Annotated in this window: 133 protein-coding genes, 3 rRNA genes, 6 pseudogenes and 3 riboswitches (1 of these 145 only partly in view); of the genes and pseudogenes, 115 read left to right on the top strand and 27 right to left on the bottom strand. The window is 35.0% G+C overall.

Translation table 11 applies throughout. The features are described 5' to 3' along the window. The 4 genes in view from tsaE to tsaD are tightly spaced (each overlapping or abutting the next) and all read left to right on the top strand, a layout consistent with a single transcriptional unit that may run on beyond the window. A protein-coding gene (gene tsaE, locus MHI39_RS24535) for a tRNA (adenosine(37)-N6)-threonylcarbamoyltransferase complex ATPase subunit type 1 TsaE (RefSeq protein WP_071975589.1) crosses the window boundary here: on the top strand, positions 1 to 213 show its 3' portion. It extends 243 nt beyond the left edge of the window; the window shows 213 of its 456 coding nt (coding positions 244-456); its start codon lies beyond the left edge, outside the window; its stop codon occupies positions 211 to 213. Then, the gene (gene tsaB, locus MHI39_RS24530) at positions 210 to 917 is read left to right on the top strand and encodes a tRNA (adenosine(37)-N6)-threonylcarbamoyltransferase complex dimerization subunit type 1 TsaB (protein WP_071975588.1); all 708 of its coding nucleotides are present in this window, start codon (positions 210 to 212) and stop codon (positions 915 to 917) included. Before tsaE ends, tsaB begins: the two co-directional genes overlap by 4 nt. Next, positions 914 to 1,372: a ribosomal protein S18-alanine N-acetyltransferase gene (gene rimI, locus MHI39_RS24525; protein WP_058006444.1), complete on the top strand. Its 459-nt coding sequence runs from the start codon at positions 914 to 916 to the stop codon at positions 1,370 to 1,372. The genes tsaB and rimI overlap by 4 nt, the downstream gene beginning before the upstream one ends. Continuing rightward, on the top strand, positions 1,372 to 2,391 hold the full coding sequence (gene tsaD, locus MHI39_RS24520; RefSeq protein ID WP_071975587.1) for a tRNA (adenosine(37)-N6)-threonylcarbamoyltransferase complex transferase subunit TsaD: 1,020 nt from the start codon (positions 1,372 to 1,374) through the stop codon (positions 2,389 to 2,391). The genes rimI and tsaD overlap by 1 nt, the downstream gene beginning before the upstream one ends. A 528-nt stretch (positions 2,392 to 2,919) precedes the next feature. On the opposite strand, the gene MHI39_RS24515 is transcribed toward tsaD, so the two are convergent. Next, the gene (locus tag MHI39_RS24515) at positions 2,920 to 4,851 is read right to left on the bottom strand and encodes an ABC-F family ATP-binding cassette domain-containing protein (protein ID WP_071975586.1); all 1,932 of its coding nucleotides are present in this window, start codon (positions 4,849 to 4,851) and stop codon (positions 2,920 to 2,922) included. Between the two features lie 126 nt (positions 4,852 to 4,977). On the opposite strand from MHI39_RS24515, the gene moaC reads away from it, so the two are divergent. From moaC to tatC, 4 genes are all read left to right on the top strand, one after another. Continuing rightward, positions 4,978 to 5,469 carry a cyclic pyranopterin monophosphate synthase MoaC gene (moaC, locus tag MHI39_RS24510; RefSeq protein ID WP_259548388.1) on the top strand — a complete coding sequence of 164 codons (492 nt, stop codon included), beginning with the start codon at positions 4,978 to 4,980 and terminating at the stop codon, positions 5,467 to 5,469. A gap of 78 nt (positions 5,470 to 5,547) precedes the next feature. Continuing rightward, the gene (locus MHI39_RS24505; protein ID WP_251340523.1) at positions 5,548 to 6,207 is read left to right on the top strand and encodes a redox-sensing transcriptional repressor Rex; all 660 of its coding nucleotides are present in this window, start codon (positions 5,548 to 5,550) and stop codon (positions 6,205 to 6,207) included. 65 nt (positions 6,208 to 6,272) lie between these two features. Next, entirely contained in the window at positions 6,273 to 6,461 is a 189-nt protein-coding gene (gene tatA / locus MHI39_RS24500) for a twin-arginine translocase TatA/TatE family subunit (RefSeq protein WP_058006449.1), read from the top strand. Between the two features lie 94 nt (positions 6,462 to 6,555). Beyond that, positions 6,556 to 7,311, top strand: coding sequence for a twin-arginine translocase subunit TatC (tatC, locus tag MHI39_RS24495; protein ID WP_259548387.1), 756 nt, complete (start codon positions 6,556 to 6,558; stop codon positions 7,309 to 7,311). A 77-nt stretch (positions 7,312 to 7,388) separates the two neighbouring features. Here the strand turns inward: tatC and MHI39_RS24490 are convergent, their stop codons facing one another. After that, positions 7,389 to 7,583, bottom strand: coding sequence for a YdiK family protein (locus tag MHI39_RS24490; protein WP_259548386.1), 195 nt, complete (start codon positions 7,581 to 7,583; stop codon positions 7,389 to 7,391). Beyond that, the gene (locus tag MHI39_RS24485; RefSeq protein WP_342540423.1) at positions 7,580 to 8,311 is read right to left on the bottom strand and encodes a CPBP family intramembrane glutamic endopeptidase; all 732 of its coding nucleotides are present in this window, start codon (positions 8,309 to 8,311) and stop codon (positions 7,580 to 7,582) included. The genes MHI39_RS24490 and MHI39_RS24485 overlap by 4 nt, the downstream gene beginning before the upstream one ends. 310 nt (positions 8,312 to 8,621) lie before the next feature. Here MHI39_RS24485 and groES point away from each other — a divergent pair, with 310 nt between their 5' ends. From groES to MHI39_RS24435, 10 genes are all read left to right on the top strand, one after another. Continuing rightward, entirely contained in the window at positions 8,622 to 8,906 is a 285-nt protein-coding gene (gene groES / locus MHI39_RS24480; protein ID WP_058006452.1) for a co-chaperone GroES, read from the top strand. Positions 8,907 to 9,057: 151 nt separating this feature from the next. Further along, positions 9,058 to 10,689, top strand: a complete 1,632-nt coding sequence (gene groL, locus MHI39_RS24475; RefSeq protein WP_251340520.1) for a chaperonin GroEL — start codon at positions 9,058 to 9,060, stop codon at positions 10,687 to 10,689. A 572-nt stretch (positions 10,690 to 11,261) separates the two neighbouring features. Then, positions 11,262 to 11,588, top strand: a complete 327-nt coding sequence (locus MHI39_RS24470) for a PadR family transcriptional regulator (RefSeq protein ID WP_259548384.1) — start codon at positions 11,262 to 11,264, stop codon at positions 11,586 to 11,588. After that, entirely contained in the window at positions 11,585 to 12,232 is a 648-nt protein-coding gene (locus MHI39_RS24465; protein ID WP_259548382.1) for a permease prefix domain 1-containing protein, read from the top strand. Before MHI39_RS24470 ends, MHI39_RS24465 begins: the two co-directional genes overlap by 4 nt. 24 nt (positions 12,233 to 12,256) lie before the next feature. Next, a complete protein-coding gene (locus MHI39_RS24460; RefSeq protein ID WP_259548380.1) occupies positions 12,257 to 12,553 on the top strand; it encodes a hypothetical protein in 297 nt (98 codons plus the stop codon). A gap of 174 nt (positions 12,554 to 12,727) precedes the next feature. Continuing rightward, complete coding sequence (locus MHI39_RS24455; RefSeq protein ID WP_259548378.1) at positions 12,728 to 13,150, top strand: NUDIX domain-containing protein; 423 nt, start codon at positions 12,728 to 12,730, stop codon at positions 13,148 to 13,150. Positions 13,151 to 13,978: 828 nt separating this feature from the next. Further along, entirely contained in the window at positions 13,979 to 14,320 is a 342-nt protein-coding gene (locus MHI39_RS24450; RefSeq protein ID WP_259548377.1) for a PadR family transcriptional regulator, read from the top strand. Next, positions 14,317 to 14,829: a hypothetical protein gene (locus MHI39_RS24445; protein ID WP_259548375.1), complete on the top strand. Its 513-nt coding sequence runs from the start codon at positions 14,317 to 14,319 to the stop codon at positions 14,827 to 14,829. The genes MHI39_RS24450 and MHI39_RS24445 overlap by 4 nt, the downstream gene beginning before the upstream one ends. Before the next feature lie 5 nt (positions 14,830 to 14,834). Next, on the top strand, positions 14,835 to 16,298 hold the full coding sequence (locus MHI39_RS24440) for a serine hydrolase domain-containing protein (protein WP_342540422.1): 1,464 nt from the start codon (positions 14,835 to 14,837) through the stop codon (positions 16,296 to 16,298). Positions 16,299 to 16,492: 194 nt separating this feature from the next. After that, on the top strand, positions 16,493 to 17,761 hold the full coding sequence (locus tag MHI39_RS24435; RefSeq protein ID WP_342541486.1) for a DHA2 family efflux MFS transporter permease subunit: 1,269 nt from the start codon (positions 16,493 to 16,495) through the stop codon (positions 17,759 to 17,761). Positions 17,762 to 17,984: 223 nt separating this feature from the next. Here MHI39_RS24435 and MHI39_RS24430 read toward each other — a convergent pair whose 3' ends face one another. Further along, the gene (locus MHI39_RS24430; protein ID WP_342540421.1) at positions 17,985 to 18,995 is read right to left on the bottom strand and encodes a DUF3231 family protein; all 1,011 of its coding nucleotides are present in this window, start codon (positions 18,993 to 18,995) and stop codon (positions 17,985 to 17,987) included. Positions 18,996 to 19,756: 761 nt separating this feature from the next. Here MHI39_RS24430 and MHI39_RS24425 point away from each other — a divergent pair. The 15 genes from MHI39_RS24425 (at position 19,757) to MHI39_RS24355 (ending at position 33,885) form a co-directional block, all read left to right on the top strand. Continuing rightward, positions 19,757 to 20,593, top strand: coding sequence for a flagella basal body P-ring formation protein FlgA (locus MHI39_RS24425; protein ID WP_342540420.1), 837 nt, complete (start codon positions 19,757 to 19,759; stop codon positions 20,591 to 20,593). 42 nt (positions 20,594 to 20,635) lie between these two features. After that, positions 20,636 to 21,784 (top strand): AAA family ATPase, encoded by a 1,149-nt coding sequence (locus MHI39_RS24420; RefSeq protein WP_342540419.1) that lies wholly within the window; start codon positions 20,636 to 20,638, stop codon positions 21,782 to 21,784. Between the two features lie 33 nt (positions 21,785 to 21,817). Then, positions 21,818 to 23,194 carry a CpaF family protein gene (locus MHI39_RS24415; RefSeq protein WP_280618843.1) on the top strand — a complete coding sequence of 459 codons (1,377 nt, stop codon included), beginning with the start codon at positions 21,818 to 21,820 and terminating at the stop codon, positions 23,192 to 23,194. Further along, positions 23,166 to 24,095: a type II secretion system F family protein gene (locus tag MHI39_RS24410; protein ID WP_251340513.1), complete on the top strand. Its 930-nt coding sequence runs from the start codon at positions 23,166 to 23,168 to the stop codon at positions 24,093 to 24,095. Before MHI39_RS24415 ends, MHI39_RS24410 begins: the two co-directional genes overlap by 29 nt. 4 nt (positions 24,096 to 24,099) lie before the next feature. Continuing rightward, on the top strand, positions 24,100 to 25,038 hold the full coding sequence (locus MHI39_RS24405) for a type II secretion system F family protein (RefSeq protein WP_342540418.1): 939 nt from the start codon (positions 24,100 to 24,102) through the stop codon (positions 25,036 to 25,038). A gap of 64 nt (positions 25,039 to 25,102) precedes the next feature. Then, positions 25,103 to 25,321, top strand: a complete 219-nt coding sequence (locus MHI39_RS24400) for a hypothetical protein (protein WP_058006696.1) — start codon at positions 25,103 to 25,105, stop codon at positions 25,319 to 25,321. A 6-nt stretch (positions 25,322 to 25,327) separates the two neighbouring features. Then, positions 25,328 to 26,737: a VWA domain-containing protein gene (locus MHI39_RS24395; protein ID WP_280618863.1), complete on the top strand. Its 1,410-nt coding sequence runs from the start codon at positions 25,328 to 25,330 to the stop codon at positions 26,735 to 26,737. A 46-nt stretch (positions 26,738 to 26,783) separates the two neighbouring features. Next, a complete protein-coding gene (locus MHI39_RS24390) occupies positions 26,784 to 28,226 on the top strand; it encodes a hypothetical protein (RefSeq protein WP_280618839.1) in 1,443 nt (480 codons plus the stop codon). Between the two features lie 90 nt (positions 28,227 to 28,316). Further along, positions 28,317 to 29,132 carry a hypothetical protein gene (locus tag MHI39_RS24385; RefSeq protein ID WP_280618838.1) on the top strand — a complete coding sequence of 272 codons (816 nt, stop codon included), beginning with the start codon at positions 28,317 to 28,319 and terminating at the stop codon, positions 29,130 to 29,132. Positions 29,133 to 29,145: 13 nt separating this feature from the next. After that, entirely contained in the window at positions 29,146 to 29,862 is a 717-nt protein-coding gene (locus MHI39_RS24380) for a hypothetical protein (RefSeq protein ID WP_058006692.1), read from the top strand. A gap of 27 nt (positions 29,863 to 29,889) precedes the next feature. Then, positions 29,890 to 30,285 (top strand): TadE family protein, encoded by a 396-nt coding sequence (locus MHI39_RS24375; RefSeq protein WP_078110113.1) that lies wholly within the window; start codon positions 29,890 to 29,892, stop codon positions 30,283 to 30,285. After that, entirely contained in the window at positions 30,285 to 31,001 is a 717-nt protein-coding gene (locus MHI39_RS24370; RefSeq protein WP_278892239.1) for a hypothetical protein, read from the top strand. Before MHI39_RS24375 ends, MHI39_RS24370 begins: the two co-directional genes overlap by 1 nt. Before the next feature lie 436 nt (positions 31,002 to 31,437). Continuing rightward, positions 31,438 to 31,626 carry a hypothetical protein gene (locus MHI39_RS24365; protein WP_251340508.1) on the top strand — a complete coding sequence of 63 codons (189 nt, stop codon included), beginning with the start codon at positions 31,438 to 31,440 and terminating at the stop codon, positions 31,624 to 31,626. Positions 31,627 to 31,738: 112 nt separating this feature from the next. After that, entirely contained in the window at positions 31,739 to 33,163 is a 1,425-nt protein-coding gene (locus MHI39_RS24360; protein ID WP_259548365.1) for a VWA domain-containing protein, read from the top strand. Positions 33,164 to 33,411: 248 nt separating this feature from the next. After that, positions 33,412 to 33,885 carry a hypothetical protein gene (locus tag MHI39_RS24355; protein WP_259548364.1) on the top strand — a complete coding sequence of 158 codons (474 nt, stop codon included), beginning with the start codon at positions 33,412 to 33,414 and terminating at the stop codon, positions 33,883 to 33,885. 361 nt (positions 33,886 to 34,246) lie between these two features. Here the strand turns inward: MHI39_RS24355 and MHI39_RS24350 are convergent, their stop codons facing one another. Further along, the gene (locus MHI39_RS24350; RefSeq protein ID WP_058006759.1) at positions 34,247 to 35,704 is read right to left on the bottom strand and encodes an amino acid permease; all 1,458 of its coding nucleotides are present in this window, start codon (positions 35,702 to 35,704) and stop codon (positions 34,247 to 34,249) included. Between the two features lie 306 nt (positions 35,705 to 36,010). Here MHI39_RS24350 and MHI39_RS24345 point away from each other — a divergent pair, with 306 nt between their 5' ends. The 27 genes from MHI39_RS24345 (at position 36,011) to purD (ending at position 70,626) form a co-directional block, all read left to right on the top strand. Next, positions 36,011 to 36,562, top strand: coding sequence for a cysteine hydrolase family protein (locus tag MHI39_RS24345; RefSeq protein WP_058006758.1), 552 nt, complete (start codon positions 36,011 to 36,013; stop codon positions 36,560 to 36,562). Between the two features lie 24 nt (positions 36,563 to 36,586). Continuing rightward, the gene (locus MHI39_RS24340; protein WP_058006757.1) at positions 36,587 to 38,053 is read left to right on the top strand and encodes a nicotinate phosphoribosyltransferase; all 1,467 of its coding nucleotides are present in this window, start codon (positions 36,587 to 36,589) and stop codon (positions 38,051 to 38,053) included. A gap of 39 nt (positions 38,054 to 38,092) precedes the next feature. Next, positions 38,093 to 38,920: an ammonia-dependent NAD(+) synthetase gene (nadE, locus tag MHI39_RS24335; protein WP_058006756.1), complete on the top strand. Its 828-nt coding sequence runs from the start codon at positions 38,093 to 38,095 to the stop codon at positions 38,918 to 38,920. 471 nt (positions 38,921 to 39,391) lie between these two features. Continuing rightward, entirely contained in the window at positions 39,392 to 40,348 is a 957-nt protein-coding gene (locus MHI39_RS24330) for a MoxR family ATPase (RefSeq protein WP_058006755.1), read from the top strand. Next, the gene (locus tag MHI39_RS24325; protein WP_342540417.1) at positions 40,348 to 41,538 is read left to right on the top strand and encodes a DUF58 domain-containing protein; all 1,191 of its coding nucleotides are present in this window, start codon (positions 40,348 to 40,350) and stop codon (positions 41,536 to 41,538) included. The genes MHI39_RS24330 and MHI39_RS24325 overlap by 1 nt, the downstream gene beginning before the upstream one ends. Beyond that, on the top strand, positions 41,538 to 43,808 hold the full coding sequence (locus MHI39_RS24320; RefSeq protein WP_342540416.1) for a transglutaminaseTgpA domain-containing protein: 2,271 nt from the start codon (positions 41,538 to 41,540) through the stop codon (positions 43,806 to 43,808). The genes MHI39_RS24325 and MHI39_RS24320 overlap by 1 nt, the downstream gene beginning before the upstream one ends. Positions 43,809 to 43,837: 29 nt before the next feature. After that, positions 43,838 to 43,939: riboswitch (purine riboswitch) on the top strand. A gap of 274 nt (positions 43,940 to 44,213) precedes the next feature. Continuing rightward, on the top strand, positions 44,214 to 45,755 hold the full coding sequence (gene guaA, locus MHI39_RS24315; protein WP_342540415.1) for a glutamine-hydrolyzing GMP synthase: 1,542 nt from the start codon (positions 44,214 to 44,216) through the stop codon (positions 45,753 to 45,755). A gap of 81 nt (positions 45,756 to 45,836) precedes the next feature. Further along, a riboswitch (purine riboswitch) is annotated at positions 45,837 to 45,938 on the top strand. A gap of 198 nt (positions 45,939 to 46,136) precedes the next feature. Continuing rightward, the gene (locus tag MHI39_RS24310; protein ID WP_342540414.1) at positions 46,137 to 47,471 is read left to right on the top strand and encodes an NCS2 family permease; all 1,335 of its coding nucleotides are present in this window, start codon (positions 46,137 to 46,139) and stop codon (positions 47,469 to 47,471) included. Positions 47,472 to 47,582: 111 nt separating this feature from the next. Then, a complete protein-coding gene (locus MHI39_RS24305) occupies positions 47,583 to 48,425 on the top strand; it encodes a PRD domain-containing protein (protein ID WP_259548360.1) in 843 nt (280 codons plus the stop codon). Positions 48,426 to 48,674: 249 nt separating this feature from the next. Then, positions 48,675 to 50,750: a glucose-specific PTS transporter subunit IIBC gene (ptsG, locus tag MHI39_RS24300; RefSeq protein WP_342540413.1), complete on the top strand. Its 2,076-nt coding sequence runs from the start codon at positions 48,675 to 48,677 to the stop codon at positions 50,748 to 50,750. A gap of 431 nt (positions 50,751 to 51,181) precedes the next feature. Beyond that, a 16S ribosomal RNA gene (locus tag MHI39_RS24295) occupies positions 51,182 to 52,734 on the top strand. Between the two features lie 423 nt (positions 52,735 to 53,157). After that, positions 53,158 to 56,140: ribosomal RNA gene (locus tag MHI39_RS24290) — 23S ribosomal RNA — on the top strand. Positions 56,141 to 56,214: 74 nt separating this feature from the next. Further along, positions 56,215 to 56,331 (top strand): 5S ribosomal RNA (gene rrf / locus MHI39_RS24285). Together the 16S, 23S and 5S rRNA genes form the textbook arrangement of a ribosomal RNA operon. 371 nt (positions 56,332 to 56,702) lie before the next feature. Next, entirely contained in the window at positions 56,703 to 57,248 is a 546-nt protein-coding gene (locus MHI39_RS24280; protein ID WP_071977416.1) for a DUF5698 domain-containing protein, read from the top strand. After that, positions 57,241 to 57,435 (top strand): NETI motif-containing protein, encoded by a 195-nt coding sequence (locus MHI39_RS24275; RefSeq protein ID WP_058004472.1) that lies wholly within the window; start codon positions 57,241 to 57,243, stop codon positions 57,433 to 57,435. Before MHI39_RS24280 ends, MHI39_RS24275 begins: the two co-directional genes overlap by 8 nt. A gap of 87 nt (positions 57,436 to 57,522) precedes the next feature. Continuing rightward, positions 57,523 to 57,623, top strand: a riboswitch (purine riboswitch). Between the two features lie 112 nt (positions 57,624 to 57,735). Next, positions 57,736 to 58,224 (top strand): 5-(carboxyamino)imidazole ribonucleotide mutase, encoded by a 489-nt coding sequence (purE, locus tag MHI39_RS24270; protein WP_071977417.1) that lies wholly within the window; start codon positions 57,736 to 57,738, stop codon positions 58,222 to 58,224. Further along, the gene (gene purK, locus MHI39_RS24265; protein WP_180213780.1) at positions 58,217 to 59,359 is read left to right on the top strand and encodes a 5-(carboxyamino)imidazole ribonucleotide synthase; all 1,143 of its coding nucleotides are present in this window, start codon (positions 58,217 to 58,219) and stop codon (positions 59,357 to 59,359) included. The genes purE and purK overlap by 8 nt, the downstream gene beginning before the upstream one ends. Then, positions 59,360 to 60,655, top strand: a complete 1,296-nt coding sequence (gene purB / locus MHI39_RS24260) for an adenylosuccinate lyase (RefSeq protein ID WP_342540412.1) — start codon at positions 59,360 to 59,362, stop codon at positions 60,653 to 60,655. Between the two features lie 107 nt (positions 60,656 to 60,762). After that, positions 60,763 to 61,485, top strand: a complete 723-nt coding sequence (purC, locus tag MHI39_RS24255; RefSeq protein WP_071977419.1) for a phosphoribosylaminoimidazolesuccinocarboxamide synthase — start codon at positions 60,763 to 60,765, stop codon at positions 61,483 to 61,485. Next, the gene (purS, locus tag MHI39_RS24250) at positions 61,478 to 61,732 is read left to right on the top strand and encodes a phosphoribosylformylglycinamidine synthase subunit PurS (protein WP_058004477.1); all 255 of its coding nucleotides are present in this window, start codon (positions 61,478 to 61,480) and stop codon (positions 61,730 to 61,732) included. The genes purC and purS overlap by 8 nt, the downstream gene beginning before the upstream one ends. Continuing rightward, positions 61,729 to 62,412: a phosphoribosylformylglycinamidine synthase subunit PurQ gene (gene purQ, locus MHI39_RS24245; protein ID WP_342540411.1), complete on the top strand. Its 684-nt coding sequence runs from the start codon at positions 61,729 to 61,731 to the stop codon at positions 62,410 to 62,412. The genes purS and purQ overlap by 4 nt, the downstream gene beginning before the upstream one ends. Next, a complete protein-coding gene (purL, locus tag MHI39_RS24240; RefSeq protein WP_278891339.1) occupies positions 62,396 to 64,618 on the top strand; it encodes a phosphoribosylformylglycinamidine synthase subunit PurL in 2,223 nt (740 codons plus the stop codon). Before purQ ends, purL begins: the two co-directional genes overlap by 17 nt. After that, positions 64,603 to 66,024: an amidophosphoribosyltransferase gene (gene purF, locus MHI39_RS24235; RefSeq protein ID WP_058004480.1), complete on the top strand. Its 1,422-nt coding sequence runs from the start codon at positions 64,603 to 64,605 to the stop codon at positions 66,022 to 66,024. Before purL ends, purF begins: the two co-directional genes overlap by 16 nt. Positions 66,025 to 66,036: 12 nt before the next feature. Beyond that, positions 66,037 to 67,071, top strand: coding sequence for a phosphoribosylformylglycinamidine cyclo-ligase (gene purM, locus MHI39_RS24230; protein ID WP_251345877.1), 1,035 nt, complete (start codon positions 66,037 to 66,039; stop codon positions 67,069 to 67,071). 4 nt (positions 67,072 to 67,075) lie between these two features. After that, complete coding sequence (gene purN / locus MHI39_RS24225; protein ID WP_251345876.1) at positions 67,076 to 67,660, top strand: phosphoribosylglycinamide formyltransferase; 585 nt, start codon at positions 67,076 to 67,078, stop codon at positions 67,658 to 67,660. Beyond that, a complete protein-coding gene (purH, locus tag MHI39_RS24220) occupies positions 67,657 to 69,186 on the top strand; it encodes a bifunctional phosphoribosylaminoimidazolecarboxamide formyltransferase/IMP cyclohydrolase (RefSeq protein ID WP_071977422.1) in 1,530 nt (509 codons plus the stop codon). The genes purN and purH overlap by 4 nt, the downstream gene beginning before the upstream one ends. 171 nt (positions 69,187 to 69,357) lie before the next feature. Continuing rightward, positions 69,358 to 70,626: a phosphoribosylamine--glycine ligase gene (gene purD, locus MHI39_RS24215; protein ID WP_071977423.1), complete on the top strand. Its 1,269-nt coding sequence runs from the start codon at positions 69,358 to 69,360 to the stop codon at positions 70,624 to 70,626. 118 nt (positions 70,627 to 70,744) lie between these two features. On the opposite strand, the gene MHI39_RS24210 is transcribed toward purD, so the two are convergent. Further along, the gene (locus tag MHI39_RS24210; protein ID WP_065107275.1) at positions 70,745 to 71,074 is read right to left on the bottom strand and encodes a DUF2892 domain-containing protein; all 330 of its coding nucleotides are present in this window, start codon (positions 71,072 to 71,074) and stop codon (positions 70,745 to 70,747) included. 114 nt (positions 71,075 to 71,188) lie between these two features. Between MHI39_RS24210 and MHI39_RS24205 the strand changes: the two genes are divergently transcribed. The 3 genes from MHI39_RS24205 (at position 71,189) to MHI39_RS24195 (ending at position 74,416) form a co-directional block, all read left to right on the top strand. Then, a complete protein-coding gene (locus MHI39_RS24205) occupies positions 71,189 to 72,931 on the top strand; it encodes an adenine deaminase C-terminal domain-containing protein (protein WP_342540410.1) in 1,743 nt (580 codons plus the stop codon). Between the two features lie 70 nt (positions 72,932 to 73,001). Next, positions 73,002 to 74,021, top strand: coding sequence for a DUF3048 domain-containing protein (locus tag MHI39_RS24200; RefSeq protein WP_341462640.1), 1,020 nt, complete (start codon positions 73,002 to 73,004; stop codon positions 74,019 to 74,021). A 74-nt stretch (positions 74,022 to 74,095) separates the two neighbouring features. Continuing rightward, positions 74,096 to 74,416: a YerC/YecD family TrpR-related protein gene (locus MHI39_RS24195; RefSeq protein WP_058004486.1), complete on the top strand. Its 321-nt coding sequence runs from the start codon at positions 74,096 to 74,098 to the stop codon at positions 74,414 to 74,416. Between the two features lie 92 nt (positions 74,417 to 74,508). Here MHI39_RS24195 and MHI39_RS24190 read toward each other — a convergent pair whose 3' ends face one another. The 3 genes from MHI39_RS24190 to MHI39_RS24180 all read right to left on the bottom strand — a co-directional run bounded on the left by MHI39_RS24190 (position 74,509) and on the right by MHI39_RS24180 (position 76,274). Next, positions 74,509 to 74,649 (bottom strand): hypothetical protein, encoded by a 141-nt coding sequence (locus MHI39_RS24190; RefSeq protein WP_342540409.1) that lies wholly within the window; start codon positions 74,647 to 74,649, stop codon positions 74,509 to 74,511. Between the two features lie 11 nt (positions 74,650 to 74,660). Then, positions 74,661 to 75,926, bottom strand: coding sequence for a helix-turn-helix domain-containing protein (locus tag MHI39_RS24185; protein ID WP_180213772.1), 1,266 nt, complete (start codon positions 75,924 to 75,926; stop codon positions 74,661 to 74,663). A gap of 219 nt (positions 75,927 to 76,145) precedes the next feature. After that, complete coding sequence (locus tag MHI39_RS24180) at positions 76,146 to 76,274, bottom strand: hypothetical protein (protein WP_257234353.1); 129 nt, start codon at positions 76,272 to 76,274, stop codon at positions 76,146 to 76,148. Positions 76,275 to 76,605: 331 nt separating this feature from the next. On the opposite strand from MHI39_RS24180, the gene MHI39_RS24175 reads away from it, so the two are divergent. The 4 genes and pseudogenes from MHI39_RS24175 to ligA (MHI39_RS24160) all read left to right on the top strand — a co-directional run bounded on the left by MHI39_RS24175 (position 76,606) and on the right by ligA (MHI39_RS24160) (position 82,149). After that, positions 76,606 to 77,292, top strand: a complete 687-nt coding sequence (locus tag MHI39_RS24175; RefSeq protein WP_058004587.1) for a heptaprenylglyceryl phosphate synthase — start codon at positions 76,606 to 76,608, stop codon at positions 77,290 to 77,292. A 66-nt stretch (positions 77,293 to 77,358) separates the two neighbouring features. Then, the gene (gene pcrA, locus MHI39_RS24170; protein ID WP_342540408.1) at positions 77,359 to 79,563 is read left to right on the top strand and encodes a DNA helicase PcrA; all 2,205 of its coding nucleotides are present in this window, start codon (positions 77,359 to 77,361) and stop codon (positions 79,561 to 79,563) included. Positions 79,564 to 79,639: 76 nt separating this feature from the next. Continuing rightward, positions 79,640 to 80,101, top strand: a pseudogene (gene ligA, locus MHI39_RS24165) (NAD-dependent DNA ligase LigA); the annotation flags it as partial. A gap of 59 nt (positions 80,102 to 80,160) precedes the next feature. Beyond that, complete coding sequence (ligA, locus tag MHI39_RS24160) at positions 80,161 to 82,149, top strand: NAD-dependent DNA ligase LigA (RefSeq protein ID WP_342540407.1); 1,989 nt, start codon at positions 80,161 to 80,163, stop codon at positions 82,147 to 82,149. 96 nt (positions 82,150 to 82,245) lie between these two features. On the opposite strand, the gene MHI39_RS24155 is transcribed toward ligA (MHI39_RS24160), so the two are convergent. The 4 genes and pseudogenes from MHI39_RS24155 to MHI39_RS24140 all read right to left on the bottom strand — a co-directional run bounded on the left by MHI39_RS24155 (position 82,246) and on the right by MHI39_RS24140 (position 86,459). Further along, positions 82,246 to 82,998 (bottom strand): hypothetical protein, encoded by a 753-nt coding sequence (locus MHI39_RS24155; protein WP_342540406.1) that lies wholly within the window; start codon positions 82,996 to 82,998, stop codon positions 82,246 to 82,248. 26 nt (positions 82,999 to 83,024) lie between these two features. Further along, complete coding sequence (locus MHI39_RS24150) at positions 83,025 to 84,632, bottom strand: DUF4041 domain-containing protein (protein ID WP_342540405.1); 1,608 nt, start codon at positions 84,630 to 84,632, stop codon at positions 83,025 to 83,027. Positions 84,633 to 84,982: 350 nt separating this feature from the next. Continuing rightward, entirely contained in the window at positions 84,983 to 85,825 is an 843-nt protein-coding gene (locus MHI39_RS24145) for a DUF3888 domain-containing protein (RefSeq protein WP_342540404.1), read from the bottom strand. 160 nt (positions 85,826 to 85,985) lie between these two features. Next, a pseudogene (locus MHI39_RS24140) lies at positions 85,986 to 86,459 on the bottom strand (NUDIX hydrolase). Between the two features lie 458 nt (positions 86,460 to 86,917). On the opposite strand from MHI39_RS24140, the gene MHI39_RS24135 reads away from it, so the two are divergent. Further along, entirely contained in the window at positions 86,918 to 88,117 is a 1,200-nt protein-coding gene (locus MHI39_RS24135; protein WP_342540403.1) for a DUF262 domain-containing protein, read from the top strand. 265 nt (positions 88,118 to 88,382) lie between these two features. Beyond that, positions 88,383 to 89,186 carry a hypothetical protein gene (locus MHI39_RS24130; protein ID WP_342540402.1) on the top strand — a complete coding sequence of 268 codons (804 nt, stop codon included), beginning with the start codon at positions 88,383 to 88,385 and terminating at the stop codon, positions 89,184 to 89,186. A gap of 80 nt (positions 89,187 to 89,266) precedes the next feature. On the opposite strand, the gene MHI39_RS24125 is transcribed toward MHI39_RS24130, so the two are convergent. Continuing rightward, on the bottom strand, positions 89,267 to 90,004 hold the full coding sequence (locus tag MHI39_RS24125; RefSeq protein ID WP_342540401.1) for a hypothetical protein: 738 nt from the start codon (positions 90,002 to 90,004) through the stop codon (positions 89,267 to 89,269). A 722-nt stretch (positions 90,005 to 90,726) separates the two neighbouring features. On the opposite strand from MHI39_RS24125, the gene MHI39_RS24120 reads away from it, so the two are divergent. Beyond that, complete coding sequence (locus MHI39_RS24120) at positions 90,727 to 91,113, top strand: hypothetical protein (protein ID WP_342540400.1); 387 nt, start codon at positions 90,727 to 90,729, stop codon at positions 91,111 to 91,113. A gap of 324 nt (positions 91,114 to 91,437) precedes the next feature. Here the strand turns inward: MHI39_RS24120 and MHI39_RS24115 are convergent, their stop codons facing one another. Genes MHI39_RS24115 through MHI39_RS24100 form a run of 4 tightly spaced genes read right to left on the bottom strand, consistent with a single transcriptional unit; the run spans position 91,438 to position 97,412 of the window. Beyond that, complete coding sequence (locus tag MHI39_RS24115; RefSeq protein ID WP_342540399.1) at positions 91,438 to 91,974, bottom strand: hypothetical protein; 537 nt, start codon at positions 91,972 to 91,974, stop codon at positions 91,438 to 91,440. Further along, positions 91,962 to 93,836, bottom strand: coding sequence for a tyrosine-type recombinase/integrase (locus MHI39_RS24110; protein WP_342540398.1), 1,875 nt, complete (start codon positions 93,834 to 93,836; stop codon positions 91,962 to 91,964). Before MHI39_RS24110 ends, MHI39_RS24115 begins: the two co-directional genes overlap by 13 nt. Next, positions 93,836 to 96,004 (bottom strand): site-specific integrase, encoded by a 2,169-nt coding sequence (locus tag MHI39_RS24105; RefSeq protein ID WP_342540397.1) that lies wholly within the window; start codon positions 96,002 to 96,004, stop codon positions 93,836 to 93,838. Before MHI39_RS24105 ends, MHI39_RS24110 begins: the two co-directional genes overlap by 1 nt. Positions 96,005 to 96,017: 13 nt before the next feature. After that, positions 96,018 to 97,412, bottom strand: a complete 1,395-nt coding sequence (locus MHI39_RS24100) for a site-specific integrase (RefSeq protein WP_342540396.1) — start codon at positions 97,410 to 97,412, stop codon at positions 96,018 to 96,020. A gap of 176 nt (positions 97,413 to 97,588) precedes the next feature. Between MHI39_RS24100 and ligA (MHI39_RS24095) the strand changes: the two are divergent. From ligA (MHI39_RS24095) to MHI39_RS24035, 13 genes and pseudogenes are all read left to right on the top strand, one after another. Continuing rightward, positions 97,589 to 99,175 (top strand): annotated as a pseudogene (gene ligA, locus MHI39_RS24095) (NAD-dependent DNA ligase LigA); the annotation flags it as partial. A gap of 117 nt (positions 99,176 to 99,292) precedes the next feature. After that, entirely contained in the window at positions 99,293 to 100,459 is a 1,167-nt protein-coding gene (locus MHI39_RS24090; RefSeq protein WP_058004490.1) for a CamS family sex pheromone protein, read from the top strand. Positions 100,460 to 100,939: 480 nt separating this feature from the next. Beyond that, positions 100,940 to 102,523, top strand: a complete 1,584-nt coding sequence (aceB, locus tag MHI39_RS24085) for a malate synthase A (RefSeq protein WP_342540395.1) — start codon at positions 100,940 to 100,942, stop codon at positions 102,521 to 102,523. A gap of 25 nt (positions 102,524 to 102,548) precedes the next feature. Beyond that, positions 102,549 to 103,829, top strand: coding sequence for an isocitrate lyase (gene aceA / locus MHI39_RS24080; RefSeq protein WP_259548336.1), 1,281 nt, complete (start codon positions 102,549 to 102,551; stop codon positions 103,827 to 103,829). A gap of 295 nt (positions 103,830 to 104,124) precedes the next feature. Beyond that, positions 104,125 to 105,297: an IS256 family transposase gene (locus tag MHI39_RS24075; RefSeq protein WP_071976245.1), complete on the top strand. Its 1,173-nt coding sequence runs from the start codon at positions 104,125 to 104,127 to the stop codon at positions 105,295 to 105,297. Positions 105,298 to 106,245: 948 nt separating this feature from the next. Further along, positions 106,246 to 106,536 (top strand): Asp-tRNA(Asn)/Glu-tRNA(Gln) amidotransferase subunit GatC, encoded by a 291-nt coding sequence (gene gatC / locus MHI39_RS24070; protein WP_342540394.1) that lies wholly within the window; start codon positions 106,246 to 106,248, stop codon positions 106,534 to 106,536. 11 nt (positions 106,537 to 106,547) lie between these two features. Beyond that, positions 106,548 to 108,005 carry an Asp-tRNA(Asn)/Glu-tRNA(Gln) amidotransferase subunit GatA gene (gatA, locus tag MHI39_RS24065; protein WP_259548334.1) on the top strand — a complete coding sequence of 486 codons (1,458 nt, stop codon included), beginning with the start codon at positions 106,548 to 106,550 and terminating at the stop codon, positions 108,003 to 108,005. A 12-nt stretch (positions 108,006 to 108,017) separates the two neighbouring features. Next, on the top strand, positions 108,018 to 109,448 hold the full coding sequence (gene gatB, locus MHI39_RS24060) for an Asp-tRNA(Asn)/Glu-tRNA(Gln) amidotransferase subunit GatB (protein ID WP_058004495.1): 1,431 nt from the start codon (positions 108,018 to 108,020) through the stop codon (positions 109,446 to 109,448). A gap of 389 nt (positions 109,449 to 109,837) precedes the next feature. Further along, positions 109,838 to 110,398: a thioredoxin family protein gene (locus MHI39_RS24055; RefSeq protein ID WP_235849550.1), complete on the top strand. Its 561-nt coding sequence runs from the start codon at positions 109,838 to 109,840 to the stop codon at positions 110,396 to 110,398. Between the two features lie 142 nt (positions 110,399 to 110,540). Then, the gene (locus MHI39_RS24050; protein WP_342540393.1) at positions 110,541 to 111,803 is read left to right on the top strand and encodes a methyl-accepting chemotaxis protein; all 1,263 of its coding nucleotides are present in this window, start codon (positions 110,541 to 110,543) and stop codon (positions 111,801 to 111,803) included. Between the two features lie 201 nt (positions 111,804 to 112,004). Then, a complete protein-coding gene (locus tag MHI39_RS24045; protein WP_251345871.1) occupies positions 112,005 to 112,949 on the top strand; it encodes a ring-cleaving dioxygenase in 945 nt (314 codons plus the stop codon). Then, positions 112,946 to 113,557 carry an alpha/beta hydrolase gene (locus MHI39_RS24040; RefSeq protein ID WP_342540392.1) on the top strand — a complete coding sequence of 204 codons (612 nt, stop codon included), beginning with the start codon at positions 112,946 to 112,948 and terminating at the stop codon, positions 113,555 to 113,557. The genes MHI39_RS24045 and MHI39_RS24040 overlap by 4 nt, the downstream gene beginning before the upstream one ends. Positions 113,558 to 113,992: 435 nt before the next feature. Continuing rightward, positions 113,993 to 115,171, top strand: a complete 1,179-nt coding sequence (locus tag MHI39_RS24035; RefSeq protein ID WP_342540391.1) for an oligoribonuclease — start codon at positions 113,993 to 113,995, stop codon at positions 115,169 to 115,171. Positions 115,172 to 115,208: 37 nt separating this feature from the next. Here the strand turns inward: MHI39_RS24035 and MHI39_RS24030 are convergent, their stop codons facing one another. Next, complete coding sequence (locus tag MHI39_RS24030; protein WP_342541484.1) at positions 115,209 to 115,808, bottom strand: GNAT family protein; 600 nt, start codon at positions 115,806 to 115,808, stop codon at positions 115,209 to 115,211. 157 nt (positions 115,809 to 115,965) lie between these two features. Here MHI39_RS24030 and MHI39_RS24025 point away from each other — a divergent pair, with 157 nt between their 5' ends. From MHI39_RS24025 to MHI39_RS23995, 7 genes are all read left to right on the top strand, one after another. Then, entirely contained in the window at positions 115,966 to 116,550 is a 585-nt protein-coding gene (locus MHI39_RS24025) for a TetR/AcrR family transcriptional regulator (protein ID WP_278891353.1), read from the top strand. Positions 116,551 to 116,568: 18 nt separating this feature from the next. Beyond that, complete coding sequence (locus MHI39_RS24020) at positions 116,569 to 117,267, top strand: SGNH/GDSL hydrolase family protein (RefSeq protein WP_342540390.1); 699 nt, start codon at positions 116,569 to 116,571, stop codon at positions 117,265 to 117,267. 21 nt (positions 117,268 to 117,288) lie between these two features. Beyond that, a complete protein-coding gene (locus MHI39_RS24015) occupies positions 117,289 to 117,801 on the top strand; it encodes a DinB family protein (RefSeq protein WP_235813348.1) in 513 nt (170 codons plus the stop codon). 119 nt (positions 117,802 to 117,920) lie between these two features. Beyond that, the gene (locus MHI39_RS24010) at positions 117,921 to 118,727 is read left to right on the top strand and encodes an arylamine N-acetyltransferase (RefSeq protein ID WP_071977438.1); all 807 of its coding nucleotides are present in this window, start codon (positions 117,921 to 117,923) and stop codon (positions 118,725 to 118,727) included. A gap of 320 nt (positions 118,728 to 119,047) precedes the next feature. After that, entirely contained in the window at positions 119,048 to 119,962 is a 915-nt protein-coding gene (locus tag MHI39_RS24005) for a diacylglycerol kinase (RefSeq protein ID WP_251340203.1), read from the top strand. A gap of 147 nt (positions 119,963 to 120,109) precedes the next feature. Then, positions 120,110 to 120,694 carry a TetR/AcrR family transcriptional regulator gene (locus MHI39_RS24000; protein ID WP_058004506.1) on the top strand — a complete coding sequence of 195 codons (585 nt, stop codon included), beginning with the start codon at positions 120,110 to 120,112 and terminating at the stop codon, positions 120,692 to 120,694. A 57-nt stretch (positions 120,695 to 120,751) separates the two neighbouring features. Beyond that, positions 120,752 to 121,948 carry an ABC transporter permease gene (locus MHI39_RS23995; RefSeq protein ID WP_342540389.1) on the top strand — a complete coding sequence of 399 codons (1,197 nt, stop codon included), beginning with the start codon at positions 120,752 to 120,754 and terminating at the stop codon, positions 121,946 to 121,948. A gap of 52 nt (positions 121,949 to 122,000) precedes the next feature. Here MHI39_RS23995 and putP read toward each other — a convergent pair. Further along, a pseudogene (putP, locus tag MHI39_RS23990) lies at positions 122,001 to 123,481 on the bottom strand (sodium/proline symporter PutP). Between the two features lie 230 nt (positions 123,482 to 123,711). Between putP and MHI39_RS23985 the strand changes: the two are divergent. The 3 genes from MHI39_RS23985 to MHI39_RS23975 are packed head-to-tail and all read left to right on the top strand — an operon-like array spanning position 123,712 to position 127,097. After that, positions 123,712 to 124,683 (top strand): ABC transporter permease subunit, encoded by a 972-nt coding sequence (locus MHI39_RS23985; RefSeq protein ID WP_278891357.1) that lies wholly within the window; start codon positions 123,712 to 123,714, stop codon positions 124,681 to 124,683. Then, positions 124,680 to 125,579 carry an ABC transporter permease subunit gene (locus tag MHI39_RS23980; protein WP_058004510.1) on the top strand — a complete coding sequence of 300 codons (900 nt, stop codon included), beginning with the start codon at positions 124,680 to 124,682 and terminating at the stop codon, positions 125,577 to 125,579. Before MHI39_RS23985 ends, MHI39_RS23980 begins: the two co-directional genes overlap by 4 nt. 51 nt (positions 125,580 to 125,630) lie before the next feature. Next, positions 125,631 to 127,097, top strand: coding sequence for an amidase family protein (locus MHI39_RS23975; protein WP_342540388.1), 1,467 nt, complete (start codon positions 125,631 to 125,633; stop codon positions 127,095 to 127,097). A 38-nt stretch (positions 127,098 to 127,135) separates the two neighbouring features. Here the strand turns inward: MHI39_RS23975 and MHI39_RS23970 are convergent, their stop codons facing one another. Beyond that, positions 127,136 to 127,630: a GNAT family N-acetyltransferase gene (locus tag MHI39_RS23970; protein ID WP_259548313.1), complete on the bottom strand. Its 495-nt coding sequence runs from the start codon at positions 127,628 to 127,630 to the stop codon at positions 127,136 to 127,138. Positions 127,631 to 128,099: 469 nt separating this feature from the next. Between MHI39_RS23970 and htpG the strand changes: the two genes are divergently transcribed. Then, a complete protein-coding gene (gene htpG, locus MHI39_RS23965; RefSeq protein WP_259548311.1) occupies positions 128,100 to 129,977 on the top strand; it encodes a molecular chaperone HtpG in 1,878 nt (625 codons plus the stop codon). Between the two features lie 296 nt (positions 129,978 to 130,273). On the opposite strand, the gene MHI39_RS23960 is transcribed toward htpG, so the two are convergent. Continuing rightward, positions 130,274 to 130,783, bottom strand: a complete 510-nt coding sequence (locus MHI39_RS23960) for a MerR family transcriptional regulator (RefSeq protein WP_259548309.1) — start codon at positions 130,781 to 130,783, stop codon at positions 130,274 to 130,276. 440 nt (positions 130,784 to 131,223) lie between these two features. Here MHI39_RS23960 and MHI39_RS23955 point away from each other — a divergent pair. After that, a pseudogene (locus MHI39_RS23955) lies at positions 131,224 to 132,579 on the top strand (arsenic transporter). 100 nt (positions 132,580 to 132,679) lie between these two features. Here the strand turns inward: MHI39_RS23955 and MHI39_RS23950 are convergent. Continuing rightward, a protein-coding gene (locus MHI39_RS23950) for an IS3 family transposase (protein ID WP_342540387.1) occupies positions 132,680 to 134,013 on the bottom strand; the annotation gives its coding sequence in 2 pieces (ribosomal slippage) (positions 132,680 to 133,566 and positions 133,566 to 134,013; 1,335 coding nt in all). A gap of 272 nt (positions 134,014 to 134,285) precedes the next feature. Here MHI39_RS23950 and rlmD point away from each other — a divergent pair. Beyond that, positions 134,286 to 135,659 (top strand): 23S rRNA (uracil(1939)-C(5))-methyltransferase RlmD, encoded by a 1,374-nt coding sequence (gene rlmD, locus MHI39_RS23945; RefSeq protein WP_342540386.1) that lies wholly within the window; start codon positions 134,286 to 134,288, stop codon positions 135,657 to 135,659. Between the two features lie 12 nt (positions 135,660 to 135,671). Here the strand turns inward: rlmD and MHI39_RS23940 are convergent, their stop codons facing one another. From MHI39_RS23940 to MHI39_RS23925, 4 genes and pseudogenes are all read right to left on the bottom strand, one after another. After that, positions 135,672 to 136,724, bottom strand: coding sequence for a recombinase family protein (locus tag MHI39_RS23940; protein ID WP_262176174.1), 1,053 nt, complete (start codon positions 136,722 to 136,724; stop codon positions 135,672 to 135,674). A 60-nt stretch (positions 136,725 to 136,784) separates the two neighbouring features. Beyond that, a pseudogene (locus MHI39_RS23935) lies at positions 136,785 to 137,156 on the bottom strand (recombinase family protein); the annotation flags it as partial. 164 nt (positions 137,157 to 137,320) lie between these two features. After that, a complete protein-coding gene (locus MHI39_RS23930; protein WP_246483847.1) occupies positions 137,321 to 138,865 on the bottom strand; it encodes a recombinase family protein in 1,545 nt (514 codons plus the stop codon). Between the two features lie 8 nt (positions 138,866 to 138,873). Then, positions 138,874 to 139,023, bottom strand: coding sequence for a hypothetical protein (locus MHI39_RS23925; protein ID WP_202778099.1), 150 nt, complete (start codon positions 139,021 to 139,023; stop codon positions 138,874 to 138,876). A 659-nt stretch (positions 139,024 to 139,682) separates the two neighbouring features. Here MHI39_RS23925 and MHI39_RS23920 point away from each other — a divergent pair. The 19 genes from MHI39_RS23920 (at position 139,683) to MHI39_RS23830 (ending at position 164,360) form a co-directional block, all read left to right on the top strand. Beyond that, positions 139,683 to 140,105, top strand: a complete 423-nt coding sequence (locus MHI39_RS23920) for an NUDIX domain-containing protein (protein ID WP_342540385.1) — start codon at positions 139,683 to 139,685, stop codon at positions 140,103 to 140,105. A gap of 119 nt (positions 140,106 to 140,224) precedes the next feature. After that, positions 140,225 to 140,392, top strand: coding sequence for a hypothetical protein (locus MHI39_RS23915; RefSeq protein ID WP_342540384.1), 168 nt, complete (start codon positions 140,225 to 140,227; stop codon positions 140,390 to 140,392). A gap of 471 nt (positions 140,393 to 140,863) precedes the next feature. Further along, entirely contained in the window at positions 140,864 to 142,165 is a 1,302-nt protein-coding gene (locus MHI39_RS23910) for a restriction endonuclease subunit S (RefSeq protein ID WP_342540383.1), read from the top strand. Next, a complete protein-coding gene (locus tag MHI39_RS23905; protein WP_342540382.1) occupies positions 142,152 to 142,511 on the top strand; it encodes a hypothetical protein in 360 nt (119 codons plus the stop codon). Before MHI39_RS23910 ends, MHI39_RS23905 begins: the two co-directional genes overlap by 14 nt. 13 nt (positions 142,512 to 142,524) lie before the next feature. Beyond that, positions 142,525 to 144,402: an N-6 DNA methylase gene (locus MHI39_RS23900; protein ID WP_342540381.1), complete on the top strand. Its 1,878-nt coding sequence runs from the start codon at positions 142,525 to 142,527 to the stop codon at positions 144,400 to 144,402. A 36-nt stretch (positions 144,403 to 144,438) separates the two neighbouring features. After that, positions 144,439 to 145,875: a hypothetical protein gene (locus MHI39_RS23895; RefSeq protein ID WP_342540380.1), complete on the top strand. Its 1,437-nt coding sequence runs from the start codon at positions 144,439 to 144,441 to the stop codon at positions 145,873 to 145,875. Positions 145,876 to 145,902: 27 nt separating this feature from the next. Further along, positions 145,903 to 146,988, top strand: coding sequence for a hypothetical protein (locus MHI39_RS23890; RefSeq protein ID WP_342540379.1), 1,086 nt, complete (start codon positions 145,903 to 145,905; stop codon positions 146,986 to 146,988). Then, positions 146,985 to 148,064: a hypothetical protein gene (locus tag MHI39_RS23885; protein ID WP_342540378.1), complete on the top strand. Its 1,080-nt coding sequence runs from the start codon at positions 146,985 to 146,987 to the stop codon at positions 148,062 to 148,064. The genes MHI39_RS23890 and MHI39_RS23885 overlap by 4 nt, the downstream gene beginning before the upstream one ends. Positions 148,065 to 148,078: 14 nt before the next feature. Beyond that, entirely contained in the window at positions 148,079 to 152,128 is a 4,050-nt protein-coding gene (locus MHI39_RS23880) for a hypothetical protein (RefSeq protein WP_342540377.1), read from the top strand. Further along, positions 152,128 to 152,931, top strand: a complete 804-nt coding sequence (locus MHI39_RS23875) for a hypothetical protein (protein ID WP_342540376.1) — start codon at positions 152,128 to 152,130, stop codon at positions 152,929 to 152,931. Before MHI39_RS23880 ends, MHI39_RS23875 begins: the two co-directional genes overlap by 1 nt. Further along, positions 152,915 to 154,075, top strand: a complete 1,161-nt coding sequence (locus MHI39_RS23870) for a hypothetical protein (protein WP_342540375.1) — start codon at positions 152,915 to 152,917, stop codon at positions 154,073 to 154,075. The genes MHI39_RS23875 and MHI39_RS23870 overlap by 17 nt, the downstream gene beginning before the upstream one ends. Beyond that, a complete protein-coding gene (locus tag MHI39_RS23865; protein ID WP_342540374.1) occupies positions 154,072 to 155,760 on the top strand; it encodes a DUF87 domain-containing protein in 1,689 nt (562 codons plus the stop codon). Before MHI39_RS23870 ends, MHI39_RS23865 begins: the two co-directional genes overlap by 4 nt. Continuing rightward, entirely contained in the window at positions 155,753 to 156,361 is a 609-nt protein-coding gene (locus tag MHI39_RS23860; RefSeq protein ID WP_342540373.1) for a hypothetical protein, read from the top strand. The genes MHI39_RS23865 and MHI39_RS23860 overlap by 8 nt, the downstream gene beginning before the upstream one ends. A 1-nt stretch (position 156,362) precedes the next feature. Further along, positions 156,363 to 157,811, top strand: coding sequence for a protein kinase (locus tag MHI39_RS23855; RefSeq protein WP_342540372.1), 1,449 nt, complete (start codon positions 156,363 to 156,365; stop codon positions 157,809 to 157,811). Positions 157,812 to 157,864: 53 nt separating this feature from the next. Then, positions 157,865 to 158,395, top strand: a complete 531-nt coding sequence (locus tag MHI39_RS23850; protein ID WP_342540371.1) for a hypothetical protein — start codon at positions 157,865 to 157,867, stop codon at positions 158,393 to 158,395. A 366-nt stretch (positions 158,396 to 158,761) separates the two neighbouring features. After that, positions 158,762 to 160,528 (top strand): AAA family ATPase, encoded by a 1,767-nt coding sequence (locus MHI39_RS23845; protein WP_342540370.1) that lies wholly within the window; start codon positions 158,762 to 158,764, stop codon positions 160,526 to 160,528. Beyond that, positions 160,485 to 161,993 carry a UvrD-helicase domain-containing protein gene (locus MHI39_RS23840; RefSeq protein WP_342540369.1) on the top strand — a complete coding sequence of 503 codons (1,509 nt, stop codon included), beginning with the start codon at positions 160,485 to 160,487 and terminating at the stop codon, positions 161,991 to 161,993. Before MHI39_RS23845 ends, MHI39_RS23840 begins: the two co-directional genes overlap by 44 nt. 602 nt (positions 161,994 to 162,595) lie before the next feature. Next, positions 162,596 to 163,588, top strand: coding sequence for a hypothetical protein (locus MHI39_RS23835; protein ID WP_342540368.1), 993 nt, complete (start codon positions 162,596 to 162,598; stop codon positions 163,586 to 163,588). Continuing rightward, positions 163,497 to 164,360, top strand: coding sequence for an ATP-binding protein (locus MHI39_RS23830; protein ID WP_342540367.1), 864 nt, complete (start codon positions 163,497 to 163,499; stop codon positions 164,358 to 164,360). The genes MHI39_RS23835 and MHI39_RS23830 overlap by 92 nt, the downstream gene beginning before the upstream one ends. Positions 164,361 to 164,533 lie beyond the last annotated feature (173 nt).

Here is a 164,533-nt window from a genome sequence, read left to right as displayed (position 1 = left end):
CGTTTACAGGATTCAAGTGAGGATTTGGGCTTTGATGAGTATTTTGAAGGTGAGGGTGTAACCATTGTAGAGTGGGCACACTTAATTGAGGATCAACTGCCCGATGAATATTTATCTATTTCCATCTATAGAATTGGGGATGAAGAACGGAAGTTTGAATTAAAGCCATTTGGTAAACGCTATGAATTATTGTGTGAGGAGCTATTTGTATGAAAGTACTAGCAATTGATACATCTAATAATCCTCTAGGGATTGCTTTATTAGATGAAAATAAAGTAATAGGAGAATATATCACTAATTTAAAGAAAAATCACAGCATTCGGGTGATGCCAGCGATTCAACAACTGATGACTGACTGTGAGATAGAACCATCAAAATTAGATAAAATCGTTGTTGCAAAAGGTCCAGGTTCCTATACGGGAGTAAGAATTGGTGTAACCATTGCAAAAACATTGGCATGGAGTTTAAATATCCCATTGGTGGGAGTTTCAAGTCTTAAACTCTTAGCTGCTAGTGTTCGTTATTTCCCTGGGTTTGTGTCTCCTCTATTCGATGCACGAAGAGGACAAATTTATACTGGTCTTTATCGTTATAATGGTTTAACTTTTGAAACGGAAATAGATGATTGTAACGTATTAACAGTTGATTGGGTTGACAGGCTAGAAAAACTAGACTCTCCAATTTTATTTATTGGAAATGATGTTTCTTTACATAAAGAGATATTAATCGAAAAGCTAGGAGATAAAGCAGTCTTTGCTGAATTTACAGAAAATAATCCTAGACCAAGTGAACTAGGTTTATTAGGGATGAACATAGCTGGAGAAGAAATTCATACCTTTGTTCCTAATTACATCCGTTTAGTGGAAGCAGAAGCAAAATGGTTAGATTCCCAAAAAAGTGATGGGAAAAAAGAATGAGAAAAAGTATGATGGATATTCAATTAAGAAAAGCGACATTAGCAGATTTAGATGGAATTATGGAAGTAGAAGTACAATCATTTACCTTACCTTGGTCAAGAGAAGCTTTTTATAATGAATTTGTAAAAAACCATTTTGCTGTTTATTTTGTACTTGAGGATAAAGAAAGAATTATAGGCTATTGTGGAGTCTGGCTTGTTGTTGATGAAGCCCATATAACAAATATAGCTGTTCTACCTGAGTATCGGGGGCAAAAATTAGGAGAATTATTATTAAGAAGTATGATGGAATTCGCAAGTGAATCTGGAGCAAAGTCAATGACATTAGAAGTAAGGGTAAGTAATACAATTGCTCAATCCTTATATAAGAAATTGGGATTCTTCGAGGGTGGAATAAGAAAGAACTACTACTCTGACAACCAAGAGGATGCCTTAGTAATGTGGGTGAATTTATAATGAAAAAAGACTTAATTATTTTAGGGATAGAAACAAGTTGTGATGAAACAGCGGCGGCAGTAGTAAAGAATGGACGGGAAATTGTATCAAATGTTATTGCTTCGCAAATAGAAAGTCATAAGAGATTTGGGGGAGTTGTTCCTGAACTAGCTTCACGACATCATGTGGAGCAAATTACTCTAGTGATTGAAGAAGCTTTGAAAAAGGCTGAACTATCCTTTGAGGATATTGATGCAATTGCAGTGACAGAAGGACCTGGGCTGGTTGGTGCTCTGCTTGTTGGTGTGAATGCTGCTAAGGCTATTGCCTTTTCGAGAAATATTCCATTGGTTGGTGTGCACCATATTGCTGGTCATATATATGCAAACAGACTGGTAAAGGAAATGAGTTTCCCACTGTTATCACTCGTCGTGTCTGGTGGTCATACGGAATTGGTGCTGATGAAGGAGCATGGAGATTTTAAAGTCATTGGTGAAACAAGGGATGATGCAGCAGGAGAAGCATACGATAAAGTGGCAAGAACCCTTCATCTTCCTTATCCTGGTGGCCCACATATTGATCGTCTTGCGCATGAGGGGACAGCAACAATTGATTTACCAAGAGCATGGTTAGAAGATGATTCATATGACTTTAGTTTTAGCGGTTTGAAATCTGCCGTTATAAACACGTTGCATAATGCAGAACAAAAAGGGATATCTATCGATCCAAAAAATATGGCGGCTAGCTTTCAGGCGAGTGTGATTGATGTACTAGTGACAAAAACCTTAAAAGCTGCAAAGGAATTTAAGGTGAAGCAAGTTTTATTATCGGGTGGCGTAGCAGCAAATAAAGGTTTAAGAGAAGAATTAGATAAAGCGTTCGCTACAATAATGGATATTGAATTAGTTATTCCTCCTCTAGTGTTATGTACTGATAATGCAGCTATGATTGCTGCAGCCGGAAGTATACTTTATGAAAAAGGAAAACGAAGCCAGTATTCTTTAAATGCAAATCCAAGTTTAGATATAGAACATTTTTGAGGCATGTGACCACATGCTTCTTTTTTTTTAGTTCTTTTCTCAAATATTGTTGCTGTTAACTGCAGGACCAAAAGCCAGTTGGTCTTTTATAAAAGGAACAAGTACAAAACAACCTTTTTAGTAATGTAAAAAGTAAATATGGAAAAAATTATCCACATGTGAATAAGTGGGATGCGAACAGTTGTTGTTGTGCACATTATGTGGATATCTTGTGTATAAGTTAATTGGCGTGTGAATAAATAATTGACCAAATAGTATGTTTTCTGTGGATAATGTGTATAAGTCTGTTGATAATCTGATGAAACTACAAATAATAACACTTTTATATAGGAATAAATAATAAAAAACTGTGGACAATCATGTGGAAAAAGATATAGAGACAAGTTGTTTAGGAGAAATGATCGTTAATCTTTTTAGGTACTATGGTTCAATTTCAAGTAGTATGTATAACTGTTATAGGTATAAAACAAGGATGTCTATAAGGAATAAGTTCCTTTAGACACCCTTTGTTTTATGTCTTCTCAATATCTATTCATTACTTTCTTCTATTTCGGCCCACTCAGACATTAATTCATCAATGTCGGTTTTGAGTTTTTCAATTTCAGCGTTTATCTCAGTAACTTTTTCATGATCCTGATATATGTTAGGATCACATAATAATTCCTCTTTTTGTTGCAACTCATTTTCATATTGTTCAATCGTAGATTCGATCTCTTCAATTCTTCTTTTACGTTGTCTTTCTAGTTTTTTAGCTTCTTTATCTAGCTGATAGGATTGCCTTGCAGTATTCGGTTTATCTTCTACCAGTTTCTGACCTTCGTTTTTAAGTTTTTTTAATTCCAATAATTCCAGTTGCTTTTCAATATAGTAATCATAATCTCCAAGAAACTCTGTTGTACTTTCCTTAGAAAGCTCAATCACTTTGGTTGCTAATCTGTTAATAAAATAGCGGTCATGAGATACGAATAGGATAGTTCCAGGATAATCAATTAAGGCATTTTCGAGTACTTCTTTACTATCTAAATCCAGATGGTTAGTCGGTTCATCGAGAATGAGGAAGTTTGCTCTTTGCATTAAAAGCTTGGATAATGCAAGTCTAGCTTTTTCTCCACCACTTAAGCTGGAAACCGTTTTTAGTACATCGTCTCCTGTAAATAAAAAGTTGCCTAATACAGTACGTATTTCTTTTTCATCTTTCAATGGATAGTCATCCCAAAGTTCATTTAACACTGTTTTATTGGATGTCAGATTCGCTTGTTCCTGATCATAATAACCAATTGTTACATTGGAACCATAAGAAATATTCCCCGATAATAGCGTTAGTTTTTTAATGATACTTTTTAGAAGAGTTGATTTCCCGACACCGTTAGGACCAACTAATGCAATACTATCGCCTTTTTTGATTGCAAGCTGGATCCCTTTAGCGATAATGTTGTCTTCATAACCAATTGCACCGTTTACCAGGTTTAATACCTCATTTCCACTTTGTCGTTCGATGTCAAATGTGAAATTAGCTGATTTTTCATCACCGAGAGGTTTATCCATTATTGTCATCTTTTCAAGCTGTTTTCTTCTACTTTGAGCTCTTTTAGTTGTAGATGCTCTTGCTAGATTTCGTTGTATAAAATCTTGAAGTTTCGCAACTTCTTCTTGTTGTTTTTCATATTGTTTGAAATCACGCTCATACTGTTCTGCTTTTTGAACTAAGTATTGACTGTAATTACCGTGAAATTTTTGTATAGAATGGCGTGAGAGTTCATAGACTTGATTAACTACTTTATCTAAGAAATAACGATCATGAGAAACAATTAGAATTGCACCATCATATCCTTGTAGATACTGTTCTAACCAAGAGAGTGTGTCAATATCCAAGTGGTTTGTAGGCTCGTCCAAAATCAATACATCAGGTTTCGTTAAAAGTAGCTTGGCAAGTGCTAGGCGAGTTTTTTGACCACCACTTAGTGTTTCAATCATTGTCGAATAGTCAAAAGTATCAAAGCGTAAGCCATGAAGCACAGAACGAATATCTGCTTCGTATTGATAACCACCAGAATCTTTAAATTTAACCTGTAAACGATCATATTCAGATAGAATTTTTTGATGGAGATCAGGGTTTTCATAGTAGGTAGGATCAGCGATTTTTTGCTCCAGTTCTCTTAATTGTGTCTCCATTTTTTGCAAATCTTTAAAAACAGTTAACATTTCATCCCATATTGATAATGATGATTCCAAACCTGTATTTTGAGCAAGATATCCGATTGAGACATCTTTTGGTTTCATGATCTCTCCAGAATCAAGAGATAGTTGACCAGAAATAATTTTTAATAAGGTGGACTTACCCGCACCGTTTCGTCCAACTAGAGCAATACGATCTCTCGTTTGAATTTCTAGCTTTATATTCGATAAAATAAGTTCAGCACCAAAATGTTTTGTTAGTTGTTGAACTTGTAATAAAATCATAGTTTTTTCACCTCATCTATATAGGTAGTTTAACTTATTGACGAGTGTTTCGGCAATGAAACACATTAATTAGATGAAGGACAATACCTATAAAATAGTGTATGATGAAGAGAGAGGTGTTTGAAAATGTCCAAGCTTACACATTTTAATGAACAAGGTCGAGCGAAGATGGTTGATGTAAGTGCTAAGCCTGAAACTATTCGAACCGCTTTTGCTACATCGAGTGTAGAATTAAGCCATGAATTATATCATTTAATTCATGATAATAAAATGAAAAAAGGTGATGTTTTAGCGGTTGCTCAGGTAGCTGGAATTATGGCTGCAAAAAAAACATCGGATATAATTCCAATGTGCCATCCGATACTAATAAATGGGGTAAACATTGAGTTCGCTTGGGAACAGAAAAATGAACTTCAATATATCCTAAAGATCAATGCCACTGTTAAGACAAAAGGAAATACCGGTGTTGAGATGGAAGCTTTGACAGCAGCATCCGTATCAGCTCTAACGGTATATGATATGTGTAAGGCGGTAGACAAAGGAATTGTCATTGGACCAACATTTTTAGTAGAGAAAACTGGTGGTGTATCAAGCGCTGATTTTCAAAGGAATAGGTGAAACACTGAGCAAGTGAACGGTAAATTTACATGATATTTCCTTTTCGCTTATGTACTAGAGACTTATGGGGGAGTGCGTATGAATGAAGAGCAAATAAAGATACCTCAAGCAACGGCAAAAAGATTGCCACTTTATTATCGATTTCTGAAAAATTTACATTCATCCGGTAAACAGCGTGTATCATCTGCAGAATTAAGTGAAGCGGTAAAAGTAGATTCCGCAACTATCCGCAGAGATTTTTCCTATTTTGGGGCTCTTGGAAAAAAAGGATATGGCTATAATGTAAATTATTTATTGTCGTTTTTTAGGAAAACATTAGATCAGGATGAAGTAACAAAAGTAGCGTTAATTGGCGTGGGTAATTTAGGTACTGCTTTTTTAAATTATAACTTTATGAAGAATAATAATACAAAAATAGAAATTGCATTTGAGGTCGATCCTGACAAGGTGGGTAAAAAAGTAGGACAAGTACCTGTCTATCATTTAGATGAACTTGTACCACGTTTGATCGAGGAAGACATCAGTGTCGTTATACTTACTATACCAGCAGAGGTTGCTCAAGGGGTTACTGACGAAGTAACTAAATCCAATGTAAAAGGTATATTAAATTTTACACCGGCTAGACTAAATGTACCTTCATCAATTCGGGTGCACCATATAGATCTAGCTGTTGAATTGCAATCATTAGTTTACTTTTTAAAGCACTATCCAAATGACACGGAAAATTCACAAGACTAACTATAATTAATAATGGATTCTCGTCACGAATTGCTTTATGATGATACTATGAGGAGGTGGGCTTGATGGGACCAGGAATTGGAAGTATTATTCTCATTGTCATTATAGCCTTACTAGTTTTCGGACCGAAAAAATTACCCCAATTAGGCAGAGCTGCAGGGGATACATTAAAAGAATTTAAAAACGCTACAAAAGGCTTAGCAGATGAAGAAGAAGATAAGCCAAAAACAGAAAGTAAAGATCAAGTAAAATAAATCTCGTTTTCTTAATACTAGGTTTTGGCATCTTTTCATTACAACAGAAATGATAGTAAGGAAAGAGTCTAAGTAAATGTTAGGATGAAATTATATGAGTCAAAAAGACATGACGATTTTTGAACATATATCTGAGTTAAGGAAACGACTGTTTGTTATAGTCGTTTTCTTTATCTTGGCTGTAGTAGTGAGCTTTTTTCTATCACAACCACTCATACGCTATCTTCAGGAATCAGATTTAGCAAAAGAAATAACGATGAATGCTTTCCGATTAACTGATCCATTTAAAGTTTTTATGGAGATGACATTATACTTGGCGCTGGTGATTATTTTGCCTGTCATTCTCTATCAGTTATGGGCGTTTATTAGTCCTGGTTTGTATGAGAAGGAGCGAAAAGTTACATTAAGCTATATTCCCGCAGCGGTGCTGTTGTTCTTAGCTGGAATAGCTTTTTCATATTTTATCTTATTTCCGCTTATCTTAAAATTTATGATGCAGCTTTCATCACAAATGAATATAAACCCAGTTATCGGTATAAATGAATATTTCTCGTTCTTATTTCAGATTACGCTACCTTTTGGGCTTTTATTTGAACTGCCAATTGTTGTTTTATTTTTAACACGTTTAGGTATTATTACACCGATGTTTTTGGCTAAGGTACGAAAATATGCCTACTTCTTATTAATCGTTCTTGCTGCCTTTATTACACCACCGGATGTAATGTCACAAATTGTTGTAGCAATACCTTTAATGATTTTATATGAGATTAGTATCTGGCTCTCAAAAATCGGCTACCGTAAGTCAAAAGCGGCTGAATTGCAATATGAACTTGAAAGAGAATCTGAATAAAAAGAGATGTTCATAAGTTTGATACTTATGAACATCTCTTTTTTTATTACTGTTGTAAAATCATAACTGTATACTTTTTATTTTTTCTGTTGGCTTTTTTGCTTAAAGTGCAAGGTGATTAGTCGAAATCCAGAGCCATAATCAATGGTTGCTAAAAAGATAAGCATATACGCAAAAAAAGACCAACCATTTATATTCACTTGCTGAATAGCAAAGAAAGTGAACAAAGTGCCTAAAAGGCAATATACTACCCCGGATAATAATGGTCTCATGTGAAAAATCCTCCAATAAAACTTTGATTCTCAATTAATTTTTGTATTTCTTCACGATTAGCAATTTGTGCAATGACAACTAGTGTATTCATCATAACATGAGCAGTAATAGGTACGATGATCCGATTCGTCATTTTGTAAAGAAACGCGAAAGTAAATCCCATGGCAGTATATAAAAGCAAATGAGTCAATTCCATATGGGCAAGTCCGAAAATAATGGAACTAATTAGAGCCGATAGAAAAAAAGATAATCGTTTATGTAATGATCCAAAAATCACCTTACGAAATACAATTTCTTCTAATATAGGACCAATAATCGAACTTACTAGGACAACAATTGGAAAGTTTTCTATAATCGTAACGATTCTTTGCGTATTTTCAGAACCAACCTTAATTCCAATCAACTGTTCAATAATGGAGGCGATTGCTTGAGCAAAGAAGGCTAAAAAGATTCCACCTACTGCCCATAAGACTGATTTCCCAGCAGACAGCTGGTCCTTTCTTTCAGAACGCTCTTTTCTTTCTGACTTTCTTAGTAGGAGTAAAACAACTAAAAGACAGGCAAGAAAACTGAATACCATCCAAATGATTGGGGCCATTTTGATCATATAAGCTTTTGAAGCATGAAATCCGTTTACACCAATCTCATATACAATGGGGTTACAGATATAACCAGATAATTGCATGACAATATAAGCGATTAAGATAAATGCATACTCTTTTTTCACATTCATATATCCTTTCATGGTCTGTCCTAGTATCATAATTATCATTCTACTATTGAATATATATACGTTCAAATGTAAGACCTTTATTCTATTATATGTAAAAAACTTTTTAATCTATGAATAGAAAGTAAATTAGTACATAAACTTAACTGTTTACATTTCTCAATAAAAAGAAATTTATAAAAAACTTCCTCTTGAGACTTGCAAAAAGGCTTTAAATTAATTATTATAATAATTGTGTTAGCACTCATGAGTGTTGAGTGCTAATAATCATAAAAATCTACATAAATTTTTAAGGAGGTTGTTTCACTTGTTAAAACCACTTGGAGATCGCGTCGTAATTGAACTAGTAGAAACAGAAGAAAAAACTGCAAGCGGTATCGTTCTTCCTGATTCTGCAAAGGAAAAACCGCAAGAAGGTAAGGTAGTTGCTGTAGGTACTGGACGTGTTTTAGATAGCGGTGAGCGTGTTGCTCTTGAAGTATCTGAAGGCGATCGCATCATCTTCTCTAAATATGCTGGTACAGAAGTGAAATACCAAGGTAACGAATATTTAATTCTACGTGATACAGACATTTTAGCTATTGTACAATAGTTATTAACCATTTTCGTAAATAAATACTTCTTTATTGAAAAGCCTTGGCGCCCATATTGATAGGCGCCCTGACCGAGTAAAACTAATTTAAGTCTGAAGACTTTATTGAACTTCATAAACTTTTAAGAAAGAATCAAGGAGGTAATTTCAGATGGCAAAGGAAATTAAATTCAGTGAAGATGCACGCCGTGCGATGCTTCGCGGAGTTGATAAATTAGCAGACGCTGTAAAAGTAACACTTGGACCAAAAGGACGTAACGTGGTACTTGAGAAAAAATTCGGTTCACCACTAATTACAAATGATGGTGTAACAATTGCAAAAGAAATCGAATTAGAAGATGCATTCGAAAACATGGGTGCGAAGCTTGTATCTGAAGTAGCTAGCAAAACAAATGATGTTGCTGGTGACGGTACAACAACTGCAACTGTTTTAGCTCAAGCAATGATTCGTGAAGGCTTAAAGAACGTAACAGCTGGTGCAAACCCTGTCGGCATTCGTAAAGGTATCGAAAAAGCTGTACAAACAGCGGTTGAAGAACTTCAAGCCATTTCTAAACCAATCGAAGGTAAAGAATCAATCGCACAAGTTGCTGCTATTTCTGCTGCAGATGATGAAGTAGGACAATTAATTGCAGAAGCAATGGAACGTGTAGGAAATGACGGTGTCATTACAATTGAAGAATCAAAAGGCTTCACCACTGAATTAGATGTTGTAGAAGGTATGCAATTCGATCGTGGATATGCATCTCCATACATGGTAACTGATTCAGATAAAATGGAAGCAGTTCTTGACAATCCATATATCTTAATCACTGATAAAAAAATTACAAGCATTCAAGAAATCTTACCAGTTCTAGAACAAGTTGTTCAACAAGGTAAACCATTATTATTGATTGCTGAAGATGTTGAAGGTGAAGCTCTTGCTACATTAGTAGTAAACAAACTTCGTGGTACATTCAATGCAGTAGCAGTTAAAGCTCCTGGCTTTGGTGATCGTCGTAAAGCAATGCTAGAAGATATTGCTGTTCTTACTGGCGGTGAAGTAATTACTGAAGATCTTGGTCTTGATCTTAAAACTGCAACAATTGATTCTTTAGGACGCGCAGCAAAAGTTGTTGTTACAAAAGAAAACACAACAATTGTTGAAGGATCTGGAGATTCTGCAAACATCTCTGCTCGTGTAAATCAAATCCGTGTTCAATTAGAAGAAACTACTTCTGAATTTGACCGTGAAAAATTACAAGAGCGTCTTGCTAAGCTTGCTGGTGGTGTAGCAGTAATCAAAGTTGGTGCAGCTACTGAAACTGAATTAAAAGAACGCAAGCTTCGTATTGAGGATGCACTAAACTCTACTCGTGCAGCAGTAGAAGAAGGTATCGTATCCGGTGGTGGTACAGCTCTTGTAAATGTATATAACAAAGTTGCTTCTGTTTCAGCAGAAGGTGATGTAGCTACTGGTATCAACATCGTTCTTCGTGCATTAGAAGAGCCAGTTCGCCAAATTGCACACAATGCAGGTCTTGAAGGTTCTGTCATTGTTGACCGCTTAAAGAAAGAACAAGTGGGTGTTGGTTTCAACGCAGCAAATGGTGAGTGGGTAAACATGATCGAAGCTGGTATCGTAGACCCAACAAAAGTAACGCGCTATGCTCTTCAAAACGCAGCATCTGTAGCAGCAATGCTTCTTACAACTGAAGCGGTAGTTGCTGACAAACCAGAAGAAAATGCTGGTGGCGGAATGCCTGATATGAGTGGCATGGGCGGAATGGGCGGAATGATGTAATCTCCCCCCCTCGACCCTTTAGTATATAAAGGTTTGTTGGTAAAGTGAGAGTGATTTAATAACATTTTGCTAACATTGAAGATATTAAAGGAGGCTTCTCAAAAGTTCATTGAACTTTTGAGAGGCTTCTTTTTTTATTTCTTTCGTAACGTGGAGGTCCACATTTTTTCATAGCTTATCCATCTTCACCAATTGTTCAATTGTTAATCTTTCTTACATAAGCAAACTCTGTAGGCACTTTCTTAAACAGCTTCAGATCTAATGCCCTCGAAAAATTATTCTCCTGTTCTATTGTTCCCTTCCTTTGTTGTCAGAAATCCCCGATCTTTAAAATGTATAACACATCTTGATATATCTAATGTCTTTGCATATCAATAAATTTTTTTAGTTTTTTGGGCTACAAGTGTCCTTTATCTCTCATTAGATGGTGAATAATTCGTTATTTTTAGAGACAGAGTGAACAGTTAGGAAATCATAATTCATTGGTAAAAGTGGTTATTATTTCATATGTTACATTGTTATACGAGGTAAATTGTTTTACAATGTTAATGTAAAAACTTGGAGGTAATGTTATGGACAGAGAGCTGCTTAAGGGCAGTATTGAAATCTTATTACTATCATTATTAGCGGAAGCGGATTGCTATGGTTATGAAATGACAAAAAAATTACGGGTATTAAGTCATGATGCTTACCATATGAATGAAGGAACACTTTACCCTGCATTAAAGAGGCTGGAGAAAAAGGAATGTGTGACGTCGTATTGGAGTCAGGAATCGGATGGTGGTCGCAGAAAGTATTACTCTATTACTAAAACCGGGCGAACTGTTTTGGCAGAGAAGCTGCAGAATTGGAAACAAATCAATACGTTAATAGAAAATACTGTGGAGGGATTATCGTGACGAAGATCGAACAGTATGTAAAGGAAATTACCTTGGATTTGCCTGATGATGAACAGAAGGAATTAAGGGAAGAAATCTATATACACCTTCAGGACCATGTGAAAGAACTTTTAATTAAAGGATATTCTGAAGAAAAGGCGGTCCGTCATGCTATCGAATCTTTTGGTAATCAAGGTAAGTTGAATCGGGAATTAAAGAGGGCCCTTTTCCCCTTTTATAAACTAATTCGGTTCGTGTGGTGCGTTATTTTTGTTACCGGTCTTTTATGCTTTGTTTCCTATTCTGCTATGGAATACTATCATCCAGAGTTTAATAATAGTTTGCCGCTTTACAGTGTGTTGATGGCTATGTTCTTAGTAACCCTTATCGCAGGGACTGGCGAGGTTTTTTATGAAGCCCTTGCCAGTCAATTTAACACGAAATGGCTGTTAAACCCTTGGATATTCTTTTTGGTACCGTCATTGGTATTTGGCGGAATTCAAACGCCGATGCTATTTAAGCACCCAGAACAGTATCAGGACAGCTTGTTGCTGGACTTGTATGCTGTTCCAATTGGTGCATTTGCATACATTATCTCAAGGCAGCTGTTTACTTTGCTCTTTGTGCGTAATAAAAATAATTATAAGAGGACAAAGGTTAATTAAAGTTTTAGTATGGAGGTTGTTTAATTGTTTGATATTACAATGAAAAAAATGAATATACTACTTCCATTGTTATTATTAGTTATCAATCTTATATTCTCAGCTTTCCTAATTGAAGAATTAATCGATGCCTCTGATCCGAATTATGGAGTAGCTGGTTTCTTTACACCTATAATTGGTTTGATTTCTTTTATATACATTAGAAAATGTGCAGGTAAAAAGATAAATCTGTTGTTAAGGGTTTTACAACTATTTAACGGGATTTTTATTATTTTCCCTATAGCTATTTTCTTTTATGGGATCATTATCATGGTTAATTATTAATAATCGGATATTTCGAGATAAGAAATGTGCTTTTTCTAAATATAACTCTGTATTCTTGTGGATTTAAGGGCTTATATAATCGAAGAAGCGATAATAAATTCAACAAACTGGAACAATCGTATGAATATGAAAACTATACTTTATCTTTAATAACAAACAGGTAGGTATTATTGTATGAAAAATCCATATAAGATAGTTGTTGCTCTTAAAGGTTTCATTGTGAATGAAGGGAAAGTTTTGATAGTTCAACGTGAAAAAGATGATGAAATTGGCAGAGGAACTTGGGAATGTGTTGGTGGCAAAATTGAATTTGGCGAGGATTTAGAAACTGCACTTTTACGGGAAGTTCAAGAAGAAGTAGGTTTATCTGTTACAGTAGAGAAGATTTTATATGCAACCACATTCAAAACTGAACCAACGAGACAAGTTGTTATTTTGACCTATTTATGTAGTAGTAATAGTAAAGAAGCTATACTATCCAAGGAGCACTCTCATTACAAATGGGCAACTAAAGACCAATTGAGATTACTAATGCCGCAAGAAATAATAAGTGATTTCGAGAAACATAATGTTTTCTCCTTAGAAGTATTGAATTGAAAATTACTTTGGCTCTGCTTAAAATCTTGGAAAAGGCTAAGTAGCTTGAAAGCAAGAATTTGCTTTCAAGCGTTTTTCTTTTCTATAGCCTCGAACCAAGTTGCCGAATTTGGTAGAGGCGTTTTTTCTTTAATGATTTGATAAATGGAGGTATACTTTTGAGATTACTCTAGGGGGAATTCATAATATCACTTAATTCCATTTCTGCCTGTGCAATAATAGATGTGTGGTTAAAATCTCCACAAATTTGATTAAGAAAGGATATCCGGGCTGACGAGATAAATTTGTAAAACAAATCCCCCATTAAAAATACGATAGTTCGAAAAAACTAGGTTAAGGCAATCACTACTTATTTATACCTAACTGCCATTGTGGTTCAGGACATGAAGAGTGTGAAAACGGTAAGAAGTGATGCATGTATATGCCTAATTGAGTATAGTGTAAACCTAGGATTTAGTTTGAATCCCCCACCTATTTTGGACAGTCTGATTACGATAAGATACCCGCATAGTCTACCAATTTTGCAATAGTAACTATCTCCTTACCATCAATGACCTCATCTTAAACATTTTATTTTCCTTCATGATTTAGTCTTCGGCCTAGCTAGTTGAAATTCCAAAGTTTTATTCATGGGATTGTAATAGGTCATGGAGTTGCAATCGCATGGTTATTAATATCAATATTACATGCTTCACTTTAGAGAAACAAACTGGAAAAGGTAGCAAAAACAAATTTTGGGGATAGTCTTATTAAGCTTATTCAATCTTATTAATAATTTATTTCAAATATATACTTGAAAGAAGTATATATTTTTGTTAGATTTATCCTATGGATAGAACAAGTTTAATTAAAGGTCACTTAGAGATGTGTGTATTATCGATTTTGTCAAAGAATAAAAGCTATGGTTATGAAATTATGAAAGAGCTTGAAGAACACAATTTAAAACTGAAAGGAGTAGGAAGCATTTATCCCATCTTGACTAAACTTAAAGATCAGGAATGGGTTAGTACTTATCGTGAAATGACGGAAAATGGAAAAGTTAGAGTTTATTATGAGATCAATGAAAAAGGGAAAATGCATCTTCAGAAGAAAATCAATGAGTGGTTGGAATTACAACAAGATATAAAATCCCTTCTGCAAAGTGGTTTGAAAGGAGATCATTTGGAATGAATATTAAATTGAACATGGCAGAACAACAATTTTTAAACGAAGTTCTCGAAGAGCTAAAGCAATATCATATTAGTTCAAAAGATAGAAATAATATTAAACAGCAGCTTTTAGAACATATTCAGGAATCCCGTGAACTCGGGAAAGATAGTATAAAGGAATTAGGGAATTCTCATGAATTAGTCAAAGATTTTTTAGAGATTAATGGAATAGATCTTCATTCAGAAATAAAGCAAATAAGAAAATCAAAAAGTAGAACAGGAATTTTATTTGTGATAGGATTCTTTACTTTAATTCTCAGCTATCTGGGCTCTCAGCTAATATTATCTATGTTTCTAACGGAATCCTTTAATCCGCAAAGTACCAGCAATAGATATTATTATAATATCTTTTTTCAGATTTCCAATAATTCATGGTGGAATTCGTTGTTAATGATCATTAGCATGTCTATTGCTTGTTTAGTTTCGGTGCTTGTAATTAAACTTTTTTTACGAAAAATAATAATTAGGTAAAATTAATGAAAATTATAGCACTTATAACAAAATTTACATTAGTATGTTTAGTATTAATTTCGCTTATTATATTTCTACCAATTTCACAAATGTCCGCAGAACAAGACCTCAAGAGCACGCTGGATAGCTATATCAAAACCTTTTTAGAAAGTCATCGAATTCCGGGAGCCTCTATTGTTATTGTTCATGAAAATAATATTTTTTACGCCAAGGCTTGGGGGGTAACGGGAGAATCTGAGGAAAAAGTAACAACTGAAACTCCTTTTACAATAGGTTCGATAAGTAAATCATTAACCAGCTTAGCCGTAATGAAATTAATTGAAGAAGGGACCGTCCAATTAGATGATCCGGTTCAAAAGTATATTCCATGGTTTTCACTTAAAGATAAAAAAGCAGCATCCCAAATAACAATTAAACATTTACTAACGCAAACCAGTGGGATAAGTACTTATTCTGGCTTATCCATATCAGATAGAGAATCTAATGATATGGACGCAATAAAGAAAAATGTAGAAAGTTTATCAAACTTGAAGTTGACTGCCGTACCGGGAGAAAAGCATCAATATAGTAATGCTAATTTTTCAATTCTCGGTGCTCTCATTGAAGAAGTTACAAATCAAACCTATTCTGAATATATGGAGAAACAAGTTTTTTCACCATTAGGAATGAAAAATGCAGCTGCTGATTATAGCGCAGCATATAAAAAAGGATATGCAGCTGGTTACCAGTCATGGCTAGGATTCCCTCGAAATAGTGCAGTAACATATGATAACGGAGGCGCACCATATGGATACCTAACCGCAAGTGCAACAGACATGATCCAGTACATTAAGTTGCTTAGCCAGCGCGATAGTAATAATTTTTTAAGTGAAAAAACAATGAATTTATATTTGTCCCCTTATGTTCAAACTGGTGAACATCGATATTATGGTCTTGGTGTAAGAATCTCCAATCCAAACTCTAAAGAAGAAATGATATGGCATTCGGGTTCTACTCCTGATTCACGTGCAGAAGTATTTCTTATACCAGAAACCAGTTGGGGAGGTGTGATTCTTACTAATAAGAATCATATTTTAGAAGAAGAGGGACTTATATACCTAAAACAAGGGATTATCAATATATTAAATGGAGATGAGCCGTTGGATATACCTCAATCCAGTCCTATTGTTCAATTCATTTTAATAGGGATTATTACCTTGCTCCTTGTAATGTCCATTTATTTGCTTGTAAAGATTAAATCGGGAAAAACTCGTAAAACAAAGGTATGGTGCATTTCCGGAATTATTCTATTAGTTATAGCTGTTGCTATAATTCCGTTACTAATCTATAGTACTGGATCTCCATGGCATACGATAAAAGTATTTGCTGCAGATATTGCATTACTAACTAAAGTAATGGTTATCTTGATGGGGTTAAACGGTTTATTATCAATATATATTTCATTAAAAAGATTTAAGGAAGGTGTTTAGCAAAAAAACTCGGTATCCAGCTCGGCGTTCGTTTTCAGTCATCGATTTAGAAAATAACATAGTTTAATTCTTAGTTCAGGCAAACACTACTTATTCATACCTAACTGCCATTACGGTTTAGATCATGAAGTGTATGGAGATAACTGTAAAAAACATCCGTTTGAAATTGCTAACATTTTGTTAACACATCCCTTATAAAACGGGGTGTATTAATTCCCGTAACTGCTTTTTTAATGAAGCGTTTTTCAACACGTCAATTATTTATTAGCTCGATGCTATTATTGCTTTTTGGTTCTATTTTTTGTGCGATTGCAACAAATTTTTCAGTATTATTAATTGGACGTATGATCCAGGCTGCGGGTGCAGGTATAATCATGCCGCTCATGATGAGTGTCGCTATGTTTATCTTCCCACCTGAAAAAAGAGGAAGCGCAATGGGTCTATTAGGGCTAGCAATGATTTTCGCACCTGCAATAGCACCAACATTATCTGGTTTCGTGATTGAATATGTATCATGGCGTTGGTTGTTTATTGGATTAATCCCACTAGTAGGGATTGTTATTCTATTAGCATTCAAATATTTAATTAATGTCTCTGAAGGATCGAAAGCAGATTTGGATGTACTTAGTGTCATTCTATCAACAATTGGTTTTGGGCTAGTTTTATATGGATTTAGTAAAGCTGGTAGTAACGGCTGGGGCGATGCGCTGGTGTTAACAACAATTATTTTAGGTATTATTGTGTTAGTGCTATTCACCATCCGTCAATTACGCTCAAGTGATCCATTCTTAAATGTACTTGTATTCAAAAACAAGACCTTTACAATGACGTCTCTCATTAATATTATTGTAACGATGATGTTATATGCTGATATGATTTTACTCCCCATCTATTTACAAGATGGTCGAGGATTTACAGCATTTGATGCCGGACTACTCTTATTGCCAGGAGCCATCGTGAATGCGTTCTTATCTCCTGTTACCGGAAAATTGTATGACCGATATGGAGCAAAGCCACTATTTATTATAGGTTTAATTTTTGTCATTCCTTCAATGTGGGTTGTAACAGACTTAACAGAAACAACGTCATTTACTTTCTTAATGATTCGGACGATTTTCTTACGCATTGGTTTAAGCTTTATTACAATGCCACTGAACACAGCAGGTTTAAATGCTTTGCCACAAAAACTTATTACTCATGGAACGGCTGTAAACAATACGGTTCGACAAATTGCAGGGGCAATTGGTACAGCAGTGGTCGTTACGATTTATACATCGAAAGCGACGGAATATGCTGGCAGTTTAGTTAACCAAGGTGTGACAGAGAGAAGTAAGGAATTAGCTTCAATTTTTGCTTCGGGTGAATCCTACTACTTCATGATGGGGTTAGCCATTATTGCTTTAGTGATAACTTTTCTTACACCGATAAAAAGGCCTATATCTGAAAAAGTAAAAGAGAAATAAAAATAAATAGAAGCTTAAAATGATAACTAAAAGTAAATTGACACTTGAATGTACTTCAAGTGTCAGTTTATTACAGGGTTAGTACTTTCTATTTTAAATGTAGTAAAAAATTGAGATCAAAATTTATCTTTATGTATTTAATAAGATAGATTTTCCTATTAAATATTTGCTTAGCAATTCTTATTTGTTAATAAGGGAGCTATAATACTTATTAATCAAACATCTACGTTAAGTCATTTCTATCAGCAGCTTCAGGTGGCCGTTCCATCCAATCATTTTCAATCATGATACTCATGGCATCCTCAACATAAAAGCCAACATCAAGAATAAACCGAGAATACATCGCGGCTAAATCTCTTCTTCCGTTTACTGAAATAGAATTCGCATAGGATCTTATTTTCATAGCAAACATATCGATCTTATGGAATAACATTAATCTGTCAGAAAACGGGGCATATGAAGAAGTACTAACTAAATGATCCAATAAGGATGGTGACGGTAAGTGATCCTTTGATAATTTTTGCGAGCATTTTTCAATATGTTTATGTGTTAAGTCTCTTCCTCTAATAAAAAAATCTTTAACCTTTTCATTTTTAGCTACCTGACTAAATCCAATCAGAAGGGCTTTACTTACTACATCACTTTCTATATTATCATTTAGATGCGCTATCTCCAGAGCATGGAGATTCCGCACACCTCCAAAAAATCCATTTAAATAATCATTAGACCTTATAATTTTAACTTTTTCTGGATTTGGAATAATGGAGGGCTTCATTAAAAGCCCTTTCATATTTAGAATATTATTTACTTCAATTAACAGCTTTTCTGTAGAGTTAAGACAGAAAGAAAAAAAATCTCTCACATCCTGCCTTATTACCATAGGTATTGCAATAGAATAGAGGCTAAGGCCCGCTTTACTGGCATATTTCAAATAATATAGATAAAATTCATCCTCAAATAGCTTAGGGGCACCTAAATTTACATCCTGTTCACCAAACCCCAAGGGTACTGGGAAGTTATCCTGTATAAAAATCTTTTTACTTCTTTTTACCATTGTTTCACTTAGATTCAATGCATGATTTAGTATCTTTTTAATTTCTTTATCCTTGGTATGTAAAAGATAGTATGTGAGGACCCTTATAGACATGGAATTTCCCATATATGTCGCCCACAGTTTTCCCATTTCAGCCGACGTTAATTTCTCATTTAAAGAGTTATCTCTTAACATTATCATACACCACTCCAGGAAGAGTATTTTTAGTATTGTTTTAATCCATTTTAGTAAACACATGACGTTGTATGAATAATATGCACCTATAAGAATTTATTATACGATTTTTTATATTGAGGAATTATCTGTAATGCAGAATATAAGGGTATAAAAAATAACAAGATGGGTATTGTAAAAATTCATTGTGAGCATCAGTTATAATATTAAGTTCGTAGGTGGAATGGTATATTTCATTCTAACTATAAGACCCTCCTTTTGACGAAAAGTGTAAAGGAGTTTTTTAGCTTGTCTTAAAATTTCCTCCTTCTTAAAGTAACAACATAGTGAACAAAAAAACGGTAGAATTGTACTATAATTTGTAATATTTGAAATGTATATTCCGTAATTTTCCTTTTTTTCTCTCCGTAGTACCTAGTTACTTTATCTTTGTCCCATCCATTTCACCTATTAAAAAATCCTAGTTTCGAAATACCTTTAGAAAAATAGTACCAGACACCATTCGACACCGTTTTTAGTGCGATTGACCGCTACAAAAACAGGTGGTAAATACTTATATATAGGAATATACTTCCACATGAACTATTAGCTAGTAGAATTACAGTAAAAAAGACTTCCCTTATATATACCTATTATTTATAAAATATCGTTAAAAGTTAGGATTCTTCTCGAAGAAAGGAATGTAAAAGCAATGGTAGTAGTTTGCTTTTTCCTTCATGATTATAAAAATATTTACATTATTTAGGGAAAGGGAATGAGGTACAAGGATGTTAGAGTCAAAGAGAAGAGCCATAATATTTTTTATTTTATCTTTATTATTGGCGTTAACAGCGGGATTACTTGTGTTAAAAAAGGTTCAGGCAATAAATGATAATTTGGGAACCATGGTAAAAGTATATGTAGCAAAAGGGGACATTTCATCACGGGCTATCATTACTCCTGAAAATGTAACCACAGATGAAATCCCAAAGAAATATTTAAAAGACTACCATGTGACAAAAACTGAAGACTTACTTAATAAAGTTGCTGTAGTACCTTTATCCGATGGCGATATGATTACGAAAAATATTCTAAAGCAAGCATCAGCTGTAGTTGAGGAAAAAAATAGATTAGTCACTTTGATGCAATCAGATAGAGTCTATTTTGATGAACCATTAGAGGCTTTAGATCGTGTTGATATCATTGTATCAGAACGTTTTTCTGGAAAAGAAGAAACAAAGTTCTTTATGAAGGATGTAAAAGTAGCAAGAGTGGCAAAAGAAAAAAGTAAATTTAAAGGGATTCAAGTAGAAATTCCCCAATCACTAGTCCCCGAATTAATACATATGCAGAATTACGCGGACAGTGTACGTATCATTAAATCGAATGTAGGACAATCCAATGAACCCGTACAAAGTAAATTGGAAGAGAATCAAGAAGAAATAAAAGAGAACCAAGCTTCTACTGAAAATGAGGCCAAGGATAAAAAAGATAGTAATGAAAAGCAACAAAATAATCAATCACCAACAACTAAAGAAGATTCAAAAAAACAAGACCAATCTTCAAAGGCTAATACTCCAAATGAACAAGGGCAAAAATCTGAAAAAGGCGATGAAAAAAAATAATTTCAGGGTTATGAAGAGGACTGGGGTAAGGAGAGCAAAAGTATGGAGAAATCACAAAGAATTGTCATTATTGGAGAGGAAAATGATCAATATAAATTAGTAGCAGAAAGTATTGCAGAATCCTTTGAAGTTCAATTAATTGAAACACGCTATGTTCGGAATGAAGTTAAAAAGCAGGAATTAAATATAGCTATCTTATTGAATAGCAAAACAGAAAATCCGATAGATACAATTCACTATATGCGAAAAGAAAATCCTAACTTAACGATTCTTTTTATTCATGATTCACAAGACTTTGAATTATATAGAGATGTAATAAGAGCAGGGGCTACAGATTTTTTAGTGATCCCTGATGAATTGCCTTTATTGAATGATAAATTAAATAGCATGGTTTTACAAAGAAAGACAATGACAGAACTAGCTGCTACCTCGGGAACATTTCAGAGGGGGAGCGGTCAAGTCTTTGCATTCTATAGTGGAAAAGGTGGAAGTGGTAAAACCTTTTTAAGTTCATTGTTTGCTCAAACATTGAAATTAGAATCAACTGCACAGGTACTATATATAGACCTAAATCTTCAATATGGAGGGGCGGAAACGTTTCTTGGTATGGAAAGTAGTCGCTCTATCATTGATTTGAAACCAGTTATTCGGGAAATAAATGAGCATCATATACGCAATGTGGCAGAAAAAGAACCGCATTCAAAACTTGATGTACTATTAAGCCCACGTGATGCGGAATTAGCAGAAAGTATAGATGCAGAATTCATTGAGAGCCTATTAAAGGCATGTCGTAGGAGCTATGATTTTGTCATTGTTGATATTCCTTCATATATGGATGAGGTAGGTGCAGCTGTTTTAGAGGATGCGGATCGCGTATATTATGTGATGACTTTAGATACACCGGCAATCAAGGGATTAAAACATGTAGAAGTACTCTTTCAACGATTAGGTATTATTACAAATGATCGCATGGATATAGTGATTAATAACTCAGGTAGTGAAAACGAGTTAACAAAGAAGGATTTAGAGAAGTTTGTTAAATATCCTATAACTGCTCAAATACGCAGAGATGCAAAAGGTGTTCTTTCAGCAATAAACCAAGGGAATCCTGTACGTAAGGAACCGAAGGAAAAAAAGCTGATTCCTGCTGCAAAGGACATACAAAAATGGGTAACCTCGATGTTGAAATAATGGCCAATTCTTTATAAGAAGGGGGAAATGAACATGTCTTTATTTCGACGAAAAATCGATCGGCCAGAAGTTGAGGAAGCTATATCCGATGTGAATGTTCAACAATTTAACCCATATATTGATCAGTTAGTGGAACATTATAAATCTAGGTTATTGACAGAAACGAATTTAGAAACACTAATTAGTCTAGCAGAAGGTGAGAAGCGGTTAACTATTGAAAGATTGATTAACCAGTTTTTATCGGAGGAAAAAGTAGTTATTCCACGTACAGATAAGGAACTACTTTTAACTAGATTAATAGATGAAAGTGTGGGCTTTGGTCCACTTGAACCCTTTTTAAAGGACGATGAAATTACGGAAATACTAGTCAATGGACCGGATGAAGTATTTATTGAAAAAAGCGGAAGATTAGAGAAAGCAGGAGTTAAATTTAGAGACGAATCACATGTTAGACATATTATTGATCGCATTGTTGCTCCATTAGGAAGAAGAATTGATGAAAGTTCACCGATGGTTGATGCCCGATTACCAGATGGAAGCCGTGTAAATGCTGTTATTCCACCGATAAGCTTGAATGGAACACTGATCTCGATCAGGAAATTTAGAAAAGTACCTTTTGAGATGGTGGATTTAGTTGAAAATGGAACATTAACAGAGGAAATGTCTTTATTTTTAGAGGCCCTTGTTCAGGTAAAAATGAATATTCTTATTTCTGGGGGGACAGGGAGTGGTAAAACTACATTATTGAATGCAGTAGCAAAAGCTATTCCTGAGTATGAACGGGTTATAACGATTGAGGATTCTGCAGAATTAAGACTAAATCGAGCAAGTGTTGTTGGATTAGAAGCTCGGCCACCCAATGTTGAAGGGAGAGGGGATGTTACCATACGTCAGTTGGTTAAGAATGCACTTCGTATGAGACCCGATAGAATAATCGTTGGGGAAGTACGTGCTTCAGAAGCTTTTGATATGCTACAAGCGATGAATACAGGACATGAAGGATCATTAACAACTGTCCATGCAAACTCACCAGCAGATGCAATTAATCGTGTGGAAGGTATGGTTGTGATGGCAGGAATGGATTTACCGACACATATTATTCGTGAATACATCGTTGGTGCGCTTGATTACATCATTCAAGCCGATCGTTTAAGTGATGGCACACGAAGAATTACTAATATATCAGAAGTCTATGTGGATGAGAATAATAAAATACAAGTCCATGATATTTTTAGATTTCAAAGAACAGGCATCAATTCTAAAGGGCAAATTCAGGGGATATTCACTGCAACAGGTACGATTCCTAAATGTCTCGAACGATTTTCAATCAATGGTATTCAAATGGATCCAGCTATTTTCGAACCAAAAGGGGGGATTGTTTATGAGTACAGCAGTGTCCATCCTGTATAGCCTGGCTGTCTTATTCCTCTTGTGGGCATTTTATATTTATCTAGGATATCGTTCAAAAAAGCGGGCATGGGGAAATAAAGTGAATGAATGGTTCCCTGAGGAAAAAAGAAAAAGCTTTATTAGTGTAGTCGGTGACCGATTTGATCAATCAAAACAAGCAGAGGCCCTATCCAATAAATTGATTGGTGCTAATGTGCCGCTATTACCATCAGAATATTTGGGAATTCATATTTTGGGATTTTTTATCCTGTTCATTTTAATAGGGAAATTTTTTAAAACTTCAGCAAGTATAAACATACTTATTTCAATAGGTATTCTAATAGGTGCCCACTTCCTTATGTTCTATATGAGAAAAAATAAGTACGAAGAAAGGTTTAATGACCAATTATCAGATATATGTAGATTACTAGGAAGTGCAGCGAAATCTGGATTGACCATCAGCCAAGGAATCGATTTAGTCTCTAAAGAGATACCAGCACCAGCTGGTAAAGAATTCAAAGGAATATCCAATCAGTTAAAGCTTGGGGTTCCTTTAGAAATTGCTTTACGATCAATCCAAAAAAGAAATAAGTCTCGCGATTTTCAATTATTTATTTCAACCATCCTTATTCAAACGAAAACCGGAGGTAATTTAGCTGCAACCTTGGAAACAATGTCCAATACGTTAGAAGATAGGAAAATACTTAATCAGACTATTAAGACGATGACGTCAGAGCAAAGATATGTATCATTTATTGTTCCTGCTTTGCCAATCTTTATTCTATTAGTAATGAATAATGTGGTGGATGGATTTACAGATCCATTGTGGACATTACCAGGAATAATTATTTTAATATTATTTCTTTTAGGAATTATCATTTCGTTTATTCTCATAAGAAAAATTTCTGATATAAAGGTGTAAATATATGGATGCCCTTATTATATTAATGATCATTTTATTCTGGTTTACTATTTGGATGGCTGTTCGTCATTATTACGTATTTTCTAGAGAAAAGCGTGAGCTGCTTGAGCATATTTCAGATGTAACCTATACAGATGTTTTTGAAAAGAAAACAAAAAAGAAAAATCGACGAGGACGGCTTATTCAGAAGCTAACCAAATATGCGGAAGATTTTTCGGATTTAGGACAGAGAGTCAACTTTTTTAGTGAAAATCATGATGTGGAAAATTGGTTGAGAAAGTCAGGTAATTCTTACAATCTAACTGTAGAGCGATTTCAGGGATTGAAAATCTTTTTACTTATCGTTGGATTCTTTGGAGGTGTGTTATCCCTAATCATTGGTTTGCCATTTTCGCAATACTCAATTATATTTCTGCCGATTTTAGGTTATTTCTTACCTATTATAATCGTTCGTAATCAAGCAAAAAAGAGGCAACAATTGATTAGAAAGGATTTACCTGACTTTTTAGATACGATTAGTACTAGTCTTCAAGCTGGTATTAATCTAGATCAGGCATTGAGGGAGGTGATTCGTTTTTTCGATGGACCTCTAAGAGAAGAGTTTTCTCGATTTAATTATGAAATTGAATTAGGCGTCCAGAGAGAAACTGCTTATCGGAATCTGTTATCGAGAAATGATAATACTGAGTTTCAGAGTCTTATTAAGTCACTTATACAAGGTCAAAACTTAGGGGTACCTATTGCTACGACGTTTAAAATTCAGGCTGAAGATATGAGAAAACTAAGAGAAGAACAAGTAAAAGAATTAGCAGCGAAAGCCTCACCGAAAGTGACACTAGTAACAACATTTATTGTTGCACCTGTTTCGATATTGATGATTGCCGGACTAATGATATTAAACATGATATATGGGGAAAATAGTATTTTTAATATGCTTCAATAATCTAGCAATCTGATTAAATTGTAGTACTAAAAAAATAAAGATAAAAAATGTGGAGGATGACAATATGAAAAAATTAAGGGCTTTTTTATTAAAGACAAATATGAGGTTTAGTAATTTGGTGAATAACCAAAAGGGTTCACAAACACTTGAATGGATTGGTATTGCTGCTGTTGTAGTTATTGTAGTTGGATTAATCTCAACGGCATTCTCTTCAAATACTGAATTTGGAACGACTGTCCTAGATAAATTTAAAGGCTGGATTGAAAAAATGGGAGGGGAATAATTTTTGGTGCAAAGGAAAGTTCAATACAGAAAACTCACTCTACTAATATTACTAATAATCGTTCTAGTATTGGCTGGTTGTAGTGAAAAAAATGTAGATAATAGTAGCAAAGATCATCACGAGAAAAAACAACCTAAAAATGAACAAAGTATAGAAAGTAGCGGGAACGTAAGTAAACAAGAAACTACAACGAAAATATTCGACAACTTGCCAGAACTTCCTACAACTGCGGAGGATTTAATTACACAATCCCCAGGAAAGTTTGCGGACCAAGAAATATTGTCTGACGAAATTGCATCAAAAGTAAAGGAGGAAATTAAGGATTTACCTCCTTTAAACGAAAATCCTAGTGAAGAAGAGTTAAATGAGTATATGAAATATATTTATTCACTTGTTGCTACGGATTTTCAGGACCCCAATGATCTGCTTAATAAATGGGAATTTTCTATGTCAGGAAATCCTGATTTACCTGAATCACGTTTTCAGTTTAAAGACAATTATAATATTGAAATTATTTTAGATTCAAGTGGTAGTATGGCTAATACAATTAATGGAAAAACCATGATGGAATTAGCCAAAGAATCTATCAATAATTTTCTATCAAGTTTGCCTAAAGAAGCAAATATATCACTTAGGGTATACGGACATAAAGGTTCTGGAGCGGATTCTGATAAAGCATTATCATGTTCAAGTATAGAACAAGTTTATGGTTTTGGTCCGTATAAACAAACTGAGTTCAATCAATCATTGAATAAGTTTAAACCTAGTGGCTGGACACCTATCGCGAAAGCATTAGAAGAATCTAAGCAGTCATTAGCTAAATTCGATGCTAAAACAAATACAAATCTTATTTATTTAGTAAGTGATGGGGTTGAAACATGTGATGGAGATCCTGTAAAGGTTGCAAAATCATTTGCCTCATCTAATGTTGCACCTATTATTAATGTCATTGGATTCAATGTAGATTCGGAAGCCCAGAAGCAACTAAAGCAAGTTGCAGAAAGTGCAAATGGAATCTATACCACTGTTACTAGTGGTGATCAATTGAAAAAGGAATTTCAACGTGCAGAAGAGGTTCTTAAAAATTGGGAGAGATGGAAAAAGGATTCAATAAGAAGTGCGGAGGCTCTTCGAGTGGATAATAGTTTTGATATTTTAGAACTTACTAATGACTGGGGATATAGAGCAACTAGGCAAAATTTGAATATTGGTTATATGCTATCAATTCTAAGAGATGAAGGTAAGATTACATTTAAGCAAGAAGATCAACTGAAAAAGATCAGAAAAAATATTAAAGAACTAGTGATTCAAACAAAAAAGGAAATGGAGGGGAATTTAAAGGAAATTAATATTAAAGAAATAGAAGATCTCAAGAAAAAGATCAATGAAAAATATAATACTAATACTCAACAATAATCAGGCAGCGGTGGTGATTGAATCATAAGTGAAATGAGTGGTACAGGTGAAAAAATTTATTGGTAGAATACTAGTTTTTTTTGCTTTAATTCTCGTACTTCTTCAAGCATTTTCTGTCCCGATCATTGCAGCAGTAGCGAAGCCTTGGACAGGAACACCATGGACAGGGAACTCCTGGAGTAGTGAAGGTTGGAGCGCAGATGGTTGGTCAGGAAATTCATGGGAAGGTTCATCCTGGTCCATTCCTCCTTTCTCAGGTAATCCGTGGGACGGAAACGGATGGAATAGTAGTGATTGGGACGGATCTTCATGGAGTAGCACCCCATGGTATCTTAATCCATGGATGAATAACGGTTGGAACTCCACAGGTAATCCAAATGGAAACGGCTGGGGAGGTAATGGTTGGAACTCCACAGGCAATCCGAACGGAAACGGCTGGGGAAATAATGGCTGGAACTCCACAGGCAATCCAAATGGAAACGGTTGGGGAAATAATGGTTGGAACTCCACAGGTAATCCAAATGGAAACGGCTGGGGAAATAATGGTTGGAACTCTACAGGTAATTCCAACGGAAATGCGTGGAACTCTTCAAGTAACCCAAATGGGAATGGATGGAATGGACAGGGTGGAAATGGTAGCCCTTGGAATAACCCCAATTACGCTTATGACCCAATGAATCCATTGGGACCTAATTTTCCATCATATTTTCCTCCATCGGGTAGTAGTGCCGGTGGTGGAGGCGGAAGTGGTGGTTTTGGCGACCCAAACTCCATATTAGATATAGATTTACCGTATGGATATGAAGTTGCAAAATACGTTGGTAATGATATTATCGGCGGTCAAATAGGAATGATTGGTGACTTCATGGAAAACCCTAATCAATTTCCTGCAGGATCGGCCGGAAGCTTTTATACTAATTTAGTGTTAAATGGTGTAAAAGTAGGGATGGGGGATAAGACCCCATGGTATATTAATGGTGCCTCTGAAGCTGTGGATGCTTATTCAAAAGTTAAGGATGGTGCCGAGGCATCTCTAAAATTGTTTAATAGGTGGGGTCCAACGGGTACTGTAAGTGGTACTACAGCGCGAGGTGCTATTACAGGATTAAATGTGGGCGCAGTTTCTAAGTTTAACGTAGTTACTTCTGCTATCGGTGCAGGTTACGGAGCTTTCGAAACGGGCTTTAAAGGTGCAAAAGCAATAGACGTATTAAAGAGCAATGCTGATTCATCGAAAAAGGTATCCGCTGTTGCAGATGCAACGGCTAGCTTAGGTGAAACTATGATGAATGCAGGAGTCGTTCTAGAATATATTCCAGGTACTCAAGTTGCAGGAACAGTATTGATTGCAGGTGGTGCAGTGATTTGGGGAGCATCTAAATTAACTAAACTAGCTGCAGACAATTGGGATAAGATTGTGAAGGTAAAAGATAAGGCTAAGAATGCAATTAGTAAAGGATGGAAGAAAGTAAAAGGTTGGTTCAGTTAAAAATAGGGGCTGTCAACATATAAAGGGGATAGAATGCCAATAGACAGCCCCTTTAAAGAATGAGTAAATTTATTAAATAGGTGATTATAAATGATGGAAGTCGAAAAGTTAATAAATGAAGTAAAAAAGCATAAAAAAATGTTTGAAAACTATGCACTAAATCCTTTTGGTTATGAAATTAATGAAAATAAATATTATTTTGTTACATATAAAAGGAAAGAAAAGGAAACTGGTTATGCTGTTATCTCATTAGACAGTCCTTTAAAGGATGAATATATGGAAGCATTGCAAAAATTACTTTTATTTTCAGGTGTGTCGCGCAATATTTTTATAGAAATTGGTCCAAGAGCAAGTGTAGGTCCTGAATTTTTTACCAATATTATTAATGCAGTAGAAGATTATTTAAAGCAAGGAGGAGATAAAGAAAATAAAATTTTAATAGAAGGTTTAAATCTATTCAATAAAATGCGAGAAACACAAATCAAAACAATCCAATTATATAAAGAGTACGAAAATTATTATGATAATGGAGTTTTAAAAAGAAATATTATAACTGATAACGATATAGACTATACACTAACAATGGTACATCAGTTTGATATGCTATTATTTACCCTTAATTATTTATCTAATAACCATATCGATGCTTTAGAGAGATTTAAAAATGAGATTTATTCAAAAAATATAGATAGAACGATTGATAAAGAAAGTAAAAAGTTTTTACAAGGATTATTAGCGGAAAAAGAAAATATAGCAAAAGGATCACAGAATTTTATATTAGAGGAAAAAATAAAAGACCTGCCGTTAGAAGAACAATTAACAAAAAAGAAAATAGAGGTTCAAAAAAGTGCTGCGGAATTTCAAGAAAAGGTAATGAAGAATTTAAGGCACCCGTTAAATATATAAGATGAGGGATATTATGGAGAAGCCATTTAAATATGCGATAGCATTATTTACAAGTAAGTATGAAAAAATTCTATTATTAATTGCAATTATCCAAATTCCATTGTTAGTTTTCCATTTGTTTCTTACTAATTTTATTTATGCAGTTACACCTTTTAATGGAACAATTCATTCAGCAGGAGATACCTACTATGGATTTTTAACCTTATTACTTTATTTATATGCTCAAATTCCATTCATTAAGTTAACATATAATGACTACATGGGACATGAGAAGCCTCTGAAAAATGCCATATATACTTTTTTAGTGCAAGGCTTTAATATTTTTATATTTGCTATAGTATTGTCTTTTTTGACAACAATCGGTTTTATGCTTTATATATTGCCAGGATTAATTCTCTTTTCAATATTTATACCAGCCCCTATTATTGCTGTGATTGATAATAAATCTGTTTGGAAATCATTGAAAGAAACAATTACTATTTATAAAAAACATTGGCTGAAACTATTACTCTATATTTTGGTGTTTGGGTTATTTGAATTAGCCATTGGAATCGTTCTTAATCAATTGATATTGGGTATAACGACTTCGTATGCTGCATTAGTCATTTCACAAATCTTTTTAAATACTTTATTCTATCCTTTTTTTATCGTTTTACTTACTTCCAGCACCATTAAGTGGAGAGAAAATTTAAATATGCTTAATGTGGAAGATCATAGTACAGCATTGTAAGAAGTTTAAATAAAGGAGAGCTTTGCTATGAGGTTAATGAAGAAAATACTAAAAAAAGAAGACGGGTCAGCGACCATTGAATTTCTAGGAATGATCCCATTTGTTTTGATTCTTGTTGCAATTATTTGGCAGTTTGGAGTTACTATACATGCCGTTGTCGTAGCAAAGTCAGCCGCTAATGAGGCTGCAAAAGTTTATTCACTTACACAGGATACAAATGAAGCATCAGATGCTGCTAAGAAAATTGTAGATATGAATGGAGATAACATTAGCTTTCAGGATACTTCAATACCTCCAGGAAAGAAATTCAAAGCTACTGTCAATGTAAAAATAAACTATATATTTCTTCCTAAAAAGCTCTTTGGTGGAAGAACACCATCATATTCCTTTTCCTCATCTGCAAGTGGGAGGACGATTGATTAATGAACAAATTTAATAAAATCATAAAAAATGAAGAAGGAAGTATGACTCTACTCTGGATTGGTGTATTAGGAGGGATGATGGTTTTATTTTTATTCGTTCTTAATTTATCAAAGGTCCTTGCAGTGAAGGAGCAGGCAAACACAACCTCACAACAAGCAAGCTTCGCTGCTACTTCAGTTATTTATGATAATCTTAGTCCATCCATAAGTAGTTATGATAATTACATCTTAAGTCTGAATCTTGATCCTCTACCAAAATTACTTTCTGAAAAAATAGCTGAAATGGAGTCAAGTATCCGTAGTAATCCTAGATATAGAGATTATAGTAATAATGAAATCAGTTTAGAAGCAATGGATCGTGCTTTAACAAGCGAATTGAGTGGTGGCTTTGAACCTGAACTTCTAAAGAATTTGCTAGAAAATGCACTACAAGGCGCTGTTCCAACAATGATAAGTGTGGCTAGAGACACCATTGCTGAAAATAAGGGGAATATAGATGAAGCGAAAATTAGATTAAAGGATAATCGGATTTATATAAGAGCCTCTAACGACTTTAATGCTACAGCTTATGATAAATATATCAAGGGGTTTCGAAAAAAACTATTCCAAGAATCAGCTGGACCAGAAATAGGTTTTCTATCCAGTCTGTCACTAGGTATTTCTGATAATTGGATCCCTCTGGGGGATGAAGAGATTACATGGGAAGAGAATGATTAATAGATTTTGGGAGATTTCTTCACCAAAGGACTGAGTATAAAAATTTTTTTAGAAATAATGAAGTTTCCTCTTGTTTCTATAAGTGGTTCTTTTCTTATGGAGTTTCCAGCTCTTTTCACAGAGAAATGAAAGGTGCAATGGTCTTCAGGCGCTAGTTTGTTTGAGAAAAAAGCCTTTCTTATTTAATGATATTTTAAAATGGTATTAGGGAATCTAGAGTTAAATGGTGAATGAAGTATTAATATTTTTTATAACGACCGTGATTCTTACCTTTCCTATACTATAGTTTTAAATAAAAGGACTAAAGAATTGTGCGGTATATTAGTACAGTTCTTTTTTTATATTTATATACTAATGATGAAACAGAACATAACGATAAACCGTAAAAGAAAGATATAGCAAAGAGTTATTCAATTAACATAGGGAGATGGGATAATTGTCAAAACAGGAGAGGAAATGGAGAAGGATTTATTTCTGGTTAATGATTTTTATCTATTGTATTTATGGACCAGTTGAAATTCTAGAGTATGTATTAGATGATGGGAATTTCCCGTTAAGTTTTATCTTTGTAGGACTTGCAATACCATTTATACGGAAAAACCATTTAACCAAGCTTTCAGAATAAATAACTAAATTTAATCAACATGTGGGGAAGGAACTGTTTGAGCTCTTTTCTAGTTTCTCCCTAATAGCTGTAATATAAAAAGATTTATAGTTTTTGGAAAGTAGGAGAGGATATGCAATTACTAAAACGTTTATTTATATGTATAGGATGTGCTCTATTATTATTAATAGTAGGTTGCTCATCAGAAACGGAGACATCCATTAAAAAGGTAAAGACCTCGAATATTAAAACTGTAGATAGAGAGCCAAAGGAATCAGAGTTAATTAAAGAAATTGAAGATATTACTATACCAAATACGATTGAGGAATGGAAAAAGATAAAACCTGGAAAGCTTTCGGTAAATTTTGATTATAATCATGAAACCTCTGCATGGCCAGCTTCGGTCGATGAGGTAAAAGAGGGATTCATCACAGAAATGGAGAAAGTGCTACAGGAGTCAAAAGATGAAGATCTAGTATTTAAATCACTTATCTATTTATTAGGCAGTAATATAAACCAACAATTATTAGAAGAACAAATTACGTATAAAGCTAATTTTGATCTTCCCTATCTCCCTGAACCCGAAGAAGAAACGGTAAAAGAGCAAAAGAAAGGTACGCCATCAAAAGCTATTATCTTGCTAGATGCGAGCTCCAGTATGATTCTCAAAGTAGATGGTGAACAAAAAATGCAAATTGCCAAGACAGCTGTACGAAGATTTGCGAAAACGATTGGTGCGAAAAGTAATGTATCCTTATATGTATATGGACATGCGGGTACACAAGAGGATAAGGATAAAAAAATTTCTTGTTCTACCATTGATGAGATTTATCCAATGGATAAGTATGAAGAAAAGTCATTTTCTGAAGCAGTAGATCATGTACAAGCGAAAGGATGGACACCACTTGCCAATGCAATCAAGAAAGTTCGTGAAGATACTCAGGGTTCATCTGAAGCTATTATTGTATATATCGTCAGTGATGGTGCGGAGACATGTGGAGGAGATCCTGTTCAAGAAGCGCAGAAATTTGCCAAAGATTCTACACATAAGGTAAATATTATTGGTTTTAATGTTGATAAAAAATCGGAGGATCAATTAAAAGCAGTAGCAGAGGCTGGTAATGGAGAATACTTAAAAGCTGACAATCCTGATGAGCTTAACCAAGGTATTTCAAATAAATGGGTTCCACCTGGCTTCTTAGATATACTAGGAAAACAATGGTCTTCACCGAAAGTGGGCACCGCATCATGGGGACCATTAAATCATGTACAAATGAAATTTTATAGCATCGATTCGGGAATGTTTGTTGAGCAAATTAGATTTGATAGTGCCATTACATTATTGGCAAATGAGAAAATGATATCAGAAGAACAAAAGCTAAGGCTAAAGGAAAAGCTCAAAAACTATGAAAAACAGCTAAAAAATTTGAATAAACAGTTACTTGAACAAAAAGAAAAGGAAATTAATGAAGATGCAGATAGAATTGACCAACAAATTAATGATTGGGTAAAACGGATGGAGGAATTAAAAAGGCAACAAGAGAAAAGTAACAATTAGGTGTCATACAAACAAAGATATTTTTTCTATGTTCTTTTAAAGAAATAGGGATAAGGAACTATTCGGTATAGAACTGGATAGTTCTTTTTTATCGTTTTAAAGAAAAAGGAAACATTCCAATAATTGACCAGGTATAATCATAAATGGAAATATTTGTGTTTAATTAAATTGATTTAAGTGGGTGAGTTCATACTCCAAACAAAAAGAATCTAGCCCGAAAACGAACATGAAGCAGGAGGGAAATAAAAATGGAAAATCATTCAATAAAATTTTACAGTCATCGAGTAAAAACAGGAATAATAGGGATCTTATGTTTTGTTATGATATACATCCTTTATACTAAATTGCTGGCTGATCCGTTTGGGCTAACATCCATAGCGATAAGTGCATGCTGGGCAATGCTTGTAATTTTGTTTATTTTAGGTGTAGTTTTTTTATTAAAAACCTTTGATCCTAGACCTATAATAGAGATTATGTCTGAAGGTTTAACCATTAGAACTTTTCTTTTCTTTGAGGACTTTGTCCCTTGGGAAGAGGTAGTCGGTGCCAATCAAGAAAATTATACGAATCGAGTAGTAAGTATGCATGGATATGCAAGAGTGACTACAACTTTCTTAAGAATCTATAGACCAAAAGGACGTTCATTAGCAATCAATCTTTCTTTGCTAAATAAGCGTGGGACTGAATTTCATCAGGCCCTGTCTAAATATTTGGCTGCTTAAAGACTGATAGGGGAGTAGAGTATGAGTGATGCACAACTATTAAAAAAACATAATCGATTAGTAATGAAAATTCAAAAGTTAGAGAATGATCGTTTTTTATTATCTAATTGTTAAATAAGCAAATCTCTGTCAAGCATAATGAGACGATGCAGAATATAGAATATACGCAAAGAGAGTAGAAAGTGGTATATTCTCGGGAATTGTTTTAGGTGATTATAGAGAATTATAAGTTCTTATACCAAAGCTAATAGGTTATAAAAGGAACACATTTCTGATTTCTGTGAGTGATATTTACTATATCAAAGTTTAATATAATCAAAAGAGCCAATGCTTTTTTTAAAAAGGACATTGGCTCTTTGTTTTATTTAAATTCATCCACATCAATTTTGCATTCCTGCAGAGGAACCACTTTTGTCTTTTTAATCAATTTATAACCTAACCACATTACAATAAATAATGGAATTCCTAGATAAGCGGCAATGAGATCCATCCAATCAATTTTATCAGCGAGAAATGCTTGATAGTCTTGAGCTAGGATGACAATTAGTCCAACTAAAAAGGCGAAGATAGGACCAAATGGATAAAGCTTTGCTCGATAAGGCAGCTCCTCTAGTGAATGTCCCTGTGCTAGAAATGCTTTACGAAAACGATAATGACTTCCAGCGATTCCTAACCAAAAGATGAAGCCTGTAATCCCAGCTGCATTTAATAGCCACATATAGATAGCTCCGTCTCCAAATGCAGAGGCAAGGAAGGCAAGCATCCCTACTAAAGTAGTTGCAACGAGTGCAGCAACAGGAACTCCGCGTTTATTTAATTTGCCGAACAGCTTTGGTGCTTGTCCTTCCTTAGCCATGGCATATAGGATTCTTGTCGATGCATAAAGGCTTGAGTTACCGGCTGATAATACAGCAGTTAAAATGACAGCATTCATTAAAGAGGCAGCAAAGGCTAATCCGGCCTTTTTGAATACTAAAGTGAACGGACTAACCATAATATCATCACTTTGTAATGTTTCAGTTGTATAAGGAATAATTAAACCAATAACAATAATGGCTAAAACATAAAATAAAAGTATTCTCCAAAATACGCTTTTAATTGCTTTAGGTACATTCTTTCTTGGATCTTCGCTCTCTCCAGCAGCTACACCTACGATTTCCGTCCCTTGGAAGGAGAATCCTGCAGTGAGAAATACACCTAAGACAGCTAAAAATCCACCATGAAAAGGGGCATCGCCGATTGTGAAATTTTTAAAACCGACTGCTTCACCTTTCATAATTCCAAAAATCATTAGAAAGCCGACGATGATAAAAATGATAATCGTAGCAACTTTAATGAAGGAAAACCAGTATTCCCCTTCACCATAACCTTTAACGGAAAGAATATTAATACCAAATATGATGATAATAAACAATCCACTCCATAACCAGGAAGGACTGTCAGGAAACCAGAATTTCATTACTAATGTTGATGCAGTCAGCTCGGTTGCAAGGGTAATTGCCCAGCTATACCAATAGTTCCAACCTAAGGCAAACCCGAGTGCAGGATCGATAAACCGAGTAGCATACGTACTAAATGCTCCGCTTGTAGGCATGAATGAAGCAAGCTCACCAAGGCTTGTCATAATAAAATACACCATAACACCGATAATAAGATAGGCGAGTAATGCTCCACCGGGCCCTGCTTGATAAATGGCTGAACCGCTTCCTAGAAATAATCCAGTACCAATGGAACCTCCGAGTGAAATCATCATTAAGTGTCGTGCTTTTAAACTGCGTTGCAATCCTCCATTATTGATGGTGTTAGTTTGTTTCCCCATCTATAGGTCCCCTCAATTCTTTTAAATATACGATCTATTTAAAGTGAATAATTATTAGTATGATTTCATATAAATACTATTTAACAATATCATAAATGGTATGACTTGAAAATGGAAAGCTGTATTTTTTACCATTTCTATGAATAATATTACAAATTATATACTTTTTTAGAATAGTAAAAAAATTCTTTTTATTACTATATTATATCTTTGCTAATTTTTCAATAGGAATCGGAGAGGATTTTTCCCTATTTTATGAATTTGTTGTACAATAGTGACGAGATTGTCTATAGGGGGAGTAGGCTGATGAAAAAGGCTCTAATTAATATCGATTATACATATGATTTTGTTGCAGATGCAGGGAAATTAACCTGTGGAAAACCAGGTCAGGATATTGAAGGTGCGATTGTACAGTTAACCAGTGAGTTTATTCAATCAGGTGATTTTGTTGTTTTTGCCATTGATTGTCATCAAGAGGGAGATACACTTCATCCAGAGACAAAATTATTTCCACCGCATAATATAAAAGGAACTGCTGGTCGAAATTTATTTGGAGCCTTACAGAAAGTGTACGAACAACATAAATATGATGGAAATGTACATTATATGGATAAGACACGATATAGTGCGTTTGCAGGTACTAATTTAGATATTCAGCTTAGAGAACGAGGAATCGAGGAACTTCATCTTTGTGGGGTTTGTACAGATATTTGTGTGCTACATACAGCGGTAGATGCCTATAATAAAGGTTTTAAAATCGTTGTTCACAAGAATGCAGTGGCTAGCTTTAATGATGCAGGGCATCGTTGGGCATTAGAGCATTTTGAAAATACATTAGGGGCAAAAGTTCTTTCTTAGGGGCGGCAAAAGGAGTGCGTTTTAATGGTAAAACTATATAGTGATGATAGTTTCGGGCTTCATACGGATTTGTATCAAATTAATATGGCAAAGACGTATTGGGACGATGGAATACATGAACGTAAAGTAGTATTTGAAGTATTTTTTAGGAAGTTGCCGTTTGAAAATGGCTATGCTGTTTTTGCTGGTTTAGAGCGAATGGTTGAATATTTACGAGATTTTCATTTTTCAGAGACTGATATTCAGTATTTACGTGAAGAATTGCACTATGATGAAGAATTTTTACAATATTTAAGTCAGATGCGATTTACTGGTACTATTCGTGCTATGCGAGAAGGTGAGCTTGTTTTTGAAAATGAACCGATGATTCATGTGGAAGCACCTTTGGCACAAGCACAAATTATTGAAACAGCTATACTTAACATTGTGAATTACCAAACATTAATTGCGACAAAGGCAGCTAGAATTAAAAATGTAGTTGGAGAAGAAACCGTACTAGAATTTGGTACAAGAAGAGCACATGAGATGGATGCAGCGATATGGGGAACAAGAGCTGCCTATATAGGTGGATTTGATGCAACGAGTAATGTAAGAGCAGGTAAAAGATTTGGTATTCCTGTATCTGGTACTCATGCACATGCAATGGTACAAGCATACAGAGATGATTATACCGCTTTTCATAAATATGCAGAGAGTCATCGTGATTGTGTCTTCTTAGTCGATACATATGATACATTAAAATCAGGTGTACCGGCTGCAATTAAAGTAGCAAAGGAGCTAGGGAATAAAATAAATTTCATTGGTATCCGTTTGGACAGTGGTGATATGGCCTTTCTATCCAAAGCTGCAAGAAAAATGCTAGATAAAGCAGGCTTCACCAAGGCGAAGATTGTGGCATCCAGCGATTTGGATGAATATACAATTCTCCATATGAAATCCCAAGGAGCGAAAATTGATATATGGGGTGTTGGTACGAAGCTCATTACTGCATATGATCAACCGGCATTAGGTGCCGTATATAAAATGGTTTCTATTGAGGATGAAAATGGAATTATGCAGGATACGATAAAAATTTCCAGTAATGCTCAAAAGGTAACAACACCAGGTTTGAAAAAGGTTTATCGAATTATTAATACAAACACTTATAAATCAGAAGGTGACTATATTGCATTACAGGATGAGGATGTTCAAGCGCAAGAAAAGCTGAAGATGTTCCATCCTGTTCATACTTATATTAGTAAAACAGTAACTGATTTTGAAGCAAGGGACTTACATCACGATATTTTTGTCAATGGAGAATTTGTTTATAAATTGCCGGAACTAAAAGAAATTCAAGGGTATACAAAAGAGAGCTTAGGCTTGCTTTGGGAAGAATATAAACGTTCTTTAAATCCTCACGAATATCCAGTGGATTTGAGTCAAAAGTGCTGGGAGAATAAAATAAAAAATATTGAAGAAGTACGTGAAAAAGTATCCAATTTAAAGCAATAGATAGATTCAAGTTTTATGAGTATAAGGAGGTTGGGAAAAATGGATCAGTTGCAAAAAGCAATAGTAAATGAAATGAAAGTGAAAGCAATAATAGACCCTAATGAAGAAATTCGTAAAAGTATTGATTTCTTAAAGAACTATTTAAAAAAATATCCATTCCTTAAAGGGTTTGTCTTAGGGATCTCAGGAGGGCAGGACTCTACCCTAGCAGGGAAGCTTGCTCAGCTTGCTATCAATGAAATGATTGAAGAAACTGGAAATCCAGATTATCAATTTATAGCAGTTCGTTTGCCGTATGGGATTCAAAAGGATATGGATGATGTAAATGATGCAATTGAATTTATTCAGCCAACTAGAGCCTTAACTGTTAATATTAAAGCAGCAGTAGATGCTAGTGAAGCATCATTGAAAGAGGTAGGAATCCATTTATCGGATTTTGCTAAAGGCAATGAAAAAGCAAGAGAACGTATGAAGGCACAATACAGTATTGCTGCAATGGAAAATTGTGTAGTATTGGGCACAGACCATTCTGCCGAAAATCTAACAGGCTTCTATACAAAGTATGGAGATGGTGGAGCTGATCTTGTTCCGTTATTTCGATTGAATAAGCGCCAAGGGAGAATGCTTCTAAAGGAACTTGGATGTCCGGAGCATTTATATATGAAGACTCCAACTGCTGATTTAGAAGACGAACGTCCACAACTGGCAGATGAGAGTGCCCTTGGAGTGACTTACGAAGAAATTGATGATTATTTAGAAGGAAAAGAAGTTTCAGAGCAAGCGAAAAAAACAATCGAAAACCTTTATGCTAAATCTGAACATAAACGGCATTTACCAATTACAGTCTTTGATGATTTTTGGAAATAATAATAGAAAAGGAAGACGTGAGGAACTTATTTAATATAAGAATTCTCACGTTTTTTTAATCTCAAAAATAAGTTGAACATGTACAAAACATAGACTCAATTCGAGTGTATATTTTCCTAAACTCTCTTCTTAAACATTTTTGTTATTTAGACAAGGCTTAATAATAATATAGGTTGAAGATAGTACCCTTCATCTTCTCTTAGAGGAGGAGCTGAAACCTTTATAACAACCCCCGGAAGCTTTCAATAAGTGGTTAGAACTATTACAAAAGTATCGAACTAAACGGCCTAGTCATAAGGGGAATGATGTATAGAGCATCTTCTATTTTTAGAAATGTATAAAAACGTTAAAAATATATTAAATTTCCTGTTCCACCCTTTTTCTTAAGTCAGATTCATAGTATTCTAGAAATAATAAAAAATTTTAAAAAATTTTGCATAAAGTTTTGAATACATAATTAGGGGGATTCGAATGACAATTACAGCTATGCATCCAAAGTTACAGCAAGTCTTAAGTAATATAGAAAAAGTAATGATAGGAAAGACTGATATAGCAGAGTTAAGCCTAGTTGCCCTACTTGCAGAAGGACATGTCCTACTAGAGGACGTACCAGGTGTAGGAAAAACAATGATGGTTCGTGCACTTGCTCGATCTGTAAATGCATCATTTAAAAGAATTCAATTTACCCCAGATTTGCTTCCTTCTGATGTACTTGGTGTTTCTATATATAATCCGAAAGAGTTGGAGTTTCAGTATAGACCTGGTCCAATAATGGGTAATATTATTCTAGCGGATGAGATTAATAGAACTTCGCCAAAAACCCAATCCGCGCTTCTCGAAGGTATGGAAGAAAGCAGTGTAACTGTGGATGGAAATACAAAAAAATTGGAGCGCCCCTTTTTTGTTATGGCAACACAAAATCCGATCGAATATGAAGGAACATACCCTCTTCCAGAAGCTCAGCTTGATCGTTTTCTATTAAAAATGAAAATGGGCTATCCAACAAAGGATGAAGAAATTGAAGTGTTAACAAGAACGCAAAAACAAGCCCCAATTGAAGGATTAGATTCAGTAATTTCTCTTGATGAACTAGTAGAGCTGCAGGATCAGGTAAAAGAGGTTTATGTTGATTACACAATCAAACACTATATTGTCGAGCTTTCTCATTATACAAGAACCCACAAAAGTGTTTATTTAGGGGTTAGTCCGCGTGCATCAATCGCTTTGATGAAGGCATCCCAAGCCTACGCCTTCTTGCATGGTCGAGATTTTATTATTCCCGATGATGTACAGTACTTAGCACCTTTCGTATTTTCACATCGAATTATATTAAAGGCGGATGCGAAATACGGGGGCAAAACCGCTGAAGATATTATTAAAGAAATTTTACATTATGTTCAGGTTCCCGTAAAAAGGGCTGTGAGATAATGATTAGAGCACAATTAAAGACATGGGGGAAATTTCTTCTTTTAATTCTGTTTCTTCTGTTAACATTCTCCTATGCAATGTTTCAAGGTGGCTTTGTCAGCTGGTTTTTATTCTATAGCTTTACACCGTTTGCATTGTATGCCTTGTTAATTGCTCTCTATCCGTTAAGTGACTTAACTGTGGAAAGGAGATTTAATCGGGATACATATGCTGCAGGGGAACATTTGGACATGGTTATAACGATTGATAGGAACTATCCTTTTCCTCTCTTCTTTCTTATCATAAATAACACTTCTAGTCTTTCAACTAGAAATGGAAAACAAATTTTATTTCCTGGATTTAAAAAGCATATTCAGCTCAAGTATAGCATGGCAAATATTCCGAGAGGGGAGCATTGTTTTTATGACATTTCTATTAAGGTTGGTGATCCACTAGGGTTATTTTCTAAGGAGAAGAGTTTTTCATTGAAAAAATTCATTCTCGTTTATCCTTCCTATACAGACATTATTTATCGTTCAATTGAAAGCAGATATGAACAAGGGGCAACAGCTTCTCAAATAAAAATTCAAAATGATACGACTATGGTTAGTGGAATCAGAAACTATGAGCCTGGGGATCGTTTTACCTGGATCGATTGGAAGGCTACGGCAAGAATGAATGAAATGAAAACAAAAGAATTTGAAGAGCGACAATCCAATGATGTAACCATTATTTTAGATCGTTCACCCTCGACCTCATTTGAAACAAATGTGAAATTTGTTGCCTCACTTATTCGTACGATCATACGCCATGGGGGGCAGATCGGCTTTTATTCTATTGGTGAAGATCAATCTATTTTTCCAATTCGTGGTGGTGATGAATACCAGCAACAGTTATTCCATCATCTTGCAAAAGTAAAAGCAAATAGTCAATTACCTGTATCATCTATTTTAGAAGGGGAATCAGTCTTTTATCAACAATCTGCATCATTAATGATTAGTACCTCTAATATAACGGAGGAATTAATAGAGATGCTAAGAAAGCATGTGAGAAGAACGGGGATGGTGATTGTTTTCGTTATTAAAAATCACAATGAACCATTTAGTGATGAGGAATATCGATTAGGTTATGCTGCTTCCCAGTTTGGGGTGCATGTAAGCTACCTACATGAAGAAGATTTCCGTTCGGCTTTGACGGGGGTGAAGCATTAATGACTCGAACAAAGGATTATCATCGAATCCTTACACTCACTCTTTATTTTTTTAGTTTTCTTTTATTAATGGAATGGATCTATCCGTTAAAGGAAGTGGCTAATACTGGTAATACGGTTTTGTTTATAGTGTTTATCGCTTTATCATTCCTATTCTACCTTTTTAATGTGCAGTTTTTTGCAGTAGTTTTAATGAAGTTAATTTTTATTTTGTTTTCCCTCCATCATATTTTCTTCTTCGAGTACTTTATTTTCGATATCCAATGGATGGGAGTCGTAGTAAAAGATTTAATTAAAAATACAAACTTTTTATTTGGGAGAGAGTGGGAGTATCTAACAAATGAGTTTCGGACGATTTTGTTTTTTGTTCTCTTGTGGCTCATTACGTATTTGCTTAAATATTGGTTAATTGCTAGAAGAAGTATTTTTTTGTTTTTTATCATGACTATCGTTTATATTACGGTGCTTGATACGTTTACAGCATATGATAGCAAAATGGCTATTATTAGAACAGTAATCTTCGGCTTTATATTGTTAGGTATGCTCTTCTTTCAGAGATTTGTAGAGAAAGAAAATTTGGGGAATTCCAGAAAAATGATGGTTAAATGGATGATTCCTTTAGTTATCATGATTATCGGGAGCTCATTTCTAGGTTGGATTGTACCAAAAGCATCGCCCATATGGCCTGATCCTGTACCTTTCTTTAAATCATATGCTGGGGGAGATGAAAGAGGAGGAAATAAAAAATCTGGTGTTAGTAAAGTTGGTTATCGGAATGACGACTCTTCACTAGGTGGGCCGTTCATAGGGGATGATACAGAGGTTTTTCAGGTTGTTGCCGAATCTCGACAATATTGGCGTGTGGAAATGAAGGATTTATATACGGGGAAAGGATGGGAAACTTCCAAGCCACCTACAACATCAACTTATACAATCGAGGAGAAACCGCAAATTTCCTTGAATGAGGGAATAGATGAATTTCCTTTTGCTGAAAACGAAGGGCAGGGGTATGAGGAAAAGCAAGTATATAAGGCTGCGAGGATCACGAAGGCAGAGCTTAATCCTAATCTGGTTCATACCTATGGTTTAGCGAATATTATCTATGGAGAAGTCTCTGTCGCCGGTGGTTCGAAGCAAGTTAATCAATTATCAGTCAATAACGTTACCGAAAAAGTAACAGCAAGCAGAAATCAGGGGCCCTTTTCGATGAGGGAATATGCAGTCATTTACCAACCGCAAAAATATAGTATTAAAAAAATGAGTGAAACAAATGGCCAAGGTGTACAAGTTGATCCAAGGTACACGCAACTGCCGGATAATTTTCCTAAGCGCGTAAAAGACTTAGCGGCAAGTATCACAAAAGGTAAAACGAATTGGTATGATAAGACGAAAGCCATTGAATCCTATTTCCAAAATGGTCAATTCACTTATGATCAAAAGGATGTTGCGATTCCAAAGGAAAAACAGGATTATGTTGATCAATTTCTATTTGAAACACAAAGAGGATATTGTGATAACTTCTCGACTTCAATGGTAACCATGCTTCGGTCGATAGGAATTCCTTCTAGATGGGTAAAGGGATATTCGTCTGGAACTTATCAGGGTTCTGATGGGGTGTCCGAGAATATATACAAGGTGACAAATAATAATGCTCACTCCTGGGTTGAAGTTTATTTTCCTAATGTCGGTTGGGTACCATTTGAACCGACTATTGGATTTAGAAATACATCCATTTTCAATAATGATGTAGAGCAGACTTCCCAGGTAAATAACACAGATCAAAAAGATGAAACTGAAGAATTGGAAAAAGACAAGAAGGAAACGGACTTAACGAAAGGAACAAGTAGTGAAGATAATTTCTCATTCTCAGAGTTATGGAGTAGAATCACTACTTATTTGAATAAACATTGGCTCCTACTGACATCCATATTATTGATGATTTGTCTTATTAGTTATGTCGCTTATGTCAAGCGTAGTAAGTGGATTCCATATTTACTCATTTGGAAGTACCGAAATAAAAGGGATTCAAACACCTTTATTAAGGCATATCTTTCATTATTAAAGCAATTAGAAAGATATGGTCTTAAAAAAGAAGCTGGACAGACATTACGTGAATACGCAATTCAGGTAGATGGCTTCTTTGGTAGTCAAATGATGGGAATATTAACATTGGAATATGAGAGATCTATTTATCGTCATCAAGATACCTCTATTAACTGGGAACAACACCGCGAATTGTGGGAAAATTTAATTAAAAAAACAACGGGTTGACCATGTGTTTAAACAAGTATAAAATGATGACTATTAATAAAATAGCACTTCATATAATTTTGGTAATAAGGTCCAGAAGTCTCTACTAAATCACCGTAAATGATTTAACTATGAAGGCAGTACTATTCTATCTTTTTGTCATCATTACATTCAAATGGTGTATTTCCGTATGGTTGGATACAAAAAACTAGAATTCTGCCTTCTTAGTTTAGAGGTGGAATTCTAGTTTTTTTATTGGTTCTTTTTTCTAAAATATTGCTGTTCTTAAGTTGGAATCTTGAGTCACAAAATCTTTAGGATTCATAGCAATCTATGTGAAGTGAACCTTTTTATTTTAGCAATGTGTAAAAAGGCCGGATCTAATGCAGAATAATGAACAAACAATTATAAATAGGGGGATATCAGATGACTGAGATAGCACAGGAAATGATTGTTGTACTCGATTTTGGAAGCCAATATAATCAATTAATTACAAGAAGAATTCGTGAGTTTGGTGTGTATAGTGAATTACATCCACATACGATTACTGTAGAAGAAATCAAAAAAATGAATCCAAAAGGAATTATTTTTTCCGGAGGACCAAATAGCGTTTATGATGAAAATTCATTCCGTTGTGATGAAGCTATTTTTGATTTAGGCATTCCTGTGTTTGGAATTTGCTATGGAATGCAATTAATGACAAAACATTTTGGTGGGAAGGTAGAACCTGCTACTCATCGTGAATATGGAAAAGCGAAAATTGAAATTCAGCATGAATCCATGCTATTCAATCAGCTGCCTACTGAGCAAGTTGTATGGATGAGTCATGGTGATCTAGTTACTGAAACACCAGCAGGCTTTGTAACAGATGCGATTAGTTTATCTTGCCCTATTGCAGCAATGAGTGATAAGGATAGAGATCTTTATGCAGTTCAGTTCCACCCAGAAGTTCGTCATTCGGAATATGGTAATGATATTCTGAAGAATTTCGTTTTTGAAGTTTGTGGTTGTTCAGTAAATTGGTCTATGGAGAACTTTATTGAATTAGAAATGGAAAAGATTCGTCAAACAGTAGGCGATAAAAAAGTTCTTTGTGCTTTAAGTGGAGGAGTAGATTCTTCTGTTGTTGCTGTTCTTATCCATAAAGCGATTGGTGATCAATTAACATGTATTTTTGTTGATCATGGTTTGCTTCGTAAAGGTGAAGCAGAAGGGGTAATGAAAACTTTTGCCGATGGCTTCAATATGAATGTTATCAAAGTAGACGCAAAGGATCGCTTTATGAGTAAACTTGAAGGCGTTTCTGATCCTGAAAAGAAAAGAAAAATTATTGGTAATGAATTTATTTATGTGTTTGATGATGAGGCGACAAAGCTTGAAGGAATTGAGTTTTTAGCACAAGGAACGTTATATACTGACATCATTGAAAGTGGAACAGCGACAGCACAAACAATTAAATCACATCATAATGTTGGCGGACTTCCTGAAGATATGCAATTTAAACTGATCGAACCATTAAATACATTGTTTAAAGACGAAGTTCGTGCATTAGGAACAGAACTGGGCATTCCAGATGAAATTGTATGGAGACAGCCATTCCCAGGACCTGGTTTAGGTATTCGTGTGCTTGGAGCTATTTCTGAAGAAAAATTAGAAATTGTTCGTGAATCTGATTATATTCTCCGTGAAGAAATTAAAAAGGCTGGCCTAGATCGAGAAATCTGGCAGTACTTTACTGTTCTTCCGGATATTCGAAGCGTTGGTGTCATGGGGGATGCAAGAACGTATGATTATACAATTGGTATACGTGCGGTTACATCGATTGATGGGATGACATCTGATTGGGCACGTATTCCGTGGGACGTATTAGAGTTAATTTCTACTCGAATTGTGAATGAAGTAAGTCATGTCAACAGAGTAGTCTATGATATAACTAGTAAGCCACCTGCAACGATTGAATGGGAGTAAAATACGAACAATATAAACATTTTTTAATTTAATATTCGTATTATATATTGACTAGTACGAAAGATCCGGTTAAGATGAGAATATAAATCGAAAAAATAACATCGTATAATTTCGGGGATATGGCCTGTAAGTTTCTACCAAGCTGCCGTAAATAGCTTGACTACGAGGTTATGAGAGTAAATAGGATTTCTTATTTTCCCATATACTGATTTTCTCATTCCTTAAAGTCTTTCAAGGCAGTCTATTAAGGGTCTGACCCCCAAGCAAAGTCTAGAAATGTATGAACTTTTACTAGATATTGCTTTGTGGGCCAGACTCTTTTGTTTTGGGCGGCCTTGTTTTTAACGATAAAAAATAGAAGAGACAAGGGGGAAGAAGTCTATGAAGAAGTACTTTCAATTCGATGAATTAGGAACAAACTATCGACGTGAGATTATTGGTGGAGTCACTACATTTCTATCGATGGCTTATATACTTATCTTAAATCCGTTAACATTATCTTTATCCTCTGTTAAGGATTTTCCAGATGAATTGAGAATGGATTCTGGTGCTGTTTTTGTTGCTACAGCACTAGCAGCGGCAATTGGTACTCTGATTATGGCGTTTTTAGCTAAATACCCAATTGCCCTTGCACCTGGTGTTGGGTTAAATGCCTTTTTTGCTTATACTGTTTTATTAACTCTCGGGATGTCGTGGCAGCAAGCACTAACAGGGGTGTTATTTTCGGGAATTATTTTCGTGATATTAACATTATTTGGATTTAGAGAGAAGATTATAAATGCTATTCCAGTTGAACTAAAGCTTGCAGTCGGTGCTGGAATCGGATTGTTTATCACTTTTATTGGTTTAAGAAATGCTGGTATTATTGTTGATAATGATGCGACATTAGTAGGTTTAGGAGATTTGACAGATGGTAATACATTGCTTGCGATCTTCGGTATTGTACTTACTATTATTTTAATGACTAGAGGCTGGAAGGGTGCTATTTTCATTGGAATGATCATAACAACCCTTGCTGGTATGGTGGTTGGATTAATTGATATTCCTCATAAGATAGTTGGTGCAGTACCTAGTATCGCTCCGACCTTTGGTGCACCATTTGAAACACTTTTTCATCATACAAGTGACCTATTCACTGTGAAGATGCTTATTGTTGTATTAACTTTTTTGTTTGTAGATTTTTTCGATACGGCTGGAACATTAGTGGCGGTAGCTAACCAGGCTGGTTTGATGAAGAATAATAAATTGCCGCGTGCTGGAAGAGCATTATTTGCAGATTCATCTGCTACTGTGATTGGTTCTATACTTGGGACTTCTACTACAACGGCTTATATCGAATCAACTGCTGGGGTTGCAGCGGGAGCAAGAACGGGATTTGCTAGTGTCATAACAGCTATATTGTTTCTTTTGTCACTATTTTTCTTCCCGGTACTAGGAGTTATTACTTCACCAGTGACTGCTCCGGCACTAATAATTGTGGGTGTATTGATGGTGTCAACCTTAAATGAAATCGATTGGAAAAAGTTCGAAATTGCCGTACCTGCCTTTTTTACAATTATCATGATGCCATTAACTTACTCTATTGCTACAGGTATTGGAATTGGTTTTATCTTCTATCCAGTTACCATGCTTCTTAAGGGGAGATGGAAGGAAATTCATCCAGTCATGTATGTGTTCTTCTTTATCTTTATTTTATACTTTATCTTCATATTATAAATTAAGTGGGAACCTAACTAGGTTCCTTTTTGATTTTAATAAATTGATATCATCTAATATTTTATGTAAACTTAATAAAGCTCGAATTAGTTGAAATCTAGGAGAATTAATATGGAAGCGTTTGAAGTTAAAAAGGTACTGAATAATAATGTTTTAATTGCTTCTAATTCTAAATATGAAGAAGTTGTCCTGATTGGTAAAGGGATTGGCTTTAATCGAAAAAAGGGTAGTACTATTTCAAAACAAGAGGCTGAGAAGCTCTTTGTATTAAAAGGCGAAACAGAACAAGAACAATATAAAAAGCTCCTTCCTTTTATCGATGATGAGACGCTAGAAGTGATTATTTCCGCGATTGATTTAATTCGTAAAAGAACAGCTAAGTATTTAGATGAATATATTCATGTGGCATTAACTGATCATATTTTATTTGCGATTAATCGGTTAATGAAGGGGCTCGCTATTAAAAACCCGTTTAATGAGGAAACGAAAGTATTATATCCTACTGAATATGAAGTGGCGAATGAGGTAGTCGATCTTATTAATGAAATGACGAATATAGAGCTACCTATTGGAGAAGTTGGGTTTATTGCCTTGCATATTCACAGTGCAGTTACGAGTAAAAATCTTTCGGAAATTAATCAAAACTCACAATTAATTGCACAACTTGTCCATACCATTGAAGAACAATTTGAGATAAAGCTAAATAAGAATGAAATAAATTATATACGTCTCGTTCGACATTTACGTTACACCATTGAAAGGGTTTTAAGTGGTGAGAAGGTAAATGAACCAGAGAAAATTTCATTCTTCTTGAAACAAGAATACCCTCTATGTTACAATCTAGCATGGAAACTAATTAAGATTATGCAACAAACATTGAAAAAACCAGTATTTGAAGCTGAAGCTGTCTATTTAACGATGCACCTCCAGCGTATTCAAAATAAAATAAAATAAAAATAGTCATCATTATAACGTGTTACTGATTCGATCAGGCATGAGTAAAGAAGATAATGAAATGAGTTTTTATGGGAAGTATATCCCATATAACTCTTTTCTATTTTCTTGCTCATGCCTTTTTTATTTGTCTTTTAAAGAATGGTTAAGGAAATATGTTCCCTATTCATCTCTAAAGTATATTCGTTAGGTAATTTTTCAATGGTATGGAGCAAATCTTTAGTTTTAATAGAAGAAGGAGGTTTTATCATGTTTAAGAAAATCTTCGGTGTTTTACAAAAAGTGGGTAAAGCATTGATGCTCCCCGTGGCGATTTTGCCAGCTGCAGGTATTTTACTGGCAGTCGGTACAGCACTGACGAATCCGACACTTGTAGATATAGCACCATTTTTAGATGCATCTTGGGTCAAGCATGTAGCTGACGTTATGGCAAAAGCTGGTGGGATTATCTTTGATAACCTAGCTTTACTATTCGCAGTAGGTGTAGCGGTTGGACTTACTGGTGGAGAAGGTGTAGCGGGATTAGCTGCTATTGTAGGTTATTTGATAATGAATGTAACCATGGGTGTTGCGAAAGGGATTGAAATGACAGATGTAATTGGTGAACATGTCAATCCAGCTCATGCGTTAGTATTAGGAATTCCTACTCTTCAAACAGGGGTTTTCGGTGGGATTATTGTTGGTTTAATTGCTGCCTATATGTACAATAAGTTTTTTGAAATTGAGCTACCTTCGTACTTAGGTTTTTTCGCGGGTAAGCGATTTGTTCCTATTGCAACTGCAGCTTCAGCAGTTATTTTAGGGTTAATTATGATTATTATATGGCCTCCAATCCAACATGGATTAAATGCATTTTCTAATTATATGCTTGGATCACAACAGACATTGGCCGCATTTATTTTTGGGCTAATTGAACGTTCTCTTATTCCGTTTGGATTACACCATATTTTCTATGCGCCATTCTGGTTTGAGTTTGGATCTTATACAACACATGCCGGAAATGTGGTTCATGGTGACCAAACGATCTTTATGAAACAAATTCAAGATGGTGTTCAAAATTTAACAGCAGGTACATTCCAAGTTGGTAAATATCCATTTATGATGTTCGGACTTCCAGCAGCAGCTTTAGCGATTTACCATGAGGCGAGACCAGAGCGTAAAAAATTCGTAGCAGGAATTATGGGTTCCGCAGCTTTAACATCATTTTTAACAGGTATTACTGAGCCACTAGAATTCTCGTTCTTATTTGTTGCTCCTGTATTATTTGGAATACACGCTGTTTTTGCTGGTTTATCGTTTATGGTGATGCACTTGCTAAATGTTAAAATTGGAATGACCTTTTCAGGAGGTTTAATTGACTTCCTATTATTTGGAGTTCTAAATAAACAAACTCACTGGTGGTGGGTAATACCAGTCGGTTTAGTATTTGCGGTTATCTATTACTTTGGTTTCCGATTCGCCATTCGTAAATTTAATTTAAAAACACCTGGACGTGAGGATGTTGAAGACTCTACAGAAGAAACTAGTGCGCAACCTACAAGTGATTTACCATTCGACATTTTAGAAGCAATGGGTGGTCAAGAAAACATCTCCAATTTAGATGCTTGTATTACTCGCCTTCGTGTTCAAGTATATGATGTGAAAAATGTAGATAAAGATCGTTTGAAAAAATTAGGTGCTGCAGGCGTATTAGAGGTTGGAAATAATATTCAAGCCATCTTTGGGCCAAAATCAGATACATTAAAATCACAAATGAAAGATATTATTTCTGGAAAAAGACCACGGAAAGCTGCGACAAATCCAGAAGAAGAAGTACAGCAACAAATTGAAGAGGTACAACCAGATGTACTTCAATCAAAAATAGAAAAAGTAAATGAAAATTTTGTCTCTCCAGCAAAAGGAGAATTAAAACCAATCACAGAGGTTCCTGACCAAGTTTTCTCCGGAAAAATGATGGGCGATGGATTTGCTATCCTTCCATTAGAAGGAACCATTGCATCACCAGTTGATGGGAAAATCGTAAATGTCTTTCCTACTAAACATGCTTTAGGAATTATGTCTGATACAGGTAGAGAAATTCTAATTCATGTAGGAATAGATACTGTGAATTTGAAGGGTGAAGGGTTTGAAACCCTAGTAAATGAGGGAGACCAAGTATCTGCAGGTCAACCTTTACTAAAAGTAGATCTTGCATTTCTAAAAGAAAAAGTTCCTTCAATAATGACTCCAATTGTATTTACAAACCTGAAAGAAGGAGAATCTGTGGTGTTAGAAAAAGAAGGATTAGTAGAGATGAAGGAATCTAATATTATTTCTATTAAGTAAAATGCAATAAGGATTGACCTTGAGAGTCAATCCTTATTTTTTTAGTTAGTGGTTATATAATAGATAAGTTTGGAAAGTGTATGGTTGCTAAAAAAAGAAGGTAATACATTATTTCGATTGTAATAATAGCAATATAAATTTTTAAAAAATAAAGGTTGACCAAGTGTTAAATAGATGATAGTATATAGGAACTGGCGAAATTGCTAGTGAGAAAATAATGAATAACGGTTGACAACACAAAAGGTTTTTGATATATTATTAATTGTCGTTTTTAAGACAAGAAAAAATAAATTAAAAAAGTTGTTGATATCATTTGAAAGAAATGATATGATATAAAAGTTGTTTCTTTAAAACAATGATTGATCTTTGAAAACTGAACAAAACGAAACGTCAATGAATTACTTTTATTTATAAGAGCTATATCAAACATCTTTTTGGAGAGTTTGATCCTGGCTCAGGACGAACGCTGGCGGCGTGCCTAATACATGCAAGTCGAGCGAATCTGATGGGAGCTTGCTCCCTGATGATTAGCGGCGGACGGGTGAGTAACACGTGGGTAACCTGCCTGTAAGACTGGGATAACTCCGGGAAACCGGGGCTAATACCGGATAACTTTTTTCTTCGCATGAAGGGGAATTGAAAGATGGCTTCGGCTATCACTTACAGATGGACCCGCGGCGCATTAGCTAGTTGGTGAGGTAACGGCTCACCAAGGCGACGATGCGTAGCCGACTTGAGAGGGTGATCGGCCACACTGGGACTGAGACACGGCCCAGACTCCTACGGGAGGCAGCAGTAGGGAATCTTCCGCAATGGACGAAAGTCTGACGGAGCAACGCCGCGTGAGTGATGAAGGTTTTCGGATCGTAAAACTCTGTTGTTAGGGAAGAACAAGTATCGTTCGAATAGGGCGGTACCTTGACGGTACCTAACCAGAAAGCCACGGCTAACTACGTGCCAGCAGCCGCGGTAATACGTAGGTGGCAAGCGTTGTCCGGAATTATTGGGCGTAAAGCGCGCGCAGGCGGTTTCTTAAGTCTGATGTGAAATCTTGCGGCTCAACCGCAAGCGGCCATTGGAAACTGGGAGACTTGAGTGCAGAAGAGGAGAGTGGAATTCCACGTGTAGCGGTGAAATGCGTAGAGATGTGGAGGAACACCAGTGGCGAAGGCGACTCTCTGGTCTGTAACTGACGCTGAGGCGCGAAAGCGTGGGGAGCGAACAGGATTAGATACCCTGGTAGTCCACGCCGTAAACGATGAGTGCTAAGTGTTAGAGGGTTTCCGCCCTTTAGTGCTGCAGCTAACGCATTAAGCACTCCGCCTGGGGAGTACGGCCGCAAGGCTGAAACTCAAAGGAATTGACGGGGGCCCGCACAAGCGGTGGAGCATGTGGTTTAATTCGAAGCAACGCGAAGAACCTTACCAGGTCTTGACATCCTCTTGACCTCCCTAGAGATAGGGATTTCCCTTCGGGGACAGGAGTGACAGGTGGTGCATGGTTGTCGTCAGCTCGTGTCGTGAGATGTTGGGTTAAGTCCCGCAACGAGCGCAACCCTTGACCTTAGTTGCCAGCATTCAGTTGGGCACTCTAAGGTGACTGCCGGTGACAAACCGGAGGAAGGTGGGGATGACGTCAAATCATCATGCCCCTTATGACCTGGGCTACACACGTGCTACAATGGATGGTACAAAGGGCTGCAAGACCGCGAGGTTTAGCCAATCCCATAAAACCATTCTCAGTTCGGATTGTAGGCTGCAACTCGCCTACATGAAGCCGGAATCGCTAGTAATCGCGGATCAGCATGCCGCGGTGAATACGTTCCCGGGCCTTGTACACACCGCCCGTCACACCACGAGAGTTTGTAACACCCGAAGTCGGTGAGGTAACCTTTTGGAGCCAGCCGCCGAAGGTGGGACAGATGATTGGGGTGAAGTCGTAACAAGGTAGCCGTATCGGAAGGTGCGGCTGGATCACCTCCTTTCTAAGGAATATGGAAAACCACTTACGTGGTTCAGACGTCTTCTGTTTTGTTCAGTTTTGAAAGGTTAATCCTTTCAGTTTAATAGAGGTGAATTAGAAGCGAGAAGGTCGAGGAAGCAAGCGAACGAGCACCGGAACGTATAAACATACGTGAGGATGTGAGTGAGTGCGCTGACGAAGAGATTCGAAGCTTATCATTCGCCGGATTGTTCCTTGAAAACTAGATAATATTAAGAAGTAACCAAGTAATAACCGAGAATCGCCACTTTATGGATGAATCCATTAAGTAGTTTTTAAACTGAAAGGGCAAGGAGAAGCGAGAAGATCGAGGAAACGAACGAAGGAGCACCGCAGCGTATTACACATACGTGAGGATGCGAATGAGTGAGTTGACGAAGAGATTCGAAGCTTATCATTGGCCGTAGGTTAAGTTAGTAAGGGCGCACGGTGAATGCCTTGGCACTAGGAGCCGATGAAGGACGGGACTAACACCGATATGCTTCGGGGAGCTGTAAGCGAGCTTTGATCCGGAGATTTCCGAATGGGGGAACCCACTGCCCGTAATGGGGTAGTATCCTTACTTGAATACATAGAGTAAGGAAGGCAGACCCGGGGAACTGAAACATCTAAGTACCCGGAGGAAGAGAAAGCAATTGCGATTTCCTGAGTAGCGGCGAGCGAAACGGAAGAAGCCCAAACCAAGAGGCTTGCCTCTTGGGGTTGTAGGACACTCTATACGGAGTTACAAAGGAACGGAGTAAATGAAGAGGTCTGGAAAGGCCCGTCAAAGAAGGTAACAACCCTGTAGTTGAAACTTCGTTCCCTCCAGAGTGGATCCTGAGTACGGCGGGACACGTGAAATCCCGTCGGAAGCAGGGAGGACCATCTCCCAAGGCTAAATACTCCCTAGTGACCGATAGTGAACCAGTACCGTGAGGGAAAGGTGAAAAGCACCCCGGGAGGGGAGTGAAAGAGAACCTGAAACCGTGTGCCTACAAGTAGTTAGAGCCCTGTGCGTATTTTCCTTTGGAAAAACGCCGGGTGATAGCGTGCCTTTTGTAGAATGAACCGGCGAGTTACGATTTCATGCAAGGTTAAGCTGAAGAGGCGGAGCCGTAGCGAAAGCGAGTCTGAATAGGGCGATTAAGTATGAGGTCGTAGACCCGAAACCAGGTGATCTACCCATGTCCAGGGTGAAGGTAAGGTAACACTTACTGGAGGCCCGAACCCACGCACGTTGAAAAGTGCGGGGATGAGGTGTGGGTAGCGGAGAAATTCCAATCGAACTTGGAGATAGCTGGTTCTCTCCGAAATAGCTTTAGGGCTAGCCTTAAGGTAAGAGTCTTGGAGGTAGAGCACTGTTTGGACTAGGGGCCCTCATCGGGTTACCGAATTCAGACAAACTCCGAATGCCAATGACTTATCCTTAGGAGTCAGACTGCGAGTGATAAGATCCGTAGTCAAGAGGGAAACAGCCCAGACCACCAGCTAAGGTCCCAAAGTATACGTTAAGTGGAAAAGGATGTGGAGTTGCTTAGACAACCAGGATGTTGGCTTAGAAGCAGCCACCATTTAAAGAGTGCGTAATAGCTCACTGGTCGAGTGACTCTGCGCCGAAAATGTACCGGGGCTAAACGTATCACCGAAGCTGTGGATGGACACCAATGCATCTTTTCCTTCGGAAAAATGCTGGATGTCCGTGGTAGGAGAGCGTTCTAAGGGCTGCGAAGCTAGACCGTAAGGACTGGTGGAGCGCTTAGAAGTGAGAATGCCGGTATGAGTAGCGAAAGAAGGGTGAGAATCCCTTCCACCGAATGCCTAAGGTTTCCTGAGGAAGGCTCGTCCGCTCAGGGTTAGTCGGGACCTAAGCCGAGGCCGAAAGGCGTAGGCGATGGACAACAGGTTGATATTCCTGTACCACCTCTTCACCGTTTGAACGATGGGGGGACGCAGGAGGATAGGGTAAGCGCACTGCTGGAATAGTGCGTCCAAGCAGTTAGAGGGGTGACGAGGCAAATCCCGTCACCATGTACCTTGAGCTGTGATGGCGAGGGAAATTTAGTACCGAAGTTCCTGATTCCACACTGCCTAGAAAATCCTCTAGTGAGGTGAAAGGTGCCCGTACCGCAAACCGACACAGGTAGGCGAGGAGAGAATCCTAAGGTGAGCGAGAGAACTCTCGTTAAGGAACTCGGCAAAATGACCCCGTAACTTCGGGAGAAGGGGTGCTCTGTTAGGGTGCAAGCCCGAGAGAGCCGCAGTGAATAGGCCCAGGCGACTGTTTAGCAAAAACACAGGTCTCTGCGAAGCCGTAAGGCGAAGTATAGGGGCTGACGCCTGCCCGGTGCTGGAAGGTTAAGAGGAGAGGTTAGTCGCAAGACGAAGCTTTGAATTGAAGCCCCAGTAAACGGCGGCCGTAACTATAACGGTCCTAAGGTAGCGAAATTCCTTGTCAGGTAAGTTCTGACCCGCACGAAAGGCGCAACGATCTGGGCACTGTCTCAACGAGAGACTCGGTGAAATTATAGTACCTGTGAAGATGCAGGTTACCCGCGACAGGACGGAAAGACCCCGTGGAGCTTTACTGCAGCTTGATATTGAATTTTGGTACAGCTTGTACAGGATAGGTAGGAGCCTTTGAAGCCGGAGCGCCAGCTTCGGTGGAGGCATCGGTGGGATACTACCCTGGCTGTATTGAAATTCTAACCCGCACCCCTGAATCGGGGTGGGAGACAGTGTCAGGCAGGCAGTTTGACTGGGGCGGTCGCCTCCTAAAAGGTAACGGAGGCGCCCAAAGGTTCCCTCAGAATGGTTGGAAATCATTCGCAGAGTGTAAAGGCACAAGGGAGCTTGACTGCGAGACCTACAAGTCGAGCAGGGACGAAAGTCGGGCTTAGTGATCCGGTGGTTCCGCATGGAAGGGCCATCGCTCAACGGATAAAAGCTACCCCGGGGATAACAGGCTTATCTCCCCCAAGAGTCCACATCGACGGGGAGGTTTGGCACCTCGATGTCGGCTCATCGCATCCTGGGGCTGTAGTCGGTCCCAAGGGTTGGGCTGTTCGCCCATTAAAGCGGTACGCGAGCTGGGTTCAGAACGTCGTGAGACAGTTCGGTCCCTATCCGTCGTGGGCGTAGGAAATTTGAGAGGAGCTGTCCTTAGTACGAGAGGACCGGGATGGACGCACCGCTGGTGTACCAGTTGTCTTGCCAAAGGCATCGCTGGGTAGCTATGTGCGGAAGGGATAAGTGCTGAAAGCATCTAAGCATGAAGCCCCCCTCAAGATGAGATTTCCCTTAGTTTATCTAAATAAGATCCCTGAAAGATGATCAGGTTGATAGGTTCGAGGTGGAAGTGTGGCGACACATGGAGCTGACGAATACTAATAGATCGAAGACTTAACCAAATAGATTTGAGGTTATGAACCGTTACTTCTTGATATATCTAGTTTTGAGGGAATAAACCCTTAATAACATATAGTCTGGTAATTATGGCAAGAAGGTCACACCCGTTCCCATCCCGAACACGGAAGTTAAGCTTCTTAGCGCCGATGGTAGTTGGGGGCTCTCCCCCTGCAAGAGTAGGACGTTGCCAGGCAAAATGAAGCCACAGAATTTATCTGTGGTTTTTTATTTGTTTTATAATTTTTCTTTTAAATAAATTGTAGCTGATAAACCCATTAAAATGAGTTTCAGACCAAACAAAATAGTGAAGAAACACTACAAATAATATTAAAAACCATCAACAAACAGAACAAAACCATTCAGAAATCGTAGAACCATACATATGTATAAAGAAACACTTCAAAAAAATTGCTGAACCATTCAAAAAAATAATTGGACCCTTCAAACACTCCTGATAAACCAATCACTATTTTCTATTTCAAATGATAAATATCAAAAAATCTGTTTGATAAATTAATTTTAGGAAAAATATAAAGTAATGCTATTTTTCTGGGAGGGCTTGTATTGCTTCAAAACAGTATTATAATGGTATTTATTATTTTGATTATTAACATTGTTTATGTTTCTTTTTTTACAATCCGGATGATTTTAACCTTAAAGGGTTATCGATACATAGCAGCATTTGTAAGTATGATTGAAATCATAATATATGTAGTCGGATTGGGACTAGTCCTCGATAATTTAAATCATATCCAAAACATTATTGCTTATGCCGTAGGGTATGGTATTGGTGTGATTGTTGGAATGAAATTAGAGGAAAAGCTAGCATTAGGATATATTACAGTTAATGTTATTACGAAAGAATATGACAAGGATTTACCTAAACAATTAAGAGATAGTGGGTATGGTGTAACAAGTTGGGCAGCGAATGGCTTGGAAGGTGATCGAATGGCACTACAAATTCTAACACCACGAAAATATGAATTAAAATTATATCAAAAAATTAAGGAATTAGATCCTAAGGCTTTTATTATTGCATATGAACCTAAAACTATTTATGGTGGGTTTTGGGTGAAAAGTGTAAAGAAAGGAAAATTGAAGCATGAGTAAAAAAAAGCAATTTGAAGTACTACAGAATGAAACGATATCTGATTGCTTGACCCGTATGGAAAAAGAGGGGTATCGTCCAGTAAGAAGAATTGAAAAGCCAATTTTTAAAGAAGTTGTTACTGATAAAGATACTGAATATGAACCAATTAGTCGAATTATTGTGTTTGAAGGCCAAAAGACCGAATAAAACACGAACATTTGTAATTAACGATAAATGATTGTTCGATTTTTGATTGACATGGGGTAAACCTATTGTTAAGATGTAAATGTAAAAGTTAAAGTTAAATATTCCTCTCATATATAATGGGGATATGGCCCATACGTTTCTACCCAATTACCGTAAATGATTGGACTATGAGAGAAAGTCGATTTTGGGATTTATCTTCCATTTATTTGAATTCGCTTTTCTCCCGGATGAACTGCTTTCTCTCAACTGATAGCAGATTTATCCGGGTTATTTATTTTAAAAATTATGACGGAGGCCTATATGAAAACCAAAGTCGGAGTTATTATGGGAAGTATTTCAGATTGGGAAACAATGAAATATACTTGTGAAATATTAGAAGAATTAGAGATTAAGTATGAAAAAAGGGTAGTTTCTGCTCATAGAACTCCTGATTTAATGTTTGAGTATGCTGAAACTGCCAGAGACCGGGGTCTAGAAGTGATTATTGCTGGGGCAGGTGGCGCAGCTCATTTACCAGGAATGATTGCAGCAAAAACAACGCTTCCTGTAATTGGAGTACCCATTCAATCGAAGGCTTTAAATGGCTTAGATTCATTATTATCAATCGTACAAATGCCTGGTGGAGTCCCAGTAGCAACCGTAGCTATCGGGAAAGCAGGCGCTCAAAATGCAGGGCTTTTAGCTGCACAAATTCTATCTATAAATAATCAAGAAATCGCTAATCAATTAGAAAATAAACGCTTAGAAACAAAAAAAAGTGTGCTTGAAAGTAGTGATCATCTTGAATAATACATTTATTCAACCAGGGAAGACCATTGGAATTATTGGTGGAGGCCAATTAGGTAGGATGATGGCATTAGCTGCTAAAGAAGCAGGGTTTAGAATTATTGTATTAGACCCTACTGATGATTGTCCATGTGGTCAAGTTGCCGATGAACAATTAACAGCCGGCTATGATGATTTTCAGGCTTTACAACGATTGGCAGAAAAATGTGATGTCATCACATTTGAATTTGAAAACATTGACTATGAATCGTTAGTTTCGCTGACGAAAATAGCAAATGTCCCGCAAGGCGCAGAAATTATCCGTATCACACAGGATCGAATCACTGAAAAACGTACACTTATCGATGCAGGTGTTAAAGTGGCACCGTATGAGGTAATCCACTCAAAAGCGGAATTACTCAATGGGATTGAACAAATCGGATATCCATGTGTTTTAAAAACAAGCCGTGGAGGATATGATGGAAAGGGTCAGCATGTATTGAGAAGTAATCAAGATGTCTTAGAGGCTGAAAAACTTCTCGTACATGGTCCTTGTGTTCTTGAGTCATGGCTTGCATTTGAAAAGGAAATATCAGTGATTATTACTAGAAACGGAAATGGTGACATGGAATGCTTTCCAGTAGGAGAGAATATTCATGTAGACAATATTTTGCATCAAACCATTGTCCCAGCACGTATAAAAGAAGATATCGCTGAAACTGCATATAGACTAGCAAGACAAATTGCAGATCATATTCATCTTGTTGGAACATTAGCAGTTGAGATGTTTGTGACTAGGGATGGAGACATATTTATTAATGAACTAGCTCCTAGACCACATAATTCGGGACATTACTCGATTGAAGCATGTGATTTTTCTCAATTTGCACAGCATATTCGATCCATTTGCAACTGGCCATTAAGTCAGCCTAAACTATTAAAACCAGTCGTAATGGTGAATGTATTAGGTCAACATGTGGCAAAATTAATCAAACAAATTCCATTACATTCAGATTGGTCTATACATTTATATGGAAAGGCTCAACCAAAGCATCAAAGGAAAATGGGACATGTTACAGTTTTGACAGATAATATTGATATCACATTATTAGATTTAAATAATAGTGGGATTTGGAATTTAGAATCGGAGGAAAAATGAATGATTGATCGTTATACACGTCCAGAAATGGGCGCTATTTGGACAGAAGAAAATCGTTTTAAGGCATGGCTAGAGGTAGAGATCTTAGCGTGTGAGGCATGGGCTGAACTTGGAGAAATACCGAAAGAGGATGTACAAAAGATCCGTGAACATGCAACATTTGATGTAAATCGTATTAAAGAGATTGAGGAAGAAACTCGCCATGATGTGGTAGCTTTTACAAGAGCAGTTTCAGAATCATTAGGTGAAGAACGAAAATGGGTACATTACGGATTAACTTCAACGGATGTCGTAGATACAGCTTTATCCTATTTATTAAAGCAAGCAAACGAAATTATTTTAAAAGATATTGAGAATTTTATTGAAATCATTGCTGATAAAGCAAAGGAACATAAATATACGGTAATGATGGGAAGAACCCATGGTGTCCATGCAGAACCAACTACATTCGGTTTAAAACTCGGATTATGGTATGAAGAAATGAAACGTAATCTTGAGAGATTTAAGCAAGCAGCAGCTGGTGTAGAGTTTGGTAAGATTTCAGGAGCAGTAGGTACGTATGCAAATATCGATCCATTTGTTGAGAAATATGTATGCGAAAAGCTTGGATTACAGGCAGCACCTATTTCAACACAAACATTACAAAGAGATCGTCACGCACACTATATGGCAACATTAGCACTAGTTGCAACATCAATTGAAAAGTTTGCTGTTGAGATTCGCGGATTACAAAAAAGTGAAACTCGTGAAGTAGAAGAGTTTTTTGCTAAAGGTCAAAAAGGATCGTCTGCGATGCCACATAAGAGAAATCCAATAGGATCGGAGAATATGACAGGTATGGCTCGTGTTATTCGTGGCTATATGACAACAGCCTACGAAAATGTAGCATTATGGCATGAAAGAGATATTTCCCATTCATCTGCAGAACGAATTATTTTACCTGATGCGACGATTGCCTTGAATTATATGCTGAATCGCTTTGCGAACATCGTGAAAAACTTAACTGTATTCCCTGATAACATGAAGCGAAATATGGATAAGACCCTTGGACTTATTTATTCACAACGTGTGCTGCTAGCACTAATTGATAAGGGAATGGTCCGTGAAGAAGCATATGATACTGTTCAACCGAGAGCAATGGAGGCGTGGGAAAAACAAATTCCATTCCGTGATCTTATCGAAGCAGATCCTGTCATCCAGAGCAAACTAAGCAAAGAAGAAATTGCTGATTGCTTCGATTATAACTATCATCTAAAAAATGTAGACATCATCTTTGAGCGCTTAGGACTTAATTAAATATAGGATCTCTAGCAGCTTTTAACTAATAGCTTAATGCATTTCTAATAAACTAGACACTTACGATTCATAATCGTAAGTGTCTAACACCTTAGGGGGCTCATGTAATGGAGAAACAAGAGTTGATGTATGAAGGGAAGGCAAAGAGGGTTTACAAAACAGATAGTGCTGGCGTTTTGTGGATTGAATATAAGGATTCTGCAACCGCATTTAACGGGGAGAAGAAATCAGAGATTGCTGGTAAAGGACAGCTTAATAATGAAATTACAAGTATAATTTTCGCGCGATTAAAGGAATTTGGAATTGAAAGTCATTTTATTGAAAAAATCTCTGGATATGAACAGCTGGTTCAACAGGTTTCAATTATCCCCCTAGAGGTTGTAACGAGAAATATCGTGGCGGGAAGCTTAGCGAATAGACTTGGATTGGAAGAAGGAACACGATTAAAGCAACCGATTGTTGAATTCTATTACAAAAATGATGAATTAGGCGACCCTTTAATTACAGAGGACCATATTGAAGTATTAGAGATTGCTAGTTTACAAGAACTTGCTCTTTTAAAACAACAAGCACTGAAAATAAACGATATTTTATCAAAAATCTTTTTAGAGTTAGGCGTTCGCTTAGTTGATTTTAAACTAGAATTTGGTAAGGATACTAGAGGAGCAATATTACTAGCTGATGAAATTTCACCAGATACTTGCCGATTATGGGATAAGAAAACCAATCAAAAGCTAGATAAAGATGTTTTTCGACGAGATTTAGGAGACATAACAATTGTCTACCAGGAAATATTAAATCGCTTGAAGGGGGAAACAACACATGTATAAAGTAAAGGTTTATGTAACTTTAAGAGAAAGTGTTTTGGATCCACAAGGAACAGCCGTTAAAAATTCACTTCACAGTATGAATTATCGTGAGGTGACAGATGTAAGAATTGGTAAATATATGGAGCTGATAATTGAAAAAAGCGATCGTGATATAGAAGAGGTTATTCATGAGCTATGTACACGTCTCCTTGCTAATACTGTTATTGAAGATTACCGATATGAAATTGAGGAGAGTGTTGCACAGTGAGATTTGCCGTAATCGTATTTCCTGGTTCTAACTGTGACGTAGACATGTTTCATTCAATTAAGGATGAACTTGGAGAAGAAGTTGAGTATGTATGGCATGATTCGGAACATCTTGACGAATTTGATGGAATTCTTTTACCGGGCGGTTTTTCTTATGGTGACTATTTAAGATCGGGAGCCATTGCTCGATTCTCCAATGTTATGAAGCAAGTAATTAAAGCTGCTGAAGCAGGTAAACCAATTTTAGGTGTCTGCAATGGATTTCAAATTTTATTAGAATCTGGTCTACTTCCAGGTGCAATGAGAAGAAATGATAGCTTACAGTTTATTTGTCAAACAGTTCAATTAAAAGTTGAAAATAGAAACACAATTTTTACTTCACAATATGAAAAAGATGAAATGATAAATATTCCGATTGCCCATGGTGAAGGGAATTATTATTGTGATGAAGAAACATTAACACGTTTAAAAGAGAATAAACAAATTGTCTTTACTTATAATCATAACCCCAATGGCAGTATTGCCAACATCGCAGGCATAATCAATGAAAAGGGCAATGTCCTTGGCATGATGCCACATCCGGAACGAGCAGTTGATGAATTACTAGGAAGTGCAGATGGACTTAAATTATTTCAATCAATAGTTAAGAACTGGAGGGAAGCTCATGTCGTTAATGCTTGAACCACATCCATCCCAAATAAAAGAAGAAAAAATATATCGTGAAATGGGCTTAACTGATGAAGAATTCGTCATGATCGAGAACATTTTAGGTAGATTGCCAAACTATACAGAAACAGGACTGTTTTCTGTTATGTGGTCAGAACACTGTAGCTATAAAAATTCCAAACCGATACTAAAAAAATTTCCAACCAAAGGTGAAAGAGTCCTTCAAGGTCCTGGAGAAGGGGCAGGTATTGTTGATATTGGCGATAATCAGGCCGTTGTCTTTAAAATAGAGAGTCATAATCACCCATCAGCTATTGAGCCCTATCAAGGAGCTGCAACGGGAGTAGGCGGGATTATCCGTGACGTGTTTTCCATGGGAGCAAGACCGATTGCCTTATTAAATTCATTACGTTTTGGGGAATTGGAAAATTCCAGAACAAACTATTTATTTAAAGAAGTGGTAGCTGGTATTGCCGGCTATGGTAATTGCATTGGGATTCCTACAGTTGGTGGAGAGGTTCAATTTGATCCTTCTTATGAAGGGAATCCACTAGTAAATGCCATGTGTGTTGGCCTAATTGATCATCAAGATATCCAAAAAGGTCAAGCAACTGGTGTAGGAAATACCGTGATGTATGTCGGAGCGAAAACAGGTAGAGATGGAATCCATGGGGCGACTTTTGCTTCTGAAGAATTAAGTGAGAAATCAGAAGAAAAGCGTCCAGCTGTCCAAGTAGGAGATCCATTCATGGAAAAACTATTATTAGAAGCTTGTCTTGAATTGGTGAAGTCTGATGCCTTAGTTGGTATACAGGATATGGGTGCAGCTGGTCTCACAAGTTCATCTGCAGAAATGGCAAGTAAAGCTGGATCGGGTATTGAAATGAACTTAGACCATATACCACAACGTGAAACAGGTATGACAGCTTATGAAATGATGCTTTCAGAATCACAGGAAAGAATGTTGATTGTTGTTAAGCAAGGAAGAGAGCAAGAGATCGTTGATTTATTTTCTAAATATGGATTAGAAGCAGTTTCTGTTGGACGTGTAACAGATGATAAGAAGCTTCGACTCATCCATCATGGAAAGATTGTTGCAGATGTACCGACGGATGCACTTGCTGAAGATGCGCCAGTATATTACAAGCCTTCAGAAGAGCCAGCTTATTATCGTGAATTCCAAGAAATGAATGAAGAGATTCCGAGTGTTGAAGATTATAAGAATACCCTGGTCAATCTATTAAAACAGCCTACAATCTCTAGCAAGGAATGGGTATATAAACAGTACGATCATCAAGTACGTACGAATACGGTTGTTACTCCAGGATCTGATGCTGCGGTAGTTAGAATCCGTGGAACCAGAAAAGCATTAGCGATGACAACGGATTGTAATTCCCGCTATTTATATTTAGATCCAGAGACAGGTGGGAAAATTGCTGTAGCAGAGGCAGCAAGAAATATTGTTTGTTCTGGAGGACAGCCATTAGCGATTACTGATTGTCTGAATTTTGGTAATCCGGAGAAACCAGAAATCTTTTGGCAGCTTGAAAAGGCAGCAGATGGTATGAGTGAAGCATGTCGTGCGCTTAATAGTCCCGTTATTGGCGGAAATGTCTCTCTTTATAATGAAACAAAAGGAGAAGCAATTTATCCAACACCTGTAATTGGAATGGTTGGCTTAATTGAAGACCTTAACCACATTACAACACAGCAATTTAAACATAATGGTGATCTCATTTACCTTATTGGTGAGACAAAGCCTGAATTCGGGGGCAGTGAGCTTCAGAAAATGCAGAATAACGATATTTTTGGCAAATCACCGACGATTGATTTAGCAATTGAGTCTAATAGACAGGCTCAGCTGTTGTCCGTGATTAAAGAAGGTTTAGTTTCTTCAGCTCATGATATTGCTGAAGGTGGACTAGCAGTTGCCTTAGCGGAGTGTTTATTTGGAACAAATGGTTTAGGGGCAGAGGTTATCCTTGATGGAAACCCTGTAGTTGCTCTATTTAGTGAGACACAATCTAGATTTATTGTATCTGTCAAAGAAGAGGATAAAGAACAATTTGAAGCTAGCGTTGATCATTCCTATTTAATTGGTCGAGTAACCGGCGATGAAAAGCTTTTGATTAAAGATACAAGTCATAAGGTCATTATCGAAGCGGATGTTCACGAGTGTGAGCAAGCTTGGAAAGGGGCTATCCCATGCTTGCTGAAATAAAGGGTTTGAATGAGGAGTGCGGTGTTTTCGGAATTTGGGGTCATCCAGATGCAGCAAAAATTACTTATTATGGTTTGCACAGCCTGCAACATCGTGGTCAGGAAGGGGCAGGTATTGTTGTAACCGATGGAGAAAGTTTACACGGAATAAAAGGAGAAGGACTTGTCACAGAAGTCTTTACTGAAGGAAAGATTGAAAAATTAGAAGGACAATCTGCGATTGGTCATGTTCGTTATGCAACAGCTGGTGGGGGTGGAGTTGAAAATGTTCAACCTCTCCTCTTCCACTCTCAAAATGGCAGCTTAGCCCTTGCCCATAATGGGAATATAGTCAATGCTAATGCCTTAAAGCATCAGCTTGAGGCACAAGGGAGTATTTTTCAAACAAGCTCTGATACAGAAGTATTAGCCCACTTAATTAAAAGAAGTGGCTTCCTTTCCTTAAAGGATCAATTAAAAAATGCTTTAACAATGTTGAAAGGTGCCTATGCATTTTTATTAATGACGGAATCAGAGTTAATGGTTGCACTTGATCCAAATGGTTTACGTCCCTTATCAATCGGTCGAATTGGAGATGCATATTGTGTAGCTTCCGAAACATGTGCATTTGACATTATTGGAGCGGAATTTATTCGTGACGTACTACCTGGGGAGCTCATTGTTATTGACGATCATGGTCTTCGCTCTGAACCATTTACGTATTCTACCTCAAGTGCTATTTGTACAATGGAATATGTATATTTCTCACGACCGGATAGCAATATCCACGGAATCAATGTTCACTCAGCTAGGAAAAGAATGGGGAAACAATTGGCAATAGAAGCTCAAATAGAAGCGGATGTTGTCACTGGCGTTCCGGATTCAAGCATTTCTGCCGCGATCGGATATGCGGAATCTGCGGGGATTCCTTATGAATTGGGATTAATTAAAAATCGATATGTTGGAAGAACATTTATTCAGCCTTCACAATCACTAAGAGAGCAAGGGGTCCGAATGAAGTTAGCACCAGTTCGTGGAGTGGTTGAAGGGAAGCGAGTTGTTATGGTAGATGACTCAATTGTTCGTGGAACAACAAGTAGAAGAATTGTCACGATGCTAAGAGAAGCTGGAGCTAAAGAGGTTCATGTGTGCATTAGCTCTCCGCCAATGAAGAATCCTTGTTTTTATGGGATTGATACTTCTACACATGAAGAGTTAATTGCATCGAAGCATAGTGTTGAAGAAATTCGCGACATCATTGGTGCAGATTCCCTTACCTTCTTAAGTGTTGATGGAATGCTGCAAGCGATTGGAAGACCTCAAGACGGAAATCAGTGTGGTCAATGCTTAGCATGCTTTACTGGAAATTATCCAACAGAAATATATCCAGACACTGTACTACCTCATGAAAAAGAACTTGTGCGCTAGGGGGCTATGATAATGGGAAATACGTATCGTGATGCAGGAGTAAATATTGAAGCTGGATATGAAGCGGTAGAAAGAATCAAAAAGCATGCAGTACGTACTAATCGTCTAGGGGTTTTTGGGCAACTAGGAAGCTTTGGTGGTGTTTTTGATCTTTCTGCTTTAAATTTGAATGAACCTGTACTTGTATCAGGTACAGATGGAGTAGGAACCAAGCTAAAATTAGCTTTTCAAATGGATAAGCATGACACAATTGGAATTGACTGCGTAGCAATGTGTGTTAATGATATTGTTGTGCAAGGGGCAGAGCCATTGTATTTTCTTGATTATATTGCCTGCGGAAAAGCAATACCTGAGAAAATAGAAGCAGTTGTTAAGGGGATCGCAGATGGTTGCGAGCAAGCTGGTTGTGCTCTTATCGGTGGAGAAACAGCAGAAATGCCAGGACTATATGATGTGAATGAATATGACTTGGCGGGATTTTCCGTCGGTGCATGTGAAAAATCTGAATTGATAACAGGGGAATTCATCCAAGAAAATGACGTGCTAATTGGACTATCTTCTAGTGGAATCCATAGCAATGGCTATTCACTAGTGAGAAAAATCTTTTTTGAAGATCATCAACTTTCTATAGATGAAAAGTTACCAGAATTAGAAGAAGCACTAGGAACTGAATTAATAACCCCAACAAAAATATATGTAAAGCCAATTTTAGAAGCAATGGCTAAATTTAAGATTAAAGGTATGGCACATATTACTGGTGGTGGGTTTATTGAAAATATTCCTCGTATGTTACCGAGCGGTTTGGGAGCTGAAATTCAGCTAGGAACATGGCCGATTTTGCCAATATTTAAAACACTGAAAAAATATGGTGAAATTACTCAGGAAGAAATGTTCAATACATTTAATATGGGAATTGGTTTTGTTATTGCAGTTGATTCATCAATTGCTGATGCGGCACTCGATTTCTTCAACACTCAGGGAGAACAGGCATACCCTATTGGGAAAATAACAAAACAGCCGGGTGTACAGTTTGTTAAAGGGAGTTAAGTAGATGACGAAAATTGCTATCTTTGCTTCAGGAAGTGGAAGTAATTATCAGGCTATTATGGATGCAATAAAGTCAGGTAGTCTAGAAGCATCAGTTGAATTACTCGTTTGTGACAGAGAAGACGCTTTTGTTCTCGAAAGAGCTAAAAGAGAACATACTCCTATTTTTCAATTTGATCCGAAGAGGTATGATTCAAAGTCTGATTATGAGAAAGAAATTACTAATGTACTGCATAAACATCAGGTCGAATTTATTGTTTTGGCAGGATATATGAGGCTCATTGGTGATACTTTACTACAGAAATTTACAAATAGGATTATTAATATCCATCCTTCACTTCTCCCTTCCTTTCCAGGAAAACATGCTGTGAGACAGGCACTCCAGGCAGGTGTTAAGGTGACAGGAGTAACAGTTCATTTTGTGGATGAAGGTATGGATACGGGTCCAATCATTGCTCAAGAGGCATTAAAAATAGATATAGTGGATACAGAACAAACATTAGCCGAAAAGGTGCACAAAATTGAGCACCGTTTATATCCAGAAACCATTCAATTGTTATTGCAAAAAAACGAGGGGGTTACACCATGAAACGTGCATTAATCAGTGTTTCAGATAAAACAGGAATCGTAGAGTTTGCCAAAGGATTACTTGAGGCAGGAGTCGAGATCATTTCTACTGGCGGAACAAAACGAACACTTGAAGAAGCTGGTCTATCGGTAATTGGAGTAGAGGATGTGACAGGATTTCCGGAAATACTGGAAGGAAGAGTAAAAACACTTCATCCTTTCATTCATGGTGGGTTGCTAGCAAAACGTACTCCTGAACATCTTCAACAAATAGATCAACAAGGGATTACTCCTATCGATCTTGTTTGCGTGAATTTATATCCATTTCAACAAACGATTTCTAAGCCAAATGTGACAGAAGAAGAGGCTATTGAAAATATTGATATTGGTGGTCCAACTATGCTTCGTTCTGCAGCAAAGAATCATGATTATGTGACTGTCATTGTTGATGCACAGGATTATGATGGTGTATTAAAGGAAATAAAATTGAATGGTGCAGTGTCTAAAGAAACGAATAAACGTTTAGCTGCAAAGGTTTTCCGACATACTGCTGCATATGACTCTTATATTGCCGAATATATGACAAATCTTGTTGGAGAAGAAAATCCAGAACGTATCACTTTTTCTTATGAAATAAAACAATCATTGCGTTATGGAGAAAATCCTCATCAAAAGGCAAGTTTCTATATGAATCCAATTGGATCATTATTTTCTATTGCACATGCAAAGCAATTACATGGCAAAGAACTTTCTTACAATAATATTCACGATGCAGATGCAGCCCTTCAAATTGTGAAGGATTTTTCTGAACCTGTTGCAGTTGCGGTTAAGCATATGAACCCTTGTGGTGTTGGTTTAGGAAATAGTATAGCAGAAGCGTTTAAAAAGGCATATGAGGCTGATTCTACATCGATTTTTGGTGGTATCGTAGCATTTAATCGAGAAGTAGATAAAGAGACAGCTGAGCAACTACATGAAATCTTCTTAGAAATTATTATTGCACCATCATTTTCAGATGAAGCTCTATCAATTTTAACAAGTAAAAAAAATCTTCGCCTCTTGACAGTTTCTTTTGATCTCCAGCAAAAAAATGAAAAGGTCATTACATCAGTTGAAGGTGGTCTACTCATTCAAGATCAGGATACACATACATTTGATGATGCAAATATTTCAGTTCCAACCAATAGAAAGCCAACAGAGTCAGAGTGGAAGGCACTAAAACTGGGATGGAAAGTTGTAAAACATGTTAAATCGAATGCAATTGTTGTTTCCAATGATGAAATGACACTTGGAATTGGTGCAGGTCAAATGAATCGTGTAGGATCAGCTAATATAGCCTTAGAGCAAGCTGGGGATCTAGCAAAGGGGGCAGCAATGGCTTCTGATGCATTCTTTCCAATGGATGATACAGTTGAAGCAGCAGCGAAGTCTGGAATTACAGCGATCATTCAACCAGGTGGTTCAATACGTGATGAAGATTCTATTAAAAAGGCAAATGAGTACGGAATTGCCATGGTGTTTACAGGAATACGTCATTTCAAGCACTAAACGTTCTTAATGATACAAAAGGACTTTTCAACAGGTGGCAAAATTTTTTAGCACCAGGAATTTTAGATCATACCAAACAGATTTTAGAGAAGAGCCTACTAAAAAAGAAAAAACAATGGGCACCTTGGGCGTAATTAAACCAGGTGCCATTTTTTAAGAGGGGATGAAAAAATGAATATTTTAGTCATAGGCAGAGGTGGGAGAGAACACGCAATTTGTAAAAAAGTGAAGGAAAGTTCATTGGTAAAAAAGGTATATTGTGCACCAGGTAATGGTGGAATTAGTGCGGATGCAGAGATTGTTCCCATTTCAGAAATGGATTTCAGCGAATTAATCACCTTTGCAAAGGAAAAGAAGATCGACTTAACCATTGTCGGACCTGAAGAGCCATTATCTGCTGGAATCGTTAATGAATTTCAAGCAGCTGGGTTACCTGTGTTTGGGCCGCGAAAAGAAGCAGCAATGATAGAAGGAAGTAAGGCTTTTGCCAAGGACTTAATGAAAAAATATCAAATTCCTACCGCAGCATATGAAACCTTTGATATGTATGAGGAAGCTAAGACGTATCTAGAGGAGCATGGTGCACCAGTTGTTATTAAAGCTGATGGTCTTGCTGCAGGTAAGGGAGTAATTGTGGCTTTCACGCTAGACGAAGCCCTATCCGGTCTTGAGGAAATGATGGTCAATGAAAAATTTGGTTCAGCATCGACAAAGGTTGTTATCGAGGAATTCTTAGAAGGTGAAGAATTTTCTTTAATGGCCTTTGTAAATGGTGAATCTGTTTATCCTATGGTGATTGCTCAGGACCATAAGCGTGCATTTGATGGAGATCAAGGGCCAAACACAGGGGGAATGGGAGCTTATTCACCTGTACCACAAATACCTCAGACTGAGGTTGATCGAGCAGTTAAAGAAATTTTAGTTCCTACCGCCCATGCATTAGCACAAGAAAACAGGAATTTTACAGGAATTCTTTATGCAGGGTTAATTCTTACGCAGGAAGGACCTAAAGTAATTGAATTTAATGCCCGCTTTGGTGATCCAGAAACTCAGGTTGTACTAACTAGACTCGAATCCGATTTTGTTCAAATACTCAAAGATATAATGGATGAATCTACGCCGACAATTTCTTGGATAGATGAATCGGTAGTTGGTGTCGTTCTTGCTTCAAATGGTTACCCAAATTCATATGAAAAGAGTATAAAAATTCCTGATTTAACAAAGCTTGATTCCTCTACACTTGTGTTTCACGCGGGAACAGAGATGGGGGCAAATCAAACACTTGTATCTAATGGAGGAAGGGTACTACTGGTAACATCCAAGGGTGAGGATCTCAAAACAGCCATAAATAAAGTGTATGGAGAGATGGAGAACTTGACTATCGAAGGTTTTTTCTATCGTAAAGATATCGGATCAAAGGCTTTGGCTTTAGTGGAATAATTTAATCGTAGGTGTCTAGTAAAAATGAAAAGACACCTACGATTTTTTTTCAAACTGAAAGTGTAAAACAATTCCGCAATGTATGTTCCTTTGGGTGCTTGCGAATTAGTTTTTGCGCTTAATCTTTTAATTGATCTTGGAAGTTCTTGATCTCTTTCATCACATTGATATCTGTTTGATTATCTGAATGTTTTGCCGGAGTCATTGAGTGTTCTTCTTTCCCTTTATTACTGCCCATTGGATTTTGTCCGTTCTTCAATAGTTCTGTAACAGGACAATATCTGACAATACCTTCAGCCACTTTCATTGCGCTTAAAATCATCACAATAATATACGAATTGCACCATGGCTTTTTTGATAATTTTGCACTTGACCATGATAGTAAGGTTAAGCCGCAGGTTATGCGAATTAATGCATTGAGTATCCCAATATTAGGAGTAATTTTCATTTTATTGTTCTCCCTTCACAAATAAGTTGAAAATTATTGTAAAACTTTACTGCGTTAAACAGTAAAATATGATACTATAAGCAAAAGTAAATATCTCCTTAGGGAGGGATGTTAATGTTAGACCAAAGATACCGTTGGAAAAACAAGCAAATTCGCGAGCATGTTGCTATTTTAAACGGGAAGAAATCACCAACGATTCTTTTGAAAAATGCTAAATACTTACACTCGATTTTTCGAAAATGGATGACCGGTCATATTTGGATTTATGAAGATCGCATAGTGTATACAGGGAAAGCACTTCCTGATAATACAACCGATTGCGAGGTTATTGATTGCTCTGGATTAACTCTTGTTCCAGGCTATATTGAGCCACATGTTCACCCATTTCAATTATATAATCCCCAGTCCTTTGCACGATATGCATCAGAAACAGGGACCACGACTATCGTTAATGACAATTTAGTGCTTGCTTTGCAATTAGGAAAAAAGAAAGCGTTTTCTTTAATAAGAGAGCTACGCCATTCTCCAGTCACGATGTACTGGTGGAGTCGATTCGATTCCCAAACAGAGTTAAGGGAAGAGGAGACAGTATTTTCTCATAGTGAAGTAAAATCATGGCTTGAACATGATGCAGTTTTACAAGGTGGAGAATTAACAAGCTGGCCGAAGCTTCTAGATGGAGATGATTTAATTCTACATTGGATTCAAGAGGCAAAGCGCATGAGGAAAAAAATAGAAGGTCATTTTCCTGGTGCTTCAGAAAAGACATTAGCAAAAATGATGTTATTCGGGGCTGATTGTGACCATGAAGCAATGACAGGTGAAGAAGTTTATGATCGTTTAATGCAGGGTTATATGGTTTCTTTACGTCATTCATCGATTCGTCCAGATTTACCTGTTCTTTTAGATGATATGAAAAGATTAGGAATAGACCAATACGGATCCATGTTCTTTAATACTGATGGCTCCACTCCTGCATTTTATGAAAATGGAATATTGGATATGATGATTCGTATGGCTATTGAAAAAGGGATTCCAGTCATTGATGCTTATCTTATGGCCTCCTATAATGTAGCTCGATATTATAATATTGATCATTTACATGGCCTTATTACTACAGGGCGTGTGGCAAGTATAAACTTTCTTGAAGATGAAAAAAATCCTACTCCTATTGCCGTTCTATCTAAAGGAAAATGGTTAAAGAAAGATGGAATGGTATATGTTGAGGATCAGGATATAGAATGGAAGGAATATGGATTTGCTCCATTAGAATTGGATTGGAAACTAACGTATGATGATATGCAATTTTCTATGCCATTTGGGATTGAAATGATAAATGATGTAATTACGAAACCATATTCTGTAAGCTTTGATGTTTTTGCTGATCAACTTACTACAGATCATGATGAAAGTTTTATGATACTCATTGGCAGAGATGGAACATGGAGAATGAATACTATTGTAAAAGGTTTTTCTAGTCATGTTATGGGATTTGCATCATCATTTTCAAGTACAGGGGATATCATTTTAATTGGGAAGAACAAGAATGATATGATGTTTGCTTTTGATCGGATGAAGGAATTGGGTGGGGGAATTGTTTTAACCGAAAATGGAGAAGTTATTCATGAAATTCCTCTTTGTTTATCAGGATTTATGTCAGATAAAGAAATGAATCTTTTAATCAAAGAGGAGAAAAAATTAAAGGAACTGCTTGCAGATCGAGGCTATCCTCATAATGATCCAATTTATTCCTTGTTATTTTTTTCAGCAACTCATTTACCTTATGTCAGAATTACCCAGAGAGGAATTTATGATGTAATGAACAAAACGGTACTCTTTCCAACAATAATGCGGTAAAATGTTAAAGCGAATACTTTTGAAAAAAGGGATGGGTTTTAAGAATATGGGTAAACGGAGATTGATCTTCATGATGATTATGTTGCTAACATTGTTGTCTGCCTGTAATCATCGTGAGCAATCAAAAAAGGAATCAGCACAAGCTCCTGAAAGAGGGGAAGTTTCGGGAGACCAGCAGGAAGAACTTGAGCCTACATTCACTTTTCCATTAACGGGTTTAGGTACAGAAAATGAGCCGAATAATCGCTCAATTGCTGTTATGATCAATAATCATCCAAAAGCAAGACCTCAATCAGGACTAAGTAAGGCGGACATTATCTTTGAAGCATTGGCTGAAGGGGAGATCACACGCTTTCTTGCAATATTTCAAAGTGAAAAGCCGGATAAAATTGGACCTGTCCGAAGTGCAAGAGATTATTTTATCGATTTAGCTAAGGGGTATAACAGTCTTTATGTAGCACATGGCTACAGTCCTGAAGCCTATACGATGCTGGAGAACGGATATATTGATCATATAAATGGGATGCAATATGATGGCACCTTGTTCGAACGTACAAGCGATCGTCAAGCACCACATAACTCATATATCACATATGATAATATTTTAAAAGGTGCAGAGTTAAGAGATATCAATATGGACTTCGCACCACATCCATTGGAATTTGCAACAAATGATGAAATACAGCAAATTTATGGAGAAGAGATAAATCAAATAGACATTACTTATTCGAAAAGCAATGTATTTAATGTGAAATATGAATATAATAATGAGATTAAGAAGCTGTTAAGATATTCCGACGATGAACAAACAATTGATGAGGATTCAAATGAGCCAGTATTAATTGATAATCTTATTATTGTTGAAATGGAACATCATATCATTGATAATGAAGGTCGTCGAGACATTAATGTAACCTCCGGTGGAAAAGCATATATAGTCCAGAACGGAATGTACCGGGAAATTGCATGGAACAATATCGAAGGGGAGATTATCCCATATGAAAACGGGGAACCAATCAAACTTTTGCCAGGTAAAACGTGGATTAATATCGTTCCAAGTTTGAGTGATGTATCATTAAAAAACATGTAAATCACTATTGTTAATACAAAACATCCATATTTAAAAATAAATATAAAACTAATGAAAAATAGGGGAGATTACTAATGCAAATAGAAAAACTTCGTGGAAGAGCATTGGATCAATTATTTGAATCGGTGCTTTCACTGAAAGATATTGAAGAATGCTATCGATTTTTTGATGATCTTTGCACAATCAATGAAATCCAATCTTTAGCCCAGCGCTTAGAAGTAGCAAGAATGCTCCGTGAGAAAAAAACCTATCATGTAATTGAAGACGAAACAGGAGCAAGTACAGCAACCATTTCTCGTGTCAAACGTTGCTTAAATTATGGAAATGATTCTTATGAGATGGTGTTGGAAAGAATTAAGGATAAAGGATTAGAGAAAAAAGAAGAGACGGAATAGTAATTGTAAAAATAGCATGGGATCATGCTGTTTTTTTTTGTGGAGAATAAAAAAGAAGAAGTAAAAGTGGTTTTTACTTCTTCTTTTTTTAATTAGGCTATAATACTTCTAGTTGAAAGTACACTAGGTTCTTTTTCTCCACCAGCTGCTATGTTTTTGACTGAACCATTACTATATATTATTCCACCAAAAAGTAAAGCTCCAAGTGTAAAAGATACTAGTACTTTTTTCATTAATACCCCCCCTATACTTGAATTATTTGTTTGTATGAATAATTAACTAGCTTATAATAGTTAGCTGCATTTTTATACTTATGCATACTTTCAAAGTACTCGCCTAGCATTTCTGCATATTCTGTTAACTTTGCATAATTTTTTTGTTCTTTTAAATAGGGTATAAATTGATTTACCATTAGGTTTTCAAACTTTTCATTTTCTTTATCTATTAAGTACAAATAACTTAGAATTTCATAATAAAAAGATAAATATTTATTTTTATTCTTTGAATTAATCCAACTCAAAGCACTTTTAATTCTTTTTTTCGCTTCGTCAAAGTTTTTACTATTATACGATTGACCAATTATAGATGTAATTGCTAATAATCGATCATGTAGTGTGGAATCTTCTTCATTTACTATCATATCAAATTGCTCTATAGCAAGTTTTGGATCACCTTTTACTAAGTAAAGGTAACCCATATTTAAATGAGTTAACCTTATAAGTTTTTTATTTTGAGTACTTTCCGCAAGTTGTTTTGCTAAATTATAATTTTTTAATGCTTTATCATGGTTATTAATTCTTCTATAACATATACCGAGAATTAAATGACATTCAGCACATCGTGAAAAATGATAGATTTGCCTATAATATTCTAAAGCTTTGTTTGCATAACTTTGAGCTTCAGATGTTAAACGGAATTTACTATAAGTTACTGATAATGCATATTGTAAATCAGCAACTTCTTGTTCAGGTAATTCTATATTAGGGATCAGATCTTCGGCTAAAGTATAATTATGTAGCGCATCATTTTCTTCTTCAAGTATTGAATAATAATTTCCGTTAAACTTAAACCAATAGTACTTTTGAAGATTATTAAAGGTTCCGCTTACATCTTTAAGTGAGTTAATTTTTTCAAAAGCTTGATCTGTATCATTTATTTTTAAATAATGTCTAATCATATGGATTTTAATTAGAATTTGCAATTCAGAGTTATGAAGAGATTTACTCAATCCTTTTATTTCTTCAAATTTATTACTCAACTCATCTACATCCGAAGAAGTCAATAACAGGCGAAACCATTCTTCACACTTTTCTCTAATACTGTCATCTATTTGATTATTCACTTGAATTCCTAGTTTACGACAAAGAAGTTTGATCACCTCTTCATTTGGTTCAATCTTACCATTCTCAATTTTCGATAGATAAGAAATAGAAATAATTCCATCTGCGAGGTCTTCTTGGGTTAGGTTTTGATTAATTCTATTTAATTTTATGATGGCACCGATATTCATAGTAATCACCTGAACCTACATATTTCCTTTATTATATATTAAAAATTATGTGAAGTGGTAATAATATGAAAATTATTTAGGTGATTCTACTTATCTAGTGAAATTGTGATGGTTCAGATTACTTATATTCATTATATTTAGAATAGCGCAAAAATATCCCTTTAACAATTAATTATTGAAAGAGGGGGCTTTTGAACTATTCAAAAGCCCTTTATATAATCAAGCCTTTTGTAATTCACTTGGATGACTTTCATTTAATAACCTATCAATTTTGAAAATCAGAATGTCAATCTCTCGTTTAGTAATCTTCGCTGGTTTCTGTTCTGTTTTTACTTTTTCAATTTTCATTTTTTCATCCTCCTAACAAATTTTATTGCTTGGTGGAAAAGTTCTTAACCTAATAATAGCACACTTTCTAGGTCAAATAACTTGGGAAAATAACACGAAATTATTGTGATAAACCATCAATAAATTTTCAAATTTTCCTAAAAGTATTAATATTTCATAATATAAATTCATTTCACAATAGTTCTTTTGAATCAGAGCCTAAACAGCCCTTCTTATTTTATATGTACCACTTACATTTTTTTCCCTACCAAATAAATATGGAAATCCTTTTTTGCTAGTTCAATCAAATGCTATAATGATGGAGGAATATAGAATGGGGGATTTTATTCGGATGTATGACGTTCGCGAATGGCGCCACGCCTTTAAATTAGATCCTAATAAGGAAATATCAGACTCCGATTTGGAAAGAGTATGTGAATCAGGTACTAGTGCCATTATTATTGGTGGATCTGACGGAGTTACATTGGACAATGTTCTTAATTTAATGTCAAGAGTTAGAAGATATACAGTACCATGTGTATTAGAAATTTCAAATCTTGAATCGATTACACCTGGGTTTGATTTATATTTTATCCCAACTGTTTTAAATAGCACGGATGTAAAATGGATAAAAGGGATACATCATCAAGCGGTGAAAGATTATGGTGTTCTGATGAATTGGGATGAAATTCTTGTAGAGGGTTATTGTATCTTAAACGAAGATTGCAAAGCAGCCAAGATGACTTCGGCTAATGCCAATTTAGATGAAGATGATGTCGTTGCTTACGCAATGATGGCTGAGAATTTATTTAAAATGCCAATTTTCTACTTGGAGTACAGTGGAAAATACGGTGATGTAAATCTGGTAAAATCAGCAAAAAGGTATTTGAATAATACAACCTTATTTTATGGTGGGGGCATTAAAAATGCTGCACAGGCGAAAGAAATGGGACAATTTGCTGATGTTATCGTAGTAGGTAATGCACTCTATGAAAACTTTGGAGAGGCATTGAAAACTGTGAAAGCAGTTATGAATTAAGGTAGACAGACTAGATCATATATAATTATAATAGGAACAAATGTTCTGAATGGTGGTGTTGAAAATATGCAATTTTTAACGGATCGGCTTTTAAATGGCTTGAATCCTCAGCAACAGGAAGCAGTGAAAACAACAGATGGTCCCTTGCTACTTATGGCAGGAGCAGGAAGTGGAAAGACAAGAGTTCTGACCCATCGAGTGGCGTTCTTAATGGTAGAAAAAGGTATAAATCCATACAATATTTTAGCGATCACCTTTACGAATAAGGCTGCGAAAGAAATGAAGGAACGGATTGGAAGTATTATGGGTGGTGCAGCAGAGGATGTATGGATTTCAACATTTCACTCTATGTGTGTGCGGATATTAAGAAGAGATATCGATCGAATCGGCTTTAACAGAAACTTTACGATTCTGGATTCAACGGACCAGCAATCGGTTATTAAAGGAATTTTAAAGGACAAAAATATTGATCCAAAGAAATTTGATCCTAGAACCATTCTAGGATCCATTAGCAGTGCGAAAAATGAATTAGTGGATCCTGAAGAGTATTCAAAGCTTGTCGGTGGATTTTATGAACAAGTTGTTAGTGATGTATATGAGGAATACCAAAAGCGCTTAAGAAAAAATCAAGCGCTAGATTTCGATGACCTCATCATGAAAACCATTCAATTATTTCAACGGGTTCCAGAAGTTTTAGAATACTATCAAAGAAAGTTTCAATATATCCATGTCGATGAATATCAGGATACAAACCGAGCCCAATATACGCTTGTAAAAATGCTTGCATCCCGTTTTCAAAACCTTTGTGTAGTGGGTGATTCCGACCAATCGATCTATCGCTGGCGTGGTGCAGATATTGCTAATATTCTATCCTTTGAGAAAGATTATCCTCAGGCAAAAGTAATCTTACTTGAACAAAATTATCGTTCAACGAAAAGAATTCTTCACGCGGCAAATGAAGTGATAAAAAATAATGCTAATCGTAAACCGAAAAATTTATGGACAGAAAATCAGGATGGCCCCAAAATTGTCTATTATCGTGCAGATAGTGAGCAATCTGAAGCACAATATGTTGCAGGTAAAATAAAAGAGCTGACAAGCTCGGGTGCACGTAAGCTTTCTGATATTGCTATACTTTACCGAACCAATGCACAATCACGTGTGATTGAGGAAGTTTTCTTAAAATCAAATATTGAATATAACATTGTTGGTGGAATTAAGTTCTACGATCGAAAGGAAATCAAAGATATACTAGCGTACTTAAGGCTCATTGCGAATCCAAATGATGACATTAGTTTACAACGTGTTATAAATGTTCCAAAACGTGGGATTGGGGCAACCTCCTTCGATAAAATGGCTCGATATGCTGCTGAACATGATATTTCAATTATGGATGCATTAAAGGAAATTGATTTTATCGGGGTAAGCCCGAAAGTAGCCAAAGCAGCCTATGAATTTTACGAACTTATAAAAGGGTATACTGGGATGCAGGAATACTTATCTGTCACTGAATTAGTCGAAGAAGTTCTTGAAAAATCAGGTTACAGAGACATGTTAAAGGTTGAAAAAACCTTGGAGTCCCAAAGTAGACTTGAAAATATCGATGAATTTTTATCAGTAACGAAGAATTTCGAAGAGGCAAATGAGGATAAGAGCTTAGTAGCGTTTTTAACTGATCTCGCTTTAGTTGCAGATATTGATCGTCTTGATGAGGAAGAAACAAAAAGTGAGACATGTGTGTTGATGACACTCCACTCTGCCAAAGGTTTAGAGTTTCCAGTTGTATTTTTAATTGGACTTGAGGAAGGAGTTTTTCCTCATAACAGATCCTTAATGGACGAAGCGGAAATGGAGGAAGAAAGACGCTTGGCGTATGTTGGGATTACGCGAGCGGAGGAAGAGTTGTATTTAACAAATGCAGGTATGCGAACATTATTTGGCCGCACGAACATGAATCCTGTTTCTCGTTTTATTAGTGAAATCCCTGAGGATTTAGTAGAACCAGTTCATAAGCAAGCGAAACAAATTAAGAAACCATTCGGTTCTAACCCTACTATGAATCGTCCAGTGACAAGACCTGTTCCAGCAAGCTCCGGTGGGAATGATGCTGCTTGGGTAGTAGGTGATAAAGCGGAACATAAAAAATGGGGAATAGGGACTGTAGTTAGTGTTAAAGGAGAAGGCAATGGAATCGAATTAGATATTGCTTTTCCAAGTCCTGTAGGTATTAAGCGTCTCTTAGCTGAATTTGCTCCTATTACTAAAATATAATAAATTAGGATGAATGAAATCGGCTCCATCGATTTCATTCAGCTTATTTACTTTTAACAATGGAAGGGTTGTTGTTATGGAAAAAAAGGCTGCTGAAAAGCGTGTACAGGAGCTGCATACACTCCTAAATCAATACAATTATGAGTATCATGTGTTAGATCATCCCTCCGTTCCAGATGCAGAATATGACCAGTTAATGAGAGAGTTAACAGATATTGAAGCACAGTATCCCGACTTAGTTTCACCGGAATCCCCTACGCAACGTGTAGGTGGGGAAATTTTATCAGCCTTTAATAAAGTTGAGCATAAGATTCCAATGTTAAGTCTCGGAAATGCTTTTAATGAAGCAGACTTACGTGATTTTGATCGCAAAGTAAAGCAAGCAGTTGGCGACGATGTTGAATATGTATGTGAACTGAAAATAGATGGATTGGCAATCTCTCTACATTATGAAAACGGGCTATTTATCCAAGGATCTACTAGAGGAGACGGAACGTTATCGGGAAAAGATAATTTGTATAAAACAGTAAGGTATATACTGATTAATGGTACTAAATTGCACCCCGTTATATTTAGACAGGTAGGGGGTAAAGTAGCATGAATGTGAAGGATAGAATTGAAGAGCTACGGAACCAAATCGTTTACCATAATAATTTGTATTATGACAAAGACCAACCAGAAATAACTGATTATGAATACGACCAACTTGTTCAAGAACTAAAAACTTTAGAAAATGAAAATTCTGAATATCTTACTGATTCCCCTCTTCAACAGGTAGGAGGAACAGTTAAACGAGAACTAAGAAAAGTACAACATGATGTACCAGTAATAAGTCTTCAGGATGCATTTTCAAAAGAGGAAATATACAATTTTGTAAATAAGGTTAAATCTCAACTTATAAAGCCTAAATTTGTGGTGGAAAAGAAAATTGACGGTTTAACTGTAATGTTAAGGTATCACAATGGAAAATTAACAGAAGGTATAACGAGGGGTAATGGTGAAGTCGGAGAAGGTGTTTATGAAAACATCTTAGAGATTAAGAGCATTCCTCAAAACATCCCAGTGGATTTACCATATTTAGAAGTTCGTGGTGAAGTTTATATGTCCAATGAAACTTTTGAAATGGTCGTAGAAAAAGAAAAAAATACTGGTGGTAAAACTTATAAAACAGCAAGAAATTTAGCATCTGGAACATTAAGGCAATTAGATTCGAGTAAAGTTAGAGAACGTAATTTAGATATTTTCGTGTTTAATCTTGAAATATCAGAAGGAAAAGACTTTATTTCTCACAGTGAAACTTTAGAATGGTTGAAAACATTGGGTTTCCCGACTATACCTGATTATAAGGTTTGCACGACAGCAGATGAAGTATGGGAAGCTATAACAGCAATTGGTGAGGAAAGAGTGAATCTTCCTTATGGGATTGATGGAGCTGTTATTAAAGTTGATAATTTAAATGATAGAAAAGTATTGGGAAGTACCAGTAAAGTTCCAAGGTGGGCTATTGCTTACAAATACCCACCAGAACAAAAAGAAACAGTTATAAAAGATATAAAAATACAAGTAGGTCGTACTGGTAGATTGACCCCTTTAGCAATATTAAAGCCAGTAAAATTAGCAGGAACAGATGTTTCAAAAGCAACTCTGCACAATCAAGATTTTATTGATTCTAAAGATATTCAAATTGGTGATACCGTTGTTATTCAGAAAGCTGGAGACATTATTCCAGAAGTGATAAGAAGCATACCTGAAAAGAGACCAGCCAATGCGATTAAATACAATATACCAACATCTTGTCCTGTATGTAATTCACCCACAGTAAGGGAAGCAAACGGGGCAGATACACGTTGTATTAATCCTGAATGCCCTGCACAACAACTGGGCGGAATAGTATATTTTGCATCCAAAGAAGCAATGGATATTGAAGGACTGGGACCAAGTTCTGTTGAATCTCTTGTGACAGAAGGTTATATCAAGAACATTGCTGATATCTATTTCCTTGAACAGTATCGTGATGAACTAATCGAAAAAGGTGTAGTGGGAAGAAAGAAATCTACAGATAACCTTTTAAAAGCTATTGGGAAGTCAAAAGATAATGATTTAGATAGGCTTCTAACGGGGCTTGGAATAAAAAATATAGGGAAACAAACCGCAAGAGTATTAGCTATGAATTTCCCTGATATCGATGCGATAGCTAATGCAACTTATGACCAATTGATAGCCTTACCTGATTTTGGGGACATTGTTGTTAATAGTGTTTTAAACTATTTCAAACAAGAAAAAAACCAAAAACTAATTGCTGAATTAAAAAAAGCAGGAGTAAATGTTAAATCAAAAACTTCAGAGGTTAGTAAAGACGATAGATTTTCAGGTCAAACGTTTGTGATTACTGGAACACTCCCAACTTTAAAAAGAGACGAGGCAACTAAAATAGTTCAATCATATGGTGGTAAAGTATCTGGCAGTGTATCTAAAAAAACATCCTACGTTTTGGCGGGAGAAGAGGCAGGAAGCAAATTAACAAAGGCTCAAAATTTAGGGATTAGGATAATTAGTGAAGAAGAATTCATGAATATGTTAACTTAAATATTAAAAACAGCATAAATTTCTATATAAATTAGTACAAAATAAACGCTTGGTGTATATCAAATTACCAAGCGTTTTAATTTTAAGTGTAGGCATTTACTTAATTTTCATTTCTTTTTTCAGAACAGTAGCGAGGAAATCCAATTTAGGTCTTTCGTCAAATCTAAGAAAATCAGAAACCGATGCGTAATCTGCCGACAATAGTACAATAGATGAAAATTCAGGTTCTATTCCTGTATCGTATAAACATTTTTCAAATTGTTTATATTGAGTTAGAAAATCCACCGAATCTATATTTAACTGAATCAGATAAACAAGTGCGATATTTCCCCAATGTACGATATATCGTGGTTCAACTTTTTGGACAAGTTTTTGATTATTCAAATCCAATCCAATTTCTTCTTTCGCTTCACGAATAAGACTGCTGAAAATATCTACAGTATTTCCAATTATGTCGTTATCATCTATTCCTCCTGCAATAAATTGTATTCTCCCTGGCGTAGATGTTTGATTATTCATCTCCCCTAAGATAAAGAAGTTATCTTTTGTTAATATAAGCCCGTTGGCAACTATTACACGACATTTAAAGTTGTTAGGTATTTTACAATACTTAGAGAATAAAAAGTGAGCATAATCAGTTCTCTGTAACGTAACGAGTAGCTCAGTACCTGTCTCTTTCATTTCTTTTATAGAAAATAACTCTCCCCTGTAGAACATTTTTCCTTTTTCCGTAAGAAATTCCCAATATGAATTAATTGATTCTTGAAGAGCAACTGGTAGATACATGGGTTTATCAGAGATAGTTATCTTAACTTCATTCGGGATTTTATTAATTTTTACTTTATTCAAAAGTCTAATCCCTCATTCCAAACGTGTTATATAATGTGCTGTTTTGCCAACTTCTTTTCTAATTCTTTTGTCTCTCTAAATTCCTTTGCTTCAGCTATTATTTTAAATTTAACTGGTTTATTATGTGATTGATATACCACTTTCTTTATATCAGCTAAATCAACTTTAAAAAATTCCTTTCGTTGATTTATTCTATTTACTCTTCTATGATGAAATGCTCTATGAAGACTTGCTTCTAATGCTGGAGCATCTTCAGAAAAGATAACAGCGTGTATATCAAAGTGGAAAGGTACTGACGCTCCGCCAAGTTCTCTTACTCTGTCTAAGGGGTCTAATCTTCTTGTCATTCCAATTTTATAGACATTTTCACCAAAGCAACCAATGTTGGATATTACATATACATAACCAGCCTTAGTATTCTTTACTCTATAGTCTACTTGTTCAATTTGCTCTCTAATTTCACTTAATCTATTTTTATATTTAAACATTTCTTGTTCACTAATTTGAGATGAAAGTTGTGATATAACATTTAATAAGTGCTGTTCTTCTTTCCTTATTTTCTTTAACTCTTCCTCTAATTCCTTCTGCGCTCTTCGCTCTTCACGTAAGAGTTCTTTAATTCTTCGTTGCTCTTCTTTTTCCTCTTGTTTTTTCTCAATATACTCATAAACTAAAAAAAGTTCCTCTACTTTTAAATTAAGATACTCTTCACTAATTTCTATTAAATTGTACCGATTCAGTTTATTAATTTTATAAAACTCGGTTCTTATTTTTTTCTCAGCAATTTCTACGTTGTTAAATTTCACTTTGCTTATGATATAATCACATTCATGATTGAAAGACCTAATTGCTATCTTGATATTTTGATTATTCTGTGCTGAGCCTTTTCTTGAACTTCCATTCAAAGTCCAATCCGAGTGATGTTTGGTAGCAATTTTTTGTCTTACCAAATCTTTTTGCTTCTGTCTTACTAACTCTATAGATTTTGAATACTCTTCAGAACTATCAAAATCAAATTGTTTATCATAGAATCCGAACGATTGGTATAATGATTCATCTTCTAATTTTATTAATTCTCTTTTAAGAAATTTAATCTTTGAATTTAACTTTTCAATATCTTTATGTTTTCTTTTGAAAATCTCCTTCAATCTTTGTTTTCTTTCAAAAATAGATGTTTCTAATTTAGATAATTCCTTCTGTTTAGCTGCCACCATAGCTATCATTCTTAGCTGTTGTGTAAGTGTTAGTATCCATATCTCTTTTTGTTTTTGTACCACTTGTATTTCTAGATTTTTCTCTTGTTTTTCAATTGATGCTTTATATTTCATAAATTTTTCTTTTTCTGCTTTGCCTATTGCCATCGTTCTTAGTTGTTGTGTAAGAGCTATTATGACTAATTCCTTCTGTTTTTGAGCTATTTGATTTTCTCTTTGTTCGAGAGATTCCTTTTGCATGGCTAACTCTTTTTCTTTGCACTGAAATAATTCCTTAATTGTAAGATTCTCCTCTAATCTAATCATTCTCCTTTGGCGAAATAATAATATCAATCCAAATATTAAAGGAATAATAAGAAACCAGAGAGAAAATAATATGCATATAAACCAGGATGACAAATACCATTTACTGTTCTTCATTGTATTCCTCCTAAACCCTTCAAAATATCAACAATTTTTCCTAATTTTATATAAATCATAACACCCAATAAGTAAAAAGTGGTGGGTGTATTCAATTTTATTTCTGCTTTTGTCTTAATCAATAAGGCGATAGCGAAAATGCACAAATTGGCGTAGTCAAAGTGACCGAGTGTTTGGTTTATCGAAAGGATTATAGGAGAGAAATACCAAGAAGACCACCTCTTTTTGCTATAAAGGACTTTGGGATATATTTTACTTTTTTTATTGATATGATTTGATGTCACTTGTATTTGTAAATAATAATAGAGTTCATTAATTTTGTTATGAAAATATAAGAGCCTTGCTACAATTCAGTTGTAGTCCTTAATTTTTTTCCATACATACCATGGTAATTTGTAATCCATTTTCTTACCTTGTTTATTATTTTTATCTATTACTATCCAATTACCATCTTTCTTTTGTACTTGATAATTTACATTTGTACCATCAGACTTTTTAAAAATCATATAACCTGTATTGCCTTTTATAAAGGTTAAAGGGTCAATAACATTTTTGTAAGGTATCTTTCTATCAGGAAGCAAAATGTTGGTTACTATTTCTTCTGCAATATTAAATAGAGATTTAAATTCCTTATTTATTTCTGTTTGGTATTGCAATTGATTGTATGTGTAACAAGAGTAAGACTCAAAATTCAAATTAAAAGTCTGTTTTATATCTAAAAGTGTTGCTTTATAAAATTCATTTATATCCTTTTCTAATTTATCTCCCTCATGTTGAAAGCTAATTGATTTAACCCCAAATGGGTCTATTTTAAAAGTCATTGTTTCTTTACCATAAGGAGGGTCATGTGCATGCTCAAATGTTGTGACTTGGATTTTTGCAATAAAGCTAAACTGACCTTCATGCTCCCTGATGATACTCAAAATCTTAGCATCATATAAACCATATTGTTTGGGATATCCATAGTGATTAATAATTTCCTTTTGTATGGATGGTACAAGGGATGTAATCAATGTGTCATATATAAGTTTATAATCAGGTTGCTCCCTTTGGGCATCATGATTTCCTGAAATTAATGTTAGCAAAGCATCTGTGTAAAAGTCCTTATTCGGGGTTTTCTCCGCAACCACTTGATGGTTATTAATATGGATACTAAGAAAGACAAAAAATAATGTTACCAGGATTTTCTTCATCGAATACTCCTTTAATATAGATTAAATTAATGAGTATTTTTCTCTGAAATCTTTAATTTATTCTTTAACTAACATGCCCCTTTAGTACAAATAAGAAAAAAGCCACCTTGAAGGGTAGCTGAAGCTTTTACTTTTGCCCGTTCTCAAAATTCCAAGTAACTTATTTGTTATATAATCTAGACAATAAGTTATAAGTTGGGTTTACCTCCCAAGTTTCATATGGAATAAAATACTTTGATTTCATCGCATCTAGCGTCTGAGATTTTTGTTGTGGGCGGGTGATATATTGTTCTATATTAGATTCATTTATTCCAATAAATCTAGCCTCTTTTATTTCCTCAGGTTGAATTTTTATTTCTCCACTAACATATTCAGCTTTAAAAACAATTGATAATACTTGCTTTGTTGCATTAAAATAGACACCTGTAATACCAACAGGACGTATTACGACCCCTGTCTCCTCTAAAAATTCTCTACAAACAGCCTTATCTAAGGGTTCTCCTACTTCAACATTTCCACCTGGCATTTCTCAAGTATCAGAACGCCAATGAGTCCTAAGTAATAAAATCTCATCTTTATCGTTTTTTACTAGAGCAGAAACTGCAATTGTCTGTTTTGGTGGTTCATAATCCATTTAGTATCACCTCATATGATAATTTCGGCAACATCTAATAAATTCTTTCATTAACTAACCCTCCCCTTTAGTTTATTAAGAATTAAACAACTTTATTAACACATAAAAGTATTTGTCCCCCTATATCATTATTAATTTAACATATGTAATGAATGGATATTTCCTTTTTTAGTTGATGGTAAATAGTTACAAATAGTCTTAAAATTAACATATTTTTTTACTGGAATTTTACTGTATATATTCTGTATTGTGGATAAAAAACTTGATATACCAACTTTTTTTATTATCGGGATGTACATCTATATATCTGGTCAATTTTGACTTAAGTCAATAGATTCACATGTTTTTAATCAAGTCAATATGTATCCATAAAGTACCATTTAAATTCAGAAACTATAAAGATATTATAAATTAGCAACTGTTCGACGGTTGTAAAATTCAATTAGGAGTAAAAACTCATGGCAAATATTGTAGATGCAGAATTAAAAAATAAAGGGACTGTCCAATTGAAAAAGGAACTAACTCCAGATGCCTTTCAAAATCTTATATCAAAATGGAGTTGTATTGTTAGGAATTTTCCTATAACAATTGATGTTTTAGTTGATAAAATAGAAAAAGGACTTGAGAGAGTTTCTGGAGGGATAGTATTAGAGGCTGAATTTCAACGAGACCATAAATGGACAACAAAAAAGGCTTCATCAATCATTGAGTCTATCTTTTTAGGGATTCCTATACCAACGATATATTTATCACAAAATACTATGAACGATGTTGTTTTATTTAACGTAATCGATGGACAACACAGGATATACTCGATTGAAAGGTTTGTAAAAGGAAATTATCGTTTAAATGGCTTAAGTAAGCTACCAGAATTAAATGGGAAAAAATACAATCAATTACCCAATTTTCTCAAAAATCGATTGTTATATGATTCGCAACTCGATATCTGTAGTATAGATATCAGTGAAAATGAGGAATTAGAATATGAGATTTTCTTACGTTTTAATCAAGAAACAAACCCACTTACAAAACAGGAATTACTTGACGTTCTTTATCGCTCGGATTACGCTACATGGTTTAGAAGTGAATTGATACCAGAACTGGTAAAAGACGATGCTTTCAATACAATGTTTAATAATACAGGTAAAAGATTCAAAGATAGAACACTTAATTATAGCGTTTATACATGCTTGGCTTATGCATATACAGGATTAATAGAAGGAAAAAATGATAGTCCTATATACATTGGACAGTTTATGAAAGCAATGATGTATGTTGAAGACGGTAAATTAGAAGATGCGAAAAGAAAAACTAAAGAATATTTATTTAGTTTTATCAAATTCTATGAAAAAATCTCGGCACAACAAAAAATTAAACATATATTTTCTAAAGAATTTTTAAATAAAAGAAATCCCCAAGGGAATCATATTTTTCTTATTAGTTTTCTCATACCTTTAACATTAGTGTTTAAGTATCTGTTGGAAAAACAAATTGACTTAAAAGGAAATGGGAAATGTTATCAAATATACGATGCAATAATAATAGGTATGCGAAATGCACAATTCGGTGATTTCGGTGGCGTTTCTTCGACCAGTTATAAAACACAAATTAAATGTTTTAATGAAATGAAAAAAAGCATAGATGATATCTTATGTTGAAAACAATTTTTTCATATATTAGTTTAATGCAATAAATAATATTGTTGTTTTAATGGTTTAAAGAGAGACGTCTGTCAAATTTATCCAGAATGAATAAACTTTTGATAAAAAAGTAATTCAGTTTATTAGTGCAAATTGGATTAGTGTTAATTTTTTATCAACAATTTAATGAGAGTTTGTCCTATAATATAAGTAATCACTAATGAAAAGACAAACAATAATATGACACCCTTGCTTCATGTGAAATTTATAGGAGGGCTTCGGAATGAGACTAAAGTTTAATGAAAAAATTACAACTGCTATACCCACAGACGAGGAATTCTTTCTTTCACCGTTTACTGGACAACAACTAAAGAAATTTAATCTTTCACTTTTGGTTAGGCAACCACAATTATCAGTATTTGACGTTGAATTAGATTATGTGAAAGAGAATGGTATAACTGAAGTTAATGATGATGGAGCAGAAATCAAAAAATATAAAATAGTGAACATTTCTTACAGTTATAGTAATCATTCAGATGATAGAACATATTCTTTTGAATTATCGGAAGTAGAAGAAATCCAAATCAATAAGTTGTTGATTGAGGATATGGAATTAACACCATATGAATACGAAGAAACATTTGATGATGCTATTATTATTCAAGCAAAGGTTAGGGTTACTAAAGATATTGCAGACCGAATTGAAGAATTGAGCCAAAGTGAAGACAAATACTTTTCTGTCATTCGTGAAGGTATTAACAAGAAACCCATAAAAATGAGATTTGGTCAAAATATTTGGTCAGAACATGAAAATAATATAATCAAATATAGATTAGTCATTGTTGAAGATAAGTATGATACTGAGGACGATGTTAGCAGACCACTTTATTATCCTGAAATACAAAATATTCAATCTATAACTTTGTACCACAAAACGTATATAGAGTTATTAGCCGATTTATTTGTAGAAAAAGGCTTATTAAGCAAAGCCGAAATTGAAGGCCTAAAAGAAAAAGCTAAGGTAGAAAAAAATAAATATGAACGATATATTTATCAAGTTAAGGACGTAGATAAAGAGAGTCTATAGTATAAAGCAGGTTAATCCCAAAGGCTGACCTGCTTTTCTTTCACTCTGTTACGTTCAAAACGAAAACATTGGAACTTGTTTTATTGGAACTCATAATATGGAATATCTTCATTATTTATAATTAACTGTTTCATTTTTTTATAAATCTGTATATATAAATCATGCGAAATTGAAAAGTATTCTAAGTGATATTCACTAATTTCATGAGTTTCGTTTTCATCGGTGAATTTAACAGCCTTACCTTTATCTAAAATCTTATGTCCTAACATATATCCAAAAGAGTTGGGATGGCATATTTCTGATAGAAAATCGTATCCCTCCCTGAAGAGTTTACCTTTTAAACCGTATGACTTTAAAAAATGGTCTACTGAATCAATCAACTTCATAGCGTTTTGAGGATTAGGAGCTTCGGGTAAATTTTGATTATCTTTTATACCAAGATATAGACTTCTTAAATTATCTTCAAAATCTTTTTGTTCAATTTTATTAGTAAGGTATTGATTGTACTTTTTTAAAAGTAAGGCTAAAGCACCAGTTGTTTCAAAGTGTGCTCTTAAAGCTAATACTGACATTAAGGGATTATTCCTATTTAACCCGTCTAAATATGCTTTGGACAACATTTTCGACCTATATAAATTTGTCTGTAAAAAAACTATGCTATTTTGTCCAATGAAATTTTTAGGTCTTTTATTAAAATTAATGGTTAAAACCTTCATATAGTTTTCATTATAAAAATTAAACACTTCTTTTATAACTTTAATATAATCCGATTCAGTATTTGTTTTTAATTTATTCATTACAGATTTTTTTAATTGCATAGTCCACCTCGTTACCGCCTGATAACAGCCAATATTCACTTAGTTGCTATGTGTAATCTTTCAAATAAGAATTTCCAGTAGACAGGGCAGTTTTCAGGGCCATTTATCTAAAGTTTACAAATGATTCTTGCTCATATCAACTGAGAACGTAATTTATAGAATCAAAATAATTTGATATTAAACAAGTCAATGTCTCTTTGTATCTGGCACTTTGCGTTTGACTAAGATTATAAGTGGTTTTCCCTTTCTTTATTACAATTTGAATTTTGCGGAGGTATAAAGATATGGAGAAAAAGGAAGAAATACCTGAAGAACATTGCTCTTTTTGAAACAGGAGCTTGATAAGAATTTTATCGGAACAAGAACAAAAAAAATATAATCTTAAATATGTAAGAGAAAAAATAGGGATAAGTAATTGGGATTCAGTTTATGCGTGGAAATGCCCTTATTGCTTGAAAATCTGGAAGAGGGAATATTGATTAACAGTTTTTTTGTTGAAGTTATTAAGCTCCCTAAGTTAGATACGATTATCTCTAATGGGGCTGGTTAGCTATTTGAAATTGATAAAAAGCTTGATGAGATTAAGGAAAGGGTTGTTTAAGAGATACAGAAAAAATAACTGCTATTATTCAAAAATAGTAGGCTTTCTCATATTCGACAAAAGGGGCAGTTTAGTTTAGGTAATTATGGTATAATTTAACATATAAAATATATGATGGGGGATGTTTAGAATTAAAAAAATAATGCCTTTAGTGATTTTAATGTTCATATTTTTAACTGGTTGCTCAACTAAAACAGCTTTAGCCTCAGATGAAGAAATTACAAATCTTGTGAATAATTATTTAGAGGCTTTAGAATCAAGGGATATATCATCAATGGTAAAATATGCTGATGATATAAGGTTTCCAGATAAAGATGAGCAAAAAGAGCAATATTCAAGTATTGACGGAGATATTACTGATACTAAATTAATAGAGCTTCAAAAAGTTAATGAAACTGAGTTTGAGGTAACTGTTGAACTAGTTGATAACGGAGAGTTAGTTAATCTTAAATTCCCTGTTAAAAAACAAAAAAAGGGTTGGAAGGTTATCGTTGGACAAGACACATAGTAAATATAGATTATTACTATTCAACTAACGGCCGCTTTATTGCAAATGAAAAAAATTCAAGAGCCTAAATTATACAAGGTTTATGCACATCTTGCTTATTTTGGCTCTTTTTCTCACTTATAAAGTTACTGTCATTGATAGAATTTTTTAATTGTCAAATAAAGAGAGTTGGTTTTTTATCAGTATTATCTGACTGAGGAATATGCTGGTATTGAATTCATGTTTGGTAAAAACAAAGAGAGACTGCGATACAGATAATTTATCACTGCCTCTTTTAACTGAGCCTAAAATCTTTAGCAGGACTTATAAACTTCCATTTTGAGATTATTTTAAATTTGGTAATACTCTAACATTGGAACTTTTTTGACTTACGTCATTACTCCCTTTTTTATTCTTGGTTTTTAAGTTATTATATTTCTCATGTAGTTCTTTGTTTTCCTTCTTAATATTTTTTAAATCACTTTCTAATAAGGTAATTTTTCTCCGCATGAGCTCTAGTCCAACATCTCTCTCCGACATTAAGTTAACTTTATTTTCAAGTTCTGTGATTCTCTCCTTAAGTTTTTCATTTTTTTTAAAAGGGTCAAATTCATTGTATTCTCTTATCCTTATTTCAATATAATTTTTTAATAGCTCATTATTGTAAATAGTTTGTCGAGCGATTTTTGCTTTTGAAGCAGTACTGTTAATGGAAGGTCTTGTGTTTTTTACAGAATTTTTAAATTCCTCTTGTACTGTGAATGCTTCAGTTAACACAGCCTCAATTTTTTTTATATGTTCCCAGTTTTTCGGCTCAACTAACTCAGTTTGTATATTCATTTTTTCTAAGGTAAGAGTGATAGTATCAACTAATTCAGCCATGCCTTAACCTCCTTATAGATGGTTTCATAGTTATCAATAAAAAAGGACACTTGTGGGAATTTTTCTTTGGTGGTCATTTCACCTTTTAATTTGACTTCTTTAGCTAATTCTTCAAGTTCTGGAATAAGAAACTTTTCAATAATATATTTTAACTTATTTGTTTCTTTCTCAACTGCCTTTTTGAACTTTTTTTCTTGATTGTATTTAATTGTTTTTAATAAAGTAGTATATTTTTCATAATTTATATCTATCATAAAAAAAGAGTGAAATAGATTAGTACACATTCCGTATGCACAGTACATGTTATCCGTTCCATCGCTTTTACTGCACTCTCTAATAGGACCACTCTTTATACAGATACCCCCATTTTTAGCTCTAATGGGCATTTTCTTTGTTAGTCCACTAATTATTTCATCTAAATCTGTAGCAACATTTAACTTCGACTTTTCAATATACTCATTTATGCGTAGCATCAAGGTATCTTTGCCATCACCCATAACTTGTGATTCGCCTGTAACAAGCATTTTCATTACAGATTCAGCGAATTCCTTTTCCTTCGCTAAGTCCTGTTCCCGTCTATAATAGCCATAGGTAATTTCCTTTGTTAAATGGTTCATATGTCTTTGAACGTAAAATATTGGAACACCTTGATTAATTAAATCATTGCACAATCTCACCCTAAATTGATGTGGGCGAGGGGTGCTTATAGTATCTGTCGGTTTGTAATTTTTAAGATATTTTTTGCCTACTACATTACGTTCCATCAATATTCCGATATTTTGATGGTGAAATTTTTGATACTTGTCTTTTACGTTAATACAACCGATTTCCCTTCCATGTTTTAAGGAGATATTTACTAACATTCTGGATAAAGCATTTTCAGTAACAGGAAGTGTTTTTGCCCTTAGAGGTACAAATAGCAGACTACTTTTTATTTCCTTTCTTCTGTTCGCATAAATTTTTTCTAAGGTTTGATAAGCCCTACAAGCTAAATCTGTCATGGTGGTGTTTACTTCCTTAAAGTTTCCGTTTCCTTTTACACCTTTTGATGTCTTATAACGCATGTAATAGGCTATTTTTGTACCATTAAGTATCTTTACGTTTTCTAAACTATTTATTGGAATATCACAAATCTCCCCATTTCTTAGTCCAGTTTGGGATAATAAAATGACCATTGAGGAAATTCCTCTGTCATCAATTGGAGCATTTTCGTTATCCATAATGTTACTTAAACAAGATAATAAGTTATCAAAATATTCATCTGGTATTGTTTCCCACTTGTTAGATTCTCTTTGTGCTTTGAGAGCATGACTATCTATTTCAGTTAAATATTTATTTATATCGTTCCAATCAATTTTATGGTAGTTATTTGAAAAAAAATTAAAAAAATCATTAATGCAATTTTTGTAACTCTGAATAGTATTGGGAGCAAGGTGACTTTTAGATTCAATGTATTTTTTTACTGATTGAAGGCTTACATACTCAAGAGAATAAATATCATCTGTTGAAAGATAATTTACGAAATCTTTAATATTTCCAAGAGTTTTGTAGATTGTTTGAATCTTATCCTTATCTTCCCACACTTTAGACAGAACAAAAAATTTTACTTGTTCTTTATAAACATCATCTACCTTTGTAAAATCAAAGGTAGATTTTCTCCTGGGAACACGTTCAAGTGTGACTGAATTAAAATCCCACACATCATTTGAAAAGTAGATTTCTCCAGAAACTATCGGTAATTTATCCATTCTTTTTATATGCATAAAAATTCTATTTGTAGTTACACCCTTTAAGACCGAATCATCATATTCATCTGGGAAAAGCCATTGGATATTGTTAATCTCTTTTAAAGTGCCATTCATCATACGGTCTCCTTTAACTCTAATAACTTTCTTAAATAAGCAAGGTAAAGACGTTTTATAGTGACTAAACGTTCTTTATCTATAGGTAGTTTAGCTGATTTAATTTTATTATCTATACTTCTTATTTTATCTTCGTAAAATGGTATTCTATCAACAGTCGCTATGAAACCTGAACACATTAAACAATCTAAACTGTCGTTTTTCTTGATACACGATTCGTAAGGACAATATCCACATTGGTCATTTACAAGGTCTTCATTTTTTTTGTCTGTTTCAGCAACTATATTCCCTTTGATAGTCGGGTTTCCTATAATAACCATATGAGTTGCTTCAAGGTAATCATTAATTTTTTCAGCAACATAGTGGTTAGTGGTAGTGCTTATATTTTTATGGTTAGTTAAAGCTTTTAGCTCCAAATCAGATAAATTGTTCTTAATGGCATATTCTAATGATTTAGTCATATAGGTATCTCTTAAATTTTGTGCTGTAAAAGGTTCTATGCCTAAGTCTATACAAATTCGTTTTAGGTAATCTGAAAAACTTCGGACATTTATTACCTTAAAATACAAATTTGAATATTCATGAATAAAAATGTGCTCTTTAATGGATGCATCTTTACAATTATCTCTTACACCTTGGGTGAATTTTACAGCAGTTTCTATATATCTTCGTGTAAAAGGGGTAATGGGGATGGGCACTTTTTTCCCTTTTGAAACTTTCGTATTCGATTTTAAGTAATATTCCTTTTTTACACCTGGTACTAAGCAATCCACTTTTAGATTTATTATCTGAGATATCCTAAATTCTGTAGCAATAGCGATATGGAAAACAATATAGTAAAGAGTATTTAAATAATTATCAATTGCATTTTCCTTTAATTTCGCCTCGATTTTCAATAGATTTTCGTTTGATATATCTCTGGCGGAGTTCCTGACCTGCTGTGGTGGAGAGACTAAATATTTTAATCCGCTTGGCTCAACATAGTAAAGGTTGTTTTCATTAATATATATTAGGAACTTTTTTACGCTTAAAATGTACTGAATATTTTTGTTACTAGCTTTTGTAAATTGTACATAGGAGAATATTTCTTCAACGCTTATAGAATTTTGTTTATCAGTTGACTGGGTCATTTTTTTTATACTAAATTTGCTTTTTAAATCGTTTATGAAGTTTATGAATTTTATTACTATATAGGTATGGTCAATCCTTGCTGTTAAACTAATTTGAGAATTCCAAAACCAATGTTTTACACAATATTTTAATACTTCATCTTCACATAAAGAGAAGTCGATAGGCTTATATGAAAAGCTGTTTATTTTAGTTGTTTTATTTTCAGCACCGTTTGGCATTACTAGCCATTTATCGCATTCTGGAACTGGGTCAAAAGGATTTAACGGGATAGGAAGAAATCCCTCTTCATAATTCTTGTTAAAACTTACTGTTTGAAGCATATTACCATCTATACCGTCTTTCCAATGCAATATGTTCTTTCCCTCGGGATGACTTAACAGTTTTAGATAGAATTTTTTTAACAAGGTTAGTAAGGTAACTCTATATTTAAAATTCCTAAAAAAATAGTATTGTTGTTTAAAAGTTTTTGCATTGAAATCGGTTATCTGATTAATTACCTCCCCATTAAGGCTTGCTTGGAAGTTTTCGTAAAAGTCAAAACTACGTGCTGTAGTATTATGAACAACAAAATCTCTAAGCAAATTAGAAAGATAGAGATTTGAGCAATCATTTATAAAACATGAGGTACGCTGTTTGTTTTTATAAACAATTAAATTGTGTGGCAAAAGTGATTTGGAGAAAAGATGGAAAAGTGCCACGACCAAGTTTTTGGTGTGTACTGATTTAAATGTTTCAACTACATCTATAAATTCTTCATTATAACAATCGTTCTTTATAAATTCCGATATTAACCTACATGTACATTCTTGCATTTCCTGATTTAAACCCTTATTAAATAGTTCCTGGAATAACTCCCATGTGATTGAAGAACTATCTATATCTTGTGGTAAAAGGTCTATAACGCTATTAACAGTTTGAACACCAAAGCTGGAATATTTTACATTTCCTTTAGCCTTTGTTTTATTGATAAACATATCAATGATTTTTTGTATCTTTTCATCTTTAAATGCATATTCGTTTGGGATACTTGTTGTCATTTCCTATCCACCTTCAAATAGTTAGTTCTGGAATTACCTCATAAATGGATGCTACTAAACTTGTCCTCTGTTCTATAACCTCTTCATCGGTAGGGCGATAATAATGTTTAACAGAATTAATGTGATTATGTCTCAGTAGATTTTTTAAGGTGAGTGCATCAACATTTTTATATTTAACCATGAACATAGCATATCCATGTCTAAATCTATGACTTAAATTATGTTCTCGTATTCCTTTATCGACATTTAATCCCGCTTTTTTGAAAATACCTCTTAATGTTTTGCCCCACAAATTTTGGCTTAATGGTCTCCCTATACTGTTGATAAAGATATAGAAATTGTCATTATTATCATCTTCAACTGAGTCAGCATATGAGTATTTTTGATAATTACTTTGAAATTTAACGCTTTCGCTTAAATGGAATTCGTTTACATAATCATTAATTTTGTCTAATAAAGTATCGGTCAAATAAACAACTTGATAACCAATATTCTTGGTTTGATATTTCTTTGTCTTATAATCCTTTATATTTTTTGGAATCATACGCCATTTCGCTAATTGGTCAGATGAATCCGAACATCGATTACGTATGTATAAAAAGTTCCCCTTTTCATTTACAACAATATCTTCATTTGTAATGCCAAGTGCCTCTCCAAGCCGTAAACCATTTTCATACATTAAACGTACTAAACACTCTTCTCTTAGTGTATATTCCTTTCTAATGACTTCAAGAATGTTTTTAAAGTCCTCAACGCTTATGTATCTTGGAGTGCTTAATTCGGGTTTGTAATTTTTAATGCTTACATCATATTTATATATTTTCATTGGGAAGTCAGTTTCGTCATTATATATAAGTTTATAATTTGAACTTTTTTTTAAGAGAGGTGACTTATCATAACCTAAGAACAAAACGAAGCTCCTATATAGAGCAATATAAGTTTCGATAGTGGAAGGGCTTCGCAAGGTGAATAGGTCCAACTGATATAAATTTCCCTTTTTAGAGATTCCTTCAAGAAATGAAAACAAGTTTTGAACATCGTTTTTTGAAAGTGATTCAATTTTTAAATCATATAGTTTTAAAAAAGAATATAAGATTTTTAAAGCGTTTAATACAGATTTACGATGGTTTGGGGAAGCATCTTGAAGTTCAAAATTTAAGTAATCAAAGACTTCAGGTATTGGTTTCATTTCCATGTCGTAGAGAAAAATATATTCATAATCCTCATGTTTAATCTTTGCATTTTGGAAATGAACTTTTTCTTTAAAAGTTATTTGTCCATCCTCTGTAATATATTTTTTTTCATAATAGATACCATCGTAAGAGTTACATTCAGTTATCAAATACATAAAATTTCCCCTTGTAGAACATTTTGTAAATATATTATCATTCTTAATATAATTTGACAATTCACATTTTACTGATAAAGTTCAAAGAGAGGGCTTAATCCATTTTTATTAGTAAATAGTAGGAAGTATATTTCATTTGGTTGTCTAAATGGTTATAATGTAAAATGATTTAGTAAGTTGTTGTATTTAAAAGCTTTTTTAAGAATGTACAAAAAGTATTTTACTGATAAGGTTTTATTGGTGAGGATATTACGGCTAATCTTAAGACAATCCGTTCCATTCCATTGCGGATAAGTCAACCAATGACAATTGAGGTTCGTGGCGAAGCATATATGCCGAAAAAGTCCTTTGAAAAATTAAATCAACAAAAGGAAGAGAATGGAGAAGAACCATTCGCTAATCCTCGAAATGCTGCTGCTGGCTCTTTACGACAGCTTGATCCTAGAATCGCAGCATCTAGAAATTTGGATATATTCCTGTATGCTATCGGCGATTTTAGTGAAACAGGTGCTACGACCCATCATGACGGATTAAATTTATTAGAAAAGCTTGGTTTTAAAGTAAACAAGGAACGAGAGAAATGTACAAGTATTGAAGAGGTCATTCAATATGTGCAGAAATGGGTTGAAAAAAGACCTCATCTCCCGTATGAGATTGATGGAATTGTTATAAAGGTAAATTCATTTGTTCAGCAAAGTGAACTTGGGACGACAGCAAAAAGTCCAAGATGGGCAATAGCTTATAAGTTTCCTGCAGAGGAAGTCGTTACAAGGCTACGTGATATCGAATTGAGTGTTGGTCGAACAGGTGTGATTACACCGACAGCATTATTGGACCCTGTTCGAGTGGCGGGAACGAAAGTACAAAGAGCATCATTGCATAATGAAGATTTAATTCGTGAGAAGGATATTAAAATTGGCGACCATGTTGTCATTAAAAAAGCAGGAGATATTATTCCTGAAGTAGTGAATGTATTAGTGGAAAGACGTACAGGTGAGGAAAAGGAATTTTTGATGCCTACACATTGTCCTGAATGTGAAAGTGAACTTGTTCGTCTAGAAGGTGAAGTTGCTTTACGCTGCATCAATCCAAAATGTCCAGCTCAAATAAGAGAAGGGTTAATCCACTTTGTTTCTAGAAATGCAATGAATATAGATGGTTTAGGTGAAAAGGTTATTAGTCAATTATTCTCACACGAGCTCATTCACGATGTTGCAGATATCTATCGTTTACAGAAAGATCAGCTATTAGCTTTAGAACGTATGGGAGAGAAGTCTGTAACAAATTTATTAGCGGCTATTGAAAAGTCAAAATCCAATTCATTAGAAAAACTATTATTTGGTCTTGGGATTCGCCATGTAGGGGCAAAAGCGGCTAAAACATTAGCGCAACAATTTGGAAACATGAATGAGCTAAAGAAGGCAACAAGAGAAGAGCTTACAGCTATTCAAGATATTGGCGAAAAGATGGCAGACTCAATTGTTTCTTATTTTGAAAATGAAGAGGCAATTTCATTGATCCAAGAGCTAGAAGCTGCAGGGTTAAACATGAATTATACAGGTCCAATGCCGGTTCAAGTGGAATCCATTTCATCTTCTTTAGCAGGGAAAGTTGTAGTTTTAACCGGAAAACTTGAGCAGCTGACAAGAAATGAAGCAAAGGAGCAACTCGAGGCATTAGGGGCTACAGTTACAGGTAGTGTAAGTAAAAAAACAGATTTAGTCATTGCTGGAGCAGATGCAGGATCGAAATTAACAAAGGCAACAGAGCTTGGCATTGAAGTTTGGGATGAAGAGAAAATGCTGGAAGAGTTTAATCGTTAAAAGAGAAAATGTTTTAGTTTATCAGCTAAAAAGATTATACTACGTTAGGACTAAGTGAAACTTTATTTTTAGGTAAAACGTCTATGAAATTAGGACGAAATTAAAGGTGGAAATAGTATGAAAAAGTGGTTGCCGGTGTGCGCTACTGTCATGCTCCTATTGGCAGGGTGTGCACCAAAATTTGATACGGAAAGTAAAATTGTACAGGACAAGAATAATAAAAAGGAATCGGCGATTATCCCTAACTATCAAGTTTCTGACCAGTATTATCGAACGATCCTACCATTTGAACCGAGTAAAGCAAGAGGTAGAATTGTTAGCAACTTAAATACTCGCTATGATATACAGGAATTTGAAACAGGATTAATGAGAGTCGCACAAAAAACGTTTTCACCGGACACGTATCTTTTTCAAGAGGGACAATACTTGGATAAAGATACAGTCGATGCATGGTTGAATCGAAAATATACTCCAAGTCAATTAAAAGAAAAAAAGATGACGGAAGCAGAAAATTTAGGATTAAATCCAGCTAATGATGAAAAGGGGACAGTTGAAGAACAAAATGAGAAGAACCCAATCTACTTAGCTCATATCCTAGAACATGATTATTTAGTAAAAGATAAAGAGGGAAAAGTATCATTAGGTGGAGTTGTTATAGGATTAGCCTTAAATACTGTTCACTATTATCAAAAGGAACAATACGGAGCTGTATATGAGGAAGATATCCATGAAAAAACTGAAAGTGAAGGGAAGAAGATTGCTGAAGAAGTAGTCAAACGTCTTAGAAATATGGATGGTTTAAAGGAAGTTCCTATAACCGTTGCCCTATTCAAGCAAAAATCGAAGTCTTCAGTTGTCCCAGGGAACTTTGTATCTTATACAGAAGTTGGCAAAGGGAGCGCTAGTATCGGAGATTGGAAAAAGATCGATGAAAAGTATTATCTTTTCCCAGATGATGAGACGAAAAAGGACTATCGCGACGATGCCAATACTTTTGATAAATTTAAGCAAGATGTAGAAGAGTATTTTCCTAATTATAATGGTGTTATTGGACGAGGATTATACAAAGATAAACAACTTAATCAATTAAGTATTGAAATACCGATCCAGTTTTATGGAGAGGCTGAAGTAATAGGTTTTACTCAATATATAACAGGTTTAGTAATAAACACCTTCCCTGATTATGTCTCATTAGAAATTAATGTAACCTCTGTTAACGGACCAAAGGCAATTATTGTCCGAAACCCAGGTGAGAAAGAACCATTTGTTCATATTTATCAGTAACAGACGGATGAATCCGTCTGTTTTTTTTTTCAAACTTGTTGTTCATGGGGAATGTTTCCCTAGGCTCTTTACTTAAACATTGTATCTATTTAAGTGAATTTTTAACAAATGGCTCTAGACTGAAGACTGCTACGCCTTTTATTTTTCATTAATAAAAGAGCTATCTTTTTTAAGGTATAAGAGCCGTTAGTTGGGCGTTTACAAAGCAACAAACTATACGAAAACAGCTTTTCACTAAGTTGAAGAACGACGAGTCTTTTTATTTCACCGAGGAAAGAACAGATACTGAACTCTTAGGCCAAGAGCTGGCTATGGCTTTGACCAAAACAATTATTAATTCACTCTCATGTTTAATTTGCGAACTTTGTCGTAAATATTCTAAATATTTATTCGAAATAAGTGTTGCACCACACCAATTCTGTTATATAATACATAAATAAATACTAAATTGTATTATAACAAAATTGAGGAGGAGTGGGAGTGGATATTCGAATTTCAGGAACTGAGATAAAAGGAGCAATTAGGCCAGGTTATGAAGATATTTTAACAGCGGGGGCTCTTCATTTTATCGAACAATTGGAAAGGCAATTTGGAGAAAGAAGAAGAGAACTGTTAGATAACAGGAAAAAAAGGCAAAGAGAATTAGATCAAGGAAACTTGCCATGTTTTTTACCTGAAACGAAACATATTCGAATGGGAAAATGGTCCATTGCCCCATTACCTTTAGATCTTCAGGATCGCCGAGTAGAAATTACTGGACCCGTTGATCGTAAGATGATAATTAATGCACTAAACTCTAATGCAAAGGTGTTTATGGCTTGTTTTGAAGATGCCACCTCTCCGACTTGGGACAATTTGATAGAGGGACAGATTAATTTAAGAGATGCAGTGAACAGAACGATCTTTTATCAAGGGGAAAATGGGAGGCAATATAAATTAAATGAAAGCACTGCTGTTTTAATGGTTAGACCACGAGGGCTTCATTTAGATGAGAAGCATGTGTTAGTAGATGGGGAACCGATGTCTGGATGCCTTTTTGATTTTGGTATGTACTTTTTCCATAATGCCTTGCGACTGGTACAGGTTGGTACTGGACCTTATTTTTATCTACCAAAACTTGAAAGTCATCTTGAAGCCAGATTATGGAACGACATTTTTGTCTTTGCTCAAAAATATATAGGTATTCCAAAAGGAACGATAAAAGCAACAGTATTAATTGAGACTATACTAGCAGCTTTCGAAATGGATGAAATTTTATATGAATTAAAGGATCATTCAGCTGGATTGAATTGTGGCAGGTGGGATTATATTTTTAGCTATTTGAAAAAGCTGAAAAATAAGGAAGATGTACTTCTGCCCGACCGCTCGGAAGTGACGATGACTGTCCCGTTTATGCGTTCGTATTCCTTACTTACAATTAAAACTTGTCATCAAAGAAAAGCACCAGCTATTGGTGGAATGGCCGCACAAATACCTATTAAAAATGATCCTGAAAAAAATGAAGAAGCATTTGCGAAGGTACGTGCAGATAAAGAAAGGGAAGCAAGCGACGGACATGATGGGACATGGGTAGCACATCCGGGTCTTGTCCCAGTTGCTCTTGAAGTGTTTAATCGTGAAATGCCTACACCGAACCAAATTTATTCTGATAAGCAACAAGGAATAACGATTACGGAGGCAGACTTGCTTGAAGTACCTAAAGGCCTCATTACAGAAAAAGGAGTTCGTCAAAATATTAGAGTTGGAATCCAGTATACCGAATCATGGTTGAGTGGAAGAGGGGCTGTCCCTATTGACCATTTAATGGAGGATGCTGCGACAGCTGAAATCTCCCGTGCGCAAATATGGCAATGGATACGTCATAAGAAAGGGATATTAGATGATGGGCGAAAATTTACGTTTCAAGTATATGAACAGCTAAAAAAAGAAGAAGTGGTAAAAATTAAGTCCAAGTTCGGCGAAACGATGGCAAGGCTAGATGAGGCAATAGCATTATTTGATCAACTCATAAAAGAAGATGAATTTATTGATTTTCTAACTATTCCTGGTTACGAAATTTTATAGATTAATAGATTAGGAGGAGAAATTAATGAATAACGAAAAGGTCATACAGCTACAGGATGCATGGGAGCTTGAAGAACGTTGGAAAGGAATTAAGCGTCCTTATACTGCAGAGGATGTTCTGAAGCTTCGAGGATCTATTGAAATTGAGCACACATTGGCACGCCTTGGTGCGGAAAAACTATGGCAGCTTCTCCATGAAGAAGAATATGTTCATGCGTTAGGGGCATTAACCGGGAATCAAGCCGTTCAACAGGTGAAGGCAGGTTTAAAGGCCATCTATTTAAGTGGATGGCAAGTGGCAGCAGATGCTAATTTATCCGGACAGATGTATCCTGATCAAAGTTTGTATCCAGCGAACAGTGTTCCACATGTAGTAAAGCGTATAAACCAAGCTTTACAAAGAGCCGATCAAATTCATCATATAGAAGGGGATCATTCGATTGATTGGTTTGCACCGATTGTTGCTGATGCAGAAGCTGGGTTTGGTGGACAGCTTAATGTTTTTGAGTTAATGAAATCCATGATTGAAGCGGGGGCAGCAGCCGTGCACTTTGAGGATCAATTATCATCTGAGAAAAAGTGTGGCCATCTAGGAGGAAAGGTGTTACTGCCTACCCAAACTGCAGTGAAAAATCTAATCTCCGCACGGCTTGCGGCTGATGTTCTTGGTGTTCCAACTCTGATTATCGCAAGAACAGATGCGAATGCGGCAGATTTGATTACTAGTGATGTAGATCCATATGATGCTCCATTTATAACTGGAGAGCGAACGGCGGAAGGATTTTATCGTACAAAAGCAGGCCTAGATCAAGCAATTGCACGTGGCTTAGCATATGCCCCATATGCAGATCTTGTCTGGTGTGAAACATCCGAACCTAATGTAGAAGAGGCAAGACGTTTTGCAGCAGCCATTCATAAACAATTCCCAGGGAAGCTGTTAGCCTATAATTGCTCGCCATCCTTTAATTGGAAAAAGAAGTTAGATGAAAAATCGATTGCCACGTTTCAACAAGAGCTTGGAAAAATGGGTTATAAATTTCAATTCGTCACACTTGCAGGGTTCCATTCGCTAAATAACAGTATGTTCGAATTAGCAAAGGGGTATAAAGAAAGAGGGATGGCCGCCTATTCTGAGCTACAAGAAGCAGAATTTGCAAATGAAGTTCATGGATACACTGCTACAAGACATCAGAGGGAAGTAGGAACTGGATACTTTGATGAAGTATCAATGGTAATTACAGGAGGCACCTCATCTACAACAGCATTAAAGGGTTCCACCGAAGTTGAGCAGTTTATCAATAGGTAATCCTTAAAAATATCTTCTCACTATAGATGGGAAGATATTTTTTTGTCCATTCTTTGATGCGCATTTGTAGGAGTGAATGGTACAAACATCTGTATCAGAGAGAGGAGTGAGGCACATTTTAGGAGAAAACAGAGCGGAATGTGTGTCCAAGAGAGGAGTTGAAACACATTATAAGAGAAACCGGGATTAAGTCCGTATAATTGTGTAAAAAGAAAATGCAAAAAAAATGAGTCATTTTATTCACTCTTGGCAACACTGTTTTCAACCACGATAAACAATGAAAAGAGGAATAAAAATGACTCAAGTACAGTTTAACCTAAATTTGGATGTTTTAAAAGAAGCCATTGTAAATTCCAACCTTGATATGGTTATAAAATCAGCGGTTGTCTTAGTACTAAACGAATTTATGGAAAAAGAAAGGGATGACTATTTAAAGGCTGCACCTTATGAACGAGCTGTTGAACGCCGTGACTATCGCAACGGTTATTATGAACGTGATCTTATGATGAGCATCGGTACCTTAACACTTAAGGTACCACGGACACGCAACGGGGAATTCTCAACTACCGTTTTTGAAAAATATGCCCGTTGTGACCAGGCATTGGTCCTCTCTATGCTGGAAATGGTCATCAATGGTGTTTCAACTAGGAATGTTACCAATATTGTCGAACAGCTTTGCGGCAAGAACATTTCCAAGTCGTTTGTATCATCACTTACACAAAAGCTTGATCCCATTGTGAACGAGTGGGCTAAGAGACCCTTAAATACAACATACTACCCTTTCGTATTCGTTGACGCTATGTATATAAAGGTGCGCGAGCACCAAAGCGTTGTTTCCAAGGCTGTTTATATTGCCACTGCCATTACTGAGAAGAATACACGTGAAATAATTGGCTTGAGTGTTGACCATGCGGAAAGTTATGAGAGTTGGGGGCAGTTCTTCCAACAGCTAAAATCACGGGGCCTTCAATCTCCCAAACTAATCATCTCTGATGCCCATCAAGGTCTCCAAAAAGCGATACAGCGTGAATTTATTGGGACAGCTTGGCAAAGATGTAATGTCCATTTTAAGCGAAATATCTTTGATAAACTTCCCAAAAAGAGCTCGGCTGAAATCAAGACAATGATCAAACGCGTATTTGAAGCAGTAACCATTGATGATATCCGTCTGTTTAAAGATGAGCTAATGAGTAGGTTCGGGACAGAGCCAAAGTTTGAAAAAGCACTCTCTATATTAGATGAGGGGTTCGAAGATACCATCCAGTATATGATCTTTCCCGAAAGTATCCGATGCCACATCCGTAGTACCAATTCCCTTGAACGGTTGAACCAAGAAGTCCGTAGAAGAGAAAGGGTCATACGTATTTTTCCAAACACCCAATCGGCTTTTCGCTTGATTGGAGCTGTTCTAATGCAATATCAGGATACGGTTTACGCTAAGAGAAAAGCACTTATGGGTGGAAGATAGAACAGATTATTTTCAGCTAAACTTCCATCATGGATGATCACATATCCGGTAAGGGATGTCAAATTGAAAACCATTTGACATCCCTTACCGGATATGAAGTTCAAAATCCATGGAAGTTTCGCAAAAAAAATAAAAGGGTTAAGGTTGAAAGTACTTGCCAGTGATTTTACACAAAAACCAGGACTTGACTGAAACCGGAGGAAAATGTGTGTCCAAAAGAGAGCTTGAAACACATTATAAGAGAAAATGGAGGAGAATGTGTGTCCAAGAGAAAGCTTGAAACACATTATAAGAGAAACCGGAGGAAAATGTGTGTCCAAAAGAGAGCTTGAAACACATTATAAGAGAAACCGGAGGAAAATGTGTGTCCAAAAGAGAGCTTGAAACACATTATAAGAGAAAATGGAGGAGAATGTGTGTCCAAGAGAGAGTGTGAAACACATTTTAAGAGAAACCGGAGGGGAATGTGTGTCCAATAGAGGAGCTGAAACACATTTTAGGAGAAACCGGAGGAAAATGTGTGTCCAAGAGAGAGTGTGAAACACATTATAAGAGAAACCGGAGGAGAATGTGTGTCCAAGAGAGAGTGTGAAACACATTTTAAGAGAAACCGGAGGAGAATGTGTGTCCAAAAGAGAGCTTGAAACACATTATAAGAAAAAAGTGAGGAAAATGTGTATCCAAGAGAGGGAGTGAAACACATTTTAGGAGAAACCAAAGCAAAATGTGTCCCAGAGTATGCGTGGAATACATTCTTAAAATGATGAGCCAAAAAAATGTATTTCAAGAAGTGCTCAAAAAAACACGAAGAGATCAGAATGACGTAATAATCAAATATTCACTTAATATATGGCTTATACCCTTGCCTATATACAAGCCATTCTGCTATTATCAATAATATTGTAACTATATTAATAGGTGTATGATTTTCATTCGGAGGTGAAGGAAATGTCTAGAATTACAAAGGAACAGGTAAATCACGTTGCTAATCTGGCGAGGCTGGAATTCGATGAAGAGCAAATTGAGAAATTTACGAAGCAGTTAGATGATATTATTAGTCTTGCAGAGTCATTAAATGAACTAGATACAACAAATGTGGAGCCGACTTCCCATGTGTTAGATATTCGTAATGTTCTTCGGGAGGACAAAGCAAAACCAGGGCTACCCCGAGAAGAAGTATTAAAAAATGCCCCTGACCAAAAAGATGGACAATTTCGAGTGCCATCAATTATAGAATAGGAGGGTTAGAGTTGGCTTTATTTGATCATAAAATCTCTGAGTTACATGAACTTTTACATAAAAAAGAAGTTAAGGTTTCTGAATTAGTTGAAGAATCCTATCAAACTATACAACAAGTGGATGGAAAGGTACAAGCTTTTCTTACATTAGATGAAGAAACAGCTCGTGAAAAAGCGAAACAATTAGATGAAGCTCTTGGTTCTGAAGAATCAAAGCACCCTCTCTTCGGAATGCCAATTGGAATTAAGGATAATATCGTCACAAAAGGTCTTCGAACTACATGCGCTAGTAAAATCCTCGAAAATTTTGACCCTATTTATAATGCTACAGTTATGGACAAATTACATAACGCTGGTACGATCACAATAGGAAAATTGAATATGGATGAATTTGCTATGGGATCATCGAATGAAAACTCTGGTTTTCAAAAAACCTTTAACCCTTGGAATTTAAATGCTGTACCGGGTGGATCATCTGGTGGCTCTGCAGCCGCAGTCGCAGCAGGAGAAGTTCCTTTTTCATTAGGTTCGGATACGGGTGGTTCGATTAGACAGCCAGCAGCTTTTTGTGGTGTAGTCGGATTAAAACCAACATATGGTAGAGTCTCCCGATTTGGTTTAGTTGCATTTGCGTCATCGCTTGATCAAATTGGCCCGATTACTAGAAATGTTGAGGATAATGCTTATCTTTTACAAGCGATTTCTGGTGTGGATCCACATGATTCAACATCTGCCAATATTGATGTGCCAAATTTTGTTCAAAGCTTAACAGGTGACATTAAGGGCATGAAAATCGCTGTACCAAAAGAATATATCGGCGAAGGCGTAAATGAAGAGGTCCGTCAATCGGTTTTAAATGCATTGAAGGTACTAGAAGGCTTAGGTGCAACTTGGGAAGAGGTTAGCTTGCCACATTCAAAATATGCGACAGCCGCTTACTATATTTTATCTTCTTCTGAAGCATCATCAAACCTTGCCCGTTTTGATGGAGTACGTTATGGATATCGTTCACCGAATGCAAAGAACCTAATGGAATTATATAAAAAATCCCGTTCCGAAGGTTTTGGTGAAGAAGTGAAGCGTCGAATTATGCTTGGAACCTTTGCATTAAGTTCTGGTTATTATGATGCTTATTATAAAAAAGCTCAGCAAGTGCGGACATTAATTAAAAACGACTTTGAAAAGGTCTTCGAAAAATATGATGTCATTATTGGACCTACAACACCAACTCCTGCATTTAAAATTGGTGAAAATACAGAGGATCCATTAACAATGTATGCAAACGACCTTTTAACCATTCCTGTGAACCTTGCGGGTGTACCAGGAATCTCAATTCCTTGTGGATTCGAAGGTGGTCTACCATTAGGCTTACAAATCATCGGAAAACACTTTGACGAAGCAACTGTATATCGCGTGGCACATGCGTTTGAACAAGCAACGAATTATCATAAAGAAAAACCACAGCTGTAAGGGGTGAAAAAAATGAACTTTGAAACAGTTATTGGACTTGAGGTCCATGTTGAGTTAAAAACAGATTCCAAAATCTTTTCTTCCGCACCTGCTCACTTTGGTGCTGAGCCCAATACGAACACAACTGTTGTTGATTTAGGGTATCCAGGAGTATTACCTGTTATGAATAAGCGTGTGGTTGAATTTGGGATGAAAGCGGCAATGGCACTGAATTGTCAGATCGCTCAAGAGACTAAGTTTGACCGAAAAAACTATTTTTATCCCGACAATCCAAAGGCTTATCAAATCTCTCAATTTGATAAACCAATTGGTGAGCACGGTTGGATTGAGATTGAGGTGAATGGACAGAAGAAGAAAATCGGAATTACCCGGATTCATTTGGAGGAGGACGCAGGAAAACTAATTCACTCAGAAGATGGTTATTCTCTTGTTGACTTAAACCGTCAAGGGACTCCACTAATTGAGATTGTTTCCGAACCAGATATCCGGACACCTGATGAAGCATATGCTTATTTGGAAAAACTAAAATCCATTATTCAATATACAGATGTATCCGATTGTAAAATGGAAGAGGGTTCACTACGCTGCGATGCGAATATTTCGATCCGACCTGTTGGCCAAGAGGAGTTCGGTACGAAAACGGAATTGAAAAATTTAAACTCCTTTAACTTTGTTCGTAAAGGCTTGGAATATGAAGAAAAACGTCAAATTGAAGTGGTATCCTCAGGTGGTGTAATTGAACAAGAAACACGCCGCTTCGATGAAGCAACTGGAAAAACATTATTGATGCGTGTTAAAGAAGGTTCAGATGATTATCGTTACTTCCCAGAGCCAGATCTAGTCTCTATCTTTATTGATGAAGAGTGGATGGAAAAAGTACGTTCTGAAATTCCAGAATTACCTGATGCACGGAAGAAGCGTTATGTTGAAGAACTAGGATTGCCTGCATATGATGCCAATGTTTTAACTGTGACGAAGGAAATGGCAGATTTCTTTGAAGCAACAGTTGCAACTGGTGGAGAGGCGAAGCAAGCCTCAAACTGGATTATGGGGGAATTGTCTGCTTACTTAAATGCAGAGCAAAAAGAATTAGGAGACGTACAGTTAACTCCAGAAGGACTTGCTGGAATGATTAAGTTAATTGAGAATGGAACTATTTCTTCGAAGATTGCCAAAACCGTTTTTAAAGAACTAATCGAAAATGGTGGAGATCCAGAACAAATCGTAAAAGAAAAAGGCCTTGTTCAAATCTCAGACGAGGGTGCTTTATTAAAGATTATTGATGAAGTATTAGCGAACAATCAACAATCCATTGATGATTTCAAAAATGGTAAGGCGAAAGCTGTTGGCTATTTAGTTGGACAAATTATGAAAGCTACAAAGGGCCAAGCCAATCCTCCATTAGTGAATAAGCTATTAGTTCAAGAATTAAATAAGAAGTAAAATAGCTAAGGACAAATTTGTCCTTAGTTTTTTTTGTTGGAAATCTGGGTATAGTTCATTGGGCAACTAAATGGTAAAGGTGTGAACAACAATGTGCCAAACTTACATAGATTTCAAAAATACTTGCTCATATTGTTTGCGAAAAGTAGGAAAAGAGATTGATCAGGTGCTTCCTATATATGATTGGAAGACAGATAAATTGTTAGGTTATTTTTGCAAGGAGCACTATATGAAAGTAAAAAGCAGAAATATTATAAAAAGTTTTGAGCAAATTAGTTAATAGCAGATATTAGTGAACATGGCTAAACTAATAATATATATGAATTTAAAAATGAAATATTTTTCTTTCTATGCTATTTTTAAACTATTAAGAGTAAGGAGTGATTAAAGTGACTACTTTAAACGAATGGTTTGAAAAAGGAATTCCTGCAAAGGATTTTATTGACTCGATGAAGGTACATAAAGAAAATTTACAATCTGTTTATGATCAGTTTTCAGTTGCAGTGGAAGATCAATCATTCTTTCAAGATGTAAAAGCGAAAGAGCTTAGGGCAATTGTCATTACTGAGGACTGGTGTGGAGATGCGATGATGAATACTCCAATCCTTTTAAAAATTGCGGAGGCTACAGGTATTGAAACACGCATGATTTTACGGGATCAAAATTTAGAATTAATGGATCAATATCTAACGAATGGAACATCTCGTTCAATTCCAATTTTTATCTTTATTGATAAAAATGGAGAAGAAAAAGCTGTCTGGGGACCACGGGCTCCAAAAGTTCAAGAGTTCGTTATGGAATTACGATCTGCTTTGCCACCTAAAGAGGATGAGTCGTTCGAAGCTGAGCAAAAAGAAGTATATAAAAAAATTACGCAGGCGTTTACTGAAAACACAAACCTGTGGAATGAAGTATATAATAGTATAAAAGCAACCTTAAAGAATGCCTAATAGGAAAAAAACAGGATTGTCTCAAGAAGAAGACAATCCTGTTTTTTATGTTTAAATAAGTCTTTAGGACTAGTTGTTTATATGATACTATAATACTAAAAGCGTTTTCTTTAAATGGGGATTATAGGAAAGAGGGGCATAGATGAAGAAAAATAGTATGTTTGCCAAATTATTGCTATTTAATAGTTTACTGATTGTATTGATGGGATTAATCATTGGAGTATGCCAATTTTACTTGTTCGAGCAATCTCTTAACCACCTAATTCTCTTACTTAGTTCAGTTATTATTGCTGTCTTATTGAATATTGGTATATTCACGATGGTTTTTCGAAAAAAGTTTGCATTACTAAAAAAATCTGCTGAGCTTTCAGTAATTCTATCAAAAGGGTTGGTAACTGGGTCGAAAGAGACTCAATCCGTAGACGAAATAGAACAGATTCATCTTGCCTTAAATAACCTAACTCAAGAATCAGGGGTATTAATGAAAAAATTAAACGAAGTGAGCGGACAAGTAATTGAATCCGCCGCCGAGCTTTCTGCCATTTCAGAAGTGACCTCTAACGGTAGCATAGAGATTGGTAAAGGGATAAATGAAATTGCGATAGGTGTCCAAAATCAAGCATTAGACCTAGAAAATACAAGTTTTCGAGTTGAAAGCTTAAATCAATCAATTGAGACAATGAATCTCCACAATCAAAAAATTAAAGAGGTAACAGCAAACTCTGAGGAAGCAACTAAAAAGGGAGCAGAGATTGTAATAGAGTTGAAAAAGTCTAACGAACAATCATTAAAAGCTTCAGAGGAAATTAGTGTTGGTATTACAAGCCTTTATAATAAAACATTGGATATTTCCAGAATTACAGAAACGATTAATAGTATTTCGGCAGAAACCAATTTATTGGCATTAAATGCTAGTATTGAGGCAGCTAGAGCAGGAGAACATGGAAAAGGATTCGCGGTAGTGGCTAGTGAGGTGCGGAAATTAGCCGAGCAATCCAATGAGGCGACCAAGCAAATTCAAGAAATGATCCATGGTATCGAGCAAGAAACAGAAAAGACGGTTCTGGCAATGTCTGAAACAATCACCCATACGCAACAGCTTGATGAAGCAGTGAAGGCGACAGAAAAAGAGTTTACATCTATTTCTAATGCTGTTACCCAGACGATTCAAGCGATTGATAAATTAAATGATGAACTTCAAAATATCACCGAACAAAATCAAAGTATAATGACAGCTATTCATAGTGTTTCAAGTGTGTCACAACAAGCTGCTGCATCGGTTGAGGAAATCACAGCAACCATTGAAGAACAGAATAATATGATTAATCATATTTCAAATTCTGCTAATCATTTAAGTAAAGTAAGTTCACAATTAAATTCATTAATAGACCGATATGACGCGTAAAGAGGGAATCCATTTTGGATATTCTCTCTTTTTTTTAGCCATGTAAAAGATTCTTTTCTGTCTAAAAAAGAACTATGTGAAAAATGGGCATTTGACGAAAGAAGGAAATTCATTTATAATTATCTTGAATTCGAGATATTTTAATTGAAGATGATTTTTAATCAATGTAATAGATCATAATAGAAAAAAGGAGGATGGCATATGCAAAGTGTAGGTATCCATCATATTACTGCGATCGTCGGTGATCCACAGGAAAATGTCCATTTTTATTCAGAAATTTTAGGTTTAAGATTGGTAAAGAAGACAGTGAATTTTGATGATCCGGGCACGTATCATCTTTATTTTGGGGATGAAGCTGGAAATCCAGGAACCATTATTACTTTTTTCCCTTGGATAAATGCTTATAAAGGCCGAATAGGTGATGGTCAAGTGGGGGTGACTGCCTATGCAGTTCCAGAGGGAGCCCTTTCTTTTTGGAAAAACCGATTGACACAAAATGATATCCATTTTGATACAGTTGTTCGTTTTGAAGAGGAGTCTATCCTTTTCAATGATCCCCATGGATTAATCTTAGAAATTGTTGAAAGAAAAGAAGGTAAGAAAAGTGAATGGGGAATGGATGATATTTCAACAGATGTAGCGATTAAAGGGTTTGCTGGTGCTACTTTATTTTCTGGGGCTCCTAATAAAACAATGAATTTATTAGAAGAGCATATGGGCTTGGAGAAGGTTGGAGAAGAAGGAGAATATATTCGCTATCGTTCAATAGCTGATATTGGAAATGTAATCGACATTAAATTAACGACTACAGGTAGAGGATCAATGGGGGTAGGAACGGTCCATCATATTGCCTGGAGAACAAAGGATGATAACGAGCAATTGGAATGGCAGAAGTATTTGCCAACAGCTGGCTATCAAGTAACTCCTGTTCAAGATCGAAATTATTTCAATGCAGTCTATTTCAGAGAATTTGGAGGAATATTGTTTGAAATTGCAACAGATCCACCAGGATTTGCAATAGATGAGCCAAAGGAACAGCTTGGTGAACATTTAATGCTGCCTGCAAGATATGAAGGATATCGTCAACAACTTGAGGCGACCTTGCCACCAATACACATAGAAAAAAATAGGAGGAATGAGAAATGAAGCACTATTTTCAAAAAGGTAAGGATGCATCCAAGCCAGTCCTATTATTACTACACGGAACAGGTGGGAATGAACACTCCTTACTCCAAATAGCTGAAATGATTGATCCAGATGCATCAGTTTTAAGTGTCAGAGGAAATGTTCTGGAACATGGAATGCCTCGATTTTTTAAACGTTTAAGTGAAGGGGTCTTTGACCTAGATGATTTGGAGCTTAGGACAAAGGAACTAAATGATTTTTTAAATAATGCTTCAGTAGAATATGGATTTGATCGCCAAAACATCGTTGCAGTAGGGTATTCAAATGGCGCAAATATTGCAGGAAGTCTTCTATTTTATTTTGAAGAGGCTTTAAAAGGAGCTGTACTCTTCCATCCAATGGTACCGAGAAGAGACTTGGATATCCCATCGATGGATCAGCTTCCAGTATTCATCGGAGCAGGTGTGAATGATCCATTAATTAAAATGGCTGAGACAGAAGAACTAAAGGAAATTTTAGAGAAAAAGGGAGCAACCGTTACACTTTTTTGGGAAAATTATGGCCACCAATTAACGGAAGCTGAAGTGATGAATGCAGCGAAATGGTATCAGGAAAATTTTCGTAAGTAGGAGAGGGATCGAATAGACGTGCTAGAGGAATAGAATGGACGTTATATGTGAAAAAGCGTTATTTCGGTCTGATAATGGGCATACAAACCTTCTAATAAATTTGGGCATATAGCAGATTCAGTGTTTATAAAAGCCTTGAAACAGTAAGGTTATTTTGTCCGTATAGAGATAGAGCTAAATGAAAAAACCTGGATTTCTTTGAAATCTAGGCTTTTTTTATGTGGTCATTATTCTCTATTCTACTCTTATTAACCTCTTGATGTAATCGGATGGAACAATAAGATACTCCTTTAATAGAAGGATCATACATGGTTCAATCCTATCAACTATAATGATCGGGTTTTTTAATCCAGCAAATGCCTGCTATACTAAAGTTTATATCGACCTTTCAATAAATTTCTTATTTTTATCCATACTATATTTGAGGTGAAGTTCATGTATAAACTATTATCACATAATGATTTAGACGGAGTAGGCTGTGGCATTTTAGGGAAGCTTGCCTTTGGTGATAAAATCAGTGTTCGCTATAATTCTATTTCAAATCTTAATCGGGAAGTGGAATCATTTTTAGGGAATGATGATAAAGATACATATTTATTTATAACAGACCTATCTGTAAATGAAGAGAATGAAAAAGGATTGGCCTCATATGTACAGGAAGGGGGCAAGGTCCAATTAATTGATCATCATAAAACTGCGTTGCATTTCAATGAGTATTCATGGGGACATGTAGTCGTTGAGGATGAAGAGGGGAAATTAACTTCTGCAACTTCTTTATTATATGAATACCTTGTTTCTCATCAATATTTAGAGCCCACGAACGCAATTGCCGAATTTGTGGAGCTTATAAGACAATACGATACATGGGAATGGGAGAAAAATGATAATCAACAATCACAACGTTTGAATGCTCTATTTTTCTTAATTTCCATCGATGAATTTGAAGAAAAAATGCTTCAACGTCTTCAAGAGGATGACCATTTTGACTTTGATGAGTTTGAGACAAAGCTTTTAGAAATGGAAGAGCATAAGATTGAACGCTATATTCGTAGAAAAAGACGAGAACTGGTGCAAACAAAAGTCGGAGAACATTATGCAGGGATAGTTTATGCAGAATCCTATCACTCTGAACTAGGAAATGAATTAGGGAAAGAATATCCACACCTTGATTTTATTGTGATTTTAAATATAGGGGCAAAGCGTGTAGGATTTCGAACGATTCATGAACATGTGGATGTATCTGAAGTGGCTGGACATTTTGGTGGTGGAGGGCATGCCAAAGCCTCTGGCTGCTCATTAAATGAAGAAGCGTATAAACAGTTTGTTACTAACACCTTTCATTTAGAACCACTTCATGAGGATGCACAACGAAATCGTCATAATCTTAAGGGGTCTGATCTTGGATCTATGTATAGAAACCATAAGGCAGACATCTTCTTCCTTTATAAAGAAAATGAGCAATGGGTCATTGAGAAAAATAAAAGAAAAACGGAACACGCTTTTACAAGCTTTGAGGATGCAGAGAAACATTTAAAGAGAAGTGAAGCTGCTTGGCTTGTTAAAGATGATGAGTTTGTAAATTATTTATTAGGTGAAGTTAGGAATAATAAATAATAAGGATAAAAACAGAGCAGCTTGTTACCCAAGCTGCTTATCTATCATATACCTTCTTTTGCTTTAAAAGATACCTTTCTTCAAACTCCTCCTTCAAAATGGAAAATACTTTTAAATCCCAGTGCTTTTCTTTAATAAATACTGCTTTTCGTAATGTTCCCTCATAGGACATACCGATCTTTTCCATCACACGTTTTGAGCCGATGTTTTCAGTAAAGCATCTTGCTTGGATACGGATTAAATCCATTTTATCAAATCCAAATTTGATTAATTCTTTCGCTGCTTCAGCTGTTATTCCCTTGCCCCAGTAATCCTGATGTAATACATATCCAATTTCTGCAGTTTGATGGGTTGGATTCCATAAGACAAAATCAATGGTTCCAATCACCCGACCATTATCTTTATATTCAATTGCCCACGGTGATACCTGTTTTTCCGCATACTTGTTTAGCACAAATTCAATAAATTGCTTGGTGTCGGATAATGTACGGTGTGTGTCCCAAGTTACATATTTAGATACTTCATCATTTGAACCATATGCAAATATATCTTCAAGGTCTTCTAATGACATTTTTCTTAGGATTAATCGTTCCGTTTCAAAAGTAGGGAAATTCCCATAAATATCCTCAATATTCATCATATCACCCTTCAATAGTTTGTTCTCCATTATATAATGTATAATTGAGAAAATAAATAAAATTTAATTATTATCAATTGAACGATGGTTATATGTCTGAATGTTTTATATAATTAAATTAGAACAATCGTTCAAATATTTTAGGAAGGTTTGGGAAATGGGAAGAAGATACGATAGTGAAAAATCAAGAAAAGACATCATGGAACATGCTTTTTCATTATTTTCTCAACATGGCTATGCACAAACATCTGTAGGTGATATTTCCAAGGCATCAGGCTATAGTAAAGGACATATTTATTATCATTTTATAAACAAAGAAAAACTATTTGTCTTATTAGCTGAAAACACAATGAAAGAGTGGCATGAAAAATGGTTACAAAAGGAAAGGAACTATCAATCAGCAAAGGAGAAACTGTTCGGAATTGCCGAGCATGTCCTGTATAACTATCAAACCCCTTTGCTTAAAGCAGGACAAGAACTTGCATCAAATCCGCATTCAACTCCAGAATCAATCAAGCAATTATATGAATTAGCCATTGTTCCGATGAGTGTGTACAAAAAGATTTTACAGGAGGGAATGGATCAAGGGGAATTTAAAAAAGAGGATATTGAGGAATTGACTACTTTATTAGGGACCTGGTTGGGAGGACTATGTCAATTAACGAATACACAAGAATTAAGTACCTTAGAGCCATTATTTAAAAAAGCGATTACTATCTTTTATGAGTCTATTAAGAAGTAATGATAAGGGGGTAACCATGTGAAGATAGGATTGATTGGAGACAGTTTGACTGAAGGACGACCAGGTGTTTCTTTTTACAAAATTTTAAAAGGAAAATACCCGAATGAAATATTCATAAACTTAGGGAAACCTGGAGAAACAGTAAAAAGCTTGTACAATCGTCTATCTAAAACAACATTGGATACAGATTTTGATCTTATTTTTCTTTGGATTGGCGTAAATGATGTCTATTCTAAATTGTTAAAAGTTCAGGCACAACCGGTATCTAATAATCGTGAAGAATTTGAAGATTACTATAAGCGAAATATTGAATGGATCAAAGCCTATTCTAAAAAAGTCATTGTTGTTACACCTGCTCTTGTCGGAGAAAAGATGGATAGCCCATCTAACATGGAGATTAAGGAATTAGCAAAAATGGTTGACTCGATTGCTAGTTCTTATATGGATATTTCTGTGCTAGATATGCAACAAATTTTTAGCAAACATTTAGCAAACCTTGAATGTTCAGATTATATTAGTACAAACGTGATGACCATTATGAAGGATGCACTCTTTGTAAAGAAAATTCCTCGAATCGATAAGCTTTCAAAAGAAAGAGGTCTTTATTTTACTTTGGATGGGGTTCATATGAATAGTAAGGGTGCTGAAATAGTAGCTGATGCATATGGTTCGGTGATTGACCTAATTGTATCCAATCAAACGATTGGCATTCAGTAAAAGGGAGGATGATTTGAGTTGGTGAGAAAGTCATTACAGGTATCAACATTACCAGGTTATGAAAAGGAAATTGGTCGGTGGCTTTGGTGTTTAGAGGACGTTCGCCGAACACTTATCAATGCATTATCTGGAACAAATGAAAATGTTCTCGATGCTAAAATTGATGATAGACAATCGATTGGTTCATTGTTATATCATATTGCATTAATTGAAGCGGATTGGTTATACGAAGAAGTTCTTTGTACAGATTGGGATCCTGACATTCTCTCATTATTTCCGCAAGATTGCCGCGCTGAAGACGGAACATTATCTCATGTTGAGGGACAAAGTCTAGAAGAACATTTGCACCGCTTATCGAAGGTACGTGAGGTATTTCTCTCTCATTTTCGTTGCATGGATCTAGAAGATTGGAGAACACCAAGGATTCTTGAACCCTATGATGTGACGCCGGAATGGGTGGTCTATCATTTAATTGAACATGAAGCCCATCATAGAGGGCAAATCTTACAGCTATTGAAGCAATTACAGAGGTAGTAATCAATCCTATCAACAATCAATCTTTCATCACGTTATTGCAGGAATTCTTACTTTTTGCGAGAATGTTTTATTAAGAGGTATACTTTAATTAGATACTGAATGAAAGAGTGATTGTTTTGGAACAGACGGTTGAAAACTATTTACGATATTTAAAAATAGATATGGAGTTACCTTCCCAAAACTATTTACAGCGTTTGATCCAACATCATCTATCTCGCATTCCTTATGAAACGTTTAGTAAGTTCCATTATTTTTATGAAGGAACGGGTTTTGTTCCCTCATTAGCTGTATTTGTTGAAAATTTAATGGAAAAGGGATGGGGAGGAACCTGTTATACACTAAATATTAATTTCTCTCGACTTCTCTCAGAGCTAGGATTTTCGTGTTCCCTAGTTAGGGTCAATCCAGGGCATTTAGCAATTATGGTGACATTGGAAAATCGTAGGTTTTATGTTGATGTAGGTTATGGGTCACCTATAATGAAACCAATTGACCTAGAAGCTAAGAGGAGACATATCCTCCATGGATTCGGTGAGGAAATTATTTTTACTCAAACTACAGCTGACCGATTTGAAATCGATCGCCGATCAAACGGAAAATCCTTTGTGAAAAAGGAGATTGAGTGGGTTCCGTTAACAGAAGCAGATATTAAAGATGATATTATACATTCTTATATGGATGAGGATCAAAACACAACTATGAGACGAATTACGGCTGTTCGATTTAATGGGCAAGAATGTTATTTCCTACGGGATCATTCAATTAAAGTAATGACCTATCGAAATATTCGAGAAATTCAAATGCGTGATATAAATAAATGGAAGAAGACCGTACAAGAAGTTTACCAAATAGAAGAAAATTCCTTAAGTGAATCTATTCAGTTCCTCAAGGAACGTGGCGTTGTATTATTCAAAAATGGGTAAATTTAATTACTAGCCTTATCGTAGGCTAGTTTTTTAATGGGTTGTTGAGAATAAATGTTACAATGATGGTAAACAATGAAAGCATGATGAAATTTGTAAATTAAGGTATTTCAATTGAAATCCACACTTTAATTGTGACGAAAAATTGTTAATACTAGATTTTTACAGTCAAAAGAGGTATGATATTTTCGTGAAAGAAGGACTTAGATCTGGCTACGGCCAGTTTTTCTATGTAACAGGATATCGATTGAACGTAACTTTTGAATGTAAATGCCAAATACGAAAAATAAATTTGTAAAAGTAAGGTTAGGATGATGAAAATGAAACGTGCAAGAATAATCTATAATCCAACCTCAGGACGAGAATTATTTAAGAAACATATTGCGAATGTATTGCAAAAATTAGAGGTTGCTGGTTATGAAGCTTCTTGTCATGCGACAACAGCTGCAGGAGATGCCATTAACGCTGCGAAGATTGCAGTTGAACGTAAATATGATATTGTTATCGCAGCAGGTGGAGATGGAACAATTAATGAGGTTGTAAATGGTCTTGCAGAGCAAGAATATCGTCCGAAGCTAGGGGTCATTCCCGTTGGGACAACGAATGATTTTGCGCGAGCATTACATATCCCGCGTGATATTGAAGCTGCAGTTGATATTATTGTAAAAGGTGATACGATTCCTGTCGATATCGGCAAAATGAATGATAGCTATTTTATCAATATTGCCGGCGGCGGTAGATTGACTGAGTTAACTTATGAAGTACCAAGTAAATTAAAAACAATGCTTGGACAGTTGGCCTATTATATGAAAGGAATTGAGATGCTTCCTTCTATTAGAGCGACAGAAATGAGCATCGAGTATGATGGGAAACTATTTGAGGGAGAAGCAATGCTTTTCTTAATAGGACTGACCAATTCGGTTGGTGGATTTGAAAAATTAGCTCCAGATTCATCGATAAATGATGGTTTATTTTCATTAATTATTTTGAAGAAGACCAATCTTGCTGAATTTATACGAGTAGTAACAGCTGCAATTACAGGTAATCATATTAATGATCCAAATGTCATTTATACATCGGCGAATCGGATCAAGGTGAATTCAACAGAAAAAATGCAATTAAACATTGATGGAGAATTCGGTGGGTTAGTTCCTGCAGAATTTGAAAATTTATATCGCCATTTAGATGTATTTGTTCCAATTGATCGGATTCGACCTGAAGATAGAGTGGATTAATAAAAACGCCTTAGAGCACTTATCATATTTTTTAAGATAAGTGCTCTTTTATAAGTATTTGATAAAAAATGATTGACTTTTCTATTATTCCAAATTAAGCTAGGTGTGTAAGTGATTACTTGCATACATGAAGGTTGGATGAAAAAAATGAATGAACAAAAAAATACTTCAGAAAGAATTATTGAAGCATTTATCGAATTGTTTCGGGATTTCGGCTATAAAGGGGCAACAACTCGAGCTGTCGCAGAACGTGCTGGGGTCAATGAAGTAACGATTTTTCGGCATTTTGGAAACAAAAAAGGCATTATGGATGCTGCTCTCGAATCTGTGTCCTACAGTCCCTTTCTTGAAAAAATCATTAATGAGGATATGGTATGGGATTTAGAAAAAGACCTGTGGAAAATAGCTGATAGTTATCATAGGTATATGGTTAAGATCAATGATTTAGTATTAATTGGTTTCCGAGAGGCTCAGCTATTTCCTGAGCTTAATGACACGATTGTACAAATTCCTAAGCAATTAAAAGCCAATTTGGTTTCTTATTTAACAGAAATGTATAACAGAGGCAAATTAATTGAGACAAATATTGAATTTCAAGCAATGAACTTTATTTGGTTGAATTTCGGCTACTTTCTTTCAAAAAGTCGTTTTGGTAATCAGGTGATTGCAAGCTCACAAAATGAATTTTTGAAACATAGTATACAGCTTTTTGCTAGGGGACTAACCCCCTAGTAAATTTTTTAATTATTATGCAAGTATGTACTTGCTTTAATTAGGGAGGAATAAAAAATGACTATGATGAAACAGTTTTTTAAGCAATCTGAAACATTTATTGGTCTAGGAGCAGCATTTTTCTTCCTGCTCATTTTCTTTTGTGTATGGATGACTGCGTATGATGGAGTGAATGATCGAATTGATCAATTAAAAATTGGTTTTGTTAATGAGGATAAGCAAATGGGTTTAGTGATAGAAAAGGAAATGGAGAAAAACATTCCATTTGATATAAAAATATACCAAACAATTGAGTCTGCCCAAAAGGATATGAACCAACGGAAATTGGATATGGTGATGCAAGTACCCAAAGGCTTTTCAAGCGAGATTCAAGAAAAGGGAAGAACAGATCTTAAATACTTCATTAATCAGGCAAATGCTTCATTGGCGAAACAATTAATGGATGTGGCTGCAAATACGATTACACAAAGTGTGAATGAAAATGTCTATATGTATAAGCAACAGCTTATTCTTTCTAAAGCACCCGAACAGATGACTACTGTTATTTCTTCAAAGGAGCTTGCACAAAGTCTTACCAAAAATATAGAGTCAGCACTACAATCATTGAGTATTCAATCAGTCCAGCCATCTGTTGAAAAGACAAATCATGTAGATGGATTTGCTGCGACAATGGTTCCAATGATGATTGTACTTGCTTCCTTTGTTGGATCGATGATTATGAGTCTCAATGTTTATATGGCATCAATCAAATTAAAACCAAGCTATAGTAAATGGAGGGTCTTACTAGCAAGAATAGTTATAAATGCAGGTGTTGCCCTATTGTTGACAGTAATCTCACTTGTATTAATGGCAGCTTTCAATATTGAACTGCAAAGAACCTTCATAGAAACAGGGGTTTTTCAATTGTTAGTCTACTTTTCCTTTTTAAGTTTAACTCAGATGTTTGTGGTATTATTTGGACCTGGGGGAATGCTGTTCAATATCCTCGTTCTTTCACTACAACTAGTTACCTCGGGAGTGATCGTTCCTAAAGTGATGCTATCTAATTTTTATCAATCAATCGGTTCTCTACTCCCAGCAACCTACGCTGCAGATGGTTATTATACGGTCATATTTGGTGGAGAAAAATTAGCATTAAATATGATGATTTTACTACTCATATCATTGGTGTCTGTTGTTATTGTAATAATTAAAGTAGCATTTCAGAAATCTAGTGCAGGAGTATTAAGGGAAAAAGTCTCTGTATCACAGTAAAAACAATCCCGAGTATACAATAATGGGCTGTCAACAGACAGCCCATCTATGTTTATTCTTGTTTTAATAATAGTTTGCTTTGTTCAAATTCCTTTTCAATTTCCCCATTATGCTTATAGGTAGCTAAACTAACGACAATACTTACGATGAGGTTTACTATGAATCCTGGAACGATTTCATATAAGGTGTCACTGAGTCCAAGATTAGACCAGATAATAACAGTAGCTGCACCTGTAACCATTCCAAAGATGGCCCCCCAGTTATTCATCTTTTTCCAGAATAGGCTTAGGAATACAACTGGTCCAAAAGATGCACCGAATCCAGCCCATGCATAAGATACAAGCTTAAGAATAGTCGAATTATGATCAAATGCTAATAAAGCCGCAACAATGGCTACAACGAGAACAGCCATTCTTCCGAAGAAAACTAATTCCTTGTCTGAGGCATTACGACGGAACATTAATTTATATAGATCTTCGGTTAAGGCACTAGAAGTAACGATTAATTGAGAGGATACTGTACTCATAATAGCTGCTAGTACTGCGGCAAGAACAAGTCCTGCTATAAGCGGATGGAAAAGAATTTGCCCTAATTGGATAAACACTGTTTCAGCATCTGCTTTACCTAATGGTGCACCAATATTATGAAAGTATGCAATTCCGATCAAAGCTGTTAATGATGTTCCCGCTAATGAAAGGATCATCCAGCCCATTCCAATTCTTCGAGCACTTTTTGTTTCTTTAACCGTTTTAATTGCCATAAAGCGTACGATAATATGTGGCTGTCCTACGTAACCAAGCCCCCATGCAAGAGCAGAAATAACTCCTAGCACAGTGGTTCCCTTAAATAAATTAAGTAAAGTCGGATCAATTGAGCGAATGGTTTCAAATGTTTCCGCAGGACCTCCTGTTTTAAAGATTGCGATTGCTGGTACAAGAAGTAAGGCAATCACCATTATGAGACCTTGAATAAAATCGGTCCAGCTAACAGCAAGGAAACCTCCGAATAATGTATAGGCCACGACGACCCCAGCTACAATAAATAGGCCTGTTTTATAGTGTAACCCGAAGGAGCTTTCAAAGAAAACAGCCCCGGATACCATTCCTGATGAAACATAGAAAGTAAAGAATATTAAAATAACTAAAGACGAAACAATTCTTAATAATTTCGTAGAATCTTTGAATCGGTTTTCTAAATAAGATGGTATCGTAATAGAATCATTGGCAACCTGTGTATAGGAACGTAGACGTGGGGCAATTAATACCCAGTTTAAATAAGCACCAATCGTTAATCCAATGGCAATCCAGGCATCGGCTAATCCGTTTAAATATAAGCCACCTGGAAGTCCCATTAACAACCAACCACTCATATCTGCAGCTCCTGCACTTAAGGCAGTAACGGCTGGACCTAATGAGCGTCCACCTAGCATATAGTCAGTTAAATTACTTGTTTGCGGTATGCGTAAAAACCAATTAATAGCATCAATACCATATAAAGACCAATGGCTATCAGTTTGTATGCATCATCTGTCATCATGATCATCTCCTTCTAGTTGTATAAATTACACATTCTGAATGCCTTTTCATTATAGCGCAAAAAATGTATTTTTAAAATTACTAATGTTAGGAAAAGAGTAGATATATAAAATTATCAGTAAAGGATAAATAAAGGTTGCATTACAAAAAGTAATATACCTATAATTGGGAAAAGTGTGAAAAATGTAAATGAATAGCGAAATTTGCTAAAAAGGGGGGAGTAGGGTTATGGCTATAAAATTAGTGCTTCAATTATGTAAAACACTATTATTATGGCTGTTTGTGACAACCATCTTAATCTTGCTTATTCTTCTTCCAAGAGGAGATAGTAAGATCGATTATTCAAAATCACGGGTAGAAATGACGGAAGAATATGAAAAAAATATCACTACCTTTTCATGGGAGAGTTATAAAAATAATATTACTGATTTTTTTTCATATGCAATTAAAAACAGAAGTTTGGGTCAAACAGAATATGGTGTTTCTGTCGAATTTGAAGTATGGAGATATACGAAAAAAAGTATCTATATTTTACTCCCTAGTATTATTATTAGTTTTATTTTTGGTGTAGTAAAGGGGATCTATGATTTTAAAGTAGGCAAAAAGGCATTCAATCTATTTGGGGAGAAGATTACTTCCTTTTTTTTATCTGTTCCTGATTTTTTTGTCATCATTGCCATTCAGGTTGGAATCATGGCTCTAATCGATTTAGGCTTTCCTCACGTTAAATTGTATGGGAGTGAGACACTAACTAATAAATTATTTGCCATAGGATTTTTGTCCATCTATCCGACCTTTTACATCGCAAGAATAACAGAAAATTATCTCTCTTCTGAAAGTGGAAGGGACTATGTGCGAACAGCAATTGGTAAGGGGACATCTAGTAAAAAAATTATCTACTTGCATATGCTTAATAATTGCTGGATTCGTGTTGTTGGGCAAATTAATACATTAGTGCTGTATATTTTATCCAATCTATTCATTGTTGAGTTTCTAACAGGTTATCGTGGAGGTGCATACCGATTTTACCAGGCATTTCATGTCCCAAAACAATTTAGTATAGGCTCCAGCATGAATATAGATATTCCAATTGTTGTGGAGTTTATCGTACTGTTCACTACGATTGTGTTACTAACAAAAATAGTGAGTGATATGATCCATTCAATATTGCTTAGAAGGGAGGCCACTATAGAGAAATGAAGAAAAATAAATCATTAATTATAGGTATCAGTTTAGTTTCTATTATTCTATTCATTGCTATTGCTGGCCCTTACCTTCCTTTTGTCGATCAAGAATTAAAGACAGAAGGAGTACGAAAGATGGATAATGGGTCACTTAAGGTTCCTGCTTTTTCCCCGTCTAGTATGAATCTATTAGGGACGGATTCAGAGGGAAGAGATATTTTAAGTCGTTTGATTATGGGGACTAAAGAAGTTTTATACAGTGTAATCGGGATAACGTTAATTCGCTATTTAATTGCTGTCCCTTTTGGACTTTTTGCAAGTTTCTATCAATCAACTAGTAGATTACTAGATTTCTATAATAAAATCTTTTCGTTTGTACCAATCATTTTTATGGTGGTGCTTATCGTCAATCTACCATATATTATGTATTCTCCTCATAGAACCATTCTAGTCATTGTCATTATTGCATTGCTCGAAGTGGGGAGGGTTGGACAATTAATCCAAAATACGATATATACGATTTCTAAAAAGCCATTTATTGAAGCGGCTACATCTATTGGAACAAATAATCGTGGAATGTTTACTCGTCACTATTTTCCTTTTCTTTTGCCTGATTTGATTGTAAATCTAGTTTTAGATATTGGAAGAAATATGTTCCTACTCGGACAACTAGGGATTATTAATGTTTTCCTCGTGCATCGAATTGAAATTGTTGGAGAATTAACCGCAGAAGTCATTAATGATTCAAATGCGTGGCCACTGCTTTTTAAAGATGTCACATTTGATATATTTTCTAAGCCTTGGATTCCGATTGCTGCATGTGTGGCGATAACATTAGCGATTCTGGCCTTTAATCAACTTGGTAAGGGATTGAGACAGTTATTTGAGCAGAATGAGGTACGGTATTTTTAAATATATAGGGAAGAAAGGCGACAGTGATTATAAAGTGAATGGGGTAAGGATATGGAATTTTTATTAAAGGAATCAATTATCGAAGAACGTACAATTACGCAACTTCAAGAATCGATGGAGAAAGGTGAACTTACATCAAAGGAACTGGTCATGTACTATCTATATAAAATCGCGAAATATGATCAGGACGGACCAAGGATCAACTCTGTTCTTGAAATCAATCCGGATGCCATTTTTATTGCAGAAGGATTGGATCATGAGCGGAAAATGAAAGGTTCAAGAGGTGTTCTTCACGGCATTCCCATTTTATTAAAGGATAATATTGAAACGAAGGACAATATGCATACGAGTGCGGGAACATTGGCACTTGAGCAGTATGTAGGGAAAAAGGATGCCTTTCTAGTCGAAAGGCTGCGACAAGCAGGAGCGGTGATCTTAGGAAAGGCAAATATGACTGAATTAGCGAATGGAATGTCTAGTAAAATGTGGGCAGGATATAGCTCAAGAGGTGGACAGGTGGTCAATCCGTATGGCTCTGAATTCTTTGTTGGTGGTTCAAGTACAGGCTCTGCAGCTGCTGTTGCCTCTAATTTTACAGCAGCAGCTATCGGAACGGAAACAGATGGCTCTATCCTAAGTCCAGCCGTTCAGCACTCGGTAGTGGGCATTAAGCCAACAACTGGTCTTATTAGTCGTACAGGAATCATTCCATTTACGTATTCGCAGGATACAGCAGGACCGATGGCAAGAACAGTAGAAGATGCAGCCATTCTATTAGGGATGTTAACAGGTGTAGATTCAGAGGATCCAGCAACATATAAAAGTGAAGGAATGTTCGATGGGGACTATACACATTTCCTAGATGAACAAGGATTAAAAGGGACAAGAATTGGTGTATTTACTCAAGTAACAGAAGATTCTTTCATGCCAGGGGAGTATGATGAAGCTTTATTTCAGCAAGCGATACAAATCATGCAATCAGCAGGGGCAAAAATGATTGTCGATATTGATCTTCCCTCCCTTCATCGAGAATGGAGTTGGTCTGTTAACTATTATGAGCTAAAGCATAGTCTAGCAAACTTTCTTAACCATCTACCGGCTCATTTTCCGGTACATAGTATTAGAGAGTTAATTGAGTATAATCGAGAGAGTCCTGAGAGAACATTAAAATATGGCCAAGATAAGCTCGAGATAAGAGGAGAACTAACAAATACGTTAAGAGAATCAAATTACTTATTGGCCAAACTAGAGGATTTATATTATGCACGTGATAAAGGGATTGATGAAGCTATAGAAACCTATCAATTAGATGCCATTCTCTTTCCTGCATATGTAGGATCTACAATCTGTGCTAAAGCTGGCTACCCATCTATTGCACTTCCCGCCGGATTCATGGAAAATGGCCGTCCATTTGGAATCACATTGGCTTCAGGGGCATTTAAGGAAGGGACATTAATAAAACTAGGATATGCCTTTGAAAAGGCAGGGGGGTTTAGAAGAAGACCATTATTTTCATAACTAAAACAGGGAAGCCCACAGACGGGTTTCCCATGTTTTTATATTAATTTATAAAGATAGTATTCATTGACCGGGTTTCCATCAATCATTAAGGAATGGACCTTTTCACCTTCAATAATAAAGCCCATTTTTCTATATAGGCGAAAGGCATTTTCATTATCTTTTATTACAGTTAACTCAAGTCTTGTAAATTCTCTTTCCTTTGCCCATCGAAACATTTCTTCAAATAATTGCTTGGCAATTCCTTTTCCACGATGTTTCTTTGATACTCCTAAAACGAGATAGGCGGAATGTCTTGTGCGCTTTACACTGCCACCTATCGCAATCATATATCCAATCAGCTGTTCATTCTCTTCAACGACTAAAATCGTTGAACGATCATCCCCTAAAATACGTTTTATTCTTTTCTCTTCCATCTCAATATCAATCATTCTTTCACCCGGATCATAAAGCATAAATCCTGACTTGTCGATTTCCTGACATAGATGGCTAAAGTCTTTGGCATCAGACGGTTGAATCTCTCTAATTTTCATATATGATGTTCCTTTCAATTTTGATAGTAAATATATTTCTAGGAAAAGAGCTTTTTTCCTGTAATTATTTTTAAACAAACGTTTGATTAGTAATGAAAATAGTACATTTATCAATCGTTTATGTCTTTAAACAAACGTTTGATTAAGCCAGCTTTCTTACGTTTGTTACTTTGTAAAAAGCCTACCGTGGGCTTTTACACCTAGTAATGAATTCAGCAGTTCTTTTGGAAGTTTGCATCTCATTTCTCAGTGAAATGGAGCAGGTTGAAGTTCTTTAACTATATTTATTAGTTAAAACTTTACCTAAATAGAATTCTTGATTAAAGAAGAAAAAATAGTTTGAAAGGAGCTATTGATTTAACAAATTGACATGAGCTATCTTTTATGATATTTAAAATATGGTTAGCACTCTTTGTGTGAGAGTGCTAAAATGGAATATATAGTTTATTAATAGGAAGGAGATATTCATATGGCAAAGAAACAATTTAAAGCAGAATCTAAACGATTATTAGAAATGATGATTAACTCCATTTACTCTCAAAAAGAGATTTTTTTAAGAGAATTAATCTCGAATGCTAGTGATGCTATTGATAAAATTTACTACAAAGCATTAACGGATGAAGCATTAACATTTGATAAAGATAGCTATTATATTAAAATTGAGGCGGATAAAGAAAACCGCTTATTGAAAATCTCTGATACCGGAATTGGGATGACAAAAGAGGATCTCGAAAACAATCTTGGTACAATCGCTAAGAGTGGTTCTCTTGCGTTTAAAAATGAAAACGAAGCAAAGGATGGCCATGATATTATTGGTCAATTTGGTGTAGGGTTTTATTCTGCATTTATGGTAGCAGATGAAGTAACAGTTGTCAGTAAAGCTTTAGGTAGTGAAGAAGCATATAAATGGGAATCTAAAGGTGCGGACGGATATAAGATTGATCCATGTGAGAAGGAGTCCGTGGGAACAGAAATCACCTTGAAAATCAAGGGAAACACTGAGGATGAACAATTTGATGAGTATTTAGATGAGTATCGTTTAAAAGCGATTATTAAAAAGTACTCTGATTTCATTCGCTACCCAATTAAAATGGATATGACAAGCAGCCGTCTAAAAGAAGGCAGCGAAAATGAATATGAAGAGTTCACAGAGGAACAAACAATTAATAGCATGGTTCCGATTTGGCGAAAAAACAAAAGTGAGCTTACCGAAGAGGACTATGAAAATTTCTATCAAGAAAAGCGGTACGGCTTTGACAAACCATTGAAGCATATTCATATTAAAGTAGACGGTACAGTACGATATAATGCGATATTATACATTCCAGAAAATGTTCCATTCGACTATTATTCTAAAGAATTTGAAAAGGGATTAGAGCTATATTCCAGTGGTGTATTAATTATGGAAAAATGCTCAGACCTATTACCAGACTACTTTGGCTTTGTAAAAGGTATGGTCGATTCAGAAGATCTATCCCTAAATATTTCACGTGAAATTTTACAACAAGATAAGCAACTTAAATTCATTGCGAAAAACATTAAAAGCAAAATCAAACGTGAATTGGAAAGCCTCTTAAAGAATGAACGTGAGAAATATGAAAAATTCTATAATGCCTTTGGTCGACAATTAAAATTTGGCGTTTACAATGACTTTGGACAGGATAAAGAAGTCCTCCAAGATCTAATTATGTTCTATTCATCGAAGGAGAAAAAGCTTGTTACATTAGATGAATATGTCTCAAGAATGCCTGAGGACCAAAAATATATTTACTATGCAACAGGAGAATCCATTGACCGAATTGACAAGCTTCCTCAAACCGAACTTGTCTCTGAAAAGGGATATGAAATCCTCTATTTCACTGATGATGTAGATGAATTCGCAATCAAAATGCTAATGAACTACAAAGAAAAAGAATTCAAATCTGTTTCTAGTGGTGATCTCGGTATTGAAGAAGAAAGTGAAAAACAAACAGAGTCTGAGGAAAAAGAAAGCAAAGAGCTCTTTGATTACATGAAAGAAGTACTTGGTGAGAAAGTTAAAAATGTTCGTGCTTCCAAGCGTTTAAAATCCCATCCTGTTTGTCTAACAGCGGAAGGCGAAGTATCCATTGAAATGGAGAAAGTTCTCAGCGCCATGCCAAACAATCAAACTGTGAAAGCAGATAAGGTTCTAGAAATTAACGTCAATCACGAAGTGTTCTCTTCCTTAAAAACTGCCTTTGAACAGGATAAAGAAAAAGTGAAACTATTTACAAATCTACTTTACAATCAAGCTCTTCTTATCGAGGGTCTGCCAATCAATGACCCAGTTGAATTTACAAATGATATTTGTAAAGTGATGGTTTGATCGTTGATGTAAAAGCTTTGTTCCTTTACGGAGCAAAGCTTTTTAAATGATAGAACGATCATAAATTTGACTTTGGATATTGAACCGCTTAAAAATGGTTTTGAACATTCAAGAGGAGGAGTGAACTATTCAAAAAAAGATCATAAACGATCATTTTAAGAGAGACCGCTCAAAAAAAGGAAGAGAGCAATCAAAAAAAGATGTAGACCATTCAAAAAAAGAGCGAATCACTCAAAAAGTGAAAGAACCATTTAATTAAGGATCGACCATTTAGAACGATCATGTTACTTCTATATTTATCCCAGAATATTAAATAATTTTAAAAATCCTTTCCGTTTTCCACGCTCTCGAAATTCGACTGGTTGGGTGTCTGTTTGACTCTGTTGCTGAGTTTCAAATAGTTTTTTCTCTAATTGTTCTATACGATTCGTTAGCTTGATCATTTCATTCTCTAAATCCTCAATTTCCCTTCTATGTGATAAAAGTTGATAGCTGACAACATTATCAGCCTTTCCGTTTATTTGACCTTCTAATTGGATTAATTTTTCATGAAGGGTATTGGTAGTAGGTTGATCGCTTTGAGTTTTCTTTCCTTTGCGTACCTTTTTAAAAGGTAAATTAATATCGTGGAGGAGCTTTCCCTTTTGAATTTCTGCTTGTATTTGTTTAAACATCGCAATATCTTCATCGCTAAATTCGAAATGACCCAAATCATTTCGATTAATTTCCAGTTCTAATTGTTTAATCCATCGTTGAATCGTGCTATGTGAGACACCTAATAATTTCGCTACACTTGCTGTATTCAAGTAAATCCCTCCTTTTCTTTAGATTATTCTACTTTGACTAAAGGAATCCTTTGCATACGACAAAACTAGTACCACTTCGGCAAAGAAAGTGGAAGTTTTTCGCTATTGTCGAATATTTGAACAACCCTAATGTATACAATTAGACAATTATTCATAGAAGACGAATCTTCCTCCACTCCGTTTGTCTTGCTAGACCATAAGCTTCAAGCTATAATACAGGCTTTTCAAAAACGAATATTTACTTTGGTTACAAGGAATTTTATGTGAATTGTTTATATAGACTTTTCTCTTCACAAGACAGATTTAGTAGAAAGACAACCGTATATTTAAATAGACTTGGATAAGTATCTATTACAACAATTTCTAGGGGGAATATAAATATAAGTAAACGGACATGTAAAGATAGGGATCTAGATGTTGAAGAAGAAAGGAGGGTTTATATGAATTATGACATCTTCATCACAGGTTTTGTCTTTCTCATTACTATGCTGATTATTTTCTGGAGACCAAAAGGAATAAATGAAGCATGGCCTGCCTCAATTGGGGCTTTAATTATATTACTAACAGGCGTTGTATCAAGTAGAGATATACAAGACATTATCAGTAAGATCGGTGGTGCATCCATTACGATTATCTCTACGATTGTTATGGCGGTTATATTAGAAAGCTTTGGTTTTTTTCACTGGGCAGCAGCAAAACTTGCAAGCTTAGCGAGAGGATCAGGATATCGATTATACTGGTTTATCCAACTATTATGTTTTTTGATGACACTTCTATTTAATAATGATGGTAGCATATTAATTACAACTCCTATTCTGATACTTCTATTAAAAAATCTCAGTCTTAAACCACACCAGCAAATCCCCTACCTTTTAAGCGGTGCATTAATAGCTACTGCCTCTAGTGCGCCAATTGGAGTAAGCAATATTGTTAATTTAATTGCTTTGAAAATTGTTCATATGTCTCTGTATATGCATACCGCTATGATGTTTATCCCAGCTACACTAGGACTACTTTTTATGTCAGGATTAATGTTTATATTGTTAAAACGAACATTACCAAAAAAATTGCCAAATACGAAATATGATTTAGAAGCAATGTTTTTCATCAAGCATTTTCATCCTTTAAAAGGTGGCATAGATGTTAATTCAAAAAAGAAACGGACAACATTCATGTTGAAATTACTATTTTTTGTGTTTATCATGCGATGCTTATTATTCATTGCCTCGTATTTCTCCATTCCTATCGAAATTGTTGCAGTATTGGGTTCAGTCGTATTGTTAGTGTGGAGATGGTACTATTTGCGAACTAATCCTGTTGATATATTAAAGAAAACACCCTAGCATATACTCATATTTGCCTTTTCTATGTATGTGATTATTTACGGGCTTCATAATGCAGGTTTAACAGAATTTCTCGTGAAAATTTGCGAACCGATAGTGAACCAGGGATTGTTCTATGCCAGTTTTATTATGGGGGGATTAGTATCTATCCTATCGAATTTGTTTAATAATCACCCCGCATTAATGATTGGAACCATTACATTAACGGAAATGGGACTTGATCCCGTTACACTAAAAACTATCTATTTAGCAAATATAATTGGCAGTGATATGGGATCTTTATTATTACCAATTGGAACACTCGCTTCATTAATTTGGATGCATATTCTAAGACAAAATAAAATTAAAATTAAATGGAAGGATTATTTGAATGTATCACTGATAGTCATCCCGTTAACTACCATCGTTACCCTATTCCTATTATTCTATTGGGTACAAATGATATTTACTTAAGGAGAGGTAGGAGGGAGTAAATGAATAAAAAATAAAAAAGCACCCGTAATGATCTGACCCATTAAAGTTAGACAAATATTTTTTATGCAACTTTTAAGACTTAAGTTCGGTACTCCACCGGACTCAAGTCTTTTAATTTTGCCTTTATTCGTTTGTGATTGTAATAGTAAATATAGTCCGCTAATTCCCGTTCAAAGTGTTCAATACTGTCAAATTCCTGTAGATAAAGGAGTTCGGACTTTAATAAGCCAAAGAAATTTTCCATAACTGCGTTATCCAAACAGTTACCCTTTCGGGACATGCTCTGTGTAATTTGGTGCTGTTCTAATGTTTTTTGATACTGTTTCATTTGATAATGCCAACCTTGATCTGAATGAAGAGTTACTTGGTCTCCTGGCTGAAGATGTTCAATCGCTTGGTCTAACATATCGCCCACCAATTTGTAAACCGGACGTTTCATGACGGTATACGCTATTATTTCGCCATTACACAAATCCAGTACTGGAGAGAGGTAACGTTTCTCACCAAATAGGTGGAATTCTGTAACGTCGGTTACCCATTTTTGATTCATTTTCTCGGTAGAGAAATCACGTTTTAAAACGTTCGGAGCGATTTTGCCTACATTTCCTTTATAAGAACGGTACTTCTTCATGCGTACCAAGCATTTTAAACCGATTTCATTCATTAACCGATTGATGGTTTTGGGATCATGTTGAAACCCTCTTTTTTTTAGCTCTTTCGTAATACGACGATACCCATAACGACCTTTATGTTCATGATAGATCTCGTTGATAGCTTCTTTTAATTTCTCATATTTATCAGGTTGATTTAACCGTTTTTCCCAATAATAATACGTGCTGCGTGGAATGTCAGCGACTTCAACTAAATCCACAACCTCATACTCATCCTTTAGTTCGAAAATTACTTGCGCTTTGATTTTGTTTGTAATTTTTCCTGCATTTGAACTAAAGCATTCAACTTTTTTAAGTAGGCATTCTCCATTCGTAATCGTTCGTTTTCTGCCTGTAAGGCCTCTAATGATCCCTCTACTGGTTGAGTAGATTTCTTTGTCTCTTTTTTCATGGATGGACGCCCCTTTTTCTTCGATTTAAGGGCATCTAATCCTTCCGTTTCAAGTTTCAGCTTCCAATCCAAAATAGTACTAGGTGCTGAAATATTGAAAATGGCTGCTGTTTCATACAGAGACGTCCCTTGTTCGTTCAAATAATTAAGTACGTCTAGTTTAAACTGAACTGTATAGTTTGTATAGCTTTTAATAAGCCCTTCCTCACCATTATATTGATACTGTAAAACCCATTTTTTAATGAGATTATGCGAAATTCCATATATTTTACCGAGGGACTTATAACCTCCCTCATTATTTAAATATCTTTGAACCATTTCTAATTTCTTTTCGAATGTAAATTTGGACATAAAAACACCCCGCAAATGTTAGTTTGGTGTCTAACATTCACGGGGCAGTTCAGTAAAGGATGCTTCAAAATAACCCCAAAAAGATCCTCTATCTGTTATGTTAGATGGAGGTCTTTTTCCATTCACTATATATTTATTAACATAAGTGTAAAATGGTTAATACTAAAGCAATTTCACATTTAATCAAACGTTTGATTAATAAATTTTCATCCCAAACAGTTGTGTGATACAATCGTGACATCATAAATTGGTTTTAGCAAAGGAAGAAAACAATGAAAATTCAGCTACCCGTCCAGAAAAATGATTATATAGATGTAACCTTTGTCGATCTCACACATGATGGCCATGGTGTTGCTAAAGTAGATGGCTATCCCATCTTTGTTCCTAATGGATTGCCAGGAGAAAAAGCAAAGATTAAAGTAATTAAGGTCAATAAAGGATATGGATTTGGCCGTCTCATTGAGTTATATGAAACAAGTCCAGACCGGGTCACACCAGATTGTCCGATCTATAAGGAATGTGGAGGATGCCAACTACAGCATCTGAGCTATTCAGGTCAACTAAAGGCAAAACAGAAACAAGTAAAAGATGTACTACAAAGAATTGGTAAAATTGAAAATGTAACAGTTCATCCGGTCCTAGGGATGGAAGATCCATGGCGTTATCGCAATAAAGCACAGGTACCTGTCGGTGACAGAGAAGGCGGACTAATTGCCGGATTTTATCAGCATCGCAGCCACGATATTATCGATATGGAAGCTTGTCTCATTCAACAAGAGAAAAACGACACAGTCATCCAAATGGTAAAAGAAATTTGTGGAAAACATGGAGTTCGTGCATACAACGAAGCAACACATAAAGGCACATTACGTCATATAATGGCTCGCTATGGAATGAAAACCGGAGAAGTCATGGTCGTACTTATTACACGGACCGCAGATCTCCCGAATAAAAAAGCAATTATCGATGAAATCACAACACAAATACCTGGTGTAAAATCTATTGTTCAAAACATTAATACGAAGCGTACAAATGTCATTTTTGGACCAGAAACAAATGTACTTTGGGGAGAAGAAGTCATCTATGATTATATCGGTAACATCAAATTTGCCATCTCAGCTCGCTCCTTCTACCAAGTCAATCCAGAACAAACGAAGGTCCTTTATGATCAAGCCTTAAAATACGCAGGTCTAACCGGTCAAGAAACAGTTATTGATGCTTATTGCGGTATCGGAACAATCTCATTATTCTTAACCGAAAAGGCGAAGAAGGTTTATGGAGTAGAAATTGTTCCTGAAGCGATTGAAGATGCCAAACGAAATGCAGCATTAAATGGAATCACCAATGTTGAATTTGCTGTCGGTGAAGCGGAAAGAGTTATTCCTAAATGGTATTCAGAAGGCATCACTGCCGATGTTCTTGTTGTTGATCCACCGCGTAAAGGCTGTGACGAAACATTATTGCAAACCATTATTGATATGAAGCCAAAGAAAGTGGTTTATGTATCTTGTAACCCAGCTACATTAGCGAGAGATTTAAGAATATTGGAGGATGGGGCATATCAGACGGTTGAAGTGCAGCCGGTGGATATGTTCCCGCAGACGACGCATGTGGAGTGCTGTGCGTTGATAAAATTAAAAGAATAAATAGTCAAAAATCTATGCTGATGGAACTGTTGGTTCTCTAAAACGATAATTGATTTCAATGGTTCCATTTGCATGTACTTCTATTTCATCTACTAACAAATGAAGCATTTCAGGGGTAAGTGTACCTTCCTTCATGAATTTATCTAAGCTCTTTTTAAAATCAATTATTTCTTTTTCAATCTTTTGAAATTCTAGCTCCTTAGATAGTTGGTGAAGGGTAGTTTCAAAATTTGAAATGTCTTCATTGGTGATATTTATGGCTAATTGGTAATCTTCTTTAGATATAACACCATTAGCAAGAGAGATAACTAAATTGGATTTATCTCTCTTTTTATCGTTTAATTTTTCATTAATTTCGATTATCTTAGATTCGATTTTTTCTTTATACTTTAACGCTTTTTCACTTAATTCTTTAAAATAATTTTCCTTACTGAATTTCAAATATATCTTATTTAGGTTGGTTATTACTTTATCAGTTAAATCTATTTCACTTACGTAATGATCACTACATGCTTTTAAACCATATTTATTATAACTTCCACAAACATAACCTTTTCGATTCTTTTTAAAATGCATTGACTTCCTGCAATCTTTGCAAACCGCAGTATTTGTAAAGAGATGTACTTCAGCTTGAGGTCTCCTTCTTTTTCTAGTTTTTAAAATCTCTTGTACAATAAGAAAGTCTTCTAAAGGTATGATTGGTTCGTGGCTTTTTTCAATAATTATTTGGTTTTCCTCATTAACTGACCTTCTTCTTTTACTGGTAACACTCGGTCTATATTCTCTGCATTGTTGTAGTGTCCCAGTATAGTGAGGATTTTCGAGAATTTTTCTTATTGAAGATCCGTGCCATTTGTCAGTAGCGTTCTTTTTGCGGGCAAGCTGCGAGGGACTAGTGACCCCTTCGTTATACAATCCCCTTGCTATTGCATCAAAGCCTTTTCCAGCAATATATTCTGAAAAGATTCTTCTTACTGTGTCGGGTGTTGAATCGTTGCGGACTTTAAGTTTCTTATCTACGACTTCATAACCATACGGAGGATTAGAACCATTAAATTCAGCCATCTGTGCTTTCGTTTTAAACATGAGCTTTAAGCGTTCGCTAGTGTTTTGTGATTCAAGCTCATAGATCCAAGCGTATAAACCAAACATATTCCCCTTTTTTTCAAGAGTATTGATTGCACCATCTAATGTGATCAAATCTAAGTTATACTGCTCAACCATATCTTTTATTTTATATGCTAATGAAACATTTCTGGCCAACCTAGATAGCTCTTTAGCTAAAATAATATCGTATTTCCCATGAATACCATCTTCAAACAGCCTTTGAAGGCCTTCACGTTTTTCGGTTGTACCAGACTTTTGGTCAATGTAAAAGTCGTAAATATCCCAACCGTTATCAGCAACATATTTGTAAAACATTCTTTGCTGATTTTCTAATGAAGACTCTTGTTCTATACGTCCTGTAGAAACTCGTACTACTATAGCGCATCTCATGAAATTTCTGTCCTTTCGTTTTTCATGAGATGTAGTGGTGTATAGTAATCATAATTACGTATTTGTATTCCGTCAATTTAGATAATGGGCGTTATAGCTGAAAATAAAAAACCACTCGAATCTCTATAACAAGCGATAACGAGTGGATCTAATAATTGATTTATTTAATTCATAAATGATTTATCGGATACACGATAATATATTTTAATATCACCATACTCTTTTACTTCAATTCTATTAATAAGCAAGTGTATTAATTCGGAAGTTAGTTGATCAAATTTTATATAATCATTAATTTCAGCTTGAATTTTATCGATATTGATTTTTTGCTTAGTATTAGAAATTTTGAGTTCTAGTTCAATTTTTTTCTTTTCGATTTTATTGATATCTTCTTCTATATCTTTGATTGTTAATTTATAAGCCTCTGGACGAATTTTCCTTTTTGAGAAGTCTTTTGTTAGTTTTATGATATCTTTCTTCAAAGTTGTTAATTCTCTTTCCGCACGAGCTATTTCTTTAGTTTCGTTGGCAATCTTCTTATTAATTTTCCTTTTAATGATATCAAACTTGTCTTCTAATTTCATTTGTAAAGAAACTTTTGATAAATCATTCAAGATGACATTAATTATTTGATCCTCTTTAATATAGTGAGGTGTGCAAGCTTTTTCACCATGCTTATTATAATTACCGCATACATACCCTTTTCTATTTTTTTTATAATGCATTCCTCTACCACAATCTTCACAAAAAATTGTATTAGTGAAAAAATGTTTTTCCTGCTGTGGTCTTGTACGGCTTCTAGAAATGATTAAATCTTGTGCAGCCCAATAAATTTCAGGAGACACTATTGCCTCATGCGTATTTTCTTTAATTGCATAATCTTTTTCTTGTACTTTTTTCCGTTCATCAATTACTGATGGTTTTGTATCTCTACATTGAACTAGCATCCCAATATAATGAGGATTCATTAATATTTTCTTGATGGTCGAGCCATGCCATTTATCGCTAGCATTAATTTTTTCACTAATTTGAGATGGTGTGGGGATTCCTTCGTTATATAAATTTCTTGCAATAGCATCAAATCCGCGACCCTCTATATACTCTCGAAAAATACGTCTAACAATTTCAGGCGTATTGTCGTTTCTTATATATAGAGTTTTATTTTTTACATAGTATCCATACGGGGCTAGTGAACCTATGAATTCGCCATCTTTTGCATTAGTTCGAAGTGCTTGTTTAATTCTATCACTGGTATTCTGAGATTCTTTTTGATAAAGCCAAGCGTATAATCCGAAGTTATCTTGATTTTTATTTAAAGTGTCGATTGCCCCATCAAGTGTTTTGATATGAATATTATTTTTGCTAATTATATCTTTTAATTTGTAAGAAAGTGGTACGTTTCTTGCTAAACGTGAAAGTTCTTTAGATAAAATTAAATCAAATTTTTCATCCTTAGCATCTTGAATTAATTGATCTAGGCCTTTTCTATTGTATTTTGTACCAGATTTGACGTCAGCATAGAAGTCATATAAGATCCATCCTTTTTCCTCAATCATTTGCTTAAATAATTTCTCTTGGTTTGCAAGAGATGTTTTTTGTTCCTCTTTAGTAGTAGATACCCTTATTATTACAGCAACCCGCAAAGGCTTTCCTGATAGATAATCTTCAAGTATTTTATTAGCTTTGTCATTATTTATATCATTTGCCATTGCGAATCTCATGATCTTTCACTTCCTTTAGCAAAATCGTGATTCGGATCAATATTGTTTGACTGAATTTTAATAAGGTTATCAATTTGTGTGTTTAATAATTCCTTTAATATTTTATCTATTGTAATTTCTCCAGAATAAATTCTTTCTACTTTCATTTTTAAATTAGCCTCCATTTAAGTTTGGTGGCTAGATGTTTCAGCCGGCTTTCTGATCTAGCTGAAACATGATACTTTCGGATTTTATATATTTTAATAGGGGATAAAAAGTTTTTATTTTCAGATTTTTTTAAAAATGAAAGTAAGAAATAATAGGGGTGATTCTTTTTTATTTCTTTGAGTTACTTTTATGGATGTATAATCGAAATTTATATTCGCATATATCGACTGTAAAGATACTTTTTATAAGATGAAAAGTGTGATATAAAATGTTAAAATGAGGAAAGTAAGGGGTAAAACCCCTTGCTATCCAAATGGCTGTTCCATTGTGGATTTAGAGCATAATAATCCACCCTAACGGTTCACAGTGTAGCGGGGTGGATTATTTATTTATAGCTCTAAAATAACAATTCTATGATTTCTTTTTATAAATTAAGAGGGGGACGGGGTCGAATATGTATTTTTTACTATTTTTCTTAGTTCTTATGGTATTAATCATTCTAATTGTTATAAAGAGAAACAATAAAAAGTTAGTCCTAGCTTTAGCAGTTATACTGTTTCTGCTTACTATTGGTGGAATTATGTTTATCAGAGATGTTGTGCAAAATTTTGCCCCATAGTTACTAACTGAGATAAGAATATAAACAGGAGTATGAAGAATGAAAAGCTCAAATAAAATAGTTGTTGCTCTTAAAGGTGTTATTGTAAATGAAGGCAGGGTATTAATAGTTCAACGTGCAAAAGAAGATAAAATCGGCGGCGGGACTTGGGAATGTGTTGGTGGAAAAATAGAGTTTGGAGAAGATTTAGAATCTGCACTCTTACGAGAAATTAAAGAAGAAGTAGGATTATCTGTTACAGTAGAGAAACTTTTATATGCTACTACATTCAAAACCGATCCAACAAGACAAGTTGTTATTTTGACTTACCTATGTAGTAGCAATAGTAGTAATGCTATCCTTTCCAAGGAACACTCTAGTTTCAAGTGGGCCACTAAAGAACAATTGAGATTACTATTGTCTCAGGAAATAATAACTGATTTTGAGAAAAATAATGTTTTCTCTATAGAAGTATTGAATTAATATCATCTTCCTTGAAAAGTTATTGTATCAATAAGTGGTTCATTTACCGTTGAGAAAAATCATAACAAATCATTCACTAAATAATTTAAGCTAGAACAAATAGTTAAGGGGGAAAACAAATGATAAGAAATCTTATTAGTATAATTAGCTGCCTTCTTCTATTTTTTAGCGGGATGTACAATATAATTACTCATGGTTTTACATTTCCATTTCTTATTCTTTCATTGGGAGGTTTAATCGGCCTTATTGGTAGTTTATTTTACAAAGTGAAGAAAAAAGAAGCTTAACAACCTTATGGACTGAATCCTTTTCAGTCCTTTTTTGTTTATAACTTTGTAGAATTAAGTGAAAAGGTCTACAGATTTGCTCAAAACTCCAAGGTATTGAATATGAATCACATGTCTCATAAAGTAAGGGTATTAACCTTACTCAATACTTATATTCATAATTGAAGTCCAACAGGGATAAGTAATTGTTATGTACACTTTATTAAACAATCGGATACGGGACGAATGTCTACAACTATTATTGATGAGAGTTAACAACAAAATTTAACGGTAAATTATGTTTTTCAAAAAGGATTACTAATAATTTTTTATTAAGAAGATTTGATGATAACCACCCAAAAGGTGGTTATTTTTATTGTGGTATGTAGATCAACAACAGGTATCTTTAAAAAAGAGAACAAAATGAACAACAAACCAACATTTTATTGACAACATATGTAAAAATGTTGTAAGTTAAGGTGGACAGAAAGTTTGAAAAGGAAAAGTGTGGTGATTCCTATATTCCGATACATATTGCCTATGAGTCTTAATACTGAAAGGTTAGACCCGCATTACTATGAAATAAAAGAGAAATTAAATATGGAGATAGAGAAAGTTAACTCAGTTGAACTTTCGGAACTGTGTGAAGGGATATCTGATGGCACTCGTAATGCTAAAGATTTTTTTAGTGAGGGGATTCCATACATTAAGGTTTCCAACATAAATAACCAACAGATCGACTTGACTAATGTATCTTATTTAGTAAATTACTCAGGTATTGAATCGAAGGCAATTATCAAAAAAGGCGATATACTCATATCTAAGATAGCTGCAATCTTGAAGGTGGCTATAGTTGATGAAAAAGCCGATGGTGCTATTATCAGTCCAGATTTATTGAGAGTAAGGCCTAAAAGTTTGAAAGCAAAAGACATGATCTTTAATTTTTTGAATACTGAACTTGGTGAACTTTCATTAAAGCTAGCAGTTACTCCCTCGGTTATACCGAAAATTTCTATTAAGGAAATAGGTAAAATGTTAATTCCGTTAGATGAGCAACCTACTAGCGCCTCTACGAATCTAGATATGGAACAAGTGAATTATAAGCAGCTGCTAGAAAACTTTTATAACGTTGACGAGAAACGATACTTAGAAAATCTTTCACCTAATTTAATATGGGTATCGAAAGAGTTATCTCCAGATAGGCTCGATGTCCTATACTACCAACAATGTAATACAAGGTTGTATATGGATTTCAAAGAGCGATTAAGAAATGAGGAATGGGTACAACTAAGTGAAGTTGTTGAAATTGTTGATAAAACAATTAGTCCTTCTGAATTCAAAGATCAAATTATCTCGTATATTGGTATAAAAAATTTGGACCGTGAAAAATGGCTAATTCATACAACTGAAAAAGTTCCTTATAAAATAGTTAGGAGCCGTGCGCGCTATGAAGTAAAAGCAGGGGATATATTATTAGGGGTTATCGGCACAAAAGTTGGTGAAAAGGAGCAACCACTTGCAATTGTTCCAAACCATCTCACCAATTTCATAGCGTCCAATGTATTTGCAGTTTTAAGGACTTATTATTTACCAGAACGATATATACTTTGGTGTCTAACTCACCCATTTGTACGTTTACAGTTGAGAATAAAGAGTAGAGGTGGAATACAGCCTTTTCTATCAATACATGATTTAAAACAAGTTCTTGTTCCAAGGTTATCAAATAATAAAATAAAAGAAATTGACAGTATCTTAGACCTCTTTCAAGGAGGTGATCATCTTGATATTTCATGAATACCTAACCACACCAAAAACAACAGAACAATTAGTGAACATTGCAAAAGAACATGGATTGAATTGGAATGAGGACCAAGTAAAATTATATAGCTTGCTTGATCCTTCTATATATGAAACAGAATCAGGTCAATGGGCCGTTAAGGTTGATGACCGTCGCCAAACCATATTAGGGGCAATTGAAAAAGCATTAGAAAAGCGACCGATGACTAAGATTGACCCAAATATTATTGAACAGTTACCAAGTGATATGATTGTGCCTCAAAATGAGGTAATTGAAGTTGCTGTTAGTACAGGGCGTTATGAATCACCGAGAGAAAATATTATCCGAGTGAAACGAAAATAGGGAGGAACTAATAATGCAAGCATTAATTGAAGAGTTAAAAGAACAACTCATGATGAAGGGGTATAGTACATTTTCTGAACCAGAAACACATGAAGAAGATGGCACAACGATTTTCTTAGCTACCGGTGATGAAAAAATTGTTTATGTAAAGGTATTTGACAAAGGAGCAGATTTATCTTTTGAAGTACAAGATGCTGCTTTAATAGAGGCCCAGTATCATGAAGAGGCTCCAGATTTTATTTGGGCATCAAATGGTGAAGTGAATTATTACGCCGACTGTATCGAGTCAGATCCACTGGCAGAAATACCAGCTGTTATTGATGTAACTAAAAAAGAAAAACGACAAATTTCTAAACAAGAAGAATGGTCAAGAAAGATGTACTCTGCTCTTCAAAAGCGATTTGATGATTTGCATGAGCGCTTATATGGACCGGGTGGGGCTGATAATATTAGCAGTACTAACGAAGCCATCGATGAATTAAGTAAATTGCTGTTTATGGAGACTTTCCGCTTGTATCATCCGGACTATGTATTAAGAGAAGGGAAAAATGCAGGTCTGCGAATTTTTGATATTTTAAGGCATCAATACATAAAAGAGAAGGGAAAAGAAGCTGTTAGACAAATCCGAGATGCTTTTAAAGAAATAAAAAATCATGAGGATTATGTTGCAGTAAATGATCTTGGTGAAGAATGTTTTATCTTTAGTGAAGATGAGTACATTCGCCTAGAAAATCCAGCAAACTTTATTGCAGCGTTTGAAACATTTCAAGAACTAGATGACTTTGAAGATGAAAATGGAAACCGAGTGAAGGCGACATTGAAAAATGTCAGTGCGGATATACTAGGACGTTTATTCGATGTATTGATGCGTGGTAAATATGACAATAAAATCGGTCAAGCTACATATTTAACGCCAAGACAAGTAACTGAAGCAATGATTGAAATGGTTATGCATGATTTAACATCTAACCCAAAAGAAGCATCAAAATTAATCACTGCCGATGAAAAAGGTTTACCAACATTTAGAATGGGCGACATAACTTGTGGCTCAGGTGGATTTTTAATTAAGGGCTATGAAGGTGTTAAAAAGTATATGCTATCCCAATTTACAGGAACAATGAAAGAAAAAATGGAGAAGCATTTTGAACTTATGAAGGAACATAGTTTTGTTGGTGCAGATAAAACACGAAACATGGTATTGAAAGCTCGTTTAAATATGGCCATGCATGGATTACCAAAAGCACCGATATTCTGGGTGACAGATTCATTAATGACTGAATCATTAAAGCCTGAAAGTTTTGATTTAATTGTTACGAATCCACCATTTGGGTCTGGTTCAGTTTCTAATAAAACAGATGAAGGAAAGGAAATTATTAAACGTTATAGTACTGGTATTGATGAAACAGGCAAAGCGAAAAATGATGGGCTTTGTTTAGGTTCAAAACCAAATGCAAAAGGTGTTTGGAAAGAAGTTAATTCAACGGACCAAGCGGTATTGTTCATTGACCGTAACTTACAATTATTAAAACCCGGTGGACAGCTGATTATAGTTTTACCTGATGGAATTTTAAGTAATTCAAGTTATAAACACGTGCGAGAATATTTAATGGGTAAGAAAAATGAATTGACAGGTGAATTTGAAGGTGGTAGGACAATTGTTAAAGCAGTTGTTTCACTTCCAACAGTTACTTTCCAGCTATCGGGTACTGGAGCAAAGACATCTTTCTTATATATTAAGAAAAAGGAACACGAGAACGAGAGACAGGGTTCTGTATTTATGGCAGTGGCAGATGAAATAGGTTTTGATGTTAAAAATAAAGTAGAAGTGCAGTTAGGAAATGATCGTAATGATTTATTGAAGATTGTGGATGCTTATAAAAAGGGTGAATAATTATCCATTTAAAAACAACTAGAAAGGAGATTGTTAATGGCTCTCACAAACCAAATAGATGCTAATTTTATTGATACTAATTTTATCCTTGAGGATAGATTAGATGCCCATTATTATTCAAATAAATTTCATGATGTTGAGAAAAAAATAAAATCAACACCTTTTGAAGTGAAAAAGTTTATAGATATTTCCAAAAAGATTAAATGCGGGCCTTTTGGTTCATCAGTTTTAGCTGAAAATTATGATGAAACTGGGATTATTATGGTAAGACCTTTAAATTTAAAAAATGTACTGTTATCTAACGATGATTTGGTTAGGTTTCCAGAAAAAGCTCTTGGTAATAATTTCCCGAAATTTAAACATGAGGATTTGTTGTTTGCAAGGGTGGGAGTGCCTTCTTGTTCAATTATTCCCAAAGCATTTGAATGTGTGACAATTAGTCCTAATATTATTGCTGCTGAGTTAATCGAAAATGTTGATGCTTATTATATTGCAGCATTCTTAAATACTACTTTTGGTCTTTTGCAGATTGAACGAAGGTTTAAAGCTGTATCGCAGCCAACAGTTTCTACAGAAGAAATAAAAACATTAGATATTCCTTTGCCTGATATAAAATTTCAAAAGTATATAGGTGACAAAATTCGCAAAGCAGAATATTTACGTGTAGAAGCCGATCAATTGATAAAAACAGCAGAAAATCAATTCAAAGAACTTTTAGAGATTAAAAAGGACTCCAGCATTTATAACAATAATGCCGGAAACCAATCCCTAAGTTCAATAAAAAAGCCTGTACTTTTATATGTTAATGAAAATGAAATAAATGAGAGGTTAGATGCACAATCGTTTCATCCTGAGTATTTTGATACTGTAAAGCAAGTTAAGGATATGAGGTTTCCTAACATTAAATTAAAGGATACTTTAAGTTATTTCGATACTGGGATTTCTTCCCCTACTTATAGTGACAAAGGTTTTCATATTATTATGACAAAAAACTTAAATAATTCCTTCATTAATATGGAAACAAAACGTGTTAGTGAAAAAGAAGTACCTAAAGATAAGTTATTAAATAAAAATGATGTGCTATTAACTACATATGGTGGTCCTTCTATTGGAAAAGTAGATATATGGGATATAGATAAAGAAGCAACATTTGATTATACAATAATGAGATTAGATTTTAATGAAGAATTTAGTCCTCATTTTATGCTTCTGCTTTTAAGATCTAAGTTTGTTCAAAATCAAATCAGATATAAGATTAAAGGAACCACAGGTATTACGTTTGTAAATCCAAAAGATATATTAGAAGTATCTATTCCTAAAATACCAAAAGAACTTCAAAATTTAATTAGTGAATATATTACTAGGAGTACAGAGTGTTATTATGACTCTTTGAAATTAATTGAAGATGCTAAATGCATTGTAGGATCCCTTATCGAAGGAACATTTGATGAATCGGAAATGGCAGAGATGTAGTAGTTTTTGGTGAAGGGAGGCTTTTATTTGGATGTAAAGAGGAACTATCAATCATTAAAGCAATTATATGATTATGGAGAAAGTAGGTATCAGGAATCACTAGCTTTTTTAGAGCAACAGAGGCTACTTAGACGAATACAAGACCGTTATGTTATTACAAATAATTGGATTGCTTATCATCAACAAATCCAATACGAACAAGAGTATTTATTCTCACTCTTTTGTCTTAAAGATGATTATCAAAAATATTTAGTAGAAGTTGCACTTTTAACCGCTTTAAAGATGAGTGAAGTGAAGGATATAGAGGGAATTGAAACATTTGTTAGTAACTTATCAAATCTTTCTACATATGCGGTTTCTGTATTAGCAGAAATTAAAGAAGATAGTGGTTTTTCAATTACGCATTTAGAAGGTCAATTAAAACAAAAAGAAGAACAATATCAAAATCTCAATAGGTTTATCTTTGATGGCCCACCACATTATCAACGTGTCATGTTTTATCTGAATTATGTTCAAGCATATAAGCAAGAAAACGTGATGGATAATATAGAACTTGGAAAAAAGATTGATGAACAGTGGCAAAAAGGGAGAAAGATTTCAACTGATTTATCCCTCGTTCCTTTAAAAGAACGGTTACGTTATATGTTGGTGCCTTCGATACCTGAGCGAAAAATTGAACACCCACAATTTCAACATATCTTTACATATCCGTGGAAGTTATTTGTTTTCCTTTGTTCTATTGTACGAGAGAATTTTGAAGCACAAGGAGTACAGGCTATTCGCTTTCAAGTGGTTGGGGATGGTGTTGATGTGTTATTAACAGCAAGTAATCATCAGGAATTTCGATATGGGAGCTTTGATGAATTTGCTACTGAATTCTGTAAAGTAAATCAGTACCAACTGTTTCCTAATGAATTGCGTAACTTACACACTATTTTTCAAAACCTTGTTGAACGTAAATTACTTACTGTTGTAGACGATGAATATCGTTTACCAACAACAATAGAAGATGTAATATATCATACTCGTTTATTTATTCCTCTTATTGCCGAGAGTAAACAGCTACGTGGAAGGTTGGAGCAATGGGTCGATGAATTGAGGGAAAAACGATGAAACATATTCGCCTTTCAATTGAACGCTTTTGGATTGAACCGGGCAACTTTGAATTATGGTGTGAGCAATTATCGCGCATACCACAGCAAACAGAAGCAAAATCAATGAAAGAAATTGCCTCATTTTACTTAGATAAAGATGTAATTGAAAAAGATAAAAAGCTTGATCGTTCAAAAGAATTGTTTGGATTATTAGGATATGAGTACTTTAAACGAACTGCTCAATTTGAAATTAAAGGTGTATTCTTCCTTGAACGAATTGATGGCCATTTACAACTAACTGAGGACGCAAAAAAAATTACAAGTTCCTATAAAAATGATGAAGGATGGGAAGTGTTGTTAGCAAGGCAGTTACTACGTTTCTCACCAAGAGTTAGGGTTGTTATTCATATGCTTTTAAATGGTGGATATTTTAATACTAATGGTGCATCGTTGGATTTTATCGGGAAATGGCAGCTAGATATGGACGGTGCATCATATCATCCTTTTGCAAGTAATCCGCAAAAAAATGATATGAATCGTTTATTAGAACTTTTTAAAGTAGAAGCATTAGGTAATGAGTGGATGAAACTTCTTCTGGAGAAAGAAGTTGGGTTGGAAGAAGGTTGGTCTTTTATTGGCTCTGGAGGAAAAGAACCTGCTATAACAAATCTAACAGCATTTATGCGCGCTCCTATGCAATTGTTTGAATATCTAGATTGGTTCATTAGAGATGAAGGTGGAAAAGTAATTTTAAATAAAGAAAAAGTCTCTAATGACATAGATGACTTAGGTTCGCTATTTACAATTACTCCAACAGATTCAGTAGATGAAGTACATACATTAAAAGAAACCATTCATTTTCTTTCTGATGATCGCGGCTTTTTCCCACTTGAACCAGTTTTAGAACAAGTTTTAATAAAACATTACCCTTCTTGGGATAAGGGTCTTTCTCGGTTCATTGATTATTATATTACAGATGGTATAAATAAGGGGATTTTTACTGTAGTTGCACATGAATCAGGCCAACCACGTCATGGTAGAGGTTATCTAGGAAAACGCGAGTATCAGTTAATAAAGCTTGATATTCACCGATAAGGAGTGTTCAATTCATGAAAAAATCAGTTTGGTTAAAAGATGGGGTTTCTACCTTTCCTGTATTACAGCCAATGGTTGGACAGCATGAGTTTTTTCAAGCATATCAGAATTTTTTAAGTGATATCAAAGATGCACCGATGTCTCGTATTTTTACACTGATTGCGAAATGGGGTATTGGTAAATCAAGGATTGCTTATGAACTCATAAGTGAGGTCCTTGGAATTGATAAAGGTTGGACGATTCGAAATAGTGATGGAGATTTAGAAGAAGTCAGGCTTTTAAAAGAAGATTTTGAAGATCGTATATTACCAATTTATATTCGCTATGAACAAATGAATGAAGATTATCTGTATGGAGACAATTGGGTGGGCTATGGAGCATATATTGCTCTATCAAAACTTGCCAATCAAAATGTTGAAACAACAATTCAGGGCAGTATTATTAAGCATTTGCAAAGTAGTCTAATTCCACTTGGTTTTTCACCTCAAAAATTAGGTGAGATTATTGAAAAAGGACAACATTCTCCAGAACAATTATTAGGAGAAGATATTCCACTCCTAGATAAGCTTGTACAAGAAGGAATGAAGTATTTAAATCAATTTTCAATTGATCACCTACATATTATCGTTGATGAAGTGGAATCAGAATATGAATTGTTTAGAGATGAAATACATGAAAACAATGAAGAACGAAAAAAGAAACTAGATGGTGAAGCGATAAAAGTTATAACGTCTGCCATTAAGCATGAAGATAGTCGTTCTCGGCATCCTAATGTTTCATTCTTACTACTATGCTCTCCAGCAATTGGTGATCAAATTAAGTCACTAGAAGCATTAGATCGTCGTGGAGATAAGCTAGAGATGACACAGAATTCGTACGCGGATATCTCCGATTATATTGAATCTTTACAAAAAGCGGGGAAGATTCGTCAATATCCTGAAGGGCTCGTTGAAGCGTCTTATACTATTGCTGCAGGGAACTTTGGTTGGCTTAATGTTATTATGGCTCATTGTGATCAATATTTAGATAATCAACCTGATGCTGAGGCAGGGCAAATATTACTTGATCTTTCTCAATCTGTACCGCGTTTTAAAGATAGTTTAATTGATATTTCACAACTTGATTATATTGATTCGAGTCCTGTACATCAACCGTTGCTAAAAAAGGCATTATTACGTCAATTACCGGTCCCTAAACAGGAGTATACCGAACAAGAGCAACAAGTATTATTATCAGCCAAAAATCTTCAAGGAATTCCTTTATTTAAAGAATTTATTGCTATTCCACTTACAAAAAGTGATCTTGGATTTTATCTTGTAAATAATAAATATCGCCCAGATGTTGACCATTTCTTTGTAAATGAGTCAACAGGTGAGAAGTTTAGCCTAGATGTTTTAATTCGTAGTTTGGAAACATTTTCTATTAATGCACCAGATAATTATTTTATCATCGGAAAAGAAAGGGAAACTTTTCTTTCACAAGTAAGAACACTTTATCCAAAAGATGAGGTCGTCGATGCAGCTGAGATTTTATTTAGTTATTTTGAACAAAAAAAAGACCAAGTTTTAAAAGAAACGTTTATTGGTCCAAACTTTGCTTTTCTTGAGCGTTTGAATCGTCGGTATGCTGCACAAACGGGTATTGCAAATTACTTGTTATTAGATGAAAAGGATCAAGCATTACAGCAGTTGCTAAAAGAACGTACAAAGGATTATGGAAAAGATATCGAAAGAACGGTTTTAGGGTTTATTCGTTCATTAGAACAAGAATATCCATCTACTGAAACACTTAAAGTTAAAGGACAAGTGTGTGGATTTAGGAGTCATGTTGAACGGGATATTTACTTAGGGGTTCATCCTAAAAAGGTTGTAGATGTCGTTTGGGCAAGTAGATTGGAAAAGTTAAATGACCTTGCAGAAAGTAATCTTCTTGATATTGGCGTGCATCCAATATTTATTTTATCGTCTACAGCTGATACAGAAATTGATATTAACAAGTTCAAACGTGACTACCCACTTGCAGGTAGATGTGTAATCTTTTTCCAAGTAACGAATTTACAGAAGAATGTATTAGAAGTTTTATCTGTTGACCGTGAAGTCATGGATATTCGACCAGTTGCTCATCAATTAGCTACTCCATTTAAGGCAAAGATTAGAGCATTACGTGATGAAATTTCTAAAGTTTCAAGAGCTTGGTTTGAACATATTGATCAGCAAGGCCATGTTTTAAGACCATTAATCTTTACAAAGGCCGAAGAAGATAACCTACCGTTATTAGCAGAAGGGTACACTAGGATGTTAATTCATAGTGCAACCTCTACAGAACTTGGTATTAAACAAGGGGTTAAATTCCCTGAAAGTGAAAAATACAATAGATTTTTCCAAGTCCTAAAAGCAACAGAAGTTCGGACAAAGCTAGAAAAGGATGGATATGAGGGTGCTAAGTTATTTGTAAAGACCAATGAAGATGATTATGAGGTTCAAGTGCCTGTAACATTTGCCGCATTGTTAACCTATATAGGGAACACTCGACGTGTTTTTAAAGATATTCAAAATACGTTCTTTTTTAGTTCTGTCGATACAATCAAGCCAGTTAAAATTGTTGAGCAATGGATTTACTTTTTACAAGATTTAAAAGTCATTGAGGTTCAAGGTGGCACTCACGCTCAAAATGTAATAAAAGCTACATTAGAATTTCAACGTGATAAAGTTCAGAAGTGGCGTGATGAAGAGTACGACAAGTTAGTTGACGAATTTAAACAAACTATTGATAAAAATAGACTAGGAATACTAAAAGACGATAAATATCGTGGTCGTTTAGATTTAATTAATGAAGTATTAAAAGAGATTAATCTTTCTTCATTACAGGTTGATACAGTTAATCCACTTGATACTTGGAAGGAACAATTAAAGCTACTACAAACTTTCCATACAGAATGTAATTTTATTTATGATGAAGAACAATGGAATTCAATACCGTTTAATGAGCGAATAATAAGCACTTTAAATATCCAAGACAATGAAATGCCTATTTGGAAAAAGCTTCGACTCGTTCAGTTGTTCCATGATTATATTTCGACCTTACAAAGAAATATATTGTCCAAATTAAAGGAAAAACTTGAATCAATAAAATCTAAGAGTATCTATAAGGATTATGTTTTACCAATTATCCAATTTACTAATGCATTAGAACGCTATCAGACAGAAATCGAATATGCAAAGGATTATATAAAATCTTCAAAACGTGAAACAATGGTTGCTCAATCAGATAGCCTAGCACATCATTTATGGTTGGCTAATTACAAAGAGGCAATAGATAGATTAAACACGATGATTAGTGAAATAGGTTTGAAAAAAGAGGGACAAAATCAAGTTGAATGGAAAGAGCATAGTGGTATTTCTGGTCGTTACGATGAAATGTTTGAAAAATTTAAACAAGTAGTAGATTATTTTGTTGAGAATCAGCCAATTGTTCAGAAATGGTTATCTTACTTTGAGTTAGCACCTATTGATGTAAAACAAAAAGTTCAGTCAGACCAACTTGAGGCAAATTATCATGAAATTCAGATGTTTCTTGATGCTGGTTTTGATGAGCAAATCGATGATTACCATCTGGCGCAAAAAGGTAATCCTATTCAACTAATTGAATACAGTGAGAGGTTATTACAAGAACACAAGAATAACATTACATCTTTAATCTCAATGCTTAACCAAATTGAAAGTTCAATGAGGAAAATTCGTGACGAATACTATGATCAAGAATTGATTGATTCAGTAAACTTTATTTATCGTCTTCAGCATAAATTACCTTATCAGCCGGAAATTGGTACAGCGATCCAAGAGATCAGCTATGAAAAAACAATAGAAACTGTAAAAAAGAAAATGGAACAATTAGATGAAGACGGTAGACGATTCTTTAAGGATAAGAATGCTCAGTTTGTTCGATTTGAATTTTTTAAAGAGGTTGTTAAGAGAAAGGCAGATATTGATTGGAAAAGTTATCCGAGAGAAAAAGAGGAACTAGAAAATCTCGGACTAATTAAGACAAAAGTGGTGTTGTCCTAATGAACATCCAAATCGTTAAGAATTATACAAAAAGAACGGAATATAAAATGTTAAAGAACTGGATAAATGTCAACGAACGACATATCGATGAATTAACGTCTGGTATTTGCGTTATTCCAGCTATTATCATATTGAAACTGTCGGAAGTAGAGTTGCAATCATTAAATAAATGGTGGAGACAATGGGGGAACCAACTTATTGTTTCCCCTCCTTTTCATCAAATGGACGTTGTTTCTTTGCTTCAGTTAAAGGTTGATCTGTCAGTACAAGGAACTGAAGCCCAATCATTTAACAGCCTTCCTGTTATTGAATCAATTAAGACTAATACTAAATCAAAGTGGGAACTTGCTAACGGTGAGATAGTTGCTATTGATCATTTTGAACATTCGGGAAGTGGATGTGTCACTTTAACAACAGTTCCATTACTCGATTATCGTTTATTGTCCAAGCAAGATGTATGTAAAAAGTTGTTTTTAGAATTAATAATAGATAATAAATATGATGAATCCACCACAGTTCGGGAGCAATTTATACTTAGCCCTGTTCATGAATACATACTGATACTAGCTTCTGCAAACGTATTAGAACCATCGAAAATATCAGGGCAGTTAAGCAACTTCTTTAAGGAAAACCTATCAGATAATGAAGCTTTGGAATTGCTTCAACAGTTGATAGATCAGAAACTTCTAGAGGATTCTTGTGCAATAACAGACGCGGGAGAAACGTATATCAATCTTAAAGGGTATAAAGCGTTTGTTCGAGAGATAAAGATATGGAGGCGTGACGATGGAACATGGAGATAAGAAAAGAGATATATCCATCGCGAATAGTTTAGTTGCAAAGGTACAGTTGGGTTTACCAAGTACAGTCGCCAAACTGGGTTCTAAAATGCGTTTTATTGATCAAATAGCCCCAAAACTTCGCAATAGTGGTGTAATTCGAACGGTCACTAAGAAGATCCCGTTAACTCTAAACGTTACAGGAATTGCTACTGCGAGTAAAACAATCCCTGCTTTTGGTGGAATTCTTTATAGTGCAGGTGCGCTTCGCCAAGATCTTTCAATTCAAGACGGGGTAGTATATCAAACCTATCAAGATAGTTTAGTGGATATTGATGAAGCGGATGACGTTGATGTAACCCAAAAGTTGAAATTTGTTCATATAAATCAGATGTATGATTTGTTAGAAGAATTACTAAATGAAGCCAATAGACCTGAGCTTGTAATCGTAGATTCACCTTTAATACTAGAACGAAGCGATGCACCGTTAGAATCCTATGAAGAACTTCACTTTGACTATATCGCTTGTAAAGAGAGAATTGAACAATTTTGGAAAGATCATAAACATGAGATTTATCCTTTTAACTCTAGTGGTGTGAAAATAGTTTCAGTTAGCTCAAAACGTTTTGGTTCTGTTTTCTATGGATTAACTTCTGATCATACAGAAAAATATATGATTGATTCATTAGTTACACAAGAGCTTTCATCTCTAAGTACCTCTTTTGATAAGATAAAAAAAGTCGGTGTAAAGAAATTATTAAATGGAGTATTAACAAGAAGAACAAGAACAGCTGCCTATGAATTTGACCTTTTAACTTCAGATAATCGGTTAGAACCACAATTTGTTAGAGAGCTTGGGGTAATAAATTTTCATTTTCGTGCAGGTATGAGAACAATGCCTCTTTTGGTTGAAGCGATTGGGCATAAAGAAGACTGGAAAACTGAATCAGTTGATGAGCTAACCTCTGATTTGATTTCATTATATACAATTGATCAATTAAAAGCATTACCTCTTCCACTTTGGTATGCAAGTCATGGATTAAAGGCTATTAAGACAGGGACAATCATTCAGTATTATAAGTCACAAGCACATGAAATGATTAAAAATGAAAACGTAGAAAGTGTATGGACCGAGGAAGTTGATTTGTTTGGGGAGGATGACTTATGAGCGAAGATAAATATATTGGTAAGCTAATTGGAAACACAGGAAATCCAAACGATTTAAAAATGATTCTCCATGATAGTTTTGTTGCAAGACGGGGGGAATTTGTTAAGATAGCCCACCAAGAACGAGAGGATGAAGAAGTAACATATGTTCTTGGACGCATTACATCTATATCTAGGAGTAACATTCTTTATAACAGTGAAATGGGAGATGGATTAAATTCCATTGAATTACTGCCCGGTACACAGATGACAGGAGAAACACTTTTTGGAACGATTGATCTTGTAGGATACAAAGAGGCTAGAACTGGTCAAATTCGTATTCCGAGAAGACCTCTTGATCCCGGTAGTAAGGTTTTAGGAGTCGATTATGAATTTCTTGCTAAATTCTATCAATTTGATGAGAACAAAAGCATTGCAATTGGAAATCTAATAGGCTATGAACGTGGAGAAAATATAGTACCAGTTTATATGGATGTTAATAAATTAGTAACGGAACATTTAGCAGTATTAGCGATGACTGGCTCAGGTAAGTCATATACAGTTGGACGTATTATTGAAAGATTAGTTGCTCAAATGAACGGAACAGTAGTGGTCTTTGACACTCATGGTGAATACGGTAAGGCTTTTGAAAAGGGAACTGTTCATTTCAACAGTGATTTAGAACATATTGAGGATCCGAAAGAAAAGGATAATATCCTATTTATTCAAGAAAGACTAAAGAAGCTGCAAGAAGCTGGCGGTGGTATTAGGGTATATACTCCACAAATGGAGGAATTTGATTACAAATATGCTGGTAAAAACAATCATCTCGCCTTACAGTTTGACCGTTTTGAAATGGATGATTTTGAAGAAATTTTACCGGGCCTAACGGAACCTCAACAACGAGTACTGGATGTTGCACTTCGTTACTGGAAATTCAAGTATCCACATCCACCAAGGGATATTAAAGATTTGCGTGAATTATTGTCTGGCGATTTAGAAGAGTTAAAAAGTTGGGATGATCTTTCAGATGCTGAATCACGTGCTTTGAATGGTAGGAGTGCTGCTGTGGCATCTATGAAGTTAAAACGAGTTATTAATGAAGCTAAAAGCTTCTACACTAGGGCAATTGGAGAACCTACCGATATATACAATTTAATTGGTGAAATGAATGAAAGAAATGGCCGATTAATTATAGTTGATTTACAAGGGATATCTGACGATGCGAAACAAATTGTAACAGCTTTAGTGTCTAGTGAAATTATGCGTGCTGCTGCAGATAAACAGCGTCCAATTCGTCCATGTTTCTTAGTATATGAAGAAGGACATAACTACGCACCTGCTGGTACTCCAACCATTTCAAAGAAAATCATAAAGAAAATTGCAGCAGAGGGAAGAAAATTTGGAGTTGGTTTTGCGATTGTCTCTCAACGCCCATCTAAGTTGGATGCTGATGTTACTTCACAGTGTAACACTATTATTACTATGCGTTTGAAAAACCCAGATGATCAACGTTTTATAACTAAAACTTCAGATATGCTTACAAAAGCCGATATTGACGAATTGCCTGCACTATCTACAGGAGAAGCTTTACTTACTGGTCGTTCTATTCCTGCACCTTTATTGGTAAAAGTCGGTACGAAAGCCCTTGTTCATGGTGGTCAATCACCAGAGGTTGTTAAAGAATGGGGAGTCTTTAATGGATGATAAGGAAAAAATAAAAGAGTGGATTATCCAAGAGTTTAAAAACGGTGAGATTCGTGATACTTGGTTTCCAATGCTTGCTGTTTCAGGAATGAGAGATTATTCAGAAACTGTTCATTCCACTGGATTAAACTATATCACAGAGATAGGGAGACGGTTAGACGGATATACAGCGGTTTCTGAGTATCCTGTGTATCCGATTAGTGAAAGTATAGGGCATAGCATAACTCGTGAAGTTCGACCTGATTCAATTTGGTATAACAAAGAAGATCTAAAGCCAGTATTGGTGTCAGAATTTGAAAGATTCGAAAATTCTATAGCTAAAAATAATAAATTAAGGGAAAAGATTGAAAATCTATTGATTGCCTATCATCAGCTTGGTGGTAATCTCCCTATTATATTATTTGTATATTGGTCTCATAGTGGAATAGTACCAAAGGATATTGATAAATATATTTCTATTTTTGATGAAGGTTTTCGTTTACCAAATGGCACTTATATTAATGGGATAAATTCATTTGAAAGTGATTATTTGGTTTTTCAAGCGGTTGCTAAAGGTAACAAAGAAAAATTGACGATCAATCAATGGATTCAGGTGAAGTAGTATGGTACGTAAACGATATATATTAGATTTAAAAAGGGATATGGAACTAGGGGACAAGTATGTTTTACAGGAGTATGTAAGTGAAGGGACTTTTGGTCAAGTGTGGAGAGCGGTTAGGCGTGATGACAGTCAAACAGTAGCTCTAAAGATACCTAAAAGTCAAGAAAAAGGAGATAAGGTATTAGCAGAGGGGTTGAAGCTAAAGGGTCTCTCTCATCCTAACCTTATTCAAATCTATGATATGGGCCGTGTTGACGGATATTTCATTATTGAAATGGAATATTTCGAAGGCCATCCCCTATCCCAAGAGTTAACAAGCACTGGCATATCCACTCTTCGTACTTTCCAAACAGTGTATGAAATATTCGAGAGGATCTTAGAAGGCTTAGAATTTATGCACGATTTGAAGATAGCTCATGGAGATATTAAACCAGATAATATATTAATTAAAGATGAGCAAGTGAAGATTACAGATTTTGGGACAAGTCGTTTAATTGAAGATATCTTTGTAAAGACAATTGATGGTGCAGGTACATATGCGTATATAGCTCCAGAGGTTGCTAATTCAAAAGAGAGATATTTAAATTCAGATATCTATTCACTAGGAGCTATTCTATATCAATTCCTTACAGGGCAAACACCGCATGATACTTTTCTGGATGTTATTCATAATAAGCCTTTTCCACGTCCAAGAGAATTAAATATATCCATACATGAAAAAATGGAACAAGTAATCCTTAAAGCCTTAGAACGTAATCCGGAGGAACGTTATCAGACGGTCACTGAGCTAAGGAATGATTTTAAACGGGCCGTAAAAAAGCACCTCCAGCAAGAAACAAATAAAAAGTATGTACCAAAAGCTACCCTTGTTGAAAAAAGGGATGCTCTTGAATTAGCAATAACTAATTGCAAGTTAGGAAAATTTAAGCTTGCAGAGAAGATTCTTCAAACAGAGATTGCAAATGATCATGTATATCCCGACTTACTTCTTCAGTTATCATTCGTTTATTTTAAAACGGAACGTCGTTTTGAAGCGTTAAAAACAATAGATAGTATTAATGTAAATGCCGTTGAAGAAACCAGAAGAGAAAACTTCATAACCTCGTTGAAAGAATTAAAAGCAAGAATCTTATTCTCAATTAAGAAATTCGAAGAAGCTCAGAAAATCTATCAACAATTAGTACAAAAGCAACCTAAATCTATAGATTATCGCTACCGTTTAGCAATATGCTATGGCCTTTGTAATCAGGAAGATAAGGCAATTCAAATATTAGAGGATATTAATCAAGAGACACCGGGAGTTTGGGTTGTAGTAAAAAAATTAGGTCTAGCATATGAGCAGAAAAGAGAGTACGAAAAAGCAAGGGGATATTTTAAATATGCTCTTAGGTTAAAGCCTGATGATCGGGAGATTATAGCAAAGCTAGAGAAATATGATTTTTACCTTTAGTTTAAAAAAAGGTTACTTTACATAGTAATGCAATAATGAATGGAGGGTTAATAATGGGGATTTTTAGTAGTATTTCATCAGCACTTTTTGGATCATCTGAATCACAAAGAATTAAAGCTAAAAAGGAGTTAGCTTATAATTCTCAAAAAGCTCTTTTTCCAAACGAAGCAAAGGCAGTAGAAGAGCTACTTCAGTATCATTATGAAAAAGCCTTGAGAGATATTATTTATGTATTAGGTAATGCGAGCAACCACCATGCTAATCTTTCAGATAGTGAATATCAAAAAGTGAAAGGCAGTCCGTTTGTAGACCGTTTTATAGAATATTATGCTTATGAAATATTCATAAATGCCTATTCCCTTGGACATCAATTAAGAGCAGGTACTGCAGACGAAAAGTTTCAAAGAGAAATAATGGTCATGATGCAAGAATTAAATAGAAATTTACTTGCTGAGGCTACTTCAACATTTTCATCAACAAAGATAGCCGAGTGTTTTTCAATTGCAGCAAGTAAAGCTGCTGATTTAGGTGCTGAAGCTGGGGCTGAAGTCTATGATCAAGAATATATTGTTGTGAAGAAATAATTAAATAATAGTGCTAGTAAGAGTGCGAAAATTACCATTATCGCACTCTTTTTAAAAATCAAAGTTAATTGACCTTAATGTATTTCATTGTAAACATTGTATTACCACAAACCAATTCACGTAAATGTTTGGACGATTTTACATGCATTTCATCAGTCAAAGACTTAAAAACACAACAAAGGTTACAAATTATGATTAGTGAGATTTTATCCACATATAATACTGGAACCAGTGAATTGTGCTAAGAGAGTTGAGGATATTTAGAATTCAGTTTTTACAAATTTCAATTTTTGATTATAGCACATGAAATTTATAATAATAATTATTGCGGTTTTTTAATAAGGAATTGAGAAAGATGGTGAGGATATGCAATTTAGTTGGTTGGAAGTTAAGAATTTTAGAAACTTTAAAGACATCAAAGTGGATTTAACAAATCAAAATGTAATATTCGGCATGAACGATATAGGAAAAACAAATTTTTTAGCAGCATTAAGATTCTTATTTGATAGAGATATCAGAAAAAATGGACTTACAGAGAGTGATTTTTATATGAGGGATACTGGAAAGGATATATCTATTACAATCTGTATGAATATAAAAGATTTTGATGATAGTGATCATTCTAAACTTATAGTTTCAAGACTAAAAGATGCTAGGGATTCTACAGACTTAGAAAATGTCTATTTAAAATTATTTGGTAGGTATGATAAAGAAGAAGAATTAGGTGGAATAACACTTTTTTGGGGAAATAACCTTAAAAAAATGAAAGAGATACCTCAAAAGAACGGTTTTACTGAATTAGACAGAATTTTTAAAGTAGTATATATTGATCCGCTGATTAATCTTGAACATATTTTTCAAAAGAATAAAAAGGCAATATTTGCTCAAGAGAAATTTAGTAAAACCGATATAGAAAAATCAGACAAAATAAAGAGTCTTACAAGAGAAATCAATACTCAAATTGGTGAAATGGATATTATCAATAATTTCGAAAAGGAAATAACTAAAGAATATTATAGTTTAAAAAATGAAGAACTAGAAGTAACTATAAAATCGGAAATGGCTATAAATGGGTATTTTAGCGATTTAAAGCCATACATAAAGAAGAGTAATGATGATAATTTGTATCCTACCTCTGGAGATGGAAGAAAGAAAATTATTTCTTATTCATTAATGAATTATGTATCTAGAAATTTTAATTCTGAAAAAATATCATTGTTTTTAATTGAAGAACCTGAAAATAGTCTACATAGATCCTTGCAAATTGCACTTTCAAAAAAATTATTCTCCCATGAATCTTATAGATATTTCTTCTTAACTACTCATTCGTCAGAATTACTATATGAGATGGATAATGCTTCATTAATAAGAGTCCATTCTGCTGACAAAGTGGTCTGTTCTTCTTATTTATATAATGTCGGGGAAGATTATATAAATATAAAAACTCAATTAAATAAATTTTTAGTAACAGCAATTTTTTCTGAACGAGTATTACTGATAGAAGGTCCATCAGAAAGGGTATTATTCGAAAAAGTTTTAAATGAAATTAAACCAGACTATGAACTTGAAGGTGCGTATATTTTAGAAGTTTATGGCATATCTTTTAAAAAATATTGGGATGTATTAAATGGCTTAGGTATTAAAGTTTTCGTGAAAACTGATAATGATTTAAAGAGGAAAAAGGGTTCTCCCGATACATTCGACTTAATTGGTTTCAATAGAGCTTTAGAATTATGTGGAGAAGAAAAGAAAAAGCCAATAACAATTGCTTTTGAGAAAACAGATACAGACATTGATAAGAATGAAAAAATTAAGAACAGTAAGATAAAAATATTTGATAATTATCGTAAGAGCAAAAAAATTATTAAAGAAAATAATATTTTTTTATCTAGGATAGATTTAGAGCATGATCTTTATGAAGCACTTGGCACAAGATTAGAAGAACTAACAGGAAGCAAAGACCCAATTAAGTATTTACAATCATCAAAACTTATTAATATGGCAGAATTAACGAAAGTATTAAATCATACAGATTGCCAAAAAATTTATGATGACTCTAGATTTATAGTTTTAAAGGAGTTGATTAACAATGGTGATAAGCGATCAAAATATAAGGGATCAGATATTGAATGAGGATGTGAAAAATATTGCTGTATCTGCGAGTGCTGGATGTGGCAAAACTACTATATTAGTAGAAAAGTTATTAAGAACATGTAATGCAATTAAAAATCATCAAACCATCGCAGCTATTACCTTTACTATCAAAGCAACAGAAGAATTAAGAGAAAGGACAAATACAAATTTACATAAAGATTTAACTATATGTACAAATGACAGTTTTGTTGAAAATGAAATTATACGACCATTTATTATGGACGCTTTGGGTGATGAGTTCAGCCCAGATTTTGTAGTTGATTTTAATAAGAAATTTAATTTTGAAGAAGAGGGATTAAAGTATCTAAAAGCTGATAAAATTTTAGGTAGTTATTATAACAATAAGAAGAATTTTAAGTTTAGATTAGGATTGTATATTTTAAAAAATTCAGTAGCAGCCCAACAATATCTTATTTCTAAATATAGAATGCTATTTTTAGATGAGTATCAAGATAGCGATCAAGATATGCATAATTTATTTATGGATATTAAGGATATGCTAAATATACCATTGTTTATTGTAGGAGACTCGAAACAAGCAATTTATCTATGGAGAGGTGCTAAAGAAAATATCTTTGAAGAATTTGATGAGAGCTTTACTAGATATGAGTTATACCATAATTTTAGATCTCACTATAATATAACTAATTTTGCAAATTTAATTCATAAAGAAAATTATCTAGAAAATAGGGCTAGTGAAATAATAAATGAGGTAGCACTATATTCAACGGATAAAAGCTTTAATAATGCTGTTTTAAAGATTCTACATAAAAAAGAAATAAATTTAAATAAAAAAGTCACTATAATTATTAATATTAATAGTGCTGCTGAGGAGTGTAGGGACTTTTTAAATAAGAATGGATTTCAATTTGAATTTATTCCACGAACTCCGATTGATGATGGAATAATAAATTCATTTGTTTTACGATGTTTAATGAAACTAATTGTTAATAAATATTACTCTGTCTATGACTTTTTATTAGATTTAAATTTAGAAATAAACACTATAGAAATCAGAAATTTAGAAAAACAAGTTGAATTGCTTACACAAAACAATTTAGAAATTCAGAATTTAGAAATAATACTTAAAGAAATTGCTGATATCATAAATGTAAAGTTTAGTGAGAATGAGATTAGAAAGTTTTCACAGACTCTTGAAAATGATAGTTACTATATCTCTTTTTTTAATAACGATAGTAAACATAAAATTATGACTGTGTTTGCCACCAAAGGCTTAGAATTTGACCAAGTTGTAATTAGAGCCTCTGATTATCCATTAGATGGTACAGGTAATTTAAATAATCACTATGTAGCTTTAACAAGGGCTAAAGAAAAAGTTGTTATTGTAGATAATACGAATATCTATCAAAAGAATATCTTTGATAGATTGGAGAAGAAAAACATTCTAACTCTAGATCAGGTATTAAAATCATATGATGTATAAATATTCGGTACAATATAAGAAACGTTTGAGTTAACATTGATGAAACATAATTTAGTTAAGATAGGATAGTTTTTTTATGGTGAATATCTCTAGAGTGCGAAAATAGATATTATCGCACTCTGATTTTTTTCAATCTGGCCAGATTAGAGCAACTTTTAATGAGGAAAGAGATTGTGAAGAAATGTATTCGAAGTAATGAGAGTAAATGAAGAAAAATAATAGAACTATCAATATTATTAAAGAGACTTATTGAAGATGATAACATTGTTTCATAATGTATAAGTGAAAATCTAGATGAAAATAAACTAAGGATTTTTTAGATATTAATTTACAATTTATGATTTTAAAAAATTTTTATTAAATTTAACAAAATATCTTAAAATCTTAAAAAATGCGGCTATAATTTTTATAGTTTAAATTGAAAGGAGCGAAAATAATAAAATTAAGTATAAACAAATAAATTCAATTTGTTTTAATTCAAATTAATTAAATTCAATTTAAAAAGGGAGATCCCCAACTTGATTCTTATAATGTGTGTTTTTAAACATTCATTATCTGAATAAGGAGGGGGTCTTTTTATTTTCTAATTAGAAGGGGGAAATATGGCAAATTCCATTTTAAAAAGAGCAATTATTAAAGAAGAATTAGTAGTATTAACAGGAAACTTTGCCTTGGCAACAACTTTAAATCAATTACTTTATTGGTCAAAACGAGTAAAGGATTCAGACGGCTTGATTGCTGAAGAGTTAGAGCGTATTTCTACAAATAAAGTTTCTGATTTAAGACATGGCTGGATTTATAAATCTTCTGAAGAATTGTCTCAGGAAATCATGTTAGGAAGTCCGAGTACAGTTAGGAGAAACTTGAAAGAGCTTGTTAACCAGAAATATGTCTTTGAAAGGAGAAATCCAAACCCAAGATATAAATTTGATAAAACCCTGCAGTACAGGGTTAATTTAGTGAAAATAGTTGAGGAACTTAATAAATTGGGCTATAGACTAGAACACTTTGATAATTTTTATAATGATCGAGTTAAGTTTACTGAATCATCAAAACAGGTATTAAGTGAACCATCGAATGTGCAAAATGACGCATCGATGAGTATTACTGAATTCTCGGGTAATCAAGGTGCGCGAGCAATACCAGAGAATACTACAGAGATTTTTTATAAAGAAATTGATGAGGAAGACACTAAGTCAGCAAATGATAGTTATTTCCAAGACCCATTTGCTGATCAAATTGCTCGATATTTTTTAATGAAAAGTGCCAAGTACGTTTTAACGGATTCGGATAGATTATCAATTACACAAGTTGCACAACTGGATCTTAATTTACAAACAGTAACCCAGTTAATTGACAATTGTTTCAATGGGTTTGTACCACAACACGAAAGGGACCGTATTCGGTCATTTGCATATGTGGCAAACTACATTTTCGATAAGCATCATAATTTTAAAAAGAAATTAAATCACCAGCAAGATAATATTCAGGAGGAAAAATTTAATGGAAAAACTAAACGATCAATTTTCGCAAATACTAAGCAATCTTCAGGAGAAGTATGGTTCAATCGAGCAAAAGCGAACGGAATCATTTGAAGTCTTAGATGAGGTTTCAGACAAATGTCCTTATAAACAGTGTGACGGTTCAGGTTATATTGTATTTAAAGAACTAGGTGAAGTTAAAATGGCTATTTGTGAATGCCGACAAGATAAGGAATTATTAACTAAGTTTAAATTCGCAAAGATTCCAATTGACCTTCAAGATTGTACTGTAAAGGAGTTTCGAACAGATATCTATCGAGTAGAGGAAAACCGGATGAAAGCTGAGTTTGCTAAACGAGTCGCAAGTGAATTTACGGAGAATTTTCATGAATTCAAGGATCACGGAAAGGGATTGTATCTTTACAGTAAAACAACTGGTAGTGGAAAGAGCCGTTTGGCAGTTAGTATTGCGAATGACATTATCAGACGATTTGATATAAATGTGTTATATATTTCTTCAGCAAATATGCTTAATGAGCTAAAAAATACTTTTGACAATAAGAATGGCATTCGTGAATTAGATATTTCAAATTATTACGGAAATGTGGAAGTTTTAATTATTGATGATTTTGGTGTAGAAAAAGCATCAGATTGGTCAGAAAGCATTTTTACTCAGATTTTAGAAGAGCGCATGAATAATAAAAAAGTCACCATTTTAACCTCGAATTTGAGTGTAGAGGAATTGTCGGGTAAATATCCGGCTGGAAGAATTCAGGGCAGAATCGAAAAAATAACTTTTCCTCTAGCAATGCCGGAGGAAAGCGTTCGTTCTATTTTAGCAGCAGAAGAGAATGAAGGCATATTTGAAAAAATATTCGGCGTTTAGATAAGAAGCAATGAACAAGATCAATCTGATTAGGTTGATCTTGTTTTTTACAGAGGTTCGATTATGTGAATTTATCGTTGTAACAATAAGAGCAACCGTAAATTAAATAAAGAAAGCCAATTCTTGAGAGGAACTGATATTGGTAACCCATAATAGTGTCTATTTCATGTAAT

It is taken from the genome of Heyndrickxia sp. FSL K6-6286 (assembly GCF_038630395.1).
GTDB classification, from domain to species: domain Bacteria; phylum Bacillota; class Bacilli; order Bacillales; family Bacillaceae_C; genus Heyndrickxia; species Heyndrickxia oleronia.
The sequence above is the reverse complement of the archived record's forward strand: the minus strand, read 5'-3'. Positions and strand labels throughout refer to the sequence as shown.

What these genes read in the sequence shown, in the direction of transcription:
- MHI39_RS24405 (WP_342540418.1), top strand. Translation starts at nt 24,100, where the DNA reads ATGGATGCCCTTATTATATTAATGATCATTTTATTCTGGTTTACTATT.
- MHI39_RS24090 (WP_058004490.1), top strand. Translation starts at nt 99,293, where the DNA reads ATGAAAAAGTGGTTGCCGGTGTGCGCTACTGTCATGCTCCTATTGGCA.
- MHI39_RS24200 (WP_341462640.1), top strand. Translation starts at nt 73,002, where the DNA reads ATGATGATTATGTTGCTAACATTGTTGTCTGCCTGTAATCATCGTGAG.
- purN (WP_251345876.1), top strand. Translation starts at nt 67,076, where the DNA reads ATGACGAAAATTGCTATCTTTGCTTCAGGAAGTGGAAGTAATTATCAG.
- MHI39_RS23920 (WP_342540385.1), top strand. Translation starts at nt 139,683, where the DNA reads ATGAAAAGCTCAAATAAAATAGTTGTTGCTCTTAAAGGTGTTATTGTA.
- MHI39_RS24075 (WP_071976245.1), top strand. Translation starts at nt 104,125, where the DNA reads ATGACTCAAGTACAGTTTAACCTAAATTTGGATGTTTTAAAAGAAGCC.
- MHI39_RS24420 (WP_342540419.1), top strand. Translation starts at nt 20,636, where the DNA reads ATGGAGAAATCACAAAGAATTGTCATTATTGGAGAGGAAAATGATCAA.
- aceA (WP_259548336.1), top strand. Translation starts at nt 102,549, where the DNA reads ATGAATAACGAAAAGGTCATACAGCTACAGGATGCATGGGAGCTTGAA.
- MHI39_RS24490 (WP_259548386.1), bottom strand. Translation starts at nt 7,583, where the DNA reads ATGAGACCATTATTATCCGGGGTAGTATATTGCCTTTTAGGCACTTTG.
- MHI39_RS24150 (WP_342540405.1), bottom strand. Translation starts at nt 84,632, where the DNA reads ATGAAGAACAGTAAATGGTATTTGTCATCCTGGTTTATATGCATATTA.
- MHI39_RS23900 (WP_342540381.1), top strand. Translation starts at nt 142,525, where the DNA reads ATGCAAGCATTAATTGAAGAGTTAAAAGAACAACTCATGATGAAGGGG.
- tsaD (WP_071975587.1), top strand. Translation starts at nt 1,372, where the DNA reads ATGAAAAAAGACTTAATTATTTTAGGGATAGAAACAAGTTGTGATGAA.
- MHI39_RS24275 (WP_058004472.1), top strand. Translation starts at nt 57,241, where the DNA reads ATGAGTAAAAAAAAGCAATTTGAAGTACTACAGAATGAAACGATATCT.
- MHI39_RS24005 (WP_251340203.1), top strand. Translation starts at nt 119,048, where the DNA reads ATGAAACGTGCAAGAATAATCTATAATCCAACCTCAGGACGAGAATTA.
- MHI39_RS24115 (WP_342540399.1), bottom strand. Translation starts at nt 91,974, where the DNA reads ATGGCTGAATTAGTTGATACTATCACTCTTACCTTAGAAAAAATGAAT.
- MHI39_RS24185 (WP_180213772.1), bottom strand. Translation starts at nt 75,926, where the DNA reads ATGAATATCGGTGCCATCATAAAATTAAATAGAATTAATCAAAACCTA.
- MHI39_RS24470 (WP_259548384.1), top strand. Translation starts at nt 11,262, where the DNA reads ATGGACAGAGAGCTGCTTAAGGGCAGTATTGAAATCTTATTACTATCA.
- MHI39_RS24195 (WP_058004486.1), top strand. Translation starts at nt 74,096, where the DNA reads ATGCAAATAGAAAAACTTCGTGGAAGAGCATTGGATCAATTATTTGAA.
- rimI (WP_058006444.1), top strand. Translation starts at nt 914, where the DNA reads ATGAGAAAAAGTATGATGGATATTCAATTAAGAAAAGCGACATTAGCA.
- purL (WP_278891339.1), top strand. Translation starts at nt 62,396, where the DNA reads ATGTCGTTAATGCTTGAACCACATCCATCCCAAATAAAAGAAGAAAAA.
- MHI39_RS24045 (WP_251345871.1), top strand. Translation starts at nt 112,005, where the DNA reads ATGCAAAGTGTAGGTATCCATCATATTACTGCGATCGTCGGTGATCCA.
- nadE (WP_058006756.1), top strand. Translation starts at nt 38,093, where the DNA reads ATGGATCAGTTGCAAAAAGCAATAGTAAATGAAATGAAAGTGAAAGCA.
- tatC (WP_259548387.1), top strand. Translation starts at nt 6,556, where the DNA reads ATGAGTCAAAAAGACATGACGATTTTTGAACATATATCTGAGTTAAGG.
- MHI39_RS24130 (WP_342540402.1), top strand. Translation starts at nt 88,383, where the DNA reads ATGAGACTAAAGTTTAATGAAAAAATTACAACTGCTATACCCACAGAC.
- MHI39_RS24345 (WP_058006758.1), top strand. Translation starts at nt 36,011, where the DNA reads ATGAAAAAGGCTCTAATTAATATCGATTATACATATGATTTTGTTGCA.
- gatB (WP_058004495.1), top strand. Translation starts at nt 108,018, where the DNA reads ATGAACTTTGAAACAGTTATTGGACTTGAGGTCCATGTTGAGTTAAAA.
- MHI39_RS24180 (WP_257234353.1), bottom strand. Translation starts at nt 76,274, where the DNA reads ATGAAAATTGAAAAAGTAAAAACAGAACAGAAACCAGCGAAGATTACT.
- purF (WP_058004480.1), top strand. Translation starts at nt 64,603, where the DNA reads ATGCTTGCTGAAATAAAGGGTTTGAATGAGGAGTGCGGTGTTTTCGGA.
- MHI39_RS24385 (WP_280618838.1), top strand. Translation starts at nt 28,317, where the DNA reads ATGATGGAAGTCGAAAAGTTAATAAATGAAGTAAAAAAGCATAAAAAA.
- MHI39_RS23830 (WP_342540367.1), top strand. Translation starts at nt 163,497, where the DNA reads ATGGAAAAACTAAACGATCAATTTTCGCAAATACTAAGCAATCTTCAG.
- MHI39_RS24410 (WP_251340513.1), top strand. Translation starts at nt 23,166, where the DNA reads ATGAGTACAGCAGTGTCCATCCTGTATAGCCTGGCTGTCTTATTCCTC.
- MHI39_RS24425 (WP_342540420.1), top strand. Translation starts at nt 19,757, where the DNA reads ATGTTAGAGTCAAAGAGAAGAGCCATAATATTTTTTATTTTATCTTTA.
- MHI39_RS23940 (WP_262176174.1), bottom strand. Translation starts at nt 136,724, where the DNA reads ATGGCTGAATTTAATGGTTCTAATCCTCCGTATGGTTATGAAGTCGTA.
- MHI39_RS23845 (WP_342540370.1), top strand. Translation starts at nt 158,762, where the DNA reads ATGCAATTTAGTTGGTTGGAAGTTAAGAATTTTAGAAACTTTAAAGAC.
- MHI39_RS24400 (WP_058006696.1), top strand. Translation starts at nt 25,103, where the DNA reads ATGAAAAAATTAAGGGCTTTTTTATTAAAGACAAATATGAGGTTTAGT.
- MHI39_RS24375 (WP_078110113.1), top strand. Translation starts at nt 29,890, where the DNA reads ATGAGGTTAATGAAGAAAATACTAAAAAAAGAAGACGGGTCAGCGACC.
- MHI39_RS24370 (WP_278892239.1), top strand. Translation starts at nt 30,285, where the DNA reads ATGAACAAATTTAATAAAATCATAAAAAATGAAGAAGGAAGTATGACT.
- pcrA (WP_342540408.1), top strand. Translation starts at nt 77,359, where the DNA reads ATGCAATTTTTAACGGATCGGCTTTTAAATGGCTTGAATCCTCAGCAA.
- MHI39_RS24000 (WP_058004506.1), top strand. Translation starts at nt 120,110, where the DNA reads ATGAATGAACAAAAAAATACTTCAGAAAGAATTATTGAAGCATTTATC.
- purH (WP_071977422.1), top strand. Translation starts at nt 67,657, where the DNA reads ATGAAACGTGCATTAATCAGTGTTTCAGATAAAACAGGAATCGTAGAG.
- MHI39_RS24445 (WP_259548375.1), top strand. Translation starts at nt 14,317, where the DNA reads ATGAATATTAAATTGAACATGGCAGAACAACAATTTTTAAACGAAGTT.
- MHI39_RS23850 (WP_342540371.1), top strand. Translation starts at nt 157,865, where the DNA reads ATGGGGATTTTTAGTAGTATTTCATCAGCACTTTTTGGATCATCTGAA.
- MHI39_RS23875 (WP_342540376.1), top strand. Translation starts at nt 152,128, where the DNA reads ATGAACATCCAAATCGTTAAGAATTATACAAAAAGAACGGAATATAAA.
- MHI39_RS23870 (WP_342540375.1), top strand. Translation starts at nt 152,915, where the DNA reads ATGGAACATGGAGATAAGAAAAGAGATATATCCATCGCGAATAGTTTA.
- MHI39_RS23930 (WP_246483847.1), bottom strand. Translation starts at nt 138,865, where the DNA reads ATGGCAAATGATATAAATAATGACAAAGCTAATAAAATACTTGAAGAT.
- groL (WP_251340520.1), top strand. Translation starts at nt 9,058, where the DNA reads ATGGCAAAGGAAATTAAATTCAGTGAAGATGCACGCCGTGCGATGCTT.
- MHI39_RS24135 (WP_342540403.1), top strand. Translation starts at nt 86,918, where the DNA reads ATGGCAAATATTGTAGATGCAGAATTAAAAAATAAAGGGACTGTCCAA.
- MHI39_RS24050 (WP_342540393.1), top strand. Translation starts at nt 110,541, where the DNA reads ATGAAGAAAAATAGTATGTTTGCCAAATTATTGCTATTTAATAGTTTA.
- MHI39_RS23840 (WP_342540369.1), top strand. Translation starts at nt 160,485, where the DNA reads ATGGTGATAAGCGATCAAAATATAAGGGATCAGATATTGAATGAGGAT.
- MHI39_RS24455 (WP_259548378.1), top strand. Translation starts at nt 12,728, where the DNA reads ATGAAAAATCCATATAAGATAGTTGTTGCTCTTAAAGGTTTCATTGTG.
- MHI39_RS24035 (WP_342540391.1), top strand. Translation starts at nt 113,993, where the DNA reads ATGTATAAACTATTATCACATAATGATTTAGACGGAGTAGGCTGTGGC.
- MHI39_RS24210 (WP_065107275.1), bottom strand. Translation starts at nt 71,074, where the DNA reads ATGAAAATTACTCCTAATATTGGGATACTCAATGCATTAATTCGCATA.
- MHI39_RS23895 (WP_342540380.1), top strand. Translation starts at nt 144,439, where the DNA reads ATGGCTCTCACAAACCAAATAGATGCTAATTTTATTGATACTAATTTT.
- ligA (WP_342540407.1), top strand. Translation starts at nt 80,161, where the DNA reads ATGAATGTGAAGGATAGAATTGAAGAGCTACGGAACCAAATCGTTTAC.
- MHI39_RS24355 (WP_259548364.1), top strand. Translation starts at nt 33,412, where the DNA reads ATGGAAAATCATTCAATAAAATTTTACAGTCATCGAGTAAAAACAGGA.
- MHI39_RS23865 (WP_342540374.1), top strand. Translation starts at nt 154,072, where the DNA reads ATGAGCGAAGATAAATATATTGGTAAGCTAATTGGAAACACAGGAAAT.
- rlmD (WP_342540386.1), top strand. Translation starts at nt 134,286, where the DNA reads ATGAAAATTCAGCTACCCGTCCAGAAAAATGATTATATAGATGTAACC.
- tatA (WP_058006449.1), top strand. Translation starts at nt 6,273, where the DNA reads ATGGGACCAGGAATTGGAAGTATTATTCTCATTGTCATTATAGCCTTA.
- MHI39_RS24320 (WP_342540416.1), top strand. Translation starts at nt 41,538, where the DNA reads ATGACTCGAACAAAGGATTATCATCGAATCCTTACACTCACTCTTTAT.
- MHI39_RS24505 (WP_251340523.1), top strand. Translation starts at nt 5,548, where the DNA reads ATGAATGAAGAGCAAATAAAGATACCTCAAGCAACGGCAAAAAGATTG.
- purB (WP_342540412.1), top strand. Translation starts at nt 59,360, where the DNA reads ATGATTGATCGTTATACACGTCCAGAAATGGGCGCTATTTGGACAGAA.
- MHI39_RS24145 (WP_342540404.1), bottom strand. Translation starts at nt 85,825, where the DNA reads ATGAAGAAAATCCTGGTAACATTATTTTTTGTCTTTCTTAGTATCCAT.
- MHI39_RS23995 (WP_342540389.1), top strand. Translation starts at nt 120,752, where the DNA reads ATGACTATGATGAAACAGTTTTTTAAGCAATCTGAAACATTTATTGGT.
- MHI39_RS24125 (WP_342540401.1), bottom strand. Translation starts at nt 90,004, where the DNA reads ATGCAATTAAAAAAATCTGTAATGAATAAATTAAAAACAAATACTGAA.
- MHI39_RS24450 (WP_259548377.1), top strand. Translation starts at nt 13,979, where the DNA reads ATGGATAGAACAAGTTTAATTAAAGGTCACTTAGAGATGTGTGTATTA.
- purS (WP_058004477.1), top strand. Translation starts at nt 61,478, where the DNA reads ATGTATAAAGTAAAGGTTTATGTAACTTTAAGAGAAAGTGTTTTGGAT.
- MHI39_RS24120 (WP_342540400.1), top strand. Translation starts at nt 90,727, where the DNA reads ATGTTTAGAATTAAAAAAATAATGCCTTTAGTGATTTTAATGTTCATA.
- MHI39_RS24440 (WP_342540422.1), top strand. Translation starts at nt 14,835, where the DNA reads ATGAAAATTATAGCACTTATAACAAAATTTACATTAGTATGTTTAGTA.
- MHI39_RS23975 (WP_342540388.1), top strand. Translation starts at nt 125,631, where the DNA reads ATGGAATTTTTATTAAAGGAATCAATTATCGAAGAACGTACAATTACG.
- ptsG (WP_342540413.1), top strand. Translation starts at nt 48,675, where the DNA reads ATGTTTAAGAAAATCTTCGGTGTTTTACAAAAAGTGGGTAAAGCATTG.
- guaA (WP_342540415.1), top strand. Translation starts at nt 44,214, where the DNA reads ATGACTGAGATAGCACAGGAAATGATTGTTGTACTCGATTTTGGAAGC.
- MHI39_RS23915 (WP_342540384.1), top strand. Translation starts at nt 140,225, where the DNA reads ATGATAAGAAATCTTATTAGTATAATTAGCTGCCTTCTTCTATTTTTT.
- MHI39_RS23980 (WP_058004510.1), top strand. Translation starts at nt 124,680, where the DNA reads ATGAAGAAAAATAAATCATTAATTATAGGTATCAGTTTAGTTTCTATT.
- MHI39_RS24515 (WP_071975586.1), bottom strand. Translation starts at nt 4,851, where the DNA reads ATGATTTTATTACAAGTTCAACAACTAACAAAACATTTTGGTGCTGAA.
- purM (WP_251345877.1), top strand. Translation starts at nt 66,037, where the DNA reads ATGGGAAATACGTATCGTGATGCAGGAGTAAATATTGAAGCTGGATAT.
- purD (WP_071977423.1), top strand. Translation starts at nt 69,358, where the DNA reads ATGAATATTTTAGTCATAGGCAGAGGTGGGAGAGAACACGCAATTTGT.
- purC (WP_071977419.1), top strand. Translation starts at nt 60,763, where the DNA reads ATGGAGAAACAAGAGTTGATGTATGAAGGGAAGGCAAAGAGGGTTTAC.
- MHI39_RS24305 (WP_259548360.1), top strand. Translation starts at nt 47,583, where the DNA reads ATGGAAGCGTTTGAAGTTAAAAAGGTACTGAATAATAATGTTTTAATT.
- MHI39_RS24175 (WP_058004587.1), top strand. Translation starts at nt 76,606, where the DNA reads ATGTATGACGTTCGCGAATGGCGCCACGCCTTTAAATTAGATCCTAAT.
- MHI39_RS23855 (WP_342540372.1), top strand. Translation starts at nt 156,363, where the DNA reads ATGGTACGTAAACGATATATATTAGATTTAAAAAGGGATATGGAACTA.
- MHI39_RS24325 (WP_342540417.1), top strand. Translation starts at nt 40,348, where the DNA reads ATGATTAGAGCACAATTAAAGACATGGGGGAAATTTCTTCTTTTAATT.
- MHI39_RS24205 (WP_342540410.1), top strand. Translation starts at nt 71,189, where the DNA reads ATGTTAGACCAAAGATACCGTTGGAAAAACAAGCAAATTCGCGAGCAT.
- MHI39_RS24190 (WP_342540409.1), bottom strand. Translation starts at nt 74,649, where the DNA reads ATGAAAAAAGTACTAGTATCTTTTACACTTGGAGCTTTACTTTTTGGT.
- MHI39_RS23885 (WP_342540378.1), top strand. Translation starts at nt 146,985, where the DNA reads ATGAAACATATTCGCCTTTCAATTGAACGCTTTTGGATTGAACCGGGC.
- MHI39_RS24105 (WP_342540397.1), bottom strand. Translation starts at nt 96,004, where the DNA reads ATGACAACAAGTATCCCAAACGAATATGCATTTAAAGATGAAAAGATA.
- MHI39_RS24110 (WP_342540398.1), bottom strand. Translation starts at nt 93,836, where the DNA reads ATGAATGGCACTTTAAAAGAGATTAACAATATCCAATGGCTTTTCCCA.
- MHI39_RS24030 (WP_342541484.1), bottom strand. Translation starts at nt 115,808, where the DNA reads ATGAATATTGAGGATATTTATGGGAATTTCCCTACTTTTGAAACGGAA.
- MHI39_RS23880 (WP_342540377.1), top strand. Translation starts at nt 148,079, where the DNA reads ATGAAAAAATCAGTTTGGTTAAAAGATGGGGTTTCTACCTTTCCTGTA.
- MHI39_RS24310 (WP_342540414.1), top strand. Translation starts at nt 46,137, where the DNA reads ATGAAGAAGTACTTTCAATTCGATGAATTAGGAACAAACTATCGACGT.
- MHI39_RS24025 (WP_278891353.1), top strand. Translation starts at nt 115,966, where the DNA reads ATGGGAAGAAGATACGATAGTGAAAAATCAAGAAAAGACATCATGGAA.
- MHI39_RS23925 (WP_202778099.1), bottom strand. Translation starts at nt 139,023, where the DNA reads ATGAAAGTAGAAAGAATTTATTCTGGAGAAATTACAATAGATAAAATA.
- moaC (WP_259548388.1), top strand. Translation starts at nt 4,978, where the DNA reads ATGTCCAAGCTTACACATTTTAATGAACAAGGTCGAGCGAAGATGGTT.
- MHI39_RS24415 (WP_280618843.1), top strand. Translation starts at nt 21,818, where the DNA reads ATGTCTTTATTTCGACGAAAAATCGATCGGCCAGAAGTTGAGGAAGCT.
- MHI39_RS24340 (WP_058006757.1), top strand. Translation starts at nt 36,587, where the DNA reads ATGGTAAAACTATATAGTGATGATAGTTTCGGGCTTCATACGGATTTG.
- purE (WP_071977417.1), top strand. Translation starts at nt 57,736, where the DNA reads ATGAAAACCAAAGTCGGAGTTATTATGGGAAGTATTTCAGATTGGGAA.
- MHI39_RS23860 (WP_342540373.1), top strand. Translation starts at nt 155,753, where the DNA reads ATGGATGATAAGGAAAAAATAAAAGAGTGGATTATCCAAGAGTTTAAA.
- MHI39_RS23985 (WP_278891357.1), top strand. Translation starts at nt 123,712, where the DNA reads ATGGCTATAAAATTAGTGCTTCAATTATGTAAAACACTATTATTATGG.
- MHI39_RS24360 (WP_259548365.1), top strand. Translation starts at nt 31,739, where the DNA reads ATGCAATTACTAAAACGTTTATTTATATGTATAGGATGTGCTCTATTA.
- MHI39_RS24380 (WP_058006692.1), top strand. Translation starts at nt 29,146, where the DNA reads ATGGAGAAGCCATTTAAATATGCGATAGCATTATTTACAAGTAAGTAT.
- MHI39_RS24330 (WP_058006755.1), top strand. Translation starts at nt 39,392, where the DNA reads ATGACAATTACAGCTATGCATCCAAAGTTACAGCAAGTCTTAAGTAAT.
- tsaB (WP_071975588.1), top strand. Translation starts at nt 210, where the DNA reads ATGAAAGTACTAGCAATTGATACATCTAATAATCCTCTAGGGATTGCT.
- MHI39_RS23970 (WP_259548313.1), bottom strand. Translation starts at nt 127,630, where the DNA reads ATGAAAATTAGAGAGATTCAACCGTCTGATGCCAAAGACTTTAGCCAT.
- MHI39_RS23835 (WP_342540368.1), top strand. Translation starts at nt 162,596, where the DNA reads ATGGCAAATTCCATTTTAAAAAGAGCAATTATTAAAGAAGAATTAGTA.
- gatC (WP_342540394.1), top strand. Translation starts at nt 106,246, where the DNA reads ATGTCTAGAATTACAAAGGAACAGGTAAATCACGTTGCTAATCTGGCG.
- MHI39_RS24430 (WP_342540421.1), bottom strand. Translation starts at nt 18,995, where the DNA reads ATGATAATGTTAAGAGATAACTCTTTAAATGAGAAATTAACGTCGGCT.
- htpG (WP_259548311.1), top strand. Translation starts at nt 128,100, where the DNA reads ATGGCAAAGAAACAATTTAAAGCAGAATCTAAACGATTATTAGAAATG.
- MHI39_RS24040 (WP_342540392.1), top strand. Translation starts at nt 112,946, where the DNA reads ATGAAGCACTATTTTCAAAAAGGTAAGGATGCATCCAAGCCAGTCCTA.
- MHI39_RS24350 (WP_058006759.1), bottom strand. Translation starts at nt 35,704, where the DNA reads ATGGGGAAACAAACTAACACCATCAATAATGGAGGATTGCAACGCAGT.